This is a genomic window from Streptomyces naganishii JCM 4654, from assembly GCF_014650575.1.
In the GTDB taxonomy this organism is placed as follows: domain Bacteria; phylum Actinomycetota; class Actinomycetes; order Streptomycetales; family Streptomycetaceae; genus Streptomyces; species Streptomyces naganishii.
This window is the reverse complement of the sequence record NZ_BMVF01000009.1, coordinates 112,661-327,546: the sequence shown is the minus strand read 5'-3', so window position 1 is coordinate 327,546 and position 214,886 is coordinate 112,661. Positions and strand designations below refer to the sequence as shown.

Genomic DNA, 214,886 nt, shown 5'->3' with positions numbered 1-214,886 from the left:
CAACCGGCGAGCGAACACCCCCGACGCCCGCACCGCGACCTGATCCTCACCCCCCGAACCCGCCAGCACACCCGCCAACCGGCCCAGCACACGCCCATCCACCGCACCATCACCCAGCGGCAGATCCACCAGACCACCCCAACGCCCGGGATACTCCAGCGCCGCCACCCGACCCAGACCCCACACACCGGCCTGCGCCACACCACCCAACCGATCCGCACGCCCCGTCGACACCGCACCCCGCGTCACACACCACAACGGCACGTCGACACCGGCATCACCCAACGCCTGCACCAGCACCGCCGAGTCGACGACACCACCGGCCGCGCCCCCGGCGAGAAGCGACACCACACCGGCAGCCGGCTCGCCATCGGACACAGCGGTCCGCAGCCGCTCGGCAACCGCCTCGCGGCCAAGTCCCGCCTCCAGCACGGCCGTCCGGACCTCGACGCCGCGAGCGGACAGCATGCCGGTCACAGCGGTGGCCAGACCGCCGCCCTGGGCCTCGGCGGGCACAACTACCAACCACGTCCCGGACAGCACCCCGGCCGCCCGCTCCGTCACCGGCCGCCACACCACCCGGTAACGCCAGCCATCGACCACCGACTGCTCCAGCCGCTGCCGACGCCACGCCGACAACGCCGGAACCACAGCACTCATCGGCTGCTCAGCACCGACCTCCAACTCCGCCGCCAGCGAAGCCAGATCCCCCCGCTCCACCGCCTCCCAGAAACGGGCATCAACGGAATCCGAACCAACACCCACCCCGCCAGCACCCAACACCGGCGCAGACGGAATCTCCAGCCAGTAACGCTCCCGCTGGAAGGCATACGTCGGCAGGTCCACCCGCCGCGCACCAGTCCCCGCGAAGAAGGCCCGCCAATCGACCGCCTTGCCACGGACGTACGCCTGGGCGACGGCGGAGATCGCCGCTTCCCGCTCGTCCCGGTCCCGGCGAAGTGCGGGCGCGAAGGCGTGGCCGTCCCCGGTGACACACTCCTGCGCCATGGCCGACAGCACGCCGTCCGGACCGAGTTCCACGAACGTCGTGACGTCCTCGGCCTCCAGCGCCCGCACACCGTCGAGGAACCGCACGGCCTCCCGCACATGCCGCACCCAGAACTCGGGCGAGCACACCTCTTCCGCCGACACCACACCGCCGGTCAGATTCGACACGATCGGGATCCGAGGCGTATCGAACTCGAGCACCTGCGCCACGCGCCGGAACTCGGCGAGCATGCCGTCCATGTGCGGCGAGTGGAAGGCATGGCTGACCGTAAGACGCCGAGTCTTACGCCCCTGCCCCTGAAAGACGGCAGCGATCTCCAGTACGACGTCCTCGTCACCGGCGACCACAACCGAAGCCGGCCCGTTGACCGCCGCGATACTCACCGCATCCGTCAGATACGGGATCACCTCATCCTCAGCGGCCTGCACGGCCACCATCGCCCCACCGTCACCCGGCAGTTCCTGCATCAACCGGCCACGCGCCGCCACCAGCGTGCACGCATCCTCCAGCGACAGCACACTCGCACAATGCGCCGCCGCCACCTCACCGATGGAGTGCCCGGACAGGAAGTCGGGGCGCACACCCCACGACTCCAGCAACCGGAACAACGCCACCTCGATGGCGAACAGCGCCGGCTGGGTGTACTCGGTCCGGTCGAGCAGCCCGGCCTCGGGCGAGCCCGGCTCGGCGAAGATGACGTCGTGCAGCGGCAGTTCGAGCTGCTCGTCCAGGTACCACAGGGCGTCGTCGAGCGCGTCCGCGAACACCGGATAGGTCTCGTACAGTTCGCGGCCCATGCCCAGCCGCTGGCTGCCCTGCCCCGTGAACAGGAACGCCAGCTTGCCGGCGGTCCGCGCGCCCCTGACCACCCCGACTGCCGGGGACTCGTCACCCGCCAGGGCGCTCAACTGCCGTAGGAAGCCTTCGCGGTCGCCCGCGACGAGCACCACCCGCTCCTCGAACGCGGCGCGGCTCGTGGCGAGCGAGTAACCGATGTCGGCCGGACGGGAGTCGGCCTGCTGGGTCTCGGCGGCCAGTCGCGCGAGCAGCCGTTCCGCCTGACCGCGCAGGGCGGCCGGCGTCTTGGCGGTCAGCACCCACGGAAGCGGGCCAGGAAGCACCTCCGCGGCCCCAGGGCCACCGTGCGCGCCTCCCTCGCCCTCGTCGCCCTCATCGCTCTCCTCCGGCTCCTCAGCCGGCGGCTCCTCGATGATGGTGTGGGCGTTCGTGCCGCTCATACCGAACGACGACACACCCGCCCGTCGCGGGCGGCCGTCCGTCTCGGGCCACTCCCGTGCCTCGGTCAGCAACTCCACCGCACCGGCGGACCAGTCCACATGGGGCGACGGCTCATCGACGTGCAGGGTGCGCGGCAGCACACCGTGCCGCATGGCCATCACCATCTTGATGACACCCGCGACCCCGGCCGCCGCCTGCGCATGCCCGATGTTCGACTTCAGCGACCCCAGCCACAGCGGCGGCCGCCCCTCGCCCCGCCCCTGCCCATACGTGGCCAGCAGCGCCTGCGCCTCGATCGGGTCACCCAGCGTCGTACCCGTACCGTGCGCCTCCACCGCATCCACATCCGCAGCCGACAACCCCGCCGACGCCAACGCCTGCCGGATCACCCGCTGCTGCGAAGGACCGTTCGGAGCCGTAAGACCATTGCTCGCACCGTCCTGGTTGATGGCGCTCCCCCGCACCACCGCCAGCACCGTATGACCATTGCGCCGGGCGTCCGACAGCCGCTCCACGAGCAGCATGCCCACACCCTCACCCCAGGCCGTGCCGTCCGCGGCCGCCGCGAAGGCCTTCACCCGGCCGTCGGGCGCGAGACCCCGCTGCCGGCTGAACGCGATGAAGGAGCCGGGGCCGGCCATGACGGCCACGCCGCCCGCGAGGGCGATGGAGCACTCGCCGCGGCGCAGCGCCTGGACGGCCAGGTGCAGGGCGGCCAGGGAGGAGGAGCAGGCGGTGTCGACGGTGACGGTGGGGCCCTCGAAGCCGAGGGTGTAGGCGATGCGGCCGGAGGCGACGCTGGCCGCGTTGCCGGTGACGAGGTAGCCCTCGATGCCCTCTTCGGCCTCGTGCAGGCGGGGGCCGTATTCCTGGGTCTCGGCGCCGACGAATACGCCGGCCTGACTACCCCGGAATTCGGCGGGGTCGATTCCGGCGCGTTCGAATGCCTCCCAGGAGGTTTCCAGGAGCAGTCGCTGCTGCGGATCCATCGCCAGCGCCTCACGCGGCGAGATCCCGAAGAATCCCGCGTCGAACTGGTCGGCGTCGTGCAGGAATCCGCCTTCGCGGGTGTAGCTGGTGCCGGGGTTGTCGGGGTCGGGGTCGTAGAGCGAGGAGAGATCCCAGCCGCGGCCGGTGGGGAATTCGGAAATGGCGTCGGTGCCGGAAATGGCCAGTTGCCAGAGGTCCTCGGGCGAGTGGACGCCGCCGGGGAAGCGGCAGCCCATTCCCACGATGGCGATGGGCTCGTCGTCCGCCGGGACGGCGAAGGCGGCGCCGGTGTCCGGGCCCGTGTCGCCGGCGCCCGGTGCGAGGCCGAGGATCTCGGTGCGCAGGAGGCGGGCGAGGGCGGCCGGGGTGGGGTGGTCGAACGCGAGGGTGACCGGCAGTCGCAGGCCGGTGGCGGCGGTGAGCCTGCTGTGCAGGTCGACCGCGGCGAGCGAGTCGAAGCCGAGCTCGAGGAAGGGGCGTTCGGGGTCGACGGCGGCGGGGGCGTTGTCGCGCAGGGCAGCGCGCACGAGGGTGGTGACCCAGTCGGTGAGCACCTGCTCCTGCTCGGCCGCGGACATCCCGCCGAGCCGCTCGGCCCACGACGGCCCGTCCGCAACCGGCCCGTCCCAGACCGGCCCATCCGCCGCGACCGGCCTCTCCCCAGCCCGCCCATCGGCAGCCGGCCCGTGCTCCGCCGGCAGATCCCCGATCGGCCGGTCCGTCGGCGCGTCGCCGCCGGGACCCAGGTCCTTCACGTCGTTGTGCTCGGGCGTGAAATCCTCGGATCCACTCATCAACGCGCTCCATTTACCCTGGCAGACAGAATCCAACGACCATTTCGCAGCCTGCCATGGGCGGGGTGTCCGAGAAACCCCTTCAAACCCCCTAGTAACCCCTATCTTGAGGCCCTATTCATCGCCTTGACGGCCTCCCGGGACCCCGTCGAGAATGCGCTGAGCAAGAAGGAAAAGTCAAGAATACGACTGGAATTCACCAGTCGCGGACTCATTCAGAAGGGAGCGCGTGCTCATGCGCGTGCTGTTCGTCTCGTATCCGGCCATCGGTCATGTCTTCCCGACGGTTCCGCTGGCCTGGGCGCTGCGGGCCGCGGGTCACGAGGTGCTGGTGGCCACCGGGTGCACCGGTCTGGAAGCAGCCAACGCCGGTCTGCACGTGGCGGATGTCGCCCCGGGCCTGGACATGGAGAATTTCTTCCAGGAGACCGTTCCGGATCTGCTGGCCCGGGTGCGCAATCCCGAGGGGCCCGATCCGCTGGCCGGCATTCAGCTGTTCGCCCATCTCAACGACCATCTGGCCGACGCGATCGTGCGTACGGCAGAGGCGTTCCGGCCCGATCTCGTGGTCTACGAGCAGATCTTCGTCTCGGGCCTGATAGCCGCTCAGAAACTGGGTGTGCCCGCGGTGCAGCACAACTTCGGTTTCGCCCGCGGGGCGGAGATCCGGGCGCTGACCCTCGCGCAGCTCGGCGCGACGATGCGCCGGCACGGTGTGGAGGGGGTGCCCGAGCGGGTCACGACTGTCGACATCGCGCCGCCGAGCATGGTGGAGCCGGAGCCGGACGGCTGGTCGATGCGGCCGGTGCCGTACAACAGCGGGGCGGTGCTGCCGGACTGGGTGCTGGAGCGGCCGGAGCGGCCGCGGATCGCCGTGACGCTGGGGACGGCGTCGGTGTACGTGACGGGGCTCGGTCCGGTGCAGCGGCTGCTGGCCGCGGCGGAGTCGGTGGACGCGGAGTTCGTGCTGGCGCTCGGCGACGTCGACACCGGCGCCCTGGGTGAACTGCCCCCCAACGTACGGGTGGTGGGCTGGGTGCCGCTCACCGTGCTGATGCGCACGTGTGCGGGCGCGGTGCACCACGGGGGTTCGGGGACCACGCTGGCGGCGCTGAACGCGGGGGTGCCGCAGATCATCCTGCCGGACGGCGCGGACCGGTTCGTGAACGCGGCCGCCGTCCACGAGCGCGGTGCGGGCCTGAGCGCGCGGGCCGAGGAGATCGACGCCGAGCTGCTGCGGCGGCTGTTGTCGGACGAGAAGATGCGCACGGTCGCGGCGGAGGTGCGCGAGGAGATCGAGGGGATGCCGACGCCTGCCGCGCTCGTCACCCGGCTGGAGGAGCTGGCGGCCCGCTGAGCCGCCGTACGCGAACCGGAAGCGGAGGGGCGACGGGGAGGTCGCCCCTCCGGTTCCCGGGGGATGTGACAGTTGGTCTTGGTGGGCCGGCTCCCGTCGGCGGAGGAGCCGGCCCGGGTCTCAGCGTCGGCGTCGATGGCCGCCGTGTCCGGACGAGCGGGCCCGCCCGGCGAATCCGTGCCCAATGGGCCCGCCGTGCGAACCCCCGCCGGCCCCGCCGGCCCCGCCTGACGCGGCGGCCCCGCCGTACGAGCCGGCCCCAGCGGGCTCCAGGAACGGCGCGAGCAGCCCCGGTACCGCCTTCTCCGCGAGCGCGAGCCCGTCGGTGACGGTCACGTCCCGCACCTTGTACTTGTGGTCCCCGGCGGCCGTGGTGGCCGTCAGCGTGAGGAGTCCGGAGCGGCGCTGGAACAGTGAGCGGGAGACGCCGATGCCGATGATCCCCTCGCGCTGGAGGGCGACCGTACGGTGGGAGAAGGTGCCGTAGCGGGTCACGAGGTAGCGGCCGTGCAGGCCGTGGCCGAGGGTGCGGTAGGCGTCGTGGGCGAGGGCCAGGGTGACCGGCAGGAGCACCACCGCGCAGGCGGCGGCGACGTAGAGCAGGGGTGTCCACAGCAGCGCGCCGAGCAGGGCCGGTACGGCGCTGATGAGGACCGTGGCGGTCAGGGCGCGGTTGACGCGGCGGCGCAGGGCGCTGCGCGGGTGCGGGGTGAGCTCGGCGGCCGAGGTGGGCGACTGGCTCTCGCCCAGGACGTCCGCGGCGACGCGGAGGGCTTCGGCACGGGGCACGGGGGGTGTGAGCATACGGCGCTTGCGGTTCTCGTCGCGGTCGCCGAGGCCGCTGGCGACGGCGTTGAGGCGTGCTCCGCCGGCCCAGCGCAGCAGCATGGTCTCGCCGAGTTCGACGCCGCGCAGGCGCTGTTCCTCGATGGTGACGGAGCGGGTGACGAGCAGGCCGCGCAGGACGCGCAGGGTGCCGCCGTCCTCGCGTTCGAGGCGGTAGCCGTACCAGCCCTCGGTGAAGGTGGCGGTGGAGCCGACGGCGCCGATGACGACGAGGATCACGACGGTGACGAGGACGCCGAACCACAGGGGCACGGAGCCGTAGCGGTGTTCGATGCCCTTGACGAAGCCGAGTTCGAGCGGGTCGATCCGCATCTCGTGCAGGGTGCGGTAGACGGTGCCGACGCCGAGGAGTACGCCGCCGACGCCCCAGATGGTCAGGGGGGCGTAGCGGATCCAGGCCCAGTCGAGGTCGGCGATGGTGTGGTCGTCGTCGTCGCTGGGGTGGCCGGTGACGGCGTCGCGGCGGCTGAGGAGCCGCTGGCGCAGTTCGGCGCCCTGGGCCTTGCTGACGCCGTCGAGGGAGAGGCGGCGGCTTGAGGAGGTCTGGTCGCCGGTGCCGATGCGGACGGAGGTGAGTCCGAAGACGCGGTGGACGGGGTTGGCGGTGAGGTCGACGCCGCGGATGCGGTCCAGGCGGATGGAGCGGTGGCTGCGGAAGAGGAGTCCGGAGCGCAGTTCGATGCGGTCACCGGTGATGCGGTAGCGGGTGGTCAGGAACCGCATGAGGCTGATGCCGGTGATCACGCAGGCGGTGATGAGCAGGGAGCCGAGGGTGATCAGTGCCTGGAGGTTGAGCGTGCCGCCGGTGATGAGCAAGGTGCCGGCGAAGGAGGCGGCCGGTGCGGCGAGGATGCTCAACTGCACCAGGATGAGGCGGGCGTTGAGGCGCTGCCAGGGCTCGGCCGGGTCGGCGTCGACGGGGCGGTCCACGGCGGTCTGCTGGGTCATGTGGCGTCTCCCGGCGTGGCCTGGGTGTACTGGGTGAGATGCTCGACGAGGTCGGTGGCGGTGCGCCGGTCGAGTCCCTTGATCTTGACCGCGCCGGCGGCCGAGGCGGTGGTGACGGTGACTCCCGACAAGCCGTACATCTGCTGGATGGGGCCGCGCAGCATGTCGACGGTCTGGACCCGGGACAGGGGCACCACGCGCCAGCGCTGCCACAGCCAGCCGGAGGCGGCGTAGACGGCTTCCCCGGTGGTCTCCCAGCGGTGGACGCGGTAGCGCCAGGCCGGCATGACGGCCATGTAGAGCAGGCCGGGGACCAGTGTGGCGACCAGGCACCAGCCGAACCAGGTGCGGGCGGGCGGGATGAAGAGGTAGAGCACCGCGAAGACGATGGGGAGGGGGAGGGCGAAGACGGAGGCCTGGGTGGTCCACCAGGCCACCGCCCGGCGCTCCACGCGGTGGCGGGGAGGGCGGAGCCTCACTTCGTCGCCGGGCCGCGTCTGATGCCGCGTCTGGTGCCCCATCGCCTGCCTCATCGAGTCTTCCGTCGCGTGTGCCACTGGTTCACTGCTTCCACTTCGCGGGGTACGGCCGGTCGGGGGTGGGTTCGGGTCAGGGGGTCACCGCGTGGCGGTGCCCGCGTGCTGTCCGGACCGGTCGTGGGCGGTGGCCGCGTGGCCCTCGGTGGTCAGCCGGCGGCGGCGGGCCAGGAGGACACAGGTGCGGGCCAGCACCATGGCGAGCGACATGAAGACGAAGGCGTTGGCGTAGACGTCCTGGCCGCTGAGCTTGTAGTCGATGCTGAACTTGATGATGCCCTGGGGGAACCAGTGCTCCGTGCCGTAGGCGAACAGGACGCGGGCGCTGGACAGCACGATCCAGAGCACAGCGTAGCCGACGCCGCCGGTGGTGTAGATCTGGCCCGAGGCGTCCTTGTGCGCGGGGAGCAGGGCGCCGGCGATCAGTCCGCAGATGGCTCCCACACCGATGCCGACCAGCTGAAGCGACACGTCGTTCCCGGCGGTGGGCAGGGAGTGCACGAACAGTGCGATGACGATGGCGACCGCGAGGAGCGAGCGCAGCATCCGCATGTTGGTGACTTTCCTGCGTCCGAGGTCGGTGGCCAGGATGATGGTGAGAATGGTCGCGCTTGCGATGAGCGCGGTGAGGAACGGGCTCATGGGACGTGTGGCCTTTCGTGGTTGCGCGCACTTGCCTGCGCCGCTGTACTCAACGTAGGCGGGGGCGGGTGTACGCCGGGACGACCGATCGGTGGAACCGGCTGTCCACCGACCGGTGGACACGACGCGGGGCCGTGGGTGGTACGACTTGTCCTGTGCGCACTCACACCCAGGTGGACGTCGCGGAGCGAAGCGGCGGCGGCCGGCCCCCCGAGGCCGGCAATCGCTGGTTCGCGCTGTGGGACGGCTACTTCTCGATCAGTTACGCCGTCACCACGGTGCTGCTGTTCATCACCGACGGCGACCAGACGTACCGGGCGGTGGCGATCGGCGCGCTGACGCTGGGCGTGCCCTGGTACGCGGCGCTGGGCCGTCAGCTGATGGTGCACGCCAGCCCGTCGCGGGTGTTCGGAACGCGCAACGTAGTGTTCGGCGTGGGGCTGTTCCTGCTGTTCGCGGTGGCCACCGCGTGCGATGTCGCGGCGTCGTTCGCGTTGTTCGCGGTGGTGCCGATGCTGATGATGGCGCTGCCCACGACGTCGGCGATCGCGGTGGTGCTGCTGGCCAACCTGGTGCCGGTGACGGTGGTGTGGCTGACCGGCGGGCAGATCGGCGCGGTGCTGCCCACCTCGCTGCTGGGCATAGCGCTGTCGGTGCTCCAGGGGCTGTGGATCACGCGGGTGGTGCGGCAGAGCCGCGAACGGGCCGAGCTGATCGAGGAGTTGCGGTGCAGCCGGGAGCAGCTGGCGCAGCTGTCGCGGCAGGCGGGCGTCTCGGCGGAGCGGGAGCGGCTGGCGCGGGAGATCCACGACACGCTGGCGCAGGGGCTGACGAGCATCATCAGTCTGGTGCAGGCCGCCGAGTCGGAGGTGGCGGTCTCTCCGGAGCTGGCGCAGCGGCATCTGGATCTGGCGGGCCGGGTGGCGAAGGACAGTCTGGTGGAGGCGCGGGAGTTCGTGGCCGCGCTGTCTCCGCCGTCGCTGCGGGAGAGTTCGCTGGTGCAGGCCGTCAGGCGGCAGGCCGACGGCCTGGTCGCGCAGACGGGTCTCGCGGTGCGGTGCGCGGTGGAGGGCACGGAGGTGCCGTTGCCGATGGCGGTGAGCGTGGTACTGCTGCGTACGGTGCAGGAGGCCTTCGCGAACGTGCGCAAGCACGCCTCGCAGGCCCGTCGGGTGGACGTGGTGCTGTCCTACGCGCCGGACGCGGTGCGGCTGACGGTGCGCGACGACGGCGAGGGTTTCGAGATGCGCGAGGATCAGAAGGGCTTCGGGCTGAGCGGCATGCGGGCCCGGGTGCAGGAGATCGACGGGACGGCGGCCGTCTCCAGCCGGCCCGGCAGGGGTACGGCGGTCGAGGTGACGGTGCCGCTGGCGGCGGCCGGCGCGGAGGCCGCCGGTGAGTGACGAGAAGGCGGACGAGAAGGCGATGACGGAGCACACCGGGCAGGGCGCCGGGGACGGTCTGCGGGTCCTGCTCGCCGACGACCATCCGGTGGTGCGGGAGGGTCTGTGCGCCATCCTGGAGTCCGCGGACGGGATCACCGTGGTCGGGCAGGCGGGCTCCGGTGAGGAGGCGGTCGCGCTGGCGGCGCGGCTGAATCCCGACATCGTGCTGCTGGACCTGCGGATGGGCGACATGGACGGGGTGGCCGCGACCGGGCACATCCTGCGCCAGTGCCCGGGCTGCAAGGTCGTCATCGTCACGACGTACGAGAGCGACGCGGACATCCTGCGCGCGGTGGAGGCGGGTGCGGCGGGCTATCTGCTCAAGGGCAGCACGCGCGCGGAGCTGGTGAGCGCGGTGCGGGGCGCGGCCCGTGGTGAGACGGTGCTGACGCCTTCGCTGGCGGGCAAGCTGGTGCGGGCCAGGACGGTGGACGCGCCGCCGCTGTCGGAGCGGGAGTGCGAGGTGCTGCGGCTGGTCAGCCAAGGGCTGACGAACGCGGAGATCGGCCGGAAGCTGTTCATCGGCGAGGCGACCGTGAAGACCCATCTGCTGCGGGCCTACCGGAAGTTGGACGTCACGGACCGCACCGCCGCCGCCATCACGGCCTTCGAGCGAGGGCTGCTGTGATGGCGGCGGGGGCGGTGCGATTACGTCGGCTGCGGCGGCTGTGCCGACTGCCGCGGTGGTGCCGATTACGGCGGTCACGGCACCGGGGGCCGCGGCCCGGCCCCGGGTCAGGCGATGCCGGCCAGGCTGCTGTCGGACAGCTTGGAGGGCAGGTCCCGGCGCCGTTTGACGTTCAGCTTGCGGTAGATGCGGGTGAGATGCTGCTCCACGGTGCTGACGGTGACGTACAGCTTGGTGGCGATCTCGCGGTTGGTGTGGCCGTGCGCGGCGAGCACGGCGACCCTGGACTCGGCCTCGGTGAGGGCCTCGGCCTCGCGGGGCAGGTCGCCCTCGCGGCCGGTGGCGGCCTCGGTGTCGGCGTCGCCGGGCATGAGCAGCTGGCACAGCGGTTCCGCGCCGCACGCCTTGGCGACGTGCCAGGCCTTGCGCACCAGCAGCCGCGCCCGGTTGAACTCGCCGAGCGAGCGGTAGCCGTTGCCCAGTTCCCCGAGGGCGGCGGCCAGTTGGAGCCGGTCGTCGCTGGTCTCCAGGATCTCCACCGACTCCTTGAGCAGTTGCAGCCGGCGCTTGATCTCCATGGTGCGGGCCAGCACCAGGAGTTGGGCGCCGCGGGTGCGGCTGGGCGCGGTGCCGCCGCGGCGCGGCTGGCGTTCGGCGAGGGCGCGGGCCCGCTCGGGTTCGCCGAGGGCGAGCCACGCCTCGGCGGCGTCGATGCGCCACGGCACCAGTTCGGGGGCGTCCACTCCCCACTCCTGCATCAGCCGCCCGCAGGTGAGGAAGTCCTCGACGGCGGCGTGGTAGCGGCCGGTGGCCAGGTGGCAGCGGCCCCGGGCGCGGAGGTACTGCAGGCCCAGCAGGGTGCCGAACAGGGTCTCGGGCACGGGCTGTTCGAGCAGGGCCATGGCCTCGTCGGGGCGGCCCATGCCGATCTCGGCCTGGATCAGGGTGCTCAGCGGCAGGGCGATGCCGATGCCCCAGCTCTGCAGCGAGATCAGCGACAGGGCGGCGCGGGCGTGGTGCGCGGCGCCGGGCAGGTCGCCCTGGCGCAGGGCGATGTCGCCGCGGACCGCGGACAGCAGGGCCTGCCAGCCGGGCGCGCGCCGGGTGGCGCACTCGCCGAGGAGCCGTTCGCACCAGGCGAGCGCGAGGTCGGTGCGGTCGGCGTAGACGAGGGCCAGGAGGGCGAAGACGAGCGGCTGGAGCGAGGTGTCGCTGATGCGGTGGCGTTGCAGCAGGCGCTGGGCGTCCGCGACGGCGCTGTCGCCGAGGCCGCCGGTCAGCGCGGCGGAGATGGCGGACGCGGCCAGGGTGTGGGCGTCGTCGCCGCTTCCGCCGGGGCCCTCGGGTGCGGGCGCCCGGGTCAGCGCCGACTCGGGGAAGACCGCCTCCAGGGACGGGCTGATCATCGTCAGCCAGCGGCGCGCGGCCTCGAGCGCGGCGGCGTTCCGGCCGGGCGCGTACTGGCCTGGCATGTCCTGGCCGGGCGTGTCCTGCGCGGACGGTTCGCCGGACGCGGCGGACAGGCTGTGCACCATGTCGCTCGCCTGGTCCAGCCGGCCCGACCAGCCCAGGTAGGACACCGAGGCGGCCAGGTCGCGGCCGGGGAGCCGGCCGGCGAGTTCGGCGGTGAGCTGCGGCAGGTGGGCCTCGGCGGCGGCGGGGTTGAGCCGCCACACGAGGCTGACCAGCCGGGCCTTGATCGCGGCGCGGGCCTCGCGGTCCTGGCAGGTGCGGTGGGCCAGTTCCAGGCAGTGCAGCGCGACTTCGATGTCATCGTCGATCAGCGCGTACTCGGCGGCTTCCTGAAGGACGGGGACCATGGTGTCGTCGACGTCCTGCCGGCCGCTCAGCAGGTGCCGGGCCACGTCCAGGGCGGACGCTCCGTCGCGGTGCAGCAGTGCGGCGGCCCGCTGGTGGAGCCCGGCCAGGGTGTGCGGCTCGGTGACCTCCAGTACGGCGGTGCGTGCCGCCGGGTCGCGGAAGAAGCCGTCGTCGAGGACCGCGCAGCGCATGAGGTCCTGGACGCCCTGTTCGGCCTCCTCGGTCTGGATGCCGAGCACCTGGGCGAGCAGCGCGGTGGACCCGGCGTCGCCGAGCACGGCCACCCCCCGGGCGACGGTCAGCATGTCGGGTTCGCCGCGGTGCAGGCAGTCCCGTACGGCCTGGGCGTACTTGTCGGCCGGTACGACCCGCTGGAAGGGTTCGTTGCGGTCGGCGCCGGCGAGGCAGTCCTCGAGCAGGGCGCGCAGCAGCAGCGGGTTGCCGCCGCTGATGGCGTGGAACTCGGGGGCCAGCCGGGCGGCGAGCGCGGGCACGAACTGGCCGGCGATCACCGTCGCGGTGCCCTGTGCGGAGAGCATGCCGACGTGGACGCGGCCGCAGTGCGGCTGGCGCAGCAGCTCGGCGTGGAACACGACCTGTTCCTGGCGCAGTCTGGTCGCCTCGGTCAGCACGATCAGGATGCGCGACTGACGTATACGCCGAGTCAAATAGAGGAGGAATTGTAGAGAATTCTCGTCACTGCAGTGAACGTCGTCGATCGCTATGACGACCGTGTGTTCACGGGCGAGTTGGAGCAGCGCCCAGGCGACGTACGGCATGGGCCGCATTCGGTGCTGCTGGCCGGATTCCGTCGCCGCCTCGTCCATGAGCCGCAGCGCTTCGGTGCGGACTTCCGGCGCGAACGACGCGTGGTCGCATATTTTTCTCAGGATGCCGAAGGGCAGTGCCCGTTCGGCGCGCGAGGCGGTCGCGTCGAGCAGTATCGCGCCCTCGTCGATCGCCTGTTCGGTAAAGGCTTCGAGAAGTTCGGTCTTGCCGCTCGCCACCGCGCCGCTGAGCAGAGCGACGCGGCCTCGGCCGTTTCCGGCACTGCGCAGCAGTTCGTTCAGCGTGCCGAGATGGCTCTCGCGCTCGACCAGCTTCAAGGACATGGTCATTTGTGTTTCCCCCGGAAACCGCGGCGCGCCCGGATCGTCCGGTCGGCAGGGCGCCGCGGCGGTGCGTTTGAAAGTTGTACCGGTTCCTTTTCAGGCGGCGTATCCCTTGCGGGATCTGGTCGTCGCCGGCCTGTGCTCGTGCGGGACCGCCGGTCACGCGGTCCCGCACGTCAGGAAAGAGGGCCGCCCTTGCCGGGCAGCGGTCCGCCGAGCGTGTCGGAGACGATCTTCAGGATCTGCTCCTGGTGGTTGGCCAGGAAGAAATGGCCGCCCGTGAAGACGTGCATGTCGAACGCCCCGGTGGTGTGCTCCGCCCACGCCGACGCCTCGTCCAGGCTGGTCCTGGGGTCGTTGTCGCCGGTCAGCACGGTGATCGGGGCGGTCACCGTGAGCCCGGGAGCGGCGCGGTAGTTCTCGATCGCGGTGTAGTCGCTGCGGATCGCGGGCAGCACCATCCGCAGGATCTCCTCGTCGCCGAGGATCTGCGAGTCGGTTCCGCTGAGCAGCCGCATCTCCTCGACGATGCCGTCGTCGTCACGCCGGTGCACGTTCTCGTCACGGTGGCGTGAAGGCGCCCTGCGGCCCGAGGCGAACACGGCGAGGGGCACGACGCCGTCCCGCTCCAGCCGCCGGGTCACCTCGAATGCGAGAACCGCTCCCATGCTGTGCCCGAAGAACGCGACGGGCCGGTCCAGCCATGGCCGGATTTCCGCGGTGATCGCGTCCGCGTATTCCCCGATGTCCTCGATGGCCGGATCCGCCCTGCGGTCCTGACGGCCCGGGTACTGCACCGAGACGACGTCGACCGCGGGAGACAGCGCGCGTGACATCGGGAAGTAGAAGGGTGCCGAACCGCCCGCGTGCGGAAGGCAGACAAGACGCACCCCGCTCTCCTCAGCGGGGTGGAAACGGCGTATCCAACGGCTGGGGTCCTGGAATTCACCCACTGCAACAAAACTCTTTCCTGAGATTCCCCGCCAACAACGAGCTCGGCGTTGCCGTGCCGATCCTTCGGCCAATCCATGTCTAGCAGAACGCTTGATCTAGGGGGTACCCCTACGTTTGGGAGCGCGCCCCGGACGTACCGGGCCGAGCCGGGACATCAGGCAGTTCCAATTACGGATGGGCGTTCGATGTCGTATTACTCACACTCCCGGCGACGACTCGGCGCGCACCTCGTGGACCAGCGCGGTGACGCGTTCCAGGGTCGGCTCGCGCAGGATGCGACCGAGTTCGGCCATGAACGCCTCCTCGGCCCGCGCGTCGAGGAGTTCGTGCGCGACGCCGGCGAGCATCGCCAGCAGGGACAGCGAGTCCCCGCCCAGCCGCTGGAAGTCGGACTGCCCGTCGAGCCGGGAGCGGTCGACTCCGAGCGTGCGCGCCCATGTTCCGGCCACCGCATCGGCCACCGGGTCCGTCACCTTGTCCGCGGCGCCCGGAACACCGTGCCGCGCGTCGCCGAAGGGGTCCGGCAGGGCCCGTACGTCCACCTTCCCGCTGACGGTGTACGGCAGTTCGCTCACCACGGTGACGGCGGCCGGGATCATATGGGCGGGCAGCAGCGCTGTCAGGTGATCCCTCAACTCCTCCTCCGCAACAGCCGTGTTGGTGAGCACATAGCCGAACAGCGCCTTGCCGCCCCGCCCGGCCGCCGGACGGGTCACCACCACGGCCCGGTCGACCGCCGTGTGCTCCTCCAGCGCCCGCGCCACCTCGGCGGGTTCCACCCGGTGGCCGCGGATCTTGACCTGGTCGTCGATGCGCCCGACGAACTGCAGCTCCCCCGACGGCAGTACGCGGGCGAGGTCGCCGGTGCGGTAGACCCGCGTACCGTCGGCCAGCCTGGGGAACCGTTCCCGGTCGAGCTCGGGGCGGCCGAGGTAGCCGCGCGCGAGCTGGGCGCCCCCGAGGTACATCTCCCCCACCTCGCCGGGGGCGACGAACCGCCGCTCGCCGTCGAGGAGGAACACCGAGGTGTTGTCGGCGGGCCATCCGATGGGCACCACGGAGCCGTCCTGGTCGCGCTCCTCGTCGTAGGTGTGGGCGGTGCAGCCGATGGTGGCCTCGGTCGGGCCGTACAGGTTGATGATCCGGCACTTGGGCCCGAACATCTCCTGGGCCCGGGCGGCGACCTCCACGCGCAACTGCTCGCCGACCACGACGACGCTGCGGTACCCGGCCGGCGTGATGTCCAGGCCGCCGATCAGGTCGAGGTGGGAGGGCGTCAGGTTCAGGGTGTTGGCGCGGGTCCGGGTCAGCAGGTGCCGCAGGGAGAGGTGGTTGGGGTCGTCCCGCACGAGGACGACCTCGCCGCCGGTCAGCAGCGGCAGGAACACCGAGGTGCCGGAGACGTCGAAGGAGGGCGAGGTGAGCAGGGGCAGGCAGGTCTCGGAGTCGATGCCGAACTCGCGGGTGCCCCAGTGCACGTAGTTGGCCAGGCTCCCGTGCTCGATCTGCACGCCCTTGGGCCGCCCGGTCGAGCCGGAGGTGTAGATGACGTAGGCGAGGTCGTGGGGGCCGACGGCGGTGTCGGCCCCGGCGACGGACGTGTCCGGCACCGCTGTCGCCGAGACTCCGGAGTCGTCCGTGGCCGCGTCCTCCCGCGAGGTGCCGCCCGCGGCGAGCGCGTCCAGCGGCAGCGCGCGGCAGCCCTCGGGGAGGCAGTCGCGGCCCTCCTGGGCGCGCTCGACCAGGCACAGGGTGCTGCCCGCGTCCGTGAGCAGGTCCGCAAGGCGGCGGTCGGGGTGGCGCACGTCCAGCGGGAGGTAGCAGGCGCCCGCGCGCAGTACGCCCCACAGGCCGGCGACGGAGGCGGCCGAACGGCCGGCGAGCAGCCCGACCACGGTGCCCGGTCCGGCGCCCAGACGACGCAGTCCGGCGGCGACCGCGTCCGCGCGGCGGCTCAGCTCCAGGTAGCTGACCTCACCCTCAGGGCCGCTGAGCGCGGTGCGGTGGGGCGTGCGTGCGACCTGCTCGCGGAAGAGTTCGACGACGGATCGCGGGTCGGGCAGCGGCCGCCTGGTGCGGTTGCCCTCCCAGTGCCGGTACGCCCTCGGGGAGAGGGCCTCCTCCACGGTGTCGAGGAGTGCCTCGGCGCGGTCGGCGGCGCCGGGACCGTCGTACCAGGCGACGGTGAGCTCGGTGCGGCCGGGGAGTTCGACGACGTCGATCTCGGGCGGTCCGCCGGGGGTGACGCCGCCGAGCGCGTACACGGAGGCCGCCTCGAAGCCGTCGGCGCGGAAGTCGGCGGGGTCGGCCGTGCCGAGGTGCGAGACGCAGGCGCGGGCGCTGTGGCGGTCGGTGGCGGCGGCCGTGCGGTCGATGCCCGCGATGCCCTCCCGCAGCAGGGGCAGCGGCAGGTCGAGGATGCCCGGGTCGGTGCCTTCGGCAAGGTCCCGGCGGTCCGTCAGCCGGGCGAGGAGCGTGCGCTGCACCTCCTCCCAGCCCTCCCCCTCGGTCACGTCGAGGTCGACGGCGTGCGAGAGCGCGGCGGTGGAGCGCAGTCCGGGCAGGTGGCGGCGCAGGTCGACGGGGACGTGGAAGCGTCCGGGTCCGTGGGCGGCCGCGAGGGCGGCGACCACCTTGGCGGTGGCCGCGAGGTGGGTGCCGTCGAGGCTGCGGCGCCGCCACAGCAGGCCGGCCTTCTCGTGCGGGCGGGGGCCGAGCGGCGAGGGGAAGTCCAGGTCGCGGGCGGCGGCGCGGGGCGGTTCGCCGTCCGGGTGCAGCCGCCGCAGCAGTTCCTCGCTGCCGGTGTCGGCGGGTGCGCCGAGCGGGTCCTCGCCGCGCAGCGCGCGGAAGACGTCGCGCGCCCACAGCAGCAGTCCGCGCCCGTCGGTCACGGCGTGGTCGGCGCGGAACACCACGGTGGCCGGGTCGCCGGGCGCGAGCAGCACCTCGCAGGTCGCACGGGTGTCGTCGAACGGCGCGCGCAGTTCCGGGGCGTCGAGCCGGTCCCGGTCGAGGGCGCCGGGCGCGAGGGTGCGTACGGCGGGGGCGGCGCCGCTGTCGGTCCACCGCCTCTCCTGCCGGGTCAGCCGCATCCCGGGGTGCGCGTCCGCGGCGGCGGCGACGGCCTGCGTCAGCCGGTGCGGCGGGAGGGCGCCGTCGCCTTCGACGAGGAGGTTCATCACCCGCGACTCGGGGGACATGCCCACAAAGGCCCATTCCAGTGGTGCCACGTTCCTGACGAATGTCGTCAAGTCGATCACTTCTCCCCGTTCGGCGGCGGCGTGGTGCGTACGCGCGTCACCGCGGCCCGGGCCGGCCGCCCGGCGGTGAAGCGCTGATTCCAGCTCCACGTCTAGGGCATCGCCGCGACCAGGGCAGCCCCCTAACACCCGTCGTTCTGCGCACCGGCGAACCCCATCGCGCCCCTGTACGGGCGCGCGCCGCCCTACCGCTGCCGGGGCGGGCCGATGCGGATCGTGTCGCAGAACACCGGGCGCACCGGGCGTCCGTGGGTGTCCGTCATCCGCAGGGGGGTGCCGTAGTCGGTGCGGGCGGGGTTCGGGGGGCGTACGACTATGACGGGGTCGAGGTCGGTGGGGATGGCGCAGTATCCGTGCCGGTCGGGCGAGGCCGGGTAGGTGAGCGGGAAGACGACCGGGTGGCCGTGGCGCAGCAGCACCCGGACCCGCGCCTTGGTGCCGGGTTCCGTCCAGACCGCGGGGCCCTTGCCCACGTGCGCCTCGAGATAGGGGTAGCCGTGGAGGGCGCAGGGCCGCGCGGCGGTGTTGGCGGCGCTCAGCAGGGCGGTGGCCGGTCCGTGGCCGGGCTTGCCGTCGAGGCGGGTCAGGGTCCAGCGCAGTTGCCCGCTGCGGCAGGGGGCCGCGTGGGGGGTGCCGGCCGGGGAGGAGGGGGAGGCGGTGGTCGGCGTGGGGCGGGGGGTCGCCGAGGTGGTGCCGGTCGGCGAAGTCGTGGGTGTGGGGGTGCCGGCGGACGCGGTCGTGCGGTGCGCCGAGCTGGGCCGTGGGCCGGCCTCGTGGTGGGCCGGGCCGCAGGCCGTGACCGCGAGGACGACCGCGAGGGAGATCGCGGAGAGTGCCGCTGTCCGCCGTGCCATGAGGAGCCTTCCCTGCCGGGAGGCGTCCGGCGGAGGCCCCGTACCGCCGCTCCTGCCTCCCGCACTGGAAGATGCGCGTGGCGGCGGGGAGGTTCCAGTGAGGGGGAACACCCCGGCGGCCCGGCGCGTTGATCTGCTGCGGCAGGAACGGAGGCCCTGGCAGTGCACGGTGAGTACAAGGTGCCCGGCGGCAAGCTCGTCGTCGTGGACGTGGAAGCCGAGGACGGCGTGCTGAGGCACGTGCGGGTGGCGGGCGACTTCTTCCTGGAACCGGACGAGGCGCTGGACGCGGTGAACGGCGCGCTGGAGGGCGCCCCCGCGGACACGGACGCGGCTGGCCTCGCCGCCCGGATCGACGCGGCGCTGCCCGAGGGCACGGTGATGTACGGGCTGACGTCGGAGGGCGTGGGCATCGCGGTGCGCCGCGCGCTGGCGCACGCCACCGACTGGACGGACTACGACTGGCAGCTCGTCCACGAGGGCCCGCAGTCCCCGGCGCTGCACATGGCGCTGGACGAGGTGCTGACGGCGGAGGTCGCCGCGGGCCGGCGCCCGCCGACGCTGCGGGTGTGGGAGTGGGGCGCCCCGGCGGTGATCATCGGCAGCTTCCAGTCCCTGCGCAACGAGGTGGACCCCCAGGGCGCCGCGCTCCACGGCATCGAGGTGGTGCGGCGGATCTCCGGCGGCGGCGCGATGTTCGTGGAGCCGGGCAACACGATCACGTACTCGCTGTCGGTGCCCGAGGCACTGGTGCAGGGCCTGTCCTTCCAGGACAGTTACGCCTACCTGGACGACTGGGTGCTCGGCGCCCTCGGCGACATGGGCATCCGCGCCTGGTACCAGCCGCTGAACGACATCGCCACCGAGCAGGGCAAGATCGCGGGCGCGGCGCAGAAACGGGTCGTGGGACCGCACGGCGGCCCCGGTGCGGTGCTGCACCATGTGACGATGTCGTACGACATCGATGCGGACAAAATGCTCCAAGTGCTGCGGATCGGGCGGGAGAAGATGTCCGACAAGGGGACGAAGAGCGCGAAGAAGCGGGTGGATCCGCTGCGCCGGCAGACCGGTCTCGCGCGCGAGGCCGTGATCGCGCGGATGATCGACTCCTTCCGCGGGCGGTACGGGCTGTCGCAGGGCAAGGTGACCGACGACGAGCTCGCCCGGGCGCGGGAGCTGGCGCGGACGAAGTTCGGTTCGGCCGAGTGGACGGCGCGGGTGCCGTAGACGTGCCGTAGGCGTGCCGTTGGCGTCTTCGGCCGTAACCACGTGGGCACGGAGCGAGTTCGCCCTTCCGCCCCACAGGGTCTCGTGTGAAACTGTCGTACCGTCCGCGGTGCGGACCAGTGCCGCACCGTCCGTCCCCCACACGAGAGTGCGCCGTGCGTGATCTCCCGCTGCCGCTCGCGCTCACCGCGCGGCTGAGTCCCGTCGTCGTGCTCGCCTGCGCGGGCTGGGCGTTGACGTCCGGCCCGTTCGCCCCCGCGCCGGCCGCCGAGCACCGCACGGCGCAGCAGACCACTCCGTCCGGCGGCGCGGAGGCGTCCTCGCCGTCCGCCGCGCCGTCCTCGGCGGCGGAGTCCAAGGCGTACGACTCGGCCCCGGCGCCGTGCACCAGCGTGACGGCGACGACGATCGGGGCGCTGGTACCGGGCGCGAAGACGGCGGGCAAGGAGATCCCGTCCACGGACACCAAGGTGCGCCGCACCTGCTCGTGGAACGCGCTCAAGGGCTACGACTACCGCTGGCTCGACGTCTCCTTCGAGATCATGGACTCGCCGGCGGCCGCGCAGAAGGCGTACCAGGACCGGACGGCGGAGAAGAGCGGCGGCGGGGCGGTGCCGGGTCTCGGGGACAGCGCGTACTCCGTGGTGAACCTGACCACCCAGGACAAGCAGCAGACCCGTGAGGGCGTGGTGATGGCGCGTTCCTCCAACGCGCTGGTGGTCGTCACGTACAACGGCAGCGACTTCGAGACGAAGAAGGCGCCGGACACGGACGAGATCAACAAGGGCGCCATCAAGGCGGCCAGGGACGCGGTGGCCGCGCTGGGGAACGGCCGGAAGGGCTGACCGTTCCCCACGGGTGTTCACGCGGTGGCGGCCCGCTCCCGTGTGCGGGACAGCATCAGCAGCAGGTACAGCACCATCGAGGTGCCCAGGCCCACCGCCCAGCCGTAGTCCGCGAGGGACTTCAGGGCCGGGATCGGGCGGCCGTCGATCAGCGGATGGAAGTCGGCGCCGCCGATGGCGAGGACGCCGCCGGTCACGAAGGCGACCACGCCCCGCCAGTTCCAGCCGCCCGCGTACCAGTAGCGGCCGCCCGTGCGGTACAGGTCGACCAGGTCGAGGTGGGCGCGCCTGAGGATCCAGTAGTCGGCGATGAGGATGCCGGCGACGGTGCCGAGCAGGCCGCCGACCAGGCCGAGCCAGGTGAAGATGTAGCCCTGCGGGTCGGAGTACAGCTTCCACGGGCACATCACCACGGCGAGCACGGCCGTGATGAGGGCGCCGGTGCGGAAACTGATCCTGCGCGGCGCGACGTTGGAGAAGTCGAAGGCCGGGGAGACCATGTTGGCCGCGATGTTGACCGAGAGGGTCGCCACCAGCACGGTCACCAGCGCGTACAGCAGTCCGGCCACGTTGTCCGTCTTCGCCGCCAACTGCACCGGGTCCCAGACCGGTTGGCCGTAGACGGCCTGGGAGCCGGAGGTGACCAGCACCGACAGGAAGGCGAACAGGGTCATGGTGGTGGGCAGGCCGAGGGCCTGGCCGCGGGTCTGCGCCTTCTGACTCCTGCCGTAGCGGGTGAAGTCGGGGATGTTGAGCGACAGCGTGGACCAGAAGCCGATCATGCCCATCAGGGCGGGCGCGAACAGCTTCCAGAAGTCCGCTCCCCAGCCCAGCCTGGAGGGCTGGTCGAACAGCGGGCCGAGGCCGCCGGCCTTGCCGCTCATCCACCACAGCATCACGAACGCGCCGACGAGCACGAAGGGCGCCGCCCAGTTCTCGAAGCGGCGGATGGTCTCCATGCCCCGGTAGATGACGGCCACCTGGATCGCCCAGAAGATCGCGAAGGACAGCCACATCGTCCAGGCGTAGCCGCCCAGGTGGGAGGCCTTGGTCCAGCTGTCGCCGATCAGCTTCCCGGCGAGGAAGTAGATCGCCTCACCGCCGATCCAGGTCTGGATGCCGAACCAGCCGCACGCCACCAGCGCCCGTACGACGGCGGGCAGGTTGGCGCCGCGCACGCCGAAGGAGGCGCGGGCGAAGACCGGGAAGGGGATGCCGTACTTGGGCCCGGCGTGCCCGGTGAGCAGCATCGGCACCAGCACGATCAGGTTGGCCAGGGCGATGGTGAACACCGCCTGCTTCCAGTCCATGCCGACGGCGATCAGGCCGGAGGCCAGGGTCCAGGAGGCCGTGTTGTGGGCCATGCCGACCCACAGCGCGGAGAAGTTGTAGGTGGTCCAGGTGCGCTTGGCGACCGGGACCGGCAGCAGGTCCGCGTTGGCGTAGGGACCGCCGGGCAGCGGGGCGCCGGGGGCGATCTCCACGCGCCCGTCGGGGCGGGTGACCTGGGCGGTCGGCGGTATGGCCGTGGGAGCGGTGTCGGTCATGGGCAGCCCAATCCATGAGGCGGGTCGAAGCGGGGCGGTGCGGGCACCCGGCCCCTCCCCGGGGAGGTGGGGAGGGGCGACAGTGGAGTGGGGGGTTGTCGGAACTCGGTCGCGGGGATCAGGAGTTGACGGCCGGGATGACCTGCTGCCCGTACGCGTCGATCACAGCTTCCTGCGCGTCGTGCATGTCGTACACGGCGAACTGGTCGACGCCCAGTGCGCGCAGCGCGTTCAGCTTCTCGATGTGCTTCTCCACCGGCCCGACGAGGCAGAACCTGTCCACGATCTCGTCGGGCACGAACTGGGTGTCGGGGTTGCCGCTGCGCCCGTGGTGGGCGTAGTCGTACCCCTGGCGGGCCTTGATGTAGTCGGTGAGTTCGTCCGGTACGGCGGCGGAGTGCTCGCCGTAGCGCTCGACCAGGTCGGCGACGTGGTTGCCGACCATGCCGCCGAACCACCGGCACTGCTCGCGGGCGTGGGCGAGCGCCTCGGGCGAGTCGTCGGCGGTGACGTAGGCGGGCGCGGCGACGCAGACCGTCACCGCGTCCGGGTCGCGTCCGGCCGCCGCTGCCGCGTCCCTGACGGCCTTGACCATGTACTCGGTGAGGTAGAGGTCGGCGAGCTGGAGGATGAACCCGTCGGCCTCCTCGCCGGTCATCTTCAGCGCCTTGGGCCCGTACGCGGCCATCCACACGGGCAGTTCGGCGCCGGGTCTGACCCAGGGGAAGCGGATCACGGTGCCGCCGAGGTCGGCCTCCTCGCCCCTGCCGAGCGCCCGGATGACCTTCATGGCTTCGCTGATGCGGGCGAGCGTGTTGGGTTTGCGGCCGGCGACGCGCATCGCGGAGTCGCCGCGGCCGATGCCGCAGACGGTGCGGTTGCCGAACATGTCGTTGAGGGTGGCGAAGGTGGAGGCGGTGACCTCCCAGGTGCGGGTGCCGGGGTTGGTGACCATCGGGCCGACGGTCAGCCGCTCGGTCTGCGCGAGGATCTGGGAGTAGATGACGAACGGCTCCTGCCAGAGCACGGCGGAGTCGAAGGTCCAGCCGTAGCGGAAGCCGTTGCGCTCGGCCCGCTGCATCAGGCTGACGACGCGCGAGGCCGGCGGGTCGGTCTGGAGGACGAGTCCGAAGTCCATGGGCGCCACTCCTAGTTGAGGTACTGACAGGTGGAGCGCGGGGTGTAGACGCCGTGCCCGGCGTGCCCGGTGTACTCCCGCTCGGTGATGACGGGTTCGCCGCGCGAGAGGACCGTCTCCACCCGGCCGGTGACGCGCCTGCCCTCGTAGGCGGAGTAGTCGACGTTCATGTGGTGCGTCTGCGCGGACATGACCTGCTCGGCGTGCGGGTCGTAGATGACGACGTCGGCGTCGGCGCCGGGGGCGATGGTGCCCTTCTTCGGGTACAGGCCGAACATGCGGGCCGGGGTGGCGCAGGCGATCTCGATCCAGCGGCGGCGGGAGATGTGCCCGTCGACGACGGCCTGGTGGAGCAGGTCCATGCGGTTCTCCACGCCCGGCAGCCCGTTGGGGATCTTGGAGAAGTCGCCGCGGCCGAGCTCCTTCTGGCCGGTGAAGCAGAAGGGGCAGTGGTCCGTGGAGACCACCTGGAGGTCGTTGGTGCGCAGGCCCTTCCACAGGGCGGCCTGGTGCTCCCTGGGCCGCAGGGGCGTGGAGCAGACGTACTTGGCGCCCTCGAAGTCCGGTTCGGCGAGGTTGTCGGTGGACAGGAACAGGTACTGCGGGCAGGTCTCGCCGAAGACGTTCAGCCCGTCGTCGCGGGCCCGGATCAGTTCGGCGACCGCCTCCCGCGCGGAGACGTGCACGACGTACAGGGGGGCGCCGGCGACCTGGGCGAGCCGGATGGCGCGGTGCGTGGCCTCGGCCTCCAGCAGCGCCTTGCGGACCTCGCCGTGGTAGCGGGGGTCGGTCTCGCCGCGGGCGAGGGCCTGTTCGACGAGCACGTCGATGGCGATGCCGTTCTCGGCGTGCATCATGATCAGCCCGCCGTTCTCGGCGGAGCGCTGCATGGCGCGCAGGATCTGGCCGTCGTCGGAGTAGAAGACGCCGGGGTAGGCCATGAACTGCTTGAAGGAGGTCACGCCCTCCTCCACGAGCAGGTCCATCTCCTTCAGCGTCTCGTCGCCGACGTCGGAGACGATCATGTGGAAGCCGTAGTCGATGGCGCAGTTGCCCTCGGCCTTGGCGTGCCAGGCGTCGAGTCCCTCGCGCAGGGTGTGGCCGACGCTCTGCACGGCGAAGTCGACGATCGTGGTGGTGCCGCCCCAGGCCGCGGCCCGGGTGCCGGTCTCGAAGGTGTCGGAGGCGAAGGTGCCGCCGAAGGGCAGTTCCATGTGGGTGTGGGCGTCGACGCCGCCGGGGATGACGTACTTCCCGGTGGCGTCGACGACCCGCTCGGCCGTCCATGCCTCGGCGGCCGGGGTGCCGGAGGCGGCGAGGGCGGCGATGCGGCCGTCCTCTATCAGGACGTCGGCGTGGATCTCGTCGGAGGCGGTGATGACGAGGCCACCACGGATGACGGTACGGCTCATGCTCCCTCTCCTTCCGGTCGTGACACGGTGTGTTCGGTGCCCGGCCCCGGGCCGGTGCGGGCCGTCGGTCAGGGCGCGGTCAGCGGCCCGTACGCACCCGGGGCGCGGTCGCGGTAGAACTGCCAGCGGTCGCGGACCTCGCGCAGCTTGGCCAGGTCGAGGTCGCGCACGAGGAGTTCGGTCTCCTTGTCGCCGGCCACCTCGCCGACGAACCGCGCCTCGGGGTCGACGAAGTAGGAGGTGCCGTAGAAGTCGTTGTCGCCCAGTTCCTCGACGCCGACCCGGTTGATCGCGCCGACGAAGTACTCGTTGGCGACCGCCGCCGCCGGCTGCTCGAGCTGCCAGAGGTAGCCGGACAGGCCGCGGGAGGTGGCCGACGGGTTGAAGACGATCTCGGCGCCGGCCAGGCCCAGGGCGCGCCAGCCCTCCGGGAAGTGGCGGTCGTAGCAGATGTAGACTCCGATCCGGCCGGCCCTGGTGTCGAAGACGGGCCAGCCGCTGTTGCCGGGCCGGAAGTAGAACTTCTCCCAGAACCCGCGCACTTGGGGGATGTGGGTCTTGCGGTACTTGCCGAGGTAGGAGCCGTCCGCGTCGATCACGGCGGCGGTGTTGTAGAGGACGCCGGGCTGTTCCTCCTCGTACATCGGCAGCACGAGGACGATGCCCAGTTCGCGGGCGAGCGCCTGGAAGCGCCGGACGATGGGGCCCTCGGGGATCCGCTCGGCGTACTCGTAGAACGCCGGGTCCTGGACCTGGCAGAAGTAGGGTCCGTAGAACAGCTCCTGGAAGCACAGGACTTGGGCGCCCTGCGCGGCCGCGTCGCGGGCCGCCTGCTCGTGGACCTGGATCATGGACTCCTTGTCGCCGGTCCAGGCGGTCTGGAAGAGGGCGGCACGGATCACTCTGCTCATCGGGTCCTCCGCTCTGTTCGGTGTGCGGCGAGCGTAGAAAGCCGGGCGCCCCGCTTTGAGGTGCACCGTGTCACGTCTGCGGGGGTGTGGCGTGTCACCGTGTCACCTTCTCGACGTCGCATGTTTCACCGCCGTTTTCCCAGGTGATCGCGGGCTTCACTGGTGTTGCGCATCGTGCGCGAGGAGCGCGATGTGCACGGAGGCGGCCTGCTCGAAGTCGTCGAGGTCCACCCCGAGCCGGGTCTGTATGGCCTCCAGGCGGCGGTAGAGGGCGGGCCGGGAGACGTGGTGGAGCTGGGCGGTGCGGGACTTGTTGCGGCCGGTGGCGAGGTAGGTGCGCAGCACGTCGAGCAGGTCCTGGCCGGCCCCGCACAGCAGCCCGTCCAGCTCCCGCTCCGCGAAGGACTGCACATGGGGGTCGTCCCGCAGCAGCCGGATCAGTCCGCGCAGGTGCACGTCCTTCAGGCGTACGACGGCCGGGAGTTCGAGCGCGGCGGCGGAGTCCGCGACGGCCTCGGCGACGTGCCGTGCCTCGCGCAACCCGGCGGGCACCTCGTCCCAGGCGGTACGGGCGTCGGCGGCGGCCACCACCGTGCCCTCCGCCCCGGACTCGGCGCGCAGCCGCGCCGCGAAGTGCGCGGTGAGGGCGTCGGCGTCCTGGTCGCGGGCGAGGCTGAGGAGTACGGCGGTGGCGCCCTCGGCGAGTTCGGCGGCCAGGCCGGCCAGGCCCAGCAACCGCAGCAGCCGGTCGAGTTCGGCCGGGTCGCCGCCGGGCACGACGAGGGGCACGAACGTGCGCCGGTTGACGGGCAGTCCGGCCGCGCGTGCCCGGGGCAGCAGTTGCCGGGCCGCGACGACCCCGCTGACCAGGTCGGTGAGCAGGCCCTGCGCCGACTGCTCCTCCCAGGTGCAGCCCGCGTTGCCGCCGAGCATGCGGTGCAGCACGAGGGCCTCGGCGGCACGGTCGGCGAGCAGCCGTCCGGTGGCGGTGTCGCCGCGGTGCCCGCACAGCACGATGCGGCCCCAGCGTTCGCCGCGTCCGCCGAGTTCGGCGCGGATCCAGCCGTCGCCCTCGCTGCCTCCCCCGGTGCCCGAGCGGCCCGGGTGGTGCCCCCACGCCTGCCTCGCGATGCGCTCCCAGTCGCGCAGCACGTCGTCGACCGCGGACCGCTCCCCCGCCGTGGCCAGGACCCGGTGGGCGAGGTTGGTGACGACGACGGGGCAGGCGCTGTGCTGGGCGATCTCGTCGAGCAGCGCCTGGAGGGGGGCGCCGGCGGTGATCAGCGCGGTGAGCGCGGTGCGTACGGACTCCGAGAGGCTGACGGCGGCGAACTTGCGCCGCACCAGCCGGGACTGGACCTCCTCGGTCAGTTCGGCGAAGGGGAAGGGGCGGTGCAGGACCACCAGGGGCAGCCCGCACCGCTCGGCGGCCCGGCGCATCACCTCCGGCGGGGTGGGGAAGGCGCGGCCGAGGCCGAGTACGACGGCGGCGGCCTCGGCGCGGTGCAGGGAGCGGATGTACTCGGCCTGCTTGTCCTCGTCGTCGGCGAGCAGCACTCCGGTGGTGAGGACCATCTCGCCGCCGGTGAGCATCACGCCGACGTCGGCGGCCTCGGCCACGTGCACCCAGCGCACGGGCCGGTCCAGGTGGCCGGCGCCCGCCACCACCTCGGGCTCCCCGGCCAGCACCCGCTCCAGGGCGAGGATCTGACGGACCGACAGGGCCGCTCCGCCGGCTTCCGCTTCGAAGGAGGTCAGGGGCCTGCCCGAGGCGGTCGTCATGGCGAGTCCCCTTTCTTCACGCCCGGTTCGGCGCGGCTTGCCTCAGTACGCGCTGTGCGGCGCCCGTCAGTACGCGCTGTGCAGGGCCCGTTCGAGGATGGCGGCGCCCTCCTCGGCCTCCGCGACGGTCAGGGACAGCGGCGGTGCGATGCGCAGGGCGCTGGTGCTGTGCCCGCCGCCCTTGCCGATGAGCAGGCCGCCCTCGCGGGCCGCTTCCAGCACGGCGGCGGCCGCCCGGGGATCGGCCTCGTCGGTGCCGGGCCTGGCCAGTTCGACGCCGATCATCAGCCCGCGTCCGCGCACCTCCCGCACGCCGGGCAGCTGGGCGGCGACGGCCCGCAGCCGCTCGATGAGCAGTCCGCCGACGCGGCGGGCGTTGCCCTGGAGGTCGTGCTCGATGAGGTGGTTGAGGTTGGCGAGGCCGGCGGCCATGGTGATCTGGGTGCCGCCGAAGGTGGAGATGCTGTTGGCGTCCAGGCAGTTCATGATCTCGGCGCGGGCGACGACCCCGCCGATGGACATGCCGTTGCCGATGCCCTTGGCGAAGGTGACGATGTCGGGCGGCCCGTTCTCGCCGTGCGCCTGCCAGCCCCAGAAGTGCTCGCCGGTACGGCCCCAGCCGGTCTGCACCTCGTCGGCGATCCACAGGATTCCGTGTTCGTTCAGTACGTCGCGGAAGGCGGCGTAGAGGCCGTCGGGCGGGGAGGTGAACCCGCCGACACCCTGGATGGGTTCGGCGATCAGGGCGGCGGGCGGGCGGGTGTGGCCGAGGAGGTCGCGCAGGTCCTCCACACAGGCGGCGATGAACTCGGCGTCGCTCAGGTGGGCGAACGGGCCGCGGGTGCGCACGCCCCCGTGGACGTAGAGGGTCTGCAGCGGGGACAGGGAACTCGGGGACCAGGAGCGGTTGCCCGTGATGCCGATGGCGCTGAAGGAGCGGCCGTGGTAGCTGTTGCGCATGGCCAGGATCGTGTTGCTGCGCCGGTGGGTGGTGGCGAGCAGCAGCGCGGTGTCGTTGGCCTCGGTGCCGGAGGTGGTGAAGAAGACCCGGGCGTCCGGGATGCCGCTCAACTGGGCGATGCGCTCCGCGAGTTCCACCATCGGCCGGTTGAGGTAGAGGGTGGAGGAGTGGATGATCCGCCCGGCCTGCTCGCTGACCGCCTTGGTGACCTCGGGCAGGGCGTGCGCGGTCATGGTGGTGAGGATGCCGCCGAAGAAGTCCAGGTAGCGCCGGCCCTCGCTGTCCCAGACGTGGCGGCCCTCGCCGTGGGTGATCTCCAGGGGGCTGTCGTAGTAGAGCGCGAGCCAGTCGGGCAGGACGGCCCGGTGCCGGTCGTAGAGGTCGTTCACGGCTGCACCAGCCCTTCGTAGGCGTCGGGGCGGCGGTCGCGGTAGAAGGCCCACTGCTGCCGCACCTCTTCGATGAGGTCGAAGTCGAGGTCGCGGACGAGGAGTTCCTCCTTGGTGTCGTCGGCGACGTCACCGACGAACTGTCCGCGCGGGTCGACGAAGTAACTCGTCCCGTAGAAGTCGTTGTCGCCGTACTCCTCGCGGCCGACGCGGTTGATCGCGGCGACGAAGTACTCGTTGGCGACGGCGGCCGCGGGCTGTTCCAGCCGCCACAGGTAGGAGGACAGGCCGCGGTGGGTGGCGGAGGGGTTGTAGACGAGCTGGGCGCCGTTCAGGCCGAGCTGCCGCCAGCCCTCCGGGAAGTGGCGGTCGTAGCAGATGTAGACGCCGACCTTGCCGGCCGCGGTGTCGAAGACGGGCCAGCCGAGGTTGCCGGGCTTGAAGTAGTACTTCTCCCAGAAGCCCTTGACCTGCGGGATGTGGTGCTTGCGGTACTTGCCGAGGTAGCTGCCGTCGGCGTCGACGACGGCGGCGGTGTTGTAGTAGAGGCCGGACTGCTCGACCTCGAAGACCGGGACGACGATCACCATGCCGGTCTCGCGGGCGAGTTCCCTCATCCGGCGCACGGTCGGCCCGTCCGGCACCGGCTCGGCCCAGCGGTAGTGCTCCGGTTCCTGGACCTGGCAGAAGTAAGGCGAGTTGAAGACTTCCTGGAAGCCGATGATCCTCGCGCCCTGCCGGGCCGCTTCGCGGGCGTGCTCCTCGTGCTTGGCGATCATGGACGCGGTGTCGCCGGTCCAGGTGGCCTGGACCAGGGCCGCACGGACGACGTTGGCCATGAGCTGCTCCTTCGACGTACGTCAGAGCCAGTGTCATCCCCGCCCGGCCGGGGATGTGACACGGGCTCCCGGCCTCTACGCCCGTAGAACAGGCCTAGAGGCACGAACGTAAGCCTCTGGGACGGCCTTGCCAAGACCATCGTCGTGAACCCGCTGAGTCGATCCTGTTTCACACTCCGCTGGACGAGTGCGGGAGGGCCGCCGCGGCCCTTGCGTCGGAGACGGACGCGCACCCCAGGAGACGGACGCGTGCCCCGGGAGAGGGATGCGCCCCCGGAGAGGGACCCACGCCCCGCAGACGGACGCACCCCCGGCAAGGGACGCGCCGCCGCCTCAGACCTCGGCCGGTGTGCAGCGCCCCGCCATCTCGTCCATCGACAGGCCGAGGGCGCCCGCGAGCGCGGCCACGGTGAAGAAGGCCGGGGTCGGGGCGCGGCCGGTCTCGATCTTGCGCAGGGTCTCCGCGGAGATGCCGGCGCTCGCCGCGATCTGGGTCATGCTGCGGTCGCCGCGCGCCTCGCGCAGCAGCCGCCCGAGCCGCTCGCCGCGTTCGCGCTCTTCGGGGGTGAGAGGGGTGCGCACCATGCCGCCATTCTACGGCGACGAGCGTGATTCAAATACCGGTATAGTAATTGGCATGGTGGAACTGAAGACAGACGCCTCGATCGACGCCATGTACGAGGCCGGCCAGGTCGTGGCCCGAACACTCACCGCCCTGCGGGACGCGGCCGGCGTGGGCGTCTCCCTGCTGGAACTGGACGCCCTGGCCCGGGACGTGCTGCGCGAGGCGGGCGCGACCTCGCCCTTCCTCGGCTACCGGCCCGCCTTCGCCCCGATGCCCTTCCCGGGTGTGCTGTGCGCGTCGGTGAACGACGCGATCGTGCACGGCGTGCCCACCCGGTACCGGCTGCGCGACGGCGACCTGCTCTCCCTGGACTTCGGGGCGGAGCTCGGCGGCTGGGTGGGCGACTCCGCGCTCAGCCTCGTCGTCGGCCGGCCGCGCCCCGAAGACCTGCGGCTGATCGAGACCGCTGAGCGGGCGCTGGCCGCGGGCATCGAGGCGGCCGTCGTCGGCAATCGCATCGGCGGCATCGCTCACGCCATCGGCTCGGTGTGCCGCGAGGCGGGCTACGGCATCATGGACGGCTTCGGCGGCCACGGCATCGGCCGGCGCATGCACGAGGACCCCGGCGTCCCCAACGAGGGCCGCCCCGGCCGCGGCCTCCCCCTGCGCCCCGGCATGGTCCTCGCCATCGAGCCCATGCTGATCGCCGGCGGCACGGACGGCTACCGCACCGCACCCGACGGCTGGACCCTGCACACCACGGACGGCACCCGCGCGGCCCACGTGGAACACACGGTGGCGATCACGAGGACGGGCCCCCGCGTCCTCACCCAACGGTAGGAGCAGCCGCTCGGAGCACGGGGAACCGCGCGACCGGCCCGCACGGACCACGAGCCGCGAGCCACCAGCCACAGCCACCAGCCACGAGCCGCGACCGACGCCCTCCCCCGGCTCACCGGCGCCCGGAATGCCCGGGCAAACGGAACATGCAATCGTGGCATGAGCCCCACTTATCCCGGTTACCCGGCGGGAGCCACACGTCAGCGAAGGAACGGAACACGATGACCAGCGGCTTCATCGGCCCGGAGGGCGACCCCTTCGGCGAATTCCTCGCCCGCTTCTTCGGCGGACCCCGCCCCGGTCCCCGGCAGATCGACATCGGCCGGCTCCTCAGCCGGCCGGCCCGGGAGCTCGTCAGAGGCGCGGCCCAGTACGCCGCCGAGCACGGCAGCCGGGACCTGGACACCGAGCACCTGCTGCGGGCCGCGCTCGCCACGGAGCCCACCCGCAGCCTGCTCAGCCGGGCCGGCGCGGACCCCGACTCGCTCGCCACGCAGATCGACGAGCGGTCCGGGCCCGCCCAGCACCCGCCGGGCGAGACGCCACCGCCCACCTCACTGTCCCTGACCCCGGCGGTCAAGCGCGCCCTGCTGGACGCGCACGACATGGCGCGGGCCAGCGGCGCCGGCTACATCGGCCCCGAGCACGTGCTGAGCGCGCTCGCCGCGAACCCGGACTCCGCCGCCGGGCACATCCTGAACGCGGCCCGCTTCGCGGCCTCCGCACTGCCCCCCGAGGCGCCGGACACCGCCCAGCACCCGGGGACCGAGCGGCAGCGGTCCACCTCGACGCCCACGCTCGACAAGTACGGGCGCGACCTCACCGACCTGGCCCGGCAGGGCCGGATCGACCCGGTGATCGGGCGGGAGCAGGAGATCGAGCAGACGATCGAGGTGCTCTCCCGGCGCGGCAAGAACAACCCCGTGCTGATCGGTGACGCGGGCGTGGGCAAGACCGCCATCGTGGAGGGGCTGGCCCAGCGGATCGCCGAGGGCGACGTGCCCGACGTGCTCATCGGCCGCCGCGTGGTCGCCCTGGACCTGACCGGTGTGGTGGCCGGCACCCGTTACCGCGGCGACTTCGAGGAGCGGCTGAACAACATCGTCGGCGAGATCCGCGCCAACTCCGAGCGGCTGATCGTCTTCATCGACGAGCTGCACACCGTGGTCGGCGCCGGCTCGGGCGGCGAGGGCGGCGCGATGGACGCGGGCAACATCCTCAAGCCCGCCCTGGCCCGCGGCGAGCTGCACATCGTGGGCGCGACCACGCTGGAGGAGTACCGCAGGATCGAGAAGGACGCGGCGCTGGCCCGCCGGTTCCAGCCGATCCTGGTGCCCGAGCCGTCCACGGGCGACGCGCTGGAGATCCTGCGCGGCCTGCGCGACCGCTACGAGGCCCACCACCAGGTCCGCTACACCGACGAGGCACTGGTGGCGGCGGTGGAGCTGTCCGACCGCTATCTGACCGACCGCCGCCTGCCGGACAAGGCGATCGACCTGATCGACCAGGCGGGCGCCCGGGTGCGGCTGCGGGCCCGGACCAAGGGCACGGACGTACGGGCCATGGAGCGCGAGGTGGAGCAGCTCGCGTGCGACAAGGACCAGGCGGTCGCCGACGAGCAGTACGAGCGGGCCACGCAGCTGCGCGACCGCATCACCGAGCTGAAGGAGCGGATCGAGCAGGCCAGCGGCGGCGAGGAGGCCGACGAGGGCCAGCACCTGGAGGTCACCGCGGAGGCCATCGCCGAGGTGGTGTCCCGGCAGACCGGCATCCCCGTCAGCAGCCTCACCCAGGAGGAGAAGGAGCGGCTGCTCGGCCTGGAGGAGCACCTGCACCGGCGGGTGGTCGGCCAGGAGGAGGCCGTCGCCGTGGTCTCCGAGGCGGTGCTGCGCTCCCGCGCCGGACTGGCGAGCCCGGACCGGCCCATCGGCAGCTTCCTGTTCCTCGGCCCGACCGGCGTCGGCAAGACCGAACTGGCGCGGGCGCTGGCCGAGGCGCTGTTCGGCAGCGAGGAGCGCATGGTCCGCCTGGACATGAGCGAGTACCAGGAGCGCCACACGGTCAGCCGGCTGGTCGGCGCCCCGCCCGGGTACGTGGGGCACGAGGAGGCCGGCCAGCTCACCGAAGTGGTGCGCCGGCACCCGTACTCGCTGCTGCTGCTCGACGAGGTCGAGAAGGCGCACCCGGACGTGTTCAACATCCTGCTCCAGGTGCTCGACGACGGGCGGCTCACCGACTCCCAGGGCCGCACGGTGGACTTCACCAACACGGTCATCGTCATGACGAGCAACCTCGGCTCGGAGGCGATCACCCGGCGCGGCGCGGGCATCGGGTTCGGCCCGGGCGGCGCGGACGCGGACGAGGAGGCGCGGCGCGAGCAGATCCTCAGGCCGCTGCGGGAGCACTTCCGGCCGGAGTTCCTCAACCGCATCGACGAGATCGTCGTCTTCCGGCAGCTCACCACCGACCAGTTGCGGCAGATCACCGATCTGCTGCTGGAGAAGACCCGCCGGCTGCTGCACGCGCAGGGCGTGGCCGTGGACTTCACGGACGCGGCCGTCGACTGGCTGTCCCGGCGCGGCTACCAGCCCGAGTACGGCGCCCGTCCGCTGCGCCGCACCATCCAGCGCGAGGTGGACAACCAGCTGTCCCGGCTGCTGCTGGACGGCCGGCTCGGCGAGGGCGGCCGGGTCACGGTGGACGTGGTGGACGGCCGGCTCACCTTCGACACGCAGCCCGCGGAGCCCACGCCCGCACCGACGGAGTAGAGCCGACGGGCCCGCCTCACGACGAGTGGGGCGGGCCCTGCGCCGTACGGAACACGCCGGGAGGCGTTACCGCTCCGGGTGGACGACCATGGCCGAGCCGCCGCCGCGCCGGACCTTCTCCGCCGCGGCGAGCCACTCGCCGTTCGGCAGCCGCTGCACGCCGGTGGCCGCGCCGATCTCCGGGTTGAGCTTGAAGGAGTGGCCGATCGCCTCCAGCTTGCCGCGCAACGCGCTGTCGTAGAGGGCGGGTTCGAGTTCGGTCTGTGCCGCGTTGCGCTGGCTGGCGCGGGGCGCGGCGATAGCGTCGACCAGTGGCAGGTGCCGGTCGAGGAACTCGGTCAGGGTCTGCAGCACGGTGGTGATGATGGTGGCGCCGCCGGGTGAACCGAGCGCCACCACGGGCCGCTTGTGCGCGTCGAGCACGATCGTCGGCGAGATCGACGAGCGCGGCCGCTTGCCGGGGCCGGGCAGGTTCGGGTCGTGCACGGCCGGGTTGGCGGGGGCGAAGGAGAAGTCGGTCAGCTCGTTGTTGAGCAGGAACCCGCGGCCGGGCACGGTGATGGCGCTGCCGCCGGTCTGCTCGATGGTCAGGGTGTAGGAGACGACGTTGCCCCAGCGGTCGGCGACCGTCAGGTGCGTGGTGTTCTCGCCTTCGTACGTCGTCGGGGCGGCCGTGCCGCCGGTGCCGCAGGCGGCGGGGTGGCGCGGGTCGCCGGGGGCGAGCGGGCTGGTGAGGACCGCGTCGTCCTGGATCAGGCAGGCGCGCGAGTCGGCGTAGCGCTGGGAGAGCAGCTGCCTGGTCGGTACGTCCTCGAAGGCCGGGTCGCCGACCCAGCGGCCGCGGTCGGCGAAGGCGATGCGGCTCGCCTCGATGAAGTGGTGCAGGTACTGCGTCTCGCTCGCCCGGGAGAGGTCGGTGCGCTCGAGGATGTTGAGCGCCTCCCCGACGGTCGTGCCGCCGGAGGAGGAGGGCGCGATGGAGTAGACGCCGAGTCCGCGGTACGAGGTCTTCGTGGGCGCCTGGAGCTTGGCGCGGTAGGCCGCGAGGTCCCGCGTGGACAGCTCGCCGGGGCGGGCGTTCCAGCCGGAGCCGGGGTCGACGGGCGGGTGCTGGACGGTCTTGACGATGTCCTTGCCGAGGTCGCCGTGGTAGATCGCGCCGACGCCCTCGCGGGCCAGCTCCTCGTAGGTGCGGGCCAGGTCGGGGTTCTTGAAGGTGGAGCCGACGGCGGGCAGCCGTCCCCCGGGCAGGAACAGCTTGGCGGTGTCGGGGAAGTAGCGGAAGCGGGTCTCGTTGGACGCCGTCTGGGAGCGGAAGGTGTCGTCGACGGTGAAGCCGTGGCGGGCGAGCCGCTCGGCGGGCTGGAGGACCGTGCCGAGCCGCCGGGTGCCCCACTCGTCGAGCGCGGTCTGCCAGGTGGCGGGCGTGCCCGGGGTGCCGACGCTCAGGCCGCTGCTGACGGCGTCGTTGAAGGCGAGCGGCTTGCCGTTCTCCAGGAAGAGGCCGGAGTCGGCGGTGAGGGGGGCCGTCTCGCGGCCGTCGATGGTGTGGACGGTGCGGGTGCGGGCGTCGTAGTAGACGAAGTAGCCGCCTCCGCCGATGCCGGAGGAGTACGGCTCGGTGACGCCGAGGGCGGCGGCGGTGGCGACGGCCGCGTCGACGGCGTTGCCGCCCTTTCTCAGCACCTCGATGCCGGCGGCCGAGGCGTCCGCGTCGACGCTCGCCACGGCGCCGCCGTAGCCGACGGCCACGGGGGTTTTCTGGACCGTTCTCGGTTTCGCGTCGGGCTGCGCAGCGGGCGGGGCCGTGGCCCCCACCGACACGACGGCGGCCGAGACCGCCAGGACCGCCAGTTTGCGTGCGACTGGGCGACGCATCCGCACCTCCAGGGAAAAGGCCGTCCGGGCAGCCTAATCGATGACCATGGCCACGTCAGGAAGGCGGGGAAGCCCGTTGCCGAACACGGGTTTGCGTTCGCCCGCTACCATGCGCGCCCATGACTGACGACGTGCGCAACATCGTCCTCGGCGTGCTGGCCGCCGGCATCAGCGCAGCGCTCGGCTGGCTGGCCCGCACCTACCTGTGGCGGCGCAGACTGCGGCGCAAGCAGGCCTTCTTCGGGCTGCCGGACAACTCGGAGTCGCTGCTGGTGGTCAACCGGGACGCGGGTGGCCCCGATCTGACGGTAACCCGGCACGACGTCTTCGCGCTGCTCGAACTCTCCGCGCTGATCAAGGACTGCCATGCGGCCGCTCAGGTGATAGCGCACGACGCGGCGCAGCAGGGGTTCGGCGAACGCACCGAGTTCTGCGTGGGAGGGCCGGCCTCGAACCGGCGGATGGCCGCGCACCTCTCCTCCCTGCTGCCCGGCGTTCGGGTGAACGTGGACGCGGAACCGGGGCCGGACCGGGGAGCGTTCCAGATCGGCGGCGAGCGTTACCGGCTGGAGGCGGGGCGCAGCGAGTACGTGCTCCTGGCCCGGCTGACGGCCGGTGAGCGGCGGGCGGAGGCGCGGCCGGTGTTCCTCTTCTGCGGCCAGCGCGCGATCGACAACCAGGCGGCGACCCGCTATCTGGCCCGCAATCACGAGCGGCTGTCGCGCAAGTACGGCGGGGGCTCGTTCGTACTGCTGTTGAAGGTGGTCAACTCCCAGGCGTACGGCCCCGACGTGGTCGAACTGGTGGCCGATGTGACCCGTGCAGCACAGGCGCCCCTGCCGGCGCAGGGGGCGCCCGAGTCGCGGACCTCGCACCGGGCGACGAGCTGACGGGCGCACTCCGAACGCACACGTCAGCGGGGTCCCCGCGCACGAAGATCCGCACTTCAACAAGCTTTACCGGCACGTAACTTACCGACGGGTTACTTCTGTTGAGCCCCTGAGGTTACCGTCGGGTCACTTTGCACTGGAACGAGTGAGGAGTGTCCCGTGGGACTCAACCGCAAGGCCCTGCGTACGACCGCCGTGGGTGCCGTCTCGGCGACGCTGATCGCCGGTGGCGCCCTGGCGGCCGCCCCCACCGCGCAGGCGGCGGCGAACGGCGTCCGCTTCGTCGACATCACCGGCGACGGCGGTACGGTCCTCAAGGCCAACGTCGTCACCCCGGCCGGCGCCGACGGCTCCCGCACCTACCCGCTGGTCGTCCTGCCCACGAGCTGGGGCTTCCCCCAGGTCGAGTATCTCGTCCAGGCCCAGAAACTGGCCGACTCCGGCTATGTGGTGGTCAGTTACAACGTCCGCGGCTTCTGGCAGTCCGGCGGGCAGATAGACGTCGCGGGCCCACCCGACTGGGCCGACGCCTCCAAGGTCATCGACTGGTCCCTCGCCCACACGCCGGCCGACCCCTCGCGCATCGGCATGGCGGGCGTCTCCTACGGCGCCGGCATCAGCCTGCTCGCCGCCGAACACGACAAGCGGGTCAAGGCGGTGGCGGCCCTCAGCGGCTGGGCCGACCTGATCGACGCCATCTACTCCCACCGCACCGAGCACGTCGAGGCGGCGGCCGTGCTCGACGCCGCGGGCATGGTCGCGGGCCGCGAAAGCCCGGAGACCCGGCAGGTGTTCGACGACTTCTACGCCTCGAACCTGGCGAAGGAGCAGGAGCTGATCGACTGGGGGAAGAAACGTTCGCCCGCGACCTACGCCGACGCGCTCAACGACAACCGCACGGCCGTCCTGCTCGCCAACGCCTGGGGCGACACCGTCTTCTCCCCCAACCAGTACGCCGACTTCTACGAGCGGCTGACCGGCCCGAGGAGACTGGAGCTCCGCCCCGGCGACCACGCCACCGCCGAACTGCCCGGCCTGTTCGGCATCCCCAACGACGTGTGGACCGACACCCGGCGCTGGTTCGACCACTATCTGCGCGGCCAGGACAACGGCATCGACCGCGAGCAGCCGGTCCAGCTGAAGTCCCGCTCCACGGACGGCTACGAGGGCTACCCCGACTGGAAGTCGGTGGGCGCCGACCGGCGCACGTTCGACCTGACCGCCCCGGCCACGATCCACGCGAACGTCGACTCCGGCGCGGACGGCGGGATCGTGTTCCTCTCCAGCATCCTCGACCAGGTGACCCGCATACCGCCGATGGCGTGGGTCCCACTGCTGCCCCGGCGCTGGGCCGCGGTGTGGCAGTCGGAGCGGTACGGCACCGCCCAACGGGTGCGCGGCACCGCGATGTTGCACACCACGCTCACCCCGACCAAGGAGAGCGGCACCTTCATCGCCTACCTGTACGACGTGGGCCCGCTCGGCGTCGGCAAACTGGTCACCCACGCGCCCTACACCTGGCACGACCGCACGCCCGGCGAGCGGTTCGGGGTGGATCTGCCGCTGTACTCCACGGCGTACGACGTCCCGGCCGGGCACAGGCTGGCCCTGGTCGTGGACACGGTGGACCCGCTCTACACCGAGCACAACCCGTCCGGCGCGCAGCTGACCTTCTCCTCGCCGGCGGACGACCCGTCGTACCTGTCCGTCCCGCTGCGCGAGCAGTGATCTCCGGCTGCCGCCGGCCGGGTATGGCTCTGTGAGCTGCTGCCCCCTACGGTCGAGGGGCCGTGGGGGGTACCCCACCCGGCAGCAGCGCCCCGGTCCCGGTGGATCCGGGCCCGCTCGCCCTCACCACAGGGATGAACGGCACATCGTAGTCGAGGTTCCGCCCGTTGGGTCCGCCGGTGTGGAGGAACGCCCTTCGGCCATGCCCAGTCCTGCTCACTCTCGGCGGTCGTGGTCGTGGCCGCAAACTATCCGGACAAACCCGGCGAAAACCACCGACACGCACTCAGCGCCCAATAGCCGTATTTACACCGCGCCCAGGTCAGGCGCCCGCTCCGGCCCGGTCGACCGCGTCCCACCCGGGCGGACGGCGGGCGGGGTCAGGCCTCGGAGATCTCCGCGTAGAGCTGGGAGAGTTCGGGCACACCCGCCTCCGCCCACTCGTGGCCCGCGCCGACCACGTCGATCTCGCGGCCGGAGGCCAGGCGGACGACGGGCTGGCCGTTGGGCCAGATCCGCCACCCCGCTCCCGGCACCGTGCGCACCACCACCGTGCCCAGGTACAGCCCGGCGTCGTTGCCGAGCCAGGACAGGGTGTCGATGTCGTCGCGCCAGCGCGGCAGCAACTGGTCGAGCGCCTCCAGCGAGGCCGCCGAGTCGTCGAGGCGCACCCCGCCGGCGGCAGCCTGGGAGCGCAGCAGCTCGCACTCGGAGAGGAGTTCGGCGACGGCCTCGGCGTCGGGTGGGCCGTCGCCCGCCGAGACCACCGCGACGCCGCGCGCCAGTCCCCGCTTCTTGCGCCAGTTGTCCGCGAAGGGGATGTTCATTCCCCCAGCGTGGCACCGGCGGCGCCACGGCGCACCGGTGCCGCGCCTCAGACGTCCAGGTCCACCACGACCGGCGCGTGGTCCGAGGCGCCCTTGCCCTTGCGCTCCTCGCGGTCGACGTAGGCGTCGGTGACGGCCTTGGCGAAGGGCTCGTTGGCGTACACCAGGTCGATGCGCATGCCGCGGTTCTTGGGGAAGCACAGCTGGCGGTAGTCCCAGTACGTGAACGGGTGCTCGTACTTCAGGGGCCGCGGGACGACGTCCGCGAGGCCGGCCTCGCGCAGGGAGGCCAGGGCGGCGCGCTCGGCGGGGGTGACGTGGGTGGAGCCCTCGAACGCCGCGCGGTCGTAGACGTCGTCGTCGGTCGGCGCGACGTTGTAGTCGCCGAGGACGGCGAAGGGGCGGCCGCCCGCCGCGTCGCCCGCGACCGCCGCGCGCAGGGCCTCGAACCACTGGAGCTTGTAGGCGTAGTGAGGGTGGTCCACCTCGCGGCCGTTGGGCACGTAGACCGACCAGACGCGGACCGGGCCACAGGTCGCGGAGATCGCGCGGGGCTCCTGGACGCCGTCGAACCCGGGATCGCCGGGCAGGCCCTTGACCACGTCCGCGAGGCCCACGCGGGAGAGCACCGCCACGCCGTTCCACCGGCCGGTGGCGTGCACCGCCGCCTCGTAGCCGAGGTCGCGCAGCTGGTCGAACGGGAACTGTTCCTCGGCGATCTTGGCCTCCTGGAGGCACAGCACGTCGGTGCCGCTGCTCTCCAGCCAGGCCAGCAGCCTCGGGAGGCGGGCGGTGATCGAGTTCACGTTCCAGGTCGCGATGCGCATGCCTCACAACCTACCGGGCGGGACTGACAGCGCCTCCCGCCCGGCGGTGGCCCGCCGCGCTCAGACCTCCGCCGAGGCGCCCGGCGTGAGCCTGAAGTGCTCGGCGCCCCCGAGCGCACCGATCTGGTTGTCGTAGATCGGGCGGGCGAGGTCGGTCAGGAGGGCGTCGTGGACGTCGTAGGCGCGCTGCGGCTTGACCTCGCGGACGTACTCGATCACCTCCGCGATCTTGTTCCAGGGCGCCATCACCGGCAGCATCAGCGTCTCGACGGGGTGGTCGGGCACGGTGAGCGCGTCGCCGGGGTGGAAGACGCGGCCGCCGTCGATGAGGTAACCGACGTTGGTGACGCGGGGGATGTCCGGGTGGATCACCGCGTGCAGTTCGCCGTGGACCTGGACGTCGACGCCGGCGGCGGTGAAGGTGTCGCCGTGGCCGACGGTGTGGACACGGCCCGGGAAGGCGGGGGCGAGCCGGTCCGCGACCGACCTCAGCGTCCACACCGCGAGCTCCGGATCGGCCTCCAGGGCGGCGCGCAGCCGGGCCTCGTCGAAGTGGTCGGGGTGCTCGTGCGTGACGAGGACCGCCTCCGCGCCCGCCAGCGCGTCGTCCTCGGTGAACATCCCCGGGTCGACGACGAGCGCCCGCCCGTCCTTCTCGAGGCGGACGCAGGCGTGGGTCTTCTTGGTGAGCTTCATGGGTCCCATCCTGCCGCGCCGGAGCCTTGCGCGGGGCGCGGCAGGGTGGTGCCCTCGGTGCCCGGATGATCTACCGGGGCGTGGATCACTCCGCGGGAGTGGTCTCCTCGCGGACGACCTGCTGGGCGACCCGGAAGGCGCGGCCCGCGGCCGGCATGCCCGCGTACACGGCCGTCTGCAGCAGCACCTCCTTGATCTCGGCGGGGGTCAGGCCGTTGCGCAGGGCGGCCCGGGTGTGCGCGGCGAGCTCCTCGAGGTGGCCGCCGGCGACCAGGGCGGTGAGCGCCACGCAGCTGCGGGTGCGGCGGTCGAGGCCCGGCCGGTCCCAGATCGCGCCCCAGTTGCTGCGGGTGCTGAACTCCTGGAAGTCGCCGGAGAAGTCGTCCGCCTCGGCCAGCTCCCGGTCCACGTGGGCGTCGCCGAGCACCTCGCGGCGGATCTTCAGCCCGATGTCGTACGCGTCCCGCGACCCTGCGGGCATCGGCTCCGCCGCCATCGGGGCGATCTCCGCGATGGGCGCGGCCTGCGGGGGCGCCACCGGGACGGGCGCCGCCGGAGGCGCGAGGACGGCCATGTGTCCGGTGGTCGCGTCGAAGCCGGGCTGCCAGGCGGTGGAGAAGTGCCGCACCAGCAGGTCGGTCACGGCCGCCGGCTGCTCCACCGGCACCAGGTGCGAGGCGCCGGGCACCACGGCGAGGCGGGCGTCCGGTATCCCGGCGACCAGCGTACGGGCCTCGGCGGGCCCGGTGACCTGGTCCTCGGAGCCGACCAGGACCAGCGTGGGCACGCCGACGCGGCCCAGTTCGGCGCGGACGTCGAAGGAGGCGAGCGCCTCGCAGGCGGCGATGTAGCAGCCGGGGTCGGTGGTGCGCACCATCTGCACGGCCCAGTCCGTGATCGCGGGCTGCGCGGCGGCGAACCCGGAGGTGAACCAGCGGTCCGGGGAGGTACGGGCGATCGGGTCCAGCCCGTTGGTGCGGACGACGACCCCGCGCTGGCGGAACTCGTCGGCGGTGCCGAACCTCGGCGAGGCCGCGATCAGCGCGAGGGAGGCCATCCGCTCCGGGTGGCGCAGGGCCAGCTCGACGCCGATCGCCCCGCCGAGCGCGCAGCCCGCGTACCCGAAGCGATGCACGCCGAGCCCGTCGAGGGTGGCCAGCAGCCGCCCCGCGAGATCGGATACGGCCCCGGCCGGATGCGCGGGCGCACCACCGTGGCCGGGCAGATCGAACCGGAAGATGCGCCACTGCCGCGTCAACTCCGGTATCTGCCGGTCCCACATGTGCCATGTGGTACCCAGTGAGGGACCCAGGATCAGGACCGGAGCGTCTTCTGGCCCGTCAAAGCGGTATTGCAGGGTGTTCGGGGGTGTCTCACTCACGCCCCAGACCCTCTCACGTCTCACGGACGCCCCTATAACGCGGGTGTGCGGGCAACCGGTCTGACCAGGTTGAATACCTCGCGGGCTGCGTATCGCTTGAGGCATCGGATGATCTCGCGTCGGGTCTTGCCTTCCTGGGTGCGGCGTTCGCAGTACGCCTGAGTGCGCGGGTCATGGCGCAGGCGGGTGAAGACGATGCGGTGCAGGGCCGCGTTCGCCTGGCGGTCGCCGCCGTGGTTGAGCCGGCGCGTGCTCCGACGGCCCGACGAATACTCGACGGGGCTGACTCCGCAAAGGGCAGCAAAGGACGCCTCGGTGTCCAGTCGCTCGGGGTTGTCTCCCATGGTGATCAGGAGCGTGACGGCGCTGTCCGGACCGATGCCCACCGGTTCGAGCAGCTGTGGGGCGTGGCGTTCGACGAGTCGGGTCAGGCGTTGGTTCAGCTCGTTGATCTGCCCGGTGAGCTGTTCGATGCGTTCGGCGAGCATGCGTAATGTCATGTGGGTGGCCTGGACCACCGCGTCCTCGTCTCCCCCACCATCGGGTGGGCTGAGGGTCGCGCAGGTGCGGAACAGCTCGGCATTGCCCAAGCTCGACAACCGTTCCCGCAGGGCGGGGTCGGCGATCACTAGGACGGCCTTGAGCTGGTTGATCGCCTGTGTGCGAGCCTTGACCGCGGAGTCCTTGGCGAGCTTGTAGATCCGGGCGCTGTGCACCGGGCCGTCGCCGGACTTGGCCTGGGCCCGGGTGCGACCGCTGAGCACGGCTCGCGCTGCGGCCTGCGCATCGAGCGGGTCCGACTTGCCGAGCAGACGGCGGGCTGTGCGGTCAGGCCGATTCACTTCGAACACCTGGACATGCTGGGCCAGCAGGTAGCGGGACAGGCCCGCGCCGAAGGTACCGGTGCCCTCCACACCGGCCCGGCGCACCGTCCCCCGCCTGCGGGCCCACACGAGCAGCCGACGGTAGCCGGCCACCGTCGCCGGAAAGGACTCGGTGCCAAGGACCTTCCCCAGCGGGGAGATTACGGCGGCGACGTGCACCTCACCGTGCGTGTCCACGCCGAGCACGACTTCTCTCCGCACGGGAGGATCCGTACTGGAGGAGGTGCTGCGCTGTCTGGTCGTCATGGTGGTTCGCCTCCCGCAGGGTGACACGCTGAGTGGATGGCACCGGCCCGCTCGGGCGGTCTGAACCGTGATGGCGCCTGGAACTCGGCAAGGCCCCTATTGGGACACGCCCTGTGGCTCGGTGACAGCAGAAGCCAGCCCGCAACGACGGTCGACAAGCCTGTGACTGGACACTTCGGTCAAAGATCTCAAGAGTCAGACCCCCGTCCGGGACGGCATCGCTCAACCGTCCCATCGATCCCGGCGTATCGGCACCTACCGACCACAGCCGGATGGCTTCGCCCGAACCAATGCCCAACCTGGCCGGAGCAGGCTGAGAATGAGCTGACTCCCCGCCCACTCGCGACCGGCAATGACAGACAGCCGTCTGGGCCGCCTTACGGTCGCCCTCCATCGGCCATCGCACGAACGGCTTCGAGCCCTCATTCTGGTGCACGGTTGTCCGCAGTCATGGCGCGGGCTGCCAAAGAGGCTGCCTAGCAACTCGGCAAAGGCACCGGCGAGTGCTTGGGAACTCGGTCTACTCGAGTAACGGGGAACAGCAGCACCGCACGAAGGGGCGCCCGCGTGGAAGGCATGGCGCATGTGGGCGCTGCCGGACCCGATGCTCGCGGCCCCCGTCACCGACCCGGCGCCGCCCGATGGGTGGGCCGCCGAGGAGAAGTGGGACGGTTCTCCAGACACCTCGTGATGTCTCATTCGCGTTGGCACCGTTCACCCAGGTCACGACTGGTCCTTCGTGCGTGCGGCTGAGGCTTGCCGGGTGTCTGCGCCGCTGCTGACGTGCCGCTGGGTCTCCTGGGGGCCGTGCCAGTCCAGGCAGACGGCGGTGGCATCGTCTTCGAGCCGGCCGTCGGCGGCGTCCCGGACCGCGGACGTCAGCGCCAGCGCGGTCTCCCTCGGGTGCAGATTCCGGGTGCACCCCAGCAGGGCGGGCAGATCGACCTTCTCTCCGTGACGTTCGAGCATGCCGTCGGTGAACATGAGCAGACGGTCACCGGGCCGCAGGTCGAGGTCCTGCACACGGTACGGGTGGGGAGTCAGCTCAGACAGCCCGAAGGGATGGTCCACCTCGCAGGTGATCGTCTCCACAGCCCCGTCGCGCATGCGCAGCGGCCAGGGATGACCGGCGTTGACGAATTGGGCCCGCCCGGTATGGAGATTGATGCGCAGGAGCTGCCCGGTGGCATGACCGTGGCCGTGTTCGATCAGTGCCTGGTCTGCCCGGTGGGCCTGTTCGGCCAGGCCGGTGCCCGCCCGGCGGGCCCCGCGCAGGGCGCCCACCAGGACCGTGGCGGCCAGGGCGGAATCCATGTCGTGGCCCATGGGATCGGTCACCGACACGTGCAAGGTGTCGCGGTCCACGGTGTAGTCGAAGGTGTCGCCGCTGAGGTCCTCGGAGGGCTCCAGGTTCCCGCACAGGGTGAACTGTGCGGCCTCGCACGACAGCGACAGGGGCAGCAGCTGGTACTGGATTTCAGCCGCCAGGGTGGCCGGCTTGGACCGTTTGCCCCAGGTGTAGAGATCGGTGAAGCGGCCGTTGGCGATCACGATGTAGGCCAGGATGTGGGCGGCTTCCCCGACTGCGTCGAGCACGTCCTCGCCAGGGCCGGTCGGCAGGAGCAGTTCCAGCAGCCCGATCGCATCCCCGCGGTTGGTGACGGGCACGATCACCCGCTGCCCCTCGCCGGTCGCGTCCTGATACAGCTGCTGGGTACGGATCACCTCCTCGTAGACACTGCCGAACAGGGGAACCCGCTCGGCCTGCCGCCCACCTTGAGTGGGAGCGGTGGACAGCCGAGCCACCGCCTTCCCCGTCAGGTCCACGATGAGGAAAGAGACCTTAGTGGCCTCGAAACGCCGCCGCATGTCCTCCGCGATCACGTCGACGGCGTCCGCCGGCGCCGCTGTCTCCGCTGCTGTCAGCAATCGAGTGAGCCCACTTTGTCCACCGCTCACGACCGCAGTCCCTTCCGCACCCCCCCACCAGCTTGGTAATCACCGCAGTGAGCGTCAATCCGTGAACAGTCACGCTCCGGCGTTCGCCCGCGGACGGGGCCGCCACGGCTGCTCTGTACAAAAGCGGCTCGACAGGCCGATGTCTTATGCGACACGCCAGAGTCTGGAGCTCCATGGTGGGCGGGCTTCGACGGGCACGTCCGGAGGAGTAACTCACAGCCGGTCACCCCGTACGGGAGCCGGATCGTCGGCGGCACTGAGGCTTGAGCCGCGACCACCCATGTAGGACTTCCGGACGGGGAGCGGCGCGCTCCCACGGTCGGCGACCTGCCGCTTGCCGAACGACGGTTCGTGGGGCCTGTGCCCGCGCCGCCGCTCATGCCGCGTCGCGCCAGGCGGCGATACCGGTCACCGTGACCGCGACGGTGACCGGCTCCGCGGCACCGTGGGTGGCGAGGTGGGTGACGAGGGCGGCTGTCACCCGGTCGTGGACGATTCGGGCGATGTCCAGCGCCCGCCGACCCTCCGTCAGGACGCAGCGCACCTCGATGTGCCATCCCGAACCGTCCGGCGCCCGGTCGGCGCGTACGCCGGCCTCAGGTGGCGTGGTGTCCGCCCGGGTGGGCGCGGCGGCTGCCGCGAGGCGCCGGGCGAGGCGGGGCTGCAGGGCGGCCACGCCAGGAACCGCGAGGGCTGCTTCGGCCGCGACGCCGGGGAGCGCGGTGGTGCCGGTGGCGGTCATCATGCGCCACCGCCCGTCGGGAGGCGGGGACCGAGGGTCGGTCCCGGTTCCAGTACGTCGGCCACGGTGATGTCGACGGCTGTCACCGTGAGCCCCAGGTCCTGTCCGGCCGAGTGGAGGACCGATCGGCGTACCTGGTGGACCCGGTCGGGCAGCGGGCGGTCGAGGGCAGCGGCCAGGGTCATGGTCACCCGCACGTCGGTGCCGTTGCCCTCGTGTACGAGCCGGCAGGTCGCGGCCCTGGCACCGGGGACCGTGTCCGCGGCCCGCCTCAGCACCTTGGCCGCGGCGCTCTCGGCGATCCGCAGGTCCCGGTCGGGGTCGGCCAGGGGCAGCAGCCGCCCGAACCGGACCTCTGCCCTGACGACGTCCATGACCCGGTCGGCGAATGCGTGCAGGCCCGGAGGGTCCTCGTCGCGCAGCGTCCGGGCGGCCGCGTTCACCGTGGCCAGTCCCTCGACCGCCTCTCGGCAGTATGGACAGGACACCGGGTGCGGGTCCGCGGCCGGTGGTGCGTCCCGCGCCTGTTCCCAGACCCGGCTGAGCAGGCGGCCGCAGGGCAGTACCTCATCGCCTGCGATCGGGGGCACGTCGGCGGCGGCCCAGCCGTTGCGGGGCCCGTCGGCTCCGGGCGGTTCGGGAGGCCGCGTGTGCGGGTCGTCTAGCGCCATGAGCCCATCGCCTCCTGCAGGGATCGGCGTGCCCTGAACAGTCTGCCGCGTACCGTCTGCTCGTCGGTACGCGTCACGTGCGCTATCTCCTTGTAGGGCAGGCCCTGCACCTCCCTCAGGATCCAGCAGACCCGCTGTCCGGCGTCCAGCTCGGCGAGCGCGCGGAACAGGGCGGCCATGGCCGCGTCCTCCTCGGCGGTCCGGGCGGGCTGGCTCCACGCGTCGCCCGCCGCGGGTTCGGCGACGGTGTCCAGGGAAAGAGGCGGCGGCCGTCGGTGGCACATGGTCTGGCAGCGGTTGACGGTGATCCGGTACATCCAGGTGTGGAACTCCGCCCTGTGGCGGTATTCCGGCAGGTGGCGCCAGGCGCTGACGAAGGCGTCCTGAACGGCCTCCTCGGCGTCCTGGGGGTTGCCCAGCATGCAACGGGCCAGGGTCAGCAGGGACCGGCTGTGCCGCTGGACGAGAACGGCGAAGGAGTCCTCGTCTCCCTCGGCCGCCCGTACCGCCAGCAGGCGGTCGGGCAGGTCGCATCCCAGTCGTGGGGAAGCAGTGCGTTCGATCATGGCGCTCCCACGCAGGCTCGGAACAAGCGTGTACCCCTGAACCGAGCTGTGATGCATGTCACACATCGGGCATGTGAGGAACACGCCGCCCGGTATGTCCAACCTTTGACGGGCACCATTCCGGTGTCCGGCCGACCGATCGAGGCGACCGCCATGACGGACAACATCACCAGCGTCGGCGGGGGCAGCCGGCCCGAAGCGGACGTGAGCGCGCTCAAGGGCCGCACCGGGGCCGGGGCTCCGGCCGAGACACGGGGCAGGACCACCATCGCGGACGGTGTGGTGGCCAAGATCGCGGGCATGGCCGCCCGCGAGGTACCGGGCATCCACAGCCTGGGCGCGGGGATGGCCCGCGCCTTCGGCGCCATGCGCGAACGCGTCCCCGGCGCAGGCGGAGGCGGAGGCGGAGCGGTCACCCGCGGCGTCAAGGTCGAGGTCGGGGAACGGCAGGCCGCGGTGGACCTGGACGTCGTCGTCGAGTACGGCGTCTCCATCGTCGACGTCGCGGGCGGCGTACGCACCAACGTCATCAGCGCCGTGGAGCGGATGACGGGCCTGGAGGTCGTCGAGGTGAACATCGCCGTCGACGACGTCCATCTGCCTGACGACGAGGAGGAACAGACCGAACCGAACGAGGGCCGCGTGAGGTGACCGCTGCCAGGAGCACCGCCGTGTCCTCGGGCCCGAGCGGATGATCACGGCGAGAGGGACGCTCGCGAGACGGGTGAGTGCGAGATGAACACAGCAACGACGGGACTCGCGGCCGGCATGGCCCTCGGCTTCGCCGGCTACTTCGGCGGCTTCTGGGCCTTTCTGCTGGTGCTGGTCCTCGGTGCGGCGGGGCTGATCGTCGGCCTCGTCGTACAGGGCGACCTGGACCTCCGGACACGGAGGCAGCGGTGAAGACCCGGCCCGGTTCCCCCGGCGAGGGGTCGGGCCCGCCGGCGCCGGCCGCCGGGCTGCCGCCCCCGGCCGAGCGGGGCGCCACCGTCATCCCGGACAGGGTGGTCGCCCGTATCGCCGCGCAGGCCGCGCGCGCGGCGCAGTCGCGGCGCGCCGCCGTACCGCCCGATCGGGGCGGACCTGCGGCACCCCGCGCCTCCGCCGCCGTCCGTACCGGATCGGTGCGCCTGCATCTGACCATGGACCTGCCCTACCCCACCGACATCCCGCGTGTCTGCGAGCGGATCCAGCGGGACGTCGCCGAACGGGTCGCCCAGCTGACCGGGCTGCGAGTGGGAGAGGTCCTCCTCACCGTCCGGCGGCTGGTGACCGCCACCGACTCGAGCCGGGGGCGGGTCCGGTGAGCGGCCGGGCGGCCCGGGTCACCGGGCACGCCGTGCAGGAAGGGCGATCGTGATGACATCCGGTCCACGTCCCCCGGGCCGCGGCTCCGCGTCGTCCGGGCACCGTGCCGCAGTGCCGCTGACGAAGGAGCCCGATCCTCCCGAACGCGACGTGTCCACCTCGGACCTCACAGCCGGTGAGCGCGAAGGAGGGCACCGAACCCGTCGCAAGTGGTCGGCGCGCAGCGTCACGGCGGCGCTGGTCGCCGCGGTGATCCTCGTGGCCGCGGTCGCGGCGCTCGTCGACGTCGTCGCCGTACGGGCGGGACGTCCGGCGGCGGCCTGGCGACGGCATCTGGCCGACGAACTGGCGACTCGCCCGGTGGACGACGTGTGGATGCTGACGGGAGCCGCCGTGGCCGCCGCCGTCGGCGTCTGGCTGATCGTCCTGGCCCTCACCCCCGGTCAGCGCCGTTGGCTGCCCCTGCGCTCACCCGCCGGCTGCCCGCGCTTGCGGGCCTTTGTGGACCGCGACGGAGCCGCCGTCCTGCTGCGCGACGCCGCCATGCGGGTCCCCGGAGTCGGCGCGGCGCACGTCCGGGTGGGCCGCCACCGCATCAAAGCCCGCGCGGACGTCCGCTTCCGCGAGCCCCGACAGGTGAAGGACGACCTCACCGCCGTCCTCGACGAGGAGCGCGACCGGCTCGCCCTCGCCCGTCCTCTCCGCATCGCCGTACGGGCGCGGCGACGCACCCGCTGACACAAGACCCGCAGCACCGGAGCCCGCCATGACGCCGCGATCCGCTCTCAACCGCACTCTGCTGGCCCTCGCCGGGCTGGTCCTCCTCGGCGGCGGACTGCTCATCCTCTTCGCCGGGCTCGACCTCTACCGGCGGCACGATCTGGCCCCGCCCGCCGGCTGGCCCCTGACCACCCCGGCCGACGTCCTGCTCGGCTCCGCCGACCGGGCCCGCTGGAGCAGCCAGGGCTGGTGGTGGTGGCCCGCGGTCATCGCCGCCCTCGTCCTCACCGCCCTCCTCGCCCTGTGGTGGCTGCTCGCCCAGCTGAGCCGACACCGCCCCGGCTCACTGCCCGTCGGCGGCACACCCCCGCAGGAGGGCGTCGAACTGCGCGACCGCGCACTCAGCGAAGCGATCGCGAACGAAGCCGGTGCCCTGCCAGGGGTAGGCCATGCGGCCGTAGTCATCACCGGCCGACCGGGCCGCCACCGCACCCGCATCAAGCTCACCCTCACCCCCGAGGGCACGCCCGGCGCCACTCTCGGTGCCCTGTGCGAAGGCCCGATCGGCACCGCGCGTCGGTCCACCGGCCTCACCGACATGCCAACCGAGGTCCGCCTACAGGTCAGCCGCCACGGACCACACCGCGTGGAGTGAGGAGGAGATCGGCCGTTCCCGCCGACGCCCTTGCGGCCCATAGCAGTTCGCGGGCGCGCCGGCACCACTCCCCGAAGGAGAGATCATGATCATCCTGGGCGTCATTCTGCTCGTCGTCGGCTTCCTCACCGGCCTGTCCATCCTGTGGACCATCGGGATCATCCTGCTGGTCGTGGGAGCCATCCTGTGGATCCTCGGCGCGATGGGACACGCCGTCGCTGGTCGACGCCACTACTGGTAGGCGGGGTCGGTTGCCCTGCAGGGCAGTGATCCATGCTGCGGGCAGGCCGGCAGACGGCGCGGACCCCACCAAGATGTTCGCGGCGGCGGACGACGACGGCGAAGAGGTCGATCCGGCTGAGGCCGCCGCCGGTGCTGACCAGCCGCCGCGGCTCGGCCGGGGCGCGCCCGGTGGCCGTTGTGCCGGTCCTCGCCGCACGAGCGCACGGCCGACTCGTTGGGGAGTCGGTGGATCGGCCCCCACGGTCCGGGCGGAAGTTCCCCACCGCGTCGGCCGGTGAGTCTCCGTCGGGAGTTCGTATGCACAGCACCTTCGTGAGGATCCGCCCGGAACGTCCCCCGGGGCCACGGCGATGACGGGCGGTGAGCGGCAAGGACCCGCGGAAGGCTCCACCCGGTCGGAGCACTTCGGGGAGGAGTTTCTGGGAGTCCTGCTGGACCAGGGGCACGAGTTGCCGCCGCACCAGCTCGGTCCGCTCGTCGCACGGCAGATCGGCAGGCTCGACGGCCGCGAGACCTCTATCTTCCTGCAGGACTACGGCCAGGTGTGGCTCGTCCCCCTGCCGGGCGACGGGCTGGCGGCCGGGGAACCGCAGCCGATCGACGGCTCCGACGCCGGACGCGCCTTCCGGGAAGCGCGTCCCATCGAGGTTTCGCAGGCCGACGGTGTGCGGGTCTACCTTCCCCTGCTGGACGGTGGAGACCAGGTGGGAGTGATGGCCGTCACCCTGGACCACCTCCAGGACGACGAGCGACGGCTGCTGCGCAGGCTCGCCTCACTCGTGGCCGACATGCTGGTGACCAAGCACGGTTACACCGATCTGTTCTTCCGGCTGCGGCGCAGAGAACCGATGAGTGTGGCGGCGGAGATCCAGTGGTCGCTGCTGCCACCGCTGGCGATGTCCACGCCCCGGGTCGAGCTGGCCGGGATGCTGGAACCCGCCTACGACGTGGCCGGCGACAGCTTCGACTACGCCCTCGACGGCGATGTCCTGCATGTGGCCATGGTCGACGCGATGGGCCACGGACTCGACGCCGCCACGATGGCCACGGTGGTCATCGGAGCCTACCGGCATGCCCGGCGCATCAGCGTCGGCCTGTCGGAGATCTATACGTTCATGGACCGGGCCGTCGCCGATCAGTTCGGCCCCGACCACTTCGTGACCGCTCAGATGATGCGGCTCAACACGGCAACGGGCAGGCTTCAGTGGGTCAACGCCGGACATCCCGCTCCTCTGTTGATCCGTGGACACCGTGTCGTACGACGGCTGCAGGGCCCGACGACGCTGCCCGTCGGCTTCGGCGGTCACGAGCCCCGGATCAGTGAAGTGGCTCTCATCCCCGGCGACCGGATCCTGTGCTTCACCGACGGACTGATAGAGGAGCGCGATGTCGGCGGTGAGGAATTCAGTGAGGAGCAGCTCATCGGGTGGGTGAACCGCCTTGAGCCCTCGGCCCAACAGATCCGCACGGTGGCGCGCTCCCTCTCCCACACGCTGCAACGGGCGCGGGGCGGGATCACGACGGACGATGCGACGCTCCTGCTGATCGAATGGCGCGGGAGCGCCACCGACGACCTCGCCCTCCCGGAGTGAGCCGGCCTCCCACCCCCAGGGAAAGGCCGACGACACGCAGCCTTTCCCCCACCGCCGATCTCTCACACTCCTGCTGCCGCGGTGGGCACGTGACGGGTGACCGGTCCGTCAGGAGTGCGTGAGGCGGGGTGGGGGGGCGTCGTGTCCGCCTTCGGAGTCCCAGACCGCCTCCCGGAGCGAGTCCGAGTCGGCCGCTGCCTCTGCCGCGGCCCGGAAACGTTCGGCCTCATGGATCAGGCCGGTCGCCGTGAGGCTCCGCGACGGGTCGGTGGCCGTGGCCATCAGCCGGACTGCGGTGGCCGGGGCTGTCTCCGGTGGGATCACCAGCAGGTCCCAGCGGCCGAAGGTGTGGGACAGCAGCAACAGCTTGTGCGGGTCCTGCCCGGCGTTGGACCAGCCGACGCGCACCATGTGGCCGTGCGCGGGCACTTCACCCGGGATGACCGGCCAGAACGTGCGGCTCACCGCTATCCGGGTGATCCTCCCCCACAGCGGGTCGAGACATTCGACGAGCGCCGGGAGCTCCTCCGTCAGGTTGCGCGAACGGGGCCACCAGGCACCGTCGATCAGGGCCGGAGGGGCGCCGGCCCGCGCCAGCGTGAGTCGGAGCGGTGACGAAGAAGGGGCCCGGTCTCCGACTGCGGGTGTGAACAGAATGGTCGCGGTCATGACGCGGACCCAACCCCGGGCCGGTCACGGCCGGCCCGGTTGCCATGAATCGCCGAGAACGACCCGGCGTGGAAGCCGGTGTACGAGATGCTCTCGGTAATCACCAGGATACTCCTCGCCGAGGCCCGGCGGACTGGCGGGGAGTGACGGGCTGAACGGAACAACACACGTCACAGAGCCAGGGGAGTGCTGGGCCGGGGCATGCGGGCCGTCGGGCGTGAGACCGGTCCGGGAGCCGGCATACGAAGGGCCCCGGCGCCCTCGGCCCACTGCCGCCGGTATCGACAGCCGCTTCACCGAATGCGGCGGCGTCTCCACAACCGCCCCGGCGTGTGCGGAGTACCGTGGACAGCACCGAGGGCATTTCGCACACCGGCTTCCACGCCGGGTCGTTCTCGGCGAGAGACGAAACCCGGGGCGCCGCCAAGGCGGCCCGGAGACGGGTCCGCATCATGTCGGCGACCTTGCACCAACTCCTGCCACACCACGAGCCCGTCGCAGCCCCGGCCGTGCGTCTCGCGCTGAAGACCGACGGCCCGTCGCGCGGCCTCCTGGACGGTGCCTGGTGGCCCCGCTCCCGAGACCTGCTGAGCGAGCTGCCCGCACTGACCGATGTGCTGGACCCTCTGTGGGGCCGCATCACCCGCATCGCCGTCAACCCGAAGTACTGGCCGGTCATCCCGCACGAGATCCCCGTGGGCGGTCATGTCGTCAAGGCCGGATGGTTCACCCCGGAGATCGACCCGCACAAGCTGCTGCTGCTCTCCTACGGCACCGGCCGCTGGGACCTGCTGGTCATCCCGCCCGAGACCGAGACGGAGCCGGCGGCCCGCCTGATGGCGGCCGCGTCCGACTACGACGGCCCACCGCTGACCGCAAGCGCTCTCATCGCCGCGGACGAGACCCGGCACGCCGTCTCCGCCGCCGACCGGCCACTCGAACCGGACGAGGCAGAGAAGCACGAGGAGGACGGCTCCGCCTCAGCGGCCGTTCCGGCAGGGACGGATCGCGCCAGTCGCCTGGTCATCGGCATGTGAGACGGCCGCCACGACCGGTGCCTTCACGGGTTTCGGACCTGCCTCACGAGCCGGCGCAGGCACATGCAGGGGTCTCGACCGGCGAGTCTCCGCCCCACGTGGTCCTCGTCCCGAGGAGCAGTACATGCAAGCCCTGATCGTTCTCATCGTCGTGATCGGTCTTCTGGCCGTCCTGGCCCTCGCCCTGTCCGTGAAGGTCGTCAAGCAGTACGAGAAGGGAGTGCTGTTCCGCTTCGGCCGACTCGTCGGAACACGCTCCCCGGGACTGCGGTTCATCATCCCGTTCGTCGACGCCCTGCACCGGGTGTCGCTGCGGGTCGTCACCATGCCGATCCAGTCCCAGGGCATCATCACCCGGGACAACGTGAGCGTGGACGTGTCGGCGGTCGCCTACTTCCGGGTCGTCGACGCCGTGAAGTCGGTCGTCGCCGTGGAGAACGTCAACGCGGCGATCAACCAGATCGCCCAGACCACCCTGCGGAAGGTCGTCGGCCGGCACACGCTCGACGAGACGCTGTCGGAGACGGACCGTATCAACCTGGACATCCGCCAGATCCTGGACGTCACCACCGTCGACTGGGGTGTGCAGGTCACCCTGGTCGAGCTCAAGGACATCCAGCTGCCCGACACCATGAAGCGCGCCATGGCCCGCCAGGCCGAGGCCGAGCGGGAGAAGCGAGCGAAGATCATCAACGCGGAGGGCGAGTCCCTGGCCGCAGCAGCGCTCGGCGACGCCTCGGACACCATGATGGCCCACCCCCTGGCGCTTCAACTGCGCAATCTCCAGAGCCTGGTGGAGATCGGTGTCGACCAGAACACCACCGTCGTCTTCCCGGCCCCCCTCATGAGCACGATCGGCGAGCTCGGCTCCTTCCTCGCCCGGGAAACCGCTGCCGCCGCACCCGCCGCGGCAGCGCCACCGGCCGGCACCGGCCGCACCGACACGTCCCTCAGCCCGGCAGGCAGCGCGCCCGGCACCGCGGCGTGAAGCCGACTACGGCCCGAGCGATCCGTGGCGCCAGGGAGGATTCGTGACCGTCGCCTGTCGCGCGCATCCTCCGGGCACCGGCTGATGATGGGGGTACGGCCGAACACGCGGAGCTGATCATGACGGGTTGGCGGGTCAGGGACTACACCCAGGACGATCTCGAAGCGGTGATCCGTGTCGACATGCAGAGCGGCACGACCGAGGAGCCGCCGCTCTTCCCACTCTCGGACGCCGTGACGGCCCTCCAGACCCGCCACCCGGCCGTGGTGGCCACGGCCGACGACGTGCTGATCGGCGCCGCGGTGAGCAGGGTGGAGGGCGAACGGGCATGGATTCTGCGCATCTGCATGGCGCCCGGCTGGCGGCAGCGCGGGCTGGGGAGTGCCCTGATCACCGCCCTTGAGCAACGCGTCTTCGCCGCCGGCGTCCGCGCGGTGCACGCCGCCCTGCCCGAGGGCGAGACCGGTGCCACCGCCCTGCGCAACTGCGACTTCGGCGCCCGCCCCGGGCTGGTCTTCTTCGAGAAACGCGGACCGGTGACCCCGCAGTCGGCCGGCACGCTGTCCTCGCTCGGAGCGGAGCTGCCGCCAGGGGGGCTCTGGCAGAAGGTCGCGGGCATGCAACGGGAGAAGCAGCTCATCGAGCGGCGCCTGGTCCTGCCGCTGGCCCATCCCGAACTGGCCGCCCAGCACGGAGTGGAACCGCCACGGGCGGTGATGCTGTTCGGCCCGCCCGGGACCGGCAAGAGCACGTTCGCGCACGCGATCGCCAGCCGCCTGGGATGGCCCTTCCTCGAACTGTTCCCCGCCCGTCTGGCCGCCGAGTACGGCCTGGCGACCGGGCTGAACCGGCGCTTCGACGAGATCGCCCGGCTCGACCACGTCCTCGTCTTCATCGACGAGGTCGAGGAAGTCGCCGGCGAACGCGGCGGCGCGGACGCGACCGCTGTCGGCGTCGTCAACGAACTGCTCAAGGCGATCGTCCGGTTCCGAAGCCAGGACGGACGGCTGCTCGTCTGCGCCACGAACAACGTGACCACGCTCGACTCCGCGTTCCTGCGGCACGGCCGCTTCGACTACGTGCTGCCGATCGGCCCTCCCGACCACACCGCCAGGACCGCACTGTGGGAGAGCTACCTGGCCCGAGCGGGCGCGCGGGCCGACAGCGCGGTACTCGCGTCCGCCAGCGAGGGGTTCACCCCCGCCGACATCGCCCACGCGGCGCGTACCGTCTCCCAGGCCCAGTTCGAGCGCACCTTCGACACCGGAACCCGGACCACCCCCACCACCGACGACTACCTGGACACGATCTGCGACACCAAGCCCACGGTCAGCGCTGCCATGGCCCGGGAATTCGCCCAGCAGACGGAGGAGTTCGCCCGCATCTAGCGTCCAGGCCGGGTGGGGAGTCGATCTGCGACGGACGTGTCAGGCCGGCGTAGGTGGCGTGTCGCTGCCCGTTTCGATGAGGATCTGCCTGGCCTCGGTGACGTTTTCGGCCCGTACGGCCCTGGCCATCGCGGCGCGTGCCGCGTCGGGCGACGTGTCCGGAGGGACCAGCAACAGAGAGAAAAGGTCCCCTTCGCCTCGGGTGATGAGGACGGTGTCGTCACCGACCGGGAAGGAGTCGATGTGCACGACCCGGTCGTCGACCATCACCCGGGTCGGCAGTTCGTCCCAGGCGCTGCCGTCCAGACCGACCCGGGTGACAGGCCCGAGATGCTCGGTCAACGCGGAGATCAGCGAGGGAAGCTCGGCACCGATGTCCCGGGACCGCGGCCACCATGCGCCGTCCAGGATTCCCTCGCGTGCGTGGGTGGTCTCCAGTCGCAGCAGGGCCGTTCCGGGTTTCACCGACCGGTGCACGGCGTCCGGCAGGAGCCTGGGGAAGTCGGGGGTGTCTGAGCCTGCCATGGTGTCCGCCCGTCCGCAGAGAGCAGTGCGACCGCACGGCGTGCGACCACGATACGACCCTGCTACCTCACGGTACTCCGCACGACGCTCCCGCGAGCGCTTCGCCGCAGGCGCGGTTGCGGAAACAGGCAACGGCTCCGGCGTATACCCGCCGGAGCCGCCCTTCCGGGTCATTGCACGTGAGCGTGCGCCGACCCGCTTTCCAGGCTACGCCAAAGGGACTAATCCGCCATAAGCAATCCTTGCGAGGGTTAACTTAGGTCCGAGAAGCCGACGCGGCGGCTCAGCCACGCCCTTCCTCTTCCGTCTCCATCTGCCTGATCCCCTGGTGCGTCAGCGTGATCATCGCGGGCGTGTTGCCCCTCCCCCAGTCCACGACGACCCAGCCTTCGCCCGCCAGGTACATACAGGCAGCGGCCATGTCCTGCTCAGGGATGCCGAGGTCGGTGCGGAGCTTCGCCCCATCGACGCCCAGGAGTCGATCGCCCTCGGCGGCTTGGTACAGAGCCTGCATGATCCTCTCGCGATACGTCTTCCGGTCTCGCAGTATCGCCATCACGCGCCTTCCTCTCCCGCCCACGGTCGGGCCGAAGTCGATGTCATCCGCGGTCGCGGTGGGGCGCGTCGGAACGGTCGCGTCCACCGCCGGCCGACGGCGCCTCCGGGGCCGACGCCCGATCCCCGGCAGAACATCGCTGTAGTGGAAGGCAGCGATCCGTTCGGCGTGCTGACCATTGAGCTGGTGGATCAGAACTACTCCGATGGCGATCAGGACGAGCAGCACGGCCACGGCGATGACGAGCATGGGATCTCACCTCCGCCGACCGGCGGGCGAAGGCCCTGCCGAGCCGATGGGCCGGGGCCGGGACGACGGTCGACCTGCTCCGCCGTCGGCCTCCCAGGCTTCTTCCCTGTTTCGTGCATCGATCCCGTCTGCTGCTTGCTCCCGGGCCGAGGCATCGACGCCGTCGCCGGCCATCAGCTGCGCGGCAACATCCGCACCGGTTTCCGGCGGAATCACCAGCACGTCCCGGCGGCCGTCAGCGGAGAAAAGAGTGAGTCTGTGGGGATCCTGCTCCTCGGTGGACCAGCCCACCTGCACGGTGCGCCCGGCATAGGACACCCAGTGCGGCAGGACGGGCCAGTAGGCCGGGTGCACGGTGACACCCGTGATACGACCCCAGAGATCGCCCAATGCCGCCGTCAACGACGGCAGCTCACGGGTGAAGGCACGGGAGCGAGGCCACCACATACCGTCCAGCCCGCCCGGCGCGGGCGTGATGGACAGCCGGGCCGGATGGGGCGGCGCGCGCCTGCTCGATGTCGTACGGTCAATGGTCACGGCCATGGCGCGAACCTGTCTCCGGGCTCGTGGGTGCGGCCCGGCGCTGTCGATCTCCGGGAACGGCACCCGCAGCGGAGCCGGTGCGCGAAGAACTCCCGGTGTCTTCACACTACTCCGCTCACCGGTCCGAAAAGCCGGGGATGACCAGGCAGTTTCCTGCCTTCGGGACCTGGTCGCCGGTGCCGATGCCGGTCAGAGCCAGTCCTTGCGCTTGAACGTCAGATACAGCAATGCGGACAGGAGCACGATGACGGCGGCGGAGGTGACGAACCCCGACTCGCGGCCGAAACCGGGATAGGGGAGGTTCTGGCCGTAGTAGCCGGTGATCGCGGTGGGTACGGCGATGATCGCGGCCCAGCTCGTCACCTTCTTCATGATCAGGTTCATGCGGTTGGCCTGGACCGAGAGGTTCGTCTCCATGACCGAGGCCACCAGGTCCCGCAGCGATTCCGTCCACTCGGTGGCACGCAGCACGTGGTCGTAGACGTCCTGGTAGTACGGGGCGAGAGGGTCGTTGATCAGGTGCAGGCCGGGGCGCATGAGGGTGTTGACCACCTCACGCATCGGGAGCACGACGCGGCGCAGCTGGACGAGCGACTTACGCAGTGCGAAAACGCGGCGCTGCACGGCTTCGATCTCACGGCGCCCGGCCGCGAAGAGCAGACCCTCCAGGTCCTCGATGCTGTCGTCCAACTGCTGGACCGCGGCGAAGTGTCCGTCCACGAGATGGTCGAGCAGACCGTGCAGCAGGAATCCGACGCCGTGGCCGGCCAGGTCCGGGCTCTCGTCCCAGCGGGCGACGACGTCCTCGATGTCGAGGCCGTCGTCCTTGCGGACGGTGATCATGGCCTGGCTGGTGAGGAATACGGCGATCTCGCTGTACGTCAGTTGCGCACCGTCCGGGCTGACGGTCACGGCGTAGGCGCTGAGGAACTCGTGGGTGCGATAGCGGTCGAGTTTCGGCCGCTGTCCATGGTGAGCGGCATCCTCCAGAGCCAGTTCGTGGATGCCGAACTCCTGACCGGGCATGGTGAGTTCAGCGGCTCCGGGCCGGTGCAGGTCCAGCCACAGGACCGACGCCGGATCAGCGAGATGCGCTGAGACGTCACTGGCGGGAAAGCCCTCCAGGACCAGAGTGCCGTCGTGATACAGCCGGGTACGCGTCACCATGGCCCGAGGCTAGTGTCTTTATACCCCTGTCATGCCGCTTCGCCCTGATTGCCAGCGCGGCTGGTTCATCGACAGCAGCCACCCTCCGTGGGGGCCTTATGTCAAAGCCCGCGACATCCGGAGCTCCGACCGACGAGCATCGGGTGCCGGTCCGAAGGCAGGGATGTGGGTACCCGGCTGCCGCATCGCATCCGGCCTGCACCGCACGACCGGATGCGGCCCGTCAGCCGGGAAGGACACTCCGAGACCATGACCACGCATACCCTGCGCCGTCGGGGCTGGAGCGCGTTCGTCGTCATCGGCGCCGGGTGGTGGACCCTGGCGCTCGCCGCGTTCCTCGCCGTGATGTTCGGGCAGGTGGCTCTGCTCGCCCACGACGTCGCGCACCGCCAGGTCTTCCGCCGGCGCCGGCCCAGCGAGACGGCCGGCCGCATCGCCGGGGCCGCGATCGGGATGGGCTACGGATAGTGGCAGGACAAACACACCCGCCACCACGCCAACCCCAACCACGAGGACCTCGACCCCGACATCGCCCCGGACCTGCTGGTGTGGTCCCAGGACCAAGCCCGCGCCGCGACCGGACTGCCGAGGATCATCGGCCGTCGGCAGGCGTTCCTCTTCTTTCCCCTGCTCCTGCTCGAAGGGTTCAACCTTCATGTCTCCAGCGCGCGAGCACTGGGCAATCGCGCCCTGAAGAACCGCGCCCTGGACGGCACGCTGCTCTACGGGCACACCGCCGCCTACCTGACCGCAGTGTTCCTCGTCCTCCCGCCCGGTATGGCGATCGCGTTCCTGGCCGTCCACCAATGCCTGTTCGGCCTGTACCTCGGTTGTCTGTTCGCCCCCAACCACAAGGGCATGCCGATCTTGACCGGCGAGGACCGCCCCGACTTCCTGCGCCGCCAGGTCCTCACCGCACGCAACGTACGCGGCAGTTGGTTCACCGAACTCGCCCTGGGCGGCCTGAACCACCAGATCGAGCACCACCTGTTCCCCAGCATGCCCAGCTCCCACCTGCGCAGGGCCCGGCCCGTCGTCCGCCGCTACTGCCAGGACTGGGGAGTCGACTATCGGGAAACCGGACTGATCGCCTCCTACCGGCAAGCACTCGCCAGCCTCCACCGAGCAGGAGCGCCACTGCGGCGAGCCCGTATCAGCAGCGCCCGAGCATGACGCACCGGCGCCGGCGGTAGACGATCTCGCCGCCCTGTCTGAACCAGCACAGCCGTAAGCCGCCGTACCCGTCCCAGACTTTGCGCCGCGTCGCGCGCAGGGCTGCGCCGGAAGAAGCCTCGCCCGCAGCCGGCCGGCGTCCACCCACGAAGCGAGCGCATCCTCGCCGGATGTGCCTGCCTGTGCCGCCGGACGGGCCGGACCCACGCACTCAGCTCGCGAAGTGACCCTGCTCCGGCGTCAGTCCCACCGCGGACATGAGCGAGTCCGCGGCCTGCTCGGTGGCCTCCGGTGGCACGACCAGCAGATCCCGGCGCCCATGGGCGGGGGCCATCAGCACGATGGTGCTCGGCGTGCGCGCCGTGGCGGTCCTGCGCAGCCGGACGACCTGGTTGCAGACGAGCATGCGGCCCGGGGCCCCGGCCCACCCTGCGCCGTTCACCAGGACACTGACGATCTGGCCCCAGGCGCGGGGCAGGCCGTAGAGCAGTGACGGGAGCTCCGCCAGGAGGTCGAAGGTTCGCGGCCACCACGCCCCGTCGATACGGCGTGGCACGGTGTTCTCGGGCGCGAGGTACAGGCGAAGGAGGGGCGGGGCCGGTGGCGGGCGCCGCAGCTGGTCGCTCATGAGGTGTCCTGTCGGGTGGTTCGGCGCGGCATGTGGCCCTTGGCCGGACAGCGCGCCTCGGCGGCGGGCGATGCGCTCGCGGGGAGGCGGGAGTGCGGCGTCGGCCGTTCGTCCCTCCCAGGCGTCCTGTGCGTTCGCGTAGGCGGGGAAGCGGCCGAGCAGGCCGGTGTGGCGGAAGAGCAGGTCGGTCGTGTGGCTGTCGTACACGATGCGTACCCAGCCGCGCCGGGCGCGGCAGTCGGACCACGCCTCGCACAGCGCGGACAGGACGCTGGAGTCGGAGAAGGTCACCTCGCTCAGGTCCACGATCAGGAAGAGCCGTCCGGGCGGGGCCGCTCGGGCCTCGGTCAGGGCGCGGACCAGTGGGGCCGCTGATTGCGTGTCCAGTTCGCCGTACGTGCGGACGATGCGGCACTCCTCGAAGAGCGCAGAAGTGTCATTCAGAGTGGGCAACGGCTCACGCGAGGATGGTGGTCGAGGCCGGCCGGTCGTCCCTGCCGCGGGCTCCCAAGGGGCCCCGTGCCTCATTCCGCCTCCCCGGCCGCGCCCACCGGGCGACCCGCATCGGCGAGCGCCAGCATGCTCGCGGCGGTCAGTGGGTTCTCCGGGTCGGCAGCGGCGGCCAGCAGCCGGACGGCTGTTCCGGCGGGCTCCTCGGGCGGGACGACCAGGAGCACCCAGCGTCCCACGGCGCCGCAGTCCAGGGTGATGACGTGCGCGTCGCTTCCGGGTCCGGTCGGTTCCACGGCGATCACCCGGCCCGGGGCCATGACCGTGTGCGGGGCGCCGGGCCACCCGGCGGGGTCCACGGTGACCCGTATTACGGCCCCCGGCTCCGGCTCCAACAAGTCGACGAGCGAGGGAAGTTCGAGCTCCAGCGCGTCGCAGCGCGGCCACCAGGCCCCGTCCAGCGGACCGTGGCTGACGTCCGGGGTGAGGGTCAGGCGGGGCAGGGGCATGCGGTACGTGTGCGCGCCGGCACCGGACACGCCTTCGGCCGGCGTACTGCTGGGTTCCATGGTCCGGTCCCGTCCCGGGAGCCGTAGGACGACTGCCCGTTTCGTCCCTCGCCGGGAACGGCACCGCCGGAAGCGCTGCGCGGAAAGCTCTCGGTACGATCAGGCTACACCTGGGCCCAGGAGAAGCGCGCGGGTCAGCCGTCCGGCTCCGTCTTCTCTGCCCTGCCGTGTTCCCCCTGTTCTTCCTCCAGCTCCTCCATCAGGCGGATGCCCTCATGTGTCAGCGAGACGGCCGCGGGGGTCCGGTGCGAGGTCCAGTCCACGCTGATCAGTCCCTCGTCGGCCAGATAAGAGCAGGCGGCGGAGAGGTCCTCGTCGGGCAGGCCCAGCTCGGCGCGGAGTACCGATCCGCTGACCTGGGGGCGATTGCGTTCGACGGCCCCGTAGAGGGATCGCAGGACCGCCTCCCGGTTGTTCTTGCGTTCGCGGAGTCTCGTCATGGCTGTCGTTCTCCGAGGTCACGGCCACGGGGGACGGACACGCCGGCGGATCCTCGTGGCCTCGCGGATCCGGGTCATACCTCGTCGGCGTGAGCGTGCGCGTGCTCTGTCGAATTGCTGGTCGCGAGCCGGAGCGTGCGGGTTCCGCGGCGTGCGCGGTGTCGAGGGCGACATGGAGCCGGGTCGCGACCGGCGGGCAGCTGCTCCATACGGACCTCCTGACAGGCGACGGGTGCGAAACGTGCACCAACGACGATTCGGGTCGCTGCCCGACGCAGCCGGCGACGGTGTGGGGGCCTGCGTCGCGTTTCCACGGCAGCCTCCTCTGCAGGGTATGCCGGGTACGGGTGGCCCTGCGTCGGATGACCGGCCGGGCGGCCGGCCGCCTGCCGGTCCCCCGGCCGAGCCCGGTGACCACGCGAGCCGGCCTGGGCCGGAGGAGAGCGCCCGTACGCGGACGGTCGGCGCCGTTCCTGGTGTCGGCGACCGCCGGGCCCGCCGGGGCGGGCCCGGCCGGGAGTACGGTGGACACACCGAGGGCACGCCGCGCACCGCCTCAGGCACCGGTGCCGTTCTCGGGGATCGACGACGCCGGGGCGGCCATCGCCCGCGCCCGGGGGCAGGGTTGGCAATGACCGCGCAGGTGCTCCCCCCGACGACCCTGGCCCTCCCCGCTCTCCGGCCCGCACGGGGCAGGCCGCGTACCCGCGAACAGGGCCCGCCGCAGAGGGAGCGTACGTCCTCGCCCCAGATTGCAGATCGGATCCATCGGCTGACGCGTGGTCAGGTCGTGGACCGTCTGCAGGAGCTGGGCGACCTGTACGCGGAAACCTCCGGTGGTGACCCATGGGCGTGGAACCAGGCACGTGGCCCCTTCCTGGGCCATCTCACGGCCGACACACGACGGCCGGGGTTCTCGCTGCTGATCGCCGAGACCACCGCCCTGACCGGTTACGCCTATGGCTTCCCCACCGGCGGCTCGGGTCCATGGTGGGCGGGCTTCGACGGGCACGTCCGGGGAGGTCTGCTCCGCCGCGCCGCCTCCCGGCCGCTCTTCGTCGTCTCCGGGATCGTCGTCCCGCCTCGCGTGCGCCGGGAGTACCGGGACCACGTCTGGAACCTCGCCCGGCGCCTGCAGCGGCGACTGCTCGCCGACCACGGCGCCGCGCTCGGCGTCGCACTGGTGGACGTCCGGGACGGCAGGACCGTCGAGACAATGCGGTCCTGGGGCTGGCGGTACGCCGGAGACGACGGCCTTCAGGCCGTGTCGCCCGGTCCGTTCCGCATTCTGGCGCTTGCTCCGGGAACGTGAACAGCCGCGCCCCGTCATGGATCACGCCTCGGCCCGGTCAGGGCACGGGCAGGCGCAGGGCGAGAAGGGCGACGTCGTCCGTGCTGCCCAGGGGCGTCCGGGCCGCCAGCTGGTCGCACAAGATGTCCAGAGGTTCGTGGGCGAGGGCGAGAGCGTGGCGACGCAGTCGGCTGAGCCCTTTTGTCAAGTCGCTGCCGGGGACTTCGATCAGGCCGTCGGTGTAGAGCAGGAGCGTGGACCGCGGCGGCAGCGCGTGGGCGGCACTCGGGCGCGGATCGCTGGCACACGGGTCGGTTCCGAGGATGAGTCCCTGCCCGGCTTCGAGGTACTGCGCGCTCCCGTCGGGGGTCAGCAGCAGGGGCGGCGGGTGCCCCGCACTGGTCCAGTGCAGCGTCCAGGGGCCGGTGTCCGGACCTTCCACCCGGGCGAGGACGAGGGTGGCCATCCGCACGATGGTGATGGCGTGCATGGCGTCGTCGAGGCGGTCCACGACGGCACCGGTCGGCTCGGCATGGTCCCAGGCGAGGGAGCGCAGGATGCCGTGCAGCTGCGCCATGCCGGCCGCGGCGGTCAGATCGTGCCCGACGACGTCGCCGATGACGAGGGCGAGCGTGCCGTCCCTCAGCGCGAAGGCGTCGTACCAGTCACCACCGACCTGGGAGCCGGGCGGAGCGGGCTGGTACCGGGCGGCCAGCTGGAACCGGCCGTGCGCGGGCAGCGGGGGAAGGAGGTTGCGCTGCATGGCCTCGGCGACCGCGCGCTGCCGGCCGAACCGGCGCGCGTTGTCGATGACCAGACCGACCCGGCGGCCGATGTCGCCGGCCACGTCGAGATCGCCGGTGTCGAAGGGCCGGGCCGGGTCGGTGCGCACCAGCGTCAGGGCACCGGTGACCTGCCGTCTACTGCCGAGCGGCACCGTGATGGCGGATGCCGCGCCGATCGCTCCGAGGAAGGCGTCGTGCACGCTGGCCAGCGGGGAGTCGGGCGGTGCGTCCAGGTCCACCCGCTCTTGAAGCACGGGAGCGCCTTCGTTCAGTACCTGGACCAGGGGCGAGTGGGTCGCCTCCCCGACCGGGGGCAGATAACCGCGCCAGTCCTCCTGCCCGGCTGCACGGCCCTCCGGCCCGGTCACGGCCACTCGGTGCACCTGACGAGAGCCGACCCGCAGGTCCACCGCGGCCCAGTCGGCGAGGCGGGGGACAAGGACGCGGCTCAACCGGGCGAGGGCCTCGTCCACCTCCAAGGTCTGACCGAGCACGTCGGTGATCTCCGCGACGAGTGTCAATCGCTCGGCGAGACTCTCCAGAGCGCTCCTGTGAGCGGCTCGTTCCGCCCATCGGGGTGCCGACGTCTCTGTGACCCGCCGGCCCGGGGGCCGCGCACCGCTCGCTCTCGGCCCGGCTCCGCAGTGGGCCCGAGTCGGTGCCGTGGACGACGCTGTTGGTGGTGAGCTCCGCCACCTCGCTCAGGAGTCGAGGCTGAGTTCGGCCCAAACCGTTTTGCCGGGGTGACCCGGGGTGACGCCCCAGCGTCGGGCGAGTCGGTCGAGGAGTTGCATGCCAAAACCGCCGGGCTCGGTGTTCGCAGTGGCGCGCTTGCGGGGCCAGCGGTCGCTGGAATCGGTGACGGCTATGCGCAACCACCGTCCGTTCCAGGTGAGCTGGATCAGGGGTGAACCGGAGCCGTGGCGGATGGCATTGGTGATCAGTTCCGAGACGAGCAGTTCGGCGGTCTCGATCATCCGGTGCTGGCGCAGCGGGCCGCCGAAACCGTCCGCGCAGTCGCGGACCCAGTGTCGGGCCGCGGTGATGCTCGCCCTGACTGCGGGGAAGCGCATCTCGCAGGGTGGGATGGTCGATTCGCCGTTCACGCGGTTCCTCCAGCACGGATGGCTTTGGGCCGCCGCCGACCAGTGCTCTGCGCAGCCGGTGGGAGCCATCTGCCGGGTTACCCATGCCTGCCCGGCGAACCATCTGTGTCTACCGGGTGACCGGCAGGTCCCGCGAAGTCATCCGGAGTGAGTCCGACAGTGCCGGTACCTGCTGGGCGAGTGCGCTGCAGCACCCTCGCCGCCTTCGGCACTTGGATGGACGACAGGCTGCGTCGTGTAAGCGGATTACCTCCTCGCGACAGATCCGCGATTCCGCGAGCACGGTGACTGAGGCGGCGTATGGCGTCGGTGCAGCCCAGCGCGTGAGCGCCCTCTGAGATCGCGGTGCCCTGTTCCCCGAGAGCCAGGACCGACCCGGCACACACGCGATGAAGGCCCGGTGGATGCCTGGCCATAGGTTCCGGCCGGGTACCCCTGCCCGGGCGCCGTCACTCCGGGCCGAAGCGCACGGTCCGCACGACCGCTGCCATCGCCCCGAGGTCCACGCCTTCATAGGCGGCCGAGACGGCACTGATCGGCAGCAGGGCGCCGTACCACTCCCCGGCGGCCCTGCCCCGTACATACCTGACTCCATCCGAGAAGTGCACCAGGGGCTCACCGAGGGGGCTCCGCGAAGGCCCGCCGTGGGTCGTTTCGCTCGGATGGGTTCGGAGACCCGGTGAGCGGAGGTCGCGTCGCATGTGGGTTCGGAAGTGAGCTGGCATTCAATTCGTCCGCCCGCTCTGCCGCCCGGCTTCGATCGCGGGCGGCAGTGCTGTGCTGTGTTCAGGGCGCGGCGGCCGATGTTGTGTCAAGAGCGGCGCGCATCCAGTGGCACGTGTCGCGACAGGGCAGGGGCGAGGTGGTGCCCCCTCACCCTGTCGGCCCTCGGCTGTGAGGTGCACACCCTTACGAGCAGCCGCAGTATCACCACCGTTCTGACGTTGGAGAACGGCCCATCAGGTGACGCGGCCCCTACCGTGCCGCGCCCTTCGACCCAGCCGCTTCCGGTTGCGGCAGACGTACGGTTGAAGTACCGAGGGCATCACGCACTCCGGGCCACCACGCCGGGTCGTCCTCGGCGAGAGACGAGTGAATCCGGGCCGCCCCAGCGGTCGGCGCGGAGACGGGTCGGGGCCATGTACGCCGCGGTCGAAGCAACTCAGCGCAAGCTCATCACGGCAAGGGTCGCGCTGAGCGCCCGTGCAGGTCCGCAACCTCGCCGAGGGGAGACGTGATGACCTTTTCCCGGCTGGACATCCATCGGCGGAACCGAGGAGAGCGGACGCTCGTCACGCTTGCCGGCGACATCGGGCCGGCCACGACGCCGCTGCTGCGGGCCGCAGTGGAGCAGTGTCTGCTGGACGGTGTCACCGTGATCGACATCGACCTGACCACAGTCGGCTCCTGCGACGCCAGGGGCTTGGACGTCCTCCTGTCGGCAGCACAGCGCGCCGGCCGGGTCCACGCTCGCCTGCGGCTGCACCATCCGTGCGCTCAGATTACCCGGGTCCTCGATGCCACGGGATCGACTTCGCTGCTCCCTACGGCCCCCGCGAGTCCCCTGCCGCCCGCCGCATCCGACGGCTTCATGAGTGCGGCGACGGGGGCGCCCGAGGACTCCGCTCGCCGACCGGACCAGCCGGTCCTCAAGGACGGGATCCGCCTTCGTCGGCTGACCCGCTGGCAGGCAGAAGACATGGGCGCGGACATCGCGGACCTGGCTGCGGAGTCCGTCGCAGGCACCACGGGCGAGCGGTACCACAACCGCGGGGACTTCCTGCACCGCTTGTCGATCACCGCCCGCCGCCCCGGCTTCGCCCTGCTGGTCGCCGAGACGACGGTGCTGGTCGGTTGCGCCTTCGGTTTTCCGATGGGCTCTGAAGGCCCCGGCAGCCGGGGGTCCGACGGAACGCTCCAGGAGATCATCCAGCGGCTCACCTCCCGCGCACGGTTCGTCGTCCTCACCCAGGTCGTGGCCCACCCGCACGTTCAGCACCGCGACATCGCCCGCCGGCTGCAACAGCGTCTGCTCACAGAGCTGCACTCCTCCCTCGGGATCACCCTGCTGCATCCTGCCGACCGGGCAGGACAAGCCGCCTTCTCGTCCTGGGGCTGGCAGAACATGGGTGAGGTCGTCGGGCTGCCCGGCTCCGTAGCCCCCTGCGTGTTGACCCTGTCCGCCGAAGGGCAGCCTTCGGCACGCCGATGACGTGGCAGAGGAGCGATGAGCCGGCGGTCGTACCGGCCGGGGCGGTCACGTGACCCGTCGTCCGCCGTACCGAGGTGCCTCCACGCGATGGCTGCCTGCCTCTCGGCGCGATGGCTGCGCACCACGCCGCCCGCCACGGCTGGGAGTAGCGTGGGAGGTACCGAGAACTTCCGGGCGTACGACCACGGCGGCGCCGTTCCCGGCGAGTGACTGACACGGGCAGCCGGAAAGCAGCGCCCGGAACGGGATCGCACGATGAACGCCATCACAAAGCCCGCCGAAGTTACCGCGCCAGGTTACGGACACTCCTACCGGATGCCCATGCCCCGGCTGCGCCTCACGCCGGACGTCAGCCATGGCCCGCTGGACGGCGCATGGTGGCCGCGCTGCGACGCACTCGAACTCGAATTGCCCGCGCTGGTCGGCTCCCTGGATCCGAGCAGCGGCACCGTCACCCGCGTTACCGTGGGGTCCGCCGCCTGGCCCGATGCTCCGCAGGAGGTGATGGCGCCCGGCCACGTGATCGAGGTGGTCCTGACCGATTCGGCCGCCGAGGCGCATGCCATCACCGTGGACTGCGGCACCGTGGGACGCTGGGAACTGCTGGTGATCCCCCCGGACGAGCCGGTCGGAGTAGCCACCAGGCTGCTGACCGCCGCCGCCGACGCCGGGAACCCACTGTCGGCTCCGCGCCTGCTGGCACTCGCCGAGAGCGGCCTCGACGGACAGAACGCTTGGGAGTCGGAAGGCGGAGCCGGACCGAGATGAGCAGCCCGACCCGGCCGACTCCGTGGCCGGCAGGCCGGGCGTCCACGACCCCGTGATGGAGCCATGGCACCGACAGACCCTTCGTCATCCTGGCCCGCCCCCACACGAAGCGTGACCGCGGCAGGTGAGGGGATGACGGCAGTACAGCGTACGGACCGGTCCGAAAGCTTCGGGGAAGCTCTGCTGGGAAAGATCCTCGACAGCGCGCACGAACTCCCGCCCCACCTCATCGGGCCCTTGGTCGCCGACGTGGTGGAGCGGCTCGGTGGCCGCCGTCCACAGGTGCTGTTGCAGGACTACGGCCAGCTGCTGCTCGTACCGCTGCCCGGTGAGTGCCTCGCCGGCGGGGAACCGCAGGTTATCGACGACTCCGAGGCGGGCCGCTGCTTTCTCGACGCGGTCCCCGTGGAGGTGCCCCAGGAAGACGGCGTCCGGATCCATCTGCCTCTGCTGGACGGCGGTGACCAGGTAGGGGTCATGGCGGTGACGCTGGACAGCATCGACGCCCACGACCGCCGCCTGCTGCTCAGGATCTCCGGCCTGGTGGCCGACCTTCTGGTGACCAAACAGGGCTACTCCGACCTGTTCTTCGACGTCCGACGCGGTGAGGCGATGAGCGTCGCCGCGGAGATCCAGTGGTCACTGCTGCCACCGCTGGCCATGATCATGCCCCGGGTAGCCGTGGCCGGGATCCTGGAACCCGCCTATGACGTGGGCGGCGACAGCTTCGACTACGCGCTCAACCACGACGTCCTCCACGTGGCCATGATCGACGCCATGGGCCACGGACTGGACGCGGCCACCATGGCCACCGTGGCCATCGGCGCCTACCGCCACGCCCGCCGCGCCGGCATCGGACTGTCGGAGATCTACGCGTTCATGGACCGCGCCGTGGCCAGGCAATTCGGTCCCGAGCATTTCGTCACCGCGCAGATGATGCAGCTGGAAACGACGACGGGACGGGTGCAGTGGGTCAACGCCGGACACCCGCCGCCGATCCTCGTCCGCGACCACCGCGTCGCGCGGCGTCTGGCCGCCCCGACGACCCTCCCCGTCGGCCTCGGTGGTTCGGAGCCCCGGATCAGCGAGCTGGGGCTGGTGCCCGGGGACCGAGTCCTCTGCTTCACCGACGGAGTGGTCGAGGAGCACAGGAGCGGTGGGGAGGAGTTCGGGGAGGACCAGCTGATCGACTGCGTGAACCATCTGGAGAGGACCGGCCGCGGCATCCGGGCGGTGACGCGCTCCCTGTCCCACACGCTCAAGCAGGCGCGGGGCGGACAGACCAGCGATGACGCAACGCTGCTCATGGTGGAGTGGCGCGGCTGATCTCCCCCGCCGTCCGACACCGCTCGGCCGGTCACGCCCAGCGGCAGGCCCGTCAGCCCGGCGAACCGTGCCCGCTCCCGGTGTCGATGAGAATCTGTTCCGCCTGGCTGATGTTGTCTGCCCGGACCGCCTGGGCCATCGCGGCGCGGGCGGCGTCCGGTGCCGCGTCCGGCGGGACCACGAGCAGAGAGAAGATGTCCGTGTCGCCCCGGGTAATCAGGACCGTGTCGTCACCGACCGGGAAGGCATCGATGTGCACCACCCGGTCGTCCACGGCGATACGCGTCGGGAGACCTTCCCAGGCCGCGGTGTCCAGTCCCACACGGGTCACGGGGCCGAAGTGGGCAATGAGGGCGCTCAGGAGCGCGGGCAGCTCAGCACCGATGTCGCGCGAGCGCGGCCACCACGCGCCGTCGAGGACGCCTTCGCGTGATTCGGTCGTTTCCAGCCGGAGAAGCGCACACCCTGGCCGCACCGCCTCGTGGACGCCGCTGGGCAGACGCCGGGGAACAGGTGGCGTATCCGAGCTGGTCATGATGACCACCCGTCTGTAGGGCCGGTGCGACGACGGGACTCCGCCCCGCACCTGCCACGTTACTCCTGGTGTCACACGCGACGGCGTCTCCGAAGCTGCCCCTCGTCCGCCCCCGGAGGGAACGGATACCGCACACAGGAGGTCCGTCTCACGTCGAGATTCGCGGAGCGGGCTCAGAGCCTCCCCTAGCCCCAGGCGATGGCCTTTTCGTCGATAAACGTCCCGTTCGACAGCTCACGGAAGTAGCGATAGTCATTCCACGGAGCGAGTGACTTTTCGCAAACTTGAGAAGTTTCCGAGAAATGCGGCTTGTAGCAATAAAAGTGTCCTTCGATCACCTTGCCAGTGATCAAGCCGTCCAGACACTCCCCCGCAGGGAACTCCTCGCCTTCATCCCGAAAGGAGAGCCCAGCGAAGCCACCGTCGTAGTGCCATACTTCCGCGTCATAGATGACCTTGGCGCCGCATCCCTTAGAAACTGCGGCACCCCGCGCGACGTCAGCAGCGCCTGCCGTTCCTGCCGTCACGAAGAGGCACATCAGGGCTAGGGCTCCACCCTGAGCCCACAGGAATTTATTCCTTGACATTCGAAACCCGCTCCCTCGGTGATCTTGCATGCATGGACAGGCTAAGGATCAGCGCTCCTCGATGGCAATCCAACAAGGCAAGTATCATCCATTCAGCCCAAGCGAGAGCCTCAAAGCGCGGCAACATTCGACCATTTGAGGCATGGCAGGATTTATTCTTTTCCTTGCGTCGATCACCGCCGTTGCAACTGCGATTTTCATCAGCAGATCTACACATCGAGTGCACGCCGAAATTGCTCTACAACAATCTGCACCCTACGCGAGAATGGCTGCCGCCAAATCCACGAGCGGGGACACGGGAAGTATCAACGAATTCCTAAGTTTCTTTACAGGAGCAGGGCTTACCTGAACTGGAAGGCGCCCTTCCAACGCCCTATCCAGACTTATGTCTTCCCTGGGAGCCTCCCCTGAGTGGCGGACACGTCCCGCAGTCGGTCGACGGCCACCGGGTTGGTCAGGTCAGCGCCCGGCGAGATCACCGTGGGCGGACAGCGGGGCCACCGCCTCGTCATTCACGTCCCTACCCGCGCGTGGCCGGGGCGCGCCGTGCGCTACGCGGATCGTTACGGACGAGTAGGAGGGTGCGATCGCAAATCAGGCACTCCCAGATCGTCGCAAGAACCCAGACTGCGTGAGCCGCCGACTGCATCGTCCGCGCCAGCGCAGCCGGTCTCACGGCGCAGCCGCACCGGAGCGATCCGGTGCGGGTGCGCCGTCTCAGGGCTCAGCGTAGAGTCCCGGCAGGAAGGGCCCCGGCGGGGCCTCGCCGTATCACTCGTCTATCACCCAGCAATCACCGACTGGGCGGCCCCTCACGGACCAGAACGCTCTGACCTGGAGTTTCATGCACGCGCTGGACTGGCGTAGACGCCCCTGGACGGTCTCTACAACCTGTGCCATGTGGTACCCAGTGAGGGACCCAGGATCAGGACCGGAGCGTCTTCTGGCCCGTCGAAGCGGTATTGCAGGGTGTTCGGGGGTGTCTCACTCACGCCCCAGACCCTCTCACGTCTCACGACTGCCCCTGTAACGGAGGTTGAGACTGCACAGGTGTGACCAGGTGGAAGACCTCTCGGGCCGCGTAGCGCTTGAGGGTTCGGACGATTTCACGTCGGGTTTTGCCCTCCTTGCTGCGGCGTTCGTAGTAGTACTGGGTGCGCGGGTCGACGCGCAGGCGGGTCTGCACGGTCCGGTGCAGGGCCGCGTTCGCCTGCCGGTCGCCGCCCCGGTTGAGGCGCCGGTACTGCCGACTGCCCGACGAACGCTCGACCGGGCTGACCCCGCACAGCGCCGCGAAAGACGCCTCACTGCCCAGGCGTTCCGGGTTGTCCCCGATCGTGATCAGCAAAGTGACGGCGGTGTCCGGACCGATGCCCACCACCTCGAGCAACTGGGGAGCGTGGCGGTCCACCAGCCGGGTCAGGCGGCCTTCCAGGCCCTGGATCTCTTCGCTGAGCTGCCTGACGCGCCGGGCCAGGAGACCCAGGGTGACGTGGGTGGCGTGGAGCGCCGCCCCTTCGTCGGCCTCGTCGTTCGGGCTGTCGTCGACAAAGCCGTGCGCAGGTGCGGAAGAGCTCTGCGTTGCCCAGCCCGGCCAGTTCCTCCCTCAGCTGCGGATCGGCACGGATGAGGACGGCCTTGAGCTGGTTGATCGCCTGGGTGCGGGCCTTGACCGCCGAGTCCTTGGCCAGCTTGTACATCCGGGCGATCTCCACCGGCCCGTCGCCCGTCTTGGCCTGGGCGCGCGCCCGCCCACTCAGCACTGCCCGGGCCGCGTTCTCGGCATCGAGCGAGTCGGACTTGCCGCGCCGACGGCGGTCGGCCCGGTCGAACCGATTCACATCGAAAACGTCCACACCCTGGGCCAGCAGATAACGGGACAAGACGGCCCCGAAGGAACCGGTCCCTTCCACTCCGGCCCGCTCCCTTCCACTCCGGCCCGCCGGACCATACCCGACGCCCTGGCCCACCCCAGCAGGTCTCGGTATCCAGCCGCACTGGCCGGGAACTCCTCGGTGCCGATCATTGGCAGCGCCGGGCGAGGGAGAAGCTGGTCACCGCGCTCGCAGAGGTGTTCGGCGCCGGCGTGGCGGGCCTTCCCCTGCAGGCTCTCGTCGCCCGGGGCGCTCCGGGGCCTGTGCCCGTGCGGATCGCTGAGGGCGAGCAGGACGTTCTGGTCGTCGGTGCCGGGCGGCATGGGTGGCTGCACCGGGTGCTGCGGCCTTCGGTGAGCCGGTACTGCCTCGCCCACGCCACCTGCCCGGTCCTTGCGGTGCCGCCCTCACCACTGGAGGCCGGACTCAGGGCCGTGCACCGCCGTAACGTGCTGGGGCTGCGGCTGGACACGCAGCGGATGTGGAAGGAGTTCGCCACGGCTCCGCCCGTCGTCTGAGGCCCTCGGAGGCTCGGCTGCTCACCTCCTGACAGCGGATGTGCGGTCGGGCTCCTCCGGGCGGCGCCCGGGTGCCGTCGGCAGGGTGAGGACCATGGTGAGGCCGCCGCCGGGGGTGTCCTCGGCGTTGAGGGTGCCGCCGATGGCCTCGGCGAAGCCGCGCGCGACCGCAAGGCCAAGGCCGACGCCGGTGCCGCGCGGTGAGTCGCCGTAGCGCTGGAAAGGTTCGAAGATGCGGGACTTGGCCTCGTCCGGGACGCCGGGGCCGCGGTCCACGACCCGGACCTCCACCCGGTCCGCGATCGCGCTGGCCGAGACCAGGACCGGCTCCCCCGGCGGGCTGTACTTCACCGCGTTCTCGACCACGTTGGCGACCGAGCGCTCCAGCAGGCCCCGGTCGACGTCGACCATCGGCAGGGTCTCCGGGACATCCAGCTCCACGCTGTCCTCCGGTACGCCGCCCAGTGCCATCGGGATCACCTCGTCCAGGTCGGTCTCGCGGATGATCGGCGTGACCGTGCCGGTCTGGAGACGGGACATGTCGAGGAGGTTGCCGACCAGGTGGTCCAGGCGGTCGGCGCCCTCCTCGATGGCCTCCAGGAGATCGGCCTGGTCCTGGGGCGACCATTCGACGTCGTCGGAGCGGAGGGAGGTGACGGCGGCCTTGATGCCGGCGAGCGGAGTGCGCAGGTCGTGGCTGACGGCGGCGAGCAGGGCGGTGCGGATGCGGTTGCCCTCGGCCAGTTCCTTGGCCTCGTCTGCCTTCTGCTGCAGGCGCTGGCGGTCCAGGACGACGGCGGCCTGCGCGGCGAACGCCGCGAGCACCCGGCGGTCCTCGGCGGGCAGGACCCGGCCGGAGAGGGAGAGTGACATGTGGTCGCCGACGGGCACGTCGACGTCCGCGTCGTCGGGGGTGGTGCAGGGGCGGGGGCCAACGCTGCCGGCACAGGTCCAGGGCGCGATGTCGCTCTCGCGTTCCAGCAGGGCCGCCGACTCCATGCCGAAGGTCTCGCGGACCCGGTCCAGGAGGGCTTCCAGGGTGGTCTCGCCGCGCAGCACATTGCCCGCAAGGAAGGAGAGGATCTCCGACTCGGCCCTCAGCCGGGCCGCCTGGTGGGTGCGGCGGGCGGCCAGGTCCACCACGGACGCGACGGAGACGGCGACGCCGAAGAACACGGCGATGGCGACGATGTTCTTCGGGTCGGCGATCGTCCAGGTGTGGACTGGTGGGGTGAAGTACCAGTTCAGCAGTGCGGATCCGACCACCGCCGAGGCCAGGGCGGGGAGGAGGCCGCCGAGCAGGGCCGCCGCCACCGTGAGGGTCAGGAACAGGAGCATGTCGTTGGCCAGCCCGATGTCGGGGATGACACTGCTCAGGAGCCAGGTCAGCAGCAGCGGTCCGGCGATTCCGGTCAGCCAGCCCCAGATCAGCCTGGTCCGGCCGAGCCGCGCGCCCCTGCCGGGGACGGGAAGTCCTCGGCCCTTGCCCACCTCGTCGTGGGTGATGAGGTGGACGTCGAGGTCAGGGCCGGATTCCCGGGCCACCGTCGCGCCGACGCCGGGCCCGAAAACGTACTGCCAGCCCTTGCGGCGGGAGACGCCGAGGACGATCTGGGTGGCGTTGACGCCTCGGGCGAAGTCGAGCAGGGCGGCGGGGATGTCGTCGCCGACGACGTGGTGGAAGGTGCCGCCCAGGTCCTCCACGAGGGTGCGCTGGACGGCCAGTTCCTTCGGGGAGGCCGATGTCAGGCCGTCGCTGCGGGAGATGTAGACGGCCAGGACCTCGCCCCCGGCTCCCTTCTCGGCGAGCCGGGCAGCGCGGCGGATAAGGGTGCGTCCCTCGGGGCCGCCGGTGAGTCCGACGACGATCCGTTCGCGCGAGCCCCAGATGCGGGAGACCCGGTGGTCGCTGCGGTACCGCTGGAGGTGCTCGTCGACCCGGTCGGCCACCCACAGCAGGGCCAGCTCGCGCAGTGCGGTGAGGTTGCCGGGGCGGAAGTAGTTGGAAAGCGCCGCGTCGACCTTGTCCGGCCTGTAGATGTTGCCGTGCGCCATCCGGCGGCGCAGCGCCTCCGGGGACATGTCGACCAGCTCGATCTGGTCGGCCCGCCGTACGACCTCGTCCGGGACGGTCTCGCGCTGCCGCACCCCCGTGATCGACTCCACGACGTCACCCAGCGATTCGAGGTGCTGGATGTTGACCGTGGAGATCACGTCGATCCCGGCGGCGAGCAGCTCCTCCACGTCCTGCCAGCGCTTGGCGTTGCGCGAGCCGGGAACGTTGGTGTGGGCGAGTTCGTCGACCAGGGCGACCTGGGGGTGTCGGGCGAGGACGGCGTCGACGTCCATCTCGGTGAAGGTGCTGTCCCGGTACTCGATCTCCTTGCGCGGCACCTGTTCCAGGCCGTGCAGCATCACCTCGGTGCGCGGCCGCCTGTGGTGTTCCACGAAGGCCACGACGCAGTCGGTACCCCGCTCCACCCGACGGTGCGCCTCGGAGAGCATGGCGTAGGTCTTGCCGACGCCGGGCGCCGCGCCGAGATAGATCCGGAGCTTGCCGCGTGCCATGTTCACCCTTCGTAGCGGTAGCCCATGCCGGGCTCGGTGATGAGATAGCGGGGGTGGGAGGGGTCCGATTCCAGTTTGCGTCGCAGCTGGGCCATGTAGACGCGCAGGTAGTTGGTCTTGTTGCTCTGCGAGACCCCCCACACCTCCTGGAGCAGCTGCTTCTGGGTGATCAGCCGGCCGGGATTGGCGACCAGGATCTCCAGCAGATGCCATTCGGTCGGGGTCAGGCGTACGTCGCACCCGTCCCGTACAGCCTTCTTGGCGAGCAGATCGAGGGTGAAGTCCTCCGTCTGCACCAGCGTGGTCTCGGGGACCAGCGGGGTGTCCTCGGTGCGGCGGACGGCGGCCCGCAGCCGGGCCAGCAGCTCATCCATGCTGAACGGCTTGGTGACATAGTCGTCGGCGCCCGCGTCGAGGGCCGCGACCTTCTCGTCGGACGCCTGACGGGCGGAGAGGACCAGGATCGGGACACGGGTCCAGCCGCGCAGGGCCGTGATGACATCGACGCCGTCCATGTCGGGCAGACCGAGATCGAGCATCACCACGTCCGGCTGACGGGCGGCGGCCAGGCGGAGCGCGGTGGCCCCGTCGGGGGCGGCGTCCACGCCGTAGTGACGTGCCTGCAGGTTGATCACGAGGGCCCGTACCAGCTGCGGGTCGTCCTCCACCACGAGCACCCTGGTCATGGGTGTGTGCCTTTCCTGTCATGCCTGCGGGAGTCGGCACCCTGGGGTGCCGACTCCCGTCGCGGATCGCGTAAGGCGGTCACTTCTTCGCCACAAGGTCCTTGAGCGCGATGTTCAGCTCCAGGACGTTCACCCGGGGCTCACCCATGAAGCCCAGGGTCCTGCCCTCGGTGTGGTCCTTGACCAGCTTCTCCACCGCGGAGACGGGCAGGCCGTTCTTCGCGGCGACGCGGTGCACCTGGAGTTCGGCGTAGGCCGGGGAGATGGCCGGGTCCAGTCCGGAGCCGGAAGAGGTCACCGCGTCCGCGGGTACGTCCGACGGCTTGACCGTGTAGCCGGGCGCCGAGTTGTCCTTGACGACCGCGGCCTTGGCGTCCTGCACCTGCTTGATCAGCACCTTGCTGTCGGCGGACAGGTTGGTGGCGCCGGACAGGATCAGCTTGTACTGCGTGTTGACGCTGTTCGTGCCGAGGCCGTTGGCCGGGCGGCCCTGGAACCACTTCAGGTCCGCGTCCGGCGTCTGCTGCCCCTTCTTCAGCGGAAGGTTGTACGACTGTCCGATCAGGGACGAGCCGACGACCTTGCCGTTAGCCCTGATCTCGGAGCCGTTCGCCTTGTCGTGGAACAGCCCCTGGGCGATGCCGGTGATCACCAGCGGGTAGACGACGCCGGTCACCAGGGTCAGCACGAGGAGGGCGCGGAGGCCCGCCCCGAGCAACCGGGCGGTGTTCGTTACGGAGTTGTTCATGGCGATCAGCCGATTCCGGGGATGAGGGAGATGAGCAGGTCGATGAGCTTGATGCCGATGAAGGGTGCGATCAGGCCGCCGATGCCGTAGATCCCGAGGTTGCGGCGCAGCATCTTGTCGGCGCTCATGGGCCGGTATTGCACGCCCTTCAGGGACAGCGGCACCAGCGCGATGATGATCAGCGCGTTGAAGATGACGGCCGACAGGATCGCGGAGTCCGGCGAGGACAGCTGCATGATGTTCAGCTTGTCCAGACCCGGGTAGACCGCCGCGAACAGCGCCGGGATGATCGCGAAGTACTTCGCGACGTCGTTGGCGATGGAGAACGTCGTCAACGCGCCCCGGGTGATGAGGAGTTGCTTGCCGATCTCCACGATCTCGATCAGCTTGGTCGGGTTGGAGTCGAGGTCGACCATGTTGCCGGCCTCCTTGGCGGCCGACGTACCGGTGTTCATCGCCACACCGACGTCCGCCTGCGCGAGAGCGGGCGCGTCGTTCGTACCGTCACCGGTCATCGCGACGAGCTTGCCGCCGGCCTGCTCCCGCTTGATGAGGGCCATCTTGTCCTCGGGGGTGGCCTCGGCGAGGAAGTCGTCCACGCCCGCCTCCTCGGCGATCGCCTTCGCGGTCAGCGGGTTGTCACCCGTGATCATGACGGTCTTGATGCCCATGCGGCGCAGTTCCTCGAACCGCTCGCGCATGCCGTCCTTGACGACGTCCTTCAGGTAGATAACACCGAGGACCCGGGCGCCCTTGTCGTCGTGCACGGCGACCAGCAGCGGGGTGCCGCCGGCCTCGGAGATGCGGCTGGCTGTCGCGTCCGCGTCCTCGGCGACCGTGCCGCCCTGCTCCTCCACCCAGGCGATGACCGAGGCGGTGGCGCCCTTGCGGATCTTCCGGCCGTCGACGTCCACACCGGACATACGCGTCTGAGCGGTGAACTCGATCCACTCGGCGCCGGCCAGTTCGCCCTGGTGCCGCTCGCGCAGCCCGTACTTCTCCTTGGCGAGGACGACGATCGAGCGGCCCTCCGGAGTCTCGTCCGCGAGTGATGACAGCTGAGCCGCGTCCGCGGCCTCCGCCTCGGTGGTGCCCCTGACCGGTACGAACTCGGCGGCCTGACGGTTGCCGAGGGTGATGGTGCCGGTCTTGTCGAGCAGCAGGGTGGACACGTCGCCGGCGGCCTCGACCGCTCGGCCGGACATGGCGAGCACGTTGCGCTGGACGAGTCGGTCCATGCCGGCGATGCCGATCGCGGAGAGCAGGGCGCCGATCGTGGTCGGGATCAGGCAGACCAGCAGGGCGACGAGGACGACCATGGTCAGGTGCGTGCCCGCGTAGTTCGCGAACGGCGGCAGGGTCACCACCGCCAGCAGGAAGACGATGGTCAGCGAGGCCAGCAGGATGTTCAGCGCGATCTCGTTGGGCGTCTTCTGCCGGGCCGCGCCCTCGACCAGGTTGATCATCCGGTCGATGAATGTCTCACCGGGCTTCGTCGTGATCTTGATGACGATCCGGTCGGACAGGACCTTCGTACCGCCGGTCACCGCGCATCGGTCACCGCCGGACTCGCGGATGACCGGCGCGGACTCACCGGTGATCGCCGACTCGTCCACCGACGCGACGCCCTCGACGACGTCGCCGTCACCGGGGATGACGTCACCTGCCTCGCAGACGACCAGGTCACCGATGGTCAGCTCGGTGCCCGCAACCTGCTCCTCGGACGTACCGTCCGCGAGCAGCCGACGGGCGACCGTGTCGGTCTTGGCCTTGCGCAGCGTGTCGGCCTGGGCCTTGCCGCGGCCCTCGGCGACCGCCTCCGCCAGGTTGGCGAAGATCACCGTCAGCCACAGCCAAGCGCTGATGGTCCAGCCGAACCAGTCGCTCGCGTGCTGGAAGGAGAAGACGGTGGTCAGGACGGAGCCGATCCACACCACGAACATCACGGGCGACTTGACCATCACCCGCGGGTCGAGTTTGCGGAAGGCGTCCGGCAGCGACTTGACCAGCGCCTTGGGGTCGAAGAGGCCCGCTCCGACACGGCCCTCGGCGGGCTTGTGCCCGGTGGGGACGTCGCTGTGCGGCGCCCGGGTGGGAGTGGCTGTGGACATCGAGTCCTCTTGCTTGTCCATGCGAGTGGTCATGACGCCAGCCCCTCGGCCAGCGGACCCAGCGCGAGGGCCGGGAAGTAGGTCAGACCGGTGATGATGAGGATCGCGCCCACCAGCAGGCCGGTGAACAGCGGCTTCTCGGTGCGCAGGGTGCCCGCGGTCACCGGGACGGGCTTCTGCTCTGCGAGGGAGCCGGCCAGCGCCAGCACGAACACCATCGGCAGGAAGCGGCCCAGCAGCATCGCGAGCCCGGTCATGGTGTTGTACCAGTCGGTGTTCGCGTTCAGACCGGCGAAGGCAGAACCGTTGTTGTTCGACGCGGACGTGAACGCGTACAGGACCTCGGAGAACCCGTGCGCGCCGGAGTTGAGCATCGAGTGCGGCGGGGTCGGCAGGGCCATGGAGGCGGCGGTGAAGACCAGCACCAGGGCGGGGGTGATGAGGATGTAGCAGGCGGCCAGCTTCATCTCGCGGCCGCCGATCTTCTTGCCCAGGTACTCGGGCGTACGGCCGACCATCAGACCGGCGATGAACACCGCGATGACCGCCATGATCAGCATGCCGTAGAGGCCGGAGCCGGTGCCGCCGGGCGCGATCTCGCCCAGCATCATGCCCAGCATGGTGATGCCGCCGCCGAGCCCGGTGAAGGAGGAGTGGAAGGAGTCCACCGCACCGGTCGAGGTCAGAGTCGTGGACACCGCGAAGATCGAGGAGGCGCCGACTCCGAACCGGGTCTCCTTGCCCTCCATAGCCGCGCCGGCGGCCTGGAGCGCCGGGCCGTGGTGGGCGAACTCGGTCCACATCATCAGCGCGACGAAGCCCAGCCAGATCGTGAACATCGTGGCGAGGATCGCGTAACCCTGCTTCACCGAGCCGACCATCACACCGAAGGTGCGGGTCAGCGAGAACGGGATCACGAGGATCAGGAAGATCTCGAAGAGGTTGGTGAAGGGCGTCGGGTTCTCGAAGGGGTGGGCGGAGTTGGCGTTGAAGTAACCGCCACCGTTCGTGCCCAGCTCCTTGATGGCCTCCTGCGAGGCGACCGCGCCGCCGTTCCACTGCTGCGAGCCGCCCATGAACTGGCCGACCTCGTGGATGCCGGAGAAGTTCTGGATCGCACCGCACGCGACCAGCACGATCGCGGCGATCGCCGCGCCCGGAACCAGGATGCGCAGCGTGCCGCGCACCAGGTCGGCCCAGAAGTTGCCCAGCTCACCGGTGCGCGAGCGCGCGAAGCCGCGCACCAGCGCCACCGCCACGGCGATACCGACGGCCGCCGAGACGAAGTTCTGCACGGCCAGACCGGCCGTCTGCACGACGTGACCCATGGTCTGCTCGCCGTAGTACGACTGCCAGTTGGTGTTCGTCACGAACGACACGGCCGTGTTGAACGACTGCGCCGGGTTCACCGACGAGAAGCCCATCGAGCCGGGCAGCACGCCCTGCAGCCGCTGCAACAGGTAGAGGAACAGGACGCTGACCGCTGAGAAGGCCAGCACGCCGCGCAGATACGCGGGCCAGGTCATCTCGGTGTCCGGGTTGGCACCGATGGCCTTGTAGATCCACTTCTCGACGCGCAGGTGCTTGCGCGAGTCGTAGACCTTGGCCATGTAGTTGCCGACGGGGACGTAGGCGAGCGCCAGCGCGCCGATGAGGGCGAGCAGCTGGAGCACGCCCGCAAGTACGGGACTCATGTCTGTTCTCAGAACCTCTCCGGGAAGATCAGGGCGAGGACGAGATAGCCCAGCAGGGCGACGGCCACGACCAGGCCGACGACGTTTTCGACGGTCACAGCTTCGTCACCCCCTTGGCGACAAGGGCCACCAGCGCCAAACCCGCGAGCACGGTGACAACGAAGGCCAGATCGGCCATCGCGAACTCCTGGAGTGAGGTTCGGTTGAAACGGACGCTTAGAGGAAAACGCCTCTCTGGCTGGATCCGGTCGCCCGTTGACGACCCTCATACGGCCGTCGCAGCACCTTTGACGGGACTCTTACGCCGCCAGCCCGTACCGGCCGGTAGGCAGGTGCGACTGCCCGCTCAGCGGAACTCGGCCAGCCGCGGTCGCAACCCCAGCGCGGTGAGTGCCATGGCTGCGAGGAGCAGGCCACCCGTCCAGGGCAGCAGGTCGCTCACCGCCGAGCGGCCGTCCCGCACCGACGAGGTGATGTGGGCGCGGTTGATGTCCGTCACCTTGTCCAGGGCGGCCATCCACGCGCCGAAGTGGGCGTTGGAGGTGCCCGGCTTCCAGTCCATGCAGAACTCCACCGCCTCGCGTTCCTTCCCGGCCGCCAGCAGGGCGCGGATCTTGCGGTCATCCCGCTGGTAGGCGGCGTACGTGTCCACCGTCCTTTCCGCCGCGGCCCGCTCGCCCGGGAAGGTGATGTTGTCGAGCTCGCGCCGGAACTCGCCGGTGAAGCGCAGGTCGTGGTGATCGGTCTCGTACGCCCGCCAGCTGGTGGACAGCCCGTCGTCGTACGTGTCGAGGGTCGCACCTCGGATGCCGTAGAGCTGCTGGGACTTGGCGAGGAACGAGCGCGCGTACTGCTCGCGGCGCTGCGGGTCGAGCAGGTAGCGGCTCTCGTCGGCGTTGGCGTCGTAGGCGATGGCTCGCGCGCGGGAGAGGGGCGCGGACATCACCTCCCGCGGCCACATGCCCAGCTGGAACTGCTCCCTCCATAACCGCCCCAGCCGCCTCCTGGCCTGGCAGGCCGGCTTCCGCCTGGTCCGCGAATACGTCCACTACGCGGCGGGGAGCCCCGTGTCACACCATCGGCTCAGTGCGTAGTGCGGTGACCGGGCACCTGCACCGGTCGCGACATCCGTGATCGAACGTCAAGGCCAACCGGTGCAGTTCCCGGTCACAGCACGAGTTGGCGACCGCCACAGAAACAGGGAGCCGTCAGTGCCCAGCAAACCTCCGCTCCTCACCCTGCCGATCCTCGAAGGCCGCCATGAGTGCATGATCACCCGGCTGAAACACGAGGAGGACTCCTTCACGTTCCACTACCGGATCACACCCCCGCTCCCGGACTCCGGCAGCGCGGCCCTCGTACTGCCACTCCTGGAGGCCCAGGACGACCTCGGCAACGAGTACGAGGAGTACGAGGAGTACGAGGACCGCGGCGGCGCCTACGGCACTCATCCGGACGGCACCTGCACCGACGGCAGCCTCAGCGGGCATCCGGCCCTGCACCGGGACGCGAGCAGCCTGCGCCTTCGCACCACCTGGCTGCGGGGTGGCGTGGAGACGTCATGCGACATGCCCTTAACGCCGTCTTGACGCGTTCAGAGCATTCGCCCGTGCGCCTGCCGGGCACCTCCTGCTTACGCTGGTGCCGCCGTCCGTGTGATGGCCGGAACCCCACGCTGAGCCGCACACCTGGAGAGCACGACGATGGCTGCCACCACCGAACACCCGCCGCCGGCGAGCCGACTTCGGACATGGATGCTGGAGGGCCTGTCCGACATGGCAGGCCACCAGCAGGGGCCCTACGCCCACGCGGAGGCACCCCACAAGGGCCAGCGCTGGTACCGGGTGATGTGCCTGACCGGCGTCGACTACTTCTCCACCCTCGGCTACCAGCCCGGCATCGCCGCCCTCGCGGCCGGACTGCTCTCCCCCGTCGCCACCCTGGTCCTCGTCGTCGTCACCCTGGCGGGCGCTCTTCCGGTGTACCGCAGGGTGGCCGAGGAGAGTCCCCACGGCGAGGGTTCGATCGCCATGCTGGAGCGGCTGCTGTCCTTCTGGAAGGGCAAGCTCTTCGTCCTGACCCTGCTGGGCTTCGCCGCCACCGACTTCCTGATCACCATCACCCTGTCGGCCGCCGACGCCTCCACCCACCTCATCGAGAACCCGCACCTGACCCAGACCCTGCACGGCCAGCAGATGATCATCACCCTGCTGCTGGTGGCCCTGCTGGGCGCGGTGTTCCTCAAGGGCTTCCTGGAGGCCATCGGCGTCGCCGTCGCCCTGGTGGCGGTCTACCTCGCCCTCAACGCCGTCGTCGTGGCCGTCGGCTTCTGGCACGTGCTCACCGCCGGGCACGTGGTCACCGACTGGACCAGCGCCCTGACCACCCAGCACGGCAACGTCTTCGCCATGATCGGCGTGTCCCTGCTGGTCTTCCCCAAACTCGCCCTCGGCCTGTCCGGCTTCGAGACCGGCGTGGCCGTCATGCCCCACGTCCAAGGCGATCCCGACGACACCGAGGAAAAGCCGACCGGCCGGATCCGGGACACCAAGAAACTGCTGACGGCCGCCGCGCTCATCATGAGCGTGTTCCTGATCGCCACCAGCTTCATCACCACCGTGCTGATCCCGGCCGACGAGTTCAAGACCGGCGGCAAGGCCAACGGCCGCGCGCTGGCCTACCTCGCCCACGAATACCTCGGCGGCGCCTTCGGCACGGTCTACGACCTCTCCACCATCGCTATCCTATGGTTCGCGGGCGCGTCCGCCATGGCCGGCCTGCTCAACCTCATGCCGCGCTACCTGCCCCGCTACGGCATGGCCCCGCACTGGGCCCGCGCCGTGCGCCCCATGGTCATCGTCTTCACGCTCATCGCCTTCCTGGTCACCTGGATCTTCGACGCCAACGTCGACAAACAGGGCGGCGCCTACGCCACCGGCGTCCTGGTTCTGATGTCCTCCGCGGCGATCGCGGTGACCATCGCCGCGCGCAGGGTCGCGCAGCGCGGCTGGACCATCGGCTTCGCGACCGTGGCGGCGGTCCTCCTCTACGTGACCGTCGCCAACGTCATCGAACGCCCGGACGGCGTGAAGATCGGCGCCTGCTTCATCGTCGGCATCATGTTGGTCTCGTTCCTCTCCCGACTGGCCCGCGCCTTCGAACTGCGCGTGACCAGCGTGACCCTTGACCCGATGGCGGAACGATTCGTCAGGGACATCTCCAGCCGCAAGGTCCGCTTCATCGCCAACAAACCGGGATTGCGGGACAAGGCCGAGTACCGCGACAAGGTGGAGCAGATCCGAGCGGACAACGATCTGCCCGAGCAGGAGGACTTCGTCTTCGTCGAGGTCACTGTCACCGACCCCTCCGAGTTCGAGGCGGGCCTGACGGTACGCGGCGAGGTCCTGCACCACCGTTACCGCGTCCTGACGCTGGAGTCCGCCTCGATTCCCAACGCCCTCGCAGCCCTCCTCCTGCACGTCCGCGACACCGCCCGCTGCACCCCGCACATGTACTTCGAATGGACCGAGGGCAACCCGTTCGCCAACTTCCTGCGCTTCTTCCTCTTCGGGCAGGGCGAGGTCGCTCCCGTCACCCGGGAGGTCCTGCGCGAGGCGGAACCCGACCGCGCCCGCCGCCCCCGCGTCCACACCGGCTGAGGCTCGGATCCGGCAAGGCGCGTCAGGATCCCGTCAAAATGGACCGGCATGGCGCCAGGACCCCGTAAGCAACGGTCGCCGGACCCGGTACGCCCGCCTAGCGTCGAGGCCATGCGACGGAGCGGACCGCCTGGCCCGGCTGGCGACCGCCACTGGCGCGGCAGCGCCCGGCTCGCCGTGAGCTGCGCCCTGATCTTCTGCGCCCTCAGCCTCCTGGTGGACTGGGACGCGGGAAGCCTGACGCCCCTGCGTGCCCTGCTCTGGGCCACTCTCTCGGCCGCCGTGTGCGCCGTCCTGCTCCCCCAGCGGGTAAGTGCGGGTCCCGGCTGGCTCGCGGTATGCACTTCCTGGCGCCGACACATCGTCCGCACGGACGCGCTGACAGCCGTACGGCAGTACGACGGCATCTCCTCCCACCTGGTCCTGAGGGACGTGTACGGCCACCACCTGGAACTCGACCCCCGGGTCCTGACCGTGAATCCGCTGATCTGGCACGAACTCGACACCGGCGCCCGCCGCTCACTGGAACGGGGAACCCTGCGCCAGGGCGCGGAAGTCCTGCACCAGCTGGGCGACCGCATCGACGAGGAGACGGTGCAGGCGGTGCTCCGGGCATCGGGACTCTCCTGACCTTCGGGGCAAGCACGCCAGGGACAGCGACCGTGGTCGTCCCTCACGCAGCCCGGCAGCGTCGCAAACCGGTCCGGCGGCTGTCACTTCCTGGCCGCGCCGGGTTCCCCGCTAATGGATTCCTGGTAGGCATCCGCGTAGGTGGGAGAGTCCTTGATCAGGTCGTCGCAGAACGCGGCGACGTCGGTGCCGATGACTTCCCTCCTGGAGCAGGAGGCCCTGACCTGCTATTTCGCGCCCGCGCTGGACGGGCGTAGACGTCCCCGGACGGTCTCTACAACCTGTGCCAGGTGGTACCCAGTGAGGGACCCAGGATCAGGACCGGAGCGTCTTCTGGCCCGTCGAAGCGGTATTGCAGGGTGTTCGGGGGTGTCTCACTCACGCCCCAGACCCTCTCACGTCTCACGGACGCCGCTATAACGGGGGAACGCCGGGTACCGTTCTGACCAGGTTGAAGGCCTCGCGGGCGGCATACCGCTTGAGGCATCGGATGATCTCGCGCCGGGTCTTGCCCTCCTGGGTGCGGCGTTCGTAGTACGCCTGGGTGCGCGGGTCGTGGCGCAGGCGGGTGAACACGATGCGGTGCAAGGCGGCGTTGGCCTGGCGGTCGCCGCCGTGGTTGAGCCGACGCGTGCTCCTACGGCCAGAGGAATACTCGATGGGGCTGACTCCGCAAAGGGCAGCAAAGGATGCCTCGGTGTTCAGCCGCTCGGGGTTGTCTCCCATGGTGATCAGCAGGGTGACGGCGCTGTCCGGGCCGATGCCCACCGGTACGAGCAGCTGTGGGGCGTGGTGTTCGACGAGCTGGGTCAGGCGTTGGTTCAGCGATCGCCAGGTTCGCGCAGGCGCCCGCGCAGGCGTGTTCGAGGGTGTTCGTCAGAGCCTCCTGCACGATGCGGTAGACCGTGAGCTGCACCCCGCTGTCGAGGGTGTCGATGTCACCGGCCGTACGGTAGACGACCTCCAGGCCGGCGGCGCGTACCCCTTCGCACAGCGCGTCGATGTCCGTGAGGCCGGGCTGCGGGCTCAGTTCGGGCTCGGTCGGCGGGCCGTCCGCCTCGCGCAGGACACCGAGTACCCGGCGCAGTTCGCTCAGGGCCTGGCGACCGGCGTCGCCGATGAGGTGCAGGGCTTCCTTTCCTCGCTCCGGGGCTGCGGCGGTGGCGTAGGGCGCCCGCGTCGGCGAGGGTGATGATGACGGACAGGTTGTGGCCGACGATGTCGTGCATCTCGCGGGCGACCCGCGTCCGCTCGGCGGCGACGGCGAGCCTGCCGCGCTGGTCGCGTTCGATCTCCAGCCGGGCCGCGCGGTCGCGCAGCCGCGCCAGCCGGGCCCGCCGGATGCGGATCACCAGGCCGAGGGCGAGGGCCGCGGTCGCCGTGCTGAGCAGGAAGAACAGCGCGTCCCAGACCGACACCGCGGTCGAGACCCGGGCTGCCACCAGGCCCAGCGCCCCCGCCGTGACCGCGCAGGCCCACGGCAGCTGCCGTAGCCGTCCGTGCAGGGGCAGGCTGTACAGGGCGACGAAGAGGGCGACGTCCGCACGGAGCGCGGCGCCGAGCGACCACTGGAGAACGAACACGGCCGTGACAGCGCCGAAGGCCACTGCGGGTGCCCGGCGTCGCCACAGCAGCGGCAGCACCAGCCCGGCCTGCGGGGCCGGCATCCCGACCACGGGCAACCGTGTGAACGCCATCCGGAAGCGGCGGGGTCCGTCACCGTCTCCGTCCCCGCCTGTCGCGCCGTGCAGCACGTCCGGCAGGCAGAACAGCAGACGACTAAGACCACCACCGCCGTGTCCAGCACCCATGGCCGGGCCCGGTCGGCATGCCGGAGCCGCTGGTCGCCCGGCTCAGCCGGGCGACCAGCGGCCCCATCCCGCTGAGGTCTTGAGTGGTCACGGAGGTCACCGCCCCGTGATGCGGGTAGCCGGTGATCAGACGTCGCTGCGCACCAGCCGGTAAGCCGCTCCGGCCAGCGCCATGACCGTCCAGCCGAGGAAGACCAGCAGCCCGGCGCCCGGCGACAGGGTGGTGGAGTCGTGGGTCAGCGCGAAGAGCGACTCGCCGGCGTGGCTCGGCAGGTAGGGGTCGATGTTCCCCTGCCACGAGCTGGGCAGCAGGGAGACCAGCCCGGGTACGAGCATGAGGGCGGCGACGAGCACCGAGATGCCGCCGGCCACCGAGCGCAGCAGCGCCCCGAGAGCGGTGCCGATCACGCCGACCAGGCCCAGGTACAACCCGGCGCCCAGCAGGCTGCGGACGACGCCGGCGTGCCCGAGGCCCATGGCGGCGGGCGTGCCGGACACGATCCGGCTGCCGACGAGGAAGGCGACGAACGCGCCGACGGTCGCGACCACCAGGGCGACCAGGCCGTACACCGCCGCCTTGGACCACAGCACGGGCAGTCGGCGTGGTACGGCCGCGAGGGTCGAGCGGATCATGCCGGTGGAGTACTCGCCCGCCGTGACCAGCACGCCGAGCACGCCGAGGGCGAGCTGGGCGAAGTTCGTGCCGAAGAGGGACAGGCTCGCGGCGGTCGCGGTGGCGAAGTCGCGGTCCATGTGCCGGCCGGAGGTCAGGTTGGACTTGTAGTGGCTCGCGGCGATGATGCCGAAGGCGACGAGGAACAGCAGGCCCAGGCCGAGGGTGATCCAGGTGGAGCGCAGGGACCAGAGCTTGGCCCATTCGGAGGCCAGCACGCGTCGGCCGGTCACCCGGTAGGTGGGTCGGGCCTGGGTGGACGGCGTGGTCTCGGGGGTCTCGGGGGTTGCCGTGAGGGTGCTCATGCCGCGCTCCCGGAGGTCTCGGTGCCGGTCGTGGTGCCGTGGTACTCCACGGCGTCCCTGGTCAGTTCCATGAACGCCTCCTCCAGCGACACCGTCTTCGTGGTCAGCTCGAACAGGGGGATGCCGTGCTCGGCCGCCTTCAGCCCGATCTCGCGGGCAGACAGCCCGGTGACCTGGAGTTCCTGGGATCCGATGCGACCGGTGATCTCCACGTCCGGCCCGGCCAGTACGTCCCGCAGCCTCGCGGGGTCGTTCGTGGCGACCTTCACGGTGTCGCCGCCCGCCGCGTCCACCAAGTCCTGCACGGTCGTGTCGGCCAGCAGCCGGCCGCGTCCGACGACGATCAGGTGGTCCGCCACCAGTGACACCTCGCTCATCAGGTGCGAGGAGACGAACACCGTGCGTCCCTCGGTCGCGAGGGAGGTGAGCAGGTTCCGGATCCAGAGCACACCCTCGGGGTCCAGCCCGTTGACCGGCTCGTCCAGCATCACGGTCTGCGGGTCGCCGAGCAGAGCGGCGGCTATGCCGAGCCGCTGCCCCATGCCGAGGGAGAAGGCACCGGCCCGCTTCTTCGCGACGCTGCCGAGACCGGCCAGTTCGATGACCTCGTCGACCCGGCGGGCCGGGATGCCGTGGGTGAGCGCGAGCGCACGGAGGTGGTTGTAGGCCGAGCGGCCCGGGTGGATCGACTTCGCCTCCAGCAGTGCCCCGACCTCCTGCAACGGCGCCTGATGGCGGGCGTAACGCTGTCCGTTCACCGTGACCGTGCCGCTGGTCGGCGCGTCGAGCCCGACGATCATCCGCATCGTCGTGGACTTCCCCGCGCCGTTGGGACCCAGGAAGCCGGTCACCGAGCCCGGCTTCACGGTGAAGTCCAGACCGTCGACGGCCGTCTTCTCCCCGTACCTTTTCGTGAGCTGCTGCGCCTCGATCATCCGGTTCTCTCTTTCGGACCACGGCGCCCGAAATGATGCGTGGCGCCTCCTCCGTCACGCTAAGCCCTCGAACTGCCGGATCCGGTGGTACCCGGGCGTGATCACTGACCGCCGAGTAGTACCGGGGTGCTAGACCTACCGGCGAAGTGCAGCTCGTCAGGTCACGGAATGCCAGCCCTGTCGGCGGCGGCTGAGCCAAGCGATGCCGAGAGGCCCCCCTCAGCGTTCCAGGCGGCCGACACCGCCCACCGGCGGTGCGCTCCTGGATGCTGGGTGAGCCTGCGACCGAAAGGGGCAGCACGTCCACACCTACGGACCTCGCGGTACCAGGGCTCTGACCAGGGAGAATGGAGAACTCTGGCTGGAGTACCTAGGGTCAGCGCGTGGCTTTTATTGTGGTGTGCGAGGATGACGCGGCGGTCCGCGACATCCTCAAGCGCGCACTCGAGCACGACGGCCATACGGTCGCCGTCGCTCCTACGGCGGACAGCCTGCTGCGGCACCTTGAGCCGGTCCCTCACCTGGTCGTCCTGGATCTGGGGCTCCCGGATGCTGACGGCCGCGACGTCTGCTTGGCGCTGCGGGCACGTGGCGTTGATGCCCCGGTGCTGATGCTCACCGCCCTGGACGGCATGCATCACAAGGTGGGCGGCTTCGAGGCGGGAGCCGACGATTACATGACGAAACCGTTCGACGTCCCGGAGTTGCTGGTGCGGGTCCGCGCCCTGCTGCGCAGGACAACCGCGACGACCTCGCCGAGAGGCGTCGTTCTCGATCCGGCGAAACATGTCGTGATCCACGGTTCTACGAGCGAGAGCCTGACGCCGACCGAGTTCCGGTTGCTGGGCAGGCTTATCGCTTCGCAGGGCGATGCTGTACGCCGCCACGCCCTCGTTGCTGCCGGCTGGCCGCATGGCGCGCAGGTCAGCGACAACACCCTTGACTCCTACGTTCGCCGGCTGCGGACCAAGCTCGGTGCGCTGGGAGTGGCCGATCGCCTGGCGACGGTCCGTGGGGTGGGTTATCGATGGGAGTGACGGGCTTCCGTGGGAGGGTCGTGGCGCTTGCGGTTCTGATCGCGACAGCGGTGGTCGCCGTGCTGGTGGTGGTCTCGCACGTGTTGCTGAGCCGGGTGACCGACGCCGACGCGAACGCTCTGGCGCACACGCGTGCAGAGGCGGTGGCGGCGAACGTAGCCGTACGCGGTGGCCGCGTCGTGCTTGTCGAGAGCGGCAACGAAGCGCTGGACACGGTCGCGTGGGTGTATGCCGATGGACACCTCGTTGACGGAATCGTGCCGGACAGCGTCCTTGACCGCGTCGAGGTGCTTGCCGGCTCCGGGCAGTCCCAGACCACCACGGTCGGCCGCTACCTTCTGCATGCCCAGCCGGTCCGGCTCGAAGGACACCGCGTCGTGGCGGTCGTGAGGGTGGATCTGACGCCGTACGAGACGTCGGAGCAGCGCAGCCTGGCGATGGCGCTCATGCTGGGCGGCGTCTCGATCCTGCTCGCGGGCGTCGTCGCCTACCTCATGGTGGGCCGTGCGTTGCGAGTGGTGCACGACATGGCCGCTCTGGCCGACGACTGGGGCGATCACGCACCCGGGCGCCGATTCGACCTCGGCGTTCCTCGCGATGAATTCGGGGAGCTGGGGCGAACTCTCGATCGCCTGCTCGACCGCATAGACAAGGCGCTCGCGGACGAGCGCCGGCTCACCGATGAGATCGCCCACGAGTTGCGGACGCCCTTGACGGCTCTACGGGGCGAGGCGCAGTTGGCGCAGCTCTCCGGTCACCATGTGGCACCGGAGTCCGTCCTGACCGAGGTCGATCGCCTGAACACGGCGATCACGACGATTCTTGGTGCCGCCAGGACACGGATCGACGGCGGCACCCGCTGCGATCTCGGGGCGGCGGCGCGGCAGGCGATCGCCGGCCGCTCCATCGAACTCGCCATCCCGGCCGATGTCGACGTAGCCGTGCCGACCGGACTCGTCGTGGCTGTCTTGTCACCTCTGCTGGAGAACGGCCTGCGGCATGCGCGCTCGCGCGTCTGGGTCACGGCGCGCATCCAGCCCCAGGACATCGTGATCGATGTCCTCGACGATGGTCCGGGGTTCGACCCGGCGGAGGTCGACCGGGTCTTCGAAGCAGGCGTGACCAGCGGCAACGGGCACGGGCTGGGGCTGGCCGTGGTAAGGCGTCTCGCCGCGTCCGCGGGAGTGGCAGTCCGTGCGATCGCGGATGGTCACGGTCGCGTCGAAGTGACCTTCCCCACACCAGAGGCGATCGCGTAGTCAGGTTGTGTGCAGGTTGTCCACACCAACCTCGTCGCATGACAACGACAAGCGAAGCCCGCACGCACCGCAGCGGGCGGCTGATGCTGAACAAGGTTCCCGAGGTCACCATCTGGTTCTGGGTGATCAAGATCCTTTGCACGACGGTCGGTGAGAGTTTCGCCGACTGGATCAACATGAAGCTGGGCGTCGGCCTGGTGAACACGGCCTGGATCTTCACCGCGGTGTTCGTGGTGGTTCTGGGCGTTCAATTGCGGCTGAAGCGGTATGCCCCCTTCCCGTACTGGCTGACCGTGGTCGTTGTCAGTGTCACGGGCACGCTGTACACCGACATCCTGACCGACCAGCTCAACGTGCCGCTGTGGATCAGCTCCGCGGTGTTCTCGGTGCTGCTCGCCGTGGTCTTCGGCGTGTGGTGGCTGCGCGAGCGCACTCTCTCGATCCACTCGGTCACGACGCTGCCGCGTGAGTCGTTCTACTGGCTCGCCGTTCTCGTCACCTTCGCGCTCGGCACCGCGACCGGCGACTGGACCCTCGAGCTCACGGGCTGGAGCCCGGGAGTCTCGGTGCTGTTGCCGCTCGGCCTCATCGCGGCGATCACGCTGCTGTGGAAGTTCGGCGCGAACCCGGTGCTGTCCTTCTGGCTCGCCTACATCCTGACCCGCCCGCTGGGCGCCAACATCGGCGACTGGCTCGCCTCCCCCAGGGTTGCTCAGCCCGGTGAGCCGACCGGCCTTGCGCTGGGCACCTTCACCACCAGCCTGATCTTCCTCGGCCTCATCCTGGCGACTGTCGTCTACCTGACGGTGACGCGCTCCGACGTGACCGAGACCTACGACGCCACGCACACCCCGCAGGTCACCGCCAACCCGCGCAGGGAGCGCATCGCGCTGGCGGGCTTCGGCCTCCTCGCCGTCGCCACCGGGGCCCTGCTGGTCTGGGCGCACAGCCAGCCGCACGCCGGCCCCGCGCCGGAGGAGGACACCACCTCCACCGTTCACCTCGCCCCCGGCCAGGCCGTGAAGAAGTTCCCGTCCAAGAAGGTCGACGCGCTGAAGGCACTCGCGTCGACCTCGCTCAAGGACGCCCAGTCGGGGAACGCGAAGGGGGCCCACGCAGCTGCCCAGTCACTGCGAGACCTCTGGGATGCCGACCAGGCATCGTTGCAGCCGCTGGACAACACCGGCTGGACGTTCATCGACGCCCAGATGGACCAGGTCCTGAAGACCTTCGGCATCGACCACCCGAACCCGCCGATGTCGCCGGCCGAGCAGGAGGCTGAACTCCGCACCCTGCTCACAGACATGCGCTGACGGACCTGATCGGCGGCGACTCCCCTGGGGCCGCCGCCGATCACGCTCTCGCGGTGCACGGGATCCACGACGCTGATGATCGCCGACGCGCCCACCTTCGACCAGGTGCTGCCCGAGCTGCTGCGCGTCACCGATGGCACGCACCCTGCTGGCGCACACGGAGGAACACGACCGCCACATCATCCCCACGACTGCCGACCTCGGCGGAGTAGGACCTGGGACTGCCTCATGACATAACGCTCGGCGTGCGAGGACTGCCGTCGATGACTGCGCCCGGGCGGCGAGCACCGGGCGCTGGGCGACAGGTTCTCGACCGGTCTGTCTGCGGCCGGCCGGCCTTCCTCAGCGCCCGTGGCGGAACCCGGTTCGCAGCCTGCACCACCGAGCACCGGCACCGGCTCAGGCCCTCGATCGAGCAGCTACCAGGGTTCCTGCTCCAGCCGGTAGCCGTGGCCCCTCAGGGTGGTGATCTGCGGCAGGCGTGCGGGGCGGGGGGCGGACTTCGCCGCAGCGGTGAGACGGCGGCGCAGGCCGGCCATCGTGACGTCGAGGGTCTTCGTGGAGCCGAACCAGTTCTCGTCCCAGACCTCCGCCATGAGCGTCTCGCGGGAGACGGCCTCGCCGGGGTGTCGGCCGAGCAGGGCGAGCAGTTCGAACTCCTTGGGGCGCAGCGGGACATCAGCGCCGTGCAGGGTACAGCGGCGAGCCGTCTCGTCCAGGACGAGATCACCGAGCATGACCGGGTCCGGTTGCGGAGAGGCGAGGGGCCGACGGCGCAGATGGGCACGGAGCCGGGCGAGGAGCACCGTCAGGCTGAAGGGTTTGACGAGGTAGTCGTCGGCCCCCGCGTCCAGGCCGGCGATGACGTCGATGTCGTCGGTGCGGGCGGTGAGGATGATGATCAGCAGGTCGGGGAAGCGGGCGCGCAGCGTCCGGGCGACATCGAGACCGTCCATGTCGGGCAGGCCCAGGTCCAGGAGCAGCACGTCGTAGGGTCCCTGCCCCGCCTCGGCGAGGGCTCCCGCCCCGGTGCGCCTCCAGGCGGGGGCGTAGCCGTTGCTGCGTAGCCCCGTTTCGAGGTGGCGGCCGATGGTGTCGTCGTCCTCCACGACAAGGACGTCCAAACGGCCCCGGTCCGGTGCTGCTGGTGTGCGCATGGTCGGCAGCGTACGGGCGGCGGGGCCGTTCGGTGTGTTCACAGGTCGCGCAGTTCCTCGACGGCCGGGCGTCGGGCCCGCCGCACTCCGTTCAGGGCGGCGGCGAGCACGGCGGCCACGGCGGCGGCCGCGGTGAGCGCCAGGTAGCCGCCCGGGACGGCGAGTGAGGCCGGAGGGGGGTCGAAGACGCCGGTGAGGACCTTGACCAGCATCTCGGACAGCGCCCAGCCGATCAGCGCACCACCTGCCAGGCCGCCGAAGGTCAGCAGGACCGCCTCGGTGAGCACCATGCCGCGCAGGTGGCGGCGCGTCGCCCCCAGCACGGTGGTGATCGCGAAGGTGCGGCGGCGCTCGGCGAGTCCGAGGGCGAGGACCAGGCCGCCGGCCCCGGCGGCCAGCAGGACCGCGAAGGCCAGCTCGATCCGGGTCAGGCCGGCCAGGTCGACCGAGGTCAGGCTGGTGCCAACGGTGCCCCGGGTCTGGGTGAGGTCGGTGACGGTGGCCGCTGCGCCCAGCTGCTTGCGCAGTTGTGCGGCCACGGTCTTCTGGTGGGTGCCGCCGGTGTCGACGAGGAAGGCGCCGACCGCGTCGCTGCCGGTCGCCTGGGCCACGTACGAGGCGTTGGCGACGAAGAAGCTGTCCTTCGGCGCGGTCGGGAACTCCTTGACGATCCCGGCGTAGTGGAACGGCACCGTGCGCAGAGTCTTCGTCTTGGCGTCCTGGATGCGCAGGTTGAGGTTGTCGCCGGGCGAGAGCTGGAAGTCCTTCACGGTCTCGGCGCTGACCAGGAGGTTGTCGGGGCGCTGGGCGAGGCGTTGCATCAGCTGCCGGGTGGTCCCGCCGGCGAAGTACGCGTCCTGAAGGGAGGTCGCCGAGGCGATGGTGTCCGGGCGTACGCCGTAGAGGTCCTGAAGGTCGGAGCCGACATAGGCGAACCGGTGCTGGAGCGGCTCGACGTGGCGGACGCCGGGGATCTTGAGGGCCCCGGCCGCGCTCGGCGGAGTCTGGGCCCCGGGCGGTTCGGTAACGGTGACGTCGGCGCCGTTGGTCAGGCGGGCGTCCACTTCCGCCTGCTGCTGGTACGTGGAGTTGAAGACCGACGTGGACACGGCGAACGACACCGCGAGTGCCAGGAGCACCATGGAACGGGCCAGCGTGCGGCGGCGCCGGGCGAGGACGGCCGCCGTCGTCCCGGCCAGTGTCGACGTCAGGGGACGCGCGAGCCTGGCCAAAACGGGGCGGCCGTGGGCGAGTGCCAGGAGCGTGAGCCGCCACAGCAGCAGAGCGGCCCCGATCCACAGCAGCGCCGGCCCCAGAAAGGCCCAGTACGACACGGAGATGCTCGGTACGCCCTCGGGAGCGAGGACGAGCGCGTACTGGTTGCCGGACGAGGCGCGGAAGACCAGCCATGAACCGATCAGCAGCATGAAGTCCAGGCCGATCCGCATCCACCAGGGCGAACCGGTGCGCCGGGCGCTCCTGCCGGTGTCGGCGACCGTTACCGTGCGCAGGTCGCGCACCGCGGGCACCAGTACCGCAGCGGCGGCGACCGCGGCGCCGATGGTGAACGCGACGGCGTACCAGAGGATCCAGGTGCCTGCACCGGCTCCGAATGAGACCGCTCCGAAGGCGAGTCGGCCGGTCAGCGCGGTGATGCCGAGGCCGAAGAGCCCGCCGACCACGCCGACGAGCGCCGCCTCCAGGCCCGCCAGCGACATGATCCGGCGGGGCGCGAGACCGCGCAGCCGCAGCAGCGCCTGCTCCTGGCGGCGCCGTTCACCGCCGGCGCCCGCGACCGCGGCGGTCAGCGAGGCGGCGAGAACCGCGCCGGGCACGCCGAGGAAGAGGAAGAGGATCTGCGCGTACAGGGCGTCCTGGCGGGCCGAGTCGAGTGCGGCGCCCAGGTTGTCGCCGACGAGCACCGAACCCGCGCCCCGGGCCTCCAGGTGGTGGGCGGCGCCGGTCACCGAGGTGAACGCGGCAGCCGGGTCGTGGGGCAGGGCGGCGTCGCGGGCGACGTGGATCTGTGTGGTCACGGAGGTGGCGCCCCGGGTCAGGGAGGTGAACCGCGCGGCGGGCAGGAGCAGCACGTTGTCGGGCGGTGCGACGGGCTGGGACTGGGTGGGCGCGCCGACTTTCTGGAACAGCGAGTCGGCCTGCGGTAGGTCGACGACCCCGTCCACGCGGACCTGGCGCACGCCGGTCGTCCCGGGCAGCTTGATGCCGACGGTAGAGCCGGGGGCCGCGTGCAGGTTCGAGGCGGTCTGCTGGGCCAGGAGCACGCCGGTGGGATGGCCGGTCAGGGAGCGGACCTCGCCGGGGAAGAGGGTGCGGTAGTTGTCGGGGAGGCCGAGGACGATGCCGGGGCCGGTGGTCTGGGTGCTGCCCTGTGTGGTGGCCGTGAAGCCGCTGGTGTGCGCGAAGCCGACCGGGACGGCCGCTCGTACGCCGGGCGTCTTGCGCACCAGGGACAGTGCCGCGTTCTGGTCGGCGCCGGGCTGCACCTCGACCTGCCAGTCCACGGCGACCGAGCGCACCGCGCGCTGCGTCATGGTCGCCTTCGACGCGGTCAGGAAGGAGCCGAGCGCGGCGACGAGGGCGACGGCGAGGGCGATCCCGGCCATGGCGGCGAGGAGTCTGCCGGTGCGGTGGCGGGCGAGACCGCTCGCCCATGAGCTGATCATGAGGGCTCTCCAAGACGGTGGGCGGTGTCCGCATCCACGCTGTCCGCGGACGTCAGCCGCCCGTCGCGCATGGTGTGCCGCTCGGTGAGGCGGGCGGCGACCGCCGGGTCGTGGGTGGTGACGACCAGGGCCGCTCCTGTCTCGTTGGCCGCGGTCAGCAGCGCGTCCAGTACGCGGCTGCCGGTGGCGTGGTCGAGGCGGCCGGTGGGCTCGTCGGCCAGGATGACCCGCGGTGCCTGCGCCAGTACCCGGGCGGCGGCCACACGCTGGGCCTGGCCGCCGGAGATCTCCTCCGGCAGCCGGTCGGCCAGGTCGGCGGCGCCCACCACGGCGAGCGCACCCAGAGCCGCTTCGCGGGCCCGGCCTTCGGGCACCCCGTCGAGTACCAGGGTCAGGGCGGTGTTCTCGACGACGTCGAGTGCCGGGATCAGGCTGTCCCCCTGGAAGACCAGTCCGATGTCCCGCAGCCCGGACAGCCCGGGCCAGGTCACCGTGCCACTGGTGGGCTGTTCCAGACCCGCGAGCAGATGCAGCAGCGAGGACTTGCCCGAGCCTGAGGGCCCGACGATCGCGAGCCGGTCCCCGGCGTGAATCCGCAGCCCGGCCCCGTGCACGGCGACGACCGCGTTCGGCCCGCGGCCGAAGGTGAGGGCGGCGTCCTGGCAGTCGATCAGTGCGTCAGCCGGAGACATGGCGTATCTCCCGAACGTTCGGGCCGGACATTCCGGCACTCGCCTCGGCGGTCTCCGTCGCCCGGCCGTCGTCCAGCGCGATCACCCGGTCGGCGATCCGCACCGCCTCCGCGCTGTGCGTGACGATCAGGACCGCGCAGCCGTCCTGGGCGCGGTCCCGCAGCATCTGCAGGACCAGTTGCTCGGTGCCACCGTCGAGTTCGCCGGTCGGCTCGTCCGCGAGCAGCACGGAGGGCGAGTTGGCCAGCGCGACGGCCAGCCCGGCGCGTGCCAGCTCTCCGCCGGACAGCTGCCGGGGCAGCGCGTGCCGGCGTTCCCACACCCCCACCTGTTCCAGCAGCGCTTCCGCGGACGCGGCGGGCCGGCCGCGTACCGCGCCCTGCGCCAGGCGCACGTTGTCGCGCGCACTGAGATGAGGCAGCAGATTGCGGGTCTGCAGCAGCACACCGATGTGCCGGGCCCGCAGCCGGGCGCGCTCGGTCTCGGGCCGGTGGCTGATGCGCACGCCGTCCACGTGCACATCGCCGCCCGAGGGCTCGTCGAGCCCGGCCAGACAGGACAGCAGCGTGGACTTGCCGGACCCGGACGGGCCCACCACAGCGACCGTCTCGCCGCGCGCCACCCGCAGCGACACCCCGCGCAGCGCTAGTGTCTCCTCCTCACCGGCCCTGAAGAAGCGGTACAGCTCGCGGGCGGTGAGCCCGTCGTCGTACGACGCTGCGGACATGCCGCTCACCGCCAGCCGAAGGAGTCGCTGACGATACGCCACGGGTCCACGTTGTCGGCGTTCACCGGACCGGACAGTGTGAGGTCCACCTCGTGGCCCTGCTTGTAGAAGGCGTACCGCTCGAAGGCGTCCCGCACGACCTTGCCGGTGACCGGGTCCGGGGCGGAGTCGCCCTGGTAGGTCAGCAGTACGGCGCTGCCCGACTTCCGCTTGACGACGGTCACCTTCGGATCCGCGAACTTCGGCACCTGGCTGCGCAGTCGTGGTATGACGGTGTTGGTCACCGAACCGGGCGTGGGCGCTGCCGGGGCGGAGACAGCAGAGATCTGGACGCGATTGAGCTTGTCCGTGAAGACGGTCGTAGTGCCCTTCACGGTACGGGCCCAGCCCTCGGGCACCTTCACCGTGAACCCGGTGAAGCCGGTGGACGGCTGGAAGGCGACGTACGCCTGGTTGTCGGGGATGTCGCCGGGAGGATTGGTCTCCGTGGGCGCCGCGTTCGGCCCGGACCCGGTCGACGACGACGTCGATGCCGAGTACGAACCGCCTCCGGAACCCGATCCTGCGTTGGAACACCCGGCGGTCACCGCCGCTGCGAGCACCAGCCCGACCCCGACGACGGCGGACTTCCGTACACATGTCATGGCCACTGCCCTCCACCAAATGCCTGGGACCGGACGGTCACGCTCCAGACGCTAGGAGGGATGCGGTTAACGGACCGCGCGCCGACGGTTAGACGACGGCAAAAGCGCGTGACGGGTCCCGTACGACCTGGTGGGCGGCCCGCATGATGAGGACATGAGACAGCGTGTCGTACGGGTGGCCCTGACCGCGGTCCTGGTCGCCCTGGTCCTGCTCGCCGTGCCCCTGGCCCTTGCCATCAGGTCCTCCCTGTACACCGGTCAGCGGGACGCGCTGGAACGGGCGGCCCTGGCCGCCGCCGTCCGGGTGAACCCTGACTACGCGGCCGGCGACCCTGCGGAGCTGCCAGCGCCCGCGGCCGGGCAGCGCCTCGGCCTGTACGATCCGCGGCTGCTGCTGCGCACCGGAACCGGGCCACGGACCGGCGACGACGCGGCGCGTCGGGCCCTGGACGGCAAGGTGTCCCGGTCCTCGTCGGGCGGTGAGCTGGTCGTGGCCGTGCCCGTCTCACACGCCGAGCAGGTCATCGGCGTAGTCCGTGCCTCCTTCCCCCTCGCGGACGTACGAGGCCGGGTGCTCGCCGGCTGGGCCGCCCTGGCCGGCGTGGCGGTGGTCGCTTTGACCGTCGCCGTTCTCGTCGCCCGCCGACAGGCGCGGGCGCTCGCCGCACCGCTGGAGGACCTCTCGCGGCACTGCCGGGCGGTAGCCGAAGGCGATCTGACCGCACGTGCCGCACCCAGTACCATCGCCGAGATCGACCAGGTCGCGCGCACCCACAACGACATGCTGCACAGCCTTACCGAACTCCTGCGTCACGAGCGGAACTTCACCGCCAACGCCTCACACCAGCTGCGCACCCCGCTGACCGGGCTCCAGCTCACCCTGGAGGCCGGACTCGCCCAGGACGACGCCCGGCCGGCGCTGGAGGAGGCCCTGGAAGCCACCCGCAGGCTGTACGAGACCGTGGAGGAAGTGCTCCGGCTGTCGCGCTCCGCCGGTCTGCCCCGGCCCACCGCGCCGGACAGGCCGGTGAGGGAACTGCTGGCACGGACCGAGGAGCGGTGGCACGGACCGCTTGCCCGCGACGGTAGACGGCTGGAGCTCGCCGTCCAGGACGTGCCGGACGATGTACGCGTCCCGGGCGGGCCCGTTGCCGAGATCCTCCAGGTGCTGCTGGACAACGCGCGCGTCCACGGACGTGGCACCGTGTCCGTCACCGTCCGGGATCTCGATGACGCCTTCGCCCTTGACGTCGCCGACGAGGGCACCGTGGACGACGATGGCGTGCGGTTGTTCGAGCGCGGCCACTCCGGCGGCGGTCCGGGCGCCGGTATCGGCCTCGCCTTCGCCCGCGACCTCGCCGTCTCTCTCGGCGGGCGCCTCTCGCTCGCGCGTGGCGCACCCACCACGTTCACGCTGCTGTTGCCCGTACGCCGGGAGCGGACCTGCCCTCAGGACGACGCCGGCCAGGGCAGGCGCTGAGAACGCGCCGTCCGCACGACCCGGGTCACGGCCGTCTTCTACAGCAGCCCCGTACGCCAGTACCGGCAGCAGCACATGCGGCTTGTCCGGCAGGGCCGCGTTGCTCAGCACCGCGCCGGCGCTGAGCAGCGGTGCCCACGCATTCGCGAGGGCCGGGACGGTGAGCGCGCCGACCAGGGTGGAGACGATCACGACGCCCGCCATGGTCGGCTGGTCACCGTGACGCTTGACGGCCCACACCCCTCCCCGGCCGCCCGCCGTACGTCCCGTCGCGTCGCCGCCCTGCTGACCGAATCCCGCGCGAACTCGCGGCCGTTCAACGTCCCGCTGCTGCCACTGGCAGCGACCGCCGCCGTGATCGGAGCCAGCGCCCTGTGCGCGTTCGCGGCCGTCCACGACCTGCATGTCCTGCTCGAACTCGCCGGATCCGACTGACCTCCCGCCCTCCGGGAAACTCACCCCGAGACACCGGGGACCCTCCCGGAGCAACCGCACTGCTGCGCCGGCGACCGGTGCGCTGACCGGGAGGCCGCCAGTCAGTCGCCCCTACTCACAGGTGCGGCTCGACGCCAATGCGCATTCAGCCTTTTGGTCTTGTGTGGCGATGCCGTCTGCGCGTCCGGCAGCGGTCGATACAGGAGATGGCGGGCGACGAGCTCCAAGGTCACCGCCACCGCAACGGACTGCACGGCCATGAGCGCGATCAGGACGAACAGCTGCACCGCTCCGGCCAGGACCGGACCGGCCCCTGCCAGGAGCATGCCGACGAACGCGCCGGGGAGCGTGACCAGTCCGACTGTACGGGTCTGGTCCAGGCCGGGCAGGAGAGCGTCGGAAGCCGCGGGGCGCGCTATTTCCATCCGTGCGTCCCGGTCGGCGAATCCCAGCGCCATCGCGGCTTCCACCTCGCCGTGACGCTGGGACAGTTCGTCAAGAGCACGGCGCCCGGCGAGTACGGTCACCGTGAGCGCGCCACCGATGAGAATGCCCGTGACGGGAATCAGGGCTATTCCCTTGAGCGGGACGAGTCCGGTCAGAAGGAGAGCCGTGACAACAGGTACTACACCGGCAGCGATCGGAGCTGCCGCCAGCCACCAGGTGCCGTTGCTGGTGAGTCTGCGTCCGGCCGTACGCACGGCCACCCCGTACATGAGGCAGAGGAACGCCAGCAGCCCCGGGAGCGACCTGACAGCCCAGGCGACGACCACCGAGACCAAGGCGAGCTGAACGGCGGCGCGGAGCCCGGCGACCAGGATCTCCAACGCCCGGCTCTTGTGGGGGTGCGGGTCGAGGCGGAACCAGCCCGCGACTGCGGCAGCCAGCAGCAGCAGAGCGGTGAGTAGGACGCCCAGGTCCATGTTGACCGGTACGAGAGATGCCGCACTCGACGTCACATTCCCCACCTCAAGGACCGTAAAGGCACCACTGCCCGGACCGTGGTGCCGGGCCACAAGAGAGTTCGGCCAGGCCGTCTGACCTTGCCGACAGCGGAGTCTACGTCGGTGCAGCCCGTCCGATCAGTCTGCAGAGGACTACTGCGGGGACGTCCTGGATCTGCCTGCTTCTGCCGGTCACGGGCTACGGTGGCTGCACGGATGTGGTACGCGGGCATGGTCGACGTCGGCCCGGACACCAGGCGGAGTCGGACGGTGCTGGGGCCGGTGAGGGCCGGACGTGTCCGTGGATCCATGCCGACGGCAGCGGGGCGGCAGACGCTGACGCAGCGGCCGGGTCACGACGAACGAGAACCAGCTTTTGACACGGAGCTCGCGCGCTACGGGCGCCCGGACGAGGCGGCGACACTACGTGCGCTCCTGCACGTAGGAGCCGTGATCGGCACAGCCGTCCAGGAGGCAGCCGAGCGAGACCGTGAAGCCATTGTCGCCGCTCGCCAGCGCCTTCTCGTCTTCCTGCGCCCGGCACCAGGCATGCGGCCTCGTCGTCATCAGCCACCGAGGCGAGGACAGCCATCCGCAGGTTCGCTGATGGCTGGCGATGCGCCGGCATCGGCAGGTACCAGTCGGCCTGCTCCCTCGGTCACGGGTCCGGACGTGAAACCGTTTCGGCGGCGTTGCGGCTGCCAGCCGTACCGTAGCCCCGCAGCGGAGGGCATTTGCAATGGACCGTCGGCTGGTTCCGGGGGCGGGCGCATTGCGCGGGTCGCAGCCGGACCACGGCGTCCAGTCCGCCGTCGGGTGCGGCGTTCAGTGTGACGTCGCCGCCGCTTGCGTGAGTGAGACGTTGAACCATGGGCAGGCCCAGGCCAGTCCCGTCATGGTGAGCATCGGAAGCACGCCAGAACCGATCAAAGGCTCGTTCCCGGTCGGTTTCGGTCATGCCTGCCCCTTGGTCGACCACATGCAGCTCGACCATCGGCTGCGTGCAGCCGCCGTTGGCGGGTGCGGTGACGGTAGCCAGGGTGATGGTGGTGCCTGGAGGGGACGCACGCAGTGCGTTGGACAGGAGATTGTCGATGATCTGCTCGAGTGCGCCCGTGACCGCCCGCACCTTGCCGACCGGCATGCCGGCCACGGCGATGCCGACGCGCTGGTCGCCGGCGAACGCCGCCCATATCGCCGCACGGTCGGCGACGACGGCGTCGAGGTCGACGGTCTCGGGTGTGATCGCCGAATTCTCCAACCGGGCAAGCGCGAGCAGCCCTTGGACCATACGGCTGAGCCGTCCCACTTCACCGATCGCATCGTTCAGGCTCGCCTGGGCAGAGGGCGCGAGGTGGGGTTCGAAGTTCTCCAGGCGCAGACGCAGCGAGGTCAGCGGGGTTTTCAGCTGGTGCGACGCCTCGGATGCGAATGCCTCCTGGGTGTGGAGCAGGTGCTGCAGCCGGGTTGCGGTGCGGCTGAAGGAGGCGGCTAGCCGACGCAGCTCCGGCGGCCCGCGGTCGGTGGCAGGCGGGTTGGTGAGGCGGCCGTCGGCAAGTTGTGCAGTGGCGTCTTCCAGGGCTCGCAGGGGCCGGGTGATCCAGCGGGCGAACACGAAACCGATCAGGGCGACCACGGCGAGAGCGCCCAGCCCGACGAGGGCGAGCGCCCCCCAGGTCGCGTGGATCCTCTGTGCGAGCGGAGCCAGGGAGTACAGGGACCGCACCACGCAGGGAACGGTGCCGCTCGACGTACCGGGGGCGGTCGCGAACAGGACCTTCCTGCCCGGGACAAGGTCTTCGCTGATGCCGGTGGAGGGTTGGTCGCGCAGTGCGGTGGCGATGTCCGGTTCGGAGGAGAGGTTCCTGCCCACGGCTGAGGCGGTCGCGGTATCGACGCGGACGATGCCCTTGCGGTCGGTCACCAGCACGGTACTGTCCGTGCGTCGAGCGTAGCTGTGGGCGAGGTCGGGAAGGTCCGACATCAGTCCGTGTTCCAGTTTCTCCTCGCATACGGCGGCAAGCGTCACGGCGCCCAGCTCCGCCGTGTGGGAAAAGCGGTTCAGCTCGCTTCGGGCGTAGAGGAAGCCGAACGGCACCTCGAGCGCGAGCAGGACGAGCAGTATGAGGCTGAGGTAACTGAGCAACAGGCGGCGGGTCATCGGGCGCCTTGCCACGGCCCGAACCCGGCTGCAGGACTGGCTCGGGGGCCTGTGGGCGGGGCCAGGCGGAATCCGATGCCGCGGATGTTCTCGATCCAGGAGGGGTCTCCGAGTTTGCGGCGCAGCGCGGCGATGTGTACGTCGAGGGTCTTCGTGGGGCCGAAGTAGTTCGGCTCCCAGACCGAGTCGAGAATCTGCTGGCGGGAGCAGACGGCTCCGGGATCCTCGGCGAGGCAGACCAGCAGGTCGAACTCTTTGGGTGCCAGGGCGATCGGCGCCTCGTGCACACACACCCGCCGCGTGCGGCGGTCGATGCTCAGGGGGCCGATCCGCTGGGCATCGCAAACGAGGTTTCCGCCGGAAAGGGACGGGACGGATCCGCCGTCGACGGGTACGGTCCGCGCTCGGCGTGTGACAGCTCGGATCCTTGCCACCAGCTCCCGGACCCCGAAGGGTTTCGACACATAGTCGTCCGCGCCCAGCTCCAGGCCGAGCACCCGGTCGACCTCGGAGTCCCGGGCGGTGATCATGATGATCGGCACCGAGGAACGAGTTCGCAGTGCCCGGCAGACATCGATGCCGTCCATGTCGGGCAGCCCCAGGTCCAACAACACCATCGCCGGCTCTGCCGCGGCCAGGCCATCGGCGCCGGTTCGCGCGTGTTCCACGGTGAACCCGAACCGATGCAGCCCTTCCACCAGCGGTTCGGCCACCCGGTCGTCATCCTCGATCAGCAAGACGTGCATGCCGACAGGTTCACAAACGGCAGACAGGTCGTGCGGCACAAACGCCGGTCCATTCCCCCGTCTCAGTGATTTCCGTCTTGCCGTGTGACGCCGAAGCAAGCACAGCCGTCAATGCCTCGGCGGTGGAAGTCCGCCGGATGGCGCACGCCGTAGGCCCAGGCCATGGAGAACGTCCAGCACAGCGATAGGGAATGGTTAGGTGATGGTTAAGAATCGGAGCGGCGAGCCACTACGACCACCGCCGACGGGAATCCACGGGGAATGGGTGACTACTACTGGCCAGCTGGGGATTCACGCCGAAGACGCATGTACCTGTCGGCCGTGGAGCGCACCTACGCACTGATCGTGGACAGGCTTCGCGGAACGAACGCGTGGATCGAAAGGTGACCCAATTTTCCGGCATTCGCATCAGCATGCTCGGGATCCCTTGTAATGGCGCTGGATTTTCGCTTACCCGCCGTCGTCTAGGGTCCGAAGTGCGGCCTGACCCACCGATGTGCCGCATCACGGAAATCCCCGACAACCGGAAATTCGACATGCCGATCCACACTGACACCTTCGTTAATCGACCCTCCCGTACCAGGCAGGGGCGGTGAACATGTCCGAGACGACGATCGACGAGTTGCGCTGGGTACGCCCGGATCTCGTGGAGCCCTTCAGGGCCGCACTCCCCGGAGCGCGGGCCACCGTGCTCGGCCGCCTCTGGGGCGCCTTTGCCCGGGAGCCGCTGCCCGGAGTGACCGCCCGCCATCGAGAGGGGGAAACACTGATCGTGACTCTGCGCCATGGCGCCCGGCTGGCGGCGGCCGACACGGATGCCCGGCGGTTCGCCGAAGTGCCCGAGGGCTTCACCGTGGCAGGGCCCGACGGAACGGTCCATGAACCGATAGAGCTGCTCGCGCAGTTGGGACTGCATACGTCTGGCGCCCAGCGACTCGCGGCGGAGCTCGACAACAGCGTCGTGAACCTCGCCCTGGCCCGCGCGGCGAACGCCCAGGGGCCCACTGCGCCGCGTGATTCCGTCGATGCTGAACAGGCAGTGGTCGACGGCCACCCCCAACACCCGTGCTGCCGTACCCGTACGGGCATGTCCGTCGCCGAAGTGCTCGCCTACGCGCCCGAGCACCACCCGGTGATCGACCTGGCGCTGCTGCCTGTCCCCGCCGACCGCTGGCAGGGAACTGGCACATGGCCCGCTGAACTGCAGGACGGCGACACACATCTGCTCCCGGTCCACCCCTGGCAGCGCAACCACGTACTGGTGCGCCATCCTGAGCTCACCACGACCACGCGTACCATCCCGGCCCGTCCCCTGTTGTCGCTGCGCACCGTGGCGCCGCTGGCCGACTTGGCGGGCTGCCACATCAAGACCGCGCTCGATGTACAGGTCACGAACTACCGCCGCACGATCTCCCCCGTAGAGGTGGTCGACGGACCGCCGCTGTCGGAGCTGGTCTCGGCGGTCATCGACAAGGCCGGGTTCGGCGAGAGCCTGCGCGTCCTGCGCGAACTCGGGGGTGGGGCCGTACGCGTGGACGGGCAGGCGTCCGCGAGCCTGGCCGCGATGCTCCGGGAATCCACCGACTCCCACCTCGACGCCGGTGAGATCGCCGTACCGCTGACAGCCGTGCATGCCACCGGCGCCGACGTCGTGGCCGGGGATCCCGTGCGCTGGCTGGCGGACTTCGCCGAACTCGTGCTGCCCCCGGCGTTGACGCTGCTGTCCATGGGAGTGGCGCTGGAGGCCCATGGCCAGAACACCCTGGTGGTACTGCGCAACGGACGGCCGGTGCGGGTGCTGTACCGGGACCTGGACGGGGTGCGGATCAGTCCCCTCAGGCTCGCTGCCTGGGGATTCACTCTGCCGCCCCTGGCCGGCACCCGCGCCGGCGACGACATGGACACTCTGCGCACCAAACTGTTCGGAGGACTGCTCAGCGGTGTGTTCAGCGAGCTGGTCGACGTCCTCGCCCGGACCCGGGCGATCGACCCCGCAGCACTGTGGGAAACGGTGGCCCAGGTCGGCCGCCGCGTATACGCCGACCTGCCGGGCACGGGGGACGCGTCAGCCTTCTTCGGCGACACCCTGCCACTGAAGGCGACCATCGCGATGCGTCTGGCAGACGACCCCGGCACGGCGCAGTGGACCGCCATCCCCAACCCCCTCGCCCGGCACAGCTGACCACCCCGGCGTCCCGACGCACCACTCATGCACCCCTTCCCGCGCACCGGAGCTTCCGCATGACCACCCCCACCACTGCCCCCACCGTCCCCGAAGCCGTCCCTGCTACTGGGGCGCACGACGATCAACCCACGCAGACCGCCGACGCCGTCACCGTCCACACCCTGCTCAACTGCCTGATCCGCGAGGTCTGCGCCCCCGAGCACCAGGTGACCGTCGACCACGACCACCTCCTGCTACGCCTGGCCCGCAGCGGACTGCTGCTGCGGGCGCGGTTGCGCCGAGTCTCGGTGATCGGCGCACACCGGTTCCAAGGCGCCGTCCAACGGCTTGACGACACCGCCTGGGTCACGGTGGGCTGGCGCGAACTGGCCGGGTACATCCAGGAGGAACTGCACCTGCGCACCGGCGTGACGAACGGGGAATTCCTGGACCAGGTGGCCGACAGTCGCGAGACCATGCGCACCGCACTGGAACGCCGTGCCCGCGGGGTGCCGCAGCAGGACCTCTACCTGACGTCGGAACAGTCCCTGGTCTTCGGCCACCGCTTCCATCCCACGCCCAAAGCCCGTACCGGCGATCCGGCCGACTGGCTGGCGTACGGACCGGAGACCGGCGCCCGCTTCCGCCTGCATCACCTGGCGGTACGCCGCCACCTGGTGCAGGAGGAGGGCGACCTGCGCGCACTCGACGCACTGTGCCCGCCGACCGACCCCGACTTCGTGACGCTGCCGGTGCACCCCTGGCAGTTCCGGCTGCTGAGCCGGCACGACCGTCTGCGTGCGGCGATGGCGGCGGGAGAGGTCCTGGACTGCGGCGCGAGCGGTCCCGAGTGGGTTCCGACCGCGTCGGTACGCACGCTTTACCAGCCCGAATCCGACACGTTTCTGAAGTTCAGCCTCAACGTCCGCCTGACCAACTGCGTCCGCAAACACGCCAGTTACGAACTGTCCGGCGCCGTCGCGCTGAACCGCCTGCTCCAGCCCGTCATGGACCGGCTCACCCAACGCTTCCCCGGATGCGCGCTGCTCGCCGAGCCCGGCTACCGCACACTCGCCGCCGACGGCGACACCGCACTGCTGGAGGGCTTCGGTGTCATCGTCCGCTCCGGCCTGCGCCCCCACCTGCGCCCAGGAGTGACACCCCTGCTCGGCGCCGCGGTCGCGGACGAGTACCCCAACAGTGCCGCCCACGTCTCCCACCTGCTGGCCCGGGGCGACGGGGACGTCCTGGCCTGGTGGAACACCTACCTGCGACTGCTGCTGCCCCCCGTGCTCGCCGCCTACTTCGAACACGGCGTCGTCCTGGAACCGCACCTTCAGAACGTCATCGTCGGAGTGAACGCGAACGGCACACCCGCGCACATGCTCTTCCGCGACCTGGAGGGCACCAAGCTCCTGCCCCACCACCACGCACATGCGCTCGCCGACCTGCCCGAGGACGTCCGCGAACCGCTCACCTACGACGCCGAACGCGGCTGGAACCGGGTCGCCTACTGCCTCCTGGTCAACCACGTCGCCGAAGTGCTCGGCGCCCTCGCCGACCTCGATCCGGCACGCGAGCCGGCGCTGTGGGGCCTGGTCCGCGACCATCTCGACGCCTACGCCGACAGCGTCGGCAGGCCGCCACGCCTGCGCGCCCTGCTCTGCGGAGTGCCGCTGCCCGCCAAAGCCAACCTCCTTCTGCGGTGGGCCCGCAAAGCCGACCGACACGCCACCTACGTGCCCCTGACCAGCCCACTCGGCGCGGACTTCCCCCGCGAGGTGACCCTATGAGAGCCGCCCTGCTGCACCACGTCCACCAGCTCGCCGACGACGACCTGCCCGCCTACCTCTACGACCTGCCCGGCCTGCGCCGACACGCCGGCGCCATCCGCGCCGCCCTGCCGCAACGCGTTGAACTGCTGTACGCCACCAAGGCCAACTCCGACCCCCGACTGCTGCAGGCCCTCGCCGAGCACGTGAACGGGTTCGAGGTGGCCTCAGGCGGCGAGATCCGCCACATCCGCGGCCTCCTGCCCGACGCGCCGATCGCCTTCGGCGGACCCGGCAAGACCCCGGCCGAACTGGTCCAGGCCCTGGACGCCGGTGCCGAACGCCTCCACATCGAAAGCGAACATGAGCTGCGCACCCTGACGACGGTACTGGGCGACCGCACCGCCGACGTCCTCCTGCGCGTCAACGTGCCCGTGGCGATCCGGTCGGTCGCGCTGGCCATGGGCGGCGGGCCCAGCCCCTTCGGCCTGGACCCCTCCCAGCTGGACCGATGCCTGCACATCATCGCCGCCGACGGGCGTATCCGGCTGCACGGGCTCCACGCCCACCTGGCCAACGGCCTCGACGCGCGCGCCCACCTGGCCCTCGTCGACCAGGTCATGGGCTGGGCAGACCGCTGGGCGCACCACCGAGGGATCACCCTGAGCGAGGTCGACATCGGAGGCGGAATGGGCGTCGACTACGCCCACCCCCGCGACGTCTTCGACTGGCCGACCTTCGGGATCGGGCTGCGCCGGACGCTGGAGCGCCATCCCGACCTGACACTGCGAATCGAACCGGGCCGCTCGGTCACCGCCTACTGCGGCTGGTACGTCACCGAGGTCCTGGACATCAAGTTCAGCCGCGGCGAGGCGTTCGCCGTCCTGCGCGGAGGCACACACCACCTGCGCACCCCCGCCGCGAAACAGCACAACCAGCCCTTCGAGGTCATCCCCGACGACTCCTGGCACCAGCCCTGGACCCGCCCCGAGGCCCGCGACGAGCCGGTGACCCTCGTCGGACAACTGTGCACGCCCAAGGACGTCCTGGCCCGCCGCGCCAGGGTCGACCGGCTGCGGGTGGGCGACCGGATCGCCTTCGCCATGGCAGGCGCCTACGCCTGGAACATCTCCCACCACGACTTCCTCATGCACCCCCACCCGACCTTCCACCACGTCGACGACGCCGACACGCCCATCGCCGGTGCCTGCGCCTTCCAGACGGCATGAGCACGGACCGCCAAGCCGGCGCACGGAGGGCAAGCAAGACTCCAAGCACGGCGCTCGCCACACTGGCCGTCCGACCCTTCCGCCGCTATCTGCTCGGCCAGTTGACCTCCAACGTGGGCACCTGGATGCAGCGTGCGGCCCAGGATCTACTCGTCCTCCACCTCACCGGAAACAGCGGCAGCGCGGTCGGTGTCATCACCGCGCTGCAGTTCCTGCCCCAGACGCTGCTCGGCCTGACCGGGGGCGTCCTCGCCGACCGGTTCCCCAAGCGCCGGCTGCTGCTGATCACGCAGACCGCCATGGCGGTGCAGTCCCTGCTGCTGGGACTGCTGACCGTCACCGGGGCAGTGAACCTGTGGTCCCTGTACGCGCTGGCCCTCGCCCTCGGCACCGCAACCGCCGTGGACAGCCCCGCCCGCAACGCCTTCATCTCCGAACTGGTCAGCCGGGACCGGGTGCCCACCGCGGTCAGCCTGAACTCCGCCCAGTTCAACGTCGCTCGCATCCTCGGCCCTGCCGCAGCGGGCCTGACCGTCGCCGCCTTGGGTACCGGCCCGGTGTTCCTCATCAACTCCGTCTCCTACCTGGCGGTCCTGTACGGCCTGATCACCGCCCCGACCGGCGCACCACACGAGCACAGCGGGCCTCAGCACCGTGGTCCACGGCTCACCGAGGCGTTCCGCCACATCACCACAACCCCGCAACTGCTGTTCGCGATCACTCTCATCGCCGTCGTCGGCGCCTTCGGCCTCAACTTCCAGGTCACCATCTCCCTCGCAGCCATCAGGGTCTTCCACTCCGGCGCAGCCGCCTTCGGCTACCTCTCGGCCGCCTACGCGGCAGGCAGCCTCATCGGCGCCGTCCTCACGGCCCACGGCGGTCAGCCTCCCACCGCACGCCGTCTGGTCACCGCAACCACCGTCTTCGGAGTACTGGAAGCCGCGCTGGGCGTGATGCCCGGCTACGGCACCTTCATGGCGCTGCTGATCCCCACCGGCTACGCCGCGGTCACCGTCACCACCACCGCCAACGCCCTGGCCCAACTGCATACCGAACCGCACCTGCGCGGCCGCGTGCTGTCCGTCTACTTCCTCGTCCTCCTCGGCGGCACCCCCATCGGTGCCCCCCTCGTCGGCGTGGTCTCCGACGCCTTCGGCACTCGCTCGACCCTGATCCTCGGCGGCATGCTCTCGGCATCTTCCGCGCTCGCCCTGTCCCCGTTGATCACCAAGCGCCAGCCGCTGGACAGCCCGAGACAGGCTGCCGGACCGATCGCCGCAGCGCTGCCCGGCACACCATCGGCCAGCACATCCGGCACGGCCCCCTCCACCCGGGCCGCGCCCTGAGCACGGCTTCTTTCCAAATTTCCGCTCTCCTCAAAATCCAGAGCGCGACACACCAACAGGCTTGTCCGCTGACGCCGATGGGGCAGGACCATGGTGGGTGCCGAGCGGCAGTGCGCCCGCCCACTCACCCGGTCGGAGCGACGGCAGGCCGCAACTGCGGCTCCGGCCCGGGCCTGGGCCCCACTCGGACCGCCCGCTCCCAGGCCGCTTGGGCTCGAAAGCCGACATCGGTTGCGACACTGCCCGTCGGGACGGCGGGCTGGTAGTGGTCGACTGCGTCGGTCCGTTTCAGCGGGGTGATCACGAAGCCGCGGCCGTACGAAAGCGCCACCGCCTTCAACGCCACCCACGCCAGCGGCCCCAGAACACCCGCCGCAGGGACGAGCACCGCCGGCGGAACCGGCAACTCTGCAGCCCGACCGGCACGCGCCCCGGCCGCTCTCGCCTGGAACGCAACCTCCACCAGTCCGGCGGCAACCAGTACCAGCCACGGCCCGGTCAGGACGGCCGCCGCGACGTCCGCGAGGGCGTAGCCGACCCACCGCGTCCGCGCCGCCCACCGCTATCCGACCCGTTTCCAGCTCGCCGGGACCAGGCCGACGGGCGATGCGGCCGGCAGCCGTACCAGGGCTTGCCGGACCAAGGAACTGAGAGCCCACTCAGAGCTGCGCATGGCAGTCTCGGGTATTCCCCTTCTCCACCGAGCAGCCGACAGGACGGCGTCATGGACCCGCAGCCCGCACTCAAGCTCCCGCCCCTGCTGCGCGCGGACGGCACTCCCGCGCGGATCCTCGTCGTGGACGACGAGCCCGATGCGGAGTATGTAGTCACCACGGTGCTGCGGTATCAGGGCTGGCACGTCCGCAGTGCCGAAGACGGCGCCGGCGCCGTGGTCCTGGCCGAACGGTTCCGCCCGGACGCGGTGGTGCTGGATATGCTGCTACCCGACATCCAAGGCTCGGAAGTGGCACACCACATCCACGCACTCCTGCCCAGCGTGTGCGTGCTCTTCCTCACCGCCTGCGATGTCCTGGACGCGGACATATCGGCAGGCGACGCCTGCCTCACGAAGCCGGTCGGCCTCGCAGAGATCGTCACGCGCCTCCGGGCCATGCTGCGCCGTGCCGGCATGACCCGGCAGGAGGCGGATTCCGTCCGTGCCACACGTCGTCTGGTGGTCGCCGACCTGGCGATGGACGAGGAGGCCCGCGAGGTCACCCGCGGAGGCGAACCGGTGGACCTCACCTCCAACGAGTTCGCCCTGCTGCGCTTCCTGATGCGCAACCCCCACCGCGCGCACAGCACCGCAGAGATCCTCGACCAGGTCTGGTCCCACGACTTCGGCGACCGCTCCCGCGTCGTCGAACTGTGCATCGGCTACCTGCGGCAGAAGATCGACGCTGGCCGCGAGCCGCTCCTGCACACCGTGCCCGGTGCCGGCTACGTCCTCCGGCCAGAACTCCCGGAGCCGAGCCGGTCGGACGCCATCAGCGAGTCACTCCCGTCGGCGAGACCAACACCCAGCCGGGATGCTCCCGGGTCACTGACAAGTCCCAGGAAGGACAGCCCCGTCGATCGGAGCGCCACGATGAAACGCAACGCTGCTCGAGAACGTACAAAGGGGTGGAGTTCGTCCATGGAGACGTGGCCGAATATCTGGCCGAAGCCGTCCCGTTCGACGCCGCATACGCGATCGGGACGCTGGGGTTCATCGACCTCCATCGTTCACCGCCGGCGCTAATGCTGTAGTTCCACTGGCCGTGTTAGTCGTGCGTGATCCCCGTCTTGCTGGCTGCGATCGCAAATCCAGCGACCCCCGAGCGCCTCGCAGGAACACCTCTTACATGAGGATCCGAGCGCGTCATGCGCGCAAGCACAGTCGAACTCGAGACGAAGTCCCACCGGAGTGCTCCGGTGGGACTTCGTCTCGTGGCTCCGGACAGAGGCCCCGCCAGCGTGCTCCCCTGCGCGGCCTCGCCCTATCACCGGCTGTCACGGGCGCTGTCACACCTCTGTCACCAACTACGTCGACAGCCTCGGACATGATGCCCTGACCTGCTATTACGCACCCGCCCTGGACTGACGTGGACGCCCGGAGACGGTCTCTACAACCTGTGCCAGGTGGTACCCAGTGAGGGACCCAGGATCAGGACCGGAGCGTCTTCTGGCCCGTCGAAGCGGTATTGCAGGGTGTTCGGGGGTGTCTCACTCACGCCCCAGCCCCTCTCACGTCTCACGACCGCCCCTGCAACGGAGGTTACGACTGCAAGGTCCGACCAGATGGAACGACCTCCCGGGCCGCGTAGCGCTTCACCGATGCGTCAACTGGCCCGAAGGCCGACCGCCAGCGTCAGTTCAAGGACCCGGTGTGGCGAGGCGAGGTCCGGAAACAGCTCCCGCAGCTGCGACATCCGGTACCGGACCGTCTGGGGATGGACGAACAACGCCGCCGCCACCTCCTCCCGCCTGCCCTGGTGCAGCAGCCACGCCCGCAACGTCTCCTCCAGCCGCCGTGCGGTCGCCACAGGCAGGGTCCGCAGCGGTGCGAGGGCTCGGGCACGCAGGTCTGCGAACGCGTCCGCGTCGGCGCTCAGCACCAACTCGGGCAGGTGGTCCTCGGTGTCGCGGACATCCGGGGAGAGGGAGCGCGCGCGTGCGGCTCGTGCGTACGAGGATGACGCGCGAGTCCATGGCCGGGCCGGGCCGGCCACGGCGGTGCGGTCGGTCAGCTGCCGCAAGAGATGTGCTCGGTCGGCATCGGGGACGAGCAGCACACCGGTGGCGTCCGGCAGATCGTCGAGGACGAGGGTGCTCGGGTCGAGCGCGCGGTAGGCGGGCCGGGCCTGGGCGGCGGGCAGCAGGACCGCCGTCAGCGTAACCGGAGGCTGCCATCCGGCCCGTTGAGCAGACGCCAGCAGCACGTCCGGGCTCACGCCGGCGAGGAGGTCGCGGGCCAGGTGTTCCAGATGGCGCTCGTGGGCCCTGCCCCGGGCGGCCAGTTCGTCGGCGTGGCCCGCGGCGCTCGCGGCGGAGAGCTCGTCGATGTAGGCGAAGGTCAGCTCTGCGAACTTGGCGACCTCGGCTGCGGGCAGACCGGCGGGTACGGCGCCCGCCGCCAGGCATCGCCAGGCCACGCGGGCGCCGACGCGGTAGGCGCTGAGCAGGGCGTCCATCGAACGGCCGTCGCGCACCTCGCCGCGGCCCAGCTCGTAGGCCGCGTCACCGCCGTCGCCGCCCGTGGCGTTCCCGCTCGCGAGGTCCAGGTAGTGCCCGAGGGCGGTGCGAACGGCTCGGCGGATGGTGGCGCCCATGTGACCCGAGAGGGCGTTGGCGTAGGAAGGGACCTCGTCGATGATCGCCTGGACCACCTCGTCGGCGGTGGTCTTCAGCGCGGCCCGAAGTGCGGTGACCGTCGTCTCATCCAGGGCCAGCTCGCTGGCCCTCTGGGTCACACGACTCACGTTTTTATTCCCTGCGAACAATTGCACCCACCAGATTCACGTCCTACGGTCAGGACTTTACGCCCTGAGACGCAGCAAGCTGGAGTCATGACGAGTGCAGCCCTGCGCAGCAGGGCGTGGAAACTGCTGGAGATGGTCACGACACCGCTGCTGCCGTCGGACTACCTCGACCTGGTCAGCCCACTGCGTGCGGGCGCCGACCTGCGGGGGCGCATCGAGGCCGTGCGCCCCGAGACGGGTGACGCCGCGACGGTCGTGATCAGGCCGGGACGGGGCTGGCGCGGCCACACAGCCGGTCAGTACGTGCGGATCGGGGTCGACGTCGACGGCGTACGCCTGTGGCGTGCCTATTCCATCACCTCGCCGACGAACCGCCAGGACGGCCGCGTCGCGATCACCGTGAAGGCGATCCCGGACGGCAAGGTCAGCAACCACCTGGTCCGCAGGGCGAGACCGGGCACGCTGATCCAGCTCGACCAGGCGACCGGTGACTTCGTGCTGCCGCCGGCCAAGCCCGCCAAGGTGCTCTACCTGACGGCCGGCAGCGGCATCACGCCCGTGATGGGCATGCTGCGCGACACCGAGTTCGACGACGTCGTCATGGTCCACTGCGCGCCACGGGCGCAGGACGTCATCTTCCGAGACGAACTGCACGATCTGGTCGCGGACGAGAAGCTGCGGCTCATCGAGGTGCACACCGACACGGACGGCATGCTCGACATCGCCCGTCTCGACGAACTCGTGCCCGACTGGGCCGAGCGCGAGACCTGGGCCTGCGGGCCCGCGGGCCTGCTTGACGCCGCCGAAGAGCACTGGAGCGGGCACGGCGTCCAAGTGCGCCTGCACACCGAACGCTTCCGCCCCAAAATCGTCGTCGCCGGCGACGGCGGCGAGGTCACGTTCAGCGCCACCGGCAAGACCGTCGACGCGGACGGCGCCACGCCGTTGCTGGACGTCGGCGAGGAGGCCGGCGTGCTCATGCCGTCCGGGTGCCGTATGGGCATCTGCTTCGGCTGCGTCACGCCACTCAAGGCGGGCGCCGTCCGCGACCTGCGCACCGGCGAGATCACCGAGGCCGAGCCGGGCGTCCTCATCCAGACCTGTGTGTCCGCCGCGGCGGGCCCTTGCGACATCGAACGGTAGGAGCACCTTGACCGCCATTGACCCCACCGCCCACCTGACGGCGGAGCAGATCGAGGAGCTCGGCCGCGAGCTGGACGCGATCCGTGACGAGGTGATCGCCGGCCGCGGCGAGAAGGACGCCGCCTACATCCGCAAGGTCATCTCGGCGCAGCGCAAGCTGGAGTTGGTCAGCAGGGGCGTGCTGCTGTTCTCGATGTTCCCGCCCGCGTGGCTGCTCGGCACCGCCGGTCTGTCCGTGGCGAAGATCATGGACAACATGGAGATCGGCCACAACATCCTGCACGGCCAGTGGGACTGGATGCGGGACCCGAAGATCCACTCCACGACCTGGGAGTGGGATCACGTCTCGCCGGCCGACCAGTGGAAGCACTCGCACAACGAGCTGCACCACACGTACACCAACGTGATCGGCAAGGACAACGACCTCGGCTACGGCATCATGCGCGTCGACGAGGACCAGGAGTGGCACCCGTTCCACCTCGGTCAGCCGCTGTGGAACTTCGTCAACGCCTGCTTCTTCGAGTACGGCATCGCGGCGTACGACCTGGAGCTCGGCAAGAACCTGCACAAGCGGCGCCGCAAGAACCCGGAGTTCCGCGCGCGGGCCAAGGCCGTGGGCCGCAAGATCCGCAAGCAGGTGCTCAAGGACTACGTGATCCACCCCCTGCTGTCGGGCCCGTCGTTCCTCACCACGCTCGCCGCCACGTTCACCGCGAACCTGGTCCGCAACATCTGGTCCCACTCGGTGATCATGTGCGGGCACTTCCCCGAGGGCGTGCAGGTCTTCGAGCGCCGGTCGATCAACGGCGAGACGCGCGGCCAGTGGTACCTGCGCCAGATGATGGGCTCGGCGAACATCAGCGGCAGCAGGGCCATGCACTTCATGACCGGCAACCTGTCGCACCAGATCGAGCACCACCTGTTCCCGGACCTGCCGAGCAACCGGTACGCCGAGGTCGCGGTGAAGGTGCGCGCGCTGTTCGAGAAGTACGAGCTGGAGTACGTCACCGGACCGCTGCCCAAACAGGTGTTCTCCGCGTGGCGCAAGGTCTTCCGGCTCTCGCTGCCGAACAGGAAGCCCGAGGTCAAGACGCCGGACCGTGAGCACGAGCTCGTCGCCGCCTGATGGGTACAAGCGCCTGGCTCACGAACCCGAGGCCAGGCGCCCTTGTCCGCGGGCTCCGGAATCGCCACGCACTGAGGCTGGACATCAGGACCGACTCGTCGCCCGGTTTCACCTCGTGCACATCGGCGACCGCCCCCGGACGCCTGCTCGGGTGTGGCTCAGGCGTCGATGATGACGGGGATGATGAGAGGCTTGCGGCGGTGGGTGCGGAACGCCCAGTTCGCCACGGCGCGGGCGAGGAGTTGTTCGAGCTGGCGCGCGTCCCCGACACCTTCCTCGGCCGCGGTGGCCAGGGTCTTCTCGATGACGGGGATGACCGGCTCGAAGGTGGCGTCGTCATGGACGAAGCCCCGGGCCAGGAAGTCGGGTGCCTCGGCGAGGGCGCCGGTGTCCGCGTCGACGATCGCCACCACCGTGACCACGCCTTCGGCGGCGAGGGTGAGGCGGTCCTTGAGGGACGCTTCGGTGGCGCCGCCGACCTCCATGCCGTCCACGTAGACGTTGCCGGCGGGGACCTTGCCGGTGATGGACGCGCGCCCGTCGACGAGGTCGACGACGACGCCGTCCTCGGCGATGACGACCCGGTCGGGGTCGACACCGGTACGGATGGCGAGGTCGGCGTTGGCCCGCAGGTGACGCCATTCGCCGTGCACAGGCATGACGTTGCGGGGCTTGACGATGTTGTAGCAGTAGACGAGTTCGCCGGCGCTGGCGTGCCCGGAGACGTGCACCTTGGCGTTGCCCTTGTGGACCACGTGGGCGCCCCACCGGGTGAGTCCGTTGATCACCCGGTAGATGGCGTTCTCGTTGCCGGGGATGAGGGAGCTGGCGAGCAGGACGGTGTCGCCCTTGCCGATGCGGATCAGGTGGTCGCGGTTGGCCATCCGTGACAGCGCGGCCATCGGTTCGCCCTGGGAGCCGGTGCACACCAGAGTGATCTTGTGGTCCGGGAGCTTCTCCAGCTCCTTCGTGCTCACGACCAGACCGGAGGGGACCTTCAGATAGCCCAGGTCACGGGCGATGCCCATGTTGCGGACCATCGACCGGCCGACGAAGGCGACCTTGCGGCCGTGCTGGTGGGCGGCGTCCAGGACCTGCTGGATGCGGTGCACGTGGCTGGCGAAGCTGGAGACGATGACCCGGCGTGGCGCGGTGCGCATCACCTGCTCGATCGCCGGGTTCAGCTCCCGCTCGGAGGTGGTGAAGCCGGGTACTTCGGCGTTGGTGGAGTCGGTGAGGAACAGGTCCACGCCCTCCTCGCCGAGGCGGGCGAAGGCGCGCAGATCGGTGATGCGGTCATCGAGGGGAAACTGGTCCATCTTGAAGTCGCCGGTGTGCAGCACCATCCCGGCCCGGGTGCGGATGGCGACCGCGAGGCTGTCCGGGATGGAGTGGTTGACCGCCACGAACTCGCAGTCGAAGGGCCCGAAGCCACGCCGGTCGCCCTCCCGCACCCGCACCGTGCGCGGCCGGATGCCGTGTTCCTTGAGCTTGGCCTCCAGGAAAGCCAGCGTCAGCTTGGAGCCGACGACGGGAATGTCGGACCGCTCGCGCAGCAGGTACGGCACGCCGCCGATGTGGTCCTCGTGGCCGTGGGTGAGTACCACGGCCACGATGTCGTCCAGCCGGTCCCGGATCGAGGTGAAGTCCGGCAGGATCACATCCACCCCGGGCTGGGTCTCCTCGGGGAACAGCACGCCGCAGTCGACGATGAGCAGCTTGCCCGCGTGCTCGAAGACGGTCATGTTGCGGCCGATCTCACCCAGGCCGCCCAGGGCGATGACCCGCAGCCCTCCTTCAGGCAGGGCAGGGGCGGCTTTCAGCTCGGGGTGCGGATGACTCATACCCTGACGGTACCCGGAGAGCGGGACAGGTGATCCATTGCCTGTTCGATCTCTTCCTCCCGACAGGGTCGGGGCACCACAACGGGTGTCCGGGGACGATCCGATGACGCCGGCGGCCGGACAGGGAGGGATCAAGGCGGTACCGTCTTCGGTGGGTCTCCCGTGAGCCCGGTGGTACCGGCGAGGATCTCGTGCCTCTTGTCGTGGTGGCCGGCCTCCGCGGCCTCCCGGTGCGCCTCGCCGCTGGGCCACTCGGTGTACGGCAGTGCCCGAGTGCCGTCGGCGCTGTGCCGGAAGTGCGAATGTCTACTCCAGCGAGCATAGATTTGCTGCGGCTCGACGATGAGGTCTCCCACTGAGCCGATCCGCGAATACTGGGGCCGTCCGCGGCGCAGGTCCGACGCACGGATGAGACCCAGAGCCGCCCGCGGAGCTTCCCGTGGCAGCGTCGACCGGCGCGGCGCGTCGACCGGCGCGGCGCGTCGACCGGCGCGGCGCGTCGACCGCGATTCCTCAGCCCGCTCCGGCGAGCACGGTGGCTCGGGTGGGTTGGCGGGCGGGGCGCAGGGTCGGGTAGGCAAGGGCCGGGCATGAACGATCCGCAGACGAGTGCCTCGAAGCACGCCCCTGGCTCACAGCCGCCGCACATGCGCACCCCCGGCCTGTAGTGCGGCACCAGGGGAGCTCAGGGGAGCCGTATGCGCCCGTCTCGCCCGGTTGCGCCATCGTCCAAGCCGCCCGGGCGGGCCGGTGCATAGAATCCGACCCCATGCCGAAGCTTGACGAGTTGCTCGTTGCGATAGCTGCCCTTGTGGAGTCCGGGCAGAGCAATCAGATGTCCCTGACCGTGGTCACCAGTGGTGCTGTCATCACCGGTCGGCTGGCTCCGGAAGCCATGTGGAGGCAGAGGGTGTCCGAGGTGCTGACGGACTCCGCCGACCTGGGCGAGTTCTCCGCCGTCTTCGACACCCCCGCGAGGAAGGAGGGACCGCCCACGCATCTGCATTTCCACGTCGCCCGGATCCTGCAGGGCACGGTGGGGATCCCGGAGACAGGCGGGATGTACCGCGTCGCGATCGAGGACGTCAGTGCCTGGACCGTGGGCGACTTCAGCTACTCCGACCACTGACTCACCGACCCACGGCACACAGTGAGGCCCCACCGGCACGCTTCCGTTCTAGTGGTCGTCGCAACACCCCAGTCCAAGGGGTGCGATGCACTTCGAGATCCGGAAGGATCGGCGGCCTCAGGAAGTCGGACCCCGAGCGGGAGGAACACGTTCGGCTCGAGGATCTTGGAATAGAGAACACGGAAGCCTGTCGGATCATCGGCATTAACCGCCGCACCCGAGCGTTGGCTCTACGGCCGGCAGGCATCCGGGAGGTACAGGGTAGCCCCGCCCATCGTGGACACGGGGCTGCCCTGGCAAGCGCCCGAACCCCCGGCTGACCCCGAGGAACCCGTCGGCCCGTCGCGCTACCTCACCGAGGCCGACCGGGGCGACTACAGCATCCAGCGCGGTCGCCCCAACCCCGACGGCCGACTCCTCGGACAAGTCACTTCCCCGACCCGCCGAAAGCGAGCCTACGCCACCCCACCAGACACCTTGACAAACACAGAGGCCCCCAAGGGCACGACCTATCCCGCCACACCCGCGAGGACCTGGACGCCGCCGCCACCGAACTCAACTGCCGCCCACGCAAAAGGCTCGACTGGGAGACCCCAGCCGAGCGTCTGTGCAAACTGCTCGCGGCTTGATCAACTCACCGCAGTGTTGCTACGGCCCCTGGAATTCGCCCACGCCGGTGGAGCCTCACTGCCGGTTCGGCTCACACCTGTCCGTATGTCAGGCGGACAGGGGGAGAGCCGAGCGTTGCGGACGCCCGCTGGTACGGGCCGGCCATGGGCGCGGTTGCGGCGGCGGGGCGGGTGCGGCAGGTGAAGCCGAGTCGGGTCATGGCCCTGAGGACTTCGCCGGTGCTGAAATCACGGCGGTCCTGGCGGGTGACGACCTGGCCGACCTGCTTGGCGGGGTAGTGGCGTCGTCCGATGATGACGAACTCACCGGTCACCAGCTCAGGTGTGATGCCCTTCATCGATTCCACCACGCCGCTCTTGGTCAGGTCGAACGGGAAGCGGGCGATGACACAGCGCATGATGCCTCCAGGGAGAAGGGAAGACGGGGCCGGGCAGGGGTGACGGCGGTTCAGCGAGAGAGGGCGAGGACGCCCAGAGCGTTGCCGTGTCCGTCGATCACGGGCGGGGCCCCGAGCCGGCGGCAGCGCATCGCACGCTCGGCTTCGGCCCTCGTGGCCAGCGGCGAGGCGAAGGGCCCGATGACGTCGGCGACGTCACGCAGGCGGATCCGGTCCGTGTATCCGGAGCCGTCACGAACGGCCGTGAGCCGGTCCCGGGTGACCAGGCCGGTGCGCAGACCGTCCTCGTCGCAGACGACCAGCTGACCTGTACGGGCGGCGGCCATCACGGACAGTGCCACCTCCACGGTCATGTCCTCCCAGACCTGCGGTCCGGCCGCGTCCGCGGGATCGGCCGCCGTCTGCACGGCGTTGGTACGTGTTGAGCGGAACTGCGTCTGGTCCAGCGTCAAAGGGTGCCTCCTGCGAAGTTGGGCGGGCTTCCTGACACGAAGGTTCTATGCCGCCGCACCGGCGGTGGACTGCCGTACGAGCGCACGGCGAGCCGCCGAGACGGGGCGGCGCCGACCGCGTGAGGTGGCGCCGCGCTTCTTGGGGCGTTCGACCACCGGTGCGGTGATGACGACCGGGATGCCGGAGGGTGCCTGAGCACCGGTGATGCGGTGCAGGGCCTCTTCGCCGACACGGACCTGGGTGGTCTGCGGGACGATGCCGGCCGCTGCCATGAGGCGGGTCATGCCGCGGCGCTGGTTGGGGGTGACCAGGGTGACGACGCTGCCGGACTCTCCTGCGCGGGCGGTACGGCCGCCGCGGTGGAGGTAGTCCTTGTGGTCGGTCGGCGGGTCGACGTTGACGACGAGGTCGAGGTTGTCGACGTGGATGCCGCGCGCCGCGACGTTGGTCGCTACCAGCACGTTGACGTGTCCGGTCTTGAACTGTGCCAGTGTGCGGGTGCGCTGGGGCTGTGACTTCCCGCCGTGCAGGGCGGCGGCCCGTACCCCGCTGTTCAGGAGGTGCTCGGTGAGGCCGTCGACGGCGTGCTTGGTGTCGAGGAACATGATCACGCGGCCGTCGCGTGCGGCGATCTGGGTGGTGGCCGTGTGCTTGTCGGCGCCGTGGATGTGGAGCACGTGGTGCTCCATCGTCGTGACCGCGCCGGCCGAGGGGTCGACGGAGTGCACGACGGGGTCGCTGAGGTAGCGGCGCACGAGCAGGTCGACGTTGCGGTCGAGAGTGGCGGAGAACAGCATGCGCTGCCCCTCGGGGCGGACCTGGTCGAGCAGGGCGGTGACCTGCGGCATGAAGCCCATGTCGGCCATCTGGTCGGCCTCGTCGAGGACGGTGATGGAAACCTGGTTCAGTCGGCAGTCGCCACGGTCGATGAGGTCTTTGAGGCGTCCCGGCGTGGCGACGACGATCTCGGCGCCGGCGCGCAGCGCGCTCGCCTGTCGGCCGATCGGCATTCCGCCCACCACCGTGGCCAGCCGTAGCCTCACGGAGCGGGCGTACGGGGCGAGCGCGTCGGTGACCTGCTGCGCCAGCTCACGCGTCGGTACGAGGATCAGCCCCAGCGGCTGCCTCGCCTCGGCGCGCTGCCCGGCCGTACGAGCCAGCAGCGCCAGCCCGAAGGCGAGGGTCTTGCCGGAACCGGTACGACCACGGCCCAGTACGTCCCGGCCGGCGAGGGAATTCGGCAGGGTCGCGGCCTGGATCGGGAACGGCACGGTCACGCCTTGCGAGCTGAGCGCGCCCAGCAGCGCTCCGGGCATGTCGAGATCGGCGAAGCCCTCCACGGCGGGAAGCGCGGGAGTGATCGTCCTGGGCAGCGCGAACTCCCCCTGGACCGCGGCGGGCCGACGGCCGTAGCCACCGGAACGGCCCGGCCCGCCGGAACGGCTCCTGGCCGACGAACCGAATCGGCTGCCGCCCCTTCCGGATTCGGCACTGCCGTTACGGGTGCGGGTGGAGCGGTCGTTCGTGCGTGTGCGGTTCATGCGGAACCTTCCTCGATGCGGCACATATCAAGGAATTCCCGCAGCAATGAGCAGCACAGAGAATTGCAAGAATGGACCGGTGGAATGCGAAAGCGAATCTGACCGACGAAAAATCCGTGCGGCACAGGAGTTGGAAAGAGTGGCGCGAAGCGGACGCGGTGTTCAAGCAATCCGCCGCGATGAAGGGATGCGTGCACCCCTGAAGGATGCCCCGTATGCGGTGAGCCTACGGGTTTCCTGGTTGTCGTCCGCAGGCGAAACCACTGCGGAAAATGCGAGTAGCTGGGGCCCGCACCCCGAAGGACGCGGGCCCCAGCTACAGTACGCTACAGTCAGCGTCAGGCGATGACGATGTTCTCGGCCGTCGGGCCCTTCTGGCCCTGCGCGATGTCGAAGGTCACCTTCTGGCCCTCCAGCAGCTCGCGGAAGCCCTGGGCGGCAATGTTCGAGTAGTGGGCGAACACATCAGCGCCGCCACCGTCCTGCTCGATGAAGCCGAAGCCCTTTTCCGCGTTGAACCACTTCACAGTACCAGAAGCCATATCATTTCTCCTTTGGGGCAGTGCATCGGGATCCGCACTGCGCGGGCCCCGTGTCGCCGCGATGATCACCCCGCCGGGAAAAGACCGGGTAACAAAAGTGCTTCCAGTGGCACAGGCGCCACCCGGAGGGCACTTGAAGTTTGGGAACCACAACTGCAACTGAGATCGACAGTAGCACGCCGAAGCGGCCTGTGTACGGTGAAGAATCCCATCCCACTTAATGCGGTAGAGAATCTGTCTGCCTGTCCCGTTGAAACCTCAGCTCGCGGGCACAGATTTTGACCCAGCCGGAGCGCAACGTTTCGGAAAGATTGCGGGGACAACGCAGTGTCTCAACCCGGCTCCAGTTCGGCGGTGCCACCGACCCGAGCCAACCGCATCTGGGCCATTCCCCCCAGGTGAGTCCCCCGGCTACGCCCCGCCCGCAATGCGCGCACGGGCATGCGCACGTCGCGGGCCACTGCACGGGACGCGCGAGTGGATAGCGCGAGTGCCGGTGAAGCGGTCAGATCGCGGGACTCATCGACTCAGCCGCCGCTCTTGCGCCTGAACGACCGCTGGCTCGCAGCCGGGCCGTGCGCCGAACGCACCCTGGACGCATCGGACTTGGCGGCAGTATCAGCGACGTCCGCCTGCGCACCGCGCTTGCGCGCCAGGGCTTCACGGAACTTCCGCTTGAGGTCGTAGTTGCCGTCGCTGTCCGGCTCCAGAGGGGACGTCTCCGGGGCATCCGGCTCCGAACCTTCCGTAGATGCGGGCTCTGTGGTCATGGTGACCTCCTGGGTTCGGGGATGGGCAAGCACAGCTTGTCATGCCGAGCGCAGTGCCAGGGCCCGACAACGTCATCCTGCTCCGTTTCGGCGGGCATCCCCCTCGCGGCCAAAGGCGTTGACTTCGTAGGTGAGACGCACAGGACGGCTTCGGGCCGGACCGAGGATTGTCGATCCCCGCGGCCGCGGAAGGGAGCGTTGGTGTTCTTGGGACGGGGGACGGCGGGACCGCCGTCAAGCGAGATTTCGGAGGGAGTCCTGGCGCCGGTGATCCGGCTCAGTTCCGCCTCGCCGAGCACACCTTGGTGACGCTCGGCTCGATGCCGGCCCCGGCCATCATGCGGCTCGCCTCGCGGCGCATCCTCGACAACACCTTCTACCGCGCTTGGTGGGAATCCCGCCCGGAACTGCACCCGAACCTCGACTGAGCGACCCCCGGCAAACCGAGTTGATATGGGGCTGAAGAGGGGTCGGCTCGGCGAGGTGGCTCCTGAACACGTGCGGTCGTCGCTGACGATCAGGATTCGGCCGACGCCCGAGGTGCTCAGTCAGGCTGAGGTCTTCGGCTGCGCCCCGCCCTCGGCGCGCAGTCGCTCGTTGATGCGCTGGGCTTCTTCGAGCTGGTCTTCGAGAACGACGATGCGGCAGGCGGCCTCTATGGGCGTGCCCCCGTCGACGAGTTCGCGGGCGCGGGCCGCGATGCGCAACTGGTAGCGGGAGTAGCGGCGGTGGCCGCCTTCGGAGCGCAGAGGCGTGATCAGGCGATGTTCGCCGAGGGCGCGGAGGAAGGCGGGGGTGGTGCCGAGCATCTCGGCGGCCCGGCCCATGGTGTAGGCGGGGTAGTCGTCATCGTCGAGATTGTCGACGGGACGGGGACCGGCAGGGGGCATAGACCTCTTCTTTCGCGGACGCGTCGGGGGGCCCGGGTGCCGTGCCGGCACCCGGGCCCCGAGCTTTCAACACCATCTACCGGCACACTGCGCCGGCCTTCTTGGTCCGCAGGGCCGCCTGGGAGGGCGGGGCTGCGGGGATCGCGGATGCGTGACCGGGGACCACCTTCCAATCCGGGGCCTGCGGTACCCGAGCGGACTGCTTCCTCGCCCGGGCGATCCTGATGGCGTTCTGCTCCTTACCTTCGGTTACTCGGTTGTACTGCTGGATACCGCGGGTACTGCTTACGACCCCTCGGGGTCGTGTCCTTCTCGACCTGCTCGTACGGCAGTTCATGTCTGCCGTACCCACTTCGACTTCCTGAGTACGACATCAGAGTAGCCCCACGATGAGTCAATGTCTACTCTCGCCACAACAGATTTCCTTCAACGCGGATGCGCACGTCCCTACTGCCCGCACACCCGGAAGAGTGCTGTCCGGGGGCGCGGCGACGCGAGTGACGTCACCTGCACTGCGGCAGCACGGCACCCTTCCCGACGCCCGAAGCATCACCGGCATCCGGGACGCGCACCCGATCGGCTGACCGTGGGCGCTTGCCGGAGCCAGGTTGGGGGAAGGGGACGTCGGCGCGGCCGCAGCCTGGCCGCCCCTGGGGTGTCAGCCTGCCAGGGCCGCACCGTGTCGTACTGCCGGCGGCCCGGAGCCGGCACAGGTGTCAGGTGCCGGACCTGAACGCGCCACGGGGCCACACGACATCGACGGCCAACCCGGCCAGGCGGGCCGCGGCCACCATGTCCGCCGTACCGCCGCCACGTCCCGTGGGGGCGCTGCCGTCCCAAACGGCGACGAGGCGGTCCGCTCCCTGGAGAAGCCGACGATTGGCCGCTTCGTAGGCGGCTTGGCCCGCGTGTTCGTACGGAAGGACCACCACTTCGGCAGCCGCCTCGCGCAGCGCGTCGAACTCGGCGAGATCCGTGGGGCGGACCACCGCTTCCCTGTAGTCCCGGGACGGGATGATCGCCGATAGCCGGCCTCCGAGCGAGAGGATCTCCTCGGCAAAGAGCGTGTCGGCACCGCGGGCCAGGCACGAGCGCCCCACCAGCGTGTCGTCACGCAGGTCGGCCAGGAGCTCACGGAGGTCTGCGCGGATCCGCCCCGCTGCTTCGTCGGCCAGGTCCATGTGACCGGTGACGGCGATAGTGACCATGCGACAACCCGCTTCCGGCCCAGGCGATTTGCCCTTCACCTTAACCCGCTCCGGTGGCGAAGAGAGCGGGCGACAGCGGGTGTCTCCGCCGTCACAGCGCGGCGGCGGCGAAGCCCAGGAGGTAGGCCACGGCGAAGAGGAGAGGGATCCAGCGTTCTACACGGTTGAGCGGGAGATAGACGCGCCAGTCCCGTCCCTCACCGAGGGCGCGCCATTCGGCCGCCACGAAGGCGCGGGCCGGCAAGCGCTCCTCGAACGCTCCGATCACCTCGAACTTGCCTTTGTTCAACTGCTGGTAGGAACGGACGGTGATCCACCAGGTGGCGCACATGCCCAGAAGGACCAGAAGGGCCGCGAGCGCGAGCGAGACCGGAGTTCCGCGTTGGTGCTCCTGGGACAGCCAGGTGCTGAGGAAGACGAGGAGGGTGCTGTGGAGGGTCAGGAAGAAGGTGTTGGCGAGATTGCGCCGGGCGCTGACCCGGTCGGCCATCTCCACGCAGAGCTTGTACTGCTCGAAGACCGCGGCGTGATACGTCGCGGCCGAGTCGCGGAAGTTCTCCGCACCGATGTTCTCGTTCCACAACGAGTCACTGACTGCGGCCATGCCGGCATCTCCCCTGTCGTTCGTCACCGTGCGCTCGTACAGGCCAGGGCCGCGACTGACGGGCGACGGCCACGAGGCGCCCGCGCGTCGTTCACAGCGGTGCGCACCCCGTTCCTCACACCGCGTCCTGGACATGATGGTGGGTCTGCCACGCGGTGACGCGCCTGACGATGAGGACAAAGAGCAGGCCGGCCGCCACGTAGAGCGCTGTGAGCAGGGTGGACATGTTGGCGTTGGACAGTACGTCCTGCTCGTCGTCGAACCTCGAGGACATGCGCCATTGGATCGGCTTGACGACGAAGTTGGCGACCAGGAACAGTGCCCACCATGCGGTGACCAAGGTGACGGGTACGGACCGCCGGGGGGCACTGGCCCGCCAGACGTCCGACACGACCTGGTACGGGATCCACAGGTTGGCCACTGGGGCGATCCAGCTGCCCACCACCCATCCCCGGGCCCGGCGGTGCGCGGCGGCACCGTTCATCAGCTCGGAGTTGATTCGGGCCCGCCACAGCCAGACGAGGCACGCGACGCCGGCCGCGAACCATACCAACGCCGACACCCAGACCGACCCCAGGTCCGCCAGGGCATCGGAGTCGGTGGCCAGCACCTCCGCAGCCGTCGCCCTCCCGGCCAGGAAGTCGTGGACGACAAGGTAGACACGCCAGTTGGCCACTGTGAGCAGTACCTCGTGCACGAGTGCCAACGAGACCAGAACCGTCGCAGCGGTGGCCGCGCCGGTCACCGCTCTGGGCCGCTCCGCACCGGCCTGGCTCACGTGCGTCGGCAGGCTCTGCTGTGAACCGTCCATGATCCTCCCCCGAAGATCGTCGACCCGCCGCACGTACGGAGAGCCAGGGTGCACATTGGCCCCTGCCTGATTTTCGTCCCTGGTTTCCCGGTTCGTCATGCGAATCGTCGTAACTGACCGGAACTAACCGAGACCGAGGAGTTGCAGCGCCCGGCCCGCGAGCCATGCACACAGTCCCAGGGCTGCGACCAACGCGAATCCGGTCCACAGCGACGTCTGCGTGGCGAAGGTGGCCCGCCAGGTCATCGTCCGTTTACGGACCCCCATGGACGCCAGGGCGTCCTTGACGGCGCGGGCCAGGTGGTACGCCGGCGTATGTATGATCATCGTCGCCCAGCCGGCCTTCACCGCGCGGAGCCCGCGACGCATCAGTGCGCCCCGAGGAGGCTTGGCGAGAGGCGAGGGCCCCACCGGGTGCACCCGGGGAGTCCATTCGGGGTCGAAGGTGAGCACGGCGCCAGTCCAGGGATCGTCTCCAGCCACTTCGGCGAACATGGGCAGGGACGGCAGGTGCTCGTCCAGCCGTTGCATCACCTTCGGCAGGCCGCCCGGTGCCAGCAGAACGAGTTTGCGCGCGGGCTGGGTGGCGCGGGCCTGCTGGACCTCCCACCACAGTCCCTCGCCCAAGCCCAGGCGCAGCACGATGAGTTGGGACAACTCCATCAGCCGTAGCACCGCCGGTTGCCAGTTGTCGAGCGGCAGGTAGAACCGCGCCGCACCCAGCCGCGGCAGTGGCTCTCCAGGCTTTCCCACCGTGATCACGGGCCCCACGGCGCCCAATGCCGCCGTGAACTGTTCCTCCCGTGAGTGGAGGCTGACGAACGACGCCGAGTCGTCGACCTGGGCCGCGATGCCGTCGTCGGCGAAGCTGCGCAGATAGAGCACGGGCCGACGGCCATCGGCCAGCAGCGCCCGGGCCGCGCTGCGCGCCGAGCGGGGGCGCGTGTACCGCAGGATCAGCACCCCGGCACCGAACGCGGCACAGCCGCCGACCAGTGACAGCATGAAGCGCATCGGCGGCATCTCGTAGCCCTCCCGCTGCGCCTTGGCCACGGCGGTGACGCCCCCCGCCAGCAGCAGGTATCCGCCACTGCCGGCCAGCAGGAACACCGGCCGCCGCCACCATGGATGACGCGGGGCGAACCGGCTGACCACTCTGATGATCTCCGCGGTATCCGACCGGCGCCGACGCCGCAGCCACAGCACCGGCCCGAGCAGCACCACAGCGGGCACCGTCCAGTACAGCGCGACCGCGCGCGACAAGCGAAGCTTCCGCTCGAGCCGTGCATGGTCCCGTCGGACACCCGCCGCCAGCCCGGCGACCCGCTCGCGGGCGAGGGAGACCCGGCCCTTCTCAACGTCACCCGTGGCGGAGGCGACCGCGGAGCGGCTCGCTCCCGACGGCGCCTCCTCCTTGAACCACGTGTCGCCCGCCAGGATCTCGGCGCGCGCGGACGCGTCGCCGGCGGCGGCATAGCGGTCCAGCGCAGCGGTGAACGCGGCGGCCCGTGCCGGGGCGTCGCGGAAACGGTCACAGGCCCGCAGATCCATACCCGCGGTGATCGCCAGGTGCAGCGCGACATAGGCCGTGACGATCGAAACGGCCGTGATCAACCGGGCGAACGCCCGTAAGCCCGAGGACACCTCAGCCCGCCCCCCTCACCCAGCGCAGACCGCGTCCCGTACTGTTACCCCGCCTCGCGGAAGGTTGCCGGTTCAGGCCACAACCACGCCGCAGGCCTGACGGGTGCACGCCGCGTCCCGGCCTACCAATCGACGTTGACCTGCACGTAGTTCATATAGAGCAACATACCGAACGTGAAGAGGAGCCAGGCCGGCAACAGGGTGTACCCCTCCCAGGAAGCAAGTGCCGCACGCAGGGGTTGCCGGGGCCATCTCGCCTCAGCCCTGGGAAGCCAGGAGCAGCGAGCGGGAGAAAGAAACGGGAGCGGCGCCAGGACGAGGGCGACGATGTACCCGCACAGCAATGCCACGAGGCCGACAACGAGCAGTCCCGCACCGGGCCGGTCCTTGGGCAGGAAGGTCTGGGCGACACCTCCCGGGAGCGGAACCGGAGTCCACAGGATCGAGGCGCCTGTTGTGCACCAAAGCACCGCCAGCGCCACGGCAATCGTGTGGGAACGGGTGAGCTGGGCGGGCGTCAGGCGCCGCGCGGCCAGTCGGCCGGCCATCCGGAGAAGTTCCGCCGCCGACGCCACGGCCAGGACGGCCAGGGCTATGCTCGCGGGACTCGTTGGCGCGAAGGCCAGTCGCGCCAGGGCGAATCCCGGAGCGAACGCCGCGGCCACCCGGAACATGGAAACGAGCCCACGCGGAGGAAGCGGGGCCCGGAACCGGTCGGCGACGACCGGGACGGGCACAGGGTCCGCCAGGCCGGACGCGGAGTCGGGCCGGCACACCGCGGCGACCAGGGCGAAGAGATGCTCGGGGCGCTGTTCGCGGAAGTCCAGCCACTGAAAGCGCCTCAGCGTCCCGGTATCGTCGGGTATGTCCACCTGGTCCAACAGCACGCAGATCGCACGCGGTGCCCGCTCCCTGGTGGCCTTCGTCACCTCCTTCCAGTTCACGTGCGAGCTGACGAGAATGAACGTCCAGACCGGTGCGGCAGCCTCCGTGCCCGCATCAAAGGCCGTCCCGACGCCCGCGAGTTGAAGGGCCGTGCGCAGGTGTTCGGCTATGGACTCGTCGGCCCGCGCCAGGCACTGCACCTGTAGGACGGCGCTCCCGAGCGGCCGGTCCTGACCGACGCCGTTGCGCCTGCACAGCACCAGCCACTCCAGAAGGAACCGCAAGTTCTTGCCGCGCCACTGCACGCCCGGCTGGGGCTCACGAGCCGACTGCTGGATCTCCCGCCACCCCGCCCGTAGTCCCGGATTCCGACTCGGAAGGAGGGCATCCCGTCGCGGTCCCGAAGCCGCACAGGGGACCTCGGTGGCCCGGCGACGCTGGTAGGCGACGCCCATGCCGGCGGGCAGCCACAGGTAGAAGCACCGGGACCACAACGCGCAACCCAGGCAGACCACCCCGGCCACGGCGGCAACGACCAGGACCTGGGTCACGGCGGCCGTCTCCTCGGCCACCGCCGCCGGAGGGGGCCAGACCTCCCTCGCCACCGTGGGATCGCCGATGTCCGGCAGGGCGAGGTCCGCTCTGACGCTGTAACCGCACGCCGCCGACACCGTCACGGCGCCAACGATCGTGACCACGAGCGAGACCCAGCCACAAACCCGCCGCGCTAGGCCGACCGCCACAGCCAGCACCGCCGGTCCGACCGGGGCCACCATCGCGGTCAGCGTGAGCAGGTGGTACTGCGCACTGTGCCAGCGGCGCAGGCGCAGCCCGTCCAGCCCGTTGCTCCGCCACAGCCGGGACGGTTCGTCAAAAGGGCTCCCGGCAAGGTGCCCCACCGAGACGTCCAACCTCACCATGAGCACACTCGCCCACACCATGGCGGCGCCCATGATCGCGGCGCAGACCACGAACCCGGCTATCGGGGCGGGCACCCGGTACCGCAGCAAGCGGTGCGGCGGCCACTGCGGCACCGTCCGACCGGGCCCGAGCTCGTTGGCGCCCGGCTCATTGTCGAGCCGCGCCCCGGCACTGGTGATCTCCTCACCGAGCACGTGCACCCGCCTCCGGAAACGGACGCGCAGGTCGTGCACGGGAGAACCGTCCAGCCGGGGCGGCACATCGCTGCCCGCGATCACGCCGACGTACACCGGGATCCCGCGCTCCAGTGCCCTGCCCCACTCCAGGCGAACGTACCCGGAGGCAATAGCCGCGGGCGAGGCCAGCAGCAGGAGTGCGTCGGCCGTCTCAAGCGCGTCGTCCCACGCGGCTTCCCAGTTCATCCCCGGACGCAGCCGCTGCAGATCGAACCAGGGATCCAACGCCTCGTGCGCCCACAATGCCGCGGTCACCGCTTCCGCGAAGTGGAAGTCACGCCGCGAGTAACTGACGAAGACCTTCAAAGGCCGACCGCGGCTCTCATCAGGCGATCCCTGTAACTCGTCCGGCCCGTCCGTCATCACTGCCCCCACAGTGCCCACCCCTCGTCCGTTCCCCCAGCATGCCAAAACCGCCCCCACCGAAGCCATCCGTGCACGCTGTCGCGCCTGTTCGCCGAGACAGCGGATCTTGGTGTGAGCGCACCGTAGGCGACGCCCCGGACGATCAGGCGGTGCCAGCGCTCCCACGTCCGACCCGCCGGGACGGGGAGGAACAGGGTTGCGCCGGCGATCAACGGCGGCCCGCGGCGAAGGCAGCCCGCATCCCATGCACCTGCACGGCCACACCTACCAGCTCGGCGGCGACGGCCCGCGCAAGGACACCACGATCGTGCCGCCCAGGACGACGGTGTCGGTGTCCTTCGACGCGGACAACCCGGGCCAGTGGATGCTGCACTGCCACAACGCCTACCACGGTCAGGCGGGCATGGTGGCGCTCGTGGCGTACCGGGCCTGACCCTTCACCGGCGCTCGGGGCGACGGCGGTTGCTAGCGGTCCACCAAGGCGGTCACCAAGCGCTTCACCAGGGGCCGGGGGTCGGGTGTGCCCGGCCAGCTCGTCATCAGGAGGTGGTGGGCGGTGCCGACGACGGCGAGGGCCACCGTGCACGGATCGACGTTCTGCGCCACCCGGCCGAGCCCTCGCTCGGCCTCCAGGTAGCCGGTGATGGCCTCCTGGATCGCCGTGAAGCCCGGAGCCCCGCTCTCCAGGGCCTCGCGGATGCGCAGCGCGGCGGCGGGGCGGGTCAGAGCCAGGCCGGAGATGGCGGGGCCGCCGGAGTCGAACAGCGCGAGGGCGACGGCCTCGAGGTTGCGTGCCACCGTGCCCTGGCCGGCGAGCCGCTGCAGTTCCCGTGCCTTCGCCGCCGTCCGCGCGAACCGGTCGAGGCAGAGTTCGGCCACGAACTCGTCCAGCCCCGCGAAGTGCGTGTGCAGCAGGCCCTTTGCGCAGCCCGCCTCGGTGGTGACGGACCGGCTGGTGAGCGCGCCGGGGCCGTCCCGTTCCACGACGCGCTCGGCGGCCGCGAACAGCCGTTCCCGGACGTCCGGCGTCGCCACTCCGCGCGGTGACATGGGCTCCTTCTCCGTTCCGCCTCCGCCGCCCACTGGAGGCACGCTTCGGATAGTAGCGGGGATTGCCAGTTTGGGCAGACGCCCATACTGTTTGGGCATACGCCCATTCTCTGCCGTCCACCCAGGAGGCATTCGTGCAGGACATCGTCAACACCGAGCAGGCACAGGCGTGGAACGGCCCCGAAGGAGCCCACTGGGCCCGCAACCAGGACCGCTGGAACGCCGTGAACGAAGGCTTCAACGAGCCACTCCTCGACGCCGCCGGAATCACCGGGGAGCACCGGACCCTCGACCTCGGTTGCGGCTGCGGGCAGACCACCCGCCTCGCCGCGCTCCGGGCGCCCCGAGGGCGCGCGCTGGGCCTCGACCTGTCCGGCCCGATGCTGGCCGAGGCCCGGGCGCGGGCGGAGCGGGAGGGCATCGCCAACGTCTCCTTCACACAGGGGGACGCGCAGACGTACCCCTTCGAGGCGGGCGCGTTCGACGCGGCGATCAGCCGCTACGGGGTGATGTTCTTCGCCGACCCCGTGGCGGCCTTCGGCAACGTCGCCGGGGCGCTGCGGCCGGGCGGGCGTCTGGCGTTCGTCTGCCCTGCGGACGCCGCGCTCAACGACTGGGTGGCGGCGGTGGCATCACTGCGCGGCATCCTGCCCGTCGGCGACTTCGGGCAGCCCGGGCTGCCCGGCATGTTCTCGCTCACCGAACAGGACCACCTCAGCGACGTCCTCACCCGGGCCGGATTCACCGGCGTCGCGATCAGCCGGGTCCAGGCGTACGGGGTCTGGGGGCACGGGGCCGAGGACGCGGCGGAGTTCCTGCTGGGAACGGGACCCGGTCGCCATCTGCTGGAGCAGGCCGACCGCACCGCACAGGCCCGTGCCCGCCGCACCCTGACGGACCATCTGCACCGCCACGAAGCGGCGGACGGCACGGTCCGGCTGCGCAGCACAGCATGGCTCGTCACGGCGGACCGCCCGGCCGACCCGTCGCAAGAGCTCCGGTGACCGCCCTGCCGGCGCGGCACTCGGCCGATGCCGCGGCCGACTGCCCGCGGGCGCCGGGGCGGCCGTTCGACGGCTGCCCCGGCGCCGGGCCGGCTGAGGGATCTACTGCTTGCCGAGCATCTTGTCCATCTCGGTGATCTCGGCGGACTGCGAGGTGACGATCGACTTCGCCATCGCCTTGGCGGGACCGTAGGCGCCCTTGGCCTGCTCGGTCCTCGCCATCTCGATCGCGCCCTGATGATGGCTGATCATCATCTGCAGGAAGGCCTTGTCGAAGGCGTCACCGGACAGGCCCTTCAGCTTGCCCATGTCCTGGTCCGACATCATGCCGGGCATCGGGGAGGCCGAGTGGTCCATGCCCGGCATGCTCTCCATGCCGGTGCCGCCGTCGCCCGGGACCTTCTCGCCCCACGCCTTCAGCCAGCCGGACATGGTGTTGATCTCGGGATCCTGCGCCTGCTTGATCTTCGCGGCCAGGTCCTTCACCTGCGGGGACTTCGCCCGTGAGGCAGCCAGGCCGGCCATGGCCACGGCCTGCCGGTGGTGCGGGATCATCCCCTGGGCGAACGACACGTCCTGCGGGTCGTGGCTGCCCGCGGAGGCGGTGCCCGAGGGGTGCACGGACCCCGTGTCGTGGCCCGAGCGGGCCGGCGCCGGGGACGAGGAGGAGGAATCGCTGCTGCCGCAGGCAGCCAGCACCACCGCGGCGGTGGCAGCGGTGGTCAGCGCAACGGCACGGCGGACGAGGGAACGGCGATACGCCATGGGTGGTTCAGCTCCTTGAAGTGCCCGCGCCCGGGCGCGGGAGAAAACGGATGCGGCAGGCCGGAGCACGCCGCCCTCTCTCAGGAGGGTGGCGTGCGGAAGCCTCTAGATCCGCAGGAGCTGCAACTGGGAAAGATCCGGCGGTGCGCGACCGTCGACCGCCCCGGCGGCCGGGCCGCCGGAGGCCGTCACCGCGGGTGCGAGGCGAGCGGCCGGAGCGGGCGTCAACGCGGGCGGGACGTAGGCAGTGGCCGTACCGGCCGCCGCGCAGGTGCCTTCGGCGTGGTCCATGACCATGCCACCGTCGTCCGCGTCCGACAGATGCCGGCAGTTTCCACCGGCACCTTGAACGAGCGTCGAGTGATGCCCCGGGGACTCCACCGGCATCATCGCGTCGTGCCGGCCCGCGGCCGGCATACCGGCGGGTGACAGGGCATGCATCCCCAGCACCCCCGCCACCAGGGCCATGACCAGCCACGTCCAGCGCACAGCTCGCGCCCCGGAACCGGTGCGAGAGCTGGGCATCATGAGCTCATCGTATGAGGCGCCTTCGACCCGTTGCCGACGAACGCTCCGCCGAGTGGCTCATCCCACATCGTCGGCGTCATCCCCGCCCAACGGTCCCTGTGAGCGAGGCGAGCGCGGCGTCGAGGCGGCGGGTGGCCTCGTCGGCGACCGGACGGAGCGCGTCGAGTCCGCTCAGGGACACCATCGTCTGCGGGTCGAGGGCCTGTACGGCGGTGTGGTCGCCGTCGGCGCGGACCACCACGTTGCACGGCAGCAGCAGGCCGATGGAGCGGTCCGTCTGCAGAGCCTGATGGGCGAGTGACGGGTTGCAGGCACCGAGGATGACGTAGTCCTCCACGTCCTGGTCGAGTTTCGCCTTGAGGGTGGCGGTGACGTCGATCTCGGTGAGGATGCCGAAGCCCTGCTCGCCGAGGGCCTCGCGAACCCGCGTGACGGCCGTGGCGAAGTCGGTGTCGAGGTGCACCGTGCGGTCGTAGGTCATGGGACCGGCCCTTCCTGTCGTCCCGGCCGGCGCTGACGGGTGTCCCTCCGCAGGCCGGGCATGCGTGAGCTGTTCGCCAGTGGCTTCCCCGCCGGCTGCGGGCCGACATGGGACCTCTCGCGGTCATCACCCGGAGGGCGGATCACGCGTGTCTCCGTCCACGAGTGCGCGGGCATGCCCGGCGGGCTGGGAAGACAGCTTGATCCGGGCCATGGCCGACGGTGTTCAGGTGTCGGGAGAGGAGCGGTTCGCGTTGCGGCGCACGTCGGCACGGCGCTTCCATCACCCTGAGCCGGATCCCCTCACGCGGTCATCGGGGCCGCGTCCGGCTGAGGAGACAACGATGCGCTCTCGTCGTACTGCTGCCGCCGCCCTCGCCGCCGCGATATGCCTGACCGCTCCCGCCGTGGCGGCGAACGCGTCCCCGAGCCCGGCCGGACCGTCCAGTGGGTCGCCGGGCTGCACCATGCGGCGGTCCTCCACCACCATGATGTCGATGTCGTGCACCATGCCGATGCCGTCCGGCATGAGGATGCCGGACGGCATGACCATGCCGTGCACCATGACGATGCCGTCCGGGACGGCAACGCCCTCGGCCATGACGATGACCATGACGTGCACCATGAGGCCGCCCGCCGAGTCGGCGGCGCCGGTCCCGTCCACCGCGCCTCACGGGAGTGTCAAAGCCGGTGCGGGTGGCGGCGTCACCGGCCTGGCGGCCGGTCCGACCGCGGCCGGGGCGCTGTTGGTCCTCGCCGGTGGCGGCGGTGCGTTCGCCATGATGCGCCGTCAGCGCAGCCGGAAGACTTGACCGAGGCGGGTCGTCGCGTGGTGCCCTCCGGGGCCGCGGGCTGGACGCCGACGCGGCACCGGTGGGCACACGCTCCTGCAAGGCCGAGCGTCAGGCAGGGCGGATGTTCTCCGCCTGCGGGCCCTTCTGGCCCTGGGTGACGTCGAACTCGACCTTCTGGCCTTCCTGAAGCTCGCGGTAACCCTGGCTGGCGATGTTGGAGTAGTGGGCGAAGACGTCGGGGCCGCCACCCTCCTGCTCGATGAAGCCGAAGCCCTTCTCGCTGTTGAACCACTTCACAGTGCCCTTGGCCATGACTGTCTCCTTCGAAGGGAAGACCAGGCACGCACCTTGCGTGCCCGGGAGGTGATCGCCCGGTCCGGAGAGACGCTGAACAGCGAGAACGCCCGTGACGGCGATCACGGGCGAACGGAACTTCGGAACCACGACTGCTGAGTCACAACGCTATAACGCCACGGCGGCAGCCGCCACCGATAACACGCCGACATCGCACCCGGTATGCCGAGCAAAGCCCGGCACCCGGCCACCGCTCAGCGTTCGTCAGGACCGTCAGGACCGGCAGGACGGCCGGACGCTGAGCAGTTCGGTCCTCAGCACGGGCGTGCCGTCGACAGGCGCCGGGTCCTGCGCAGTTGGCTCGATTCCGCCGGCGGCGACCTTGTCGAGCGTCTTCAGGCCGGCGGCGCCGACCGTGCCGAACACGGTGTAGTTCGGTCGCAGCGCGGAGTCACCGTAGACGACGAAGAACTGCGAACCGTTCGTGTTAGGACCGGCGTTGGCCATCGCCAGCAGTCCGCGCCCGTAGAGGCGGCGGACGCCGGTCGGGTCGCTCGGCGCGGGCGGCAGGTCCACCGGCAACTCGTCCTTGTACCGGTACCCCGGTCCGCCCTCGCCCGTGCCGGTCGGGTCGCCGCACTGCAGGACCTTCAGCGTCGGATACGCCGTCAGCCGATGGCACACCGTACGGTCGTAGAACCGGTGCCGCGCCAGATGCAGGAAGCTCTGGACGGTGCACGGCGCCTTCGCCCGGTCCAGACGCAGCGGTAGCGGGCCCTGGCTGGTCGGGACGGCCATGCCGACCGTGCCGTGACTGGGGGTGTGCCGCGGGTCGGGCGGCAGGGGGACGGGCCGCGCCGCCGGCTCGTCCGGGGTCTGGGTGTACTGGCAAGGACCGTGCGTGGTTGGCGGCGGGGCATCGGAAGCGGAGGCGGTGGCGCTGCCCGCGGACACGACCAACGCCGTTGCCGCCAGTGCGGTCGTGAGCGCTCGGTTCATGCTGCACACCCTCCAGAAGACCGTCGGTTTCGGAGCGGTCGCAGTCTAGGGCGCGGCCCGGCCGGCGAGTACCGGTCCGCAAGCCACATCCGCCCACGGGGTGCCGCTACCCCGCCGGCGGTGCCGCTGCCGTCGTCCCGGCCACCGCCGCGGCCCCCTCGCTTCCCTTACCGGAGTCACGTCCGTCCCCGACAGCGCGCGTAACGACTTCCCCAAGTTTCCCCCAAACCCGAATCCGCATATTGTTAGGTAAGCCTTACCTGGCTTACCTTCGGTGTGCTTTCCCTGCACGTCAGACCGGAGTCCCCATGTCCAGCGGCAACATCGCCCTGCTCGGAGCCATCGCAGGCTTCACCATCTACCTCGGCCTCCCCCTCGGCCGCCTCCGCACGCCCACGCCCCGGCTCAGGGCAGCCCTGAACGCCGTGGCCATCGGCATCTTGATCTTCCTCGTCTGGGATGTGCTCGCCCACGCCTGGGAACCGGTCGACGAGGCGCTGGGCAAGCACGCGTGGGGCACGGTCGCCTCCGGGGGCGCCACTCTGGGTGCGGGCCTGGCCGTCGGACTGGCCGGCCTCGTGCACTACGACGCCTGGCTGGGGCGCCGCCGGGCGGCCGCCGCACGTCCGGCGGGGCCGGGTGCGGCCGCCACCGCCGAGCTGGCCCCGAAGACCCGCAGCCAGGCCGGTTCGCTCGCCCTGATGATCGCCACCGGCATCGGCCTGCACAACTTCGCCGAGGGCCTGGCCATCGGCAACTCCGCTGCCCAGGGCGAGATCTCCCTCGCCCTCCTGCTCATCATCGGCTTCGGCCTGCACAACGCCACGGAAGGCTTCGGCATCGTCGCCCCCCTGGCCGCCGAGGGCGAACGTCCCTCATGGCTCACGCTGCTTTGGCTCGGCCTGATCGGCGGCGGCCCCACCTTCCTCGGCACACTGGTCGGCCAGCACCTGGTCAACGACACCCTGTCGATCGCCTTCCTCGGCCTCGCCGCCGGTTCGATCCTCTACGTGGTCATCGAACTGCTCGCCGTGGCCCGCAGGACCGGCCTGAAGACCCTCACCACCTGGTGCGTCCTGCTCGGTCTCCTGCTGGGCTTCGCCACCGACGCCGTCGTCACGGCCGCGGGCGCCTGAGCCCGGCCCGTGCGGCCATGGCAGACGAAGGAGCAAGGCGGGTGGACGTGGTTCACCGCCCCGGGGATCCGCCGGGGCGGCCGCTGCGTGTGCGGGTGGGTGACGAGGTCGTCGTCGCCCTGCACGGATGGCCCGCCTACGCGTGGACACCGGTGGAGGTGGTCGCGGGGACCATGGCGGTGATCTCGGCGGGAACGGACGACGGAACCGCACGGGCCAGGGTCAGGGCGACCGGTGCCGGCGAGGCGGAACTGCGGTCGACGTCGTCGTTCAGCGGGGACAGGTTCGGGCCGCCGACGCGGTTGTGGCGGCTGCTGGTGCACGTCGAAGCGCCGTAGGCGCGGGCCGTCACGGGACCACGGTGATGGTCAGGTGCCTGCGCCGCGAGGGCGGACCGTGCGGGTCGGGGGTGTAGCTGTCGGCCGAGTCGAGGGTCGCGGTGCCCGCGGAGGCCGCGCGTGCGGTGGCGGACCGGGCGCCGTCGGCTTCCAGATGGTCGTCGAGCAGACCGACCGCCTTCGGGTTGGAGCTGGTGACGGGCGCCCAGCGGCGGTTGGGCAGCGGCTCGAGAGTGATGCGGACCGTCGTGCCGGTGTGAACGCAGGTGGTGCGCAAGGGGTTGTCGGCGGCCGGGTGGATCACGGTCACGGTCCCGCTGAGGCACAGGCGGGCGGAGCCGCCTGTGGCGGCTGTCGGCATGCCGGCGGACGACCCGGAGGCGGCCGGGGGCTGCCGCCGGGCGGGCCCCGCGCCCCCGGCGCAGGCCGCGCAGGCGGCGGGCGAGACAACGAGGGCGAGAACGGCGAGCGAACGGGCCCCAGTTGGTCTCACGAGGCCCCCAGCGTGAAGTCGGGACAGTCCCACAGTGGGACGCGATCGAGGCTGTATCCGTTCTGCGGTCTGGCGAGGACTGGCGCTCCCCCTACGGCGATACAGGAAGATCCCTTGTGCCGATACAGGAAATCCTGGGTTTTTACTGCGAGTTGACCACACTCCGTAAATTCTCGGCTGCTTCGCGCCACGCAGGCCGCGTCTCTCTTGTTGCGTGACATGTCCGGTGCAACCATCCCGGATTGCGAACACGCGCTCCATCGGCGTGAACGTCCTTCTTCTCCCCACGCCGGGCGATCTCCGGCTGCCCGAAAGGATGTTCCGTGTCCCGATCCAGACGCAGACACAGACGCGGCGGCGCGGCCGCGCTCACCGCGATCCTGACCGCGGTCCCCGCCCTCTGGTTCGCCGCCCCCACGGCCCAGGCCGACCCCGCACCCCACGCCGCGGCGGCCCACCACTCGGCCGACACCGGCCCCGCCGTACGGCACGACACCTCCCCCACCCTGCGCTCCATGGCCGCCCACGCCCACCACGGCCACCACGGCAAGCGGCAGCAGGACGACGACCCCGGCGAGACGCGCCTCCCGCACCCGCCCGCGTCCCCCATCCCCGACCCGGTCGTCCAGTCCAGCCCCGGCGGACCCTCCGCCCCCTCGACGGGCACGAACTTCGAGGGCATCGGCGCCGGCAACTACTCCATCACCGGTGTACCGCCGGACCCGAACTCGGCCGTCGGCTCCAGCCAGATCGTCGAGACGGTGAACACCGCCTACGCGGTGTACTCCAAGACCGGCGCCACCGTCCTCGCCCCGACCGACACCAGCACCCTGTGGTCCGGGTTCGGCGGCTCCTGCCAGTCCACCAACGACGGTGACGCCGTGGTCCGCTGGGACACCCTCGCCGGTCGCTGGGTGGTGACGCAGTTCGCCAACGTCTCCTCGTCCTCCGGCCCGTACTACGAGTGCGTGGCCGTCTCCACCGGTGCGGACGCCACCGGCAGCTAGTACCGCTACTCGTTCCAGTACGCCGGCTTCCCCGACTACCCGAAGCTGTCGGTGTGGCCGGACGCGTACTACATCACGTACAACATGTTCACCGCCTCCGGCAGCTTCCTGAACGCCGAGGCGTGCGCGCTGAACCGGTCGGCCATGCTCACCGGCGCCGGCGCCGCCCAGCAGTGCTTCACCACCTCGTCCTCCTACGGCGGACTGCTCGGCGCGGACCTGGACGGCTCCACCGCGCCGCCGTCGGGGGAGCCGGAGCTGATGGTGGGCCTGGGCACGACGAGTACGACGCTGGCGTACTGGAAGTTCCACGTCGACTGGGCGACGGCCTCCAACTCGGCCTTCAGCGGCCCGTCGACGCTGACCGTGGCGTCGTACACGACCGCCTGCGGCAGTTCGGGGACCTGTGTTCCGCAGAGCGGGACCAGCACGCAGCTCGACTCGCTCTCGGACCGGCTGATGTTCCGCCTGGCCTACCGCAACTTCGGCGACCACGAGTCGCTGGTGGTCAACCACGCGGTGACGGCGGGGACTTCCGTGGGTGTGCGCTGGTACGAACTGCGGATGTCCGGCGGCAACCCGGCCGTGTACCAGCAGGGGACGTACGCCCCCGACTCCACCTACCGGTGGATGGGCTCGATCGCCGAGGACAAGGCCGGCGACATCGCCCTCGGTTACTCCCAGTCCTCCTCCTCGGCGCACCCGTCCGTCCGGTACACCGGACGCCTGGCCGGCGACACGCTCGGCACCATGACCCAGGGTGAGGTCACCGCGGTCACCGGTGGCGGTTCCCAGACCAGCTACAGCCGCTGGGGCGACTACACCTCGATGTCCGTGGACCCGAGCGACGACTGCACCTTCTGGTACACGAACGAGTACATCCCCTCCAACGGCAACTACAACTGGCACACCAGGCTCGCCTCGTTCACGCTGCCCAACTGCGGCTCCACCGCGAGCAACGACTTCTCGATCGGCGTCAGCCCGGCCGCGTCCACTGCCACCGCCGGCTCGTCGGCGACCACCACGGTCTCGACCGCCGTCACCTCCGGCTCCGCGCAGTCGGTGAGCCTGTCCGCGTCCGGGCTGCCCAGCGGGGCGACCGCGAGCTTCAACCCGGCGTCGGTCACCGCGGGCGGCTCCTCCACGCTGACCGTGGCCACGTCGTCGTCGACGCCGGCGGGCACGTACGACATCACCGTGACCGGTACGGGCACCTCCGCCACCCACACCGCGACGTACACCCTGACGGTCACCTCCGGCAGCGGCGGCGGGGGGATCACCAACAGCGGCTTCGAGACGGGCAGCCTGTCCGGCTGGACCTCGGCCGGGAGCACGTCCGTGGTCAACTCCGGGGCGCACAGCGGTACGTACGCGGCCCGGGTGGGCAGCACGTCGCCGACCAACGGCGACTCCTCGGTCGCCCAGACGTTCACGGCGCCGTCCGGGAGCAGCACGCTCGGCTTCTACTACAACGTGACCTGCCCGGACACGCTCACCTACGACTGGGCGACGGCCACGCTCAAGGACAACACGACCGGTACCACGACCACCGTTCTCGCCAAGACCTGTGTGTCGTCCTCCGGCTGGGTCCAGAAGACCGCCCCGGTCACGGCCGGGCACAGCTACACCCTCACGCTCATCAGCCATGACGACAACTGGACCGGTGACGCCACCTACACCCGCTACGACGACGTGACTCTGTCCTGACCGGCGTCGAGTCCCTGACCGGCGTCGGGTCAGGGACCGGTTCCTGACCCGACGTGCCCGGGGGGACCAACCGGCGGACCTGCGCCGGTGGTCCGCCCCTCCCCGAACGCTCTCGCTCGAGGGCGTACACCCCCCATCGACGACAAGGGTTTCCTCATGTCGCGTACCGCTGTCCGTAGATCCGTGGCGACCGCCACAACTGCCCTGCTGTCATTAGGCGGTCTGCTGCTCGCCTCCCACCCCGCGCTGGCGGACGTCTCCAACGGCGGCTTCGAGTCCGGCAGCCCGACCGGCTGGACCTCCGCCGGGACCACCTCCGTGGTCAGCTCCGGCGCCCACAGCGGCACCTACGCCGCCCGGGTCGGCGGCACCTCCCCCACCAACGGCGACTCCTCGATCGCCCAGACCTTCACCGCGCCGACCGGCGCCACACAGCTGTCGTTCTGGTACGACGTGACCTGCCCGGACACGGTGACCTACGACTGGGCCACGGCCACCCTGGCCGACACCACGACCGGCACCACGACGACCGCCCTGGCCAGGACCTGCACCAACGGCCAGGGCTGGAAGCAGGTCACCTCGCCGGTGACCGCCGGGCACAGCTACAGGCTCACCCTGGTCAGCCACGACGACAACTACACGGGCGACGCCACCTACACGCTCTACGACGACATCGCCTTCACCACCGCCGCCCCGCCTCCCGGGCTGACCCAGGTCAGCACGGACCCGTTCACCAACTCCTCCAGCCAGCACGCCACCGAGCTCGAACCGGACACCTTCGCGTACGGCAACACGATCGTCGCCTCCTCGCAGGTCGGCCGGTTCACCGACGGCGGCGCCTCCGACATCGGCTGGAACACCTCCACCGACGGCGGCACCACCTGGCAGCACGGCATGCTGCCAGGCATCACCACCTACCAGGGCGGCAGCTGGGCCCGCGTCTCCGACCCGGCCGTGGCCTACGACGCAAGGCACGGCACCTGGATGGTCGCCGGGCTGGTCATCGACTCCAGCGTCAACGGCGCCGGTGTCAGCGTCAGCCGCTCCACGAACGGCACGAGGTGGCAGAACCCGGTGCTGGCGGTCGGCAACGACGGTCAGGGCTACGACAAGGAGTGGATCGTCTGCGACAACTCCGCCACCAGCCCGTACTACGGCACCTGCTACGTCGAGGTCGACGTCACCTCCTCCGGCAACGCGGTGGTGATGAGCCGCTCCACCGACGGCGGCGCGACCTGGTCGGCGCCGGTGGCACCGTCCGGAGGCCCGACCGGTCTGGGCGGCCAGCCCCTGGTCCAGTCCAACGGCACGGTCGTGGTCCCCTACTCCGCCAACGGCAGCGCCGTACGCGCCTTCAACTCCACCAACGGCGGCTCCAGCTGGTCCTCCAGCACGCTGATCGCCAACGTCTCCAGCCACGGCGTGGCCGGCAACCTGCGCGACGGTGAGGGCCTGCCCTCGGCCGAGATCGACGGATCCGGCAAGATCTACGTCGCCTGGCAGGACTGCCGCTTCCGCTCCGGCTGCCCCGCCAACGACATCGTGTACGCCACCTCGGCCAACGGCACCAGCTGGTCGGCCGTGACCCGGGTCCCGATCGACGCCACCACCAGCGGCGCCGACCACTTCATCCCCGGCATCGGCATCGACCCCACCACCTCCGGGACGACCGCCAGGATCGGCCTCTACTACTACTTCTACCCGAACGCCAACTGCACCGCCGCCACCTGCCAGTTGGAGGTCGGCTACATCTCCTCCGCCAACGGCGGCAGCACCTGGAGCGCCGCGGCCACGGTCGCCGGCCCCATGTCCCTGTCCCAGGTCGCCGACTCCACCCAGGGCAGCATGGTGGGCGACTACATCTCCACCTCCGTCGTGAGCGGCAAGGCGGTCTCCGTCTTCGCCGTCGGCAAGGCCCCGGGCAACGGGCAGGCCTTCGACGAGGCCCTCTACACCGCCGGCCCGCTCACCGTCACCGGCGGCAGCGCACGCTCCACGACCCACGGCGCGGCGGCCGTCGCCTCACCGCACCTCACCAAGACCCTGCCGGTCCGGCACTGACCGGGGAAAGCACGCGGTGCCGCCCCGGCGATGGCGCCGGGGCGGCATCCTTGTGTGCGGGAACAGGAACGACGGGCACAGGAAGGCCGGGCACAGGAACCGGGTGCCGCGCCGGGACGTCACAGTGGCGTGCGGCGACGTGAGGAGGCAGTTGTGGCGCTGGAGCAGCGAAGACGCGGGCCGGGGCCCCGGTGGCCGTGGTTCGGGGCCGCCGTCGTCGCGGCCGTCTGCCTCCTGACCGCCTGCGGGAGCGGCGGCAGCGGCTCGCACTCCGGCTCGACGCCGCCGCGCCCTTCCGCCGACCCGCGCGCCACACCGTCGGCGAGCGGTCCGGGGCCGGCGGGTCATCCGGCCTCGCCCTCCGCGTCACCGTCGGCGACAGCGCCGCCTCGACGGACACCGTCGTCGCCCCCGAGGGGCACCGCCACGCCCCCTGCCACGGCCTCCGCGTCGTCGGAATGCCAGGCGGGCTCCGCCACGATCACCCACAGCGCCGGGGGCGCCTCCGTCCGGGACCTGTGTGTGCGCTCCGGTACGACGGTGACCGTCGTGCTGGAGCCACGCGCACGGGGTGCCTGGCCGCCGCCGCGCAGCAGCAACCCGATGCTGGCGCTGGTGACCTCGTCCGTGACCGACGGTAGTGGCGTCACTCGGGTCACGGTGCGTGCCGCGCGCACCGGTGCCGTGACGGTGACCTGGGGTCCCGACAGCGCGCCGCTTTTCACGCTGCGGCTGAGTGTGGCGGCGTACCCGGTGCAGTGAAGCCGGACGCCGGACGGCCGGTGCGCCCCGGGAACGGGGTTCGCACCGGCCGTCGTCATGCGGCGGGGCCGTACGGAGCGGTGATCAGTCCTTGCGGCCCTTGAGGCGCCGTGCGTCGAAGGACCAGATGCCGCGGCCGTGCGTGGCGGCGTACAGCTTGCCGTCCGGGCCGAGGCGCAGCTGCATCACGGCCGTGGTGGGCAGGTTGTGGCCGAGGACCAGCCACTTCGTGGCGCCGGCGGGGCGGTAGAAGGTGGCCAGGTCGGTGCCGAGGGCGAGGCCGCCGTTCGGCAGGAGCTTGACCGTGTCGGCGGGGACGTCGGGCAGGTTGGCCGAGATGTCCGTCCAGCTCGCACCGCCGTCCCTGGACTCGAAGACGTGGCCGACCCCGGCGCCCGGGCCCTCGGTGAACCGGCGGGAGAAGCCGTTGATCGCCACGTACACGTGCTGGGCGTCGGCCGGGTCGATCTCGAAGCCGGAGACGTAGCGGTTCGGGAGGGTGCCGTCGACGGGCAGGTTCAGCTGGTGCCAGCCGGTGCCGTCGGCGTTGCCGACCGCGATGCCGCGGGTGAAGCCCTGGTTGTTGCAGGGGCCGCACCAGCCGACGTAGACCGTGCCTCCGGAGGACGCGACGGCCGTGGCCGTGTGGCCCTCGCCGAGGTCGTAGGCGTTGGCCCACTCCTTGCCGGAGCGGATCGCGAAGCCCTTGGTGTTCACCCACACGTGCCGGCCGCCGGCGATCCAGGTGTTGGTGTTCTTGGCGTCGGCGCTGATCGGGGCGATGAAGCGGGCGCCGGCGCCGCCCTGGTCCTTGTCGGGCGGGGCGACCTCGTACTCGGTGGCCTTGGTCGGGTCCGTCGACCAGGAACCGTCGTTGACACCGCAGTTCTGGGTCACCCACATGTCCAGGTAGACGTATTCCTCGGCGATGTTGCAGCCGTTGGCGGGGTCCGTGATGGTGTCGCCGCCGTCGCCGCCGAAGTTGGAGCCCATGACCTTGTCACGGCCGCGCAGGATCGACTGGCCGTTGTCCTGCAGGCCGCCGGTCACCGAGACGCCGCCGTAGGTCAGGTCCTTGCCGACGCCCACCGAGTAGTACTGCAGGGTGTCCAGGGTGCCGTCGTTCAGGGACTGCCAGTCCTTGGCGTGACCGCCCGAGTCGACCGCGCCGTTCAGCGGACGCCGGTAGATGCCGCCGTCGTTGCCGACGTACGCCCACGTCCTGCCCTTGTAGCTGCCGACCGCGACGGCGTGCTGGTCGGAGTGGGTCGTGGGCGAACAGTCGCCGGTCTGCTTGGACGGGTCGATGCTCCAGCAGGGGAAGGGGAAGTTCCAGTACGGGCCCGGCACCGTCCAGCTCTGGCCGCCGTTCTTGGTCTCGAACACCTCTTCGAGACCCAGGTAGACGTGGTCGGCGTTGGCCGGGTCGACCTGGAGGAACTGGTTGTACCAGGCCTGGACGCCGGGCATGTAGCCCGCGCCCTGCAGGGCGGAGCCGGACGCCTTCAGCTTGGTGTAGTCCGCGATCAGCGTCCACGGGCCGAACGGCGAGCCGTTCTTCGACACGTAGACGCCCTTCAGCCCGCTGTCCGGGTTGGCGGCCATCTGCGCCGGCGACTGGTCGATGGCGTACAGGCGCGAACCGTCCGCCGCCGCCGCGAACGTCATGTTGCCGACGTCGTCACTGCTGGTCGGCAGGTCGCCGAGGCCGCTGACCGGCTTCCAGCCGCCGTCGTCCTGCTTGGCGTAGAGCCCGTTGTAGGTGTCGCCACCGCGCCAGCCGACCGCGAGGAGGACCTTGTTCGGGTCCTTCGGGTCCACGGCGATGTCGTTGGCGATGTTCTTGTACGGCGCGCTCGGGTCGTCCGCCTTCGAACCACCCGGCAGATAGTCCGGGTTGGGGGCGAACTCGTGCTTCCACGGCCCGGAAAGGGTGGTCGTCGAGTGCGACCAGACGCCGGTGCTGGTGGCCGCCCACACCTTGGTGCCGGCGAAGCGCAGGGCGTGGATGACGGTGGACTCCAGTTCCGCGCCGCCCACGCGGTCGCCTGGCTGGAACTGCCCGTGGCGCGGGTCCTTCAGAACGTACACGCCCGTCCCCACGAAAGACGTCGCCCCGGTGTTGGACTCGCCCGTGGCGTACCAGAGCCGCTTCTGGCCGTCCAGGGCGAGGGTGCCCGTGGACAGGGAGGGCAGCTTGTCGGAGATGGGCTTCCAGTGCCCGCCGCCGGTCGTGGAGCGGAAGACGCCGCCGTTGGCGCCGCCCGCGTACACATAGCCGTGGTCGTCGGCGGCGATTCCGGTGATCCGGCCGGTGACGTCGCCCGAGCCGCCGCTGGAGTTGGAGTTCACATCGCGGTAGCGGGGGTCGTCGGAGTCGTACGCCTTCTTGGTGACGTGGCCCCAGCCGCCGCTCGTGTGCTTCATCGACTGCAACTGCTGCCAGGCCGCCCCGTAGGCGCCGGGCGCGACCACGCCGGGGGCGGTGCGGGCCTCGGTGAACTGGGCCGTCGCCTCGGCGGAGTTCTCCGCCTCGTCGGCCCCGCCGTCGTCGCCCTCCGCGGCGAACGCGGACGCTCCCTGGCCCGCGTGGACCGCCTTGATGTGCTGCCGGCCCACGGCGGCCTGGTGGCGTGCCTGCCAGGGCCGGGGTCTGGTGTTGTTCGACGCGGCGAACGACTGGGTGCTTACCAGTCCGAACGCGGCCGCTACGACGGTGCAGGTTATGAACCGTCGGTGGTGCTTCGGGGGCAACATGCCCTCTCCTCCCTGCACCGGGCATATGGGGGTGTCCCGGTGCAGAGGGATCTTGGCGTGCCCACAACAGTCACACAAAGGGCTCAGGGGAAAAATGGTGGGTTGTTTACCTTGCGCCTCACATGAACCCCAAGTTCCGCAGGCCGCAGGCTCTTTGAGTGACCCCGTCGGTCACCGGACGAGCCGGTGCGGCCGGGCTCCCGGCGTCACCGCGGCGCGCGACGGGGCTGTGGCCGTGGCCTCGGCGGAGGGTCCGTAGTGGATCCCGGTGGGGAACACGCCGCTGTAGGCGTCCGTGGAGTCCTGCGGCGCGTCGGCGTTGGTCTCGACGAAGAGCGGCCGTACGGCGGAGCGGCCGTCCGTGGCGAGGCCCTCGTAGTCGCCCAGGAAGTGGCCCCCGGCGTAAGGGGCTTGGAGCCAGTCGAAGACGCGGGAGACGCGACGCTCGGTGGCGCATCCTGTCGCACCACGCGGCAGGGAGACGAGCCAGGCGGCGGTGGGGAGGGTGGTGGTGTTCCCGGCAGCGAGGTAGCGCAGGTCGTAGTAGGTGACCGACACCGTGCCCCGTGCGTCCACGCTGATGGACGGCGTGAACGCGGGCGCGGAGGCGACGGTGTTCACCCTCTTCGGCGCCGACCAGGTCCGCCCGCCGTCGACGGAGTGGACCAGTTCCGCGGAGTCGTGGGCGCCGCCGCTGAAGTCCGAGCCCTCGTAGGCGACGTACAGCTCACCGGTGTGCGGGTCGATGGCCACGCTCGGCAGGTCGCCGCCCGCCCGCAGGGACTTGGCCGCATCGGTGGGCGCGTTGGGATCGACCTCGGGTACGGCCGTGTCCTTGGCGATGGTGACCGGCTTGCTCCAGGAGCGCCCCTGGTCGGTCGACTTCACGACGGCGAAGTGCAGGTCGGTGGGCGTGAACGTGCCGGTGGAGTAGTCGATGTCGTACGTCTGCCAGTCGAAGACGTCGTAGAGGGTGTCGGTGCGCGGGTCCACGACGACGACGTTGCCGATGGTCTGTGAGTGCGGGACGACGGAGGTGTCCACGAACGGGCGGGCCGGGGACCAGTGCCGGCCGCCGTCGCGGGTGACGGAGATGTAGGCGGGTCCGTCGTAGACCTTGGCGGAGTCGTCCTCGTCGATGCGGTCCCAGACCTGGTAGGCGACGCCGGGGTGGACGGGGTCGGCGGTGACGGCGTTCTTGTCGTCGGTGAACCGGGCTTGCGTGTCGTCGATCAGACGGGTCGTGTGGGTCCAGGTGCGTCCGCCGTCGTACGACGTCGAGGCGGCCACGCCGTTGCGTGCGTCGGTCGCGTCGAACACCAGCCCGCTGGCGTAGACCGTGCCGTCGGGCCCGGTGCTCACCCAGCCGTCCGAGGCCCGCTGGTAGTTCAGCCCGCCCGGGGCGCATTGCGAGAACGGGAGCGGGGTCTCGGTGAAGTGCCGGCCGTCGCGGGTCCAGGTGGCGGTCAGGCCCCGGGCGCCACCGTTGGACCAGCGGTCCTGCTGGAAGATACCGACCGCGTTGCGCGGGTCGCGCGGGGAGACGGTGACGTACGGCTCGTCCTCGGCGGACGGGTAGTTGGTGCCCGTCCCGTCCCCGCCGATGTCACAGGCGGCGTAAGGATCACCGGGCGAGACCAGGTGGACGGGCCCGCTGTCACTCGACGCCGCGGAACTGCCCACCGTGGTGACGAGCAGGAACGCAGCGGCGGTGGCCACGAGAGACGCTCTTGTACGGGTGCGCATGGCGATTCCCCCAACTCCGCGATGACGGTTCGTCTTGGGCTGTGCTGGCGCAGGTACGGTCCCGGTGGCGCCGGGACAAAAGTCGCCCGGCGAGCCTAACGCCGCGTTGTGCGGTCCGAGTGGGAGGAAGCGGTCAGGAAGCGGTCAAGGACACGTCAACAATGGGGCCGCCCGGTCCTGCTCGAAGTGGCTGTCTCTGCCGCCTTGGCGCACCAGTCGGCCCGTCCGAGCGGCTTCGGCCCTGGGCATGAGGGTCCACGTGCCGTCGCCGCGGCGCACGGCGGCGGAGTGCCACGGCGTGGTCCACGCGCCTGTCGGTCCAGTCCATCACGTCGTACGGTGTCGGCCGGATCGCGCCGTACCGCATCAGGAGTCGGGGCCGCCGAGGGCCGAGTTCCGGAGCAGCGCTGTGGTACGCGTCACGTGAGGGACGGCTGCGATCCCTCACCGGGGGCCCCGGACAAATGCGTTGGGCCGGCCGGCCGCCGCTGGTAGCGTCTGGGGAGCCGTGGGAGAACGCGAGGAGGTGAGACCCATGAAGGCTGTATCCATGTGGGTGCTCCCCCATGTCGTCACGGTGGGCGGCTGACGCAGGTGTCGCCGGGAGCGCCTCGGACTTGGCACTCCTGAGAGGCAACACCTATGAACTTCGTGCAGCCCACTCCGGGCACGGACAACCATCCGGTCGTGGTCACGCGGGTCTCGCCAACGCAATGGCACGCCGTGGAGGACGACCTGACGGTCGGCCGCGGCGTCGCTTCGCGCCGGCCGGACGGGCGGCTCTTCGTGAGCGTCGACGCGTGGCACGGCGCGGTCTTCGACCGCGTCGCCGACGCGATGCTGACGGACCTGTCCACACCGCTGTACACCCTTGTCGACGAGACCGACCACGACTCGAGGTCCGCCTGGGAGCGGGCCGGCTTCACCACCGCACGCCGCGAGTGGGGCTACCTCGTGCCGACCGACCCTCGGACCACCGGGCTCGCCTCGGTACGGCCCCCGTCCGGCGTGACGGTCGTGGCCGCCGGTGAGGCGGAGGAAGAACCGCTGCGTGCCCTGGACCGCGTCGTCCGCGACGAGGTCGAGGCCACCGTGGGATGGCGGACGATGCCGGCCGAGGTGCTGCCCCGCCCGGCGGGGACCACCGTGCTCGACCCGTCGAAGCACGCGGTGGCAAGGCACGGGCACGAGTACGTGGGCCTCGTCCGAGTGGCCCCGCTGACCCGGCAGCCACGGATCGGGCTGATCGCCGTCCGGGCAGACAGACAGCGCCGCGGCATCGCCCGGGCGCTGCTGGCCCACGCCCTGGGTTCGCTTCACATGTCCGGGACCGCTTCGGCATGGGCCGAGGTGGACGAGTCCAACGCGGCGGCCACCGCCCTGTTCGAGAGCAGCGGCGCCCGGCGCGCGGCCTGCACCCTGGAACTCGTCCGCCGCTGACGCGCCGTCACGCGGTCACGCCGTCACGCCGTCACGCCGTGCGGCAGCATCCCGCCGAGCGACCGTTTCCTACCGAATTCGCCGTCACAGAACGGGAGTAGTGAGAGACCATGACCAAAACAGCAGGGGGCGTGGAAGCCGAGGGCACCGTCACCGAGTGCCTGCGCAATGCCACCTTCAAGGTGGAGCTCCAGAACGGGCACACGGTGCTCGCCCACATCAGCGGGAAGATCCGGAAGAACCGCATCAAGATCCTCCCCTACGACCGAGTGCTCGTGGAACTCAGCCCCTACGACCTCACCCGCGGCCGGATCCGCTACCGGTACAGGGCGTGACGCCTCCCACGCCTCCCGTTCCCACCCGCGGAGCAAGCGCCGTTTCGACTGCGGCGTCCTGGGCAAGCGCTATGGGCTGCCGAGCGAAGACCGCCCCGTCCGACTCCCGCTGTCGGCCGGGGCGTCAGGACGGTCGGCACGATCGGCATCGGGGCCGCGGTGGCCCCGCGTCCGGGTCCGTGGAGGAAGGTTTGATGGCGAAGAAGAGCAAGACCGCGAAGAACGACCAGCGGCGCCTCGTCGTGGCCGGATACGCCGCGCGCCGTGCCGCGTTGAAGGCGATCATCGCGTTCCCCGGAAGCGCCGCAGCCCCGGCCGGGACGGCCGGCGCCGAAGCCGCGACGGGCGGACGGCGGTGATCACTCCTTTCCGCGGACGACGGCGACGGAGCAGTGCGCGTGGTGCAGGAGTGCCTGGCTGACCGAGCCGAGCAGCAGACCGGCGAAGCCGCCGCGTCCGCGCGCACCGGCCACGACCAGCTGCGCGCCGTGACTCGCCTCGATCAGCGCCAGGCGGATCCGGGCGCGCACCAGGCGCCGCTCCACCGTGACCTGGGGGTAGCGCGCCTGCCAGGGCGACAGGGTCTCGTCCAGCAGGCGCTGCTCCTCCTCCCGGAGCCGCTCGATGTCGACCACCATGTTCAGCGGGTCGCCCGGCCCCTCGTAGGCCCGTTCGCTCCAGGTGTTCCACACGTGCAGGGCCAGCAGGTCCGCACCGCGCACCGACGCTTCGGCGAAGGCGAACTCGACAGCGCGTTCGCCCGCCGGGGAGCCGTCCACCGCCAGCAGCACGGGACCGTCCGGGTTCGGAGTGCCCCGCACCACCAGAACCGGGCAACGGCCGTGCGCGGCCAGATGCACGGCGGTGGAACCGAGCAGCAGGCTGCCGAAGGCGCCCAGTCCGCGGCTGCCGACCACGACGAGCGAGGCGGTGCGCGACTCGATCTCCAGCACCATCAGCGGCTCGCCGACGGTGACCTCTCGTGTGACGTCCACCCGCGGCGCGACCTCGCGCGCCCGTCGTTCGGCCTCGGCCAGCGTGCCGTCCACCAGCTCGCGCACCCCCGCCCTGGCAGGGTCCCAGGGCGGCCCACCGGACGGTGGATGGATCGACGGCCACCCGAAGGCGTGCACCAGCCGCAGTCCGACCCCGCTCAGCATCGCCTCGCGTGCCGCCGTCTCGACCGCCTCAAGGCTGGACGGTGAGCCGTCGACTCCCACTACGACTGGTTTGGTCATGCCGCGCCTCCTCGCCGGGCGGACCGCACCGGCCCGGCTCTCGTCCATCCTCCGCCACTGTGCCGCGCGGCGCATCGGGCCCAACGGCCCTGTCCGCACCGTCGGGACAGCGGTGCCGTACGCGTCCGCGGACACGCTCGGTCATCACCCGGAAGGCGCAGCAGACACGGCACGGGTGCGACCGAACGAGTCCTATGAGGAAGGGGTGCCGTCGCCCAAGAGGCTCCCGGAGGAGGAGATCGTGTTCCGCCACTCGATACGTACGTTCATGGTCGGTGTGTGCGCGCTGACCGCCGCATCGCAAGCGGCCCCCGCCCTGGCCCTGGCCGCCCCGGCCGGTCCCCGTCCGCAGGTTCGAGCCGCCCGGGCGCTGCACGCGCAGACGCTCACGAACCTCAACTCCGCGATGAAGGGTGAGGCGTTCGCCTACGCCTCCTACAGCCTCTTCGGTACCCAAGCCGCCGGTGCGGGCCACCCGGCCGTCGCCCGGCTCTTCCGGAACACGGCGCGGACCGAGCTGAACGAGCACCTGCACGAGGCGGCCGCCCTGGCCGGCCTGGTCGGCACGAACGCGGCCAACCTGCGCCAGGCCATCAAGGGCGAGACGTACGAGCACCAGATCATGTACCGCGGCTTCGCCGCCCAGGCCCGGCGGGACGGGGACACGAAAGCCGCCGCGCTGTTCACGGAGATCGCCGCGGACGAGGGCCGCCACCGCGCCGCCTTCCGCAAGGCACTCACCGCCGTGACGACCGGCCACGGCGCCGTCCCCGCGCCGCCCACGGCCGGCACGGTCGCGGTGCCCGCCGGGCTGCCGAAGGTGCGCGCCGCCCGCACGAAGGCCAACCTGGACACCGCGATGCACGGCGAAGCCCTCGCCTACGCCAAGTACATGCTGTTCGCGGCGAAGGCGAAGCAGTCGGGGAACACCGCACTGGCCCGCCTGTGGGAGGGCACGGCCGCCGTCGAGCTGCACGAGCACTTCGCCGGCGAGGCGGTCCTGGCCGGACGGGTGGGCACCACGAGGAAGAACCTGAACAAGGCCATCACCGGGGAGCGCTCGGAGGCGACCAGCATCTACCCGGCGTTCGCCAAGCAGGCGCGCGCCGTCGGTGACACCGCTGCCGCCGCCTACTTCCGCAACACCGCCGCGGACGAGGCCCGGCACGCCGCCGCCTTCCAGGCGGCGCTGAACCGGCTGCGCTGAGCGCCACCCCTGGGCCGCCCCCGTAGGGGCCTGCCCGAGCGCCACCACTGGCCCGCCCCCCGTACGGGCCTGCCCGAGCGCCGCCCCTGGGCCGCCCCCGGTACGGGCCTGCCCGCGAGAACGCCCGGCCGGCCGGGACCCGCGCCCGGTCGGCCCGGGGCCCGCGTCGCCCTGCTGCCTCGTGAGCGACCGTGTGCCGGGACGGCGAAGCGAGGCGGTCCGAACAGCGCGGTCCAGGGACGAACGGCCCTGCCGTCGCACCCGGGGGGAGGAGCAGGCTGGGTGTCGCGTACGGACGGCTGATCTCACCGCCAGGGAGGCGGGTGGCAGGCATGAGCGCCGAGGTCGCGGGTGTGGCCGAGGAGACACGGGTGCTGGTCGTGGAGGACGACCGCGGCATCGCGGAGTCGCTGGTGCGCGGTCTCCGGCAGGCCGGCTACGCGGTGGAGGGCGTCGGAACCGGCCGGGCGGCGCTGTCGGCGCCCAGTGCCGATGTCGTGCTGCTCGATCTGGGGCTGCCCGACATCGACGGTGTCGAGGTGTGCCGGAGGCTGCGGGCGCGGTCGGACGCCGTGATCATCGCCGTCACCGCACGGGGCGAGGAGGCGGACCGGGTGGTGGCGCTGGACGAGGGTGCCGACGACTACCTGGTCAAGCCGTTCGGGCTGGCCGAACTGCTCGCGCGGATCCGGGCCGTACTGCGCCGCCGGCGCCCGGCGGAACCGGAGATCCTCCGCCACGGCCCGCTGGCGCTCGACCTTCGCACCCGGCAGGTCTCGGTCGGCGGGCACGTGGTCGCGCTCACGCCGAAGGAGTTCGCCATCCTGGAGTGCCTGGCCGCCGACCCCGGCCGGGTGGTGAGCCGGCAGCAGATCCTGGACCGGGCGTGGGACGCCCACTGGTACGGCCCGACCAAGGTGGTCGACGTGCACATCGCCGCGCTGCGCCGCAAGCTCGCCGTGCCGGGGCTGATCGAGACCGTCTACGGGCACGGGTTCCGGCTCGGGGCGGTCCAGGAGTCCCGGGAACGGTCGTGACCCGCCGGATCACCTGGACGCTCCTGGTCCTGACCTCTGTCCTGCTGGTGCTGGCGGTCGTACCGCTCGCGGTGTTGATGACGGCCCGCGAGCGTGTGGCCTTCCGCGACAGCCAGCGGGCGGCCACCCGGGTGATCGCCGCGGTGGCCGAGGAACACCTCTCCGACCACAAGCCGGCCACGGTCATGCGCCAGGAGCTGGACGCCGCGGCCCGCGTGGGGGACTGCGCCGCCGTGTACGACGCCTCGGCGCGGCTGGTGGCCAGTACGCCCTGCGGGGCGGCCCGGGGAGTGGAGGCCGAGGAGCTCGCGGAGAAGGTCCTGTCCGGACACGAACCGGAGCCGCCGGAGAACGAGGGCCGGCTCCTGACGGCGGAGCCGGCCGGTGAGATCCGCGCACCCTCCGGCGCGGTCGTCCTGGCCCGCTCCGCGGCCCCGCTCGACGCCCGGATCTCCGCCATCTGGGGCTGGTCCGCCGTGATCGCCTCGGCGGGGCTCGCCGCTTCCGTGCTGCTGTCCGTCCGCCTCGCCCGCTGGGTCAGCCGCCCCTTGTCGAGACTCGACGCCAGCGCGCAGCGGCTGGGCGAGGGCGCGCTCGACGAGCGGGCCGACGTCGGCGGCGGGCCGTCGGAGGTGCGCCGGCTGGCCGCCACCTTCAACACCATGGCGGCCCGCATGGAGGCCCTGGTGCACGGTCACCGGGCCGTGCTCGCCGACGTCTCCCACCAGCTGCGCACTCCGCTGGCGGCGCTGCGACTGCGGCTCGACGTCCTCGCCGCCGGCGCGGGGGGCGACACCACCGAGGAGCTGGCCTCCGCCGAGGAGGAGATCGCCCGGCTGTCCCGGCTGGTCGACGGGCTGCTCGCGGTGGCGCGCGCCGAGCAGGTGACGACCCGGCCGGTGGCCGTCCGGGTCGACGAGGTGGTGGCCGAGCGGGTGGCCGCCTGGTCGCCGGTGGCCGAGGAACGCGGCGTACGGCTGACCGCCCCGGACGGCCCGGCCCTGTCCGCCGCGCTCGGCGCGGGCCACCTGGAACAGATCCTCGACAACCTGATCGCCAACGCCGTGGACGCGGTACCCGAAGGCGGTCACGTGACGCTCGACCACCGGGCGACGGGCGGACTGGTCCGCGTGCGCGTGCGGGACGACGGCCCCGGGATGAGCCCCGAGGCGAAGGCGGTCGCCTTCCGCCGGTTCGGCAACCCCGAGGCCAAGGGCACTGGCCTCGGGCTCGCCATCGTGCACCGGCTGGTCACCTCCAACGGCGGTACGGCGCGGCTGGAGGACACCCCGGGCGGCGGGTTGACCGTCGTACTGGAACTGCCGCTGCGGCCGGAGGCCTGACTCCGGCCGCAGCGGCGGGGACGACAGGACGGCCCAAGATCTTTACCGGTTCTGAGAAGTACGTGAGCGAGTTCCTGGCTGCCGTCGGCACAGCCTGGGAGTGCACGCGGCCCATCCGGACCGCCGCGACACCAGGAGCCGCCGCCATGGCACCTTCACCCGACGACTTCGACCAGACCCTCCCCCCGGCCGGTTCACCCCGCGCACGCGAGCGCGGGCTGCGGCGCGCCCGCCGCCTCACCCGGTGGCTCGCCGTCACCGCCGTGGCAGCGACGGCGGCCCTCGGCGGCTTCTACACCCACCTGGTGCCCGGGAGTTCGCCCTCCGCCGCGCCGTCGCCCCCACCCGGACAGAGCCCGCCGACGTCGTCCGCCGCCCGGGAGGACGACGAGGCGGGCGCCGCGGACGACGACGAGGCAGCGGCCGTGACCACACGGCCCGCACCGCAAGCCCCGGCCCAGCCGCCCACCTCCACCCAGCAGAAGCCGCACACCACCACGGGGGCGTCATGACCACGCGCGCCCCGGAGCCGGCCCTCGCCAAGGTCAGCTTCCCGGCCCTCGGCACCACGGCCGAACTGCTCGTCACCGAGCCACGCGCCCTGCCGGCCGCGGAAGTGATCCTGCGCGCCGAACTGGCTGCCGTAGACCGCACCTGCAGCCGTTTCCGCGCCGACTCCGAACTGACCCGGATCAACCTCGGCGCAGGCACCCCGACGACGGTCAGCGAGGGCTTCGCCGAGGCCCTCCATGCCGCGCTGCGGGCCGCACGGCTCACCGACGGCGCGGTGGACCCCACCGTCGGCCGCGCGATGCGCGCGCTCGGCTACGACCGCACCTTCGTCTCACTGCGCCCCGACGACGTCCGCCCGCTGCCGGCGCCCCGGCCCGCCCCCGGATGGCGCCGCATCGCCTACGACCCCCACACCCGGCGGCTGCGCCTGCCCCCGTCCGTCCACCTCGACCTGGGCGCGACCGCCAAGGCCCTCGCCGCCGACCGCGCCGGCCGCGACGCCGCCGCGGCCACCGGCTGCGGCGTCCTGGTCAGCCTCGGCGGCGACCTCGCGACGGCCGGACCGGCGCCCGAAGGCGGCTGGCGCGTCGCCCTGGCCGACGACCACGCCCGGCCCGCCACGGACCACGGCCCCGCCGTCGCCCTCAGCGGCGGCGCGCTGGCGACCTCCGGCATCCGCGTGCGCACCTGGCGGCGCGCCGGACGCACCCTGCACCACATCGTCGACCCCTCGACCGGAGAACCGGCCTCCCCCGTCTGGCGCACCGCCACCGTCACCGCCGCCACGTGCGTGGACGCGAACACCGCCAGCACCGCGGCGATCGTGCTGGGCGAACGGGCCGTCGACTGGCTGCGCTCCGCGAACCTGCCCGCGCGCCTGGTCGGCCTCGACGGCCGCGTCGTGCGCCTCGGCGGCTGGCCGCCCGACCTGCCCGCGCCCTCCCCCCAGCCCGCCGGAGGTTCCCGATGACGCTCCTGGCCCTGACCGGCGGCCCCCTGTGGTACGCCAGCCGCGCCGGCGGCACCCTCACCCTGATCCTGCTCACCGCCACCGTGGCGCTCGGCATCGCCTCCGGCGGGCGCGCCGTTCCACGCGGCGTCGGCCGGTTCGAGATCGGCCTGCTGCACCGCAACCTGTCCCTGCTCACCCTGGTGTTCCTCGCCGTGCACGTCGTCACCGCGGTGCTCGACCCGTTCGTCCACCTGGGATGGGCCGTGGCCGTGGTGCCGTTCGGTGCGTCGTACCGCCCGCTCTGGCTCGGGCTGGGCACGGCCGCACTCGACCTGCTCCTCGCCGTCCTCGTCACCAGCGCCCTGCGACGGCGCCTGGGCGTGCGCCGCTGGAAGGCCGTGCACTGGCTGGCGTACGCGGCCTGGCCGCTGGCCCTCTTCCACAGCGCCGGCACCGGTACCGACACCCGGCTGCCCCTCCAGCTGTGGCTCTACGCCGGATGCCTCGGCGCGGTGGTCGCCGCCGTGTGGTGGCGGCTGGCCAAGGCCGGCCCGGGCCGCGTCCCCGGGCGCCTGGTGGCCGCCGTGGCCGCGACCGCCGTACCGGTCGTGCTCGGCGCGTTCCTCGCCACCGGGCCGCTGCAGCCGGGCTGGGCCCAGCGCGCGGCCGCTACCACGGTCCTCCTCGGAGGTGGACGGTGAACTCCTCAGCCACCGCACGACTCACCACCCGCCACCTCGCTGCCGCTCCGGGTGCGCCCCGGCTCCTGGCGGACTGGTACGCCACCGGGCGGCCGGCCGCCCTGGCCGACCACCTGGGGCGCCACGGGCCGCCGCCCGTCGCCGCCGCTGTGGGCGGCCGCGGGTCGATGCCGCTGGTGGAGGCGGTCGAGGCGGCCGGGCTCAGCGGGCGCGGCGGCGCGGGCTTTCCCACGGCCCGCAAGCTGCGCGCCGTGGCGGAACGCCGGGGCCGAGCCGTGGTCGTCGTCAATGCCATGGAGAGCGAACCGGCCAGCCGCAAGGACCAGTTCCTGCTCCATGTGGCACCCCACCTCGTGCTCGACGGTGCGGTGCTGGCCGCGGCCGCGGTCGGCGCGGACACCGTCCACGTGTGCCTGCCCCGTGATCGCTCCGCCCAGTACCGGCGGCTGAGCGCGGCTCTCGACGAGCGCCGGCGCGCCCGCGTGGACCGGGTGCGGCTGCGGCTGCACGCCCTTCCGCACGCCTACGTCTCCAGCGAGTCGACCTCTTTGGTGCGCTGGCTCAACGGAGGCCCGGCCCGGCCGCAGGGCAGCCCGCCGCGCACCCACGAACGCGGCGTCGGCCGGCGTCCCACGCTCGTGAACAACGCCGAGACCCTCGCCCACCTCGCTCTCATCGCCCGCCACGGACCCGACTGGTTCCGCCGGGAGGGAACCCCGGACGAGCCCGGCACCACGCTCGTCACCGTCTCCGGCGCGGTCGCCGCCCCGGGTGTCCTGGAGGTCGCGCTCGGCACCCCGCTCGCCACGGTCCTCGACCACGCCCAAGGACCCGCCCAACCCCTGCGGGCGCTCCTGCTCGGTGGTTTCGCGGGCACCTGGCTCCCCGCGGCACATCAGGACACGCCCCTCACCCGGCGCGACCTTGCTCCGCTGGGTGCCGCACCCGGCGCGGGCGTCCTGATCGCGGTCGCCGGCCCGGTCTGCGGACTGACCGAGACCGCGCGGATGCTGGCCTACCTGGCCGCCCACAGCGCCCGCCAGTGCGGCCCGTGCCACCTCGGGCTGCCCGCCGTCGCCGACGACTTCGCCGCCCTGGCCGCCGGGCGGGCCGACCCGGGCCTGCTGTCCCGCCTGCGCCGTCGCACCGGCCTGCTGGCCGACCGCGGCGCCTGCCGCCATCCGGACGGTGCCGCCCGCCTCGTCGCCTCCGCACTGCACACCTTCCCGGACGACGTCGGCCACCACCTCACCCGCGGTGCCTGTCCCGCCGCCCACCAGCCGCCCCGGATCCCCGTACCGCCCGCGACACCCCCGGAGAGATGGCGATGAGCCGCCCCCGAACCCTGCGCATCGACCGCATCACGTGCACCGGCCAGGGCCTGTGCGCCGAACTCCTCCCGGAACTGATCGCCCTCGACGAATGGGGTTACCCCGTCCTCAAGGACCGGACCGTCCCCGACCGGCTGCGCACCCACGCCCGCCGAGCCGTCGCCGCCTGCCCCCGCCTGGCCCTGCACAGCGACCGGGGCCGGCCATGACCGACCGGCACACGCGTGTACCGGCTGGCCGGCCCTGAAGCAGGGCCGGACGTCCCCTGCCGCCGAGACCCTGTGCGCGATGTGATGGACAGGGACCGACCCGGAGGTCGCCGACCCCACGGTCACCGCGCCGAACAGACCGAGGTACGCCATGAGTCATCGCCCCCTCCCGGCATGGCTGCGCCGTCTGATGGCAGCAGTCGTGTCCGCACGTCTCGAACCGATCCTGCTGGCCGTCACGGCGGCGGCCCTGACCGCCGGCGGCGTCGCCTGGCTGGCCGGTGCCGGCGGCCTCGCCGACCTGTTCTGGGGGCTGGGGACCCTGGCCGCCGTCGTTCCCGCGGTGGGATGGGTGCTCACCGCGCTGCGGCACGGGCACGCGGGTGTGGACCTGATCGCCGTCCTCGCGCTCGGCGGCACCCTGGCGGTGCGCGAGTACCTGGCCGGCGCCCTGATCGCGTTGATGCTGGCCTCCGGCCGCACCCTGGAGGCCGCGGCCCAGCGGCGTGCCTCACACGACCTGCGCGCCCTGCTGGAGCACGCGCCGCGTTCCGCGCGCCGCCGCACCGACGCGGGGGTGGCCACGGTGCCGCTGGCCGAGGTCGCTGTCGGCGACCTGCTCGTCGTCGGCCCCGGAGAGGTGGTTCCCGTCGACGGCCGCGTGGCGAGCGTCGCCGCCGTTCTCGACGAGTCGGTGCTCACCGGTGAACCCCTCCAGGTCGAGCGGGTGCGGGACGAGACGGTGCGCAGCGGAGTGGTCAACGCCGGTGGCGCCTTCGAGCTGCGCTCCACCGCCACCGCGGAGGACAGCACCTACGCGCGGATCGTGCGGCTGGCCCAGCAGGCCGGCGCCGAGTCCGCGCCCGTCGTACGGCTGGCCGACCGCTACGCCGCCTGGTTCCTGCCCCTGTCCCTCCTGGTGGCGGGGCTGGCCTGGCTGATCAGCGGCTCCGCGGTGCGCGCGGTCGCGGTCCTGGTGGTCGCCACGCCCTGCCCGCTGTTGCTGGCCGCCCCGGTCGCCATCGTCTCCGGCCTGTCCCGCGCCTCCCGGCTCGGCGTCGTCATCCGCGACGGCGGCGCGCTGGAGAACCTCGGCCGGGCCCGCACGCTGCTGCTGGACAAGACCGGCACCCTCACCCGCGGCCGCCCCCGCGTCCTCGACGTGATCGCCGGTCCCGAAGCGAAACCCACCGAGGTCCTCCGTCTGGGGGCCTCCCTCGACCAGTACTCGCCGCACGTCCTGGCCCAGGCCATCGTCGACACCGCCCGCGAACGCAAGCTGGAGCTGTCGGTCCCGGCGGACGTCACCGAGGAGCCCGGCCGGGGCGCCACCGGCACCGTGGACGGGCATCGGGTGTCCGTCGGCCGCATCGGCGCCACCGGCGACCGCCCGGGCTGGGCGAAGGCGGTCGACAACCGCGCCCTCCTCGACGGCGCGGCCGTCGCCTGGCTCACCGTCGACGGACACCTGACCGGCGCCGTCCTGCTCCGCGACCCCCTGCGGCACGACGCCCCGCGCACCCTGCGCCACCTGCGGGCGGCGGGCATCGAACGGCTGCTGATGCTCACCGGCGACCGGTCCGCCCCCGCCCGTGAGGTCGCCGCCGTCCTCGGCCTGGACGACGTACGCGCCGAACTCACCCCGGCCGACAAGGTCGCCGCCGTACGCGCCGAACGCGAACGCGCCGTCACCGTGATGGTCGGCGACGGCGTCAACGACGCCCCCGCCCTGGCCGCCGCCGACATCGGCGTAGCCATGGGCGCCCGCGGCTCCACCGCCTCCTCCGAAGCCGCCGACATCGTCCTGACCACCGACCGCGTCGACCGCCTCGCCGACGCCGTCACCATCGCCCAGCGCGCCCGCCGCATCGCCGTGCAGAGCGCCCTCGGCGGCATGCTGATGTCCCTGGCCGCCATGGCCGCGGCCGCCGTCGGATTCCTCCCGCCCGCCGCCGGCGCCCTGCTCCAGGAGGGCATCGACATCGCCGTCATCCTCAACGCCCTGCGCGCGCTGCGCACCGACCAGAACGCGCGACCCGCCCTCACCCCCACCGCCGAAGCGCTCATCCACCGCTTCGCCGCCGAACACGAGGACCTCCAGGACGTCCTCGAATCCGTACGCGACGCCGCCGACCGCCTCTCCGACTCTCCCGGCCCCAAGGCCCTCACGGCCGTCGAGGAGGCCCACCGGCTGCTCACCGAACGGCTGCTGCCCCACGAATACGCCGAAGAGCACCAGCTCTACCCCGCGCTCGCACCCACCCTCGGCGGCCCCGAGGCCACCGCCACCATGAGCCGCGCCCACACCGAGATCGAGCGCCTCTCCCGCCGCATCGCCACCCACCTGCAACTGGCCCACGTCAACAGCGGCCTGACCCCGGAACAACTCGACGACCTACGGTCCTGCCTCTACGGCCTCAACACCGTCCTGCGCCTGCACTTCACCCAGGAAGAGGAGAACTACTTCTCCCTCGCCCCGTGAACGTCGGCGTGAGAGGGCTGATCTGCCCGGTCCTGCAACCCGGTCAGCAGGTACGCCGCGCCGCCCGCGCGGTCTCCCCGGCGAAGGGGCGATGAACGTTTCCGGTCGCCGAGGTGAAAACACTCTCACCGGCCCATCAAGTTCTACAACACGTAGTACTTTTCTGACCGGCCAGAGCCGCTGCGCGCGTCGCCCGAAGCCTCACCTGCCTGCATTCCGAGTCGAAGGTCATCCATGTCCGTCCTGACCTACCCCGAAGCAATAGGCGTCGGCCTGCTGCAAGGCGTCACCGAGCTGTTCCCCGTCTCCAGCCTGGGGCACAGCATCCTGATCCCCGCGCTCCTGGGCGGGCACTGGCAGCACGACCTGGACGTCTCCGCCGACGGCTCCCTGTACCTCAACGAACTGGTGGGCCTCCACCTGGCCACCGCGCTCGCACTGGTGGTCTTCTTCTGGCGCGACTGGGTCAGGGTGATCCGCGGACTGGTCACCTCGATCACGCAACGCCGCGTCCGGACCGTGGACCAGCGACTCGCCTGGCTGATCGTCGTGGCCTGCATCCCGGTGGGTGTCGCGGGCATCGCGCTCGACAAGGTGTTCCGCACCACGCTCGGCAAGCCCGTACCCACCGCGATCTTCCTGGCCCTCAACGGCATCGTCCTCTTCGTCACCGAACAGCTGCGGCGCGGCGGCACCGGCCGCCGACGCGCGGAGGACGCCGTCAAGCCGGGCGAGGAGCACCTGAGCCCGGACGAGCTGTCGGACCTGCGGATCACCCGGATGACCATGCGCCAGGCCGTGACGATCGGCGCGGCCCAGATCCTCGCCCTGCTCCCCGGCATCAGCCGCTCCGGCACCACCATCAGCGCGGGCATCTTCAAGGGCCTCAACCACGAGGACTCCGCCCGCTTCGCCTTCCTGCTCGCCACGCCCGTGATCGGCGGAGCGGCGCTGCTCAAGCTGCCCCCGCTGCTGGGCCCCGAGGGCAACGGCCTGCGCGGACCGCTGCTGGCGGGCAGCGTCGCCGCCTTCGTCGCGGCCTACCTCGCGACCCGTTTCCTGGTCAGGTACTTCGAGAACCGGACCCTCATCCCCTTCGCGGTCTACTGCACCCTGGCCGGCCTCGGCAGCCTGGCCTACTTCACCGTCGCCTGACCCACCGGCCACCCACTCGTACGTCGCCGGATGTAACGGGTGCTACATTCCAAGATGTGTCGAACGTGGAACCGGTGAGCCGATGGCTCGTCCTCGTGCTCAAACTGCCCGCCCAGCCGTCGCGGCACCGCGTGGGCGTCTGGCGGGAGCTGCGCGGGATGGGCGCGCTCTCGCTCGGCCAGGGCATCTGGGCCGTACCGGACGTACCGGTGTTCGCCGACGGCGTCGCGCGGGCGATCGCGCTGACGGAGCAGGCCGACGGGCAGGTCGTGACGTTGAACGCCACCGGGCGTGGCCCCAAGGACGCCGTCCGCCTGAAGGAGATGTTCGGTGCCGCACGGTCGGCGGACTGGGCGGAGTTCCTGGCCGACTGCGGCAAGTTCGAGGCGGAGATCGCCAAGGAGATCCGCGTCGCCAAGTTCACGCTTGCCGAGCTGGAGGAAGAGGAGCAGTCGCTGGAGCGGCTGCGGCGCTGGCACCGGGACCTGACCGCACGCGACGTGTTCGGGTCACCGGAGGCGGCCGAGGCGGGCCGGCGGCTCAAGCAGTGCGTGTCCGCCTGCGAGGGCTACGCCGAGCGCGTGTTCGCCGCCCTGCACCAGGCCCCTGAGACGGAACAGTGAGCGCGACCGGCAAGACCGCCCCGGCCCGGCGGATGTGGCCGCTGTACGCCGCGGGGTTCACCACCGCCTTCGGCGCGCACGGCATCGCCGCCAGCCTCGGCGGCCACGCCGAGGGCGCGGTCACCTCGCTGCTGGTGCTCGGCGGGCTGCTGACCCTGTACGACGGTGCCGAGGTGCTCCTCAAGCCGGTCTTCGGCACCCTCGCCGACCGCGTCGGCGCCCGGCCCGTGCTGCTCGGCGGCCTCGTCGCCTTCTCCGCCGCGTCCGCGCTGTACGTCGTCGCGGACCGGCCCGGCTGGCTGTGGGCGGCCCGGCTCGGTCAGGGTGCCGCGGCCTCCGCCTTCTCCCCGTCGGCCTCCGCTCTGGTCGCCCGCCTCAACCCGGCGGCGAAGCACGGCCGGGCGTTCGGCAGTTACGGCTTCTACAAGTCGATCGGCTACACCCTGGGCCCCCTGCTCGGCGGCGTCCTCGTGTGGGCCGGAGGCCTGCGGCTGCTCTTCGCGGTCACGGCCGTGCTCGGCGCGGCGGTCGCCGCCTGGGCCGCGCGCGCCGTTCCCGGCGTACCCCCGCTGCCGAAGGACCGGCAGACGGTGCTGGACCTGGCCCGGCGGCTGGCCGACCCCGCGTTCCTGGCCCCGACGGCCGCACTCGCGGCGGCGACGGCCGCGCTGTCGGTCGGGGTGGGGTTCCTGCCGGTCTCGGGGCGGGCGGCCGGGCTCGGGACAGTGGCCACCGGTGCCGCCGTATCGGTGCTGGCCGCCTGCGCCGCCGTGGTCCAGCCGCGGGCGGGGAGGGCGCTGGACCACGGGCGGCTGACGACCCGCTCGGGCATCACGGCGGGGCTTGCGCTCACCGCGGGCGGGCTGGGGTGCGCCATGCTGCCGGGCCTGGCCGGCATCCTCGCCGGCGCCGTTCTGATCGGCGCCGGAACCGGTCTGATCACCCCGCTCGGTTTCGCCGCCCTGGCCTCGTCGACCCCTCAGGAGCGCCTGGGCCAGACCATGGGCGCCGCCGAGCTCGGCCGTGAACTCGGCGACGCGGGAGGGCCGTTGCTGGTCGCGGTAGTCGCCTCGCTCACCACCCTCACCCACGGGTACGCCGTGCTCGCCGCCGTCATCGTTCTCGGCCCGGTCCTCAGCACCGTACGGCGACGTCTCGCCGCGGGGTGAGATCCGACCGCGCGAGGCGGCAGCCGGCTCACCGCACGCGGTTTCTACAACATGTAGTAGATTAGGCGGACGGCCACCACCGATTCACCGTGATGACACTGTTCTGCCATCGCGGACGTGGTCATCGACCGTCGGCGCAGGGCCGTTCCGCGTCGTCTCATGCTGACTTGGAAGGACGTGCCCATGACCGCGGCCGCCACCGCACACCTCGCCTTCGACGGCTCCGGCGTCGACGGGTCGCTGTTCACCTCCGTCACCGACTTCGCCCGTGACACCAAGTGGCTGAACACCCCCCTGGAGCTGTGGACCAACGTCGGCCTGGGAGTCTTCGCGGTGCTCATGGTGATGGGCTGGTGGAACGCGCGCCGCCGCGGTGCCCGGGCGATGACCCTCGCGCTGGCCGCACCGGTCGCCGTCGTGGTCGCCTTCGCCGCCGCCGAGGTGGTCAAGAAGATCGTCTCCGAGGTACGGCCATGCCGGTCGATGCCGCACGCCTACATCGTCGACGCCTGCCCCGCGCCCTCCGACTACGCCTTCCCCAGCGGCCACACCACCGTGGCCGCCGCGACCGTGGCCGCGCTGTTCCTGCTGGACCGCCGCCTGAGCGCGATCGCGGCCCTGTTCGCCGTGGTGGAGGGCTTCACCCGGGTGTACGTCGGCGCCCACTACCCTCACGACGTGCTCGGCTCCGCGGTCCTCGCCCTCCCCGTCGCCTACCTCACCAGCCTGGCCCTGCGCCGCTGGGCCACCCCGCTGGTGGCGTCCCTGAGCGGCGGCGCACTGCGCCCGCTGCTGACCGCCGAGCCCGCCGTCCCGCAGCCCGCACGGTAACGTCCCCACGCGCCCGCCCTCCAGCACACCGTCTCGGCGGAGCCCGGCAGGCGGCCGGCGCGGCTGAGCCTGGGCCTGGGCCTGGGCCTTCCGCGGTAGGTGCGGCGGGATTCCCGGCTCTGGGCCGGCCGCACTCGGTCACGGCGACCGGTGTCACGGCACGGCCGCCGCCTCGCCGTCGCGGTGGTCGCGGCCGCCTCGCCGTCGCGGTCGTCCGGCCGTCGCGGTCGCGGCCGTCGCAGCGGCGCACCACCTGATCCACCGCCGTACCCCTACGGCGCCTCGTCGGCTTCCGCCACGGGCGACCTGGCCACCTCCGCCGCCGCCTCATGCCCCTCGAGCCGGCGCCCGGCAGTCACGCTGCCGGGCCTCAGCGCCACGGGCGGCACGACCGCCGGCGCCGAACCCGGTTCGGCACGCGCGCACAGAGTCTGAAACGCGTTTACCGCGCGCTCACCCGCACCGCGGTCGCGTGGGCGTGCATCGCGGCCTCGAACAGCCGCTCCGTGTCGTGCGCCGTGACGGCCAGGCTCCCGCAGCAGGCCGCCATCAGGACCGAGAACGCCACCATCACGCCGACGCGATGGCGTACCGGCGGAGCCAGCAGCGCCTGGACGCGTTGGGGCACCGGCCCGCCGGTCGCGGCCAGTGCCGCCTGCCCGGCCCGGCTCGACGCGAGGGCTGCCCGGGCGATCGCGCGGGCGACGACCCGCCGGTCCCCCACCGCGGCCCCGGCTTCCTCGTCCGCCCACCGCTCCACGGCGAAGGCCCCCGCCCGCTCCAGCGACCGCAGCAGCGGATTCACCACCGTCGTCAGGTGCAGGACCAGTGAGAAGACATGGTGCCGATGCCTCAGGTGAGCCCGCTCGTGGGCGAGCAGGGCCCCACGCTCCGGCCCGTCCAGCAGCCTCAGCATCCCGGAGGAGACGACCACCCGCCCCGGCAGGCCGAGCACGGCGAACGCGGCCGGCACCGGGTCGTCGACGACGGCCAGGTCCCCGCCCGCCGCGATGTCCCGGCACTCGCGCCAGGCATCGACCAGCGCCCGGCCCCGGCGCCAGGAAGCGAGGGTGAGACTCACCGTCAGGACCAGGATCACCCCGGCGCACACTGCGGCGATCTTCCGGCTCACCGGGTCCTCCGCCGCCAGCGCGCTCACCGACCACGGCCCCTGCGCCGCGACCAGCGGCACCTGGCCCACCGCGGTGAACGCCAGAATCGCCAGCTCGGTCACCCACGTACCGGCCGCCACGACCGCCGCGCACAGCATGGCCCACGCCCCCGCACGCGGCGGCATCCGGCGGCCCGCCCACGGCGCTCCCAGCGCCAGCACCGCGCTCACCAGCAGCGGCAGATACATCGGCACCGGCCAGAACACGCCTCGCCCCCAGGGTCAGGCGGAGGAGTCGCCGTGCAGCAGCTGCTCCAGCAACCGCTCGTCCTGCGCCGACAGCTCGGAGACGAACCGGGCCAGCACCGCCGCACGGTCCCCGCCCTCGGCCAGCAGCGAGTGCATCCCCGCCGCCGCGTGCCCGGCCCGGTCGTCCACGGGCGCGTACACGTAGCTGCGCCCCTCCCGGCGCCGGGTCACCCTCCCCTTGCCGCACAGCCGCGTCAGGATCGTCAGCAGCGTCGTGTACGCGGTGTCGGGCACCTGCTCCTGGACCACAGCCGCGGTGACCGGCCCGTCGGCCGCCCACAAGGCAGCCAGCACCGCGCCCTCCAGCTCGCCCCGCGCACGCCGCCCAGGCGCCCTCCGGCCGTCCTTGCCGCCGGCCACCCGGCACCTCCCTCGTTGTCCGGCCAGGTTGTCCTGGACCGCTCAAGCTACTACGAGACGTAGAAAAGGGGCCATCCGGAATCCCGAGGGCTGTGACCACGTTCCACTCGCATTGCCCACCGCACCGGCACCGCGAGCGGACACGGCCCCCCTCAGTCCTCGACGGTCCGGCGCACGCGGCGGGACGGGCCGAACTCGTACAGGTCGAGGATGTCGGGGGGTTCGGCGAGACCAGGGCCGCCGTCACGGACCCAGGCGGCTATGTCGGCGGTCGCGTCGGGGTCGTTGACCAGCCCGAGCCAGACCGGCCGGCCGCCCGCCGCCCGGCCGGCCGACGACGGCTGTACGACGATGACGTTGGCCTGCTCGCAGGCGTCGAGGCAGTTCACCGCGCGGACCTGGGCGACGGGTGCCAGTTCGGCCCTCAGAGCGGCCAGCTGGGCGGCGTGGTCGACACCGGGAACCTTCTCGGTGCCGCAGCAGCAGCCGCGGCACACGGTCACCGTGCACCGGGAAGCCGCCTGCGCGGGAGCCGCCTTCCGCCGGCTCACCCGGCCGCCCGCCGCCAGGCCGCCTCGCGCAGCAGCCGCAGCCCGTTCAGGCCGACGATGACCGTGGAGCCCTCGTGGCCCGCGACACCGAGCGGGAGCGGCAGGGTGCCGGCCAGGTCCCACACCACCAGGCCGGCGATGAAGACACCGGCGATGACCAGATTCTGCACGACGAGCCTCCGGGCGCTGCGGGACAGGGAGATGAGGGCCGGCACGGTGGCGAGCTCGTCGCGGACGATCACCGCGTCGGCGGTCTCCAGCGCGAGGTCGGAGCCCGCGCGGCCCATCGCCACGCCGGTGTGGGCGGCGGCGAGCGCCGGGGCGTCGTTGACGCCGTCGCCGACGACCATCGCCTTGCGCCCGTTGTCCTGCAGTTCCCTGACCGCGCTCACCTTGTCCTGCGGCAGCAGGCCGGCCCGTACCTCCTGGATGCCGGCCTCGGCCGCGAGGCGGGCGGCGGCGCGCGGGTTGTCTCCGGTGAGCAGCAGGGGCGCGGTTCCGGTCAGGGAGGACAGGGCGGAGACCGTCGTGGCGGCGTCCGCACGCAGCCGGTCGGCGATGCCGAGCACGCCCACCGGGGCGCCGTCCGCCATGACCAGGACGGCGGTGCGGCCCCCGTCCTCGAGTCCGCTCGCCAGAGCCGCGGCCGGCCCGAAGCCGGGGCCGGGTTCGGTGGCATCGGCGAGCAGCCGGGCGGGAGCGCCGATCGCGAGCGCGCGGCCGCCGACGGTGGCGGTCACGCCGATGCCGGGCCTGGAGTCGAAGTCCTCCGCCACCGGCAGGGCGAGCCCGCGCTCGCGCGCCGCCTCCACCACGGCACGTCCCAGCGGGTGCTCGCTGGGGTGTTCGGCGGCGGCGGCCAGCGTCAGCAGATCCGCCTCGGTCAGTCCGGAGCCGGTCAACGGCCGTACGTCGGTGACGCGCGGGGTTCCCTCGGTCAGCGTGCCGGTCTTGTCGAGCGCCACCGCGTCCACCTCGCCGAGCCGCTCCATGACCACGGCGGACTTCACCAGCACGCCGTGACGTCCGGAGTTGGCGATCGCCGACAGCAGCGGCGGCATGGTCGCCAGCACGACCGCGCACGGGGAGGCGACGATCATGAAGGTCATCGCCCGCAGCAGCGAGCCGGTCAGGGCGGCGCCGAAGGCGAGCGGGACGAGGAAGACGGCCAGCGTCGCGGCCACCATGCCCAGCGAGTAACGCTGTTCGACCTTCTCGATGAACAGCTGGGTCGGCGCCTTGGTCTCGGACGCCTCCTCCACCATGCGCACGATCCGGGCGATCACCGTGTCCGAGGCGTCCCGCTCGACCTGGACGCGCAAGGCGCCGGTGCCGTTGAGGGTGCCGGCGAACACCTCGTCCTCCCTCTCCTTGGTCACGGGCAGCGGCTCACCGGTGATGGTCGCCTGGTCGACGTCGCTCACGCCGTCGAGCACCCGGCCGTCGGCTCCGACGCGCTCGCCGGGCCGTACGAGGATCGTGTCGCCGACGGCCAGTTCCTCGATGGCGACGGTCTCCTCACGGCCGTCGGGGTGGACCCGGGTGGCCGTGGCCGGCGCGAGGTCCAGCAGCCCCCGTACGGAGTCGGCCGTGCGCGCCGTGGCGAGGGCCTCCAGCGCACCGGACGTGGCGAAGATGACGATGAGCAGCGCACCGTCCATCACCTGCCCGATCGCCGCCGCCCCGAGGGCGGCGACGACCATCAGCAGGTCCACGTCGAGCGTCTTGCCCCGCAGTGCCTGGAGTCCCGCCCAGCCCGGCTCCCAGCCACCGGTCGCGTAGGTCAGGGCGTACAGCGGCCCCCAGGTCCACGCCGGGGCTCCGGTCAGCTGCAAGGGCAGCGCGATCAGGAACAGGACGAGGGCGGCGGCCGCCCAGCGGGCCTCGGGGAGGGCGAGGACACGGGTGCGGCGACGGGGTGCGACGGTGTCGCGCGCGGGGGCGTGCCGGTCGGCGGGGGCCGGGGCGAGAGTGGAGGTCATCGCAGACGAGTCCTTCACGAGGGCATGGCGTTCTCGCGGACAGCCGGAGACCGGCGCCGCTCCTCCCACCGTACAGGACAGCATGAAGACCCATTCATGCGTTCATGGACGCTTCTCCGTAAGATGAAGGCCATGGGCCACGGAGCTGACGGAAAGACCACCGCCACCGCGCGCGAGCGCCTGGAGACCGTGGGCGCCGCCGACGTGGCCACCACTCTCCAGGCGCTCGCCACACCGTCCCGCCTGCGGATCCTGGCCCGTCTGCAGGAGGGCCCGTGCGCGGCGACGGAACTCGCCGACGCCGTCGGCATGGAACAGTCCGCCTGCTCCCACCAGCTCCGGCTGCTGCGCAACCTCGGCCTGGTCACGGCCGAACGCCGGGGCCGCTCGGTCATCTACGCGCTCTACGACAACCACGTGGCCGACCTGCTGGAGCAGGCCCTCCACCATGTCGAGCACCTGCGCCTCGGCCTGCGCGACACCCCGGCCGCCACCGAGGCGGCGACCGGGGTCCGCTGAACTCGGTGAAGAGAGGCCCGGGGGAAGCGGGTTGCGCCCGGCCAACCGGCACACCGCGTCATTCCGGAGGAATGCGGAACTCGAATTCGGGACGGTCCCACAGGACGGCGGGCGGGTTCGCGAGGGCGGTTCCGACCCGTACGGCGCCGACGCGGTGGTAGAAGTCCTCGGCGGGAACGTGCGACACGACCATGACGCGGTCGAGTCCGGCGGCACGGGCCTCGGACCGCATGTGCTCGACGAGCAGTCGTCCGATACCCCGGCCTTGCGCTTCGTCGGCGACGAACAGCAGGTCGAGCTCCGGTGGAGCGAGGACGAGCGAGTAGAACCCGAGGATGCGGCTCCCGTGCTCGCCGGCGCCGACGGCCACGAAGGTGCGGTGGGCCTCGATGTAGTCGGGGCCGACCCGGTAGCCCGCGACCAGGGACGCGTACTCGCCCTCGTAGGCGCCCGAGCCGCGCACGAGCCGTGTGAGCCGTTTGGCGTCCCGCGCGACGGCCCTGCGTATCGTGACCGGCTCACTGGCCGGAGAGGTGCGCGAACTCACCGGGAGAGTATTTCGCACCGGGCGGGGTGCCTCGGTACGAGGGGCCGGCCCCTCGAAGGAACATGTGCGCGCTCATGGGCCGACCCCTGCCTCCGGGCGCGGACCAGCGCCGACCCTGCGCCGCCGGCCGCCAAGAGCGGAACCGGTGCCGGAGCCCCCTCGTCCGGAGGTACCCTCGACGCACCGAGAGCTTTTCGCGCAGCGCGACCGGCGGTGCCGTTCCCGGCGAGTGACGAAACGGGCAGCCGGCCCACGGCTCCCGGGACGGGACCTCACGATGGAACCCGGCGGAACTCCGGCCGAAGGCGCATTCCCGGCCGACGCGCACACGTATCGCATGCCCACGCCCCGCTTGGCCCTCACCACCGACGTCGGCCACGGCCCGCTGGACGGGGCCTGGTGGCCGCGCTGCGATGCGCTGGAACTCGAACTCCCCTCGCTGGTGGGCTCCTTGGAGCCGGACCTCGAGACGGCGATAAGGGTCACCGTGGACCCCGCCGCATGGCCCGACACCCCGAGCACCGTCATGGCGCCCGGCCGGGTGATCGCCGTGGAGCCGGCCGGCCCCGGAGGTGAGACGCACGTCATCTCCCTCGACTGCGGCTCCGCGGGACGCTGGGTGCTCCTGGTCGTTCCGCCGGATGAGCCGGCCGGAACGGCCGCCCGGCTGCTGGTCGCCGCGGCCGACCCGGAGAACCCGCTGACCGCCGCGCGCATGCTGGCCCTCGCCGAGGCCGACCGCCTCGGGGGCGCGAAGGGGGCGGCGGAGTAAGGCACGCCGGCCCCTTGGCGCGCCTCTGGCCCGACCCCTGGCCGCCGGAGGCTACCCCGCGTCCGAACCGAGAAATACGCCGGAAGCCGGACGAGCACGGCGCATATACGCGGCCCCGCCGCGCCAGAAAATGCACCGCCCCCACGAAAACGCGTGGCCGTCTCCGCCCGGCCTGTGTTAATGTGAGCGCAGTTGCAGTTTTGGTTACCAGAGATTTTTTTCTTTGCAGAGCTTTCCGGATCTTTCCGGAGGGGTGATCATCGCGGCGACTCGGCTCCGTGAAGTGCGGAGTCCGACACTGCCCCCCAAGGGAGATTCAATATGGCATCTGGCACCGTGAAGTGGTTCAACGCGGAAAAGGGCTTCGGCTTCATCGAGCAGGAGGGCGGCGGCGCTGACGTGTTCGCCCACTACTCGAACATCATCAGCAACGGAGGCTTCCGCGAGCTTCAGGAAGGCCAGAAGGTCAGCTTCGACGTCACGCAGGGCCAGAAGGGCCCGCAGGCCGAGAACATCGTTCCCGCCTGACGCTGACGCGAGTCGTCGCGAGCCAGTGGTTCGCGCATCATGTGGCTGGGGCCCGTGCTCTTGGGGTACGGGCCCCAGCCCATTGATTTTTCCGTTTTCCGGATTTTCCGGACCGCCGCCCGTCTCCGCTCCGGCGTGCAGCCACGAGGCCCGGCTCTTTTTTCTTCGGCTCAATCTTGCGAATCCTCGTGCGGTCATCGCCGCTGGACGGAATTCCTCGATACGCCGCATCGAGGAAAGGTTCTTCCTTGAACCGTACCCCCCGTCACACCGCCACCGCTTCCGGCAGCCGCTCCCGTAGGCAGGGCACGGGCCGCCAGGGTCCCCGCCCGGCCACCGGACGGCGGACCGCTCCGGGCGCACGCTCGGCCGCCCCGCGCCGGCAGGAGTTCGCCCTGCCGGTCACCCTCACCGAGCCGCTGCCCGCGGTCGAGACGTTCGCCGAACTGGACATGCCCGAAAGGCTGCTGGCCGCGCTCCGCACCGAGGGCGTGACCGTGCCCTTCCCGATCCAGGCGGCCACGCTGCCGAACGCACTGGCCGGCCGGCACGTCCTGGGCCGGGGCCGGACGGGCTCGGGCAAGACGCTCGCCTTCGGCCTGCCCCTGCTGGCCCGTCTGGACGGACAGCGGGCCCAGTCCCGGCAGCCGCTCGCCCTCGTCCTCGTCCCCACCCGGGAACTGGCCCAGCAGGTCACCGACGCGCTCACCCCCTACGCCCGCGCCCTGCGGCTGCGGCTGGCCACCGTGGTGGGCGGCATGCCGGCGGGCCGCCAGGTGAGAGCACTGCGCGACGGCGCAGAGGTCGTCGTGGCGACGCCCGGCCGTCTCAGGGACCTCATCGAGCGGCGGGCCTGCCGACTGGACCAGGTCGCCGTCACCGTACTGGACGAGGCCGACCAGATGGCCGACATGGGGTTCACGCCGCAGGTCACCGCGCTGCTCGACCAAGTGCCGGCGAGCGGCCAGCGGTTGCTGTTCTCAGCCACGCTGGACCGCAACATCGACCTCCTCGTACGCCGCTACCTCCACGACCCCGTGGTGCACTCGGTCGACCCGTCCGCGGGAGCCGTCACCACCATGGAGCACCACCTGCTGCACGTGCGCGACGCCGACAAGGACACCGCCGCGACCGAGATCGCCGCCCGCGACGGACGCTCGCTACTGTTCCTGGACACCAAGCACGCGGTGGACCGGCTCACCAAGCACCTGCTGTCCGTCGGGGTACGCGCCTCGGCGCTGCACGGCGGCAAGTCCCAGTCGCAGCGCAACCGGACGCTGGCGCAGTTCAAGGACGGACACGTCACGGTCCTGGTGGCCACCAACGTCGCCGCCCGCGGCATCCACGTCACGGGCCTCGACCTCGTCGTGAACGTGGACCCTCCCGCCGACCACAAGGACTACCTCCACCGCGGCGGCCGTACCGCACGCGCCGGCGAGTCCGGCACCGTCGTCACCCTCGTGCTGCCGCACCAGAGGCGCGCGGTGGACCGTCTGATGGGTGACGCCGGAATCGCTCCGAGCACGGTGCAAGTCCGCCCCGGCGAGGCCGAGCTGCACCGCATCACCGGCGCCCGGACCCCCTCCGGCGTGCCCGTCGTCCTCGCCGCGCCGGTCGAAGAACGGCCCGGGAACACGCGAGCCGTCGGCCGGGACCACCGGAGCCGGGCCACCGGCCGTGGGAGGAGCGGCCAGGGCGCCGGCCGTGGCGGAAGAGGCCGGGCCGCCGCCCGGGGCCGTCAGGCCGCACCGAAGAACGACGCATAGCTCGCCCGGGAAGCGCTCCCCACGGTCGGAACGAGCCGCCTTACGTCCTGCCCGCCCCAACGAAGAGGAGAAGCCCTTGACGACGTTTCCGCCCCCGGCACAGCGGCCCGACAGCGCCGACGGCACCGGTCTGACCGCCCGCGACGCCATGGGCGCTCCCGGGCCGCAGGTCGACGATCAGACGGCGGTCGACGTGGCCCTGTCCGTCCTCATCGGTGCGCGCGTCCCGCATCTGCTCCTCCGGGACGAGGACGGCCGGTGCGTGGGACTGGTCACCCGGGCCCAGCTCGCGGCGCACCGCGTCGGCTCGTGGTACACCGACCGGACCCGGCTGCGGGACATCCCACTCGACCGCGGGCCGTTCACCTCGTCCACGTCGGTGCTCGGTGACGCGGAGGCCGCCATGCGGATCCGGACGCTGGACGTGTCCCCCGTCATCGACGAACACGGCTACGCCCTGGGCGTGCTCGCCCTCACGCCCTGACCGTCGTCCGGCCGCCGTCGAGCGGTCGGCCTCTCCGGTGTTCGTCCCGACCCCTGTGGAGGCAGCCATGCGCTGTGTCATCGCCAGATTCCCCTTCGACCTGATCAAGAGTGAGGTCGAACAGTCCATGAGCGGCGTCACGCCCGAGCCCGTCACCGGCGTGTCCGTGACCGTCGGCCGCCGCGTGTACCCCGTGATGCAGGTCGGGGAAGTGATCACCAGACAGAACCGCCGGGACTTCACCACGGGCGAGATGCGCCGGGCACTGACCCGACTCGGCTTCACCTGCCACGAGGCACGTCCGGCCAAGCCGGCCTGGGACGCCTGAGCCGCCGAGGAAACGCCCGGCGGGTGGCGGACCGGACGCGCGAACAGGTCCGTAGGGGTCGGCGGTTCGGCGATGAGCCGCCGGGCCGTAACCGGCCTCGTACGGTCCGCCGAACCGAGGGCGCCGGGCAGCGGCGCGGGCGGGCCGGCTGTTCCCGAACTCAGAGCAGGGGCAGGCCCACCAGGGCGGCCAGGGCGGCCACGCCCAGGGCCAGCCAGGCCACGTAGTCGCCGACGTGGCCGGAGTGCAGGCGGCGCAGTCCCGCGCGGGCCGTCGAGGCGGCGCGCATCAGGGGATGTACGTCGCGCAACGGGCGCGGTCCCCAGACGGCCTGGGCGGCGAGGGCCACCGCGAGGACGACGGACAGGACGTCGAGACCTGCCCCGGAGGCGGTCCAGTCGGTGTGCAGGGGCGACGGCGTGCGGTGCGGGACGGGCAGGGACAGGGCCCGCGCGACGTAGGCGGCCTGGTCGGTGAACGCCTCGGCCGCGTGTCCGAAGGCGGCGCCGGCGTGCGGGAGGACCCCGAGCACCAGGGAGCCGAGAACGAGGACCGTGATGGCGGTGAACATCGTGCGGGGCACGGTGCGCAGCGGCTCGGTCTCCCGTTCCTCCTGGGAGCCCGTGGTCTGCTCGCCGGAGCCGTCGCCGTCGGCGTCCTCGCGGACGGCCCCCCATCCGAAGTAGACGCGCATGCCGGCCCGCAGCACCGCGGCGCCCGTCACGGCGGAGACGAGCACGAACACCGCCGGCGCCCACGGGTAGCCGGCGGCCGTCAGGGCGTCCTCGGTGACGGCCTTGCCCAACCCGGTCCCGAACGGGGGCAGTCCGGCCAGGCCGAGGGCCGCGGCGAAGTAGAGCCAGGTGGCGAGGCCGGCCTTGCGGCCGCGGCCGTGCAGGGCGAACTCGTCCACGTTGCCGTGCTGGGCCAGCAGGATGCCCACGAGCAGGAACAGCGCCGCCTTCACCCCGGCGTGCCCGGCCGCGTACAGCGCGGCCCCGGCCGTACCGTCGGCGTCGACGCAGGCGAAGCCGAGGGTGAACAGCCCCACGTGCGCGATCGTCGAGTAGGCCAGCAGGCGCTTGAGGTGGCGCTGGAGGAAGCACATCAGCGCGCCCGTCAGGGCCGCCAGGGTGCCGAGGACGAGGAAGGCGCGGCGGATGTCGTCGTGCGGGAGGGAGGAGGAGAAGACCACCCAGTACACCCGGGCCGCGCCGTACAGGCCGAGCTCCACCATGACGCCGGAGAACAGCACGCACACCGGGGCGAGGGCGACCGCGTGGGCGTCGGCGAGCCAGAAGTGGAAGGGCACCAGGGCTGCCTTGACCAGGAAGCCGGTGAGGATCAGCACGAAGGCCGCCACGACCAGGGCGTCGGGCCGCCGGCCGTCGAGCAGCCGGCCGAGCTGGGGCAGGCCGAGCTGGCCGAAGCGGGAGTACAGGATGCCGACCCCGGCCAGGGACAGGTACGCGCCGAGCGAGTTGACGATGGCGAAGTTGAGGCCGCCCTGCACCGACGTGGGGTCCTCGATCTTCAGCCCGGTCAGCGCGTACGCGACCGCGCCCATCAGCTCGAAGAAGACGAACATGTCGAAGACGTCGCCGGACAGGCTGAAGCCCTCCATGCCGGCGAGGAAGAGCAGCATCAGCGCGTGGAAGTACCCGTGCACGGCCGGGTAGTGGCGCCGGCTGAACAGCAGGGCGCAGCTGACAAGGCCGCCGATGAGCACGGCCAGGCCGCCGCTCATGGCGTCCGCGACGAGCGGGATGCCCACGCCGAGGCCGCGCGCGGGCTGCCAGGCGCCCTGCCAGGCCACCGTCCGCCCGCCCGCCGCCTGGGCCAGGACGAGTCCGGCACAGGCGGTCACGGCCAGGGCGCAGCAGATGGCGAGGGCGTCCAGTGCCGCGTGGGGCAGCCTGCTGCCCAGGGCGATCAGCAGGCAGGCGACGACGATCGGCAGGGCGACGAGGAACGGCAGCAGATTGACGGCGGTGTGGGCCACGCTCAGCCCTTCAGTGCGACGAGCTCGTTGGGATCGACCGTGCGCTGCCGCTTGTTGACCTGGATGGCCAGTGCGAGGAGCAGGGCGGTGACGGTGGCCGAGACGACGATGTCGGTGAGGGTCATCGCCTGCACCACGGGGTCGACCACGTTGCGGTTGGGCGTGGTGGTCGAGCCGAACACCGGTGCGGTCGCGCCGTGTTGGTAGCCGACGGCGAGCAGCAGCACGTACGTACCGGACTGGCACACGGACAGGCAGACGACCGCGTGCACCATGTTGCGGCTGCGGACGATGCCGTACGCCCCGGCCAGCATCAGCCAGGCCGCGACGCAGTACGGGTAGATACTCACTCCTTCTCGCTCCCTTGGTGGCTGCCGTCGTCCTGCTCGGCGACGGAGACGGTGAGGTCCTCGGTGAAGAAGTGGGTGAGCAGGACGACGGCCCCGCAGGCCACCTCGACCCCGACGAGCGCGTTGAGCACCGGGACCGTCCCCGCCGAGAACAGGGCGCCGAAGGAGCCCATGGGCAGGAAGTTCTGCAGGAACGCGGTCCCGGCGAGGACGCCGATCAGGCCGAGTACGGTGAACATCCCGGCGCCGAGGGCCTCCCCCGCGTCGAACACCTCCACCGGCCGCAGCCGCTCCAGGGCCCGGTAGCTGCCGGCGAGGTAGAGCAGGTGGATGCCGGTCGCCAGCACGACGCCGCCCTGGAAGCCGCCGCCCGGGGTCAGCTGACCGTGGGCCACCACGTCGAAGCCGACGATCAGGGTGACGGGCAGCAGCAGGTATCCCAGCAGTCCCGTCGACTCCAGCGTCCGCCCGGTGCGCGGGGGGCGCCGCTCGCTCTCGCGCTGGGCGGGACGCAGCAGCGCCGCCACCCCGACCACCGAGCCGAGCAGGATGCTCTCCTCGCCCAGGGTGTCCAGGGCGCGCTGGTCGAAGTTGACCGCCGAGACCACGTTCGCCGTGACGTGACGGACCGCCGCCGGCACCGCGAGGTCGCGGTACAGGTGGACGGTCCCGCCGAAGGCGGGCATCCGCAGGAAGGCGAGGACCAGCAGCGCGGCGAGCGCCAGGGCGGCCGGCAGGTAGACGGCGAGACGGCCGCGTTCGCTCACTCCTCGTCCTTTCCGGGCCGGCGCTCGTCGCCCCGCTGGTCGCGGCGGATCCGGCGGATGGCGAGCATCACCATCAGCGGGACCAGCGCCGCGCCCACGCCCAGTTGGGAGAGCGCCACGTCGGGCGCCTGCACGGTCACGAACAGGACGGTCAGCGCCATCCCGAACATTGACAGGACGACCGCCTGCCGTTCCGGCGAGTGGGTGCCGACCACCACCGCGCCGATCGCGGCGACCAGGGTGAGCGCCACCGCGATCAGCACCGTCATGACGGCGAGTCCTCGTCGATCAGGCCGGCGCGCTGCGCCAGCACCCGGGCGGTCGCCGCCCCGAGCGCGGGGGCGCTGAGCGCGAGCAGCAGCACGATCAGGATGTCGAGACCGGCCGTCAGCCCCCAGCCGTTCTCCAGCACCAGCGCCACGGCGATCAGGGGTGCGCCGAGCGAGGTGACGGGGGTGAGGAAGTGCAGGCGGTTGTAGGCGCGCCGCATGGCGAGTGCGGCGAGGGCCGAGGCCACGACCACCGCCGTCCCCGCGGTCTCGCAGACCAGCGCGGCGATGTGCGCGGGCCCGGTCACCGCTCGTCCGCGGTGGGCGCGAGCAGGCGGGTGAAGACGAGCGTCCCGGCGAACGACACCAGCACCGTCACCAGCGGCACGATGAGGTACGACGGCTGCCCCAGCCCCTGGATCAGCAGCAGCAGGAACAGCACGACGACCACGCCGCCGATCTCCAGCCCGATCAGCCGGTCCGTCGGTTCGCCACGCGCCGTCAGCAGCGCGGCGGGCGCGAAGGCGCCGGCCAGCAGGGCCAGCGCGCCGATCAGCCATGCGTTCACCGGGTGATCGCCTTCTCCGTCGGGGACGTGCTCTCGGACAGGGAGTGCACCACCAGGCGGTGTCCTCCGGGGTCGTCGTCGACGACGTAGGCGCCCGGCGTCGACGACAGCGCGAGGGTGGCGAGCGCGCGGCGGGCCGCCGCCACCGGTTGCGGCGCGTCGTGCGGCAGCGCGACCTCGCGTACGCGGCCGGGCGGGCGCTCGTCGCGGGCGTGGCGCAGGGCGGTCCGGAAGACCCGAGCGGTGTCGGCGAGGATCGAGGGCGGCAGCGTGACCGCCCACCGGATCCATCCGGGCCGCGGCCGCCAGCAGCCGCCGACGGCCCGCCGCCCGGAGCGCGCGGCCACGGCGGCCGGCAGACCGCAGGCGGCCGCGACCACCAGGTCCTGCCCGTTGACGGACGACAGCGTCAGCAGCCAGACGCCGACGGCGGCTGCCCACCACCACACCAGCTCGGCGACTCGGATCACCGCCGCACCTCCGCCCGCACGTACGCGTGCCGTGTCCGCTTCCCGTGGCCGTCCTGGCGGATGCGGCTCCGTCCACCATCCTGGCCACGGCGCGGGCGCTCACGGCGCAACTACGACGGCGCACTCACCCGAATGCCGCGCGAACGCCGCCCGGATGCCGGTCATGGACGCCGGTCCTGGACTCCGACCGTGGACGCTGGTCGTTGAGCCGGTCGTGCATGCCGGTCGTGCATGCCGGTCGTGGATGGGCGTCTCGCGGTACGGACGGGTAGCCGGTTCGCGGCAGGCATTCCGGTAACGATCCAGGTGCGCGCCTTGTGGGAGGTTGTGCCACTTCTAGCATGCGCACATGCCATTCCTCTCACGCCGCGGCAGGAGTTCACGCCTTGCCCCGGAACTCGACGACGCCGATCTGGGCAAGCTCCTGAAGCGTCTGGTGTCGACGGCCCGGTCGAGCACGGCGGGAACGGCGGACCTGTGCGTGGCGCAGATCGCCCGCCTCCTGCGGGAGGAGCCCGACGACTTCGACCGCCGGGCGCACCGGCTGTCCGTCCTCGCCGGTTTCCTGCACGAGTCGTACCTGCCGGCCACATGGGCGAAACGGGAGCCGCGCAACGCGGACGCCCTGGTGCTGTGTTCGTGGGCCGACCTGGAACAGGGCCGCTCCGAGGGCGGGTTGGCGGACGCCTCCGCCGTGTGGAAGCGGTGCCTGCTGGCGGGCGAACTCGCGCCGCAGGATCCGACGCCGTGGGTGGTGATGCTCAACGTGGCGCGTCTGGAGGGGTATGCGCGCGCGGACGTCTTCGCGATCTGGAACGAGATAGTCGCGCGCGACCGCTGGCACCGCGAGGCGTACTTGAGCATGCTCGCCTATCTGAGCCCGCGCGAAGCCGGTTCACTCCCCCAACTCCTGGAGTTCGTCGACTCGGTGCGGACCCACATGCCGGCGAACGCCCCGTGCGCCGCCGTCGAACTCACCGCCCACGTCATGCAGTACCACTCCGCCGTGGCCCGCGGGGGCGCGATGGGGCTGCTCGCCGGCAACCACTGGAGGGGGCCGCAGGCGGCCGAACTCCTCGACCGGGCAAGGGTCACCTGGCCCCAGCCGTCGTTCTTCTCCCACGCTGCCGCCGTCGCCGACTTCAACCTGCTCGCCTACGCCCTGACCGCGGCCGGGCGGCGACGCGAGTCCGCCCCCGTCTTCGAGGCCATCGACGGCAAGGTCACCGACTGGCCGTGGCGCAACGACGGGGACCCCGTGGCCGTGTTCGAGTCGGCGCGCGGCAAGGCGGGTTGAGCCGCCGGGGTCAGAGGTCGCCCGGGGTGGCGAGTCCGGTCAGGGCGCCCACCGGGTCCAGGTCCGGGGTGCCGCGGGGCCACCAGTCGTCGCGGCCCGGCTCCGACTCGTAGGCGTACCACAGTCCGTCACGGCCCAGGCGGAGCTGGAGATGGCCGCGGGGGTGGGTGAGCCGGTTGTGCCGGGGGCGGAAGGCGGGCAGGTCGGCGGCCAGGAGCAGCGGGCGTGCCCGGTCGAAACGGCCGGCCGGGGGATCCCACGTCTCCTCCAGGACGGCCAGCCCCTCCAGGCCCCCCTGCCGCCAGGCGGCCACCGCGCGGGCGAGGTCGGCGGGGGTGCGGCCGGTGGCCGAGGCGAGGGAGGCGTACAGCGAGCGGGTCGCGGCGGTCAGTCCCGAGCCGGGGCGCGCGGCGGCCAGGCGCACCGCGTCCTGCCACAGCGTCAGCCCGCCGACCGGGTCCCGTCCGGTGGTGAGCAGGGCGTGGGCCCGGGCGGCCGCGTCGGTGGCCAGCTGGTCCAGCGCGAAGGCGTCGGGGCCGCCCGGCACCGCCGGGTACGCCGGCGGCTGCTCGGGGTGCGGGGGCGGGGGCAGCGGTGCGGGCAGGGGCGGCAGGCGGCGCGGTGCCAGTACGCCGGCGGCGCGCACCCCGGGGAGCGGCGCGGCCTCCTTGTCCTGGGCGTCGCGGGCGGCGCGGGTGGCGCTGCGGCGGGAGAGGGCGTCGAGCAGGGCGCGCTCGCCCCGGCCGCGCAGGAGCAGCAGCACGAAGGGGTCGGCGTCCAGCAGACGTGCCGTCTGGTAGCAGAGGGCGGCCGCGTGCTTGCAGGGGTGGCCGCGGTCGGGGCAGCTGCAGTGGGGGTCCAGGTCGCCGGGGCCGGGCAGCAGGGGGACGCCGCAGTCGGCGAGGGAGTGGTGCATCTCCTTGTCCAGCAACGCGGCGATGTGTCCCGGCCGCTCGGCGGCGGCGTCCAGGAACCGGTCCCAGTCGGCGTCGTCCAGCGTGCGCAGCCGTACCTGCACCCGGTACGGCCGCGGGCGGCTGCCCCGCACGTACGCCAGCACCAGCCCCGGCGTCACGGTGATCGCGTCCACGTGCCCGGCCTCGGCGTAGCCCCGCCCCCGCGCAAGCCGCGCCGAGTCCAGCGCTCCCTCCTCCAACGCGGTGACCCACGCGTTGCCCCACCACGTCTCGGCGAGCCCGCCCTCTTCCGGCCCACGCCCCGGCAACGCCGGAAACGTACGCCGAAGCTCCCCGTCCCGCCCGGGCGCGGCCATACTCCGCGGCACCCACGGCCCAACGGGCCCACCCGCCTCGCCCTCAGCACCAAGTTCGGCCCTCCGGGGGCCCGGGGTACCGGCGGACGGCCCGGACGGAGCACTCGCGGACGGCACCGCCGGAGCACCGGCGGGCCGCACCGGCGGCCTTCCGGTGCCCCGCCCGGCCGAGGTGCCGACGGCACGGGGTGGCGGAGTGCCGGGGGGCCGCGCGGTGGCGGCGCCGGTGCGCGTGCCCGGGGTGTCGGCGGCAGCGGATGACGGGGTGCCGGTGGGCCGCGTGCCCAGGGTCTCCGTGGGCCGAGCGCCCCGGGTGTCGGTGGCCCGCGACTCCGACGTGTCGGCTGCCCGCGCACCCGGGGTGTCGGCGGCACGGGATGGCTGGGTACCGGTGGGCCGCGGGGCGGCGCCGGTGGGTCTCGTGTCCGGAGTGTCGACGGCACCGGACGGCGGGGTGCCGGGGGGCCGCGTGGCGGCGCCGGTGAGCCTCGTGCCCGGGGTGTCGGGCCGCTGCTTGGCTGGGGCGTCGGCGGCACGTCTGCCGGTCGCGGCCGCGTGGGGCTCCCGCTCCGCCTGCGCGTCACGCCGGGCCAGCGCGGCCCGCAGCGCCTCACGCGCGGCATCGCCGGGGCGTCCGGTGGGCGGAGCCTCAGCACCCTGCGGTGCGGGGGCGGTTGAGTCGGCGGCGGCCGGGTCGGTCGGAGACAGCGCGGTTGCCTGTCCGGCGCCCGTTTCTCGGGGCCGCCGGGTCGAGGCGCCCTGGGCGTCACCGCTCTCCGCCGGCTGCCCCGGCGGCGCGTCGACCGATGCGGACCCGGTGGGCCCCGTCGGCGTGGCCTCCTCGTCGGGTGCCTGGGCACGTGCGGCACGGCGGGCGGACACCGCCTCGCGCAATGCGGCCCGGGCCGCGTCGGCCGGGCGAGGGGCGGGGGCCGCGTCGGCCGGGGCGGGGGCGTGGGCGGGGGCCGCACCGGGCGGGGCGGGGGCGGAGGCGGTCCCGGTCATGCCGGACGAACCACCAACCCCGGTCACGCCGCCCGAGCGCCCGCTTCCGGCGTCGTCGGCCGGGCCACCGGCACCGGACGCGCCGGCCGTGCAGCCTGCGTCGGGCGCGTCGGCCGGACCGTGACGGTCCGCCGCCTCGGCCGGGCCCCCGGAGCCGCTCTCACCGGCAAGGCGGCTCGCCCCAGCCCCACCGGACGTGCCGCCGCCCCGGACCGGTGCCGCCAAGCCACTGACGGTTTCCGAGGTGCCCGGGGTGTCGGTGGCTCCCGGCGTGCCCGGGGTGCCCGGAGTCTTCGGGGTGCCCAGGGTGTCGGTGGTGCCCGGAGTCTTCGGGGTGCCCAGGGTGTCGGTGGTGCCCGGAGTCTTCGGGGTGCCCAGGGTGTCGGTGGTGCCCGGAGTCTTCGGGGTGCCCAGGGTGTCGGTGGTGTCCGGAGTCTTCGGGGTGCCCAGGGTGTCCGGAGTCTCGGTGGTGCCCGGGGTGCTGGGCTCGGCCGTGTCGGAGCGGCCGTCGGGTTCGGTGGCGGCGCTGGTCGGCTCTGCGGGACGGGAGGAGGTGGGGCGTTGGCGGGCGGCGCGTAGGGCGTGACGGGCCGCGTCGGCGGGGCGGGGGACCATCAGGGCGCCTCCCTTCGCAGCCATACCAGGTCGGACAGTTCGCGGTCGGTGAGTTCGGTCAGGGCGGACTCACCGGTGCCGAGGATGGCGTCCGCGAGGGCGCGCTTCGCGGCGAGCATCTCCGCCACGCGGTCCTCGACCGTGCCCTCGGTGATCAGGCGGTGGACCTGGACGGGCTGGGTCTGGCCGATGCGGTAGGCGCGGTCGGTGGCCTGGTCCTCGACCGCAGGGTTCCACCAGCGGTCGAAGTGGACGACGTGCCCCGCGCGGGTGAGGTTCAGGCCGGTGCCGGCGGCCTTGAGCGACAGGACGAGGACCGGGGCGGCCCCGCTCTGGAAGCGGTCCACCATCCGCTCGCGCTCCGGCACCGGCGTACCGCCGTGCAGGAGGTCCACCGGCACCGCGCGGGCGGCGAGGTGACCGGTGATCAGGCGGGCCATGCCGACGTACTGGGTGAAGACCAGCGCCGAGCCGTCCTCGGCGAGCAGGGTGTCCAGCAGCTCGTCCAGCAGGGCGAGTTTCCCGGACCTGGCGGCGAGCTGGTCGCCCCCGCGCGGGTGGTCCTCCTTCAGGTACAGCGCCGGGTGGTCGCAGATCTGCTTGAGCGAGGTCAGCAGCTTCAGCACCAGTCCGCGCCGGGCCATGCCCTTGGAGGACTCGATGGCGAACATCGACTCGCGCACCACCGCCTCGTACAGCGCGGCCTGTTCGCGGGTCAGCGGCACCGGGTGGTCCGTCTCCGTCTTGGGCGGCAGCTCGGGGACGATGCCTGGGTCGGACTTCTTGCGGCGCAGCAGGAACGGCCGCACCAGGCGGGCCAGACGCTCCACGGCCTCCTCGTCCTCGCCGTTCTCCACCGCGCGCGCGTGCCGGGCCCGGAAGGACTTGAGCGGGCCGAGGAGTCCGGGGGTGGTCCAGTCGAGCAGGGCCCACAGGTTGGAGAGGTTGTTCTCGACGGGGGTGCCGGTGAGGGCCACGCGCGCGGGGGACGGGATCGTGCGCAGGGCCTTCGCGGTCGCCGAGTACGGGTTCTTGACGTGCTGCGCCTCGTCGGCCACGACCATGCCCCACGGCTGTTCGGCCAGCAGCGCCGCGGCCGACCGCATGGTGCCGTAGGTGGTGAGGACGAAGCCGCCGTCGAGGCCGTCCAGGGTGCGGTCGGGGCCGTGGAAGCGGCGGACGGGCGTCCCGGGCGCGAACCGGGTGATCTCCCGCTGCCAGTTGCCGAGCAGGGACGCCGGGCAGACCACCAGGGTGGGCTCGGTGCGGGCGCGCTTGAGGTGGAGGGCGATGAGGGTGATCGTCTTGCCGAGGCCCATGTCGTCGGCGAGGCAACCGCCGAGTCCGAGGGAGGTCATGAGGTCGAGCCAGGCCAGCCCGCGCAGTTGGTAGTCGCGCAGCGTGGCGTTGAGGCCCGGTGGCGGCTCGGCGGGGGCGACGCCGGCCGTGAGCCGGTCCCGCAGGGCCGCCAGCGCGCCGGCCGGTACCGCCTCGACCGTCTCCCCGTCGACCTCGGCCGTGCCGGTGAGGGCGACGGACAGGGCGTCGACCGGGTCCAGCAGGCCGAGGTCCCGCTTGCGTGCCCGGCGGACCAGGGCCGGGTCGACCAGCACCCAGCGGTCCCGGAGCCGTACGACGGGACGGTGGGCCTCGGCGAGAAAGTCCATCTCGGCCTCGCTGAGGGGATCGCCGCCGAGCGCCAGCTGCCAGCGGAAACTGAGCAGTTGCTCGCTCTCGAAGAAGCCGGTGCCGTCGGTCGCGGAACCTGGCGCGGGCCGCACCACCGCGGCGGCGGTGAGGTCCTGTGCCAGGTCGCGGGGCCAGTGCACGGCGACCCCGGCGGCGGCGAGCCGGGTGGCGGCCACCCCGAGCAGTTCGCCGGCCTCCTCCTCGGACAGGGCGAGGACGTCGGGCACCTCCTGCTCGCAGAGCCGGTCCAGCGGGGGCCACACGCGCGCTGCCCGCCGCACGGCCAGGGCGGCGTCCACGCGCGCGCGTGGCCCGAACGCGGCGTCGGCCTCCCCCGCCCACAGGGCCGCCGCGTCGGCCACGAGGGTGGGGTCGGCGAGGCTGTGCACCTGGACGACCGCCGCGCCCGCGGCCCGCGCCCGCGTGTCGTCGGCACGGTCGAACAGGTCGTACGCCGCGAGGTCCAGCCGCAGGGAGATCCGTACGCCCGCGTCCATGCCGGCGGCCACCTCGGCCGCCCAGTCGTGGGCGTGCGGCAGGTGCTGGGCCCGGCGGTCGGCGAACGGCCGGCCCGAGATGTGGGCGGCGGCCGGAGTGCGGGGCAGGGTGTCGGCGACCGCGTCGAGGAAGGCACGCAGCAGCGCCTCCGGTTCGGGCAGGAGCAGCGGCCCGGAGCCGGGCAGCGGGGTCGCGTGGCCTTCGTAGGGCAGGGCGGCGGCGATGGCGCGCAGGTGGGCCACGTCGTCCGGGTCGAGGGGGCCCGCGCGCCAGGCGTCGTGCGCGGTGGCGGTGAGGCCGGGCAGGAGGCGGCCGCGGGCGGTGAGCCGCAGGGCGTGCAGGGCGGCGGCGCCCCAGCAGGCCGTGGCGGGGTGGGCCGCCGGGTCGTGCCGGGCGCGCACGAGGTGGGGCAGGGCCTGCTCGACTGGCAGGGTCAGGGCGGGGGCGGTCCTGCGGCGGGCGCCGGAGCCGTGCCGCCGGACAACCGTGAGGTCCGTACGCGTGTGCGTGGGGGCGGGTGCGCCGGGGGGCTGGGACGGCGAGGTGGGCGGGGGCCCCTGCTCGCCCCACACCTGTCCGTCGGGGTCCCAGAAGGCGACGCGTCCCTCGCGCGGGAGGGGCGCCGGGAGGAAGACGGCCGCGAGCCGCACGGACAGATCGCCCGCCACGCCGCCCACCGCACCGCCCGCCGTGAAGTCCCCGGCGCCGCCCCCCGTCTCGTCGGCCCAGCCGTCCGCCGTGCCGTACGGCGTCGTCGCCACCGCGTCTCGCATACGTCCTGTCACCTCCCGCCCTTCCAGTCGGACCAGTCGTCTTCGACTCTACGGGCGGGGTCTGACAACCGGCTCCGGCGCGGGCGCGGGCCGGGGGTGACGGCCGGGTATCAGGGGACGGTGCGGGAGACGACGTAGACCATCGGGAGCACGGGGTTGGACATGTTGACGACCACGTCCTGGGTGGGGGCCGGGTTCTTCTGGCTGTGGGTGAGGCCCCACCACGGGCCCTTGCTGGTGAAGGTCCAGCCGGTGATCTTCTTGTCCCGGTCGCCGACCGTGATCGCGCCCTTCTTCAGGTCGGCGCGGTTGACGCCGAGGGCGTCGAGGAAGGTGTCCAGGCCGGGCTCGGTGGTCCGGAACTGGACGTAGAGGCGGCTCGTCTTCCAGTTGTTCGTCTCGTAGTACGCCACCCGGTCCGCGGGGTGCGGGATGAGCACTTGGTAGATGCGCTGCTGCACCTTGGCCGGGTAGCCCGGGCTGAGCCCGGTCGCGGAGTACTTGGCCTCCTTGTCCCTGCCGCTGCTGCGGCTCTGCGCGGCGGAGATCATCAGATAGCCGGCCGGGACGCCGATGAGCAGCACGATGATCAGCAGGGTCAGGGCCCTGCGCCGGTTGCGGTGGCGGCGGTCCTCGACGGGCCGGGGCGGCGGTTCGTCCGGGGGCGCCGCCTGGCGGGGCAGGGACATCGTCACAGCGCCTCCCGGGCCGTGCGCCGGGCCTCCGCGTAGCGCTCGTAGCGCTCGTGGCGCTCCACGCGGCGGCGCTTGGCGCGGCGGAAGCGGCGGGCGACGAGCCGGGCGAGGTCGGCGGCGCCGACCATGCCGGCCTCGGGACCGAGCTGCGCGCGGGCGATGCGCGCCTCGGGGCGGTAGCCGCGGCCGGTGAGATGGCGCCTGAAGGCGTCCCGCGCGGGGCCGATGAGCAGGTCGTCGGCCGCGGAGACACCACCGCCGACGACGAAGCAGGAGGGGTCGAGGGCGGCGGCCAGGTTGGCGATGCCGACGCCGAGCCACTGGCCGATGTCCTGGAGGAGCTCGACGCACATGGCGTCACCCTCGCGGGCCAGCTCGGTGATCATCGGGCCGGTGATGTCGCCGATGTTGCCCTTGACGTGCTCGATGATCCCGTAGGCGACCGGGGAGTCGGCCGCGGCCAGCTCGCGCGCCTCGCGCACCAGCGCGTTGCCCGAGCTGTACTGCTCCCAGCAGCCGCGGTTGCCGCACGGGCAGCGGTGGCCTCCGGGCACGACCTGCATGTGGCCGAACTCGCCGGCCACGCCGTACTTGCCCCGCTTGACCTGGCCGTCCTCCAGGATCGCGCCGCCGATGCCGGTGCCGAGCGTGATCATGACGAGGTGGTCCTCGCCACGCCCGGCGCCGAAGCGCCACTCGGCCCAGGCGGCGGCGTTGGCGTCGTTGTCGACCAGGACGGGCACCGACAGGCGTTCGGAGAGCCGGTCGCGCAGCGGCTCGTTGCGCCAGGACAGGTGGGGTGCGAACAGGACGCGGTTGCGGTCGGCGTCGACCCAGCCGGCCGCGCCGATGCCGACGGCGTGCACGTCGTGCCGGTCGGACAGGTCCAGGACGAGCTCGACGATGGTGTCCTCGACGACCTTCGGGCTCTTGGACTTGTCCGGCGTCTCGGTGCGCAGCCGCTCCAGGATGTTGCCGTCGGCGTCGACGACGCCCGCCATCACCTTGGTGCCGCCGATGTCGATGCCGACCGTGGGCACCCGGGGCGCCGTCAGGTGGCTGCGGCGCTCGCGCGTGCCCACGGTGCGCAGGACCGGGGCGCGGCGGGAGCCGATGGGGGCGGTGAGGTCGCGGTAGGTGCTCATCGGCCCCGATTCTGCCTCACGCGCGTTAAGGGTGCGGTACAGGGAGGCGGGGCCGGGACGGGCCGGCGGCCGGGCGCGGGCGCCGCCGGACCGGTCGCGCCCGGGGGCCGGCTCGCCCTCGGCGACGCCCCCGCCGCTCAGCTCCGCCGCAGTTCGTGCCGCAGGTCGTCGAGCTCGTTGCCGCCCGCCATCTGGCGCGTGAGCTCCTCCAGGGTGATCGCGTCCCGGGTGTGGTTGCCGGCCATCGCACCCCTCTTCAGCAGGACGAAGCGGTCACCCACGAGGTACGCGTGATGCGGGTTGTGGGTGATGAAGACAACGCCCAGGCCCTCGTCACGTGCCGCCGCCACATACTTCAGCACCGTGCCCGACTGCTTCACGCCCAGGGCCGCCGTCGGCTCGTCCAGGACGAGCACCTTGGCGCCGAAGTGCACCGCCCGCGCGATCGCCACGCACTGGCGTTCGCCGCCGGACAGGGTGCCGATGGGCTGGTCGACGTCGCGCAGGTCGATGCCCATGCGCAGCAGTTCCTCCCGGGTCGTCCTGCGCATGAGGTCGACGTCCAGGCGCTTGAAGGGCCCGGCGCCCTTGCGGGGCTCGGAGCCGAGGAAGAAGTTGCGCCACACCGGCATCAGGCCGACGACCGCGAGGTCCTGGTGGACGGTGGCAATGCCCCGGTCCAGGGCCTCGCGCGGGGAGGCGAGGCGGGTCTCCTCGCCGTCGACGCGCAGGACGCCGCCGTCGTGCTGGTGCAGGCCGGCGATGATCTTGATCAGAGTCGACTTGCCGGCACCGTTGTCGCCCAGCACGCAGGTGATCTCCCCGGCGTGCACCTCCAGGGACACGCCATGGAGGGCGCGTACGGCGCCGTAGTGCTTGCTGACGCCGGACAGCTCGACGAGCGCCGTACGTGCGCCGATGCGCCCTTCGGTGGCTGCCTCGGTGCCTGCTTCGGTACGTGCCTGCGTACCTGCTTCGGTACGTGCCTCGGTGCCTGCTGCTGTACCTGCTTCGGTACGTGCGCTGTGCGTCACTTGGCGGCCTCCGCCCGCTTGCGGACCCAGGTGTTGAGCAGGGTCGCGAGGAGCAGCATCGCTCCGAGGAAGAACTTGAACCAGTCGGGGTTCCACTCGGCGAAGACGATGCCCTTGCTGGTCATGCCGAACAGCAGCGCGCCGACCGCCGAGCCGATGGCGCTGCCGTAGCCGCCGGTGATCAGGCAGCCGCCGATGACGGCGGCGATGATGTAGATCAGCTCGTTGCCCACGCCCTCGCCGGACTGCACCGCGTCGAAGGAGAACAGCAGGTGCTGGCCGGAGATCCAGGCGCCGAGGGCGACGCCCATGTAGAGGCCGATCTTGGTCCTCGTGACCGGCACGCCGACCGCGCGGGCCGCATCCTTGTTGCCGCCGACCGCGAAGATCCAGTTGCCGGTGCGGGTGCGCAGCAGGATCCAGGTGGCGAGGGCGACCAGGCCGAGCCACCACAGGATGGTGACCTTGAAGCCGACGCCGCCGACGGTGAGCGTGGAGGCGAACACGGCGTGGGCCGTCGGGAAGCCCTCCATGTCGGCGATGGTCTTGGTGGAGACGGTGCCGTCGATCAGCTTGGTGAGGCCGAGGTTGGCGCCGGTCAGCATGAGGAAGGTGCCCAGCGTGACGATGAAGCTGGGCAGGCCGGTGCGGGTCAGGACGTAGCCGTTGAGGGCGCCGATGGCGAGGGTGACCAGCAGGGAGACGCCGACGCCGACCCATACGTTGGCGGTCATCTGGTAGCTGAACATCGAGGAGACCAGCGCCGAGGAGGTCACCAGGACGCCGGCCGACAGGTCGAACTCGCCGCCGATCATCAGCAGCGCGACCGGGACCGCCATGATGCCGATGGCCGAGGACGCGTACAGAACGGTGCTGAGGCTGGAGGCGCGCAGGAAGCCGTCCGCGGCCAGGGAGAAGAAGACCAGGACGGCGATCGCGCCGACGACCGAGCCGAACTCGGGGCGGGACAGCAGCCGACGCAGCGGCGAGGTATGCAGAATCCTTTCGTCGGATGTGCGTTCCAGGGTTGCGCTCATCGGGTGCCCCGCTTGGTGTACTCCGCGAGCTCGGCCGCCTGGTCCTTGGTGACGATCTGCGGTCCGGTGAGCACCGGCTTGCCACCGCCGAGCACGTCGCCGTTGTACTTGTGGAGCCACAGCAGGTCGACGGCCTCGTAGCCCTGGAGGTACGGCTGCTGGTCGACGGCGAAGCCGAGCGTGCCGTCCTGGAGCTCGGCGGCGACCTTGGCGTTGAGGTCGAAGGTGTCGATCTCGGCGCCGCTGCCCGCGTCCGCCTTCGCCTTCACCGCGGTGTCGGCGTAAGGAGCGCCGAGCGTGACGACCGCGTCGACGGACTTGTCCGCCTGGAGCTTGGCACCGATCGCCGACTGCACGTCCGGCATGCTGGTGCCGTTGACGTAGAGGTTCTCGACCTTGCCGGAGAAGGTCTTCGCCACGCCGGCGCAGCGCTGCTCGTGACCGACGTTGCCCTGCTCGTGCAGGACGCACAGCGCCTTCTTCTTCCCGCGTTCGTTCAGCTCCTCGCCCACGGCCTCGCCGGCCACGGTCTCGTCCTGGCCGACGTGGGTGAGGGCGCCGAAGGCCTTGGACTCCGCGGAGCCGGAGTTGACCGTGATCACGGGGATGCCGGCCTTCTCCGCGCGGGCGACCGCCGCCTTGAGCGCGTCGGGCTTGGCGAGCGTGACGATGATGCCGTCGACCTTCTTGTCGACCGCGGCGTCCACGAGCTGCGCCTGCTGCTGGGCCTCGGTGTCGTGCGAGTACAGGAAGTTGATGTTGTCCTTGACCGCCGCCTGCTTGGCACCGCTCTGCACGATGTCCCAGAAGGTGTCGCCATCACCCGAGTGGGTGATCATCGCGAAGGTCCAGCGGGGGGTGTTCACCGCGGCCCTCCCCTGTGCCGCGGCGGCCTTGCGGGCGTCCTCCGCCCGTTTGCCGCCGGTGCTGCTGCACCCCGCGAGGGATACCGACAGCGCCCCCGCCAGCGCGATGACTGCCCAGGTTGGAAACCGTGCCACGAGGCCGTGCCCTTCTTGCTTGCCGTGCCGTGCTCGAACGTACGCGCGGGGCCGATGACGACCTCATCAGCCCCGAACGTCGCATTATCGAACACGGGGACCCGCGCTCCGGTCGGCGGGGAGGACACTTCGGTCACATTGTCCGGACATGAGGCTCGAGGGCTCAGGCCCAGGCTGGGGCTCGGGGGCCCAGGCCCGGGCTCGAACTGGGGCTCGGCTCGGGCTCAGGAGCGTACGAGCAGCTGGAACTCGAACGAGTAGCGGGACGGCCGGTAGGTGTGGGTGCCGAACTCGACCGCGCGGCCGGTGTCGTCGAAGGTGGCGCGCTGCATGGTGAGCAGCGGGGCGCCCTCCTCCTCGCCGAGCCGCTCGGCCTCGGCCGGGGTGGCGGCGCGGGCGCCGATGGACTGGCGGGCGCTGTGCAGGGTGATCCCGGCGGAGCGCATCAGCCGGTACAGACCGGTGGCCTCGAGCTGCCCGGTGTCGAGGTCCAGCAGGCCGGGCGGCAGGTGGTTGATCAGGTACGCCATCGGCTCGCCGTGCGCGAGCCTCAGCCGCTCGATGCGGTGGACCTCGCTGTCCTCGGCCACCCCGAGGGCGGCGGCGACCTCGGCGGAGGCCGGTACGACGGTGTTGACGAGGACCTTGGTCGCCGGGCGCTGGCCGGCCGCCTCCAGGTCGTCGTAGAGGCTGCTGAGCTCCAGGGGGCGCTTGACCTGGCTGTGCACGACCTGGGTGCCTACGCCCCGGCGCCGTACCAGGAGGCCCTTGTCGACCAGGGACTGGATGGCCTGGCGGACGGTGGGGCGGGACAGGCCGAGCCGTGCGGCGAGTTCGATCTCGTTGCCCAGCAGGCTGCCCGGGGTGAGCGTGCCGCGCTCGATCGCGGCCTCCAACTGCTGCGCCAGCTGGAAGTACAGCGGCACCGGTGAGCTGCGGTCCACACTGAGCCCGAGCGCCACGGTCGGGTCCTCTTCTGGTTTCGGCACGGCCCGAGCGTAGTCCTGCGGCCGGTTGACGGGAAGTTGTGTAGTCCGATTGTCCGGACATACGGATTGACACGGCCCAGGGTCGGCACTCACCTTGTTCCCATGCGCATCGGGGTCATCGGTACGGGCCGCATCGGCACCATTCATGCGAACACGCTCAGCCGCCATCGGGAGGTCGGCTCACTGATCCTCACGGACGTCGATCCGGCGCGGGCCCAGGATCTCGCCCACCGGCTGGGCGAGACGGCCGCCCCCGGAGTGGACGAGATCTTCAAGTGGGGTGTGGACGCGGTGGTGATCACCACGGCGACGTCGGCCCACGCCGAACTGATCGGTCGGGCAGCACGCTCGGGGCTCCCGGTGTTCTGCGAGAAGCCCATCGCGCTCGATCTGCCGGGCACCTTGCAGGCGCTCGCCGAGGTGGACGCGGCCGGAACGATCCTGCAGATGGGTTTCCAGCGGCGCTTCGACACGGGGTACGCCGGCGCGCGGGAGGCCGTCCGCTCGGGGCGGCTCGGCCGGCTGCACACGGTGCGCGCGCTCACCTCCGACCAGGCCGCGCCGCCGGCCGCGTGGCTGCCGCTGTCCGGCGGGCTGTTCCGGGACACGCTGATCCACGACTTCGACGTGCTGCGCTGGGTGACGGGGCGGGAGGTCGTCGACGTGTACGCGGCCGGGTCCGACGCGGGGCCGGCGATGTTCCGCGAGGCGGGCGACGTGGACACGGGCGCGGCGGTGCTCACCCTCGACGACGGCACGCTGGCCACGGCGACGGCCACCCGGCTGAACGGCGCGGGTTACGACGTACGCATGGAGCTGGCCGGGGAGCGCGACCAGATCGTCGTCGGCCTCGACGACCGTACGCCGATCGCGTCCACCGAGCCGACCGGGCCGCCGGCCGCGGACAAGCCGTGGACCGGGTTCCTGGAACGCTTCGGGCCCGCCTACGAGGCGGAGCTGTGCGCGTTCGTCGAGGTCGTCCTGGGCGAGCGCGCCAACCCGTGCGACGGTCGTGAGGCGCTCCAGGCCCTGCGCATCGCCGAGGCCTGCGAACGCTCCCGCCGGGACCACCGCCCGGTCCCCTTGGCCGAAATCCCGGACGCCCCGGAAGCCGCGCCGCGCTGACCGGAGCCCGGGCACGGACGGGGCCGGGCCGCCCCCGCAGGCGGTCGGGGCCCGCTTCCGCGCCCGGGCGCGGCCGGGGCCGTGGCCCAGTGGCCACCGGGCGCGCGGACGCAGGGGCACCCCGCCGACTCGCTACGGCGCGGGCGGGGCCGCTCTCCGCTCACGCGGACCGGGCCGCCGGGACGGCTCAGGTCGGGTGGGTGGTGCGGGACGGGGGCGTCACCAGCGCACCCTCAGGGTTCGGGTGCCGTGGATCAGCATGCCTGGGAGCCAGTTGGCGGGTGGGGCGTCGAGGGTCAGGGTGGGGGCGCGTTCCAGGAGGCCGCGCAGGGCTGTGCGTGCCTCGATGCGGGCGAGCGGGGCGCCGAGGCAGTAGTGGATGCCGTGGCCGAAGGCGAGGTGGCCCCGGGTGTCCCGGCGGATGTCGAAGCTGTCCGGTGACGTGAAGCGCCCCGGATCGCGGTCGGCCGCGGCGAGGCCTATCAGCACCGGCTCCCCCGCCGCGATGACCGTGCCGGCGATCTCCAGGGGCTCCGCCGCGTAGCGGTAGGTGGCGGTCTCCACCGGCCCCTCGTACCGCAGCGTCTCCTCGACCACGCCGTCGACGAGTTCCAGGTCGGCCACGGCCGCGGCGAGTTGCTCCGGGTGCGTGAGCAGGACGCGCACGGCGTTGGAGATGAGGTTCACCGTGGTCTCGTGGCCCGCGATCAGCAACAGGAAGGCCATACCGCGCAGTTCTTCGCCGGAGAGGCGGTCGCCGTCCTCGGCGGTGGTGCGGATCAGCGCGCTGAGCAGGTCGTCGGCCGGCCCGGCGCAGCGCTTGTCCTCGATCAGCTCGGTGAGATACGCGCCCAAGTCGTGCATCGCGGCGGTGTACGCCTCCGCGCTCGTGGGCGCCACCACCTCGTTGGACATCTCGCGGAACGCCGCCCGGTCCATCTCCGGCACGCCGAGCAGCTCGCAGATGACCGTGATGGGCAGCGGGTACGCCAGCGCCTCCACCAGGTCCGCGCTCCCGTGCGGCAGCATCGCGTCCAGCAGCCCGTCGGTGATCTCCTGCACGCGCGGCCGCATTGCCTCGACCCGGCGCGCGGTGAACGCGCGGGTGACCAGCGAGCGCAGGCGCGTGTGCTGTGGCGGGTCGGCGTTCAGCATGTTCTTGCCGAGGACCCGCTCCTCCAGGGTCGGCCCCTGGATCCGGCTCACGTCCTTGGACAGCCGCGGGTCGGCGAGGGCGGCGCGCGCCTCCTCGTACCCCACGACGAGCCAGCTATCCCACGGCTCGGTCCCCGGCAGGCGCACCCGGTGGACCGGGCCCAGTTCGCGCAGCTCCGCGTAGACGGCGTGCGGGTCGGCGTATAAAGCCTCCCCGTGCTCCGTCAGGTCGATCAAGTCCGCCATCGTGACTCCCCTCCCGGAGCGCGGCACGCCCCGTGATCCGACAACGTCCGGCCCGCCCCTGAAGTGCCCCTACGGCGTCTCGTCCTCGAGAAGTCCCGCGTCGTGGACGAGGAGCGCGATCTGCACCCGGTTGTTCAGATGGAGCTTCGTCAGGACGCGCGAGACGTGGGCCTTGACGGTGGCCACGCTCATGTAGAGCTCGGCGGCTATCTGCGCGTTGGCCAGGCCTCGCCCGATCCGCAGGGCGACCTCGCACTCGCGCTCGTTGAGGGCGGCGACGCGTTCACGCGCGCGTGCGCGGCGGTCGCCGGGGCCCGCTCCGGCCGCTCCGCCGGGGCCGGAACCGCCCCCGGTGCCGGTCGCGTGGCGGATGAGCCGGCGGGTGACGGCGGGGGACAGCACGGGATCGCCCGCGGCGACCCGGCGTACCGCGTCGACGATCTCGGCCGGCGGGGTGTCCTTGAGGACGAACCCCGAGGCGCCCGCGCGCAGGGCCCGCAACACCTGCTCGTCGGCGTGGAAGGTGGTGAGGAGCACGACCTGCGGCGCACGCGCGCGTCCGCGCAGCCGCTCGGTCGCCGTGAGACCGTCCATGCCCGGCATCCGCACGTCCATCAGGACGACGTCCGGCAGGGTGCGGTCGACCAGGTCCTCCACCTCGGCGCCGTCGGCCGCCTCACCGACGATCTCGATGTCGTCGGCGCCGCCCATCATCAGGGACAGACCGGCTCTCACCAGCGGGTCGTCGTCGACGAGCAGCAGTCGGATGGGCGTCATGCGCCCCACCCAACCAAACGGCCCGCGCCCCGGCCACACCGGCTCGCCGCCGGCCCTCCCGCGCGGGAGGGCCGATGTGCCCCGCGTGGGAGACACGGTGCCGGGGCGGAAGGCGCGCTCGCCGCCCCGGTGGGAGAATCAAGGCTCATGCGTGCCGCGTACATCGAAGAGCTGGGTCCGCCCGACCTCGTGCGCTTCGGCGAGCTGCCGCCGCCCGAGCCGGGGCCCGGCGAGGTGCTGGTGGACGTGCTGGCCACCACCGTGAACCCGGTGGACGCGTTCGTCCGCTCCGGACTGTTCCGCACGCCGCTGCCGCCCTTCCCGCTCGTCCTCGGCCGGGACCTCGTGGGCACGGTGGCCGCCGCCGGGTCCGGCTTCTCGGCGGGCGAGACGGTGTGGTGCAACAGCCTCGGCCACGACGGCAGGCAGGGAGCCGCCGCCGAGCGGGCCGCGGTGCCGGCCGACCGCCTCTACCGGCTGCCGCCCGGCGTGCGCCCGGAGGAGGCGGTGGCGGTGTTCCACCCCGCCGCGACGGCCCACCTGGCCCTCTTCACGCACGGCGGCCTGGGCACCGGCGGGACGGTCCTGGTCGGCGGCGCGGGCGGCAACGTGGGCAGCGCGCTGGTGGAGTTCGCGGCGCGCGCGGGCGCGCGGGTGCTCGCCACGGCCGCGCCGCGCGACCACGCGCACGTACGGTCCCTGGGCGCGGCGGAGGTCGTGGACTACCACGCCCCCGACCTCGCCGCGCGCCTCGCGGCGCTCGCGCCCGAGGGGGTCGACGTGCACGTGGACACCTCCGGCCACAACGATCTGCGGACCGCCGTCGCCCTGCTCGCGCACCGCGGCCGGATCGTCCTCATGTCAGGGGCGCGGGACGAGCCGACCCTGCCGGTCGGGCCGCTCTACATGAAGGACGGCTCCGTACGCGGCTTCGCCATCTCCCACGCCACGGTCGCCGAACTGGCCGATGCGGCCGCCGCCGTGAACGAGTTGCTCGCGGCCGGCGGTCTGCGCCCCCGCGCGGTGGAGTACCACCCGCTGAGCGCCCTCGCGCGGCAGCACCGCCGCGTGGAAGCGGGCGAACTGCACGGCACCCGCGTGGTCCTACGCCCCTGAGCCCGCCGGCACCCCGCGCTCGGTCGCAAGGCGAGCCTGCACCGCGTGCCGAGACGCACCGCGCCGGCGTCCCCCGCAGGCAAGACCGCACCGCGGGCCAGGCAACACCGCAGACCAGGCCGCACCGCAGACCAGGCCGCACCGCAGACCAGGCCGCACCGCAGGCCGGCGTGCCCGGCGGGCCAGGCCGCGCCAAGTCCATGTCGGCCCGCACCACCCACCGCGCTCGGCGTGGCGCGGGCCGAGACGCACCGCCAGCCAGGCTCCGCCCCGGGCCAGCGCACGCCGCAAGACAGTCCGCACCGCAAACCGGGTCATACCGCAGGCAAGACCGCACCGCGGGCCAGGCCACACCGCAAGCGAAGCCACAGCGCGGACCAGGCCGCACCGCGGGCAAGACCGCACCGCGAGCCAGACCGCACCACACCGCAGGCAAGACCGCACCGCGGGCCGAAACGCACCGCAGGCCGGCGTCCCCCGCAGGCCAGGCCGCGCCAAGTCCACGTCGGCCCGCACCACCCACCGCGCTCGGCGCGGCGCGGCGGCGAGCACGCGGTGACCGCGGTGGCCGGACCGCCGGTCCGGCCACCCCGCCACAGCGCAGGCGGGGCCGTCGAGGAGCCCGCCGTGGGCCGTCGCCGGCGGCCACCGGCCCGGACGCCCGCGCGGCCACACGCCGTTGACGCCCCGCTCGCCGCCACCCCGCCCCGCCCCGTCGCTCGCCGGCTACCCCTCCCACCAAGGCAACCGCCCCTCCACCAGGAACCCGCCCTCCGGCGTCGGCCCGTACCGCAAGGTGCCGCCGGCCAGGGTGGCGCGTTCGGTGAGGCCGATCAGGCCCTGGCCGGAGCCGGGGACGTGGGGTACCTCGCCCTCGGGGGCGGGGTTGCGCACCAGGACGGCCAGTCCTTGGCCCGGGCCTCCGGTGACGGACACGGTGACCTCCGTGCCGGGGGCGTGCTTGCGGGCGTTGGTCAGGCCCTCCTGGGCGATGCGGTACGCGGTGCGGCCGACGGCGGCCGGTACGCCGGCGGGGTCGGTGACCTGACCGGCCAGGACGACCTTCATCCCGGCCTCGCGGGACTCGGCGACCAGGCCGTCCAGCGCGCCCAGCGTCGGCTGGGGCCGCCCCGCGTCGTCGGTGTCACCCGCGCGCAGCACGCCGATGATCTCGCGCAGGTCCTGAAGGGCCTCGTGCGCGCTCTCCCGGATGACCCCGGCCGCCCGCGCGACCTCCTCGCGGGGCGCGTCCGGCCGGAACTCCAGTGCGCCGGCGTGCACGCTCAGCAGCGTCAGCCGGTGCGCGAGGACGTCGTGCATCTCCCGCGCGATGGCCTCGCGGGCCAGCCGCTGCGCCTGCTCGGCCCGCAGCCGCGCCTCGGTCTCGGCGCGCCGGGCGCGGTCCCGCAGGCTCAGCATCAGCTGCCGTTTGGACCGTACGAACATGCCCCAGCCGACGACCGAGGCGAGGAGCACGGCGGAGAAGGCGACCACCCCGGCGAACGGCATGTCGGGGTCGGGGCGCAGCCAGGACGACACCGGGACCAGCGCGAGTGTGGCGCCGCCGACCCAGGCCACGTAGCGGAAGGGCCGGTGCACGGCGAGCGTGAACAGGGCGACGACGCCGGCGCCGCCCGCGCTGTTGGAGACGAAGCCGACCGGGACCATGGCGACGGCCAGGGCGAGGGGGTGGCGGCGGCGCAGCCAGACCGCCAAGCAGGCGGGCAGGCCGAGCAACTGGTCGGCGACGACCAGGAAGTGGGGCGTGTGCGGCTCGTGCCGCACGGAGTCCGCGGCTGCCAGACCGATCCCGACGGCCAGCAGGAAGCAGGAGATGTCGACCACCCAGTCCCGCGCGGTGCGCCGCGAGCGCCCCGGCCGCCGCCCGCTCTCGGCGTCGAGTTCGTCGGCCACCGCGGACGGCAGCCACCAGCGCCGCCCGGTGAGGACGGGCAGGTCCGGAGTCGTCGCATCACTGCTCACGGTCGGCAAATGTACGCAGTCGGCGCGTACTTGAGCGCCCCGCGGAACGGATCGGCTACCAAAGTACGGATCGGCTACCAAAGTATCGGCAGCGCCGGACTTCGGCGCCCCACCGGTCCGCGGGGCGGGCTTCAGCAGCCGAAGTCGATCAGGTCGAAGGTGCTGTAGTGGTCGGAGGTGTAGTAGTCCTCCTGGGCGCGCTGTCCGGTCACGATGCGACGGGCGCCGCGCGTGGGGGAACCGGGCGTGATGACGGTGTACTCGTGGTAGTAGCCGCTGGACTGCGCGGGCAGGACGTGCTCGCGGTTCTGGAAGACGACGCCGTCCTGCGAGTAGGGGAAGGGGCCGCCCTGGTCGATGAGGTCCAGGGTGTCGTACGCCTGGGCGGACAGGTCGCCGTAACAGATGCTGCCGACGGAGGCCGCGACGGCGGCCGGTGCGGCGGAGCCGGTGGGAGCGGCCGCGGCCGGGCCGGCGGTGACGGTGCCGCCCACGAGCAGGGCGGACAGCAGGGCGCTCGCGGCGCCGAGGCGGGTGAGGCGTGGGGGAATTCTCATGACGCCATGATGACGCGCGTAGAGCATGGCAGGTCAATGACAAAACAGTTGAACTTCCCATGAAAAGCGGGGAGTTCTCGCGGAGACGACCGGCGGCGCGGCCGCCCCGCTACGCGTCCTCGGGCAGTTCGTAGGAGCCGTACTCCGGGCGGCCCGCGAGGTCGTACGACTGGATGGAGACGCCCGCCGAGGTGATCCGGCCGCCGGTGTGGCGGAAGGCGGTGGGGACGGCGCCCTCCACGAACAGCCGGCGCCCGGTGCCGAGCACGACCGGGAAGGTGAGCAGGTGCAGGGTGTCGACGAGCCGGAGGTCGACCAGGGAGCGCACCAGGGCGCCGCTGCCGTGGATCTGGAGCTCGCCGTCCGTGCGCTCCTTGAGCGCGGCGACCTCCTTGGCGAGGTCACCGCCGACCACGGTCGTGCCCGTCCACCCTGGGTTGTCGAGGGTGGAGGAGACGACGTACTTCGGCAGGCCGTTCAGCCGGGAGGCGATCGGGTCGTCGGGGTCGGTCATCCTCGGCCAGTAGGACGCGAAGATCTCGTACGTGCGGCGGCCGAGCAGGAAGGCGCCCGCGCGGTCGAAGACCTCGGTGACGAACCGGCCGAAGTCGTCGTCGCCGTAGCGGAAGCTCCAGCCTCCGTGGGCGAAGCCGCCGGTGGTGTCCTCCTGGGGGCCGCCGGGCGCCTGGTAGACGCCGTCGAGGGTGACGAAGATCGTGGAGACGAGCTTGCCCATGTCGGGTGCCTTCTTTCGGGGGCCGGGTCCGCTGTCATCACCTCAGACCGCGCGGGCCCCCGCAACTCATCGCTGGGCCGTGGGGCTCATCCCGCGTGGGTGGAGAACAGGCCGCCGGTCGGTCCCTGCTTGTCGCCGCCCTGGGCCTTCTTCAGCGCGTTGGCGAGGCTCTCGATGGTGAGGGACTGGAGGATGACCCGGCCGTTGCCCTCCAGGGTGGCCAGGGACAGGCCCTCGCCGCCGAAGACCGCGTTCATCAGGCCCTGGCGGTTGAGGCCGCCGATGCGCTGGACGCCGTACTGGATGCCCTCCTCGAAGGCGACCACGCAGCCGGTGTCGACCTCGATGCGGCCGCCGAAGTCGGCCGGGTTGAGGTCGATGAAGTTGCCCGCGCCGGCGATGATCACCGTGCCGTGCCCGGTGAACTTCTCCAGGATGAAGCCCTCGCCGCCGCTCATGCCGGTGCGGCCGCCGGCGAAGGCGATGCCGAAGTCGACGGTGGACTCGGCGGCCACGAAGGCGTCCTTCTCCGCGAACCACGCGCGCGTGCCGTCCAGTTCCAGCGCGCGCATCTCGCCGGGCAGTACGCCCGCGAAGCCGACGGTGCCCTCGCCGCCCTGGGACGTGAAGTACTGGAAGGCCAGCGACTCGCCCGCCAGCACCCGCTGGCCGACCTGCATCGCGGTGCCCATGGCCTGGCGCAGCAGGCCGCCCATGCCGCCGCCCCCGCCGCCCTGGCCCGAGCCGTTGCCGTTGCCGTTGCCGTTGCCGTTCTGGGACGGGCCGGACAGGCGGGTCTCCATGGTCACGTTGGTCGTCTTGAACAGGAACTTGCCGGCCTCGCAGTACACGGTCTGGCCGGGGCGCAGGTTGACGACCGCCATCTGCATGGCGTTGCCGACGATTTCTTGCTGAAGAGTCACGGGGGATACAACGCGGGGGCGGACCGGAGAGTTCCCCCCTGATCAGCCGCCCAGTTCCCGGTGCCGGGCCGTGAGGCGGGCCGCGCCGTCCTCCGTCAGGGAGCCGAACAGGCGCAGCCGGGAGATGCCGCCGTCCGGGAAGATGTCCACGCGCGCGTGCGTGCCGGCGACCGCGGCCGGGAGCACGAAGCGGTGGTTGGTGTCGGGCTGGAGGCGGGTGCGCGGGACGACCTCGGTCCACTCGCCGCCGTCGGCCCCGTCGCCCTCGCCGTCCCGTACGGAGACCGAGGCCCAGCCGGCGCTGTTGCCCTTGAGGCAGGCGGTGTCGATCTCGACGGCGCGGATCTCGCAGCGGGCGGCCAGCCGGTAGCGGATCCAGTCGTGGCCGTGGTCGCGGCGGCGCCGGGTCTCCCAGCCGTCGTCCATCTTGCGGGAGCGGCCCGGCTGGATGGTGTTGGTGGCGGGCGAGTAGAAGCGGTCGGAGGCGTCCTCGACCCGGCCGCCGTTCTCCAGGGCGACCACGTCGAAGGTGCCGAGCGCCGACAGCCACCCGGGGTCGGGCACGACCTCGCCGTGCACGCGCAGGCGCGCGATGCCGCCGTCGGGGTGCTGGTTGAGGCGCAGGTGGGTGAAGCGGCGCGGCACGTCCACCGCGAAGCCGTTGGCCGCGTGGCCGCCGACCGGGGTGCGCGGGACCAGCGTCGTCCACTTCACGTCGTCCGAGAGCAGTTCCTCCGGGGACGGGGAGCCCGGTACCGAGGTCCCCTCGACGGACACCGCCTGCGGGTGGTTGCCGCGGAAGTGGGCGGTGTCCACGACGATGCCGCGTACGACGCCCGGCGCGCCGAGCCGGATCAGCGCCCAGTCGTGGTCGTCCTCGGCGGGCCAGGGGTGCCCGGCCCCGGTGCCGCGCCGGCGCCGGGTCTCCCAGCCGTCCATGATCTTGCCCTTGTGCCCGAAGTGCTCGGGGTCGAACTCGGCGCGATGGGGCAGCAGCAGGTTCTCGCGCATGGCGAAGAACTCGTCGTTGGCGGCGATGACACCGGCGCCGAGCCGGCGGTCGGCGAGGTCGGCGAGGTGGGTGAAGGGGAAGTCGGCGGTGCGGTAGTCCGCGTACGGGTCGCCGCCGCTGTAGGGCTGCGCGTCGCCGGTGAAGCTCTCGATCGCCGTCACGGTGGTCTGGTCCTGCCTTTCGGGAGTCGGTGTCAGTGGGTGCGGGTGAGCAGGCGGCCTCTCGGTGCGGTGAACTCGCCGTCCGCGGCGATGCGTTCGCCGCGCAGCCAGGTGGACCTCACCACGCCGTGCAGGGTCCGGCCGGCGTAGGCGGTGACGCGGTTGCGGTGGTGGAGGGCGGCCGGGTCGACGGTGAAGGTCTCCTCGGGCGCGAGGACGGCGAAGTCGGCGTCGCGGCCCGGCGCGACGGCGCCCTTGCGCGCGTCGAGGCCGACCAGGCGTGCCGTGTGCGCGGACATCCAGCGGACCACGTCGTCCAGGCCGTGGCCGCGCCGCCGCGCCTCGGTCCACACGGCGGACAGGCTCAGCTGGAGGCCGGAGATGCCGCCCCAGGCGGTGGCGAAGTCGTCGGTCTTGAGGTCGGCGGTGGAGGGCGAGTGGTCGGTGACCACGCAGTCGATGGTGCCGTCGGCCAGTGCCTGCCAGAGCAGGTCCTGGTTGGCGGCTTCGCGGATCGGCGGGCAGCACTTGAACTCGCTGGCGCCGTCCGGGACTTCCTCGGCGGTCAGGGTGAGGTAGTGCGGGCAGGTCTCCACGGTGATCCGTACGCCGTCCGCCCTGGCCGCCGCGATCAGCGGCAGCGCGTCGCCGGAGGAGAGGTGGAGCACGTGCACGCGCGCGTCGAGGCGCCTGGCTCGCTCGATCAGGGCGGCGACGGCGGTGTCCTCGGCGTGGTGCGGCCGGGAGGCGAGGAAGTCGGCGTACTTCGGACCGCCCTGCTGCGGGGCGGCGGCGAGGTGACGGGGGTCCTCGGCGTGCACGACGAGCAGGCCGTCGAAGGAGGCGATCTCCGCGAGCGAGCGGGCCAGTTCCTCCTGTGTGAGATGCGGGAACTCCTCCACGCCCGAGGGCGACAGGAAGGCCTTGAAGCCGAGGACGCCGGCCTCGTGCAGCGGGCGCAGGTCCTTGACGTTGCCGGGCAGGGCGCCGCCCCAGAAGCCGACGTCGATGTGGGCCTTGTCGCGGGCCACGTCCTGCTTGGTGCGCAGGTTGCCGACGGTCGTGGTGGGGGGCAGGGAGTTGAGCGGCATGTCGACGAGGGTGGTGATGCCGCCGGCCGCCGCCGCGCGGGTGGCGGTCCAGAAGCCCTCCCACTCGGTGCGGCCCGGGTCGTTGACGTGCACGTGGGTGTCGACGAGGCCGGGCAGCAGCACGTCGTCGCCGAAGTCCTCCAGGCGGGCGCCCGGTGGCACGTCGGCGTCGTGCGGGAGTACGGCCGTGATCGTGCCGCCCGCGACCACGACCGACGCGGGGCGCGTCCCCTCGGGCGTGATCACGCGGGTCGAGCGAAGCACCAGCTCAGCGTCGGACACCCGGACCCCTCTCGGATCTCGACTCGAATGCTTCAACATTCTGTTGAATGAGTCTTCACTCACGCCCGCACCCCGTCAAGAGGCACACTGCCGCCGGGCGGCCCGGGGCACACAGTCTGGACGTTTCCACAAAGCGGAATTAGGATTCCGGCTATCAGAACGTAGTTCCGCACAGGCGGGCGGTCAACCGGCTCCCCGATAGGCTTTGGCCCTGCCCGCCAGTCCCGAAAGGAACGCGCCGTGCCGACGTCCAGCGCCAGCACCACCGACTCCGCCAAGTCCTCCGGCGGCGGGGTCCAGTCCCTCGAGCGCGCCTTCGATCTGCTCGAGCGGATGGCGGACGCGGGCGGCGAGGTCGGCCTCAGCGAGCTGTCGGCGGCCGGCGGGCTGCCGCTGCCGACCATCCACCGCCTGATGCGCACCCTCGTGGCCTGCGGCTACGTACGCCAGCAGCCCAACCGACGGTACGCGCTCGGCCCCCGCCTGATCCGCCTCGGCGAATCCGCCTCCCGGCTGCTGGGCACCTGGGCCCGCCCCTACCTCGCCCGCCTGGTGGAGGAGACCGGAGAGACGGCGAACATGGCCCTGCTCGACGGCGACGAGGTCGTGTACGTGGCGCAGGTGCCGTCCAAGCACTCGATGCGGATGTTCACCGAGGTCGGCCGGCGCGTCCTGCCGCACTCCACGGGCGTGGGCAAGGCGCTGCTCGCGCACACCCCGGACCACGAGGTGCGCGCCCTGCTGGCCCGCACCGGCATGCCCGCCGCCACCGACAGGACCATCACCACCCCGGAGGGCTTCCTGGCCGCCCTTGAGGACGTGCGCCGGCTCGGCTACGCCATGGACGACAACGAGCAGGAGATAGGGGTGCGCTGCCTCGCGGTCACCGTCCCCGACTCCCCCACCGCCGCCGCCATCTCCATCTCGGGCCCGGCCGGCCGGGTCACGGAGGCGGCCACCGAGCGCATCGTCCCGGTGCTCCAGCAGGTGGCCGTGGACCTCTCCGAGGCCCTGTCCGGCACGGGCCCGGCGGCCTGAACCGGCCACCCGGCCCACCGCCGCCACCGCCACCGCCACCGCCACCGCCACCGCCACCGGCCGCCCGGATGTCACTCACCGGCGGCTGATCACACGGTGAGCACCGTGAGCCGCCCGTCCCGCATCTCGTGCACCGCGTCCGCCGCGTCCAGGTGGGCCCGGTCGTGGGTGACCAGGACGGTCGCGGTGCCCCTGTCGTGCGTGAGGTGGGTGAGCAGGTCCAGGACGGCCGCGCCGCGCTCGTGGTCGAGGGCGCTGGTGGGCTCGTCGACGAGGAGGACGGACGGCTCGTTCATCAGCGCCCGCGCGATGTTGACCCGCTGGCGCTGGCCGCCGGAGAGCTGGTGCGGGTGCCGGTGCGCCTGGTCGGCGAGTCCGACCGCGGCCAGCAGTTCCCGGGCCCGTCCGGCCGCCGCCCGGCGTCCGTCGAGGCGGGCCATCACCTCCAGCTGCTCGGCCGCCGTCAGCGACGGCAGCAGGTTCGGCTGCTGGAAGACGATGCCGATGTTCCGCCTGCGCAGCACGGCGCGCTCGGCCGCGCTCAGCTCCCCGGTCGGCGTCCCGGCCACGCACACCCGCCCGCTGTCCGGCCGGATCAACGTGGCGGCCACGGCGAGCAGGCTGGACTTGCCCGAGCCGGACGGTCCGACGACCGCCATGAGGGACCCGGCGGGCACCTCCAGCCGCACCCGGTCCAGGGCCGTGAGCCTGCCGTCCCCGTCGGGGTAGGTCAGCGTGACGTCGTCGAGGATCAGGCTCATCGCACGCCTCCCAGCGCGGTCAGCGGGTCGACGGCGGTGATCCGCCGCACGGACAGGCCGGCGCCCAGCACACCGAGCACGATGGTCACCCCGGCGGGCAGCAGCACGGTGGGCAGGTCCAGCACGAAGGGCACCGAACCGCCCCGTACGAGCGCGCCCGCGAGGCCCGCGAGTCCGGTGCCGAGGAGCGTGCCGGCGGCGAGCAGGACAACGGCCTGGCCCAGCGCGTCGCGCAGCAGGTAGCGGGTGGAGGCGCCCAGCGCCTTGAGGACGGCGATGTCGGGGGAGCGCTGGATCGTCCACACCGTGAAGAACGCGCCGATGACCAGCGCGGAGATGACGAAGAGGAAGCCGCGCATCAGCTGGAGCGAGCCGTTCTCCGCCTGGTAGGACCCGATGGCGGTGAGCGCGTCGTCCTTGGCGAGCGTCTTCGTGCCGGCGGCCCGGTCCCCGGCCGCGAGGTCGGCGCCGTGCGCGCGCAGCGCGATCACGGTGGCCCGGCCCCCGTCCCAGGCCGTCCACACCACCGGCGTGTGGCTGTACGAGGCTCCGCCCGCGACGGCCGCCACGGTCCACGTGGCGGACCCGAGCCGCACCCGGTCCCCGGCCGTCACCCCGAGGTCCGCGGCCGCCTTCACGGTGAGCACCGCACGCCCGGGTGCGACTCCCTCAGGTGCGATGCCGCCGCCGGGCCGTACGGCGAACAGCGACACCGCCGCCGTACGGTCCCCGGCGGCCGCGTTGACCGTGCGGATCGCGACCGGCTCGGCGTACGGCACCCGCCGCGCCCACCGCTGTACGGCGGACGCCGGGAGCGAGGAGTCGGCGAAGGACACCGAGCGGCCCGCGGGCGGCGCGGCGAAGGCCAGGTGGTCGGCGGGCAGCTGCCGTACCGCCGAGGTGTTCTGCTGGGCCAGCCCGGCGGTCAGCCCGGACAGCAGCCCCACGAGCAGCGTGATCAGTACGACAACGGTCCCCATCAGGGCGAAGCGCCCCTTGGCGAACCGGAGGTCTCTCCATGCGACGAACATGCCCCAACCCTGCGCGGCAGGGCCCCCGCGGGGCATCGCGCCGGGGCACGCATCACCCGTGTCGAAGGAGGTGGGCACTCATCGAACTTTCGGTTGACCGGCGGCGGGGCGGCGGCCCTTACGCTGGAGCCGTCATGGACGTCCGCCAGCACTCCCCCGTCGTCATCACCCTGCGCCTGTGCCTGTACGCGCTGTTCGCGGGCCTGCTCGCGCTCGCCGCGATCCGGGCGGACGGCCCCGCCCCCGTGGCCGCGGCCGCCGTCACCGGCGCGGTGCTCGCCTGGGGCGTGCTGAGCCCGGCCGTCCACCGCTCCCGGCGTGGGGCGGCGGTGTGGCTGGGTGCGCTGAGCCTGTGCTGGCTGGTGCTGCTCGCCCTCTCCCCGGACGCCCTGTGGGCGGCCTTCCCGCTGTACTTCCTGCAACTGCACCTGCTGCCGGCGCGCTGGGGCCTGCCCGCGGTCGGCGCGACCGCCGCCGCGGCCATCGCCGGGTTCGTCGGCCACGGTGGACGGGTCACGCCGGGCGCGTTCATCGGCCCGCTGCTCGGCGCGGCGGTCGCGGTCGCCACGGTCCTCGGCTACGAGGCCCTGTACCGGGAGAGCGAGCGGCGCCGCGAGCTGATCGAGGAGCTGGTGGCCACCCGCGCCGAACTGGCCGCCGCCGAGCGCACCGCGGGCACCCTCGCCGAACGCGAGCGGCTGGCGCGGGAGATCCACGACACGCTGGCGCAGGGGCTGTCCAGCATCCAGTTGCTGCTGCGGGCCGCCCAGCGGGTGCTGCCCGCGGCCTCCCCGGCCGCCGGGCACATCGAGCAGGCCCGCGCCACCGCGCAGGACAACCTCGCCGAGGCCCGCCGCTTCGTGCACGCCCTGACCCCGCCGGACCTGGAGCACGGCTCGCTGGCCGGCGCGCTGGAGCGCCTGTGCTCGGGCGCGGCGGGGCCGCCCGCCGTCCGCTTCTCGGTGAGCGGCACGCCGGCCGAGCTGCCCACGCCGTACGAGGTGGCGCTGCTGCGGATCGCCCAGTCGGCGCTCGGCAACACCCTGCGGCACGCCGAGGCCCGCCGCGCGGAGATCACCCTCAGCTTCATGGACACCTCGGTGGCGCTCGACGTGGTCGACGACGGGGTCGGCTTCGTGCCCGACGCCGTGCCGGCCCGGGTGGCGGCGGGCGGCGCGGTGGAAGGCGGTTTCGGGCTGCCCGCGATGCGGGCGCGCGCCGAGGCGCTGGGCGGGACGTTCGCCGTGGAGTCCGCGCCCGGCCAGGGCACGGCGGTCGCGGTGACCCTGCCCTACCCGGACCCGGAGGGCCGCGCATGACGATCCGGCTGCTGCTCGCGGACGACCATCCCGTGGTCCGCGCCGGCCTGCGGGCCGTGCTGTCCGCCGAGCCCGACTTCGAGATCGCCGGGGAGGCGCCGACCGCGGAGCGCGCGGTGGAGCTGGCCGCGGCGGGCGGGGTCGACGTGGTGCTGATGGACCTCCAGTTCGGTGCGGGCGGCGCGCACGGCGCGGAGGCGACGGCGGCGATCACCGCCCGGCCCGGCGCCCCGCGCGTGCTGGTCCTCACCACGTACGACACCGACGCGGACATCCTCGCGGCGGTGGAGGCGGGTGCGGCGGGCTATCTGCTCAAGGACGCCCCGCCGCAGGAGCTGGCCGCCGCCGTGCGCACCGCCGCCTCCGGCCGCTCGGCCCTGGCCCCGGCGGTGGCCCACCGTCTCATGGACCGTATGCGCGCACCGGCGGCCGCGCTGAGCCGACGCGAGCTGGAGGTGCTGGAGCTGGTCCGCGACGGCCTGTCGAACCTGGAGATCAGCAAGCGGCTGTTCCTCAGCCAGGCCACGGTGAAGTCCCATCTGGTGCACATCTACGCCAAGCTGGGCGTGGACTCCCGTACGGCGGCGGTGGCGGCGGCCACCGGGCAGGGACTGCTGCGGCGCAGCGGGTCCTGACCGGCGGGGGCGGCCTCAGCGTGCCGGCGGCTCGCCCGGCTCGCCGAACAGGTCGACCGAGGCGCGGACTTGGGCGAGCCCACGGGCCAGGGCGCTGACGGAGCCGATGGCCCCGGCGATCAGCAGCAACGAGCGGCGCATGCGCGGGATCTCGGGCGTGCCGTGGGCGGCCATCGCGGCGAGCGCGGCGAGTTCGTCCTCGGCTATCGCGCGGTCGGGGAACTCCGCGGGGTGGGCGGCGAGTTCGCGGCGCAGCCGGGACACGGCGGTGCGCAGTTCCGCCGCCCTCGGGTCCTCTCCGCTGCTGGTCACCGTCCGCTGCCCCAAGCTCCGCAACACAGCCCTCCCCCTCGCACTTCGTCGTGCGCCCTCCTCGGACCCGGGTCAGTAAACGCCACCGGGACGGGACGCGCCACCGGGGGAACCGAAATTCAGCCCCTTCTCATCCACGTGTTCGACGGGTCGTCAGGTATGCAGGAGCCATGAAACACATGGACGACCTGAACCGCAGGAACGAGCCGGACGGCGAGGGCGACGCGGACGGCAGGGACGGGCAGGCCGGCGCGGGCGGCAGGGACGGGCAGGCCGGCGCGGGCGGCGAGGTCGCCGGGCTGGTGCTGGCCGCCGGTGGCGGGCGGCGGCTCGGCGGGCGGCCCAAGGCGCTGCTGACCCACCGGGGCCGGCCGCTGGTGGAGCACGCGGTCGCGGTCCTGCGGGCGGCCGGTTGCACCCGGGTGCACGTGGTGGTCGGCGCGCGGGCGGCGGACGTACGGCGGCTGGCGCGGCTGGAGGGCTGTGTGCTCGTGGACAACCCGCGGTGGGAGGAGGGCATGGGCTCCTCGTTGCGGGCGGGGCTGGACTCGCTGGCCGGAACCGGCGCCCGCGCGGTCCTGGTGTCCCTGGTCGACCAGCCCGGCATCGGGTCGGAGGCGGCGACCCGGGTGCGGGCGGCCTTCCGGGACGAGACGTCGCTGGTCTCGGCGGCGTACGAGGGCGTACGCGGCCATCCCGTGCTGTTCGGGTCGGCCCACTGGGCGGGCGTCGCGGCGAGCGCGGCCGGCGACCGGGGAGCGCGCGCCTATCTGAGGGCGCACCAGGACGCGGTGACGCTGGTCGAGTGCGGGGACGTGGCGCGGGCGTACGACATCGACACCGAGGCGGATCTGGGTCACCTCGAGTGAGCGGGACACCCAGGGTGAGCGGCATGGCACCGAGCGCCGCACTGCCTCGATACGGAGACTCTCGACATCAACAAACCATTGAACTTCCACCATGAGAAAACTAGTATCCACTGCCCAGAAGCGCCCGGCCGCTCCCCGGACGACATATGCCCCGTTCACACCCATAGGCATCCGGTGCCACGGCATGGTGGCGATGAACGTGGTTCGCTGAAGAAGCCCCGAAGGAAGTGACAGCTCATGTCCGCACCAGCGCCGTCCCCGCTGGCCATCGTCGACGCCGAGCCCCTGCCCCGGCAGGAGGAGGTCCTGACCGACGCGGCGCTCGCCTTCGTGGCCGAGCTGCACCGGCACTTCACGCCGCGCCGCGACGAACTCCTCGCCCGCCGGGCCGAGCGCCGCGCCGAGATCGCCCGCACCTCCACCCTCGACTTCCTGCCCGAGACGGCCGCCGTCCGCGCGGACGACTCCTGGAGGGTCGCCGAGGCCCCCGCCGCCCTGAACGACCGCCGGGTCGAGATCACCGGCCCCACCGACCGCAAGATGACGATCAACGCGCTCAACTCGGGCGCGCGGGTCTGGCTCGCCGACTTCGAGGACGCCTCCGCGCCGACCTGGGAGAACGTCGTCCTCGGCCAGCTCAACCTGATCGACGCCTACACCCGCAGCATCGACTTCACCGACGCGGCCTCCGGCAAGACGTACGCCCTGCGGCCGGCCGAGGAGCTCGCCACGGTCGTCACGCGGCCGCGCGGCTGGCACCTGAACGAGCGTCACCTGCGCGACGCCGACGGCCGCCAGGTGCCCGGCGCCCTCGTCGACTTCGGCCTGTACTTCTTCCACAACGCCAGGCGCCTGCTCGACATGGGCAAGGGCCCGTACTTCTACCTGCCCAAGACCGAGTCGCACCTGGAGGCCCGCCTCTGGAACGACGTCTTCGTCTTCGCGCAGGACTACGTCGGCATCCCGCAGGGCACGATCCGCGCCACCGTCCTCATCGAGACGATCACGGCCGCGTACGAGATGGAGGAGATCCTCTACGAACTGCGCGACCACGCCTCCGGGTTGAACGCGGGGCGCTGGGACTACCTGTTCTCCATCGTGAAGAACTTCCGTGACGGCGGATTGAAGTTCGTGCTGCCGGACCGCAACGCGGTCACGATGACGGCCCCGTTCATGCGGGCGTACACCGAACTCCTCGTGCGCACCTGCCACAAGCGCGGCGCGCACGCGATCGGCGGGATGGCCGCGTTCATCCCCTCGCGCCGGGACGCGGAGGTCAACCGGGTCGCGTTCGAGAAGGTCCGCGCCGACAAGGACCGCGAGGCGGCCGACGGCTTCGACGGCTCCTGGGTCGCCCACCCCGACCTGGTGCCGATCGCCATGGAGTCCTTCGACAAGGTGCTCGGCGACCGGCCGCACCAGAAGGACCGCCTGCGCGAGGACGTGCACGTCGAGGCGGCCGACCTGATCGCCGTCGACTCCCTCGACGCCCGGCCGACGTACGCGGGGCTGGTCAACGCCGTTCAGGTGGGCCTGCGTTACATCGAGGCGTGGCTGCGGGGCATGGGCGCGGTCGCCATCTTCAACCTCATGGAGGACGCGGCCACCGCCGAGATCTCCCGCTCGCAGATCTGGCAGTGGATCAACGCGGGTGTGGAGTTCGAGAACGGCGAGAAGGCCACGCCCGAGCTGGCCCGGAAGGTCGCCGCCGAGGAACTGGCGAACATCCGCGAGGAGATCGGCGCCGACGCCTTCGCCGCCGGCCACTGGCAGCAGGCCCACGACCTGCTCCTCCAGGTCTCCCTCGACGAGGACTACGCCGACTTCCTGACCCTGCCGGCGTACGAGCGGCTCGAGGGCTGAGATCGCTGCCGAAGAGCCACTCCCCGGGGCCGGGCTCACTCCAGGTGCGCCGACCAGTCCTGTTCGGCGGCGGGCCTGCCGTGCAGGTCGGGGACGCGTTTGAGCCAGTCGGGCCGTCCCCGCTCGGTGCGGGCCGCGCGGGCGGCCTCCTCGGCCGCCAGCTCCTCGCGGCTCGGGAAGTCGGTGGGCAGCCACTCCCGCGAGGCCGCCACGCGCGCCGCGAGGTAGTCGACGTAGGCGCCGCGTGCCTCGTCGGGGGTGGCGAAGCCCGGCTCCTCGGTGAGCCAGGCGTCGGGCACCTCGGCGAGCACGTCCCGCAGCAGCTCCCGGGTCACCCGGGGGGCCAGCTCGGCGTCGGCGGCGCGGACGTCGGGCGCGTAGTGGCCGAGGGCGTGGTGCCGGAAGTCGTAGGCCTTCGCGGGCGCCGAGGTGTCCCAGCGGTGGTGGAAGACGAGGGCCGCGCCGTGGTCGATGAGCCACAGGTGCGCGGGCGCGGTGCCGGAGGTCGGCCAGATCATGAGGTTGGAGCTGTGGACCGTGCGGTCCACGTTCACGGTGAGCGCGTCCAGCCACACGATCCGGCCGGCCTCCAGCGGGTCCACCGGGAAGCTCCTGGCCGCCTCGGGCGTGAAGTCGCGCGCGCCCGGCAGGTAGTCCATGCCGAGGTTGACGCCCGGGCTGGCGTTCAGCAGGTCGCGCACTTCCTGGTGGGGTTCGTGCGCGGCGAGGTCCGGGTCGAAGTGCACCAGCACCAGCTCGGGGAAGCGCAGCCCGAGCGCCCGCGCCAGCTCCCCCACGACCACCTCGGCCACCAGCGCCTTGCGCCCCTGCGCGGAGCCGGTGAACTTCACGACGTACGTCCCGAGGTCGTCGGCCTCGACGACACCGGGGACGGAGCCGCCGGAGCGCAGGGGGGCGACGTAGCGGGTCGCGGTGACCTCTCTCAGCATCTTCAAGCCCCCCCGGATCATTACCTTACATTCCACGTTCGGGGGCGCCTCACGTGCCTTTCGGGCGCCGGCTCACTTCCTCGATGTAGCGATCCCCGTAAGGGGCATGCTGGCCGACTACCCGCGGGGCGCGGAGTGTCACGGCGCACACGGCGCGGCGAGTTCGACGAGGTGCCGGGCAGTGCCCACGGGATCGACGATCTGATGGAGGTGTGCGCCGGGCAGGTGCGCCACACGCCAGCCGCGATCGCGCGCCTCGGCGGCGAGGTCGTCGTACGGGGGGCCGAACAGCAGGTAGGCGCAAGGATGGTCGTCCCAGCCGTCGGGGACCGGGATGTGCTGCTCGTAGTAGGAGAGCGGCAGGGTGGGCTGCTCCTCGGTGACCGTCCGCCGCACCGCCGGGTCGGAGAACATGGGGGCGATGTCCGCCTCCTCCCACCAGTCGGTCCAGCGCGGCAGCCTGCCGTTCACCGCCATCGGGCGGAGGAACGCCAGCACCTCGGGTGAGGCGACAGGGGTCGGTCCGGTCCGGGCCGGCAGCGCGGCGTCGACGAAGACCGAGCCGGTCACCGGATGGTCGAGGCCCGAGCGGATCGCCGGGAGGAACAGGCCCGCGTTGCTGTGTGCCACCAACGTGACGGGGCTGCCGGCCGGGACCTGCCGGAGGTCGTCGCGGACGGCGCTGACGACGCGGGGCCAGAAGGGCGCAGCGCCGGCGCCGATGTGCAGCAGGGACGGTACCCGCACCTCGTACCCCGCCGCAGCCAGGTGTTCGGCCACAGGGTGCCAGGTCGAGGGGCCCACGGACGGACTGTGCACGAGAACGAAGATCGGCTGCATGGGACGATCCTGTCGCCCGTGCCTTCCCGGGCGCGACGTTCTCGGCTGACAGCCGAACGCCCCGCGTCCAGGAGGCCGAGGCCCGTTCCCTCCCGGCCGGCCGGCCCCGCCGTGCGCCTCTTCCTCAGCCCGTGTTCCTCACCCCGTGCCGCGAGCCGAAGCGCCAGCCAGTGGGTTCGGGACGGGGTGGTAGCGGGCGGCGGCTCCGTCCGCCGCCGTCCAGCGCAGCAGGAGGTTGGTCTTGCCGGGCAGGGACGGGGAGGCGAGCAGGGCCGCGATCTCGGGGAGGTCGTGGCGGGTGAGCTCCTCGCGGAGGGCGGACCAGGGGTCGTAGGCCGGATGCCGTTCGGTGAGGGCCGCGGCGATCTCGGTGAGGTGGTTGACGATCAGGCAGTAGACCAGGCGCTCCCAGCCGGCCGACCGGGAGACCTCCGGGAGCAGCTTGACGCCCTCGGCGTCGCGGAAGAGGGCCTGGACGGGCAGGCCGTCGGCGTCCACGGCGATCAGCGAGTTCTGCAGGTGCGCCTCGAGCACCACGCCGTGCCGGGCGAAGGCGGTCAGGGGCGGGGGCACGACCTGGCGCAGCCAGGCCCGCCACCAGCGGTCGGGGTCCAGCGGGCCGTCGAGCGGGTTGCCGTCGAACCCCTCGGCGAGTGCGGCGGCGAGCAGCGGGGTCGCCCCGGGCAGCAGGTGTCCGCGCAGCCCGTCGCGGACGACGACGGCCAGTTCCTCGAAGGCGAAGCGGGCGGTGCGGTAGCCGCGGTCGCTCAGCCAGGCCGCCGGCCCGTCCTGGCCGGCGAAGGCCCGGGCGACGGCGGTGTCGGTGCGGCGCAGCCGGAGCAGGTCGTGCCGCCACAGCCGCCGTACGTCGTTGGTGATGCGCACGTCCAGGCTGAACTTCAGGAACAGGTCGGCCCCGGGCGCGTGGACGGTGCGGATCGCGGCCGTGGGACGGACCTCGCACGCGGTCGTGCCGAGCCGCAGCAGCCGGCCGTCCGCGAAGGCGTCGGCGAGGTCGCGGCCCACCAGGTCGAGCTGCCAGGGGTGGGCGGGCAGCAGCCGGTAGCCGGGCGGGGCCTGGCCGAGCGCGTCCAGGGCCGAGGTGTCGCCCTCCTCCTCGACCTGGTCCTCGCGCACCGCGAGCAGCGCGAGCGGGAAGCGGGCGTACGCCTCCGGCGCGTACGGCAGCCAGGAGGCGACCGGGCCGCCACCGCGCGCCTTGGGCGCGGGGTGGTGCGGGTGGCCGGTGACCAGGGACTGCTCGGAGCGCGTGTACGGGTCCTCGGGCGCGCTCGCCCGCGCGCGGGCCTCCAGCAGCGCGGCCACGGCGTCCCGGCTGTCGATCATCTCCGCGGGCAGTTCGTGGTTGGAGAGACCGGTGTGCCCGCGCAGTTCCTCGGCGACCAGTTTGACCAGCTCGGTGTGGCCGAGGGGCTGCCAGCCGTCCGCGGTGCGCACCTCGGGCCCGGCGGGCCGCCGCCCGGGCCGCACCCGCAGCAGCCGGCCGCTGCCGGGCAGCCGGTACACCCTGCGGTCCCGTGGGTCCGCACAGGGCTGTGCCACCTCGCGGATCAGGCAGTTCAGCAGGGGGGCGGCCGCGTACGCGTCGGCGCGCGCCGCGACGTCGCCGCTGGGGGGCATGAGCTCCACGCGTTCGCGTTCCATTCGTTCCATACGTCCACACGGTGCGAAGGTGATCAGTATGTCCGCCCGGCGCCCGCTACCGTGACGCCCGACCGTTTCCGGAGGAGCCCGACCGTGCACCGTCCCCCCACCGCCGAGGCAGAGGTCGCCGAGGAGCTGGCCGCCGTGCGCC

At 71.7% G+C, this 214,886-nt stretch carries 193 protein-coding genes and 10 pseudogenes (1 of these 203 cut by a window edge); 81 read left to right on the top strand and 122 right to left on the bottom strand.

Going from position 1 to position 214,886, the window contains the following annotated elements; all coding sequences use genetic code 11:
• Positions 1-3,834, bottom strand: a pseudogene (locus IE217_RS19260) (type I polyketide synthase); the annotation flags it as partial.
• Positions 3,835-4,267: 433 nt separating this feature from the next.
• On the opposite strand from IE217_RS19260, the gene IE217_RS19255 reads away from it, so the two are divergent.
• Positions 4,268-5,389, top strand: a complete 1,122-nt coding sequence (locus tag IE217_RS19255; protein WP_190179107.1) for a nucleotide disphospho-sugar-binding domain-containing protein — start codon at positions 4,268-4,270, stop codon at positions 5,387-5,389.
• A gap of 120 nt (positions 5,390-5,509) precedes the next feature.
• Here IE217_RS19255 and IE217_RS19250 read toward each other — a convergent pair whose 3' ends face one another.
• From IE217_RS19250 to IE217_RS19240, 3 genes are all read right to left on the bottom strand, one after another.
• The gene (locus IE217_RS19250; RefSeq protein WP_190179106.1) at positions 5,510-7,183 is read right to left on the bottom strand and encodes a PH domain-containing protein; all 1,674 of its coding nucleotides are present in this window, start codon (positions 7,181-7,183) and stop codon (positions 5,510-5,512) included.
• The gene (locus IE217_RS19245; protein ID WP_190179105.1) at positions 7,180-7,704 is read right to left on the bottom strand and encodes a PH domain-containing protein; all 525 of its coding nucleotides are present in this window, start codon (positions 7,702-7,704) and stop codon (positions 7,180-7,182) included. Before IE217_RS19245 ends, IE217_RS19250 begins: the two co-directional genes overlap by 4 nt.
• Positions 7,705-7,800: 96 nt before the next feature.
• Positions 7,801-8,361 carry a hypothetical protein gene (locus IE217_RS19240; protein ID WP_229865401.1) on the bottom strand — a complete coding sequence of 187 codons (561 nt, stop codon included), beginning with the start codon at positions 8,359-8,361 and terminating at the stop codon, positions 7,801-7,803.
• A gap of 155 nt (positions 8,362-8,516) precedes the next feature.
• Here IE217_RS19240 and IE217_RS19235 point away from each other — a divergent pair, with 155 nt between their 5' ends.
• Together IE217_RS19235 and IE217_RS19230 are read left to right on the top strand one after the other, a co-directional pair.
• Complete coding sequence (locus IE217_RS19235; protein WP_229865399.1) at positions 8,517-9,764, top strand: sensor histidine kinase; 1,248 nt, start codon at positions 8,517-8,519, stop codon at positions 9,762-9,764.
• A gap of 22 nt (positions 9,765-9,786) precedes the next feature.
• Complete coding sequence (locus tag IE217_RS19230; protein ID WP_190179137.1) at positions 9,787-10,434, top strand: response regulator; 648 nt, start codon at positions 9,787-9,789, stop codon at positions 10,432-10,434.
• 107 nt (positions 10,435-10,541) lie between these two features.
• Here the strand turns inward: IE217_RS19230 and IE217_RS19225 are convergent, their stop codons facing one another.
• The 4 genes from IE217_RS19225 to IE217_RS19210 all read right to left on the bottom strand — a co-directional run bounded on the left by IE217_RS19225 (position 10,542) and on the right by IE217_RS19210 (position 18,435).
• The gene (locus IE217_RS19225; protein WP_190179103.1) at positions 10,542-13,373 is read right to left on the bottom strand and encodes a helix-turn-helix transcriptional regulator; all 2,832 of its coding nucleotides are present in this window, start codon (positions 13,371-13,373) and stop codon (positions 10,542-10,544) included.
• A 170-nt stretch (positions 13,374-13,543) separates the two neighbouring features.
• Positions 13,544-14,257, bottom strand: a complete 714-nt coding sequence (locus tag IE217_RS19220; protein ID WP_373298063.1) for a thioesterase II family protein — start codon at positions 14,255-14,257, stop codon at positions 13,544-13,546.
• Between the two features lie 261 nt (positions 14,258-14,518).
• Complete coding sequence (locus tag IE217_RS19215; protein WP_190179101.1) at positions 14,519-17,521, bottom strand: non-ribosomal peptide synthetase; 3,003 nt, start codon at positions 17,519-17,521, stop codon at positions 14,519-14,521.
• A gap of 245 nt (positions 17,522-17,766) precedes the next feature.
• Positions 17,767-18,435, bottom strand: coding sequence for a DUF4232 domain-containing protein (locus tag IE217_RS19210; RefSeq protein ID WP_190179100.1), 669 nt, complete (start codon positions 18,433-18,435; stop codon positions 17,767-17,769).
• A 162-nt stretch (positions 18,436-18,597) separates the two neighbouring features.
• On the opposite strand from IE217_RS19210, the gene lplAB reads away from it, so the two are divergent.
• On the top strand, positions 18,598-19,662 hold the full coding sequence (lplAB, locus tag IE217_RS19205; RefSeq protein WP_190179099.1) for a lipoate-protein ligase LplAB: 1,065 nt from the start codon (positions 18,598-18,600) through the stop codon (positions 19,660-19,662).
• A 155-nt stretch (positions 19,663-19,817) separates the two neighbouring features.
• Positions 19,818-20,507, top strand: a complete 690-nt coding sequence (locus IE217_RS19200) for a hypothetical protein (RefSeq protein ID WP_190179098.1) — start codon at positions 19,818-19,820, stop codon at positions 20,505-20,507.
• A gap of 17 nt (positions 20,508-20,524) precedes the next feature.
• Here the strand turns inward: IE217_RS19200 and IE217_RS19195 are convergent, their stop codons facing one another.
• The 8 genes from IE217_RS19195 to IE217_RS19160 all read right to left on the bottom strand — a co-directional run bounded on the left by IE217_RS19195 (position 20,525) and on the right by IE217_RS19160 (position 30,071).
• Positions 20,525-22,054, bottom strand: coding sequence for an NCS1 family nucleobase:cation symporter-1 (locus tag IE217_RS19195; RefSeq protein WP_190179097.1), 1,530 nt, complete (start codon positions 22,052-22,054; stop codon positions 20,525-20,527).
• 118 nt (positions 22,055-22,172) lie between these two features.
• Complete coding sequence (locus tag IE217_RS19190) at positions 22,173-23,192, bottom strand: TIGR03842 family LLM class F420-dependent oxidoreductase (RefSeq protein WP_190179096.1); 1,020 nt, start codon at positions 23,190-23,192, stop codon at positions 22,173-22,175.
• Between the two features lie 11 nt (positions 23,193-23,203).
• Positions 23,204-24,604 carry a dihydropyrimidinase gene (hydA, locus tag IE217_RS19185; RefSeq protein WP_190179095.1) on the bottom strand — a complete coding sequence of 467 codons (1,401 nt, stop codon included), beginning with the start codon at positions 24,602-24,604 and terminating at the stop codon, positions 23,204-23,206.
• Positions 24,605-24,672: 68 nt separating this feature from the next.
• Positions 24,673-25,515: a nitrilase-related carbon-nitrogen hydrolase gene (locus IE217_RS19180; protein ID WP_190179094.1), complete on the bottom strand. Its 843-nt coding sequence runs from the start codon at positions 25,513-25,515 to the stop codon at positions 24,673-24,675.
• A 156-nt stretch (positions 25,516-25,671) separates the two neighbouring features.
• Positions 25,672-27,297, bottom strand: a complete 1,626-nt coding sequence (locus IE217_RS19175) for a PucR family transcriptional regulator (RefSeq protein WP_190179093.1) — start codon at positions 27,295-27,297, stop codon at positions 25,672-25,674.
• A 66-nt stretch (positions 27,298-27,363) separates the two neighbouring features.
• Positions 27,364-28,647, bottom strand: a complete 1,284-nt coding sequence (locus tag IE217_RS19170) for an aspartate aminotransferase family protein (RefSeq protein ID WP_190179092.1) — start codon at positions 28,645-28,647, stop codon at positions 27,364-27,366.
• Positions 28,644-29,486, bottom strand: a complete 843-nt coding sequence (locus IE217_RS19165) for a nitrilase-related carbon-nitrogen hydrolase (protein ID WP_190179091.1) — start codon at positions 29,484-29,486, stop codon at positions 28,644-28,646. Before IE217_RS19165 ends, IE217_RS19170 begins: the two co-directional genes overlap by 4 nt.
• 333 nt (positions 29,487-29,819) lie before the next feature.
• Complete coding sequence (locus tag IE217_RS19160; RefSeq protein WP_190179090.1) at positions 29,820-30,071, bottom strand: helix-turn-helix domain-containing protein; 252 nt, start codon at positions 30,069-30,071, stop codon at positions 29,820-29,822.
• A gap of 52 nt (positions 30,072-30,123) precedes the next feature.
• Here IE217_RS19160 and map point away from each other — a divergent pair, with 52 nt between their 5' ends.
• Together map and IE217_RS19150 are read left to right on the top strand one after the other, a co-directional pair.
• Positions 30,124-30,891: a type I methionyl aminopeptidase gene (gene map, locus IE217_RS19155; protein WP_190179089.1), complete on the top strand. Its 768-nt coding sequence runs from the start codon at positions 30,124-30,126 to the stop codon at positions 30,889-30,891.
• A gap of 221 nt (positions 30,892-31,112) precedes the next feature.
• Complete coding sequence (locus tag IE217_RS19150; protein ID WP_190179088.1) at positions 31,113-33,659, top strand: ATP-dependent Clp protease ATP-binding subunit; 2,547 nt, start codon at positions 31,113-31,115, stop codon at positions 33,657-33,659.
• Between the two features lie 66 nt (positions 33,660-33,725).
• On the opposite strand, the gene ggt is transcribed toward IE217_RS19150, so the two are convergent.
• Positions 33,726-35,537 (bottom strand): gamma-glutamyltransferase, encoded by a 1,812-nt coding sequence (ggt, locus tag IE217_RS19145; protein WP_190179087.1) that lies wholly within the window; start codon positions 35,535-35,537, stop codon positions 33,726-33,728.
• A gap of 119 nt (positions 35,538-35,656) precedes the next feature.
• Here ggt and IE217_RS19140 point away from each other — a divergent pair, with 119 nt between their 5' ends.
• Entirely contained in the window at positions 35,657-36,427 is a 771-nt protein-coding gene (locus tag IE217_RS19140; protein WP_190179086.1) for a hypothetical protein, read from the top strand.
• Positions 36,428-36,586: 159 nt separating this feature from the next.
• The gene (locus tag IE217_RS19135) at positions 36,587-38,155 is read left to right on the top strand and encodes an alpha/beta fold hydrolase (protein WP_190179085.1); all 1,569 of its coding nucleotides are present in this window, start codon (positions 36,587-36,589) and stop codon (positions 38,153-38,155) included.
• A 380-nt stretch (positions 38,156-38,535) separates the two neighbouring features.
• Here the strand turns inward: IE217_RS19135 and IE217_RS19130 are convergent, their stop codons facing one another.
• The 9 genes from IE217_RS19130 to IE217_RS19090 form a co-directional block, all read right to left on the bottom strand.
• Positions 38,536-38,982 carry a DUF6278 family protein gene (locus IE217_RS19130; protein WP_190179084.1) on the bottom strand — a complete coding sequence of 149 codons (447 nt, stop codon included), beginning with the start codon at positions 38,980-38,982 and terminating at the stop codon, positions 38,536-38,538.
• Positions 38,983-39,029: 47 nt separating this feature from the next.
• Entirely contained in the window at positions 39,030-39,809 is a 780-nt protein-coding gene (locus IE217_RS19125; protein ID WP_190179083.1) for an exodeoxyribonuclease III, read from the bottom strand.
• Positions 39,810-39,869: 60 nt separating this feature from the next.
• On the bottom strand, positions 39,870-40,505 hold the full coding sequence (locus IE217_RS19120) for an MBL fold metallo-hydrolase (RefSeq protein WP_190179082.1): 636 nt from the start codon (positions 40,503-40,505) through the stop codon (positions 39,870-39,872).
• A gap of 85 nt (positions 40,506-40,590) precedes the next feature.
• Complete coding sequence (gene pcaDC, locus IE217_RS19115) at positions 40,591-41,886, bottom strand: bifunctional 3-oxoadipate enol-lactonase/4-carboxymuconolactone decarboxylase PcaDC (protein ID WP_190179081.1); 1,296 nt, start codon at positions 41,884-41,886, stop codon at positions 40,591-40,593.
• A gap of 32 nt (positions 41,887-41,918) precedes the next feature.
• Positions 41,919-43,016 (bottom strand): IS110 family RNA-guided transposase, encoded by a 1,098-nt coding sequence (locus tag IE217_RS19110; protein ID WP_444545569.1) that lies wholly within the window; start codon positions 43,014-43,016, stop codon positions 41,919-41,921.
• A gap of 723 nt (positions 43,017-43,739) precedes the next feature.
• Positions 43,740-44,975: a PP2C family protein-serine/threonine phosphatase gene (locus IE217_RS19105; protein WP_229865397.1), complete on the bottom strand. Its 1,236-nt coding sequence runs from the start codon at positions 44,973-44,975 to the stop codon at positions 43,740-43,742.
• Between the two features lie 376 nt (positions 44,976-45,351).
• On the bottom strand, positions 45,352-45,720 hold the full coding sequence (locus IE217_RS19100; protein WP_229865396.1) for a hypothetical protein: 369 nt from the start codon (positions 45,718-45,720) through the stop codon (positions 45,352-45,354).
• Entirely contained in the window at positions 45,717-46,388 is a 672-nt protein-coding gene (locus IE217_RS19095) for an Asp23/Gls24 family envelope stress response protein (protein ID WP_190179080.1), read from the bottom strand. Before IE217_RS19095 ends, IE217_RS19100 begins: the two co-directional genes overlap by 4 nt.
• Complete coding sequence (locus tag IE217_RS19090; RefSeq protein ID WP_171151366.1) at positions 46,379-46,954, bottom strand: RNA polymerase sigma factor; 576 nt, start codon at positions 46,952-46,954, stop codon at positions 46,379-46,381. The genes IE217_RS19095 and IE217_RS19090 overlap by 10 nt, the downstream gene beginning before the upstream one ends.
• Before the next feature lie 153 nt (positions 46,955-47,107).
• On the opposite strand from IE217_RS19090, the gene IE217_RS19085 reads away from it, so the two are divergent.
• The 7 genes from IE217_RS19085 (at position 47,108) to IE217_RS19055 (ending at position 51,472) form a co-directional block, all read left to right on the top strand.
• Positions 47,108-47,605, top strand: a complete 498-nt coding sequence (locus IE217_RS19085; RefSeq protein ID WP_135790982.1) for an Asp23/Gls24 family envelope stress response protein — start codon at positions 47,108-47,110, stop codon at positions 47,603-47,605.
• Between the two features lie 84 nt (positions 47,606-47,689).
• Positions 47,690-47,857, top strand: a complete 168-nt coding sequence (locus tag IE217_RS19080; RefSeq protein ID WP_030645371.1) for a hypothetical protein — start codon at positions 47,690-47,692, stop codon at positions 47,855-47,857.
• Positions 47,854-48,261, top strand: coding sequence for an Asp23/Gls24 family envelope stress response protein (locus IE217_RS19075; protein WP_190179079.1), 408 nt, complete (start codon positions 47,854-47,856; stop codon positions 48,259-48,261). Before IE217_RS19080 ends, IE217_RS19075 begins: the two co-directional genes overlap by 4 nt.
• A gap of 112 nt (positions 48,262-48,373) precedes the next feature.
• Entirely contained in the window at positions 48,374-49,000 is a 627-nt protein-coding gene (locus IE217_RS19070) for a DUF6286 domain-containing protein (RefSeq protein WP_229865395.1), read from the top strand.
• A gap of 28 nt (positions 49,001-49,028) precedes the next feature.
• Positions 49,029-49,637: a hypothetical protein gene (locus IE217_RS19065; RefSeq protein ID WP_055495851.1), complete on the top strand. Its 609-nt coding sequence runs from the start codon at positions 49,029-49,031 to the stop codon at positions 49,635-49,637.
• 85 nt (positions 49,638-49,722) lie between these two features.
• Positions 49,723-49,878, top strand: a complete 156-nt coding sequence (locus IE217_RS19060) for a DUF6131 family protein (protein ID WP_099054839.1) — start codon at positions 49,723-49,725, stop codon at positions 49,876-49,878.
• Between the two features lie 352 nt (positions 49,879-50,230).
• A complete protein-coding gene (locus tag IE217_RS19055; protein WP_143630518.1) occupies positions 50,231-51,472 on the top strand; it encodes a PP2C family protein-serine/threonine phosphatase in 1,242 nt (413 codons plus the stop codon).
• A 108-nt stretch (positions 51,473-51,580) separates the two neighbouring features.
• Here IE217_RS19055 and IE217_RS19050 read toward each other — a convergent pair whose 3' ends face one another.
• The gene (locus IE217_RS19050; protein ID WP_190179077.1) at positions 51,581-52,141 is read right to left on the bottom strand and encodes a DUF5994 family protein; all 561 of its coding nucleotides are present in this window, start codon (positions 52,139-52,141) and stop codon (positions 51,581-51,583) included.
• A 344-nt stretch (positions 52,142-52,485) separates the two neighbouring features.
• Between IE217_RS19050 and IE217_RS19045 the strand changes: the two genes are divergently transcribed.
• The 3 genes from IE217_RS19045 (at position 52,486) to IE217_RS19035 (ending at position 55,554) form a co-directional block, all read left to right on the top strand.
• On the top strand, positions 52,486-53,178 hold the full coding sequence (locus IE217_RS19045) for a DUF5994 family protein (RefSeq protein WP_143630520.1): 693 nt from the start codon (positions 52,486-52,488) through the stop codon (positions 53,176-53,178).
• A gap of 124 nt (positions 53,179-53,302) precedes the next feature.
• Positions 53,303-54,166, top strand: coding sequence for a slipin family protein (locus tag IE217_RS19040; protein WP_069777874.1), 864 nt, complete (start codon positions 53,303-53,305; stop codon positions 54,164-54,166).
• A 119-nt stretch (positions 54,167-54,285) separates the two neighbouring features.
• Positions 54,286-55,554, top strand: a complete 1,269-nt coding sequence (locus IE217_RS19035; RefSeq protein WP_069777875.1) for an ATP-binding protein — start codon at positions 54,286-54,288, stop codon at positions 55,552-55,554.
• A gap of 39 nt (positions 55,555-55,593) precedes the next feature.
• On the opposite strand, the gene IE217_RS19030 is transcribed toward IE217_RS19035, so the two are convergent.
• The 4 genes from IE217_RS19030 to IE217_RS19015 all read right to left on the bottom strand — a co-directional run bounded on the left by IE217_RS19030 (position 55,594) and on the right by IE217_RS19015 (position 58,594).
• Positions 55,594-56,079, bottom strand: coding sequence for a DUF5994 family protein (locus IE217_RS19030; RefSeq protein ID WP_069777876.1), 486 nt, complete (start codon positions 56,077-56,079; stop codon positions 55,594-55,596).
• A gap of 283 nt (positions 56,080-56,362) precedes the next feature.
• A complete protein-coding gene (locus IE217_RS35420; RefSeq protein WP_373298060.1) occupies positions 56,363-56,884 on the bottom strand; it encodes a hypothetical protein in 522 nt (173 codons plus the stop codon).
• 6 nt (positions 56,885-56,890) lie between these two features.
• Positions 56,891-57,427: a DUF5994 family protein gene (locus IE217_RS19020; RefSeq protein WP_143630521.1), complete on the bottom strand. Its 537-nt coding sequence runs from the start codon at positions 57,425-57,427 to the stop codon at positions 56,891-56,893.
• Positions 57,428-57,616: 189 nt separating this feature from the next.
• A complete protein-coding gene (locus IE217_RS19015) occupies positions 57,617-58,594 on the bottom strand; it encodes a magnesium transporter CorA family protein (protein WP_190179076.1) in 978 nt (325 codons plus the stop codon).
• An 87-nt stretch (positions 58,595-58,681) separates the two neighbouring features.
• On the opposite strand from IE217_RS19015, the pseudogene IE217_RS19010 reads away from it, so the two are divergent.
• A pseudogene (locus IE217_RS19010) lies at positions 58,682-59,767 on the top strand (fatty acid desaturase family protein).
• 211 nt (positions 59,768-59,978) lie between these two features.
• Here IE217_RS19010 and IE217_RS34745 read toward each other — a convergent pair.
• From IE217_RS34745 to IE217_RS18990, 3 genes are all read right to left on the bottom strand, one after another.
• Positions 59,979-60,848 (bottom strand): DUF5994 family protein, encoded by an 870-nt coding sequence (locus IE217_RS34745; RefSeq protein ID WP_229865394.1) that lies wholly within the window; start codon positions 60,846-60,848, stop codon positions 59,979-59,981.
• Between the two features lie 71 nt (positions 60,849-60,919).
• Positions 60,920-61,414, bottom strand: coding sequence for a DUF5994 family protein (locus IE217_RS18995; RefSeq protein ID WP_229865393.1), 495 nt, complete (start codon positions 61,412-61,414; stop codon positions 60,920-60,922).
• Between the two features lie 134 nt (positions 61,415-61,548).
• On the bottom strand, positions 61,549-61,854 hold the full coding sequence (locus tag IE217_RS18990) for a hypothetical protein (RefSeq protein WP_190179075.1): 306 nt from the start codon (positions 61,852-61,854) through the stop codon (positions 61,549-61,551).
• A gap of 790 nt (positions 61,855-62,644) precedes the next feature.
• On the opposite strand from IE217_RS18990, the gene IE217_RS18985 reads away from it, so the two are divergent.
• On the top strand, positions 62,645-63,166 hold the full coding sequence (locus IE217_RS18985) for a hypothetical protein (RefSeq protein WP_229865392.1): 522 nt from the start codon (positions 62,645-62,647) through the stop codon (positions 63,164-63,166).
• A gap of 37 nt (positions 63,167-63,203) precedes the next feature.
• Here the strand turns inward: IE217_RS18985 and IE217_RS18980 are convergent, their stop codons facing one another.
• The 3 genes from IE217_RS18980 to IE217_RS18970 all read right to left on the bottom strand — a co-directional run bounded on the left by IE217_RS18980 (position 63,204) and on the right by IE217_RS18970 (position 65,644).
• Positions 63,204-64,451 (bottom strand): PP2C family protein-serine/threonine phosphatase, encoded by a 1,248-nt coding sequence (locus IE217_RS18980; RefSeq protein ID WP_229865390.1) that lies wholly within the window; start codon positions 64,449-64,451, stop codon positions 63,204-63,206.
• A gap of 180 nt (positions 64,452-64,631) precedes the next feature.
• The gene (locus tag IE217_RS18975) at positions 64,632-65,036 is read right to left on the bottom strand and encodes an ATP-binding protein (protein ID WP_190179073.1); all 405 of its coding nucleotides are present in this window, start codon (positions 65,034-65,036) and stop codon (positions 64,632-64,634) included.
• Between the two features lie 449 nt (positions 65,037-65,485).
• Entirely contained in the window at positions 65,486-65,644 is a 159-nt protein-coding gene (locus tag IE217_RS18970) for a hypothetical protein (protein WP_190179139.1), read from the bottom strand.
• A gap of 629 nt (positions 65,645-66,273) precedes the next feature.
• Between IE217_RS18970 and IE217_RS18965 the strand changes: the two genes are divergently transcribed.
• From IE217_RS18965 to IE217_RS18955, 3 genes are all read left to right on the top strand, one after another.
• Positions 66,274-67,248 carry an STAS domain-containing protein gene (locus IE217_RS18965; protein ID WP_190179072.1) on the top strand — a complete coding sequence of 325 codons (975 nt, stop codon included), beginning with the start codon at positions 66,274-66,276 and terminating at the stop codon, positions 67,246-67,248.
• Between the two features lie 255 nt (positions 67,249-67,503).
• Positions 67,504-68,016: a DUF5994 family protein gene (locus tag IE217_RS18960; protein ID WP_229865389.1), complete on the top strand. Its 513-nt coding sequence runs from the start codon at positions 67,504-67,506 to the stop codon at positions 68,014-68,016.
• A gap of 132 nt (positions 68,017-68,148) precedes the next feature.
• Positions 68,149-69,342 carry a PP2C family protein-serine/threonine phosphatase gene (locus IE217_RS18955; RefSeq protein ID WP_190179071.1) on the top strand — a complete coding sequence of 398 codons (1,194 nt, stop codon included), beginning with the start codon at positions 68,149-68,151 and terminating at the stop codon, positions 69,340-69,342.
• Between the two features lie 52 nt (positions 69,343-69,394).
• Here the strand turns inward: IE217_RS18955 and IE217_RS18950 are convergent, their stop codons facing one another.
• The 4 genes from IE217_RS18950 to IE217_RS34735 all read right to left on the bottom strand — a co-directional run bounded on the left by IE217_RS18950 (position 69,395) and on the right by IE217_RS34735 (position 72,377).
• Entirely contained in the window at positions 69,395-69,877 is a 483-nt protein-coding gene (locus IE217_RS18950; protein ID WP_190179070.1) for a DUF5994 family protein, read from the bottom strand.
• A gap of 185 nt (positions 69,878-70,062) precedes the next feature.
• Positions 70,063-70,416 (bottom strand): hypothetical protein, encoded by a 354-nt coding sequence (locus IE217_RS18945; protein ID WP_229865388.1) that lies wholly within the window; start codon positions 70,414-70,416, stop codon positions 70,063-70,065.
• A 1,060-nt stretch (positions 70,417-71,476) separates the two neighbouring features.
• Entirely contained in the window at positions 71,477-71,845 is a 369-nt protein-coding gene (locus IE217_RS34740) for a transposase (RefSeq protein WP_229865403.1), read from the bottom strand.
• Positions 71,769-72,377, bottom strand: coding sequence for an IS110 family transposase (locus IE217_RS34735; RefSeq protein WP_229865387.1), 609 nt, complete (start codon positions 72,375-72,377; stop codon positions 71,769-71,771). The genes IE217_RS34740 and IE217_RS34735 overlap by 77 nt, the downstream gene beginning before the upstream one ends.
• Before the next feature lie 137 nt (positions 72,378-72,514).
• Between IE217_RS34735 and IE217_RS18935 the strand changes: the two genes are divergently transcribed.
• Positions 72,515-72,856, top strand: a complete 342-nt coding sequence (locus tag IE217_RS18935; RefSeq protein ID WP_190179131.1) for a universal stress protein — start codon at positions 72,515-72,517, stop codon at positions 72,854-72,856.
• 21 nt (positions 72,857-72,877) lie between these two features.
• On the opposite strand, the gene IE217_RS18930 is transcribed toward IE217_RS18935, so the two are convergent.
• The 7 genes from IE217_RS18930 to IE217_RS18900 all read right to left on the bottom strand — a co-directional run bounded on the left by IE217_RS18930 (position 72,878) and on the right by IE217_RS18900 (position 81,606).
• A complete protein-coding gene (locus IE217_RS18930) occupies positions 72,878-75,424 on the bottom strand; it encodes a DUF4118 domain-containing protein (protein ID WP_190179068.1) in 2,547 nt (848 codons plus the stop codon).
• Between the two features lie 2 nt (positions 75,425-75,426).
• Complete coding sequence (locus IE217_RS18925) at positions 75,427-76,110, bottom strand: response regulator (protein ID WP_190179067.1); 684 nt, start codon at positions 76,108-76,110, stop codon at positions 75,427-75,429.
• Positions 76,111-76,189: 79 nt separating this feature from the next.
• Positions 76,190-76,858, bottom strand: coding sequence for a potassium-transporting ATPase subunit C (locus IE217_RS18920; RefSeq protein ID WP_190179066.1), 669 nt, complete (start codon positions 76,856-76,858; stop codon positions 76,190-76,192).
• A 5-nt stretch (positions 76,859-76,863) separates the two neighbouring features.
• Entirely contained in the window at positions 76,864-79,002 is a 2,139-nt protein-coding gene (gene kdpB / locus IE217_RS18915) for a potassium-transporting ATPase subunit KdpB (RefSeq protein ID WP_190179065.1), read from the bottom strand.
• The gene (kdpA, locus tag IE217_RS18910) at positions 78,999-80,663 is read right to left on the bottom strand and encodes a potassium-transporting ATPase subunit KdpA (protein ID WP_190179064.1); all 1,665 of its coding nucleotides are present in this window, start codon (positions 80,661-80,663) and stop codon (positions 78,999-79,001) included. The genes kdpB and kdpA overlap by 4 nt, the downstream gene beginning before the upstream one ends.
• Positions 80,664-80,671: 8 nt before the next feature.
• Positions 80,672-80,761 carry a K(+)-transporting ATPase subunit F gene (gene kdpF, locus IE217_RS18905; protein WP_037770757.1) on the bottom strand — a complete coding sequence of 30 codons (90 nt, stop codon included), beginning with the start codon at positions 80,759-80,761 and terminating at the stop codon, positions 80,672-80,674.
• Positions 80,762-81,009: 248 nt separating this feature from the next.
• The gene (locus tag IE217_RS18900; protein ID WP_190179063.1) at positions 81,010-81,606 is read right to left on the bottom strand and encodes a hypothetical protein; all 597 of its coding nucleotides are present in this window, start codon (positions 81,604-81,606) and stop codon (positions 81,010-81,012) included.
• 268 nt (positions 81,607-81,874) lie between these two features.
• Here IE217_RS18900 and IE217_RS18895 point away from each other — a divergent pair, with 268 nt between their 5' ends.
• The 3 genes from IE217_RS18895 to IE217_RS18885 all read left to right on the top strand — a co-directional run bounded on the left by IE217_RS18895 (position 81,875) and on the right by IE217_RS18885 (position 84,952).
• Positions 81,875-82,252, top strand: a complete 378-nt coding sequence (locus tag IE217_RS18895; protein ID WP_229865385.1) for a hypothetical protein — start codon at positions 81,875-81,877, stop codon at positions 82,250-82,252.
• Between the two features lie 114 nt (positions 82,253-82,366).
• Complete coding sequence (locus IE217_RS18890) at positions 82,367-84,322, top strand: APC family permease (protein WP_190179062.1); 1,956 nt, start codon at positions 82,367-82,369, stop codon at positions 84,320-84,322.
• Positions 84,323-84,433: 111 nt separating this feature from the next.
• Positions 84,434-84,952: a hypothetical protein gene (locus IE217_RS18885; RefSeq protein ID WP_190179061.1), complete on the top strand. Its 519-nt coding sequence runs from the start codon at positions 84,434-84,436 to the stop codon at positions 84,950-84,952.
• Between the two features lie 83 nt (positions 84,953-85,035).
• Here IE217_RS18885 and IE217_RS18880 read toward each other — a convergent pair.
• The 5 genes and pseudogenes from IE217_RS18880 to IE217_RS18860 form a co-directional block, all read right to left on the bottom strand.
• Positions 85,036-85,152 (bottom strand): annotated as a pseudogene (locus IE217_RS18880) (DUF1048 domain-containing protein); the annotation flags it as partial.
• 214 nt (positions 85,153-85,366) lie between these two features.
• Positions 85,367-85,777 (bottom strand): annotated as a pseudogene (locus IE217_RS18875) (transposase); the annotation flags it as partial.
• 21 nt (positions 85,778-85,798) lie between these two features.
• Positions 85,799-86,830: pseudogene (locus tag IE217_RS18870) on the bottom strand (sensor histidine kinase); the annotation flags it as partial.
• 59 nt (positions 86,831-86,889) lie between these two features.
• The gene (locus IE217_RS18865) at positions 86,890-87,741 is read right to left on the bottom strand and encodes an ABC transporter permease (protein ID WP_190179060.1); all 852 of its coding nucleotides are present in this window, start codon (positions 87,739-87,741) and stop codon (positions 86,890-86,892) included.
• Positions 87,738-88,676 (bottom strand): ATP-binding cassette domain-containing protein, encoded by a 939-nt coding sequence (locus IE217_RS18860; RefSeq protein ID WP_190179059.1) that lies wholly within the window; start codon positions 88,674-88,676, stop codon positions 87,738-87,740. Before IE217_RS18860 ends, IE217_RS18865 begins: the two co-directional genes overlap by 4 nt.
• A 383-nt stretch (positions 88,677-89,059) precedes the next feature.
• On the opposite strand from IE217_RS18860, the gene IE217_RS18855 reads away from it, so the two are divergent.
• From IE217_RS18855 to IE217_RS18845, 3 genes are read left to right on the top strand one after another with little or no spacing between them, the layout of a single operon-like run.
• Positions 89,060-89,713 (top strand): response regulator transcription factor, encoded by a 654-nt coding sequence (locus IE217_RS18855; RefSeq protein ID WP_190179058.1) that lies wholly within the window; start codon positions 89,060-89,062, stop codon positions 89,711-89,713.
• Positions 89,714-89,733: 20 nt separating this feature from the next.
• Positions 89,734-90,972 carry a sensor histidine kinase gene (locus IE217_RS18850; RefSeq protein WP_229865383.1) on the top strand — a complete coding sequence of 413 codons (1,239 nt, stop codon included), beginning with the start codon at positions 89,734-89,736 and terminating at the stop codon, positions 90,970-90,972.
• A 38-nt stretch (positions 90,973-91,010) separates the two neighbouring features.
• Positions 91,011-92,285 carry a COG4705 family protein gene (locus tag IE217_RS18845; RefSeq protein WP_190179056.1) on the top strand — a complete coding sequence of 425 codons (1,275 nt, stop codon included), beginning with the start codon at positions 91,011-91,013 and terminating at the stop codon, positions 92,283-92,285.
• A gap of 419 nt (positions 92,286-92,704) precedes the next feature.
• Here the strand turns inward: IE217_RS18845 and IE217_RS18840 are convergent, their stop codons facing one another.
• Genes IE217_RS18840 through IE217_RS18820 form a run of 5 tightly spaced genes read right to left on the bottom strand, consistent with a single transcriptional unit; the run spans position 92,705 to position 98,189 of the window.
• Positions 92,705-93,442 carry a response regulator transcription factor gene (locus tag IE217_RS18840; protein WP_190179055.1) on the bottom strand — a complete coding sequence of 246 codons (738 nt, stop codon included), beginning with the start codon at positions 93,440-93,442 and terminating at the stop codon, positions 92,705-92,707.
• 38 nt (positions 93,443-93,480) lie between these two features.
• On the bottom strand, positions 93,481-96,126 hold the full coding sequence (locus IE217_RS18835) for an ABC transporter permease (RefSeq protein WP_190179054.1): 2,646 nt from the start codon (positions 96,124-96,126) through the stop codon (positions 93,481-93,483).
• Entirely contained in the window at positions 96,123-96,818 is a 696-nt protein-coding gene (locus IE217_RS18830) for an ABC transporter ATP-binding protein (RefSeq protein ID WP_190179053.1), read from the bottom strand. Before IE217_RS18830 ends, IE217_RS18835 begins: the two co-directional genes overlap by 4 nt.
• Positions 96,805-97,545, bottom strand: coding sequence for an ABC transporter ATP-binding protein (locus IE217_RS18825; RefSeq protein ID WP_190179052.1), 741 nt, complete (start codon positions 97,543-97,545; stop codon positions 96,805-96,807). The genes IE217_RS18830 and IE217_RS18825 overlap by 14 nt, the downstream gene beginning before the upstream one ends.
• Positions 97,546-97,550: 5 nt before the next feature.
• A complete protein-coding gene (locus IE217_RS18820; RefSeq protein WP_190179051.1) occupies positions 97,551-98,189 on the bottom strand; it encodes a hypothetical protein in 639 nt (212 codons plus the stop codon).
• Positions 98,190-98,343: 154 nt separating this feature from the next.
• Here IE217_RS18820 and IE217_RS18815 point away from each other — a divergent pair, with 154 nt between their 5' ends.
• Positions 98,344-99,669 (top strand): HAMP domain-containing sensor histidine kinase, encoded by a 1,326-nt coding sequence (locus IE217_RS18815; protein ID WP_190179050.1) that lies wholly within the window; start codon positions 98,344-98,346, stop codon positions 99,667-99,669.
• Between the two features lie 219 nt (positions 99,670-99,888).
• Positions 99,889-100,104 carry a hypothetical protein gene (locus tag IE217_RS18810; RefSeq protein WP_190179049.1) on the top strand — a complete coding sequence of 72 codons (216 nt, stop codon included), beginning with the start codon at positions 99,889-99,891 and terminating at the stop codon, positions 100,102-100,104.
• 101 nt (positions 100,105-100,205) lie between these two features.
• Here IE217_RS18810 and IE217_RS18805 read toward each other — a convergent pair whose 3' ends face one another.
• The 4 genes from IE217_RS18805 to IE217_RS18790 form a co-directional block, all read right to left on the bottom strand.
• Positions 100,206-101,027, bottom strand: a complete 822-nt coding sequence (locus IE217_RS18805; RefSeq protein WP_190179129.1) for an ABC transporter permease — start codon at positions 101,025-101,027, stop codon at positions 100,206-100,208.
• Between the two features lie 444 nt (positions 101,028-101,471).
• Positions 101,472-101,615 (bottom strand): hypothetical protein, encoded by a 144-nt coding sequence (locus tag IE217_RS18800; RefSeq protein WP_190179048.1) that lies wholly within the window; start codon positions 101,613-101,615, stop codon positions 101,472-101,474.
• Positions 101,616-101,706: 91 nt separating this feature from the next.
• Positions 101,707-103,209, bottom strand: a complete 1,503-nt coding sequence (locus tag IE217_RS18795) for a sensor histidine kinase (protein ID WP_190179047.1) — start codon at positions 103,207-103,209, stop codon at positions 101,707-101,709.
• Positions 103,206-103,955: a response regulator transcription factor gene (locus tag IE217_RS18790; RefSeq protein ID WP_190179046.1), complete on the bottom strand. Its 750-nt coding sequence runs from the start codon at positions 103,953-103,955 to the stop codon at positions 103,206-103,208. Before IE217_RS18790 ends, IE217_RS18795 begins: the two co-directional genes overlap by 4 nt.
• Positions 103,956-104,553: 598 nt before the next feature.
• Between IE217_RS18790 and IE217_RS18785 the strand changes: the two genes are divergently transcribed.
• The 5 genes and pseudogenes from IE217_RS18785 to IE217_RS18765 all read left to right on the top strand — a co-directional run.
• Entirely contained in the window at positions 104,554-106,137 is a 1,584-nt protein-coding gene (locus tag IE217_RS18785) for an IucA/IucC family protein (RefSeq protein WP_190179045.1), read from the top strand.
• A gap of 59 nt (positions 106,138-106,196) precedes the next feature.
• Positions 106,197-107,912 (top strand): IucA/IucC family protein, encoded by a 1,716-nt coding sequence (locus IE217_RS18780; protein WP_190179044.1) that lies wholly within the window; start codon positions 106,197-106,199, stop codon positions 107,910-107,912.
• Positions 107,909-109,120: a type III PLP-dependent enzyme gene (locus IE217_RS18775; RefSeq protein WP_190179043.1), complete on the top strand. Its 1,212-nt coding sequence runs from the start codon at positions 107,909-107,911 to the stop codon at positions 109,118-109,120. Before IE217_RS18780 ends, IE217_RS18775 begins: the two co-directional genes overlap by 4 nt.
• The gene (locus IE217_RS18770; RefSeq protein WP_190179042.1) at positions 109,117-110,466 is read left to right on the top strand and encodes an MFS transporter; all 1,350 of its coding nucleotides are present in this window, start codon (positions 109,117-109,119) and stop codon (positions 110,464-110,466) included. Before IE217_RS18775 ends, IE217_RS18770 begins: the two co-directional genes overlap by 4 nt.
• Positions 110,467-111,190: 724 nt before the next feature.
• Positions 111,191-111,928: pseudogene (locus IE217_RS18765) on the top strand (response regulator transcription factor); the annotation flags it as partial.
• 859 nt (positions 111,929-112,787) lie between these two features.
• Here IE217_RS18765 and IE217_RS18760 read toward each other — a convergent pair.
• Complete coding sequence (locus IE217_RS18760; protein ID WP_190179041.1) at positions 112,788-113,927, bottom strand: PucR family transcriptional regulator; 1,140 nt, start codon at positions 113,925-113,927, stop codon at positions 112,788-112,790.
• Between the two features lie 87 nt (positions 113,928-114,014).
• Between IE217_RS18760 and IE217_RS18755 the strand changes: the two genes are divergently transcribed.
• Both IE217_RS18755 and IE217_RS18750 read left to right on the top strand, forming a co-directional pair.
• Positions 114,015-115,070, top strand: coding sequence for a ferredoxin reductase (locus tag IE217_RS18755; protein ID WP_190179040.1), 1,056 nt, complete (start codon positions 114,015-114,017; stop codon positions 115,068-115,070).
• A 7-nt stretch (positions 115,071-115,077) separates the two neighbouring features.
• Positions 115,078-116,196, top strand: coding sequence for a fatty acid desaturase family protein (locus IE217_RS18750; protein WP_190179039.1), 1,119 nt, complete (start codon positions 115,078-115,080; stop codon positions 116,194-116,196).
• Positions 116,197-116,354: 158 nt separating this feature from the next.
• Here the strand turns inward: IE217_RS18750 and IE217_RS18745 are convergent, their stop codons facing one another.
• Positions 116,355-118,040, bottom strand: a complete 1,686-nt coding sequence (locus IE217_RS18745; RefSeq protein ID WP_190179038.1) for a ribonuclease J — start codon at positions 118,038-118,040, stop codon at positions 116,355-116,357.
• A 769-nt stretch (positions 118,041-118,809) separates the two neighbouring features.
• On the opposite strand from IE217_RS18745, the gene IE217_RS18740 reads away from it, so the two are divergent.
• On the top strand, positions 118,810-119,169 hold the full coding sequence (locus tag IE217_RS18740; protein ID WP_190179037.1) for a GvpU-like protein: 360 nt from the start codon (positions 118,810-118,812) through the stop codon (positions 119,167-119,169).
• 494 nt (positions 119,170-119,663) lie between these two features.
• A pseudogene (locus IE217_RS35535) lies at positions 119,664-119,798 on the top strand (IS30 family transposase); the annotation flags it as partial.
• Positions 119,799-119,869: 71 nt separating this feature from the next.
• On the opposite strand, the gene IE217_RS18735 reads toward IE217_RS35535, so the two are convergent.
• From IE217_RS18735 to IE217_RS18685, 12 genes and pseudogenes are all read right to left on the bottom strand, one after another.
• Positions 119,870-120,196: an SCO5918 family protein gene (locus IE217_RS18735; protein WP_190179036.1), complete on the bottom strand. Its 327-nt coding sequence runs from the start codon at positions 120,194-120,196 to the stop codon at positions 119,870-119,872.
• A gap of 50 nt (positions 120,197-120,246) precedes the next feature.
• Positions 120,247-120,648 (bottom strand): CBS domain-containing protein, encoded by a 402-nt coding sequence (locus IE217_RS18730; RefSeq protein ID WP_190179035.1) that lies wholly within the window; start codon positions 120,646-120,648, stop codon positions 120,247-120,249.
• 45 nt (positions 120,649-120,693) lie between these two features.
• Complete coding sequence (locus IE217_RS18725) at positions 120,694-122,190, bottom strand: DEAD/DEAH box helicase (RefSeq protein WP_190179034.1); 1,497 nt, start codon at positions 122,188-122,190, stop codon at positions 120,694-120,696.
• Positions 122,191-122,528: 338 nt separating this feature from the next.
• On the bottom strand, positions 122,529-122,732 hold the full coding sequence (locus tag IE217_RS18720) for a cold-shock protein (RefSeq protein WP_190179033.1): 204 nt from the start codon (positions 122,730-122,732) through the stop codon (positions 122,529-122,531).
• Between the two features lie 527 nt (positions 122,733-123,259).
• Entirely contained in the window at positions 123,260-123,502 is a 243-nt protein-coding gene (locus IE217_RS18715; RefSeq protein ID WP_190179032.1) for a DUF5302 domain-containing protein, read from the bottom strand.
• Between the two features lie 155 nt (positions 123,503-123,657).
• Positions 123,658-123,875, bottom strand: a pseudogene (locus IE217_RS34720) (DEAD/DEAH box helicase); the annotation flags it as partial.
• A gap of 175 nt (positions 123,876-124,050) precedes the next feature.
• Complete coding sequence (locus tag IE217_RS18710; RefSeq protein WP_190179031.1) at positions 124,051-124,392, bottom strand: MerR family transcriptional regulator; 342 nt, start codon at positions 124,390-124,392, stop codon at positions 124,051-124,053.
• A 716-nt stretch (positions 124,393-125,108) separates the two neighbouring features.
• Positions 125,109-125,600, bottom strand: a complete 492-nt coding sequence (locus IE217_RS18705) for a hypothetical protein (protein ID WP_190179030.1) — start codon at positions 125,598-125,600, stop codon at positions 125,109-125,111.
• Positions 125,601-125,691: 91 nt separating this feature from the next.
• The gene (locus tag IE217_RS18700) at positions 125,692-126,204 is read right to left on the bottom strand and encodes a RipA family octameric membrane protein (RefSeq protein ID WP_190179029.1); all 513 of its coding nucleotides are present in this window, start codon (positions 126,202-126,204) and stop codon (positions 125,692-125,694) included.
• Between the two features lie 115 nt (positions 126,205-126,319).
• Positions 126,320-127,015, bottom strand: a complete 696-nt coding sequence (locus IE217_RS18695; protein WP_229865381.1) for a DUF4328 domain-containing protein — start codon at positions 127,013-127,015, stop codon at positions 126,320-126,322.
• 123 nt (positions 127,016-127,138) lie between these two features.
• Positions 127,139-128,659, bottom strand: a complete 1,521-nt coding sequence (locus IE217_RS18690) for a transferase (RefSeq protein WP_190179028.1) — start codon at positions 128,657-128,659, stop codon at positions 127,139-127,141.
• 122 nt (positions 128,660-128,781) lie between these two features.
• Complete coding sequence (locus IE217_RS18685) at positions 128,782-131,007, bottom strand: TIR domain-containing protein (RefSeq protein ID WP_190179027.1); 2,226 nt, start codon at positions 131,005-131,007, stop codon at positions 128,782-128,784.
• Positions 131,008-131,305: 298 nt separating this feature from the next.
• Between IE217_RS18685 and IE217_RS18680 the strand changes: the two are divergent.
• Positions 131,306-131,500: pseudogene (locus tag IE217_RS18680) on the top strand (multicopper oxidase domain-containing protein); the annotation flags it as partial.
• A gap of 32 nt (positions 131,501-131,532) precedes the next feature.
• Here the strand turns inward: IE217_RS18680 and IE217_RS18675 are convergent.
• A complete protein-coding gene (locus IE217_RS18675) occupies positions 131,533-132,117 on the bottom strand; it encodes a TetR/AcrR family transcriptional regulator (protein WP_190179026.1) in 585 nt (194 codons plus the stop codon).
• A 134-nt stretch (positions 132,118-132,251) separates the two neighbouring features.
• Here IE217_RS18675 and IE217_RS18670 point away from each other — a divergent pair, with 134 nt between their 5' ends.
• Positions 132,252-133,121 (top strand): class I SAM-dependent methyltransferase, encoded by an 870-nt coding sequence (locus IE217_RS18670; protein ID WP_190179025.1) that lies wholly within the window; start codon positions 132,252-132,254, stop codon positions 133,119-133,121.
• A 102-nt stretch (positions 133,122-133,223) separates the two neighbouring features.
• On the opposite strand, the gene IE217_RS18665 is transcribed toward IE217_RS18670, so the two are convergent.
• The 6 genes from IE217_RS18665 to IE217_RS18640 all read right to left on the bottom strand — a co-directional run bounded on the left by IE217_RS18665 (position 133,224) and on the right by IE217_RS18640 (position 136,981).
• Positions 133,224-133,886, bottom strand: a complete 663-nt coding sequence (locus tag IE217_RS18665; protein ID WP_190179024.1) for a DUF305 domain-containing protein — start codon at positions 133,884-133,886, stop codon at positions 133,224-133,226.
• A gap of 105 nt (positions 133,887-133,991) precedes the next feature.
• Positions 133,992-134,354: a DUF6153 family protein gene (locus IE217_RS18660; RefSeq protein ID WP_229865379.1), complete on the bottom strand. Its 363-nt coding sequence runs from the start codon at positions 134,352-134,354 to the stop codon at positions 133,992-133,994.
• A gap of 136 nt (positions 134,355-134,490) precedes the next feature.
• On the bottom strand, positions 134,491-134,895 hold the full coding sequence (locus IE217_RS18655; protein ID WP_190179022.1) for a DUF302 domain-containing protein: 405 nt from the start codon (positions 134,893-134,895) through the stop codon (positions 134,491-134,493).
• A 282-nt stretch (positions 134,896-135,177) separates the two neighbouring features.
• On the bottom strand, positions 135,178-135,558 hold the full coding sequence (locus IE217_RS18650) for a hypothetical protein (RefSeq protein WP_190179021.1): 381 nt from the start codon (positions 135,556-135,558) through the stop codon (positions 135,178-135,180).
• A gap of 238 nt (positions 135,559-135,796) precedes the next feature.
• Positions 135,797-136,000 carry a cold-shock protein gene (locus IE217_RS18645; RefSeq protein WP_014670069.1) on the bottom strand — a complete coding sequence of 68 codons (204 nt, stop codon included), beginning with the start codon at positions 135,998-136,000 and terminating at the stop codon, positions 135,797-135,799.
• 255 nt (positions 136,001-136,255) lie between these two features.
• Complete coding sequence (locus IE217_RS18640; protein WP_190179020.1) at positions 136,256-136,981, bottom strand: peptidylprolyl isomerase; 726 nt, start codon at positions 136,979-136,981, stop codon at positions 136,256-136,258.
• A gap of 308 nt (positions 136,982-137,289) precedes the next feature.
• Between IE217_RS18640 and IE217_RS18635 the strand changes: the two genes are divergently transcribed.
• Together IE217_RS18635 and IE217_RS18630 are read left to right on the top strand one after the other, a co-directional pair.
• Entirely contained in the window at positions 137,290-138,117 is an 828-nt protein-coding gene (locus tag IE217_RS18635; RefSeq protein ID WP_190179019.1) for a ZIP family metal transporter, read from the top strand.
• 41 nt (positions 138,118-138,158) lie between these two features.
• Complete coding sequence (locus tag IE217_RS18630) at positions 138,159-138,455, top strand: hypothetical protein (RefSeq protein ID WP_190179018.1); 297 nt, start codon at positions 138,159-138,161, stop codon at positions 138,453-138,455.
• Between the two features lie 10 nt (positions 138,456-138,465).
• Here the strand turns inward: IE217_RS18630 and IE217_RS18625 are convergent, their stop codons facing one another.
• On the bottom strand, positions 138,466-138,948 hold the full coding sequence (locus IE217_RS18625; RefSeq protein WP_190179017.1) for a hypothetical protein: 483 nt from the start codon (positions 138,946-138,948) through the stop codon (positions 138,466-138,468).
• Positions 138,949-139,271: 323 nt separating this feature from the next.
• Between IE217_RS18625 and IE217_RS18620 the strand changes: the two genes are divergently transcribed.
• The 3 genes from IE217_RS18620 to IE217_RS18610 all read left to right on the top strand — a co-directional run bounded on the left by IE217_RS18620 (position 139,272) and on the right by IE217_RS18610 (position 143,723).
• Positions 139,272-139,955, top strand: a complete 684-nt coding sequence (locus tag IE217_RS18620; RefSeq protein ID WP_190179016.1) for a hypothetical protein — start codon at positions 139,272-139,274, stop codon at positions 139,953-139,955.
• 51 nt (positions 139,956-140,006) lie between these two features.
• On the top strand, positions 140,007-141,662 hold the full coding sequence (locus IE217_RS18615) for a hypothetical protein (RefSeq protein ID WP_190179015.1): 1,656 nt from the start codon (positions 140,007-140,009) through the stop codon (positions 141,660-141,662).
• 183 nt (positions 141,663-141,845) lie between these two features.
• Positions 141,846-143,723 (top strand): exo-alpha-sialidase, encoded by a 1,878-nt coding sequence (locus IE217_RS18610; RefSeq protein ID WP_229865378.1) that lies wholly within the window; start codon positions 141,846-141,848, stop codon positions 143,721-143,723.
• Between the two features lie 344 nt (positions 143,724-144,067).
• Here IE217_RS18610 and IE217_RS18605 read toward each other — a convergent pair whose 3' ends face one another.
• From IE217_RS18605 to IE217_RS18595, 3 genes are all read right to left on the bottom strand, one after another.
• On the bottom strand, positions 144,068-144,373 hold the full coding sequence (locus IE217_RS18605; protein WP_190179013.1) for a hypothetical protein: 306 nt from the start codon (positions 144,371-144,373) through the stop codon (positions 144,068-144,070).
• A gap of 196 nt (positions 144,374-144,569) precedes the next feature.
• A complete protein-coding gene (locus IE217_RS18600) occupies positions 144,570-147,242 on the bottom strand; it encodes a WD40/YVTN/BNR-like repeat-containing protein (RefSeq protein ID WP_190179012.1) in 2,673 nt (890 codons plus the stop codon).
• A 171-nt stretch (positions 147,243-147,413) separates the two neighbouring features.
• Positions 147,414-148,961 carry a sialidase family protein gene (locus IE217_RS18595; RefSeq protein WP_229865377.1) on the bottom strand — a complete coding sequence of 516 codons (1,548 nt, stop codon included), beginning with the start codon at positions 148,959-148,961 and terminating at the stop codon, positions 147,414-147,416.
• 669 nt (positions 148,962-149,630) lie between these two features.
• Between IE217_RS18595 and IE217_RS18590 the strand changes: the two genes are divergently transcribed.
• The 3 genes from IE217_RS18590 (at position 149,631) to IE217_RS35415 (ending at position 151,122) form a co-directional block, all read left to right on the top strand.
• Entirely contained in the window at positions 149,631-150,428 is a 798-nt protein-coding gene (locus IE217_RS18590; RefSeq protein WP_190179011.1) for a GNAT family N-acetyltransferase, read from the top strand.
• 110 nt (positions 150,429-150,538) lie between these two features.
• Positions 150,539-150,763, top strand: coding sequence for a translation initiation factor IF-1 (infA, locus tag IE217_RS18585; RefSeq protein ID WP_190179010.1), 225 nt, complete (start codon positions 150,539-150,541; stop codon positions 150,761-150,763).
• Positions 150,764-150,957: 194 nt separating this feature from the next.
• Complete coding sequence (locus tag IE217_RS35415; RefSeq protein WP_373298057.1) at positions 150,958-151,122, top strand: hypothetical protein; 165 nt, start codon at positions 150,958-150,960, stop codon at positions 151,120-151,122.
• Here IE217_RS35415 and IE217_RS18575 read toward each other — a convergent pair whose 3' ends face one another.
• The gene (locus tag IE217_RS18575) at positions 151,123-152,001 is read right to left on the bottom strand and encodes a universal stress protein (RefSeq protein WP_190179009.1); all 879 of its coding nucleotides are present in this window, start codon (positions 151,999-152,001) and stop codon (positions 151,123-151,125) included.
• Positions 152,002-152,206: 205 nt separating this feature from the next.
• Between IE217_RS18575 and IE217_RS18570 the strand changes: the two genes are divergently transcribed.
• The 13 genes from IE217_RS18570 to IE217_RS18510 all read left to right on the top strand — a co-directional run bounded on the left by IE217_RS18570 (position 152,207) and on the right by IE217_RS18510 (position 165,554).
• Positions 152,207-153,208 carry a ferritin family protein gene (locus tag IE217_RS18570; RefSeq protein ID WP_229865376.1) on the top strand — a complete coding sequence of 334 codons (1,002 nt, stop codon included), beginning with the start codon at positions 152,207-152,209 and terminating at the stop codon, positions 153,206-153,208.
• A 332-nt stretch (positions 153,209-153,540) separates the two neighbouring features.
• Complete coding sequence (locus IE217_RS18565) at positions 153,541-154,245, top strand: response regulator transcription factor (RefSeq protein WP_190179008.1); 705 nt, start codon at positions 153,541-153,543, stop codon at positions 154,243-154,245.
• Complete coding sequence (locus IE217_RS18560; protein ID WP_190179007.1) at positions 154,242-155,588, top strand: sensor histidine kinase; 1,347 nt, start codon at positions 154,242-154,244, stop codon at positions 155,586-155,588. The genes IE217_RS18565 and IE217_RS18560 overlap by 4 nt, the downstream gene beginning before the upstream one ends.
• Before the next feature lie 146 nt (positions 155,589-155,734).
• On the top strand, positions 155,735-156,100 hold the full coding sequence (locus tag IE217_RS18555; protein WP_190179006.1) for a hypothetical protein: 366 nt from the start codon (positions 155,735-155,737) through the stop codon (positions 156,098-156,100).
• The gene (locus tag IE217_RS18550) at positions 156,097-157,071 is read left to right on the top strand and encodes an FAD:protein FMN transferase (protein ID WP_190179005.1); all 975 of its coding nucleotides are present in this window, start codon (positions 156,097-156,099) and stop codon (positions 157,069-157,071) included. Before IE217_RS18555 ends, IE217_RS18550 begins: the two co-directional genes overlap by 4 nt.
• Positions 157,068-157,754 (top strand): ferric reductase-like transmembrane domain-containing protein, encoded by a 687-nt coding sequence (locus IE217_RS18545; protein WP_190179004.1) that lies wholly within the window; start codon positions 157,068-157,070, stop codon positions 157,752-157,754. The genes IE217_RS18550 and IE217_RS18545 overlap by 4 nt, the downstream gene beginning before the upstream one ends.
• Positions 157,751-159,085, top strand: a complete 1,335-nt coding sequence (locus IE217_RS18540; protein WP_190179003.1) for an NADH-ubiquinone oxidoreductase-F iron-sulfur binding region domain-containing protein — start codon at positions 157,751-157,753, stop codon at positions 159,083-159,085. The genes IE217_RS18545 and IE217_RS18540 overlap by 4 nt, the downstream gene beginning before the upstream one ends.
• Positions 159,082-159,294 (top strand): ferredoxin, encoded by a 213-nt coding sequence (locus IE217_RS18535; protein WP_190179002.1) that lies wholly within the window; start codon positions 159,082-159,084, stop codon positions 159,292-159,294. The genes IE217_RS18540 and IE217_RS18535 overlap by 4 nt, the downstream gene beginning before the upstream one ends.
• A 190-nt stretch (positions 159,295-159,484) precedes the next feature.
• Positions 159,485-161,776 (top strand): heavy metal translocating P-type ATPase, encoded by a 2,292-nt coding sequence (locus IE217_RS18530; RefSeq protein ID WP_190179125.1) that lies wholly within the window; start codon positions 159,485-159,487, stop codon positions 161,774-161,776.
• A 234-nt stretch (positions 161,777-162,010) separates the two neighbouring features.
• Positions 162,011-162,931: an undecaprenyl-diphosphate phosphatase gene (locus IE217_RS18525; RefSeq protein ID WP_190179001.1), complete on the top strand. Its 921-nt coding sequence runs from the start codon at positions 162,011-162,013 to the stop codon at positions 162,929-162,931.
• A 56-nt stretch (positions 162,932-162,987) separates the two neighbouring features.
• The gene (locus IE217_RS18520; RefSeq protein WP_190179000.1) at positions 162,988-163,554 is read left to right on the top strand and encodes a Chromate resistance protein ChrB; all 567 of its coding nucleotides are present in this window, start codon (positions 162,988-162,990) and stop codon (positions 163,552-163,554) included.
• 32 nt (positions 163,555-163,586) lie between these two features.
• The gene (locus tag IE217_RS18515) at positions 163,587-164,723 is read left to right on the top strand and encodes an MFS transporter (RefSeq protein ID WP_190179124.1); all 1,137 of its coding nucleotides are present in this window, start codon (positions 163,587-163,589) and stop codon (positions 164,721-164,723) included.
• Between the two features lie 183 nt (positions 164,724-164,906).
• Positions 164,907-165,554 carry a phosphatase PAP2 family protein gene (locus IE217_RS18510; RefSeq protein ID WP_190178999.1) on the top strand — a complete coding sequence of 216 codons (648 nt, stop codon included), beginning with the start codon at positions 164,907-164,909 and terminating at the stop codon, positions 165,552-165,554.
• Positions 165,555-165,996: 442 nt separating this feature from the next.
• Here IE217_RS18510 and IE217_RS18505 read toward each other — a convergent pair whose 3' ends face one another.
• The 4 genes from IE217_RS18505 to IE217_RS18490 all read right to left on the bottom strand — a co-directional run bounded on the left by IE217_RS18505 (position 165,997) and on the right by IE217_RS18490 (position 169,867).
• Entirely contained in the window at positions 165,997-166,932 is a 936-nt protein-coding gene (locus IE217_RS18505; RefSeq protein ID WP_190178998.1) for a M56 family metallopeptidase, read from the bottom strand.
• A gap of 15 nt (positions 166,933-166,947) precedes the next feature.
• On the bottom strand, positions 166,948-167,334 hold the full coding sequence (locus IE217_RS18500) for a BlaI/MecI/CopY family transcriptional regulator (protein ID WP_190178997.1): 387 nt from the start codon (positions 167,332-167,334) through the stop codon (positions 166,948-166,950).
• A 152-nt stretch (positions 167,335-167,486) separates the two neighbouring features.
• On the bottom strand, positions 167,487-167,885 hold the full coding sequence (locus IE217_RS18495; protein WP_190178996.1) for a (2Fe-2S) ferredoxin domain-containing protein: 399 nt from the start codon (positions 167,883-167,885) through the stop codon (positions 167,487-167,489).
• Positions 167,882-169,867 (bottom strand): heavy metal translocating P-type ATPase, encoded by a 1,986-nt coding sequence (locus IE217_RS18490; RefSeq protein ID WP_190178995.1) that lies wholly within the window; start codon positions 169,865-169,867, stop codon positions 167,882-167,884. The genes IE217_RS18495 and IE217_RS18490 overlap by 4 nt, the downstream gene beginning before the upstream one ends.
• Positions 169,868-169,999: 132 nt before the next feature.
• On the opposite strand from IE217_RS18490, the gene IE217_RS18485 reads away from it, so the two are divergent.
• Positions 170,000-170,386, top strand: coding sequence for an ArsR/SmtB family transcription factor (locus IE217_RS18485; RefSeq protein WP_190178994.1), 387 nt, complete (start codon positions 170,000-170,002; stop codon positions 170,384-170,386).
• A 58-nt stretch (positions 170,387-170,444) separates the two neighbouring features.
• Here the strand turns inward: IE217_RS18485 and IE217_RS18480 are convergent, their stop codons facing one another.
• A complete protein-coding gene (locus IE217_RS18480) occupies positions 170,445-170,933 on the bottom strand; it encodes a GNAT family N-acetyltransferase (protein ID WP_190178993.1) in 489 nt (162 codons plus the stop codon).
• 337 nt (positions 170,934-171,270) lie between these two features.
• Here IE217_RS18480 and IE217_RS18475 point away from each other — a divergent pair, with 337 nt between their 5' ends.
• The 5 genes from IE217_RS18475 (at position 171,271) to IE217_RS18455 (ending at position 174,811) form a co-directional block, all read left to right on the top strand.
• Positions 171,271-171,705, top strand: a complete 435-nt coding sequence (locus tag IE217_RS18475) for a DUF5994 family protein (protein WP_190178992.1) — start codon at positions 171,271-171,273, stop codon at positions 171,703-171,705.
• A 321-nt stretch (positions 171,706-172,026) separates the two neighbouring features.
• Positions 172,027-172,233 carry a cold-shock protein gene (locus tag IE217_RS18470; RefSeq protein WP_020943091.1) on the top strand — a complete coding sequence of 69 codons (207 nt, stop codon included), beginning with the start codon at positions 172,027-172,029 and terminating at the stop codon, positions 172,231-172,233.
• A gap of 248 nt (positions 172,234-172,481) precedes the next feature.
• Positions 172,482-173,999 (top strand): DEAD/DEAH box helicase, encoded by a 1,518-nt coding sequence (locus IE217_RS18465; protein ID WP_229865374.1) that lies wholly within the window; start codon positions 172,482-172,484, stop codon positions 173,997-173,999.
• Between the two features lie 76 nt (positions 174,000-174,075).
• On the top strand, positions 174,076-174,483 hold the full coding sequence (locus IE217_RS18460; protein WP_190178991.1) for a CBS domain-containing protein: 408 nt from the start codon (positions 174,076-174,078) through the stop codon (positions 174,481-174,483).
• Positions 174,484-174,550: 67 nt separating this feature from the next.
• Positions 174,551-174,811, top strand: coding sequence for an SCO5918 family protein (locus tag IE217_RS18455; RefSeq protein ID WP_190178990.1), 261 nt, complete (start codon positions 174,551-174,553; stop codon positions 174,809-174,811).
• A gap of 160 nt (positions 174,812-174,971) precedes the next feature.
• On the opposite strand, the gene IE217_RS18450 is transcribed toward IE217_RS18455, so the two are convergent.
• Genes IE217_RS18450 through IE217_RS18420 form a run of 7 tightly spaced genes read right to left on the bottom strand, consistent with a single transcriptional unit; the run spans position 174,972 to position 179,237 of the window.
• The gene (locus tag IE217_RS18450; RefSeq protein ID WP_229865372.1) at positions 174,972-176,813 is read right to left on the bottom strand and encodes a complex I subunit 5 family protein; all 1,842 of its coding nucleotides are present in this window, start codon (positions 176,811-176,813) and stop codon (positions 174,972-174,974) included.
• Between the two features lie 2 nt (positions 176,814-176,815).
• Complete coding sequence (locus IE217_RS18445; RefSeq protein WP_373298064.1) at positions 176,816-177,127, bottom strand: sodium:proton antiporter; 312 nt, start codon at positions 177,125-177,127, stop codon at positions 176,816-176,818.
• A 32-nt stretch (positions 177,128-177,159) separates the two neighbouring features.
• A complete protein-coding gene (locus tag IE217_RS18440) occupies positions 177,160-177,930 on the bottom strand; it encodes an MnhB domain-containing protein (RefSeq protein WP_229865371.1) in 771 nt (256 codons plus the stop codon).
• Complete coding sequence (locus IE217_RS18435) at positions 177,927-178,199, bottom strand: Na(+)/H(+) antiporter subunit B (RefSeq protein ID WP_190178988.1); 273 nt, start codon at positions 178,197-178,199, stop codon at positions 177,927-177,929. The genes IE217_RS18440 and IE217_RS18435 overlap by 4 nt, the downstream gene beginning before the upstream one ends.
• A complete protein-coding gene (locus IE217_RS18430; protein ID WP_229865370.1) occupies positions 178,196-178,507 on the bottom strand; it encodes a monovalent cation/H(+) antiporter subunit G in 312 nt (103 codons plus the stop codon). The genes IE217_RS18435 and IE217_RS18430 overlap by 4 nt, the downstream gene beginning before the upstream one ends.
• Positions 178,504-178,767, bottom strand: coding sequence for a monovalent cation/H+ antiporter complex subunit F (locus IE217_RS18425; protein WP_190178987.1), 264 nt, complete (start codon positions 178,765-178,767; stop codon positions 178,504-178,506). Before IE217_RS18425 ends, IE217_RS18430 begins: the two co-directional genes overlap by 4 nt.
• Positions 178,764-179,237 carry a Na+/H+ antiporter subunit E gene (locus IE217_RS18420; protein WP_190178986.1) on the bottom strand — a complete coding sequence of 158 codons (474 nt, stop codon included), beginning with the start codon at positions 179,235-179,237 and terminating at the stop codon, positions 178,764-178,766. The genes IE217_RS18425 and IE217_RS18420 overlap by 4 nt, the downstream gene beginning before the upstream one ends.
• A 349-nt stretch (positions 179,238-179,586) precedes the next feature.
• Between IE217_RS18420 and IE217_RS18415 the strand changes: the two genes are divergently transcribed.
• Positions 179,587-180,534: a hypothetical protein gene (locus tag IE217_RS18415; protein ID WP_190178985.1), complete on the top strand. Its 948-nt coding sequence runs from the start codon at positions 179,587-179,589 to the stop codon at positions 180,532-180,534.
• 10 nt (positions 180,535-180,544) lie between these two features.
• On the opposite strand, the pseudogene IE217_RS35530 reads toward IE217_RS18415, so the two are convergent.
• Positions 180,545-181,819, bottom strand: a pseudogene (locus IE217_RS35530) (SWIM zinc finger family protein); the annotation flags it as partial.
• Between the two features lie 1,246 nt (positions 181,820-183,065).
• Here IE217_RS35530 and IE217_RS18405 point away from each other — a divergent pair.
• Positions 183,066-183,398: a hypothetical protein gene (locus IE217_RS18405; RefSeq protein WP_190179138.1), complete on the top strand. Its 333-nt coding sequence runs from the start codon at positions 183,066-183,068 to the stop codon at positions 183,396-183,398.
• Positions 183,399-183,426: 28 nt separating this feature from the next.
• Here the strand turns inward: IE217_RS18405 and IE217_RS18400 are convergent, their stop codons facing one another.
• The 7 genes from IE217_RS18400 to IE217_RS18370 all read right to left on the bottom strand — a co-directional run bounded on the left by IE217_RS18400 (position 183,427) and on the right by IE217_RS18370 (position 192,261).
• Positions 183,427-186,387: an SCO1167/SCO6262 family helicase gene (locus tag IE217_RS18400; RefSeq protein ID WP_190178984.1), complete on the bottom strand. Its 2,961-nt coding sequence runs from the start codon at positions 186,385-186,387 to the stop codon at positions 183,427-183,429.
• A 110-nt stretch (positions 186,388-186,497) separates the two neighbouring features.
• Entirely contained in the window at positions 186,498-187,082 is a 585-nt protein-coding gene (locus IE217_RS18395) for a sugar kinase (protein ID WP_190178983.1), read from the bottom strand.
• Positions 187,079-188,227 carry an ROK family glucokinase gene (locus IE217_RS18390; protein ID WP_190178982.1) on the bottom strand — a complete coding sequence of 383 codons (1,149 nt, stop codon included), beginning with the start codon at positions 188,225-188,227 and terminating at the stop codon, positions 187,079-187,081. The genes IE217_RS18395 and IE217_RS18390 overlap by 4 nt, the downstream gene beginning before the upstream one ends.
• 137 nt (positions 188,228-188,364) lie before the next feature.
• Complete coding sequence (locus IE217_RS18385) at positions 188,365-189,147, bottom strand: ATP-binding cassette domain-containing protein (RefSeq protein ID WP_190179118.1); 783 nt, start codon at positions 189,145-189,147, stop codon at positions 188,365-188,367.
• A 110-nt stretch (positions 189,148-189,257) separates the two neighbouring features.
• Positions 189,258-190,298 carry an ABC transporter permease gene (locus tag IE217_RS18380; protein ID WP_190178981.1) on the bottom strand — a complete coding sequence of 347 codons (1,041 nt, stop codon included), beginning with the start codon at positions 190,296-190,298 and terminating at the stop codon, positions 189,258-189,260.
• Positions 190,295-191,299, bottom strand: a complete 1,005-nt coding sequence (locus IE217_RS18375) for a sugar ABC transporter substrate-binding protein (protein WP_190178980.1) — start codon at positions 191,297-191,299, stop codon at positions 190,295-190,297. The genes IE217_RS18380 and IE217_RS18375 overlap by 4 nt, the downstream gene beginning before the upstream one ends.
• A gap of 224 nt (positions 191,300-191,523) precedes the next feature.
• Positions 191,524-192,261: a GntR family transcriptional regulator gene (locus tag IE217_RS18370; RefSeq protein ID WP_190179117.1), complete on the bottom strand. Its 738-nt coding sequence runs from the start codon at positions 192,259-192,261 to the stop codon at positions 191,524-191,526.
• 129 nt (positions 192,262-192,390) lie between these two features.
• Between IE217_RS18370 and IE217_RS18365 the strand changes: the two genes are divergently transcribed.
• Positions 192,391-193,413 carry a Gfo/Idh/MocA family protein gene (locus IE217_RS18365; RefSeq protein ID WP_190178979.1) on the top strand — a complete coding sequence of 341 codons (1,023 nt, stop codon included), beginning with the start codon at positions 192,391-192,393 and terminating at the stop codon, positions 193,411-193,413.
• Between the two features lie 219 nt (positions 193,414-193,632).
• On the opposite strand, the gene IE217_RS18360 is transcribed toward IE217_RS18365, so the two are convergent.
• Complete coding sequence (locus IE217_RS18360) at positions 193,633-194,814, bottom strand: cytochrome P450 family protein (protein ID WP_190178978.1); 1,182 nt, start codon at positions 194,812-194,814, stop codon at positions 193,633-193,635.
• A 69-nt stretch (positions 194,815-194,883) separates the two neighbouring features.
• On the bottom strand, positions 194,884-195,591 hold the full coding sequence (locus tag IE217_RS18355; RefSeq protein ID WP_190178977.1) for a response regulator transcription factor: 708 nt from the start codon (positions 195,589-195,591) through the stop codon (positions 194,884-194,886).
• 147 nt (positions 195,592-195,738) lie between these two features.
• On the opposite strand from IE217_RS18355, the gene IE217_RS18350 reads away from it, so the two are divergent.
• Positions 195,739-196,707, top strand: a complete 969-nt coding sequence (locus IE217_RS18350; RefSeq protein WP_190178976.1) for an NADPH:quinone reductase — start codon at positions 195,739-195,741, stop codon at positions 196,705-196,707.
• Between the two features lie 726 nt (positions 196,708-197,433).
• On the opposite strand, the gene IE217_RS18345 is transcribed toward IE217_RS18350, so the two are convergent.
• From IE217_RS18345 to allB, 6 genes are all read right to left on the bottom strand, one after another.
• Complete coding sequence (locus IE217_RS18345; RefSeq protein WP_190178975.1) at positions 197,434-198,699, bottom strand: sensor histidine kinase; 1,266 nt, start codon at positions 198,697-198,699, stop codon at positions 197,434-197,436.
• 122 nt (positions 198,700-198,821) lie between these two features.
• Positions 198,822-199,247, bottom strand: a complete 426-nt coding sequence (locus IE217_RS18340; RefSeq protein WP_190178974.1) for a guanyl-specific ribonuclease — start codon at positions 199,245-199,247, stop codon at positions 198,822-198,824.
• A 109-nt stretch (positions 199,248-199,356) separates the two neighbouring features.
• A complete protein-coding gene (locus tag IE217_RS18335; protein ID WP_190178973.1) occupies positions 199,357-199,983 on the bottom strand; it encodes a dihydrofolate reductase family protein in 627 nt (208 codons plus the stop codon).
• 86 nt (positions 199,984-200,069) lie between these two features.
• Positions 200,070-200,906, bottom strand: coding sequence for an AIM24 family protein (locus IE217_RS18330; protein ID WP_190178972.1), 837 nt, complete (start codon positions 200,904-200,906; stop codon positions 200,070-200,072).
• Between the two features lie 42 nt (positions 200,907-200,948).
• Positions 200,949-202,079 carry an allantoicase gene (gene alc / locus IE217_RS18325; protein WP_190178971.1) on the bottom strand — a complete coding sequence of 377 codons (1,131 nt, stop codon included), beginning with the start codon at positions 202,077-202,079 and terminating at the stop codon, positions 200,949-200,951.
• A 32-nt stretch (positions 202,080-202,111) separates the two neighbouring features.
• Positions 202,112-203,452: an allantoinase AllB gene (gene allB, locus IE217_RS18320; protein ID WP_190178970.1), complete on the bottom strand. Its 1,341-nt coding sequence runs from the start codon at positions 203,450-203,452 to the stop codon at positions 202,112-202,114.
• Between the two features lie 240 nt (positions 203,453-203,692).
• On the opposite strand from allB, the gene IE217_RS18315 reads away from it, so the two are divergent.
• Entirely contained in the window at positions 203,693-204,490 is a 798-nt protein-coding gene (locus tag IE217_RS18315; RefSeq protein ID WP_190178969.1) for an IclR family transcriptional regulator, read from the top strand.
• A gap of 89 nt (positions 204,491-204,579) precedes the next feature.
• Here the strand turns inward: IE217_RS18315 and IE217_RS18310 are convergent, their stop codons facing one another.
• Positions 204,580-205,251, bottom strand: coding sequence for an ABC transporter ATP-binding protein (locus IE217_RS18310; protein ID WP_190178968.1), 672 nt, complete (start codon positions 205,249-205,251; stop codon positions 204,580-204,582).
• The gene (locus IE217_RS18305) at positions 205,248-206,282 is read right to left on the bottom strand and encodes an ABC transporter permease (RefSeq protein WP_190178967.1); all 1,035 of its coding nucleotides are present in this window, start codon (positions 206,280-206,282) and stop codon (positions 205,248-205,250) included. Before IE217_RS18305 ends, IE217_RS18310 begins: the two co-directional genes overlap by 4 nt.
• A 134-nt stretch (positions 206,283-206,416) precedes the next feature.
• Here IE217_RS18305 and IE217_RS18300 point away from each other — a divergent pair, with 134 nt between their 5' ends.
• Together IE217_RS18300 and IE217_RS18295 are read left to right on the top strand one after the other, a co-directional pair.
• Positions 206,417-207,601, top strand: a complete 1,185-nt coding sequence (locus IE217_RS18300; RefSeq protein WP_190178966.1) for a sensor histidine kinase — start codon at positions 206,417-206,419, stop codon at positions 207,599-207,601.
• On the top strand, positions 207,598-208,236 hold the full coding sequence (locus IE217_RS18295; protein WP_190178965.1) for a response regulator: 639 nt from the start codon (positions 207,598-207,600) through the stop codon (positions 208,234-208,236). The genes IE217_RS18300 and IE217_RS18295 overlap by 4 nt, the downstream gene beginning before the upstream one ends.
• 15 nt (positions 208,237-208,251) lie before the next feature.
• Here IE217_RS18295 and IE217_RS18290 read toward each other — a convergent pair whose 3' ends face one another.
• The gene (locus IE217_RS18290) at positions 208,252-208,575 is read right to left on the bottom strand and encodes a DUF5955 family protein (RefSeq protein WP_190178964.1); all 324 of its coding nucleotides are present in this window, start codon (positions 208,573-208,575) and stop codon (positions 208,252-208,254) included.
• 143 nt (positions 208,576-208,718) lie between these two features.
• On the opposite strand from IE217_RS18290, the gene IE217_RS18285 reads away from it, so the two are divergent.
• On the top strand, positions 208,719-209,417 hold the full coding sequence (locus tag IE217_RS18285) for a nucleotidyltransferase family protein (RefSeq protein ID WP_229865369.1): 699 nt from the start codon (positions 208,719-208,721) through the stop codon (positions 209,415-209,417).
• Positions 209,418-209,654: 237 nt separating this feature from the next.
• Positions 209,655-211,280 carry a malate synthase A gene (gene aceB / locus IE217_RS18280; RefSeq protein ID WP_190178963.1) on the top strand — a complete coding sequence of 542 codons (1,626 nt, stop codon included), beginning with the start codon at positions 209,655-209,657 and terminating at the stop codon, positions 211,278-211,280.
• A gap of 35 nt (positions 211,281-211,315) precedes the next feature.
• Here the strand turns inward: aceB and IE217_RS18275 are convergent, their stop codons facing one another.
• From IE217_RS18275 to IE217_RS18265, 3 genes are all read right to left on the bottom strand, one after another.
• Positions 211,316-212,230: a HipA family kinase gene (locus tag IE217_RS18275; RefSeq protein ID WP_190179115.1), complete on the bottom strand. Its 915-nt coding sequence runs from the start codon at positions 212,228-212,230 to the stop codon at positions 211,316-211,318.
• 138 nt (positions 212,231-212,368) lie between these two features.
• Complete coding sequence (locus tag IE217_RS18270) at positions 212,369-213,070, bottom strand: alpha/beta fold hydrolase (RefSeq protein WP_190178962.1); 702 nt, start codon at positions 213,068-213,070, stop codon at positions 212,369-212,371.
• A 138-nt stretch (positions 213,071-213,208) separates the two neighbouring features.
• Complete coding sequence (locus tag IE217_RS18265; RefSeq protein ID WP_190178961.1) at positions 213,209-214,744, bottom strand: IucA/IucC family protein; 1,536 nt, start codon at positions 214,742-214,744, stop codon at positions 213,209-213,211.
• Positions 214,745-214,828: 84 nt separating this feature from the next.
• Between IE217_RS18265 and IE217_RS18260 the strand changes: the two genes are divergently transcribed.
• A protein-coding gene (locus tag IE217_RS18260) for an IucA/IucC family protein (RefSeq protein ID WP_190178960.1) crosses the window boundary here: on the top strand, positions 214,829-214,886 show its 5' portion. The gene runs 1,475 nt beyond the window's last position; the window shows 58 of its 1,533 coding nt (coding positions 1-58); its start codon is at positions 214,829-214,831; the stop codon falls past the right edge of the window.

Excerpts from the sequence above, each read along its gene's own strand:
- IE217_RS19255 (WP_190179107.1), top strand. The coding sequence starts at position 4,268 with ATGCGCGTGCTGTTCGTCTCGTATCCGGCCATCGGTCATGTCTTCCCG.
- IE217_RS19250 (WP_190179106.1), bottom strand. The coding sequence starts at position 7,183 with ATGACCCAGCAGACCGCCGTGGACCGCCCCGTCGACGCCGACCCGGCC.
- IE217_RS19245 (WP_190179105.1), bottom strand. The coding sequence starts at position 7,704 with ATGGGGCACCAGACGCGGCATCAGACGCGGCCCGGCGACGAAGTGAGG.
- IE217_RS19240 (WP_229865401.1), bottom strand. The coding sequence starts at position 8,361 with ATGAGCCCGTTCCTCACCGCGCTCATCGCAAGCGCGACCATTCTCACC.
- IE217_RS19230 (WP_190179137.1), top strand. The coding sequence starts at position 9,787 with ATGACGGAGCACACCGGGCAGGGCGCCGGGGACGGTCTGCGGGTCCTG.
- IE217_RS19225 (WP_190179103.1), bottom strand. The coding sequence starts at position 13,373 with ATGACCATGTCCTTGAAGCTGGTCGAGCGCGAGAGCCATCTCGGCACG.
- IE217_RS19215 (WP_190179101.1), bottom strand. The coding sequence starts at position 17,521 with ATGTCCCCCGAGTCGCGGGTGATGAACCTCCTCGTCGAAGGCGACGGC.
- IE217_RS19210 (WP_190179100.1), bottom strand. The coding sequence starts at position 18,435 with ATGGCACGGCGGACAGCGGCACTCTCCGCGATCTCCCTCGCGGTCGTC.
- IE217_RS19195 (WP_190179097.1), bottom strand. The coding sequence starts at position 22,054 with ATGACCGACACCGCTCCCACGGCCATACCGCCGACCGCCCAGGTCACC.
- IE217_RS19190 (WP_190179096.1), bottom strand. The coding sequence starts at position 23,192 with ATGGACTTCGGACTCGTCCTCCAGACCGACCCGCCGGCCTCGCGCGTC.
- hydA (WP_190179095.1), bottom strand. The coding sequence starts at position 24,604 with ATGAGCCGTACCGTCATCCGTGGTGGCCTCGTCATCACCGCCTCCGAC.
- IE217_RS19180 (WP_190179094.1), bottom strand. The coding sequence starts at position 25,515 with ATGAGCAGAGTGATCCGTGCCGCCCTCTTCCAGACCGCCTGGACCGGC.
- IE217_RS19175 (WP_190179093.1), bottom strand. The coding sequence starts at position 27,297 with ATGACGACCGCCTCGGGCAGGCCCCTGACCTCCTTCGAAGCGGAAGCC.
- IE217_RS19165 (WP_190179091.1), bottom strand. The coding sequence starts at position 29,486 with ATGGCCAACGTCGTCCGTGCGGCCCTGGTCCAGGCCACCTGGACCGGC.
- IE217_RS19160 (WP_190179090.1), bottom strand. The coding sequence starts at position 30,071 with ATGGTGCGCACCCCTCTCACCCCCGAAGAGCGCGAACGCGGCGAGCGG.
- map (WP_190179089.1), top strand. The coding sequence starts at position 30,124 with ATGGTGGAACTGAAGACAGACGCCTCGATCGACGCCATGTACGAGGCC.
- IE217_RS19150 (WP_190179088.1), top strand. The coding sequence starts at position 31,113 with ATGACCAGCGGCTTCATCGGCCCGGAGGGCGACCCCTTCGGCGAATTC.
- ggt (WP_190179087.1), bottom strand. The coding sequence starts at position 35,537 with ATGCGTCGCCCAGTCGCACGCAAACTGGCGGTCCTGGCGGTCTCGGCC.
- IE217_RS19140 (WP_190179086.1), top strand. The coding sequence starts at position 35,657 with ATGACTGACGACGTGCGCAACATCGTCCTCGGCGTGCTGGCCGCCGGC.
- IE217_RS19130 (WP_190179084.1), bottom strand. The coding sequence starts at position 38,982 with ATGAACATCCCCTTCGCGGACAACTGGCGCAAGAAGCGGGGACTGGCG.
- IE217_RS19125 (WP_190179083.1), bottom strand. The coding sequence starts at position 39,809 with ATGCGCATCGCGACCTGGAACGTGAACTCGATCACCGCCCGCCTCCCG.
- IE217_RS19120 (WP_190179082.1), bottom strand. The coding sequence starts at position 40,505 with ATGAAGCTCACCAAGAAGACCCACGCCTGCGTCCGCCTCGAGAAGGAC.
- IE217_RS19110 (WP_444545569.1), bottom strand. The coding sequence starts at position 43,016 with ATGACGACCAGACAGCGCAGCACCTCCTCCAGTACGGATCCTCCCGTG.
- IE217_RS19100 (WP_229865396.1), bottom strand. The coding sequence starts at position 45,720 with ATGATGACCGCCACCGGCACCACCGCGCTCCCCGGCGTCGCGGCCGAA.
- IE217_RS19095 (WP_190179080.1), bottom strand. The coding sequence starts at position 46,388 with ATGGCGCTAGACGACCCGCACACGCGGCCTCCCGAACCGCCCGGAGCC.
- IE217_RS19090 (WP_171151366.1), bottom strand. The coding sequence starts at position 46,954 with ATGATCGAACGCACTGCTTCCCCACGACTGGGATGCGACCTGCCCGAC.
- IE217_RS19085 (WP_135790982.1), top strand. The coding sequence starts at position 47,108 with ATGACGGACAACATCACCAGCGTCGGCGGGGGCAGCCGGCCCGAAGCG.
- IE217_RS19080 (WP_030645371.1), top strand. The coding sequence starts at position 47,690 with ATGAACACAGCAACGACGGGACTCGCGGCCGGCATGGCCCTCGGCTTC.
- IE217_RS19065 (WP_055495851.1), top strand. The coding sequence starts at position 49,029 with ATGACGCCGCGATCCGCTCTCAACCGCACTCTGCTGGCCCTCGCCGGG.
- IE217_RS19060 (WP_099054839.1), top strand. The coding sequence starts at position 49,723 with ATGATCATCCTGGGCGTCATTCTGCTCGTCGTCGGCTTCCTCACCGGC.
- IE217_RS19055 (WP_143630518.1), top strand. The coding sequence starts at position 50,231 with ATGACGGGCGGTGAGCGGCAAGGACCCGCGGAAGGCTCCACCCGGTCG.
- IE217_RS19050 (WP_190179077.1), bottom strand. The coding sequence starts at position 52,141 with ATGACCGCGACCATTCTGTTCACACCCGCAGTCGGAGACCGGGCCCCT.
- IE217_RS19040 (WP_069777874.1), top strand. The coding sequence starts at position 53,303 with ATGCAAGCCCTGATCGTTCTCATCGTCGTGATCGGTCTTCTGGCCGTC.
- IE217_RS19035 (WP_069777875.1), top strand. The coding sequence starts at position 54,286 with ATGACGGGTTGGCGGGTCAGGGACTACACCCAGGACGATCTCGAAGCG.
- IE217_RS19030 (WP_069777876.1), bottom strand. The coding sequence starts at position 56,079 with ATGGCAGGCTCAGACACCCCCGACTTCCCCAGGCTCCTGCCGGACGCC.
- IE217_RS35420 (WP_373298060.1), bottom strand. The coding sequence starts at position 56,884 with ATGCTCGTCATCGCCGTGGCCGTGCTGCTCGTCCTGATCGCCATCGGA.
- IE217_RS19020 (WP_143630521.1), bottom strand. The coding sequence starts at position 57,427 with ATGGCCGTGACCATTGACCGTACGACATCGAGCAGGCGCGCGCCGCCC.
- IE217_RS19015 (WP_190179076.1), bottom strand. The coding sequence starts at position 58,594 with ATGGTGACGCGTACCCGGCTGTATCACGACGGCACTCTGGTCCTGGAG.
- IE217_RS18995 (WP_229865393.1), bottom strand. The coding sequence starts at position 61,414 with ATGGAACCCAGCAGTACGCCGGCCGAAGGCGTGTCCGGTGCCGGCGCG.
- IE217_RS18990 (WP_190179075.1), bottom strand. The coding sequence starts at position 61,854 with ATGACGAGACTCCGCGAACGCAAGAACAACCGGGAGGCGGTCCTGCGA.
- IE217_RS18965 (WP_190179072.1), top strand. The coding sequence starts at position 66,274 with ATGACCTTTTCCCGGCTGGACATCCATCGGCGGAACCGAGGAGAGCGG.
- IE217_RS18960 (WP_229865389.1), top strand. The coding sequence starts at position 67,504 with ATGAACGCCATCACAAAGCCCGCCGAAGTTACCGCGCCAGGTTACGGA.
- IE217_RS18955 (WP_190179071.1), top strand. The coding sequence starts at position 68,149 with ATGACGGCAGTACAGCGTACGGACCGGTCCGAAAGCTTCGGGGAAGCT.
- IE217_RS18950 (WP_190179070.1), bottom strand. The coding sequence starts at position 69,877 with ATGACCAGCTCGGATACGCCACCTGTTCCCCGGCGTCTGCCCAGCGGC.
- IE217_RS18945 (WP_229865388.1), bottom strand. The coding sequence starts at position 70,416 with ATGTGCCTCTTCGTGACGGCAGGAACGGCAGGCGCTGCTGACGTCGCG.
- IE217_RS18930 (WP_190179068.1), bottom strand. The coding sequence starts at position 75,424 with ATGGCACGCGGCAAGCTCCGGATCTATCTCGGCGCGGCGCCCGGCGTC.
- IE217_RS18925 (WP_190179067.1), bottom strand. The coding sequence starts at position 76,110 with ATGACCAGGGTGCTCGTGGTGGAGGACGACCCGCAGCTGGTACGGGCC.
- IE217_RS18920 (WP_190179066.1), bottom strand. The coding sequence starts at position 76,858 with ATGAACAACTCCGTAACGAACACCGCCCGGTTGCTCGGGGCGGGCCTC.
- kdpB (WP_190179065.1), bottom strand. The coding sequence starts at position 79,002 with ATGACCACTCGCATGGACAAGCAAGAGGACTCGATGTCCACAGCCACT.
- kdpA (WP_190179064.1), bottom strand. The coding sequence starts at position 80,663 with ATGAGTCCCGTACTTGCGGGCGTGCTCCAGCTGCTCGCCCTCATCGGC.
- IE217_RS18900 (WP_190179063.1), bottom strand. The coding sequence starts at position 81,606 with ATGTCCGCGCCCCTCTCCCGCGCGCGAGCCATCGCCTACGACGCCAAC.
- IE217_RS18890 (WP_190179062.1), top strand. The coding sequence starts at position 82,367 with ATGGCTGCCACCACCGAACACCCGCCGCCGGCGAGCCGACTTCGGACA.
- IE217_RS18885 (WP_190179061.1), top strand. The coding sequence starts at position 84,434 with ATGCGACGGAGCGGACCGCCTGGCCCGGCTGGCGACCGCCACTGGCGC.
- IE217_RS18865 (WP_190179060.1), bottom strand. The coding sequence starts at position 87,741 with ATGAGCACCCTCACGGCAACCCCCGAGACCCCCGAGACCACGCCGTCC.
- IE217_RS18860 (WP_190179059.1), bottom strand. The coding sequence starts at position 88,676 with ATGATCGAGGCGCAGCAGCTCACGAAAAGGTACGGGGAGAAGACGGCC.
- IE217_RS18845 (WP_190179056.1), top strand. The coding sequence starts at position 91,011 with ATGACAACGACAAGCGAAGCCCGCACGCACCGCAGCGGGCGGCTGATG.
- IE217_RS18840 (WP_190179055.1), bottom strand. The coding sequence starts at position 93,442 with ATGCGCACACCAGCAGCACCGGACCGGGGCCGTTTGGACGTCCTTGTC.
- IE217_RS18835 (WP_190179054.1), bottom strand. The coding sequence starts at position 96,126 with ATGATCAGCTCATGGGCGAGCGGTCTCGCCCGCCACCGCACCGGCAGA.
- IE217_RS18830 (WP_190179053.1), bottom strand. The coding sequence starts at position 96,818 with ATGTCTCCGGCTGACGCACTGATCGACTGCCAGGACGCCGCCCTCACC.
- IE217_RS18825 (WP_190179052.1), bottom strand. The coding sequence starts at position 97,545 with ATGTCCGCAGCGTCGTACGACGACGGGCTCACCGCCCGCGAGCTGTAC.
- IE217_RS18820 (WP_190179051.1), bottom strand. The coding sequence starts at position 98,189 with ATGACATGTGTACGGAAGTCCGCCGTCGTCGGGGTCGGGCTGGTGCTC.
- IE217_RS18815 (WP_190179050.1), top strand. The coding sequence starts at position 98,344 with ATGAGACAGCGTGTCGTACGGGTGGCCCTGACCGCGGTCCTGGTCGCC.
- IE217_RS18805 (WP_190179129.1), bottom strand. The coding sequence starts at position 101,027 with ATGGACCTGGGCGTCCTACTCACCGCTCTGCTGCTGCTGGCTGCCGCA.
- IE217_RS18800 (WP_190179048.1), bottom strand. The coding sequence starts at position 101,615 with ATGACGACGAGGCCGCATGCCTGGTGCCGGGCGCAGGAAGACGAGAAG.
- IE217_RS18795 (WP_190179047.1), bottom strand. The coding sequence starts at position 103,209 with ATGACCCGCCGCCTGTTGCTCAGTTACCTCAGCCTCATACTGCTCGTC.
- IE217_RS18790 (WP_190179046.1), bottom strand. The coding sequence starts at position 103,955 with ATGCACGTCTTGCTGATCGAGGATGACGACCGGGTGGCCGAACCGCTG.
- IE217_RS18785 (WP_190179045.1), top strand. The coding sequence starts at position 104,554 with ATGTCCGAGACGACGATCGACGAGTTGCGCTGGGTACGCCCGGATCTC.
- IE217_RS18780 (WP_190179044.1), top strand. The coding sequence starts at position 106,197 with ATGACCACCCCCACCACTGCCCCCACCGTCCCCGAAGCCGTCCCTGCT.
- IE217_RS18775 (WP_190179043.1), top strand. The coding sequence starts at position 107,909 with ATGAGAGCCGCCCTGCTGCACCACGTCCACCAGCTCGCCGACGACGAC.
- IE217_RS18770 (WP_190179042.1), top strand. The coding sequence starts at position 109,117 with ATGAGCACGGACCGCCAAGCCGGCGCACGGAGGGCAAGCAAGACTCCA.
- IE217_RS18755 (WP_190179040.1), top strand. The coding sequence starts at position 114,015 with ATGACGAGTGCAGCCCTGCGCAGCAGGGCGTGGAAACTGCTGGAGATG.
- IE217_RS18745 (WP_190179038.1), bottom strand. The coding sequence starts at position 118,040 with ATGAGTCATCCGCACCCCGAGCTGAAAGCCGCCCCTGCCCTGCCTGAA.
- IE217_RS18740 (WP_190179037.1), top strand. The coding sequence starts at position 118,810 with ATGCCGAAGCTTGACGAGTTGCTCGTTGCGATAGCTGCCCTTGTGGAG.
- IE217_RS18735 (WP_190179036.1), bottom strand. The coding sequence starts at position 120,196 with ATGCGCTGTGTCATCGCCCGCTTCCCGTTCGACCTGACCAAGAGCGGC.
- IE217_RS18725 (WP_190179034.1), bottom strand. The coding sequence starts at position 122,190 with ATGAACCGCACACGCACGAACGACCGCTCCACCCGCACCCGTAACGGC.
- IE217_RS18720 (WP_190179033.1), bottom strand. The coding sequence starts at position 122,732 with ATGGCTTCTGGTACTGTGAAGTGGTTCAACGCGGAAAAGGGCTTCGGC.
- IE217_RS18715 (WP_190179032.1), bottom strand. The coding sequence starts at position 123,502 with ATGACCACAGAGCCCGCATCTACGGAAGGTTCGGAGCCGGATGCCCCG.
- IE217_RS18710 (WP_190179031.1), bottom strand. The coding sequence starts at position 124,392 with ATGCCCCCTGCCGGTCCCCGTCCCGTCGACAATCTCGACGATGACGAC.
- IE217_RS18705 (WP_190179030.1), bottom strand. The coding sequence starts at position 125,600 with ATGGTCACTATCGCCGTCACCGGTCACATGGACCTGGCCGACGAAGCA.
- IE217_RS18700 (WP_190179029.1), bottom strand. The coding sequence starts at position 126,204 with ATGGCCGCAGTCAGTGACTCGTTGTGGAACGAGAACATCGGTGCGGAG.
- IE217_RS18695 (WP_229865381.1), bottom strand. The coding sequence starts at position 127,015 with ATGGACGGTTCACAGCAGAGCCTGCCGACGCACGTGAGCCAGGCCGGT.
- IE217_RS18675 (WP_190179026.1), bottom strand. The coding sequence starts at position 132,117 with ATGTCACCGCGCGGAGTGGCGACGCCGGACGTCCGGGAACGGCTGTTC.
- IE217_RS18665 (WP_190179024.1), bottom strand. The coding sequence starts at position 133,886 with ATGGCGTATCGCCGTTCCCTCGTCCGCCGTGCCGTTGCGCTGACCACC.
- IE217_RS18660 (WP_229865379.1), bottom strand. The coding sequence starts at position 134,354 with ATGGCCCTGGTGGCGGGGGTGCTGGGGATGCATGCCCTGTCACCCGCC.
- IE217_RS18655 (WP_190179022.1), bottom strand. The coding sequence starts at position 134,895 with ATGACCTACGACCGCACGGTGCACCTCGACACCGACTTCGCCACGGCC.
- IE217_RS18645 (WP_014670069.1), bottom strand. The coding sequence starts at position 136,000 with ATGGCCAAGGGCACTGTGAAGTGGTTCAACAGCGAGAAGGGCTTCGGC.
- IE217_RS18640 (WP_190179020.1), bottom strand. The coding sequence starts at position 136,981 with ATGAACCGAGCGCTCACGACCGCACTGGCGGCAACGGCGTTGGTCGTG.
- IE217_RS18635 (WP_190179019.1), top strand. The coding sequence starts at position 137,290 with ATGTCCAGCGGCAACATCGCCCTGCTCGGAGCCATCGCAGGCTTCACC.
- IE217_RS18600 (WP_190179012.1), bottom strand. The coding sequence starts at position 147,242 with ATGTTGCCCCCGAAGCACCACCGACGGTTCATAACCTGCACCGTCGTA.
- IE217_RS18590 (WP_190179011.1), top strand. The coding sequence starts at position 149,631 with ATGAACTTCGTGCAGCCCACTCCGGGCACGGACAACCATCCGGTCGTG.
- infA (WP_190179010.1), top strand. The coding sequence starts at position 150,539 with ATGACCAAAACAGCAGGGGGCGTGGAAGCCGAGGGCACCGTCACCGAG.
- IE217_RS35415 (WP_373298057.1), top strand. The coding sequence starts at position 150,958 with ATGGCGAAGAAGAGCAAGACCGCGAAGAACGACCAGCGGCGCCTCGTC.
- IE217_RS18575 (WP_190179009.1), bottom strand. The coding sequence starts at position 152,001 with ATGACCAAACCAGTCGTAGTGGGAGTCGACGGCTCACCGTCCAGCCTT.
- IE217_RS18565 (WP_190179008.1), top strand. The coding sequence starts at position 153,541 with ATGAGCGCCGAGGTCGCGGGTGTGGCCGAGGAGACACGGGTGCTGGTC.
- IE217_RS18555 (WP_190179006.1), top strand. The coding sequence starts at position 155,735 with ATGGCACCTTCACCCGACGACTTCGACCAGACCCTCCCCCCGGCCGGT.
- IE217_RS18550 (WP_190179005.1), top strand. The coding sequence starts at position 156,097 with ATGACCACGCGCGCCCCGGAGCCGGCCCTCGCCAAGGTCAGCTTCCCG.
- IE217_RS18545 (WP_190179004.1), top strand. The coding sequence starts at position 157,068 with ATGACGCTCCTGGCCCTGACCGGCGGCCCCCTGTGGTACGCCAGCCGC.
- IE217_RS18535 (WP_190179002.1), top strand. The coding sequence starts at position 159,082 with ATGAGCCGCCCCCGAACCCTGCGCATCGACCGCATCACGTGCACCGGC.
- IE217_RS18530 (WP_190179125.1), top strand. The coding sequence starts at position 159,485 with ATGGCAGCAGTCGTGTCCGCACGTCTCGAACCGATCCTGCTGGCCGTC.
- IE217_RS18525 (WP_190179001.1), top strand. The coding sequence starts at position 162,011 with ATGTCCGTCCTGACCTACCCCGAAGCAATAGGCGTCGGCCTGCTGCAA.
- IE217_RS18515 (WP_190179124.1), top strand. The coding sequence starts at position 163,587 with ATGTGGCCGCTGTACGCCGCGGGGTTCACCACCGCCTTCGGCGCGCAC.
- IE217_RS18510 (WP_190178999.1), top strand. The coding sequence starts at position 164,907 with ATGACCGCGGCCGCCACCGCACACCTCGCCTTCGACGGCTCCGGCGTC.
- IE217_RS18490 (WP_190178995.1), bottom strand. The coding sequence starts at position 169,867 with ATGACCTCCACTCTCGCCCCGGCCCCCGCCGACCGGCACGCCCCCGCG.
- IE217_RS18485 (WP_190178994.1), top strand. The coding sequence starts at position 170,000 with ATGGGCCACGGAGCTGACGGAAAGACCACCGCCACCGCGCGCGAGCGC.
- IE217_RS18475 (WP_190178992.1), top strand. The coding sequence starts at position 171,271 with ATGCCCACGCCCCGCTTGGCCCTCACCACCGACGTCGGCCACGGCCCG.
- IE217_RS18470 (WP_020943091.1), top strand. The coding sequence starts at position 172,027 with ATGGCATCTGGCACCGTGAAGTGGTTCAACGCGGAAAAGGGCTTCGGC.
- IE217_RS18455 (WP_190178990.1), top strand. The coding sequence starts at position 174,551 with ATGCGCTGTGTCATCGCCAGATTCCCCTTCGACCTGATCAAGAGTGAG.
- IE217_RS18445 (WP_373298064.1), bottom strand. The coding sequence starts at position 177,127 with ATGCTGGCCGGGGCGTACGGCATCGTCCGCAGCCGCAACATGGTGCAC.
- IE217_RS18435 (WP_190178988.1), bottom strand. The coding sequence starts at position 178,199 with ATGACGGTGCTGATCGCGGTGGCGCTCACCCTGGTCGCCGCGATCGGC.
- IE217_RS18415 (WP_190178985.1), top strand. The coding sequence starts at position 179,587 with ATGCCATTCCTCTCACGCCGCGGCAGGAGTTCACGCCTTGCCCCGGAA.
- IE217_RS18400 (WP_190178984.1), bottom strand. The coding sequence starts at position 186,387 with ATGCGAGACGCGGTGGCGACGACGCCGTACGGCACGGCGGACGGCTGG.
- IE217_RS18390 (WP_190178982.1), bottom strand. The coding sequence starts at position 188,227 with ATGAGCACCTACCGCGACCTCACCGCCCCCATCGGCTCCCGCCGCGCC.
- IE217_RS18380 (WP_190178981.1), bottom strand. The coding sequence starts at position 190,298 with ATGAGCGCAACCCTGGAACGCACATCCGACGAAAGGATTCTGCATACC.
- IE217_RS18365 (WP_190178979.1), top strand. The coding sequence starts at position 192,391 with ATGCGCATCGGGGTCATCGGTACGGGCCGCATCGGCACCATTCATGCG.
- IE217_RS18360 (WP_190178978.1), bottom strand. The coding sequence starts at position 194,814 with ATGGCGGACTTGATCGACCTGACGGAGCACGGGGAGGCTTTATACGCC.
- IE217_RS18355 (WP_190178977.1), bottom strand. The coding sequence starts at position 195,591 with ATGACGCCCATCCGACTGCTGCTCGTCGACGACGACCCGCTGGTGAGA.
- IE217_RS18350 (WP_190178976.1), top strand. The coding sequence starts at position 195,739 with ATGCGTGCCGCGTACATCGAAGAGCTGGGTCCGCCCGACCTCGTGCGC.
- IE217_RS18340 (WP_190178974.1), bottom strand. The coding sequence starts at position 199,247 with ATGAGAATTCCCCCACGCCTCACCCGCCTCGGCGCCGCGAGCGCCCTG.
- IE217_RS18335 (WP_190178973.1), bottom strand. The coding sequence starts at position 199,983 with ATGGGCAAGCTCGTCTCCACGATCTTCGTCACCCTCGACGGCGTCTAC.
- IE217_RS18310 (WP_190178968.1), bottom strand. The coding sequence starts at position 205,251 with ATGAGCCTGATCCTCGACGACGTCACGCTGACCTACCCCGACGGGGAC.
- IE217_RS18305 (WP_190178967.1), bottom strand. The coding sequence starts at position 206,282 with ATGTTCGTCGCATGGAGAGACCTCCGGTTCGCCAAGGGGCGCTTCGCC.
- IE217_RS18300 (WP_190178966.1), top strand. The coding sequence starts at position 206,417 with ATGGACGTCCGCCAGCACTCCCCCGTCGTCATCACCCTGCGCCTGTGC.
- IE217_RS18295 (WP_190178965.1), top strand. The coding sequence starts at position 207,598 with ATGACGATCCGGCTGCTGCTCGCGGACGACCATCCCGTGGTCCGCGCC.
- IE217_RS18285 (WP_229865369.1), top strand. The coding sequence starts at position 208,719 with ATGAAACACATGGACGACCTGAACCGCAGGAACGAGCCGGACGGCGAG.
- aceB (WP_190178963.1), top strand. The coding sequence starts at position 209,655 with ATGTCCGCACCAGCGCCGTCCCCGCTGGCCATCGTCGACGCCGAGCCC.
- IE217_RS18275 (WP_190179115.1), bottom strand. The coding sequence starts at position 212,230 with ATGCTGAGAGAGGTCACCGCGACCCGCTACGTCGCCCCCCTGCGCTCC.
- IE217_RS18270 (WP_190178962.1), bottom strand. The coding sequence starts at position 213,070 with ATGCAGCCGATCTTCGTTCTCGTGCACAGTCCGTCCGTGGGCCCCTCG.
- IE217_RS18265 (WP_190178961.1), bottom strand. The coding sequence starts at position 214,744 with ATGGAACGAATGGAACGCGAACGCGTGGAGCTCATGCCCCCCAGCGGC.